Raw genomic sequence first — 221,756 nt, 5'->3', positions numbered from 1 at the left:
GACACGCATGTCGCTCTATGCGAGTGATCGTTGGCAAAGCGGCGATCTCGCCGAGTCGGGGGATCGTCAGCGGGTAAGCCCTGCGCTGGCACGAGCATTCGCCCTGGGCGTCTTAACCGCGGTTAAGTGGCAAATCTTTCACGCCGCATTGTGGCGGAATACTCAATGCGCTTGAGTGCCCAAAGTGACGTCGAAGATTCTTCATCGAGCTGGCTTGAGCGACGGTACTTTTGGCAACTCGCGATCCCTACGACGACGAGGTCGGGCGCGTCGAATGCGGCGAGCACTATCCGTCAGTGAAATACTGATGGGGTGGCCACCCGACCCAAGGTGCATCGCTCCGAGGTGGCCTCAGCCGTAGTCAGGATCGCACGCCGGAGAGCCAAAGTCGATGACCGACACCGGGAGATGCTACCGGATTCAGGTGACTCAGATCCGCGAGAAGTGCTCGATTACCTGCGGAAATACAGCGGACCGGACATCCCACGATGGGTTCTGCAGGCCGACGTCTGCGACGGTATCACCCTCAACAATTGGCTGTGGTGGGAGGACCGCCGCCGCGAGTTGTACTTCCTGAAGGCAGGGCGCGACCGTGGCTTGTTCCTGTCCCAGATCGGCGCCCAGGTCGGTGTCGGCAAACAGGGTCTCCTCGATCGAATTGATCGGCTCGAGGCCTTGCTTCGCTACGACCAGCCCGACGAGAAGATCGCCCGGGCAGCACGGCAATCCGAACGCGAACGCCGCGCTCGCATGCCCTCCGAAGAAGCGTGGCTCACTACGCGTCGCGAAGAGTTGATGACCGTCATTACTGGCTTCGTGCAGCAAGCCGACCGCTTCAGCGTCGACGAACGCGAATGGGTTGACGAACTCGAGATCGACGGGCGCGATGACGAATTAACGTCGTCGACGATGGTGATCCTTGGCCTCGCGGCCGCGGAACTACGGACCGCGCCGGCCATCCTTGAGTTGGATAGCACTCGCCCGTACGCGGTGCACACCCTGTTGGCCCGCGCCGAGGCCCTTCGTAGCCAGTTCGCCGAACTCGGCTCGAAGACAGAAAGCGCGTCGGCGTAGATCTCTGATAGACAGCGAAACTCGTACCGTTCCCAGCTTTGCACGACGGGCAAGTCGCAGCGGCTCGGTCGGGACCTAGCTCGCCCGACCGCCGATCTTAGTGTTGCAGTTGCGCGGGGTCGATCAGGTCCCTCGCAACGGTCACGATGAAGAACACATAGAACACGGCTCCGAGACTGATTGCGCCCAATGAGAGCCAGCGGCCCGAATGCCCGTACCGCTTTATGCGGGATAGCGCCAGGAACCCAAGTACGAGCGACAACGTCGCGGCCAGCAGTAAGACCCACCCGTCAACGAATGGCCACACCAAGACGTAGACGACGGCCGTCGTTAGCGAGACGATCGCTGTGTGATCGATCCGCAGCTGTCGGTTAGTCATGGCGCACTTCTTCGTCCCCCAGGATGTCTGAGTCGATCCACCGCTGCTGGTCAAGGATGGCAGCCACCGCGCCGAGCGGTAGCAATTCGACTTCAAGTAGATTCCGCCGTTCTGACAACTATGAGCAGGCCATTCAACTTGAAACGACTTAACCGCGGTTAAGTAGCAAACGTTGTGAACGCGCCCCTCGCCAGCGATGCCTTAACGGGTTGATAGATCGACGTCGCTCGCTTGGATACCAAGCCTTCGAGGCCATGTCCCGAACGACGTCGAACATCGCCACCGCGCTGATGCCCGTCGCGTACGGCGAGGTCATTATCGGCTTGCTCGTCAGCTCCAGTGCGTCCAGTATCGCGCGTCGCTCGAGGTATAGCCGACGCATTACGTCTACTCCGTCGAGATGCAGCACATCGAACACGAAGTACATTGCCGGGATTGTGGCCAGCACCCGCGCTACGCGCCGTGTGTTCCGTGTCGTTCGTCGTAGCGAGGCTTCGGAGGCTTCCACTCCCCCGAACTGAATCGGCTTGGACTGCGGGTATTCAACGCGTCCCGAATGTTCGTGTCCGCGCTTTTTGCCGGCGTCAGGCGGCGACCGACTGGGCCGCCGACCTAGGTGCCGTGACACGGTGAGCGGATCCGCGTTGGCCGGCCTGGGCGACCGAACCCGTCGATCTCGTCGATGCCGATGCCGCCTGGATCGCGCACGGCGAGCAGGAGCGCGATCGTCTCGAAACGCTGCTCGCGCCCTGACTCCTTGCCAGCGTCGAACATGTTGGCTCCACCGCGATTCCCGACCTGCCAGCGAAACCGATCATCGACTTGCAGGCACCAGTGTCCAATCTCAGCGGTCCAGATCCCATCGCAGCGAACCTGGTTCGCCACGATTGGTATTACGCGATCCCGACCTGGACCAGCGACCCCCTGGCAGCGCTCTTCGTCAAAAGTCACTCACGGGCGCCGCCGCGCGCACCTCCACGCATGACCCCTGACAGCGCTCGCCGGCGACCAGCCAGATCGCGTTCCGTGACGCGCTGCGCTCGAACCCAACCTTGGCGAACTACGCCGCACTGAAAGGCGTCCTGGCCGACCCAGCACATTCATCACCGAAAGGCATACACCGCAGCGAAAGCGGCTTCCTTCGAACGGTGCTCGACCGTTTCGACATAGAGCACCCCCGGCGGATGCTTCGAGGACAAGGCCGAATGAACATCCGGGGTGGCACTCGTCCGGTCCCTTCGCTTCCGACCTCCAAAAGTCGTGCCACGAAAACGAATCCGGATGCTGCCGAGTACCGGCCGATTTCGTCACGGTGACGCGAAGTGACGCAATCGCTCAATCACGAGGCGACGCCGTGACGAGGCGATGGTGATGCGATCACGCTGACGCTGGATCACACCAACACCGAGTCATCCCGGTGATCCGGTCATGCCATCGCACCGTGACCCGGCGACGGCGTGATGACGTGATTGAGTCATCGGATCGCTCGATCACGTCAACACCACGTGATTCCGTCACACGGTCACGTCATGACTCCGCCACACACTCACCGCGTCGCGTTGTGATCAGGTCACCAAGTCGTGCTGTGACGGCATCACGCGGTTGCTGAATCACACAGTCGCCGTGTCACTTCATGATTGCGTCACGCTGTGATCGCGTCGCGACGCGATTGGGCGATCCAATCACACGGTGAGTCGGCATCCGGATCACCGGATCACGTTGTAGCTCAGCGATTCCGTCACAGCGTCACGGCGTGACGGTCTCACCGGATTACACGATCACGCAGTTGCATCATCGCGCGGTGACCACATCACGACGCGATCACATCACGCCGACACGCCGTCGCGGCATCACCCGAACACTCGATCACCCTGTTGCAATGAGGTACCAAAGGTAGAGGAGTGACTGCTGTGAAAGCGGAAGTTATCGCGATCGCCAACCACAAGGGCGGGGTCGGCAAGTCGTTTACCGCGGTGAACCTGGCCGCCGGCCTGGCCCGCGGCAAATGGCGAACCTTGCTGGTCGACTGCGATCCGCAGGGCAACTCGACAACGATGTTTGACCCGGAGGACGATGTCGAGTTCGACATCTACGACCTCATCCGGGACGGGACGCCGGTCTCCAAGGTGATACGTCCGACGCGGCTTGAGAACCTCGACCTCGTCCCGTCGACGCTTGCGGTGGCCAAGCTTGACCAAGAACTCGTCACTATGCACCGCCGCGAGGAACAGCTCGCAATGGCGTTGGCGCCGGTCTATCACGACTACGACGCGATCGTGCTTGACCTCTCACCGAACCTCGGGCAGTTGGTGATCACTGCACTGAATGCCGCCGAATGGCTGATCGTGCCGACCGACGCCAGCAAGTGGGGGAGGCGAGGGGTGAATATGTTCCTCGAGTGGTCGTCCACACTGCGTCAGCACGAGGTCCTTTCGGCGACCTTCCTCGGAGTCCTGCTCACCAAGTACGAGTCACGAACGTTGGTCAGCCGCGAGACCCTCAAGGCGTTGCAGGGCGACGGCCTGCCCATGTTCAAGACCTTCATCCCGAAACGTACTGCGGCCGAACGGATGGTCAGTGATCAGGTCGTGCTGGGCGACGTCGACGCCGATCCCGATCTCGCGAAGGCATACGCGAATTTCAGTGTTGAAGTCATGACCATGGTCGCTGAGGGCCGAATGAATCGAGGGAGACACCATGCCTAAGAAGGACACTGCTTCAGCCGTGGTCGGCATGCTGTCCAGCGTTGGCGCTCAAACGCGGAAACCGCTTGCGAGCCCGTCGCCGATCGAGGAACGGGTTACGCCTCCAACTGTCACAGTGACGGAAGACCCGCATGCCTCGGTAAGTCCGCTACCGAGCCCTCCGCGGGCCGTCACCGCGACTGCGCCGAAAGCTCCGCGCACCCTGCGGCTGCGCACTTCCACCGCTCAGCGGCTGCGCGATGCGTGGCTGGAGGCAAAGCGAGACGATGTTCTGCTGACTGCACAGGATTTCGCGTCGGACCTCGTCGACGAGGCACTGAGGCGCCGGGCACGGATGTCTGCTCGTCCGTCATAACGCACTAGGGCATCAAACCCGTTGCGGTATCCAATCTTAACCGCGGTTAAGATCACGCCGTCGCGACGTCGTCGGCCATTTCAGTGAGCCATCCGTCTCGATCAAGCAGCACCCACCGGCTGCGGCGCCAATAGAAGGGCACATGTGTGGGGTCGCGTTGGTTATCGAGCACGTAACCGGTCTTGGCCGCCAGCTTCGGGTCGAGCACTGCGACCATGTCGGCGCAGACATTGCATGCGGCGAATAGTTCTGGGGGAGTGGATGTCTCCTCGACCGGTACCCCTACGCGTCGGCTCACCGGCCGGTCATAGGTGTAGCGGCAGCCCTCGGCGAGGACCTCGCATTGTCCGCTGCTGCGGGCAAGGACCGCGGTCATCACGGACGACGGCACCGGCGACCCGCTCGGCCGGCGTAACGGCGTGGACACCCGGCCGAGGTCCCTCGCGGGCGCGGCGTCCTGCAATCGCTCACCGATGACAACGGCAGCGACTGCAGCCGACTGCGCCAACACTCCAGTCGCGATGGCTCGCAGATGGGGTGCGACATCTTCATGTCGTCCGTCGATCCAGACCCCAGCCCACACACCCCAGGACGCACGGCTCTGCAGCGCTTCCCGGGCGCACCAGCGGCGGGCGGGGCAATCGCGACATTCGGCGACGGCGTCGGCGCGGTGATGGCGATCGAACCACCGTTCCGGATCCACTTGGCACGGAACGCAACTCGTCGCCGGTTGGGGGGTGGCGTCCGTCATCGCCCGCCGCCTTGGTCGGGATTCTCGTAGCGTCGGCGCTTGGCGCGTTCTTGAATCTCGGCGAGCGCTCGGCGGGCGGCTTCGCGCCCCGGACCCGAGAGGGCGGCACGTCCGGCTTCGCGCGCTTCGCGATCAGTCTGGCGCGCAGCGATCTGTTCAGCCACGCGGGCGCGCGCAAGAGCGAGCTCTTCCTGTTCGCGCGCCACGTCGTAAGCCGCGGGACGATTGTCCAGGTCGCCGTGGGCAGCCAGTATCGCGCCGAGCAGCCCGATCGGTTTGTAGGGACTCTCGGGCAGCCAGTGCCCGGTACCCGCCCAGTCGCTGATCAGCGCGTTGACATCCCGCGGAGTCCAGCCGTGCGCGGCGGGCTTGGCCAACACCCCGGCCCACGGTGTGCCCGTCCGATACCGACGGGCCCACAACGGGGTTTGCTCGTCGGCGATCCACTCGTTTGCCAGCGCTAGCCCGTTCTCGTTCGGGCTAGGGCGCCGCGCAGCGGCGCTGCTACCGGCGCGAATGCGACGGTTTTTGGTAGTGAGAACAATCTTAGGTGAGGTTTTAGAAGCTAAGAGAGACCCTCCGGGATGGGGTGACAGCGATTGAATCCGACTGTCGTGCAACGCCCAAACTGATGCCCATCCACGGCCTTTATCCCCAACCCGCCAGCTGGCAAGTCGCTCCGGCCGTGTGCGCTGACGGCCCCGCATCACCTCGGTCGCCACACCCAGTAGCCGCAGCGCCGTCGACGCGCGCTGGACAGTGCGCACTGACAAGCCGGTCATCTCAGATAGCCGCGCGTTGGTAGGACGGCAATTCCGCCCGGTGCGGTGATCGGCGAACGACGCCCGCGCCTCTGCTACTGCCACAAGGGATCTCAGGCTCACCGCATTGTTCGGCATCACCGGACGGACATGGGTGTCATAGCGCAGCTCGTAGGCGGCCGGAACGGTTTCGCGGACCCAGCGCCGGGCTCGACCGGTCCAGCACGGAATCGCGGACCACGCGGTGTCGAGCTCCAGGACGATTCGCGGGAGGCGGTCGAAGCAGTGGCCGCCGGCGCGCTGGATCCAGACCGGCGCAGTGTGAGCGGTGCCGCGCCGCGGTGAGAACCGCGTACTCCCGCGGTACGGATGGACGATGGTGTCGGTAGATCCACGGGACGTGGTAACTAGACCGTGCGCACGGCGTGCGCTACCGTGGAATGCGTCTTTCATGACGATTCCCTTCGAGGGGGATTTTCGCGAAAGCACCAAATCGGTTCGAGTTGCAGCTCGAACTGGCCGACCCTCGGCCTTCGGGCCGGGGGTTTCGCCGTTGGGGCGTTATCGCACGATGGTTATGTAGTTGTGTTGCGAACTTGGTCAGGCCGGCGAAAAGCCAGCCGGGAGTGGTCCTTTCAGTCGGCGCTCGAACTACTACCGCTAGGCGGATATCCGCCTAGTACTTCGTGTCGGCGGATATCCGCCGTCTTTAGGGAGCATGCCGTATCGCGGCGCCATTAACCGGATGACACGCCGCACCATCTGTCACAGGCGTCACGCGGGCTGGCGGTGCCCGCCGACAGGCTATGCCGCCAATAGTGCGCGACCGCGCCGTCGCGCAACCCCGTTCGTCCGGGCATGGAGGCCCGAACAGGTCGACCGATTTGGCTATGTGGTCTGCCAACGATGTACACAGCCGATGGTGTGGCGGATATAGCGCCTTCATGTGGGGAACGTTTGCCGCTTCCACGCACTTGCAGTGAACGACGCACGGCCCCCGGAAAAACAGATATGCAAGGCGTGTATATCGACACCGTAGGGGTAGGTGTCCTGCACCTCAAACCAGTGCGCAACTTCGTATTCGACTTCTGGATCTGAACGGCTTTCAGCGGCGCGGCTGCGTCGCGTCGCGCCGCAATTGCGTGCTCGTGCGGCGTGTTTCGGCTCCGGCAGAGGGTGCCCATGATCGCCCCGCCGGTGTTAGTCGGCGGCGTCGGGCGAGTCTGCGACATTGAAGCCGCCATGGGCGGCCAGTGATCGAAGTTGGCGCAGCGCGAACTTACGGCCCCGGCCCTCTTTGGGAATGTTGACCCCCGACCACATGCCCGCTGCGCCGGGTGTGTCGAGCGCGTCCTTGGCGCACTGCCAGCGCCGCGGGCAGCCACGACATAGGACCTTCAACTCCGGGTCCTTGCCTCCGGCGGCCCAACGGTCGGGGTCGGAAATGCATGGCTGGGTGCTGCTGCGCACCGTTGGTCGTTCGAGTGTCACGGTCACCGTCGCTCCTCCCACTCAGCTAATCGAATGACCTGAACTTTAGCACCTAAATTTAGCGCCGCGCAATCTAACGCTAAATGTCAATGGTGAAGTTTCGCGCCCTCCCAACGGCGGACCCCCGCCCTATCGTTAGCGCGTACTTCACTGGATTTGAGGCAGGATGTGCCTTGCGATGTTCCGAAACCGTGATAACCGCTGGTTACACTGGCGCGGTGGAGGACGGCGCAGCAGACGACGGCATTGCCCGCGCGGGTGCCGCTGTCGCAGCTCGCCGTCGCGAATTGGGCATCTCGCAGCGTGAACTGGCGCGCCGGAAAATTATCACCGCCCCGGCGCTGATCCATTTCGAGAAAGGCCGGTCGTGGCCCCGGGAGCGCACAAGGCATACTCTTGAGGAACTTTTGCAGTGGCCGGCGGGAACGATAGCGCGCATTCGGGCAGGCGCGCCGGCCGATGAAGTGGTCACGGACTCTGCTGACAGTTCCGAAAGCTCGGTGCTCGTGGCCGATGCGCTCAAGCTGACCCTCACCCGTTTCGACACCGCGATCGACGATCTGCCCCCGTCAGCGTCGCCGGACTTCGTTGAGCGCGCCTCGACGATCCTGGCCGACCTGCGCAAGTTGGAGGCCCTGGCCGCCCGGGCGATGCGTCACAGTCAGGGCTCACCTGCCGAGGTGGTTAAGTCGCTGGGGTTGATCCGAGGCCGCTACGACGAATTGATGCTCAAGGCCGCGGCGCATCCGGGTGCCTCGCTGGGCCAACGGCTGTACGCGGCGCGGCGGCGGGCGAATCTGAGCGCCGGTGAGGCGGCCGCGGTGGGTGGGCTGTCAGCTCAGCTGGTGGAGTCGGTGGAGGCGGGCCAGCTGCTCGACCCCGGCAGCGCCGAGCGTGTGGAGGCGCTGATCAGAGATCTTGTCGGCCAGTGACCCGGCAGCGCGAAAAATGTGCAGGCCGTCCCCGTCGGGAGCACTGAAAATGAAGAGATGAGAACACTTTTGGCGACGGCGCTGTTGCTCGCGGCGGTGGCGGCGACGCCGGTGTCGGCGTGCGCTGCGCCAGTGGAGGCAGCACCTGCCACCGTGACGGTGCTGCGTGTCGTTGACGGTGACACCGTCGACGTCGTCGATGATGTCCGGGGCCGGCTGCGGGTGCGCATCCTGGGCATCTTCACCCCGGAGACGAAACGCCCGGGCTACACCGAGGCGTGCTGGGGCAAGCAAGCGTCGGAGTTCGCTGCCTCCACACTGCTGAACCAACGGGTCTCCTTAATCGCTGATGCCAGCCAGGATGCGCGCGACCGCTACGGCCGCACTTATCTGCACTAGTCAATCCGTTCACCGGGGCCGGTCATCAGTCGGAGTCTTTGGAGCCTTCGAGGGCGCGGCTGAGCTGTTGATGTGGGACAGCTCTAGCTGGATGGTCGGTGAGTTCGCCTCGGGTTACGTGGGTTTGCGGGCGGTGAGGCGTTCGACGAGGCCGAGTTTGAAGCGTTCGACGCGTTCGATGTCGAGGTTGGGGTCGTTGCGGATGTGGTTGAGGGGGCGGCGCAGGAAGTGTTCGCCGCCGAGGGGAACGGTGAACAGTTCGAGGAAGCGTTGCACGGCTCGGGCGGGGGCGACGCTGCTGCGGATGTGATCGACCAGGATGAGTTGTCCGCCGGGGCGCAGGACGCGGGTCATTTCGTTGAGGGCTTTGGTGTGGTCGGGGATGGCGCAGAGCCCGAAGGTGCAGACGACGGTGTCGAAGGTGGCGTCGTCGAACGGTAGGTGGTGGGCGTCGGCTTGTTGCAGCGTGGCGGGGTGGCCGAGGTCGGCGGCACGTTGACGAGCCAGGTCGAGCATCTGTTCGCTCCAGTCGATCCCGGTCAGCGTGACGGTGTCGGGGTAGAACTCGAGGTTGAGGCCGGTGCCGACGGCGACTTCCAGGGTGGTGCCGGCCGCTTGGCTGCAGACCCATTGGCGGGAGTCGCCGAACAGGTGGCGGTCAAAGAATCCGATTTCGCGGTCGTAGGTACGGGATTTCTTGTCCCAGTATCGGTTCCATCGGGCGGTGCGATCACCGGTGGCCATGGTTCACCTCGATTCGAGTCGGCCAGTCAGACGATTCGGGTGCGTCCGATGTGGGGAACAAACCGGCCGACCGTCTCACAGTAGTCCCGGTAGGCCTGGCCGTGGATAGCGTTGAGATAGGGCTCTTCGACGACGCGGACCTGCAGCTCGATGGTGGCCAGCAGCACGACGAACGCGACCAGGGCGAGCGGGTTGGGGGTCATCAGGGTGATGCCGGCGGCGAAGATCAGCATCGCGGTGAAGATGGGGTTGCGCACCAGCCCGAACACACCACGGAGCACCAATGTGGTGGTCTCACTGGGGTCGACGCCAATCCGCCAGGACTCGCCCATGTCGCGCTGGGCGTAGAGGGTGGCCGCGATACCCGCCACCGCCAGCACCGTCCCGCCCACCTGAATCCACGGCGCCTGCAGGAGCGCGATCGGGGTGAGGATGCCGAGCAGTTGCAGCAGCGGTGCGGCCGCCCCGGCGAGGATGGCAGCGATGAATCCGGCGCCGGCGAACCATTCCAGCGAGCCAGGCCGGCCGTGGATGCCGCGAAACCCGGTCGAGCCGGTGCGGCGGTGCTGGGTCCAGCTGCGCCAGCCGAACCCTAAGACGGCAAAGACCAGGTAGAGAACGAGCGCGGTGGCGGGCATGGGTGAACCTCCTGGCCGGACTGAGATGAGTGTCGATGTGGAGAGGGGCGGTCAAGCCGATGGATGCGGCAGGCCGCGCCTAGTTCTCGGCGAGCGCTTGATCGAAGGCCTGGGCTAGGTCTTCATAGCTGTGTGGCTGGATGCGGGTGTCGTTGAGGAAGAAGGTCGGGGTGCCCTGCACGCCCAAGGCGCGGCCGTCGGCCATGTCGAGTTGGATGCGTTCGAGGGTGGCGGGATTGGCGTAGGCCGCGTCGAACTCGGCCATGTCCAGGCCGAGTTCTGTTGCGAATCCGCGGAATACGTCATCGGCTGGGGTTTGCTTTTCACCCCACTGGGCTTGGGTGTCATACATTTTGCGATACATCGCCTCCAGTTGGCCTTGCTGGGCGGCGGCTTCCACCGCGCGGGCGGCCCGCTCGGCGTTGACGTGGGCTTGCAGCGGGAAGTAGCGGATCACGAAATTCACCCGGTCGCCGTATTCGGCCCGCGCTTTTTCGATCTCTGGGTAGACCGCGCGGCAGCCCTCGCATTCGAAGTCGAGAAACTCCACGAACGTCACCGTGCTGTCGGGCACCGTGTTGAGTCGGTGGCTGTTCTCGCGCACCACCTGCCCGGCCTCGCCGGTATCGGGCTGTGCCGTGGTGGTCGAGTCGCGGTCGCGCACTGACAGGTAGACCAGCGCCCCGATCGCCATGGCGGCGATGACGAACGCGGTGAGCAGGATGCGGCTGGTGCGCGCCATTCAGATACCTCTTTTGTGGGCGTGGACGATCTGGAACGGGGCGGCCCAGCTGCGCGCGCGCAGATGGGTGGTGACGGCCAGTCCGTGTGCGGTGAATGCGTCGGCCAGGCCGGTGCCCAGGACGTCGCGGGCGTGGGGTCGTTCGGCGAGCCGCATGTAGGTCTCGAAGATGGTGCGGGCGGTGGGTGGTGGGTCGAGGTCGATGGCGATGACCTGGCCGGCGAGACGTAGAACGCGGATGGCTTCGTCGATGGCGCGGTGGCGGATGTCGGTGGGCAGTTCGTGCCAGCCGAACACGCTCATCACCACGTCGAAGGTGTCATTGCCGAACGGCAGTGCGGCGGCGTCACCTTCATGCAGCGCCACGGTACCGATCCCGGCGCGGGTGAGGTAGCGGCGGCCGACGGCCAGCATTTCCGGGGAGATGTCGAGGCAATCCACTCGTGTGCTCGGGGATTTGCGGGCGAGCAGGCGGGCGGCGTAGCCGGTGCCGCCGCACAGTTCGAGCACTCGTTTCGGTTTCTGGTCGGCGACGAGCTGGGCGAGCCGGTCATGGGGTCGGCCGGGGATGAACCGGTTGCCGGCTTCGAACAGCGGTCCGGCCAGGGCGAATTTGAGCCGGTTGCGGCCCCAGGGGCGGCTCATGTCGGCTGCCGTTCACTGGCGGTGACCGGGAGTGTCGATGTGTAAGTGCTTGGGGTGGTGGTGAATTGGTGGGCGCAGTCGGTCGAGCAGAACCACCAATCCCGGTCCTGGTAGCGGCGTCGCGCCCGGGCGGTTTCCGGGTTGATCCGCATGCCGCAGACCGGGTCGCGGGGGTAGCGGGCCTCGGTCAGGGCCAGCGTGTGTAGCGGAATCGGGGTGGTGATGCTGCGCAGCGGCGGAGCACCGATCGCTGGGGTGGACAGGCCTTGTCGGGTAGCGGCAGCCGCGATCGGGTCGGTGATCACGGCGTGGCCGGCCCCGGCGAGTGCGGTGATGCGGGCGGCGATGTTGACGGTGTGGCCGAACACGTCGCCGCCGCGGGCGATGACGGGTCCGTGATGGATTCCGGCGCGCAGCGCCAGGAACCCGTCCTCGCCGGCGACCTGCTCTGCCAGGTCGGTGAGGGTGGCCAGCATCTGGGTGGGTGTGTCGGCGGTCAACATGACCGCGTCCCCGATCGTCTTCACCAGCCTCACGCCCGGTTGTAGTGCAGCCTGTGCCAGGTCGGCAAGCGCGCGGCGAGCTGGGCGGCTTCGTGGTCGCCGCAGATTTCGGTGAGGATGCTGTAGCCGGCCAGGTCGACAAACGCCGCCGTCGCCTCGACCGTGTCGAAGTCAGGTGTAGTGTCGGGCAGCATCATTGGTCTCATCTCTGGTGCGGCCGAGCCACGGTAGGAAGCGCCCCACTCGGGTGGTGTAGTCGCGGTAGGTGTGGCCGTGGACGCGGCGCAGGTAGGGCTCTTCCACTTCGCGCACCTGCAGCTGGATGCCGGCGATCGCGATCAGCAGGCCGGCGATCGCTATCGGGTTGGGCACCATCAGCGTCAGGCCGGTCAGGGTGAGCAGCAGTGTGGTGAAGATCGGGTTGCGCACAATCGCGAACGGGCCGCCGGTGACCAGCTCGGTGCGTTCGGTCTCATCAACCCCGATCCGCCACGAGGCCCCCAACCCCAGCTGGGCCTGCAAGGTCAGCCCGATGCCCACCACCGCAACCGCGATCCCAGTCGCATGAACCAGCAGATGGTCGGCGAAACGCAGTGGGGCGAGCCCGGCCAGGGCCGCCGCTGGGGCGCCGACGCCGACCAGCAGATAGCCCACGTCGGCGAGCGCGAGCGCCCACCATTCCAGGGTGCCGTCGGGCCGCCAACCCCGCCGGTTGCCGCTGTCGCCGATGCGGGCCAGCTGGATCCGGCGCCGACAGGCCCCGATCACCAGCATCAACATCGCGAACAGGCCCAGTGCAGTCAGTGCCATCGCCTGCTCCTTCCCGGTCGGCCCGTCCCCGCCCTGCGTCCTCATCCATCGGGTTGTATCGATGTTGGCGGGGTTGACCGATCAATAGTGTTGGACGCTATCATCGTCGTGTGGCGATGAAAAGTGGTTCGGTCGATCCCGCGATGTGCGGGAATGTGGATGCGGCGACGGCGTTGTTTCACAGCCTCTCGGATGGCACCCGGTTGGCGATCCTGCGCCGGCTGGCGGTCGGTGAGGCGCGGGTGGTGGATCTGACCGGCGAGTTGGGGTTGGCGCAGTCGACGGTGTCGGCGCATCTGGCGTGCCTGCGCGACTGCGGGCTGGTGGATTTCCGGCCGCAGGGCCGCGCCTCGGTGTATCGGCTGGCCCGCCCGGAACTACTGGACATGTTGCGGGCCGCCGAAGCTGTCTTGGAGGCCACCGGCAACGCGGTGGCGTTGTGCCCCAACTACGGCCACCCGACTGAGCGGAAGAAGGTTGCGCGATGAGTGAGGCGTGCGGCTGCGGCAGCGACGACCGCCCCGGCGAGGACGAGCAGGAACCCGAACGGCTTTGGGAGATCACCGAACTGCGCGCCGCCGCGGTGGCGGGCGTGGTGCTTTTGGCCGGCTATGTGGTCGGCTGGTCCGGCGGCCCCCATGCGGTCGAAATCGGCCTGTATGCGCTCGCCTTGGTGATCGGTGCCTACACGTTCGTGCCTTCGACGCTGCGCCGGCTGGCGCAGGGCAAGATCGGGGTCGGCACGCTGATGACGATCGCCGCGGTCGGCGCGGTGATCCTCGGCGAGGTCGGCGAGGCCGCCATGCTGGCGTTCCTGTTCTCCATCAGCGAGGGCCTCGAAGAATACTCCCTCGCCCGCACCCGCCGAGGTCTGCGGGCGTTGTTGTCGCTGGTGCCCGATGAGGCCACCGTGCTCCGCGACGGTACCGAAACCACCATCGCCCCAGCAGAGTTGGCGGTGGGTGACCGGATGCTGGTCAAGCCCGGCGAACGCGTCGCCACCGACGGCACGATCGTGTCGGGGCGCACGGCGCTGGATGTTTCGGCCATCACCGGCGAATCCGTGCCGGTAGAGGCCGGGCCCGGTGATGAGGTGTTCGCCGGGTCGATCAACGGCACCAGCGTGCTGGAGGTTGAGGTCACGTCCACTGCTGCTGACAACTCGTTGGCCCGCATCGTGGCGATCGTGGAGGCCGAGCAGTCCCGCAAGGGCGAAGCCCAGCGCCTGGCCGACCGCATCGCCAAACCCCTGGTCCCCGCGATCATGATCGCCGCGGTCCTCATCGCCGCCATCGGCAGCGTGTTGGGCGATCCGCTGGTGTGGATCGAACGTGCCCTGGTGGTGTTGGTGGCGGCCTCTCCTTGCGCGCTGGCGATCTCGGTGCCGGTCACGGTGGTCGCCGCGATCGGCGCGGCTAGCAAGCTCGGTGTCTTGGTCAAGGGCGGGGCGGCGCTGGAAGCCCTGGGCGCGGTCCGCACGATCGCGCTGGACAAGACAGGCACCCTGACCGCCAACGCACCCACCGTCATCGACGTCGCCACCACCAACGGCGCCACCCGCGAGCACGTGCTGGATGTGGCGGCGGCGTTGGAGGCCCGCAGCGAACACCCCCTCGCGGCAGCGATTCTCGCCGCCGCGCAGGGCCCCGTGCAACCGGCTGATGACGTGCAGGCGGTCACCGGTGCCGGGTTGACCGGCGCGCGGGATGGCCGTCGATTGCGGCTGGGCCGCCCCGGCTGGCTTGACCCCGGCCCGCTGGCCGGCCAGGTCGCGGCCATGCAGGCCGCCGGCGCCACCGCCGTGCTCATCGAAGACAACGACCAGATCATCGGGGCAGTCGCGGTGCGCGATGAGCTGCGGCCCGAAGCCGCCCACGTCGTCGCCCAGCTGCGCCGCGGCGGGTATCAGGTGGCCATGCTCACCGGTGACAACCAAGCGACCGCCCACGCATTGGCCAAGCAGGTGGGCATCGAGGTCGTGCATGCCGATCTGCGGCCCGAAGACAAAGCCGCGCTAATTGGTCAAATGCGCCAACGTTCCTCGACGGCCATGGTCGGTGACGGCGTCAACGACGCCCCGGCCCTGGCCACTGCCGATTTGGGTATCGCCATGGGCGCGATGGGCACCGACGTGGCCATCGAAACCGCCGACGTCGCGCTGATGGGTGAAGACCTGCGCCACCTCACCCAAGCACTGGCCCACGCGCGGCGCGCGAGGCGGATCATGCTGCAAAACGTCGGCCTCTCACTGGCATTGATTACGGTGCTCATTCCGCTCGCCCTCACCGGTGTCCTCGGGCTGGCCGCGGTCGTCGCGGTGCACGAACTCGCCGAAATCGTCGTCATCGCCAACGGCGTGCGCGCCGGACGCACCAAGCCCCTCGGGGGCACCATCATCGAAACCGGAACCGACTCCCACCGGCTGGCCCACACCCGCAACCAGAAGACCACGGCAGCCAGCTGAACTCGGGGCCGCAACATCGGGGTAAGACCCCGGATCGATCACGTCAACGGCGTCGCACTCCGAAGCGCCGCCAGCACGCGATCCCTGGTCGGAAGGTCCAATCGGCACGCATCAGCTGCCAGCTCAGTGCCCGGCTTCATGACATCCATACCATCAACGAGCACTGTTGGCGATGGATATCCACCGACCCTTTCCACCACCACATCTTCAGCGATATCAACCTCAGACAGACACTCGGCGAGCAAGCGCCGAGCCGCCGCTGCATTCGGACATCCCGGGCTCGTGAGAAGTTCCACACGCATACATCTAGCTTCGCTCAATACGCGCGTTGGATCGGGATGGCTGGCCGGTGGGTGGTGTGATCGCGGTGGAAAGGTTGGCGGCCAAGGCCTGGACGCGCGTGGTGATGTCGTCGCGGATGATTCGCATGCGGTCGATTCCGTCGATGCCGCGCAAGGAGGGTTCGTCGGTATCCCACCGCTGGATGGTGACGCCGGGACAGTACTCGTCGAGGTGGGCTTGGCTGCCGACGATGACGACCAGGTCGGCGTCGTCGAGCATCTGCGCGGTGAGTTGGGCGGGCTGATGGTCGCTGATGTCGACGCCGACTTCTGCCAAGGCTTGTACCGAGAGGTCGTTGACGGCGGTCTTGGCGCGGGTGCCCGCCGAGCTGACGTGGATGGTCGGTCCGGCGATCTGGCGCATGAGCCCGGCGGCCATGACCGATTTTCCGGCGTTACTGACGCAGACGAACAACACTGATGTGTCAGCCATATTCGGTGTGTTCCCTTGAGGTTTTCGCGGCTACCGGGTGACGGGCACGTTCAGGTCGGCCAACAAACGGTGGACGCGTTCTTCGATGTCGTCGCGGATCGGGCGGACGGCGTCGAGGCCCTGGCCGGCGGGGTCGGGCAGTTCCCAGTTCTCGTAGCGTTTCCCGGGGAAGATCGGGCAGGCGTCCCCGCAGCCCATGGTGATGACGACGTCGGCCGCCTGCACAATTTCGTCGGTCCAGGGTTTGGGGTATTCGCCAGTGATGTCGATACCGACTTCGTGCATGGCAGCGATCGCGGCGGGGTTGATCTCGTTGCCGGGTTCGGATCCACCGGACCAGGCGACGGCCCGGTCACCGGCCAGGTGGGTGAAGTAGCCCAGCGCCATCTGCGAGCGGCCGGCGTTGTGGGTGCACAGGAACAACACGGTCGGTTTGCCGTCGCTGATCTTTCCTTCCACTCTCGCCAGGGCGTGCAGGCGTTGGCGGGCGAACCGTTCGGCCAACAGCGGCAGGAAGTTCGGAATGGTGGCCCGGCCGGCGAACTGGTCGTAGGACGAATGCAAGAACCGTTCGATGGTTTCGGTACCGAAGGTGCCATCGAACTCACCGCCCAGCCGGGTCGCCGCGGTTTTCAGGGCGAGTTGCTGGTCGATGGACAGATCGTGGCGAAGCTCGTGGGTGACGGGGCTGTCAGTCATGGATTGGGTTCCGTTCTCGTCGTCGAGCCGTCGGCAGGAAGGTGTTGGGAGGTGTGGTGGTGGAACCGGTTGCGCAACGCCAAGGACACGTAGACCAACCCGACCAGGACCGGGACTTCGATCAACGGGCCGACGACGCCGGCCAGGGCTTGGCCGGAGGTGGCGCCGTAGGTGGCGATCGCGACGGCGATGGCGAGTTCGAAGTTGTTGCCCGCGGCGGTGAACGCCAGGGTGGTGGTGCGCTCATAACCGAGATCGAGCATGGTGCCGAGCAGGTAGCCTCCGCCCCACATGATCGCGAAGTACGCTAGTAGCGGCAGGGCGATGCGGGCGACGTCGAACGGTTGGTGGGTGATCTGGTCGCCTTGCAGCGCAAAGAGAATCACGATAGTGAACAGCAGCCCGTAGAGCGCCCACGGCCCGATCCGGGGCAGGAACTTGGCCTCGTACCAGTCACGGCCCTTGGTTTTCTCGCCGAGCCGGCGCGACAGGTAGCCGGCCAGCAGCGGGATGCCCAGAAATATGAGCACGGACTTGGCGATCTGCCACGGGGAGGTGTCGATGGTGGTCTGTTCCAGGCCGAGCCAGCCGGGCAGCACCGACAGATAGAACCAGCCCAGCAGGGCGAACATGATGACCTGGAAGATCGAGTTGAGCGCCACGAGGACGGCGGCGGCTTCCCGGTCGCCGCAGGCCAGGTCGTTCCAGATGATGACCATGGCGATGCAGCGGGCCAGGCCGACGATGATCAGGCCGGTCCGGTATTCGGGCAGGTCGGGCAGCAGCAGCCACGCGAGCGCGAACATCAGCGCGGGGCCGAGCACCCAGTTCAGGACCAGTGAGGACAGCAGCAGCTTGCGGTCGCCGGTGACGGTGTCGAGGCGGTCGTAGCGGACCTTGGCCAGCACCGGGTACATCATGATGAGCAGGCCAAGAGCGATGGGTAGTGAAATCCCGTCCAGCTGAACGCTTTCCAGCGCGGTGTTCAAGCCGGGAACCCAGCGGCCCAGCAGCAACCCGGCGACCATCGCCGCGCCGATCCACAGCGGCAGGAACCGATCCAGGGTGGAGAGCTTGCCCACGACCGCTGGGGCCGGGGTGGTGGTGTCGGTCATGCCGACACCCCGGCGGCTGCGTCAATGCCGAACAAGACGGCGAGGCTGGCCAGCGCGTCGGGCACCACGGCGTAGTACACCCAGGAGGCCCGGCGCTGTGAGGTCAGTAGCCCGGCGTCGCGCAGCACTTTGAGGTGGTGGCTGATGGTCGGTTGTGACACCTCGATGTCGGCGGAGATGTCGCAGACGCAGGCCTCACCACCGGCGTGGCTGGCGATCGCGGAGAACAGCTGCAGGCGTACCGGATCGGCCAGCGCTTTGAGTTTGACCGCCATGTCCGCCGCGTCCGCGGCGGTAAGGGGTTCGCGCAGCAGCGCCCCGGGTGGGCAGCACGCGTCCCCGTCGGTCAACGACTCCTGCGACTTCGACATACATCAATATTGACGGATATCGAAGTTGTTGGCAAATGAAACGTCAGGTGAAGGTGAGTTGGGCGGCGTGGAAGTCGAAGTGGCGCCCGGGGTAGCGGTAGACGTCTTCCAGCGTCATGTAGTCGGAGAAGAACGGATCCCATCCCGGCGGGAAATGCATGCCGCGCCGCAGGGTGTCGTCGGTCTCGCGGGCGAGCCGGTGTTGCAGTGAGTCGATGACCCGGTCGAGTTTGGCGCCCATCCTGCGCCGGTTGTAGACCATGGCGGCGGCGCATGATCCGTAGTAGTTGATTTGATGAAACGGCGTGGTCGCGGCGTTGAGCAACCGGGCGTATGCCCCGCTGACGCGGTCAGGTAGTCGGCCCATCACCCGCACCAGGGGCAGCAGCCGCTGCACGACCATGTAGCCGAACACCATGTGGAACAGCAATTGTTCGTTGGTCCACCGGGTTCCGCGCGTCGGCGCATCCCAGTCGTCGGGGCCGGCGGCCGCCAGTAGCTGGTGGAACGTGACACGCGCGCGCTCCAGATCGGCAGCGATGGCATCGCGGTCCATGCCCCGATCATGCGCCTGCCGCGGCCATGTGACCACGGCCGCGGCAGGTGCGATCGGCTAGCAACAGGACGCTGCGGCGGGGTCAGCCTCCTTGGAGGCTCCGCCGCAACACACCCCACCCTCGCCGTCGGCGGAATCGTCGAGGTGCTGTGGGCTGGTGCCGAAGGTGTCGGAGTCGGCCAGCACCGTGTAGACCTCCCATTTCTCTCCGGCCGGCCCGGTCACCCAGACCTTGTCCTGGGTGGCGAAGCAACACGTGGTGCCGATCTCCTCATCGGTGAACAGCCCCTCGCCGGTCAGGCGGGCGATCTCGGCGTGCACCTTGTCGCTGGATTGGACCTCGACGCCGAGGTGGTTGATGGTGCCGCCCTTACCGGGATTTTCCAGCAGCACCAGCTTCAGCGGCGGCTCGGCGACGGCGAAGTTGGCATAGCCGGGCTTGACCTTGGCGGGGTCGACGCCGAACAGTTTGGTGTAGAACGTGATCGCCTCGTCGAGGTCATCGACGTTGAGGGCGAGTTGCATACGGGACATGATGGACCTCCCACTAGGGATGAGACATATATCGAACTGGCGCGTCGACCTCAGGATGCCACCTTTTTGATATATGTCAAGACAGGTGGCAGGATGGGGTCATGCCCAAAGCGCTGCCCGTGATCGACATGTCCGCCCCGGTGTGCTGCGCCCCGGTCGCCGCGGGCCCGATCAGCGACGCCGATGCCCTGCAGGTCGCGATGCGGCTCAAGGCGCTCGCCGACCCGGTGCGGGTCAAGATGATGTCGCTGCTGTTCAGCTCACGCCCCGGCGAAGAGACCAGCGGCGATCTGGCCGCGGTGCTCGACCTGAGTGAATCCACCGTCAGCCACCACCTGGGCCAGCTCCGCAAAGCCGGGCTGGTGATCTCCGACCGGCGCGGCATGAACGTCTTTCACCGCGTCAAACCCGAAGCCCTGCAGGCACTCTGCGTCGTCCTCGACCCCAACTGCTGCACCTAGCTGTCAGAAGGACGGTCCCTTACTGCTCGCGTCAGGACGTGTGCGCGGCAAGGAGTACCGGGGCCGCCTCGGTGAGGGCTGCCAGCCTCGCCGCCTTGCGGTCGGCGTGCTCAATGGTGAGGCGTAATTGGTTAACGTCGCCCAGCCACCGGTTCTTTTGGGCCTCGACCACCTGGAGGCGAAGGTTGTCACGGATCTCATCGAGCCTTGCGGCCTGGGCCGGTTCAACCTCGCAGAAATCGCACCGGATGCAGGCATGTTCATGGGAACAGTCAGATCCATAGGGGCGGTGGCAATTGCCGAGCGCGATCCGGCGCTGGCCGAAGTGTTCGACGAACTCGTCCCATTCGGCTTGGGTGGGCTCACGGTATTCGGCCGATGGCCGTGCCTGTCTACGGTTGTCGATGAACCGGTCATATGCCTCGAAGACATCTTTCTGATACACCGCGGTGTAGCCGCGCGTGACTTCGATATTGTTGTGGCCCACCATCTTTGCGGCCAAATGGATCGGGAACCCGGCGTTGACGATGTCGGTGATGAAGATCCGGCGAAAGTCGTGTGGCGTGAAATGCAGCGAAGTACCGTCAGCGTCCTTCAAGGCCATGCTGTTGGCCAGCTCTGATAACCACTTTCGGACCGTGCACTGGTTGATTACCCGCGACCGTCCACCCTCTCGGATCTGGATCAGATGCGGCATCGGCGCCGACACCTGGCGTTCCTGTGTGTCGATTCGGCAGCACAGCGGAACGCGGCCATCGATGCTGACGAACTCGACCAGTCGCGCCAAGGTGGTGGTCAACTCCGGGCTGCAGGGAAATATCCGCTCCTGATCGGTCTTGCTCGGTGCGATCTGCAGGAGCGGTATCACGGTGCCATCGGGTTTGCGGTACTGCTTGATGCTCAGATGGGTCAGCTCCAGCATCTCTTCGATCCGGATACCGGTGTGGCGCAACACCTCGATGATCGTCCAGGTCATGAAGGCCCGTGTCACGGTGTAGTGGATGTCAACCCGCTTCTCCGATCCATCCTGCAGAACATGGATGCGCACTCGGTCGGCCCGCTTGCCCGGTGTGTGCTTGATGTAGGTGCTCCCGTGCACGGCGAACGGTTCACCGAACGGCGCTGTCGTCGCGACCGCTTGCAGCTCTGCTGCTTGCACGTACGCCCGCCGGGCTGCAGCGACGAGTGCATCGACGTGCGGGGTGAGGGTGCGGGTGCGGGCATGCATGCGGTGTGCCCGCTGGGCCCGGCGCTTCTGCTGGCCTCGGACGTCGCGGATGCTGACCGGGCATGAGACAGCCCAATGGGCCCACGTCGAGGGATCCTCGTGGGACCAGGCAGCCACGTCGAGGTAGAAGCTGCGGACCGCTCCCAGAATGCTCTCGGCGTGCCGGCGCGGAGTCCCATCCGGTTTGGTGCGCAACCACTCTTTCCAGGCGGATGCCTGGGCCTTCGTCAAACTGATTGTGTCGATGCCGGGGTTGGCGTCTTCGATCGGTTTCCAGAACAGCTTCACCAGGTTTCGGCTGGTTCCGTCCAGGCTGGCGTAGTCCTGACCGACGGCGATCTCGGCGAGGTAGGCGATCAACAGTCCTCGCACGCTGGGAGCTCGCACATTGAAGCGGTCGACCAGTTCGGTGGGACTGAGACGTTTGGCGATGAGGTAGTGCCGCAGGTCGTCGGCTTCACCGGCGAACAGTCCGCCGCGGCGTCCGTAGTGCCACATGGCGAGAAGATCCCCCGGCATCCTGCCGGTCGAGACGAGAAAGTCTCGGTAGGCCAACACATGCTGGCTGTGCAGCTCGGTGATTGGCAGCCCGTTGCAGATGCTGATACGTACCAGGTGGGTGGCGGTTCGCCATTTCTTCACTTCCGGTGCGCCCTCGTGCTCCGCGGCGGCGAAGTAGCGATCCCACGCCTTCGGTTCGTGCGTGGTCGTCCAGTCACGGTAGAACCGCGCCTGCTTGTTCTCGATCAACCAGTCATGGCCGGGACGAATGACCCCCAGCATTATGAGTGCGTTGATCGACAGCCTTGCCCCAAGCCGTGTATGCGATCCGGTTGATAAGGCTGGGCACCACGCCTTCGGCTGGCGATCGGAATCGCTGGCGATCCAACGGTCTTGATAACTGTCGCCGACAAAGCCATCCAGCCAGTCCAATAGGCGACTCAGCCAGAGCCGTGCACCGCTGCGGGCTACTGCCTCGCTGCGGTACTTCTCACTCATCCGTGCCATCACGAGCGGAAGTCCCGCAGTGATGATGCGTTCACGTTCGGCGCAGGTGACAGTGTTTCCGAACCACGGATGGTCCTCGGGCGTCGGGGACAGCGAAGGCAGTACTTCGACTGGATGGTTGGCAAACGCAGACGAACTCGCCAGCGACTGGGCACGCGTGAGCACCCGCGCCATCAGAATGCCCGACCGAAAAGAACTTGGAGATCTTCTGCCGCATAGCCTTTCGCCGGCGTGGGCTGCGGTGACGGGGGTCTATTCCAGTGCTGATCAAGTTTGTCGACGAGTTCGGCTACGGTGAGTCGCAGGTAGCGTGTGGTGCTGGCGATCGACGCGTGCCGCATCAGCTCCTGCATTTCCGCGATGGTCATGTTCTCGTCCTGGGCGAGACGCATGCAGAAGGTGTGCCGGAAGTCATGCATCGTGACGTTGGAGCCCAGCAGCGCGTTGCTGCGTTCAAGGATCTGTCGCATTGCCCAATAGCTCAGCGGCCGCGGTGTGCCGCGCAATGTCAGCCAGACTGGCTCTTCAGGCGGACCCACGGGGCGCTCAGCAAGGTACCGGGCGATCCAGAGATACGCAGTGGGACTGATACGGACCATGACACGACTTCCATTCCCGCCCTTGGGTATTACATCGGCGGTTTGGTCGGCGGCATGGAGCATCCCCCGCCGCATGCTGAGCAGTTCACTGGCGCGTAAACCAGAGGAGATCGCCGTAGCGACAATGGCACGGTCGCGGTTTGTTCTCAGCGATGCAAATACCTCCTCGTACAGGTCGTCGCTGAGCGCGCGCGGCGCACGTTCCACTAGCTTCTGCCGATAAGGCGCGCGCTTTTGGGGGCGCGGGTTATCGAAGTGCTGGCGGTGCACGTCGAGTCGAGTGAGATCGTCGCGCGATTTCGGTACCGGGTTGATGAGCGGCCCGAGATCCGACTCCAGGGCGAACTCGTAGAAGCCACTGAGCGACGACAGTCTGCGATTCATCGACGACCGCGCGTAGGAAGACTCCAGGTAGGCCTTGCCCGTCCGCTCGTTCACAGAACCTGGGGTCGGCCGATGAGTATCCGCACTCGATCCGCGGCGTCGTTGCGGGTTCGCGCGACACCGGTACCACCTCACCCAGTCCCGGACTTCGCCCCGCGTTGCCTGAGTCCACGAAACCTGCAGTGCGCCGAGGAAACGACTCCAGCTCAGTAGGTCGTACGCATAGGCGCGCAGCGTCGCAGGCGAGTTGTCGCACGCGAACAGGTCGGCCAACCACAGATTGACGTGGTTTACGCCGGCACCCGACTCGTCGACCAAACGCCACGGCAACGAGCCCGCATTGCCGCGAACGACCGCACCAAGCCTCGGGACATCGAGAACCTCCACAAGTCTCGGTTCGATCCCGTCATCCATCACAGCCCCTGGTCCGGAAGTTCAATCTGCGTGGAGACTAAACGCACCGGCCGACAAGTTGAGCCTGCACAGCCGCACCACGTGGATCATCCAACTGCAGTTAACCGCACCCTGGCCTATGTCCAGACCGCCGGTGGAGACTTCTCGGTGCTGGCGGCGGCCGCGGGGGCGGGGCGGGCCTACGTGTTCGACCCGGCCAGCCCCCCGCAGCGCGCGGGTGAGATCGCCGCCGCCGAGGCCTCAGCCCGGCAGGCAGGCCGAGGCTTGTGGGGTCCGCCGTGCTTCGGCAACACCGAAACCCTGCCGCGGTAGAAGGTTTGGGCCCCCGATTTTGTGTTCGGGGGGTGGGGCGGGGTCGCTGATACTGGTTTCGTGTCGGTTGGCGCGGTGGTGCAGCAGGTAGGTGAGGTGCTTGGCCGCGCGCACTCGCTGTTCGGTGATCCACCGGCATCCGGTCAGGGCCCCGCTTCGGGCTCGGTACTCAAGCTCTCCGGCGCCGGGGAGCTGGTGCGCTCGGGGCAGGCCCAGATGGCGCCGCTGTCGGGGCAGCTGGCCACCAACTACTCCACCTTCGCCGGGGGCGCGGGCCCCGCGCTGGACACTCTGGCCGGCACCGACCGGGCGCTGAGCACCCAGCTCGACGAGGCCGCGCGCTCAGATCGCACCGGGCGCACCAGCTCCGGGGGCGTGGTCAACGGCGCGGCCGCCGACACCAACGGCCTGGCCCCGTTCACCAACACCCCCGCCGGCCAGAAAGCCCTCCTGGTCGCACTGCGCAACCGCGTGGCCCAACAACAACAAGTCGTGCAGGCCTACAAAACACGCAGCGCGAACATAGCAGCGCTGATGCGGTCGATGCGCTATGCCGGCGGCTCCCCGGTGGGTGGAGGTACACCGTTCGGTGGCGGTGGCGGGATGGGCTTACCGATGGGCTCCTCGCGGGGAGGCGGTTTTCCCAGCTTCAACATTCCGCAGCTAGCCAGGGCCTCCAATCTGAGCGGGCAACTTAATTCGGGGCGTCGCCCACTGGCGGACCGCTATGCCGGAATGCGGCTGCGCCCCAGCGATATTCCTGCCACGCCGGGGGCCGCAACGATCGGGGCCGCGATCAACCGGGCCCTCGACATCAAAGGCATTACCAACCCGCGGGCCCGCCGGAATTGGGCAACCGGGATGATGGTGGTCTCCGCACGCGAGTCCGGCCACAATCCCAATGCCACAAATAACTGGGACTCCAACGCGGCCAAGGGAACTCCTTCGCAGGGCGCATTCCAGTTCATCGAGCCGACGTTTCGGGCCTACCACGAGCCGGGTACCTCACCGTTTCTGCGTGACCCGGTGGCGCAAGCAACCGCGTTCGTCAACTACGCGATGGGCCGCTACGGGGTCTCTGCTGACGGCTCGGACCTGGCGGCCAGAATTCAGCAGGCCGACCCGACCCGCCCACCGAAGGGCTACTAAACCGCCGCGGCCGAAAAATTGTGTTCGGGGGGTGGGGCAGGGTCGCTGATACTGGTTTCGTGTCGGTTGGCGCGGTGGTGCAGCAGGTAGGTGAGGTGCTTGGCCGCGCGCACTCGCTGTTCGGTGATCCACCGGCATCCGGTCAGGGCCCCGCTTCGGGCTCGGTGCTCAAGCTCTCCGGCGCCGGGGAGCTGGTGCGCTCGGGGCAGGCCCAGATGGCGCCGCTGTCGGGGCAGCTGGCCACCAACTACTCCACCTTCGCCGGGGGCGCGGGCCCCGCGCTGGACACTCTGGCCGGCACCGACCGGGCGCTGAGCACCCAGCTCGACGAGGCCGCGCGCTCAGATCGCACCGGGCGCACCAGCTCCGGGGGCGTGGTCAACGGCGCGGCCGCCGACACCAACGGCCTGGCCCCGTTCACCAACACCCCCGCCGGCCAGAAAGCCCTCCTGGTGGCACTGCGCAACCGCGTGGCCCAACAACAACAAGTGGTGCAGGCCTACAAGACACGCGACGCACAGATGGCTGCCATGCTGCGGTCGATGGCCTACGGCGGCCGCAACGGCGTGGGCGGCGGCGGAGGCTCGCCGTCCGGCGGCGGTGGCGGGATGGCCATGCCGAGCATGGGCTCACCGTTGAGCGGCTTGCAGGGGCTCTCCGGACTGTCTGGGCTGGGCGGAGCCGGCGGCGGTAGCCGCCTGACGTCAGGCACGGGATCTGGCGGCCTGCCACAAGGGCCCCTGAATGCCGGAAATATCATCGCGCGCGCCATTCAGGGCCAGCTGCCTCCGGGGAAGGCTTCTGAGAAGGGGCTGCAGAAGTTCAGCGTGATCACCAATCGCGCTGTGTCCGCGGCGTTTCCGCAAATCAGGGAAATCGGCGGTGTGCGCCCCGATGCGTTGAAGTGGCACCCGAACGGGTTAGCGCTGGACGTCATGATCCCCAACTGGAACACCCCGCAAGGCAAGACGCTGGGTGATCAGGTGTTGTCGTTCGTGATGACCAACAAAGAAGCACTCGGCGTCGATCACGCGATCTGGCGCCAGGCAATGTATTACGGGCCCGGCGGCGGCGAAGGCATGGGAAGCCGCGGAGGTGCCACCGCCAACCACTTCGACCACGTGCATATCGCCACCAAGGGTGGCGGCTACCTGCGCGTCTAACTCGTCGCGGCCTCGGCGCTCCCACACCAAAAATCGTGCACGAGGCCCTATATGGGCGGCGTTAGGCTCGATGAGTCAACCCGAAAAGGAAGGTCAGACATGTGTGGATGCCACGGCACGGAGGGGCCGGACCCCACGTTGGTCCAACAAACCAGCGATGTGCTGGGCCTGGTTACCCGCGCCCGAAAGGTGTTCGGCGGTGACTCCACCCCTGAGCGGCCGCCGGCGTTTGCCGCACCGCGTGATCTCGAAGAGGCAATCTCTAATGACCGCTTCTGATTTGAGCGGTCCGCACGCCCGGCACGGCTCAATAACGCTGGGGCGGAGGAGTTCCCGGTGACCGATGCCCGAAAGTTCGACGAACTGGTGTCCTGGCACGCCAAGCCGGTGACCGGTTTCGGCATGGGTTGGGATCCGGGCTGGCGCCCGGACGGGGGAGCGTTCACCCACAACATCAGTCCTTCTGACCCGTACTGGAACACGGTGCTGGACAAGGCGCAGGCCGCCTACGGCGATCCTGGTATGCGGTTCAACACTTCTGATCCCAGCGCCGACCGCTACCTGGTGTTCAACGATGGCACGCGGGTGCCCACTGATGGCTCGCTGGCTTACCGCGACAACGGCAACACCTATGTGATGAACAACGACGGCTCGGTGTCGCTGTTGGGCGGCGACGGCAAGACGGGCCAGCCCTTCTTTCCCGAGTTCCGCCGCAACGAGGCCGGCCAATACGTTCCGGTCGATGGCCAGGGCCGGCAGGTAGCGCCGCTGGCGGCGTCCTACGTCGATGACCCGGCCACGGGTAAACGCACCTACTACAACGCCAACGGTGACGTCGTGGGCACCGAGCAGCGGCCCGACGCGGCACCGCCGGGCAGCCAGCCCGGCGTGCAGACCGACGAGCAGCAGTCCGGACGCACCGCCGACGCCGTGCGCAAGCTGCACGACGAGATGAAGGACCGCTACAGCCAACTCAGCGAGGCCGAGGGCAAGCTGACCGAGGCGATGCTGACCGCCCGGACCACGACCGCCGAGGGACAGCAGAAGCTCAACGGCATCCAGCAGAAGATCATCGAGGCAGTCAACAACCCGGCGATGTCGCTGGATACCCCCGCCGGGGAACAAGCGTTTTTGAAGTTTCTGCGCAGCCAGGTCGCCGAGATCGGCGAGGTCCTCAAATCGGGCACCCTGACCGCCGAGGACCAAGCCAAAGCGGCGTCGGCGCTGGCCGCCTTGTATGACATGGACGGCGCCTCACCCGAAACAGGCGAGAACCCCTCCGATCCCAACGCCCAACCAGGGGCGCCGGCGTCGGCCCCCGCAGCGGTCCCGGCGGCCGCCGATCCCGCGCTGACCGATCTTGGCTTGGGCCCGATGGAGCCGATGCCGGATCCGATGATGTCAGATCTGGGAATGGGCGGACCCCTTGGCGCCGATCCGCTGGCCGGGCTGGCCTCGGCGCTGCCCGCCGCGATGGGCGCCTTCCCGCCCGGCGGCGGCCTCGGCGGTGGCAGCCCCCTCGATGCCCTCACCGGAGCAGCTGCACCACTGGCCGGGCTGGCCTCCCAGCTCGGCGAGCAGGCCCGCCGCGAAGAGCCGGACCCGGGCGAGGAGACAGACAAGAACAACGACGACAAGCTCGACGAGGACGAGGAGAAGGACGAGGCCCCCGTGCCCGGGGAAACGCCACCGGCGACGACGCCGCAATCGGGCACACCTCCAGAACCCACGCCCGCAGGCACGCCCGGCGAGGGCGCTCCACCTGCGGCGCCGGGTCCACCGCCGCCGCCGCCCACCACGATCACGCTGCCCGACGGGTCCACCGCCAACGCGCGCACCCCGGAACTGGCCCAGGCCGTCAAGGCACATCTGGATGGCAAACCACTCGACGAAGCGTTCCGCGAGCAGCACTTCGAGCTGCCTCCACCAGGGACACCGGTCACCAACCCCGTCGACCCGTCGCGTCTATCGGCCGGCATGCTCGGCATGTTCAAAGATCACTACGAGGTGGCACTGAGCTCGGTAAAGGGCCTGCAAGACGGGCAGGTCGTTCCGCTGTCCTCGATCGCAGCCAGCCCCGACTTCCTGGGCTGGGTCGATCCCAGCGCGATCGGTGCACCCGCGCCCACCCCGGCGCCCGCGCCTGTCCCAGTATCACCACCCGCACCGGTGCCCACCGACACGACCAACCCGGCACCTCTGGCCAGCGCGCCGCTGCCAACCCCCACCGGATAACCCCCGCCGCATGACGGCGCGGGTGAAAATCGCGACAATGTCCAGATAAAGGAGCTGAGAAATGACGAACCCGATCCACATCGACCCTGAGGTGATGCGCACCGTCGCCAACCAGCACGACGACGTCGCCGACCAAATCGCCCCCGCCCGGGAAGCCAGCACCGAGATCCTCGCCGCGGTGGGCACCTTCGGCCCGATCATGCACCAGTTCAAATCAGCGGTATCGGACCTGATGGTCAACCGCGACGCTGCACTGCTCAACCATGAGCACACCCACCGCAACGCCGCGATCGGCCTGCGCCGAGAAGCGGCCAACTTCGTCACCCGCGACGAGATCAACGCAGAGAACCTCCGAGTTGACCAGCAATGATGCCCTGCCGCTAAGCGAGCAGGCGTTCCTCGCCAGGACCCCCGACGATGCGGTCCTGGTCAGAGTCGCTGTCAAGGGCTCCATCCTGGGCGTTCAGCTGGAACCCAAAGCGATGCGCGACAACATGCACGAATTAGCTCAGCGAATCATGACCTGCGCCGACGTGGCGTATCTTCAGGGTCAGGTGGCACTGCGCGAGCAGATGGAGCAAGCCAAGCTCGACCCCGTCTGTTACGCAGATTTCCCCACCGAAAGGGATCTGGCCGCCGCACGTGACCGACTGAGGACCTTGTAAACCATGGTTTCTGTTGACCCGAGCGGACTAGTCTCGGCAGCGCAACGGATCACCGCCGCACTGTCAGAACTGTCCGCAGCCAACCCCGATCACCCTGCACTGGCCGCCGACCCGGCCTCAGTGGGCGCCGCTGGCCGACTCACCACCGCGGGCACCACCTTGGCCAGCGTGCTCGCCGAACAGGCGGCGGGACTGGCGGCCACCGCCGCGCAACTGGGTAACGTCGCGGCGGGCTTCACCGCCAAGGACGCCGCCAATGCAGCCAAGATCTCCAAGCTGAACACCAGCAGTGAGGGCGCCTCGGTATCGGGCTGGGCGCCACCCTCACCGCCGGTGGCTCCCGACGCACGCCCCATCCTCGCCCCTCCACCGGCTGCCCCCGCCGAGGTGATCTCCAACGCGGTGCACTCCGGCGACGCCGCCAGCGGCGAAGCGTTCATCGCCGGCTGGCGCCAGGTGGCCGGCTCGGCCCGCGACGCCTCGGCCGCGGTGCGTCTGGTCGCCGACAACCTGCCCGAAAGCTGGGACAGCCCCGTGGCCACCGACGTCGTGCGGGGCCACCTGATCAAGTACGCCAACGCCTTTGAGACCTCCGGCCAGCGCGCCGACACCGTGGCCGACCAGGCCAATCGCCACGCCCAAGAAGTCACCCAGGCGCGCAGCGATATCCCCACCCCCAACGACTTCCAAGCGATGAATCACCAGCTGCAAACCCTTGCTCAAGCCAACGCGCAGACCGGGGGCATGTACGCGGTGCCGCTGGCGAACGCGCTAGAGCAGAAAACGCAGATGGAGGCGCAAACCGCGCAGGGGTTTGGCGGCTACTACGCCACCACCGAGGCCACGACGGCCGGTGAGATCGACCTGGACGGTGACGGCATCCCCGATGTCCCAGCAGACGAAGCCGCGGCAGGCGCCGCTGACGGAACGGGTCTTCCTGGCGAGGCGAAGCCAGGGGAACCGGGCTCGCCGGACATGGCCGGCCAGCTCGCCTCAATGCTTCCCAGCATGATCCCCACCGTCCTGGGCGCAGCGGGCGGTCTGATGGGTGGCGCGGTGTCGTCGCTGATGAAGGCACCGGAATCCGTCATTCAGGCCGGCACCCAGGCTATGGGCGCAGCCACCCAGAGCTTGTCGGGGTTGATGCAGCCCAAGCTCGACGACATCGGCACCGAGGACATGGGCTTAGAGGACGCCCCGCTGGACGAGATGAGTGGCTTCGGCGGCGGCGGAGGCGGCGGTGCGACCTCTCCGGCCTCGGGCGGCACGCCGTCGATGCCACCGGTAACACCATCCACTGGGCCAAACCCAACCCCGCCGACCCTGCCTACCGGTGGGTCGTTGCCGCCGCCGGTGACGCCAACCGGGGGCCCTGGAGGGTCCGGCATGATGCCGATGGGCGGAATGCCCATGGCGCCCATGGCCGGAGGACAAGGCGGGCCTGCCGAAGACCGCAACGGCAAGCCCAAACAGGTTGTGGGAAAAGACCTTCCCCACACCGAATCGGTCACAGGCAAGGTGAGCGCCGACCGGATCGCGGTCTCGGCAACCGCCCCCAACCGCAAGGACGACGATCCCCCTTCAAACGACGATCCACCCCAGCGCGGTAACGCTCCGCTGATCCGCCGCATCACTACCGTCGGCCCGAAGGATGGCCCGTAGTGCTCGGCGGGGGCGGCTTCGACGATCTCGGCGACGCGGAAAAGGTTAAGTTCTCCGAAGCCGAGCAGGCCGCCACTCTCGAGCGCCTGGACAAGATGATCGCCCAGCTGGGCGCGCTACGCACCGAAGTTGAAGACCCCGACGGATTCGTGCGGTTCACCCTCGGCGACGACGGCCGCCTTCTCGAACTGTTCATCCATGAGGCGGCCCGCACATCGCTGACCAACCTGGCGCTAGAGAAGAAGCTGAACGACTTGCTCGACGCAGCCAACGAAGCAATGATGCTGTCCCGCAAAGAATTTTGGGAACACTACAGCATCAACGAGGTCTGACCGCTGTCGCTCTCACCCAAAGAGCCTGCACCACAACACATGATGGGCCACCCCAAAGGCAAGAGAGTGCCAGCACTTCCCGTGCCGCGCACGGGAGCGCCAGGCAGACCGGGGAGGGACAGCGCAAATCGAGGCCGTTTGCGTTCGTGAAACGCGTTGCGGGTGAGAAAGTCTCGACGGGAAGCGGAAGGTGGAAGGGCCCGACCTAGGGTGGGAGGAGTCGGGCCCTTCCGGTTCCGACCTCGGGGGGCGCGACCGGAACACCACGAACGCTACCGCACCCCCACATGCCGCCCGTGCACTAAATGTCGTCTTGTCACCGACACAGAGAGTGGATGACGGCGGCCCGCGCCGACCACCGTGTCACTGCCTCGGTACAGAATCGGTAGCAAGCGCCGGGAGGGGAGAGTTTAGTTATGAAGCCGAATCATCTAACTCAGGTGGTGGACCAGCTTCTACGCGAACCGCGTCCCGTGTCGGACGGTTTGGTGGAAGTCCCCGAACCGGGAGCTACACCGATCGAGGCGGCCTTCACCGGACTGTGCCTTGCAATCAATGCGGTCCTCAAAGCCGATCACGCGATACAACTCCGCGATTGGCAAGAGCGACGAGAGAAGCTATTGGACTGGCGCGCACACTTGATGGCTCATCCGATTCCCGATGCGAAGGCGGCTAGCCTGGCGATCGGCAGCGAGGACATGGACGTCTCTACTGCACTGTTTGGCACCAACCGGTGGCGCGAAATGCTTACCGCTGTCGAGGAAATGATGCAGTGGGCCGGTGAGCGACACGCTGAGTCCGCGCGGAAGATGTCCACCGTCTCGCAGGCCCTTGACCGCGCTGCTGGAATCCGTAGGCGAGGTGACGAACGTGTGGAAGAGATCCGGCGCAGATCCGACAGGAAGATCAAGAAGCTCGATCCTGGCGATGACGAGGGCCGCGAGCGGGTGATTGCGGCCGGTGAGTCTGAGGTCCAGACCGTGAGCACTGTGGCCGTGAATCGCACGAATGCCGTGATCCGTCAAGTCCTGGAGCTCGACGAGAACCTCGCCGGCATCGACGCGCTGGAGTGGCTGCGTGACCACGGCCTGAACTCGCCATAACCAATCACGGGGGGCCTTCGCACCGAATTCTCAGCGCGGACGCGCTCGTGCGCAGAATTTGGCGATGTCAGACCTTGCTAGTGGCGTTTACCCTGAATACATGACCGCGGGTGGGAAGACCGAAGCAGCATACGTGCCGCCGCCGAACGGCGGCCCTTTTGGGCCGCCACCTGGCCCTGGCCCGTCCGGCTATGCCGCACCACCACCCCCGCCGGCACAACCGCCAGTATTCCTCCCGCCGCAGCCGCGCCGACTGCGCACGGCGCTCGCTGCGGCCGGTATCCTGCTGGCAGTGGTCCTGGCGGCATCATCGCTGGTAGTAGCACTGACCGGCCGCGCTCGCAGTGAGTCGAGCACCGCCGCGCAACCGGCCGACAACCCAGCTACAGCGTCCGACACTGCCTCTACTGAGGTAGCTGACCGCGGGCTCTGCACGGCAATCGCTCCACTGATGAGCGAGTACAGCACTACGGCCAAAGATTGGTTTGGCCTCGGCCCGCGAGGCACCCCAGCGCGTGACGGAGGCATGCCGGCTTTCATCGCTGACACCAAAGACTGGGTTGTCCGTGCCGAAACGGTTATGGACGAGCATCCGGGCATTCAGCCTCGACTCCAGCGGACCCTTCAGCGCTACGTCGATGACCTCTGGCTCTATGTGAACAACATCGCACCCGGACCGGAGGAGCCTTACGACGACGCAGCGTGGAATGACAGCCTTGTCGCCTACGGCGGTCCCTTGAGGATTTGTCAGGAGCTGGGAGTCAGATGGTGACTGTGGGGGTTAAGGAGTAGTGCCGGCCTCAGCTGGTGCTGCCGGGCCGCCGGGGATGCCGAACCGGCCGTACTCGCAGCGCATTGTTGGGCCGGTTTGGCCCAGGACATCACCGGAGTCGTGGTCGGAGACGGCGAGTGGTCTCCACCAGAAGAGCCTCGATCTGAGCGCGGCGGCAGCGGCGATCCGACGCGCTGCCGATGAGCTGGGCGCTCAGAACTCGGGACAGATGATCGACGCCATGTGCGAGCGCAGTTACCGCACGGCGCAGACGGTGATCAACCAATCCGACTTATATGGCGACATGTCGAAGGCGGTCAAGGAGACCTCCGAGCTCATTTGGCACGCCCAAGGTCGGCTTGAAGAGATCGACCGCAAGGCCCATGAGGAAATTGATCGGCTGAAGCAGCAGCTTCAAGCAGCGGCGGCAACACCGCTGGGAGCTGGCGCCGCTGTCGCGGCGATCTATATGGCGATCGAAGCCGTTGTCAGTGCGGCCGAAGTCGAAGCGCTAGCCTTCGGGACCGATTCCGCGGCATCTATCGCCGAGCAGGCAGCAAACATCGGTGGCGAGTCAGCTAGTCAGTCCTCGTCGAATGGGCAGATCAGCCCCGCCGATCACGTCACGGAGAACGGCGGCAATGGGGACAACGTCATGCCCCTGGACAACCCCACCGGCCAAGGAAACCCACCGACAGAACTCCCGAGAGACAACCTCCCTCTAGAAGGTGGAAATCCGGATTCTGAGCAGCCTGCTAAACCAGGAGATGACCTCCCGAAAGAAGGCGACGGCCCGACGTCACCCACAACACCTGGTGAGCAGACGCAAGAGTCACCCACGGGAGAGCCGGTAACTCAAGATCTCGGGGGAAAGCAGACGCCCGGCGCCTTCCTGCCGACAGAGGCGTCGCCGGTATTACCACCCCCGGCGGTGTCATCTTCTCCGGCGAGCGGGAGTGGTGGAGGATCGCCGTTGTCCTCGTTGGGTAGTGGGTTTAAGCCGCCGTCGGGTGGTGGTCTGTCTTCGGCTGGCACGGGTGGGTTGTCGCCGAGTTCGCTTTCGTCGGGCAGCGGGTTACCGTCGCCGGTGTCGCCTGCGTCGGGGGGCCTTCCGTCAGCGGCCGGCGGTGCGCCGGCGGCCGCAACGCCGACTGATTTTTCTCGCGGGTTCAATGCCGGCCTGGGTGCTGGGGGCGCAGGTTCTGTGTTGCCGCCGCCGGTGGCTCCGCCGCCCTCGCAGCCGCTGAGTTCGACGACGGGGGCTTATGGCTCGGCGGGCCCGCAGGTGTCGGCGGCGGGCGGGCCAGCGCATGTCACCTCGGCCGCCCCTGCGGCGGCTGCGGGTGGTCCCGCTGGGCATATGGGCTCGATGGGGGGTGCTCCGATGATGCCGCCGGCGGCGCCGGCGGGCCCGTTGCCTCCGTTCAATTCGGATTTGCAGCCGCGCCAGGTCGCGCCGGCGTCGGCGGGTGCGCCGGCACCTGCACCGCCCCCGGCACCGCCGGCCAGCGCTGGGCAAGCGACACCGCTTCCCCCGGGTGTGGTCGCGTCGGGTGTGGGTGCCACCACTGCCGGCGCGGCAGCGGGGGCGCGGGCCTCGGCGCCTGATCCGCTGTTAGATCAGGCGTCGGAACTGGTCTACGAGCTGATGCATGCCTCCCGCGTGTATGGCTGCATCGACTGGTGCGTGGGGATGTTCAAGACGTCGTCGGGTCCGCAGGCGTGGGTAGTGAGCAGCGAGGGCAGCGGCTTCATTCCCCCAGGAGTGTTCCTACCTAACTCTGCGCGCCTAGTTTTCTCAGATCCGGGTCTGGATAAGGACTTTCACGCGCGGTGGTTCGGCTGGGTGAATCCCGCTCAGACGATGCTTGCGTACGGGCAGCTGTGCATGGCAAGTAACCCCAACGTTGAGTTGTGGGCGTTGGCGGTGTCGACCGACTACGGCGGCACCGCGGCACCGGCGCGGGATGCCGGGCTGGTGCAGGTTGAGAACTGCGCTCTGGCCACGTCGCCGATCAAGGCCGAGACGCCGCCGCCCTCGTTGGACGAAACGCGAATGCATCGTCTGGAGACCATTGACCGCCCCGAGTACGCGCGCTTGACCGCCGGTGGGGTAGTGGATCGTTCGCAGTTGTGGACGTTGACGGTTGCTGCTGTGCGGACGGCGCTGGCGAGAGCCTCTGAGCTGCTTGGCTTTCAGGTTCCTCCGGTGATCCGCCAGGTCGCCACGGCGGTCGAGAATGGTGAGCCGGTGTCCGATGAGCTGTGGAATGAGCTCGACCTTGCCATGCGCGCGGCGATCCTTGATAGTGCCGGCCAGCGGCCCGGCAGGGTGATCGGTGATGTTGGGCCGTCGACGTATGCGCGGTGTTTCCACAATGTGGCGCGCGCGGCCGAGCTGCTGTCGTGGTGGCGTAGTAATACCCCGGAGTATGTCGAGATCGCTTACACCGCAAGGCATATTGCGAAAGAAGCCGAACTATGGCCCACGATGGCCGCGTGAGGAGAGTTGACTGATGCCAGCAGCCTCAGGGAGTGCTAAGCCGATCGAGGTCTTACCCGCGGCGGTGACGGGGACCGCTCAGTCGATCGCCGGTGAGGTGACGCGGGCCGCCCAACCTGGTCCGGTTCCTATGCCTGCTGCGGGCTCGCCGATCGACGTGGCCGCGAACGCCGTGGCGGTTGCGGTGGCCAAGAATGTTGCGCACGCCTCGGCGACGCTGGCGCCTGAACCTATTGAAGGGGTTCAGAAGGCTGAGACCGCGACGACCGAGTTCAGGGCGCAGGACATCGAGAGCGCGGCCGACATCAAATCGGTTTCCCAGACCATGCAGCCGCCGCCGCCCCCTGGTGCCAGCGGCGGTGGCACCCCGAGTACCCGGATGGTCAGCAATACTGGCGCTGAGGGTTGGCATTGGGAATACGACGATAACGGGTTGATGATCAGGGTCGACGACGTCGAGCCGATCGACCCGGGCGGCGCGGTCGGCGGTGGGTTCGGCGGGCTTGCGCCGGTCAGCAACACCGGCTCTTCCGTGGGTGTGTCAGGACCGGTCAGAACGGTCTGAGTGGACGTTGGTTGGCGTTGTCAACGGCCTGATGGGTCAGTTGTCGGGGGGTTCTAAATTGGTGCCGATATGGGGTGCTGGGCGGGGTTAGGGTTGCTTTCGTGACGACTCATCCTTTCAGGCGGCCTGGTCCGATCGCGCGCCCGCCGGCCACGGCCGGCGGCAAGATCGCGATTGACCCGCCTATTCCGGCGCCCATCCCGCCGCCGCGCAGCGTGTGGGGGATCGTGTTGCCGATCGCCCTCATTGTGGGTGTGGTCGGGTTCATCGTCGCGATGTACGTGTCCGGAATGCGCAGCTTCGCATCGGGTTTCGGCATTTTCGGCATCATGATGCTGATCGGCATGGCCGGCATGCTTTTCCGCGGCCGCGGTGCCGCGCAGAAGATGTCGTGGGGTGAGCTTCGGCAGTACCGCGCCAACTATTTCGCCCGCCAGGATGATGTGCGCGATGAAATCGGGGTGCAGCGCCGCGCCCAGTTCGAGCACCGCGAGCATTTCCATTGGGATCCTGAGAAGCTCGTCGCCGCGGTGGGCACGGAGCGGATGTGGGAACGCTCGCCGGGGTCTGATCCGGCGACCGATGTGTTCGGCGAGGTCCGGGTCGGGGTCGGCAAGGTGAAGCTTGCGATGCAGATCGAGAAGCCGAAGATCCCTGAGGCGTCACAGATCGAGCCCGCTACCGGGCATGCGCTGCGCAAGTTCCTGCTGGAGCAGGAATACATCGACGACATGGCCAAGGTGATTTGGCTGCCGCGTTTCGCCGGTGTGTCGATTGTCGGTGACATGGATCAGGCTCGGGCCTTGTTGCGGGCGATGATGTGTCAGCTGGCGGCGTTCCACAGCCCTGCCGATCTGCAGATCTTGGTGGTCAGCGATGCACCGTCGGTCTGGGATTGGACGAAGTGGCTGCCGCATATGCAGCATCAGAGCAAGCGCGACGGCTGCGGTGAGCGCCGGTTGCTGTTTTCCTCGCCGGCAGGGCTGGAGGAGTTCTTCGACGATGCCGAGCTGCCGCGCAGCGAGTGGGCGCCACCGGTGGGCGGTCTGCACGGCACCGCGAACACCGTGTTGCCGTTTCGGGTGATCATCGACGACAACTGCGGGACCCCGGAGGATTGGGCCGGTCTGACCGGTAGCGCCGGGTATGCCGGCACGTGCTTTGTGCGGCTGGCGCCCTCGGTGCCGCCGCCGTCGCCGCAGGATGCGTTCGGCACGAAAAGCTGGATCGGGTTTTCCCCGGAGACGACCTATCGCCTCGTCGACGGCGCTCTGCGTAAACGGATGCCCGCCGAGGACCTCACGCCGGTCAGCGGTGTGCAGCATCTGTCCTCTGACGAGCTCGACGACGCCTTTTACGCCACGGCCGACCAGATGTCGGTGACTGCGGCCGAGCGGTTCGCTCGAGCGATGGCCCGCCATCGCGCCGCGGGCGGTGTCACTGCCACGGTCAGTGAGAACACTCAGCAGCGCACTTTGATTGACGCGCTGGGAGTGCGCGATCCGCGCAACTTGGACGTGGACCGGTTGTGGTCACCACGGCGCAGCCAGGGGCCGGATTGGATGCGGTTTCCGGTGGGCCTGGATGACAGCGGCCAGGTTGTGGAACTGGATCTGAAGGAGGGCAGCCAGCAGGGCATGGGCATGCACTCGCTGTTCATCGGCACGACCGGCGCCGGAAAGTCCGAGGGCATCATCACCGAAGTCGCGTCGATGGCTTTGACCCATTCGCCCGAGGTCGCCAACGTGGTGTTCTTCGACTTCAAGCTCAAGTCTGCGGCCGGCGTGCTGGAACAGTTCCCGCATGTGGTGGCCAGCGTCAGCAACCTCGCCGATGAGCGCCACCTAGTGGGGCGCATGTATGAGGCCCTGGAGGGCGAACTGGATCGGCGCGGCGCATTGTGCAACGCCGCGGGGCCCGACGTGGTGGACCTGACGGTCTACAACCAGCGGCGGCTGACCGATCCGTCGCTGCCGCCGGTGCCGGTGCTGTGGGTCATCGCCGACGAATACCAGGAGCTGCTCAGCGACAAGGACTGGGGCGATAAGTTCCGCAGTCTGTTTTGGCGCATCATGCGCCAGGGCCGCGCTTACCACATGTTCCTGCAGTTGGTCGGTCAGACCGTCGACACCCAGAAGCTGCGCGACATCCGCAAATTGCTGGGCTTCACCATCGCCGGCCGCACTGGCACGGAGGAAGATTCCCGCGAGGCGCTCGGTGTGGGTATCGCCGCGAAAATCGACGAAAAGGGCGCGGAGGGAACGGCATATCTACGGGTAGCGCAACGCCAGCCGCGCCAGTTCCGGTTCTTCTATTCCTCGGCCGACTTCGTGCCGCAATCCGGGCCGGATGACAGTCGGCCGCTGGAGGCCGGCACCTGGTTTGAGCCCCGCCCGTTCACCGCCGAAGAGGCGCCCGACATTGATGGCCTGCTCGCCGAGCCGGTCGAGCAGGACACCGCGGCACCTGTTCGGGTGCCCGAAGAAACGAGTGTGAAGATCATCGACGCGGTGATCGGCTCGCTTCAGGCAACCGGGGCCGCCCCGCCGCGCGAGATGTGGCTCCCGCCGCTGGGTGTTCCGCCGGCCGCCGACGACTTGGTGGCCCGCCTACGCGGCGGCAAGCCGTGGGATGTCGATTACGGTCAGAATCCGGGTCTGGTGCTGCCGGTGGCGCTGGAGGACCGCCCCCGCGAACACCGCCAGGATGTGTGCTATCTGAATCTGCTGGAAAGCAACGTGCTCATCGTCGGCGCCCCGCGGATGGGCCACACCAACGCGGTGATGACGATGATTACCGCGGGCGCGCTGATGTACCGACCCGAGCGGGTGCAGTTCTACTGCATCGCCGCCAGTGGCCCGCAATTGGACAGATTGAAGGACCTTCCGCACGTGGCAGGGGTGGCAGCGCTGCACGACACCGAGGGCGTCACCCGCCTGCTGGCCACCGTGCGCGGCATCGTCGAGGAGCGTGAACGACTTTTCGCGGCCCGCGGTTTGGACATGGAACAGGTCCGTGAAGCCAAGTTCGGCCCCAACCCGACCGACATCGGCATATCCGGTGGCGATGTGGTGCTGGTCATCGACGGCTGGGCCAACTTCAACGATTCGGGACAGAAACAGGTCGATCAGTTCCTCGCGTTGCAGCGGGCCGGCAACTATGGGGTGCGCACCATCGTCACTCACACCAGCTATCTGTCGAAGATTCCCAGCCCGATCAAGAACCTGTCCACCGAGCGTATCGAGCTGCGGATGACCGACGAACGCGAATCGGAGCTGGGCCGCCGCGACCCAACGATCAACCGCGGCAAGGAGGTTCCTGTCAAGCCCGGGCGCGGACTGAGCGCCGCCGGATTCCACATCATGGTCGGAGAGCCGGTACTGGCCAACGATCCCTCCGGGCGCATCGACTCCCGCGGCGTCGGCGCGGTGGTGCGCCGCGTGGCCGGGACCGGGAAATTCGCCGAGGTCAAACGGCTGCCCGAGTTGGTGCCCTTGGCCGACGTCTTGGCCATGATCAATGGCGGTGCGCAGCGCGACCTCATCCCGTTCGGGTTGTCCGAATCGGATCTGGGGCCCGCGTTCGTCGACTTCGCCGAGAACCCCCACGCCGTCGTCGTGGGACGCGCGCAGTCCGGGCGGACGGCGTTTCTGCGCACGATGATGCACAGCATCATGGCCCACTACCGCCCTGACGAGGCCACCATTGTGCTGATCGATCCGCGGCGGCGCCATCTGGGCGTGGTTCCCGAGGACACGTGGCTGTCTCGCTATGCCTACACCCGCGCCGATATCGCCCTGGCCGCCACCGAGTTGGACGACTTGTTCAACAGGCGCACCCCGCCGCCGGGCACCAGCCCATCCGAAATGCTGTCGCGCCAGTTCTGGACGGGCCGCAAGATTTTCGTGGTCATCGACGACATCACGTCCTGGAACTCGGCGGAAAATCCGCTGCTGAAGCTGGCGAGCCACGTTGAGGGCGCCGACCAGTTGGGGCTGCACATCATCGCCGCCGCCGACATCAAGCTGTGGAGCTTCCAGGCCTCCGGCAACAGCGTGCTCGGCAGACTCGTCGGCGGGCTGCAACCGACCGTCATCCTGGACGGGCGCCGAGAGAACGGGCCGATCATCAGCGGCGTCTACGCTGAACCGCAACGTCAAGGCAAGGGCATCTACGTCCAACCCGGCGGCACCGACGGTGTGCTGGTGGCTTGGACTCCCGAACCGGCCCGCGCGACGCCTCGGCGGCATTCAACATCGGCGAGGCCAAGCTAATGCGCCGACGAGACACCGCCGCGGCGCCGGGTTGGCAACGGAATCGGTGTCCCGCTGGGCCGATGCGGGATCATTTCCGCAGCGATGCTCGACAAACCCGCAGGTCAGTGCTGGTAGCCGCGGCGCTGCGGAATTTAGCGCAGGTGCCCCCTCTGACTGCCATTAAACTGAGGCCAAATCACCACACCGAATCGGGAGGCAAACACAATGGGTGTTCCAATTGGAGTCGATCCGGCATTGCTGGGAATGCTGTCAGCTGCCGAGACCGCGGGCGCTGGGACGATGGCGGCCGGGACGTCCGGAGCGGCTCCGGTCATGACCACGGTGCTGCCTCCCGGCAGCGATCCGGCGTCGATGGCCGCTGCGGCCGCTCTGAACGGGCGCGGAGCTGCCGCGGTGGCCGCGTTGACTCAGCTGACGATGACCCGGGCCATGTTTGCCGGCAACGTCGGCGTCAACGGCACCAGCTATGCGGCGATGGACGTGCTGCAGCAGACGGCACTGGCCATCTAGAACTGTCGAAGACCCATGCCAGGCTTCGGGGATTCGGCGCTCAACCCGCCGCAGGTCAACTATTACCAGCACGCCGCCGGTGATCAGGCTGCCAGCGCTGCGGCCTGTGCGGCGGCACATCAGGCGGTCGCGGCGATGTTGACGGCCGAGATCGCGACGATGACCACCAGCACCAGCACCACCGCCGCGGTGGGCTGGCAGGGCGCGGGCGGCGCGGCGATGACGATGACCGCGCAAGCGTTCGCGGCGATCTTAGGCACGGCGGTGGCCTGGTTCGAGGAAGCCGTAGTGCAGGCGACAGCGATCGTGGACGCCTGGCACCTGGCCAAGACCACGATGGTGCCTGGCCCGGTGTCGGATCAGAACCTCGTTGACACCGAGGCGTTGGTCGCGACGAACTTCATCGGGCAGAACACGCCCGCCATCGCCGCCTTGGTCGCCGAGTATGACCGGCAGTGGATCCACAACGCCGCGATCGCGTCCAGTTTTCAAAGTGTCGTTGCCGCGGCGGTGGGCGTGCTGGCCACACCGCCTCCGTTCGCACCGATGGCACCAAACCCGGCGGCAGCGCTGGCTGCCCTAGCGAACGCGGGCGCACAGACCGGTGTCCAGGGTGCATTACAGGCCAGCTCGCAGAGCATGCAGCAGGCCAGCACCGCGGCGGTGCCAGCGAGCGAAGCGGCCTCAGCGCCGGCCGATGCGCTCTCGGCCATGGGATCGCCGTTGGCGATGATGGGTCAGTTGTCGTCAATGACGGGAATGCTGGGCCAAGCCCCCCAAATGCTCGGCCAAGCCCCCCAAATGCTCGGCCAGTTCGCGCAGATGCCGATGGGCCTACTGGGGCCGTTGTCCTCGAGCATGGGCGGCCTCGGTGGCGCCCCGTCGGCGGGTCCGCTCACGGGCACGCCGGTGGCCTCGCCGGCGATGGCGGCGCTGAGCGGGGGCGGCGGGGGCGGCGGTGGCATCGGCGCCGGCGGCAGCGGGGTCGTCCCGACCAGTTCCTACACCCGCCCGGTGGGCAGCTTCAGCACCCCGACCGCACCGAAGTTACCGGGTGGATTCGGCGGGGTTCCCGAACCGGTGGCTGCGGGGCCTCACCCGTCAGGCGGTGCGGGCACGGGCGGTCTCTATGGCGCTCCGGCCTCGGCGATGGGACGAGATGGCGGGTCGGCGACCGAGCAGCGACAGGGACGAACGATGCAGGTCACGCTTGCCCGATCGGCTGGTGACAGGGGGGACAGGTAACAACAGATTAGCGCACGGCGGGGTGTGTAGACGCCCATACACTTCTTCCTAGAACGCAAAACATCTTCCAGAACAGGAGTTTTCATGTCACAACAAGTTGTTGGGGCGGCCCAGATCCAGTCCACCGCCGACCAGCTCGACGACCTCAAGATGCGGGCGCTCGACGTGCTCAGCCGCTACATGCAGCATTCGACCGAACTGCAGGCCACCGGTGGCCTCGACGGGCAGGCCGGTGTCGCCAATGTCGCGACCGCAGAGGAGATCTCGCAGGCCCAGCGCGAGATGAACATGCGGTGGGAGACGCTGATCGGCGCGTTGCGCAACAGCGCCCCGGACTTCACCAACATCGACGTGCAGAGCGCCCAGCAGATCCAGTCGGTCGCCGGCGGCCTGCGCTTCACCTGACCATCCCAACCACCACAGACATTCGAAAGGAATCCACCACTATGGACGGAATGATCAAGGTCAACCCCGCGGCGATCGTGGACTACAACGCCGCACTGGGCACGTTCAGCGGCGAGCTGGACGGCATCGCCTCCGAGGCGCAGAACTTGCTCGGCGGCATCGCCGAGTACTTCAGCACCGATCAGGCGTCGGTCACCTACGCACAGGCCCAGCAGATGATCATCGACGCCACCAACGAAGGCAAAGAGGTCATCCACCGCCACGGTGGGGCCGCCGACCAGGCCGGTGTGGACTTCGTCTCCCAGGACGGAGCCTCAGCGAACACCTTCTTGGTCTAAGGCCCGCCAGGGAGCTTGTAGCGACAACGCGCAAAGGGGGGCCAACTCCGGTTGGCCCCCTTTGTGCTGCTCAAAGAGGAGAGGGGTAGAACATGGCGCTGACCACGACGGTCGGGGGCGTGTGGGTATTGCAGGCGCTGCTGGGCGTGGAATCGATGCCAGTTGCGTTGCGGCTCAAGCCGTTTATTCCGTCGGTGCATCACGAATTGATCGTCGACAGCACCGCGGGGCCGGTCCCTATCGCCGAGACTGCGGAGTATCTGAGCCTCGTCGAGGCGGGCGTGATCAAGCCCGGCGGGGCGGTCGACGAGCCGGTGCGGGACTGGATGGCCGTGTTGAGCCGCCCCGATCGGCAAGCGGTGCTGGCGATTCGCCGGCCCTCGGGGGAGCCGGTTCACAACGGCGAGAGTCCCACGGTGGACGAACGGGTGGTGGTGGTGTGCCGGTACCGGCGATGGCTGGCGATGGCGGCGCGCGACGGCAACGACATGGTCATTGATGCTGTCGGCGAAACCGATGACCCGGCCGCCCAGGTGGATCTGATGTGTCAAACCCTGGTGCCGGCGTTGGGTGTGGCCGCGCCGGCCGACATCGAGGGGGTCAACATCCCGGCGGACGTGATGCGGTCGACGCTGGAGGCCGCTGCGCCGCAGGGCCGCGATGCGGTGATCGGCGCGGTGAGCCGGCTGGGATTGCAGCCTCAGCAGGCCGAGGTGCTGGCGGCGGCCACACGCCTTGATGAGTCGGCGATGGCGGTGGCGATGGTCATCGACCACGGTATCGGCCAGCACGTTCATCCGCAGGTGGTGACTGTGGCCGACACCGAATTTGGGCGCGTCAGCATCACGACCAGTACATCGGCCGATGGTAAGCAGTGGATGAGCCTGTGGCCGGCGACGCCGGAGGCGTTGCGCGACGACCTCGCCGGTCTGCTGTCGGTGCCGCGCGCCGCCGCGTAGTTTGACCATGAGTGCACATGTCGGGGGGCGAAAAATTAGTGCCGATTTCGGGGTATCGCCGCTAGTAAGGTTGGCGCCATGGCGCTGAATCTGACCTCGCGGCTGCAAGTGACGGCTCATTACTTCTGGAACCGCCGCAATGCGGCGGCACTGAGTCATCATGGCGTGCGGCTGGAATACGATCCCGAACAGCGCCGCAGCGCCGCGCTGATCCTGGGGGTGACGTTCACACTGCTGGCGATGGCGCTGATGTTCATGCTGTCGATGTGCTCACCCGCCGGGCAAGTGGGCCAGTCGGCGATCTTGGCCGACCGCGACACCGGCGCGGTCTATGTGATGGTCGACGGCAGGCTGCACCCGGCACTGAATCTGATGAGCGCCCGGCTGATCGCTGGCCAGGAGGCCAACCCGACGTTTGTCAAGGCCCCGGAACTGGAGAAGTACCCGCAGGGCCCGCTCGTCGGAATCGTGGGCGCTCCTGCAGCGATGCCCGTGCGTACCGCAGCATCGTCGAAGTGGGCGGTGTGTGACACCGCCCCTACGGCGACGTCGACCGCGTCGGCGGCCTCTGAACCGGTGGTGACCGCGATCGCCGGGCAGCTAAGTGTTGGCCAGCGATCAGCGCCGTTGCAGATGCCTGACGCCATCCTGGGTCGCTACGGTGATCGCACCTACGTCATCTGGGAGGGGCACCGTTCTGAGATCGATCTGAGCAATAAGGCCGTGGCCCTGGCGTTGGGCGTGGACACCACCGCTCCGGATCCAATTCCGCTGTCTCGGGCGTTGTTTGACGCTCTTCCGGCGACTGATCCGTTGGTTAGTCCGGCGATCCCGGGGGCGGGGGAGAAGTCCCGTTGGGATGTTGCCGACGGCGCGGTGATCGGGTCGGTGCTCTCGGTGCGCGAGCTGGGCCAGCCCAACACCGCAGAATCGCTATACGTGTTGCTGCGGGACGGTGTGCAGAGGATTTCGCCGTTCGTCGCGTCACTGCTGCGATCGGCGAACTCGTTCGGCGACGTGGCCCCGATACAGGTGGCTCCCGACAAACTGGCCCCAGTGCCGGTGGTGGACAACTTGCCGGTGTCGTTCTATCCGGCAACTCGGCTGCGGCTGGTGAATACCGCGGTGAACGCGACGACCTGCCTGGCTTGGTCGAAGGGCGCCACCGATCGCGCCGCCGAGATCACCATCCTGTCCGGGCAGGGTCTGCCGATACCTCTCGGTTCGGCAGACAACCGGCTTGTCCATCTGCCCAAGGGGGTACGCGACCCGCAGTCCGTTGAGGCAGACCAGGTGTATATCAGCCCTGGCGCAACGAATCTGGTGATGACCACCAGTGCTGCGCCGGCAGCGTCATCGCGGGAAGCAATGTGGTGGATTTCTGATCAGGGTGTGCGCTACGGGATTGAGCTCTCCGAGGAGGCGTTCACCGCGCTGGGGGTGTCTCTGCAGCGCTCGCAGCAAGCGCCCTGGCCACTCATCCGAGCGTTCGCGCCGGGTCCGGCGCTGACCCGCGCCGACGCCATGGTCCAGCACGACACCCTGGCCCCGGTGGGTGGTGGTGAAGCGCTTCCCACCAGGGCAGCCGGAAGCTAGCCGTCACAAATCGAGGCTCCAAAACTAGTGCCGATATACAACATCCACGCTGATAGGATCGGATTGTGACTGACCGCGACCTTCCCCCAAAGCAGGCGGGCTATCCTTCCTCAACCGAGGGCGATTCCCGCGACACCTCCAACCAAGCCCCCGAGCCGCCACCGCCACCGCCGGGCTGGCCAGCGCCCCCGCTGCCACCCACCGGCAGTGCAGACACGGGCGCTCACGCCCGACCCTCACCGCCGCCCCCGCCCCCGTGGCCGGGCCGCGCCCCCGACTCGCCCAGTCGCGCCCCCGGATCGCTCAGTCGCGCCCCCGGGTCGGACCTCCCGCCGGCGCGGGCGCAGCAAGCGCCACACCGTGAGCCCGAGGCCGATCCCGAGGCCGCCTCGCCTGCTGCGACGCCCGTGGAGCAGCCCGCCGCCGAATCGGAGGAGTCCGAACAGACCAGCCCCTACCGTCCGTCGGACACCGAGACCACCACGATCTACTACCGACGCGATTTCGGGCCGCCACCGCTGCGCGAAAACTCCTCTGCGACAGGCCACTACGACGACAGCGCCGCCGGGCAGCGCGGCGCTGCGTCGACGGGCTCCCCGCCTCGGTGGAGTGCTGCTGAACCATCACGGCATCAGGCGCCACCGTTTTCCCAGCAGCCCGGCCTGCAGCGATCGCAACAGCAGCGCGAGAGCTGGCCGGCGGACCGTTCCGGGCCCCAACCCGCCAGTGATCCACGCAACTGGGTCGAGCAACCCCCGGCCGCGGCCGGGCCGGCGAACTGGTCCTATGTCGACTCGATTCGGCCCAGTGAACTTGTCCCCACACGCAAGATTCCGCCCGGAAAAGGGTGGCGAAAGTTCATGTACAAGAGCACGTTTGGGTTGCTGAACTTCGGTCAGTCACCTGACGAGCGCCGCCTGGCCGAGTTGGAAGCCAAGATCCGCTCACTGCTTCGAGGCCGCTACAAGATCGGGGTCCTCGGCAAAGGTGGTGTCGGCAAGACCACCGTCGCCGCCGGTGTGGGCTCGGTCTTCGCCGAGCTGCGCCAGGACGACCGGGTGGTGGCCATCGACGCTGACACCGCGTTCGGCAAGCTGGGCCTGCGCGTCGATCCCAACGCCAAGGGCTCCTACTGGGAGCTGGCCGCCGATCAGGACCTACGCACCTTCGCCGACGTGCGATCCCGTGTCGGAAACAACGCCGCCGGGCTGTTCGTGTTGGCCGGCGAATCATCCACAGCGCGCCGCCGCGTCCTTGATCCGTCGATCTACCGCGAAGCCACCGCCCGCCTGGACAACCATTTCACCCTCTCGATCATCGACTGCGGATCCACCATGGACTCCTCGGTGACCCGCGAAGTCCTACGCGACCTCGACGCGCTCATTGTGGTGTCTTCGATGTGGGTCGACGGGGCTTCGGCGGCCGCGCAAACCATGGAGCTGCTGGCCAATACCGGTCACACCGGCCTGCTGCATCGAACGGTGGTGGTCCTCAACGACAGCGACGGCCACGCCGACAAACGCACCCGGGAGGTCCTCCACGAGCAGTTCAGCCAGCGCGGCCAGCTCGTCGTCGAGGTGCCCTACGACGGCAACCTGCGTCCGGGCGGGGTGATCGACGTGCAAAACGAGGTCGACAAGACCACTCGGCGTCGATTCATCGAGATCGCCGCGGCGATCGCCGAGCACTTCCCGGCCACCAGCGACGGCCCGCGGGGGCGCCGATGACCACGGTCAGGCCATCGACTGCCACGTCGGGATCATCCTCGGCCCCGGGAGGACCGCTGGTGCCCTCGTCATGCCGGGTGTCGCTGCTGGTGGGAGATGCCCACCAGATTGATCTGGTGTTGCCGGCCGCGGTACCGCTCTCGGCGCTGACCGACTCGACTCTGGGCGCGGTCAATCGCCTGCTGCGCAGCAAGGGCGAAGACGAACTCCCTACGGGCACTTACGAGTTCGCCCGAGCGGTGGGCATGACGCGGCTGTCGGAGGAGGTGTCACTGGCGGCCCAGGGCGTCTCCGACGGTGACCTGTTGGCCTTCGTCCCCGAGAAAACAGCCCGCCGGTATACGCCGCTTATCGAGAATGTCTCGACCGCATTGGCCCGCTGGGCGCACGCCCACTTTCCACCGGTGTCCACCCACGACGCCGTGGTGGTCGCCGGCGGGCTCACCGCGGCCGCACTGAGCGGCGCGGCGCTGCTGGTGTGGCGGTTGCGCTGGGCGGCGCAGCACTTCTGGCTCAGTCCGGCGATCTTCGCCGCGACAGCGGTCGTCCTGTTGGCCGCAGCGATGCTGTCCGCCCGTTCGGGAGCCAGCCGCGTGATCGTCGACGGGGCCGCGTGGGCCGCCGTGATCGGTGTCGTCCTGGCGGGCGCGACCGCACCCTACGGTGACCAGCCCGGCGCCCCGCATGCCTTCCTGGCCGCCGTGGTGGCCAGCGTGGGCGTGCTGCTACTGGCGCGGATGACCGGGCGGCACTGGACCGCCGCGGCGGCGGTCCTGACCGTCACCGCCGCCATCGTCGGGGCCGCCGTCACCCGGATGTTCTTCGACGTCCCCGCCCAGCGCATCGCCATCGTGATGCTGATGGCGGTGCTGATCGCCTCCCGCGCAGCCACGGCGATCGGTCTGTGGATGTCGAAGGTGCCGCGGCAGAGCTTCGAATCCATCACCGGCCGCGACATGTTCACTCGCGCGCCCGGCCAGCCTGAGGACACCCTGACCCCGGTGGAGTCGGCGGCCCATGACGTGACCTTGCGCGGCGAAGACGTCGCCGAGGTCGCGCGCCGATCCAACCGGGTGCTCACCGGCACGCTGTTCGGTATCGCCGCGGTCCAATTGGCCTCGTCCTGGTGGGCCGTCGATCCGGGCTCGGGCTCACAGTGGCCGTCGATCACCGTCGTCGTGGTCACAGCCGTGTGCTTGATCTTGCGGGCCCGCGGGCTGCGGCACCGCCGCCATGCGGTGACGCTCGTGAGTGGCTCAGCGCTGTCGCTGATGGCCATTCCCCTCCATTACGGGCTGAGCGCGCCTGCGTCAGCCACTGTCGCCGTCGTGGTGGCCGCCGCCGCAGTGCTTGCCGTGGCGGTGGCCGGGCTGCTGGCCGGCGCGGTAATTCCCTCGCGCAGCTTCTCCGAACCCATCCGCCAGGTCGTGGAATGGCTCGAGTACATCGGGTATGCCCTCATCGTGCCGTTCGCGGCGTGGGCGATCGGCCTGCTGCAGTACATCAGGTTGCACTGATGAGGGGCAGAAGTGTGGCGGCCGCACTGGCCGCGTTCGGGCTGCTGAGCGCGAACTTGATGGCCCCCCCGGCGGCGCTGGCGATCGCCCCGCCGGTCATCGACCCGGGCGCCTTGCCGCCCGACGAGACACCGGGCCCGCCGCAGGAGATGCGCCAAACCAAGGCGTGCGTCTCACCGGTGGTGGTCGGCGATCCCAACGTGACCCAGCCCGCCCCGGGCAACACCATGCTCAACATCGAGCAGGCGTGGCAATACTCCACCGGCGCGGGGGTGACGGTCGCCATCATCGACACCGGCGTCACCCCGAATCCGCGGTTTCCGCGGCTGTTTCCCGGCGGCGACTTCGTGCAGGGCTTGCCCGACGGCGGGCTGACCGATTGCGAAAGTCACGGCACGATCGTCGCGTCGATCATCGGTGCCGCCCCGGCCAATCCTGCCGACCGGCCCACGCCGCGTCCTGCAGGTGTGGGCGCGCCTCCGCCACCGCCGGGTATACCGGCCAACCCCGCACCGCCGGCGTTCCCGCCGCCGCCGACCATCACAGCGACCGCGACGGTGACCGCACCCGCACCGCCGCCACCACCACCCCCTGCGGAGCCTCCTCCTGGGGGACCCCCTCCGGCGGGGCCCCCTCCGGCGCAGGGACCCGGCGACACCGGGGCAGCTCAACCATTGGTCCCCGGACCGCCGCCCGACGGCCCGGACGGCGTGGTGGGCGTCGCCCCCGACGTCTCCTTGATTTCGATTCGGCAGTCGTCGACGGCGTTCACCCCGGCACGGCCCAGCCCGGGCGATCTGCAGGGCCAGCGCAAAGTCGGCGACATCGTCACCCTGGCCAAGGCGATCCGCCACGCCGCCGACCTGCCGGGGGTGCGGGTCATCAATGTGTCCCTGGCCTCGTGCATCAACGCCGCCGCCCCGGTTAACCAGGATCCCCTCGGCGCGGCGATCCGCTACGCCGCGGTGGAAAAAGACATCGTCATCGTGGCCGCCGCGGGCAACAAGGGCGAGCCCGAGCAGGGACAGGACTGCGGCCAGAACCCGGCGTTCAACCCGCTCAACCCCGACGATCCGCGCGACTGGAACGGGGTGCGCACGATCGTCACGCCGGCGTGGTTCTCCAACTACGTCCTCACTGTCGGGGCGGTGACCCCCGAGGGGCTTCCGCTGCCGGATTCCATCAACGGCCCCTGGGTGTCGGTGGCCGCTCCCGGCTGGCGAATCATGGGCCTGGCCAATACCAACGGCGCCGCGGTCAACGCCCGCCCCGACGAACCGGGCCTGGGCGCCGGGTTCTGGGGCACCAGCTTTTCAGCCGCCTATGTCAGCGGCGTGGTCGCGTTGGTGCGGGCGAAGTTTCCCGACCTGAGCGCCGCGCAAGTCATGCGGCGCATCACCGAAACCGCCCACAACCCGGCCCGCGGGGTCGACAATCAGGTCGGCTACGGGGTGGTCGATCCGGTGGCGGCGCTGACCTTCGATGTGCCGCTGGGCGATCCCAAGCCCGTCGAGCAGCTCAGCACCGACCTCTACGTGCCCCCGGCCCCTCCCGGCCCGGATTTGCGGCCCCGCAACAGCGCACTGCTCGGCGGTGCGGCGGTGCTCGTGCTCGCCGGTGTCGCCCTGGCGGTGGTGGCGATGCGACGAAAGATGATGCGATGAAGGCACGCACAGTCGGCGTACGCGCCGGCACACCGGTGGTCGTGGCCCTGGAAGTCATTGCGCTGGTGTCGTTCATGGTGCTGCCGCCAGCCCGGTTCGGATGGTGGCCGGCCGCCACGATCACCGCCGCGGCGCTGCTGCTGCTGGTGCCGACGCTGCACCGGCGCAACGTGCCGGCGTGGCTGGCGGCCGTGGCGCGGTGGCGTTCCCGGCGCCGCAAGCGACCGCCCGCCGCCGCGGCGGTGGACGTACCGCACGGCAACATCGTGTGCGGAGTGCGGGTCGAGGAATACGAAGCCCTCACCATGATCGAGGTGACCGGCAAGCCGTACTCGCTGACGTTCCTGCGCGGCTCGACGGTGTCGCTGACGCGCAACGTGTTGCCGCTGGAGGTGCTCACCGAGCTCCTCGATCAGCCCGGCGGGCTTCAGCTCGCGATTGACGTGGTGCCCGCCGGGCACCGAGTGCGCCGCGGCAACGAGTACCCGCCGCTGTACAGCACCCTGTTGGCCGATCGGCCCGCCGCCGGCCAGCGCACCGTGCAGTTCGTGGTGCGCCTCGACATCCAAAACTCGGTGCCGGGCTTGCAGTATCGACACTCGATCGGGGCGGCTGCCGCCGCAGCCACCGAACGGATCATCAACGCACTGTTGGAACGTGACATTCGCGCGACCGCGTTGAGCGCGGCCGAACTGGACACCGCCCTGGATCGGCTCGGAGCCCGTTTGCAGTCAGCGCCAACACCTCCGGTGATCGAGGGCACCGACAGTCCCGCGGCCCCGGTGCCGTTCCGCTCGACCAGCGCCGCGACCCGGCGGCGCACCAAGGCCGGTAGTGAGGTCGGCTGGCGCAGAGTCAAGGGCCACCCCGGCTTCCTGACGACGTACTACTTCTCACCTGAGGACATCACCACCGCCTCACTGCACCAGATGTGGGCGCTGCGCACCGATGAGGTCGTGCTGACACTGAGCCTGTTCAAACGCCGCTATGTGGAAGCCCCCGACGGCGACGGCCCGGTGATGGTGTCGGCGATCGTGCGCACCAACGACCCGCAGCCACCACAACAGCCTCCGACGCTGTATCTGAACACGTTGCCCGGCGACCAATATCCCGCAGCGCTGCGGCCCGCACCGACGGCGCGTCCACCACGTCTGGAGATCCCCTCGCGTGCCTTGGGGGACCCGACGACCCTGGAGATACCCATCGGCTCCACCGGAATCCTGGTGGGGGCAGCACTGCTCGATGACCGGCGCGCAGATCCGCAAGTGCAACTCGATGACTTGGTCATGCTGGCATTGACCGATCCGCAGCGCGCCACCCGCATCGTCATGGACACCGGCGATTACTACGTGCGCCAGCTGCTCATCCGGGCCGCGGCGGTGGGGGAACGGATCGCGATCTACTCCAGCCAGCCCAACCGTTGGATTGGGTTGTCCCAACCCAACATCGCTGTCGTCGAGCGGCGCCGGCCCGCGGAGTTCGTGCCGTCGATCATCGTCAACGACCGTCCCGTGATGCCGCCACCGACCGGGTTGTCGGCCACCGTGATCACGCTGGGCCGCGCCCAGCCCACCGGTCAGCAACCCGACATGCACTTTCAGCAGATCTCCCGTGAATCGGTGCGCATCACCACCGCCGCCGACACCATCGAGGTGGCGATCGTGGCGTTCAACCAAGAGCAGGCCTGGCTCGGAATTTGAGCGGTGCTGCGCGTCGGAGCCGCCGCTAAACTTGTGGCATGCCGCCGGCGCGCGGCTGCTCTCCTGCACAACGGACATCCGCCCACACCGGATCCGCACCCGTCAGGACAACGCCCCTCGGGCGTCGCGCTGCGACCCGTTGCTCAACGCGCGGCCGCGGATGGTGTGGGCTCCCGCACGACGGCCGCGCACGAACGATGGGATCCGCCGTGACCACCAACGCCCGCAAGCAGGCAGCCCGCGACTACCAGCGCACCCACCACGTCTCTTACACCGAGGCGCTGCGCGCCGTCACCCACACCGCGGCCGAACTCACCGATCGGCCCTGGCCGATCACCGCCGCCCGCATCGACCCGCGCTGGGTGGATCAGCGCTTCCTGGACGCCCTGAACATCACCGATATCGCCACCTTCGACCCGCAACCGGCTTGGCAGCGCCGCGCCGGCGATCGGGTCCTGCGAAGCCCAGTCGGCGCACCGCCCGACGCGTCCCACCTTCCGACGACGATCGAGATCGGCGAGCACTCCAGCATCGTGGCGTGCGTCGGCACCGGGGGAGCGGGCAAAAGCGTTGCGCTGCAATCAATCGTCGCCGGCTTGTGCGCGATCTATCCGCCCACCCGACTCATCCTCGCAGTCGGCGATTATCAAAACTGCATTTGCTCGGCGGGGGCGTTGCCGCCGCACGTCAAAGCTCACCGCGGCCATCGCCGCCCTGAGGACCCGCCCGGGCACTGGGAAAGCTGGTGCGCCTACCTCGACGACGAGATCGACCGCCGCACCACCCAGACGGGCCACAGCCCTCCCGAACTGGTCGTCGTAATCGACGCCGTCGACGAGCTGCTGGACTGGCAGCCCGAGGTGACAACCACGCTGCAACGGGTCATCGACCAGGGCCCCGGGCTGGGCGTGCGGCTGATCGTGTCGAGCACCCGGCCGCCGGCGATGCTGCCCACCGGCGACGGTCGGACCGTGTCCCTGACCTGCGACTGCGTCCTCGCGTTGCGGACGGCCACAGCACAGGACTCGACGGATGTGCTCGGCCGCCCCGACGCCTGGCACCTGCCCGCGGACCCGGGGTACGCCTACCTCAGATCCCACACTGGCACCCTCGACGGCCCAATCCGCCTGTTCAACGCCGCGGAAGTCGCTTTTGCGTTGGGGCAGCGGCTCGGTGCCGGCTGAAGAACCAAACACCGGAATTTTCCGTCCCCGCCCCGCCCCGCCGCGCCGTAGCCTTAATCTGTGACTGATGAGCAGCTCGCCGCACCGCTGTGTTTGGAGTCGTTTCGCCGCCGCAACGCCGCGGTGGTGACGAGGGGCGAGCGCGACCGGCTGTTCACCATCGCCGACGTCGCTAAGGCATGCAGCTTGCCGCAACCGGTTGTGGCGCAACTCGTTCCGCGCACCTGGACCGATGACGGCTGGATGTACACCGCCGATCAGCTCCAGTACGCGGTACGGATCGGGCCCGACGTGCGCGCGGGGGAGTACGTCGCTCCGCTGCCCGACTGAGCCGCCGCGAAAAATAGTGCACGAAGCACCCTGGCGCCAGCCCTAGGGTTTTCAACTATGAGCGCGACGCCCACTGCCGCCGCCGGCGGCTACCGGCCTCCGGTGACTCCCTTCGCCGGCTGGGTGCACGACGACCGCGGCCGGCTGGTGCCGCTGGAGACCGCCCCGCACATCGGCGCGTTCGCCCCACCGGGCGCCGGTAAGACCCGTAAGTGGCTGGCGCAGTCGGCGGTGCTGTGGCCGGGCCCGGCGCTGGTGTCCTCGTCCAAAGATGACCTGATGCAGATGGTGGCCTCGCGCCGCTATGGCCCGGCTGCGCTGCTGGATCTGCGGCCGATAGCGGCCCCCTATTACCCGGCCGATCTGCGTCCCTACCGATTCGATCCGACAGCGTGGATCACCGGCCTGGAGGACGCCAAGGCGGTGGCGCGCACATTGCTGAGCACATCGGCGGTTGCCCTGTCGGGCAGCTCTTTTCGTGGCAGCGATCCCGGGCCTTGGGATGATCTGGCGTTCGCCCCGTTGACCTGCTTGCTCTACGCCGCGAGCCCGCACGCGCTCGGCCTGGGTATCGACTGGGTGCTCGAGGCGGCCGAGGATGTGACGCTACCCAACCCGTGGCCAACCTCGACGCAGATGAGCACCGACGCGTCGTGGGTGACCGCGGCTGTCTGGTCGGCCAACCGCTATTTCGAGGCGCGCGTGCGCAGCGTGTTGAGTATGGAAGCCAAGCAACGCGATTCGGTCAAGATCACCGTGACCAAGGTGCTGACCGCCTGGCTGCAAACGATGGAACGCGACAAGGGTCTGCCGATGCTCGATGAAACGTTTTTGGAAGATCCGAACGCCACCATCTATCTGCTGACCCCGTTCGACGGAACCGTAGCCGCGCAGGCGATCACCCTCATGGACCAGCTGATCAATCGGCAACGCGTGAAAGTCGCTCAGTGGGACGAGTTTGCGCGGCTGGGCATGTTCCTCGACGAGATCACCAACACCCCGTTGCCGCGGTTGCCCCAATACATCGCCGAGTCCCGCGGCCTGGGGGTATCGCTGTGTTTCGCCGCCCAGGCCGGTGAGCAGCTCGACGCGATCTACGGCCCGCTGCAGGGCGCAGCGATCCGGGCCGTCGTTCCGGCCTCGCTGCTCATGTACGGTTCGCACGAAAAGGATTTGATGGAGTCGGCGTCCTTTTGGAGTGGCAAGACGACACGCAGTCAACAGTCCTACGACCACAGCTTGGATTCCACGTCGACCAGCCGTAACTTCGGCAATGCCCTTGAGCCTGAAGAACTTTTGCCGCCCAACGACACGTTCGCCCGGTTGCTGGTGCGAGGAACGCCAGGGCGCATGGTATCCCTCATCGACTGGACCGAGTTCGTCACATACCTTGACGAACTTCGCGACGCCCGAATCAGCAGCAGCGGCGGCAGCCATCGCCAACAACGGGGCAATGGCAAGGGCACGTTGGCGTCGAGGCGATGAGTTCGATTGTCGCGCAGGCGTTGCCAGCACACGACTGCTGTAACCACTCACCGCACACACAAGACGCCCTGGGCGCCCAAGTCGCCACCTCGACCGCGCTTGCGCAGGCCCGCAAAGACCTTCAATACGCGGTGATCATGGGCACTGACACCCATCGCCGCCGCCAATACGCCCTCTCGGCACGAGACGAGGCCGCCACTGTGCTGGTGGCCGGCGACGCCACTGCTGCGCAACTGCGCTATGCCCGGCACTACTTCGATGCCGCGCACCGGTTCGCTGCCGCGGCGAACCGCGGTGCGGTGTAGCGCTCGACAACAGCGAGAGTGCGGGATGGCGCAGCGCGCCACCCCCGCCCGCTCAGCTGATCGTGGGCCGGAGCCGGAGCCGCAAAAATAGTGCACGAGCTACCCTTTGGCGCGTTTTAGGGTCGTTTTATGGCTGATCCCAGCGACAAGTTCGATGAGGTGCGCCGGGCCTGGATTGCTCGGCGGCAGGGATGGTCGCTGATTCAGCGCCGCCGCGCCGAGCAGCTGGGCCGCCGCGTGCGAGCTCGCCAGCGCGACACGGTGGCCGCGGTGCCCGACCCGCATGACGACACGTCGCTGCCGCCGCTGATCCTGCGAGTGGCCAAGTCGCCGACCTCACAGGTGGAACTGGTGGCGGTGGCAGTGCTGGCGGTATGTGTTCCGCTGGGTTGGTTAGCCGGCGTGGCACTCAAAACTGTTCTGGTGAACCTGATTCCGGCGACACTTCGGGCCTTCCCCACCGCTGCTTTGCTGTGGTCGGGGGCCGCGCTGGGACTGCCGATCATCGCGTTGTATGACCCGGCCCCGACGATGGGTCAGATGCTGGTCGTGCCGTGGCTGTGCGCCCAAGTCGCCGCCGCGCCCGTGGTGGCCGGGGTGTACGGCATCGCCGAAGGATGGTTGGCGATCCCTGGCTCGGAGCAGTGGTGGCCGTTGACGCCGCCGCAGCGCACGCTCACTGCCGAGGACGCCGCCGAGATTCTGGGGCCCTACGAAATCACCGGCCCACCGGTGGTGGAGCCGCGGCCGCTGCCCGAACACGGCGAGCGGATGCCGCGGTGGTGAGCGCGGCGCGCACCTCAGTGCTGCACGGTGCCGCTGACCGCGTCCTGGTCGTCGAACTCCTCGACCAGCGTGTGATCGACGCGGAACTCCTGGCTCAACCGTTCGTGCACTGTGTAGAGACGCTGGAGGCGGTCATCGACGGCGCGCACCTCGTCGCGGGCTCGCTCGATTTCGTCGCGCAGTTGGCCCAGCAGCCGGTCAATGACGTCCTGGGCCGTCATCGGCGTCGAGGACTGCTCGTGAGCGCGCACGTTACGGGTGGTCCGGGCGGTCACACTGAGCGGGGTGCCGCCCAGCAGCACCACTGCGGCCGACCCGGGCTGCCAGCCCAGGGTGCGGTCGATGCGCAGCAGCGTGCGCACGGTGGGGGTGTGCTGGGACTCGCGGGCGCGGACAGCGGCCAACGTGCTGGGGTGGGGGAACCCTCGGCGGTTGGCATCTTCCTTGCTCATCCGCAGTTGACCCAAGCGGGCGTCGACGAAGTGCATGAGGCGGGCGACGCCGTCGGCTGGGACAGTCATATTCCGCACCCTACCGCACCCAATGCGCTAAGTCGGGTCACAAATTGTGACCGCCGATATATGTCATATCTCGACGTTAGGTTGCCCTCATGAAGACATTACTGGCACTGTTCGCCCTGCTGGCCGCCGTGATGGCGGTGGCAGTGCTGGCCGTGGTGCAGATACTCATCAAGCTCGCCCCGGTGCTGATCCTGATTGCCGTCGTTGTCCTGGTGATGAAAGCGGTACGGGGCCGCCACCGCCCGCCCGCCTCGCCGCCGATGCGCGCGCTGCCGCCCGGGCGCGCCGTGGCCCCCGTGCGTTCGGCGCCGCCGTCGCGTCCGGTGGGGTGGGCGCCGACCCAGCCGGGCGGCTGGGTGCTGCTGCCGGTGTGGATGGGACCGCCGCCGCAGGCCTGGCGCCCCGCCGCCCCAATGGTGGTCGATGCCGAGGTGATCGAGGACCAGCGCCGTGGCTGACACTGCCGAACCCCTCACCGATGACCGTTGGGTCGATGAGCTGATGAGCGGCGCCGACCGGGGCGCGGCACCGGCCGCGGGCACGGTGCACTCCGGCGAGGTCGCGTTCGACGTCGACGACACCGGCCCCGCCGCAGACACCGCCCCCACAAGCGAGCACGACGACAGCGAGGCGGTCACCGACCCGAATCTGGAAGCGGTGGCGGCCACCGCAGCGGACGAGATGCCCGTGGATCTCGACGCCCCCGATGCGCCGGCGGCCGAGGACGACGCCACCGGGGCGACTCGCGCTGATGCCGGCGCCAAGCGCACCGCCCTGGCGTTGGGGGTTGGGCTGGTGGTGGCGGTGACGGCGATCGTGGCCGCGCTGGTGTCGTTCAGCGACGACTCCACGCCGACCCAGCAGCGGTCGGATGCTCCTACGGCCATGCCGGTAGCTCAACCACAGCCGGTTCCCACCTCGGCCGCACCGACGCTCCCGCAGGATCAGTCGCTGCCCTACACCGCCAGCGCCCCGTGTGCGGCTGGGTCGACCTCAGCGCAGTCGTTGACCGACACCGCCACCGATTCGGCCTGGGTCTGCGCACGCGGCTCCCGCGATGAGGCGCTCGAAGGCAAAGTACTCACCGTCGATTTCGGCAAGACCTACATGATTTCCGGTGTCGAGGCAACGCCGGGATGGGTCGCGAAAACACCTGGCGGACAGGATCGATGGCTTCAGCATCGGGTGTTGACCCGGCTGCAATACATCTTCCTCAACGGCAACGTGGTCTCCGACATCTTCACCCAGGACACCGGCAATGTGCACGGGCCGGTCACCGCCGCGCTGCCGCGTCGGGTGCTGGCGTCGCGGGTCAACGTAGTGGTGTTGCAGACCTCGCGCCCGCCCACCTCACCGCTACCGGCCACCGATCCCGCCGGGCTGCCCGAGGCCCAGCCCGGGTTGGTGGAGTCGCTGCTCGGCGAAGGGGGTCAACCCCTGTCGGAAGCCCCGCAGAGCCCGGAGCCGTACCCCGATCTGACCGTACCCGGCAGCGGTAGCGACCCCGTCGACAACACGTTCGCGATGAGCGCGCTGAAGTTCCTCGGCTACCAGCCCTAAGAAATGAGATTCCCGTGGCACTGTCGAAAACCTGGCAAGCACGTCTGCACCGATGGCGCGGCGGAGCCCGCCGCGCCGGCCTCGTCGCCGTGACCCTGGCCGCGATCTTCGGCGCCGCCGCCGGCTGCAAGGTGTTCTTGGCCCCCGACCGCCCCGACTTCATCGGCATCGCCCAGCGCGAACGCAATCAACAAAGCCTAGTGGGGGCCTTCGCGTCGGACTTCGTGGTGGCCTGGCGTACCGCGACGGTCAATCAACGAGACAGCTTGCAACGCTTCATCACTTTGCCCGAGCAAGGGTTGGCGCTGCCCTCGACACCAGCGGCAGTGATCACCGCGCCTCAGGTGGGACCGGTGCTCAGGATGGGCACGCTCGGTGACACCGAGCTCTACACCGCCGTGATCTCGGTCAACGAACGCGCATATGCCTCAGCGCAACCCACGCGCACGTTCTATCAGGTCCCGATTTCGCTGTGGAATCGTCAACCCCGTGCCCTGGATTTCCCGGCGCAGATCAACGATCCGGGTCCGGGCGCGGATTTCACGCTGGACTACCGCAACGCGCTGGGCCCCGAGAGCCCGGTGTTCGCCGTGGTCGCCGGATTCATCCGTACCTATTTGACGGCCACCAACGGACTGGATCGCTACGTAGTGGCCGGTGCGCCGCTGCGCCCGATCGGCGGCTATCAAAGTGCGGTGGTCTCGGCGGCAGCGACGGACCGCAGCGTGCCCGACACGCCAGCACCCGGCGAGCAGCTGCACGTGCGGGCCACCGTCGTCGCGCAGACATCACAATTTGCCACCGTGAATTTGGTGTATCCGCTGACGGTCGAAAATAGCGGCGGGACGTGGATGGTGGCGGCCATAGACTTAGTTCCGCAGGTTGGCACCCAATCCGAAGCCAACCCTGTCGCCAAACCACATAACTAAAGGGCGATTGAGAAAGGCGTGAGGGAACATGGCAGAAAATACCGAATTACTGGCGGCATCGGGTCTTTTTGAGTCCGGTAACAAACTCGGTCTGGCGGTGCTGGGATTCCTGGCGCTGGTCGCCTTGGTCATCGGCGCCGGATCGGCCATCAAGAAGCTCAAAGAAGGGTCGGGTGCGGCGATCACCGCCGAGATCGGCGCGATCGTGTTCGCGGTGCTGATCGGGCTGTCGGTAGGTATCGCCGCGGCGGTGACCCAGGAAGCCGAGGACGCCGGGATCCGCAACCCGGTCCGTGTGGACAGCGTCTGGGATCGCTGAGCGATGAGCAACGACGTCTCGGCCAAGATCTACTCCGATCAGCGTTCGCTGCCCATCCACCTCGGCGATTCCGGGGACGGTTTCACGCTGCCGTTCAAAGAGAAGTGGCGCGCCCCGGACGCCTTCGCCGCAGTGCTCGGGTTCATCGTGACCGGCTCTTTGGTCACCGCCAACATCAACTCCGGCAACGCGCTGCGCTTGCTCATCATCGGCGTCGTGGTGACCGCGGCGGCGGTGTGGCTGTTGTCGAAACTGCCCGCGACCCGTCCGTCGCTGCGCACCCGGGCCCGCTGGTGGTGGGAGAACCTGCGCCCGCAGGTCGTGTCCTCGCACCGCTCGCACCGCTAGAAGGGCCGGTTCGTCGAATGTCTTTGGCCACCCCGCTACGCGCGATCGGCAACCTGCGGCTGACCCCTCACGGGGTCTACGCCGACTACCTGTTGTCCGGTCAGCCGTTCATCTTCTTGTCCGAAGAGTGGCAGGAACGCGTGGCCGCCGAGCACGCCGAGCTGTGGCGGGCACTGCCATCTGGATCGTCGATCAGTGGCTTGACGGTGCCGGTGGCATCGCGCAGCACCGTGCGAAAGATGCTCTACAGCCATCCTGATCTGCGCCTGCGCGACGGCGATGAGACGGGTCTGGCGGCCACGGCGCGGCCGTGGGTCCAGCACTGCCGCAGCTGGGAGCCGACGATCGCCGGGCACCGTGCGCGCCGGCGCATCTATTGGCTGAGCCTGCCGCTGGATTACGGTCTGGCCGGGCGCACCCCCAGCGGCATGTGGCGGCGCATGGTCGACGTCGCGGTGGGTCGCGATAAGGACACCGATTCCTCGATCGCCTACTACCGCGAGCTGGCCGCCCAGATGGTCGCTGCGTTGCCTGCGGTGTTTTTCCCCAAACCCGCGACGGTGGAACAGATTTGGTGGCATTGGAACTACATCGCCAGCCGCGGTGTGTGGGATGCACCGCTGCCGGGGCAGCCGTTTGATCCCGACGCCACCCTGCCCGGCTCAGCGTTTAGCCCGGTCCACCTCGACCCGGGGGCCGCCAAGCTGCGCGGCCGGCGGTGGCGCGCGGCGCGCAGCGACGCCGATGTGTTCGTGCGCACCTTCCGCGACCGCACCGATGCGGTGCCCGACTCCTATCAAGCGCTGCTGCCCTTGGACAGCTTCCCCGACAGCGGGATCGCCTGGCCGCGTTCGACGCTGTTCAAGGTCCTCGATGACCGCACCACCCCGGACAGCGTCTTGGACTGGACCATCAACATCACCTTCACCAGCGCCGATGTTGCCGTGTCGACCGCGGAGAACGTCATCGTCAACATCCGTGATCAGTACCGCCAGCGCGGCCGACACGCGTCGAGCTCCGATGAGCTGCTGCGCAAGCTGGCCTCCGGCAGGGAGCTGGCCTCCGAGCTCAAACGGGGCAGCGCCGAGCGCGGCGTCAACGCCGCGATCGTGATCGCCGCGGCCGCGGGCGATCCGGACACGGTCAACCGGGCGGTCACCGACCTCGCCCGGACCTACCGCGGCCAGAACATCGGGTCGAAACGGTGGCGCGGCAGCCAGCCCACGTTGTTGCGGGCGTTCGCCCCGGGCGGGGAGCGCCGCGCCGCTCTTGATGAGTTTCGTAACCCGACCACGACCAAACGTTTCGCGCCGTTCGTGCCGCTGCTGGCAAGCAAACTGGGCAACAACACCGGTGTCCCGCTGGGGATGAATCTGACCAGTCCGGGGCTGCGCGATGTCGTGCTGCTCGATGTCATCAACGCGCCGGCGCGGGAGAATCCGGCAAATCTGGTCGTGTGCGGCTCACCGGGGCGCGGGAAATCGCAGGTGACCAAGAATTTGAGCCGGTCGTGGTTGAAACTCGGCGCTGGTCTGCATTTGTTCGACCCTACCGATGCGCGCGAACATGAAAAAGGTTTGGTCGATTTCGATGACAAAGTGGTTATTGATGTTGCGCGCATGAATTTCAGCCTCGACGGTTTAAGAATTTTCCCCTTTGAGGAGGCCGCCGAGCGAACCATTGACCATTTGCTGCCGCAATTGGGGTTTTCTCCGCTTAGCCGCGAGGCCCAGCGGCTCTGGGGACATCTGGCGCCGGCATCTCGGCAAGCCAACGCCATTCACAGCACCGCGCAGCTGATCCGCTATCTGCGTGACCTGCCCGCCGCCGAGCGCACGGACGCCGACACCGATCTCCTGATCGGACTGGAAGGCCTGGCCGCACAACGTCTACTGCGGCCACTGTTCGACGAGAATCTGCCGGTCCCCGCCCTGGCCACCGCTCAATGTGTGATCTGGAACTTCGCCGGCCTCAAGCTGCCCACAGTCACTGAGGAATATCAAGCGCACCTGCATCAGCAGACCACGCCCGGCCAGCGGGCCGCCCAAGCGCTCTACGGCCTGGCGGCAGAGCTGGCCCAGTCCATTTTCTTTGCCCGCCCCGAGCAGCCGGACATGCTGGTTGTTGAGGAATGCGCGGCCTGGACGAATTCACCCGGCGGGCAGAAGTGCGCCAACACGATTATCCGGCAGGGCCGCAAGGCGTGGACGGGGTTGTGCGGCATCAGCCAGCAGCCGATCAAGGACTTCGCCGTGCTCGAAGACGAGTTCATTGATCAGCGACTGTGCTTGGGGTTCAAGCGATCTGACATCGCCAAGGCGACGCTGGAATGGTGTGACCGCGACCTGGACCGTCACCCGGAGCTGCTGGCCAACTACGTCAACAACACCAGCCCTGTGCAGCTGGTCGACCACGGCGACGACGCGATCGACGACCGCTACGGCAAGGTGATCCCGGGTCGTGAGGGCGAAGCGTGGTTCCTCGACGAGTTCGGCGGCTTCGGGAAGGTGGGCTTGTTCGCCGCGCCGACCGCGGCCCTGGCGGCGCGCTATGACACCAACCCGCACCGCGCCAAGCAGCGCAGTCAAGCGGCCGGGCCCGCATGACCGCGCGCCTGCACTACTGGTACCTGACCCACCCGCGGTTAGGCCGCCCACTGCTGCTGCTGGCTGTCTTGAACGCCTTGGCGATCACCGCCACCGCGGCCGCCCCGGCGGCCAGCGCCTCGACCAACGCGATGGTGCTCAACTGGACCGGCCTCAAAGACACCTACGGGGTGCCGCTGGGCAACTACTACCTGAGCCTGCCCACGATCCGCGAACAGATCACCCAGGCCGGCCCCGACATCGGCTGGACACCCGACAGTTGGATGGCCTGGACGCTGCACGCCATGGAGACGATGGCGTTCAATGTCACCTCGGCCAGCATCCTGACCGCCGAGGCCGGCGCGTTTATCGGCATCATCGCCTTAGCGCTGTGGCTGATGAAAATCACCGTGAGCACCTACTGGCTGACCGTCATCGGTCAGATCGCCCACGCACTCACCAGTGCGGTCGTTACTGTCACCACCCAATTGGGTCTGCTGGTCATCGCGATTCCGCTCGGGGTGTTCATCGGTTACCTCGCGATTCGACGTGGCGAGGAGGGCCGGGGCTGGACGATGATCCTGATTGCGTTGACCATCCCGGCAATGTCGGTCGCCATCTTCGCCAACCCGGCCGGCTTGATGTACGGCGAAGGCGGCTTACTCGAGTTCGCCCGCCGCGTCGGTTTCAGCGTCGCCCAGGCCGCGACCCCCGGCCACAACGGCGCCTTCGACGGCGCCGGAAGCGGTGGCGGCCAGGTCGACGCGCTGACCGCCAGCCTGATCACCCACACGGTGCGAGAACCGTTGCAGTTGTGGAACTTCGGTCATGTCGTTGATCGCGTCGGCGGCTGCGGCGCCGCCTGGTCGGCGGCGGTCAACCGCGGCGCCCCCGACGGCCCGATCCGCGCCATGCAATCCTGCGGCAACACCGCCGCGGTGTCCTACGCCCAGCACCTCGATGGGACCAACATCTGGGTGGGTCTGGTGTTCGTCATCGCCGCACTGCTGCTGGGCGCATTCATGGTGCTCTCCGGGTGGGCGGTGCTCAAGGTCTCGGTCAAAGCGATCTACACGACGGTGATCTTGTTGCCGACGCTGTGGCTGGGCGCGATCCCCGGCGCCCCACAGCGGCGCGCCCAAGATGTGGTCTGGAAATTTTTCCGGCACGCCATCGAGGTCCTGGTCTACATCGTGTTCGTCAGCGTCATGGGGTTGGCGGTGGAATCCATCGTCGCCGGGCGTCTACCAGCCCAGCTCGGCGGCGCCAACCCCTTCGCCCACGTGCTGATGATGGGCGCGGTCTCGATCGCGGCGATGATGCTGCTGCGCTACATCCGCGCGGATCTGTCGGCCGACCGTCCCGGCCCGGGCCTGTTCCGCCAGGCCGGCAGTGTGGCCGTCGGCATGGGAATGCACGCCGCGGTCGGCGGGGTCGGCGGCGCCGCCGTCGCCGGCGCGCAAGGGCTGGGTTCACGTCTGCGCCACCGCGGGGACACCACGCCCTGGGAGCAGCTCGACGCCCAGGCCGCCGATGCCCGCCAAGTCCACGGCCAGCCGCAGTCCGGGTTTGAGCCGGTCCCTTCCGAGGGTGCCGGATCGGGTCTGTCCAGTCCCGGCCAGGGTGGGGGAGCCGACACCGCCGGCCCACCGTCAACCGGCGGCATCGACCCCAGCGGCGGCGCCCACGCCGCCCCGCCCGGCGGCGGCGAGCCGGCGCTGTCGGCACCCCAGCCCGGCGGCATTCAGGGAATGCTCAGCGGCTTCGACGGCGCCCGCGACGCCGCACCCGCTCCCCGGGGACACTCCGGGCCCGCGGCCGCCCCGCCCAGCGTCGGGTTGCCCGCCGACGGTCCGCTCGGGCACGGCGAGACAGCGACGTCACTGCCGCCGATGGCCGACCTGCAAGACGCCCGCCATCTCGCATTCCTCCCCCTGCCGCCCGAGCCGCCCCACGATGAGGAGATGCCGCCGCCGCCCGACGATGAGCCAGGACCGCCCGGCGGTGCACCGACTACCGTCAATCCCATCACCGACAAGTAGCCAAGGAGGCCGCACCAGCCATGACCTCGCCGACCGAACAGCGCCGCGCGTTCGACGCCGCGATGGACAACTACCGCTCCGGTGACCACGCCACCGCGCTGAGCAAGTTCACCCGCATCACCGCCGCCAACCCCGGCATGTCCGATGCCTGGCTGGGCCGGCTGGCGTGTGGCGACCAGGAGTTGGCCACCTTGGCCGGAGCGCATGAACACTCCCGGGCCCTCTACCGCGAGACCCGGCGCATCGGGCTCAAGGACGGCGACCTGCACGCCCAGACGTCAGCACCGCTGTATGTGACGCTGCCGGTGTGGTCGCGCGCGACGCTGACCCTGGCCTACGCCTCGGCGCTGATCCGCGCCGGACAGTACGGCCAGGGCGCCGAGCTGCTGCAGGACCCCGTCCTCGGCGAGGACACCCAAGCCGCCCAGTGGCGCCAATTCATCACCGCCACACTGCATTTCCACACCCGCCGTTGGCCTGATCTGCTGGCCGCGACGGCGGTATCCCCGCCAGCGGAGGCGACCCATGTGCTCGACGCGGTCACCGACGCGGTGGCGGCGCTGGCGGCAGCCGCTGCGGCGAGCCTTGGCCAGTTCCAAGCAGCGCTGAGTGCGGCCGACAAGATCAACTCGGCCAATCCTTACGTGGCCGCCGATGTGGCGCTGACCCGCGGCTGGTGCCTTCGCGAGCTCGGCGAGCACGAGGCTGCCCTGGCCGCGTTCCGCGCGGCCGCCGCCGACGGGCAGCTGCTGCCCGCCGCGCAGCAGGCGATCGACGACCCCACCTACCGCCTCGTGGTGACCGATCCCGAAACCATCGCCACCCGCACCGACAAATGGGACCCGGCCACCGAGACCAGCCGCGCGCAACGCGACGCGGCCGCGCTGGCCGACGAACAGAAAGAAGTCCTCGCCCACGCCAAGCGCCGCCTCGACGAGCTGATTGGACTTGAGGGCCCCAAAGAACAGATCGCGGTGTGGCGCACCGAAATTCAGATCGATCAGCTGATGGCCGCCCAGGGCCAGGAGACCTCGTCAACGGGCGAAAACCACATCGTCTTCGAAGGACCACCGGGAACAGCGAAAACGACCTTCGCCCGTATCGTCGCGGAGATCCTGTTCGGGTTGGGCAAGATTCAGCGCCCCGACCCCATGGAGGTCACCGAGGAGGACCTTGTCGTCGGCTACGTCTCCCAGACCGCGCAGCGGATGAAAGAGGTGTGCGAAGAGGCGCTGGGCGGCGTGTTGTTCATCGACGAGGCCTACCGGCTGGTACCCGAAACCGAGGGCCACAGTTTCGGCAAAGACGCCATCAACACGCTGCTGAAGTACATGGAAGACTTCCGCGACCAGTTGGTGGTCATCGTCGCCGGCTACCCGAAAGAGATGCGCCGCTTCCTGGCCGCCAACCCCGGCCTGGCGTCGCGGTTCAACTTCACCCTGAGCTTTTCCAGCTACAACGCCGACGAAATCGAGGCGATCGGCCGCCACATCGCCGCCAAGGAGAAGATCGCGATCGCCGAGGACGCGTGGCCCCTGCTGCACGCCGAAGCCTCCCGGCTGCGCGCCACGCCGACCGACGCCGGAACCGCGCTCGATATCGCCGGCAACGGTCGCTACGCCCGCAAGGTGGTCATCGCGTGCAAGCGCGAGCGAGCACGACGACTCAGCAGCAACACCCCCGAGGAGCTGTCCGCGCTGGCCGCGGCCGATCCCTCGGTGCTCATCGTCAACACCGACGACATGAGCCGCGCCCTGGCCTCCTCACTGGGCGGCACCGCCGCGCCCGCGAGCCCGACCGACCGCTAAGACCGGCGCCGCGCGATGGGTCGTAACCGGGTCACCATCGGCCCACCACAGCTTGAGGACTTCGCCCGCCTACCGGCGTGGTTCGAACGTGCCGGCGTCGCCAGCGACGACCCGGCCGCTGAGGCCACCCGGTTCGAGCGGGCGTTCACCGGCGGATATTTGGGCGTTGCGACCGGCGGCGGCTTTCGGCGCAACCTTGAGCAGCTCACGCAGCTCCCCGACAACCAGTGGGGGCTGGCCCGGATGATGGTCCGGGTGCTCCGCCTCAACGACGCCCCGATCGGCGCCCTCATCATGGGTGCTCACCGCCGACTGTGGGATGTTATGCATTCACGGATGGGCGCTGAGGCGCCCGGCGATGGAGAACCGTCGCTCAACTTCACCAACTTCATGATCGCGGCGCTGTCAGTGGCCAAGATCCACACTATCGTCGTCGACCCCGAGCAGCAGGGTCGCGGGCACGGCACCCGACTGCTGCGCTCAGCCCTCGACACCGCGATCCGTGACAAGCTGATCATGGTTTACGGCCAGTTCGCCGCAGAGCGCACACCCCTGGTCAGCTTCTATGAACGGGCAGGCTTTGCAGTCCTCGACCCCGGTGAGCCGCTCTCGCTGGCCATGATCACCGGAAATGACGCAGATGCAATGACGGGGTTGGCCTCGGACCGGTTCTTCGTTCGCGAACAGCGCCCCAGCGGTGACTGACCTGCATCGACTACCAATTCCAGCCGGCAGCGATTCGAGGCGCTGGCGGCGGGTGTCGGCGAGCTGGCCGGCGCGATGCTTCTTACGCTGGTCGCTGACCCATTGTCCGAGACCCGTGGCCCCGCCTGCCGTGATCGACAAGCCGCGGCTCAACCGCGCATGTTCGCGAACGGGAGACGCCCGTAACGTGCGCGGAACTCGGCGAGCATCTTCGTCTCGATGGTCGCGGCATCGGCGTCGTCGGTGGCGCGCCAGCCGACGAGCAGACGGTCATGATCGGCTAGCTGCCAGATACGTCGGCCGCCTGAGTGGCCGATCGGCTCGCCCGCGCCGAACCTGCGGTACTCGTCGAGTCGCTTGCGCAGATGACGCTTACCGTTTGCGCCCGCATTGGCTTTGCCGATATAGACGACCCGCTCACCGGGCACCCACAGTGCAGCCAGCTCGGCGACGGTGACAGTCGGGTCTTTTCCTTTGAAATGCCCAGCAGGCGATACATCGAGGAACATCGGCGGCTCATCACTCGGTCGCACGACGACGTACACACCCGGCTCGGCAGGCACGCCAGCAGTCGGTAGCAGCGCGAACGGAATCCAGCCGGTAAAAGAGCTCAGATCAACCGGGGGACTCGTCATGTCGTCGTGAAACCCCACTCGATCGCGCGGGCCAACCGGCGCTCATAGTGATCACGAACAGCAAGGGGCCGGGTCATGATGAAGTAAGGGTGCTGCGGAAACAACAGATACGGCAGGTCAGGCGGATCAGCTCGACGTGCACGCGGCACACGGAACGGCCAACTCAGCTGTCGCGCTTCGGGATACACCTGCAGCAACGCCACTTTCGCGAACTTGCCGACGCCGATCACCAGGAGCGGCTGAACGATGTCACGCAACTCAGCACGCAGGAACGGCAAGCAATTCGCACTCTCATGCGGGTACGGGTCACGATCATCAGGAGGGTGACAGTGAATCGAGTTCGTGATGAACAGGTCCGTCTTGGCGACCTTGGCCCGCTCAAAACAACGATCAAGGACGCGTCCGCTGCCGCCGTAGAAGGGCTCCTGCTCTTTCATGCAGGCGCGGCACAGCGCCTCGCCTACGATCGCGACAGGCGAATCGATTGAGCCGAAACCGGGCGCTGATTCGGTCACGCCGGGCTCATTCAAGCGGTCGGGGTGAACGCATTTGCGGCACGCGTTGATCTTTCGGTCGAGCGCGGCCTTTCCCCGCCGCCGGGTATCAGTCGTCACGACATCGCCTCGGCTGTGGGAGCCGGCCCAGCGTAACCGCTTCAATCACCCGTCAGACCCTACTTGTTGCTGCTCTTAATGACGGCACGGTGAACCGCCTCGGCTGACGTGGCTGACTACGCGATCGTGACCGAGATCCAAATTACGTTAGGTAAACCACGCGTCGGCTTGCGCGGTGGCGGCCAGCGTTGAGGCTTTCGACGCGAGTCTCGTTCCGATCTTCTCGGCGGCCCGTTGCGCGAGATCGCCCGGCCACTGATCGGGGTCTCGGAGGATCTCACGGGCAAGCTCAAGGCTCAACGCGCCGAGCTTGATGTCGCTGGCCCATCCGCCGAGGGGTAACAGCGAGCGACTGTTCTTGAGCTGCTTGGCTTTCACCGTGGTGTGCGACCCGACGGCGCGCAGCAACGGCCGCATGTCGCCCAACCCGGGTTGCAGCAACGACTCGAAGTCCGTTTCCAGCCGTCGATCTGTCCACTCGATGGTCGCCTCGGTGCCCACCGCGCGAATCACCCATAACGTCCGCGGGCTCACCTCGACTTGCCGAAGCCGCAGCGGATCGGCAAATACGAGTTCGCGGGCCAACGATGATTTCATGAACCACCCCAGCGCATATCGGACTGCGGCATAGTGTTTGGGCGATAGGGCTGACACCTCGTCGTTGAGGCGTGGTGCCACGTCGAGTACCGCTTGCGGACGCGCAATGCTCAGCAGCGAGAACACCCAGTGCCGCCGGTCGAGGTCGGATGTGCACGAAGCGAGCGACTGGTGCCACCAGTCTGCGTCCTTGTTGTGCGAACGCGCGTCATGTTCCGTCAAGGCCGCGGTGGCCAGAGTTGGCTCATCGGAGCCTGCGCGATCGGCCAGCGCGTGCAGGTCCAGGTCGGAGGGAACAGTTGCGATGGCTTGTCGCAGTACCCAGCCGTCACCCCATGTCTGCGCGATTCTCTTCAGCCGGTTAAACCAGTCGTTGGCAGTCGCTTCGGAGGGCGGTTTCTCCGAGAGGTAGTTCGACAACTCGGCAATCTCGTGCAGCACCACATCACCGGGCTGGCCCCGCTGCCGAATCCGTGTCCGGCGTGCTCGTTGGGTGGCGGTGTGAGCGTGCGGCCGCAGTTTCGCCTTGGCGGCGCACTCCACCAGGGGGACGACTGACGTCGTCTGAATCGGCGCGATCGCGTCTGCGGCGCCTTCATTAACGTCGGTCTTGCAGAGCGCGATGATCTCGCCGTGACGTCCGTTGTAGCCACCTTGGTGCAATAGCGCGGCGAGCCAGACCATGTCGGTGCTCAGCGCTGTCAATATTGCTGCGAGCGTGTCGTTTTCCGGCTCGCTGAGCTCGCTGAGAACGCCCAGCTCGGCGGCGGTCTGTAGCCACGCAATTGTGGGTGTGGTCTGCGTCCACCACCACTGGTGCAGGTCGTCGGTGGCGCAGTGTCGGCGCAGCAGCGCGGCGATGGCCGTTCTCGTCTCGGGCGACGCCTCGTCAACGAGTCGTGTCTTGAGGTGCCGCGCGGCCTGTGATTGTCCGGCTCGTTCGGAGAACCGAAGGTGTGGGCCGTTGACGTCGAGCAGGCCATCTCCGGCCAGGATTACCCCGGGGCCCTCCAGCACGAAGTCCACGACTTCTTGAATCGGTTCATCGGCCTGCCCGACATAGGTTCGGTCATCGAGGAATTGGGCGGCCATAGAGCGCAGCATTGGATGCAGCGTGAGATCGGTTGCCGCTGTGCTCAACTGACGCAAGTTCTGGCGGATCCCACGCACTTCGACCTTGGAGAACATACCCACGAAAAACCGGCAGACGTTGGACCAGTAGGGGCGTTGCAGCAGCGCATCTAGGCAGTCGTCTCGCGAATTGCCGATCCCTTTGGGGGGAGCATTCTGGAAAATGTAAAGCGCGGTGAAGTACTCACGCAACGACTGAACCTCGAACTGGAAGCGATCGGTCTCTCGTTCGACCAGGCAAAGCACCCGTGTGGAGATGGCAGAGAACAGGCGGTCGGCGAACTGCTGGCCGTATTCCTGGCCTTCAAGATGCTCGCGCAGCACTGCGCGTAGCTCGCTGCGTGAGATCGAACCGGCGCCGGCGCCCTCTTCTGCCCTGGTCTGCAGGTACCAGCCCAGGTATGCGTGGACACTCACGATGGTGTCGCGCTGGTCGGCGAGCAGGGGTTCCTTGCCTGCTGTCTGCTCTCGATCCAGGAAGGTCTTCAGGTACTCAGCGTAAAGCTCCGTGCGCTGCTGGGGGAGCAACTGGCGGCGATGCAGAAGATGCAAAAGGATGGCGAGTTGCATTGGGTAGGAGGCAAGTTCGCGGATGTGTGGCACGTGCTGGTTGTCCATGAAGGTTGCCTGCAGTTTGTCGGTGTTCTCCTCGCTCAGGCCGGCGACGGTCGACCACTTCCTCAGGTACTGGATGCGCAGCCCCTGTGAGAGCCGCTGCAATGTGAATCTGGGGAAGTCGCGGGAGGACCATAGTCGCGACGTGGTCGCTCCTGGGCGCGTTGCGACAATGACGACCAGATCACGCGCGTCGACCTTCAGGCGAGCGTGCATTTCTACGATTTCGTTGCTGACGTGCAAGCGTTGGTCGATGTTGGCGACCTCGTCAAGTCCGTCTAGGGCGATGAGCATCGGTTCGGTCGACACCAACGCGGCCAGATCCTCCAGGGAGAATTGGTGGCCGCCGCTGCCGTTCTTGACTTCGGCGACGATGTATTGCTCGATGCTGCGCCAGGCCGGGCTGGCGGCGGTGGCGGCGTGTTGTCCTTTCTTGGTCTTCGCGGCGGGTTTCTGGTCGGTTGCCCATTGGGCGTAACGCCGCAGATCCAATCGAATTGCCGTCCTGGTAATGCGCGTCGCCTGTGGAAGGTGCTGGTCGTCGCCGGTGTAGGAGCTCTTGTCCAGCATGCGAGAACGATGGAACTGGCAGAGGTACTGCAGCAGCGTGGACTTTCCTTGGCCAGGCCCACCGACCAGTAGTGCGTTGCCGCGCCAGTCCGGATGCAGAAGCGCCTGGGCGGCTCCGGCAACCACCTTGTCGCCGGCGCCTGCAAGTGCCTCCGGGTCACCGGGATGCTCAGCGGCAATTCGTTCGATGACTTCAGCGATGGCCGTGTCGGGTGAACACGCGAACGGAACGTCGACGAACATCGCGTCAACACTGGGACCGTGCAGGTCGACCTGCTCGAACAGAACTCTGTCGTCAATCTCGTACTGCTTGCCGACATAGAGCCGGACGGTCTGAGTGATGCGGTCCTTGCGTCCCTGTTGTTCTTCGTGGCGCCCCTTCATCTTGACCAAGGTGTCGACGTCGTAGGCGTCGCCGTCATGCGCATCGATCAAGCTGTGATGCGTCGGACACAGAAGTATCAAGTTCTCGTACTTATCGATGTCAGCGCTCGGATAATCCGGGTCATAGCGTGGTCCGCCAGGGCTCCCAGAGCGGATGTGTGCCTCCTCGCCGACGACGACGGCGAATGCTTTACCGGTTCGCGCGTCCACTTCGTCGGCGGTTAATGCCTGCCAGCACGTCGCGAAGGAACACATGTTGTGGGCACGACCCCACAACAGTTTGCGAGTCTGTGCACTGATCGTCACGAGACCTCGCTGTCGGCGTCGAACGGGTGATCGGTCTCATCTTCTCAGAAGCGCCGACGTAGACCGGCCAGTCGCGCCCTGCGTCGCCCTGCTCACCTCGCGTCCTCCCGCACGATCAGTCACTGTGGCCATTGCTGTTGCAAGTTCCCAGGCCAAGTCGATTGCGGTGATCACCGCACGTGCAGGGAGCCGACGCAGAAGCGACGCCACCGCCGGCCGCGCGATGCGGTCGGCCGAACTTTAGAGGCGGCCGGGTTCCCAGTGACCCAAGATCAAGCCGGGCGCCCCGGCGGGCATGGTGTCGTCGAATCGTGCACTGAATCCGGCCGGATTGAGCGTCCAGTAGTGCGCTTTCTCTGGCGGCAGGTCGGCGGTGCTGGTGTGGGCTTGTAGGTGCGGGTTGCTCCACAACATCCGGTCGGGCCATCGGCGGTATGGATGATGCGGTACGAACTCGACGGTCCCGATCGCGGCGGGCAGGAAACCTATGATGGCATCGCGTGTGGGATCTTCGTGGCGGGCGCGGACGAACTGCCCGGCCTGGACCCAGGATTCCCAGGTCGCCACGACGTGGTCGATGTCGTGGTCCAGGAACGCCAGCATGCACGGCATACCGGTTCCGAAAACGATGGTGTCCAAGTCCTTCTCCTCACACGGTTCTCGGCTGAGTTCTCAGTGGGCTTTCTAGAGTTCGAGGCCGTCGATGTCGCGGCTGCGATCGCGGTCGCGTTCGGCGACGGTGGCCATCCGTTCGTAGGCCGCCGCCGCGGCCCGGCCGGCGGCGCTGTGTTCGCGCCACACCGCGCTGCGGGTGTGGCCGCGCTGCTCTTGGGTGACCAGTAGGTCGCTGACCGGCTGGGGCAGCAGGTGACGTTCGGTGCGTTCGGCTTCGGCGTGCATGGTGCGGGCCCGGTCGTCGTTGGCCAGGATGGTGCGGAAATGGTGTGCTGCTGAGTATTTGTTGCCGCGGCGCAGGACGTGGATGTCGGCGCCGGCCACGATGCGGGAGTGTTCGTGGTCGGCTTCGCCGCTGATCCGTTGGTAGACGTAGGCGTGGTTTTCGTCTTTGGCGCGGGTCATCCCGACGTAGGCCATGGAGCGGGTGGAGGTGTCGGACAGGATCGAATGGCATACCCCGGGGGTGGTCTTGCTACCCACGGTCACCCCTTGGGCGGAGTGCACTGTCACCGCGTAGCCGAGGGTGATCTTCTTGCGCAGGTAGTCGCCGTCGAACACGACGCGGGCCTTGTCGGAGAGCCGCTCGGCGGCGACCCGGTTGGTTTTCTCGTCGATGCCGGCTACGCGCCACCGGTTGCCGTTGCGGACCTGGTCGACGTCCCGGCCGAGGGGCTGATCGGCGCCGGGGTGCACGGCGATGGTGCGGTCGTTTTCGCGGCTGACGATGATGTCGCCGACTGCGACCTGCTGCTCACGCGCGGCTCGCACCGAGGGGCCGTCACCGACCAGGGCGTTGTGGATGCGCAGGTTCAGCGCGTCGGCCATCTCCCAGGAGTCACACACCATCAGCGAGTCTTTCCCGGCAGCACGGTCGGCCAGGTAGGCATCGCCGGCGTCTTTGGCCATCGCGATTGGGTCGCCGGTGTGTAGGCGGCCCTGGATGCGGTACCAGCCGACCGCTTTGCGCAGCCGGTTGCCGTGCCCGGAGCGCAGCGCCAGCGAGGCGTCGCGTTCTTCGGCGCTGCGCATCCGCCACACTTCTCCGAGTCGCTGCGACCAGGGCAGCTCTCCACTCAGGTGCTCGAACATGCCGCCGCGGGCCTTCACCGGCTCCAGCTGGTAGGGGTCACCGACGAGCACGATTTTGGCGCGCCCGGCCACCGCGGCCGACACCAGTTTCTTCAGGTCCGGGGTGCCGACCATGGACGCTTCGTCGACGATCACGACGGTGCGCCCGTCGATGGCCAGCGTGTGGTCCTCGATGAGGTTGAGCGCCATGGCCACGGTCAGCCCGCGGTCGCCGGCTTCTTCCTGCATGGCCTCATCGACGGCTTTGCCGGTGGGTGCGAGTACGAGAACTTCCTTGTTCGCGCGGTGCGCCGCGCCGCGCAGCGCTTTGAGTGAGTGGGTTTTGCCAGCACCGGCTGGCGCCTGCAACGGCTGCACCAGAAACGGCGAGACGGCGATGTTGCGGATGGCGCGTTCCTGGTCGACGGACAGGTCGCCGAGATCGACGGCGCGCACGTCGAGGCGGCTGCGGTTGTCGGCGGTGTCGACCATGTCCAGGATGCGCGATTCCTCGAGGATGATCTCGTCGACGGTGTACTTCTCGTGTCCTTCGCGGTGCTGGGCCTCGCGCGGTGCGCTGATGCGCACACCGACGTCGTCGACGAATTGTTCGATGAGCGCGCGCGGTTCCCCGGCCGCGTCGACGGGCAGTTGCGCGCCGACGATTTCCACCATGTCGGCGCGCGTGAAAGCGGCCTTGTCGATGCGCGCCGCCATGTGCGCGATGCGCGTCCGGTCCAGAGGAGTGCGCGCCTGTGCGCGCCGCTGGTCGCGCGCGGCGAAATGCGCGTCGCGCTCCAGAGTCAGTCCGCGTGCATCCGCGCGCCACATCGCTTTGAGCTCTTCCCAGGCGAGCTGTTCGGGTTTGGTGGGCCGGGTGGCTTTCTGCGCGGTCGCCAGCTGCGCGGCGGTGGGTTCACCGTCGACGACGACGAGGTTGTCTTTGGCCCACTCCCGCAGTCGGGTGGACCGCTGCGACCACGCCTTGATACTCGCGACGTCCACTCCGGCGATCTCGGCCATACCGGAGTGCTCGTCGACGTGTTGCCATTCGAAGCCCCGCTCGGCGTGCAGCTCGTGGCGCAGCGTGGCCTGGTAGATGATCCCGGCGGCTTTGGCTTCGTGATACAGCGATTTGGAGTCGATCGACACCAACCGCCCGTCGGCTCTGGCCTGCCGATTCGGCACGATGACGTGGGTGTGCAGGTGCGGATCCCCGCACCGCGACGTCTCATGCTGGTAGGCGATCGCCACCAGCCCGGGCAGCCGTTGCAGATCCTTGTTGCTGGTCAGCGGGTTATGCACCCGCGTGTATCCGGCGTGCTCATGCAGGTAGGTCATGGCCGCTTCGACGGCTTTGACGTGGGCGTTCTGCATGACCTTTTCGGCCACGTCATCGGTCAGCGACCGCAGCAGCGACACACTCTTGGGCGCGGCGAACATCAGGTCGAAACCGTGCACTCCGTTGGTCCCGAACGCTCGCCCCGACTCTCCGTTGGGGGTGACTCCGTCATCGAGCCACCGCGCCGCGGTCTCGGTGTCAGCAAATCCGCCGTCGAGAGCGGCCCCGTCCAGCCCGGTGGCCTCGCCGGCCGCGGCCTTGTCCCCGACCACCACCCACGTTGGGACCCGGGTGTCACCTTCGGAGTAGTACTCGCCGAGCCCGCCGCCGGCGGCCTGGCGGTCCATCGACGCCTGGCGGGCTTGATTGGCGGTGTCGTTGTAGTAGCCGATGCTCCATCGGCTCAACCGTGAGATCGTCAGCACGGTCGCACCGTCATCGACCACCTCACCAAGCCGGACAGGCCGCCGCCAGGCGGCCGGGGTTCGGGCGCGCCAGCGCCCGAACCCGAGTATTGCACAAACTTGTGCCAATGTGCCGGCACAAACTTGTGCCAATGTGCCGGAAGTCTGTTGGTGGGAGCGGAGGTGAGGCGGAGTGGGTGTGCTGCAAGGGGGGAGGTGGTGAGGAATTGGTGCCAGTGTGAGGTGAGGGGTGGACTTAGGGTGAGGGGAAGGGAAAAGAGTTGGGTGTGGGGGACGACGTGAAGGTGAGTGGGTTGTGAGAGGTGAGGGGCGGGCGTTGGCCACGGCCCGGTCGACCGCGGTGACGGCAGAGCCGGCCGCGGGGCGTGCGTGGGCTATCAAACAGAGTGTGGCTCGCGAGATCGAAGGTCTGGCAGCTACCGGGAAGAGGGGGTGACGATGGGCAAGATTTGGGCGGCTCTGGCGGCGGTGGCCGTAGAGGGCGCGGTGCTGGCGTGGATGGTTGGCGGCCAGCTGTGGGACTGGATGAGCGCGGGGCTCAGCGCCGGCATCGGGTACTGAGCCGGGCTGAGGCCGGAAGAAAAAGAGAGCCGGCACGCTGCCTGTCGTGGGACAGGGGCGTGCCGGCTCTGTTCGTGTGGAGCTAAGACGCGGCGGGGTTGTTGACGCGGTGGTCGAGCTTGAGCAGCCGAGCCAGCGGCGGCACGTCGCTGCTGTGGCTGGCGGCGTGGTTTTCGGCGGCGGTGATCAGGGTGGCGGTGTGGCGGTAGTCGGCGGCCAGGAAGGCGCATTGGGCGGCCAGGGCGTAGGCGGCCGCGGCGATGGGTCGGTCGGTCAGGTGCTCGGCGATGCGCTCGTAGAGCTGCGCGGCGGCGGCTTCGTGGCGATCGGCGACGCCGGCGAGGTGGCGCGCGTGCGCGCCGGCCAGGACGGTGGCGGTGCGCTCGGCGAGCTCGGGTGTGGGTGCCTCGAGGTTGAGCAGTGCGGTGCGCAGCGCGGTCACGGTGGCGAGGGTGTCGGTGTGCGTCATGGTGGGTTCCTTTCGGATGTGCCGATGTGCGGGTGTGCGGTGCGGCTCCGGGGCCCGCGCGGTGCGGGCCCCGCAGGTGTGCGCTTTGGGTTAGTTGTCGGCGGCGGTGTTGGCGATGAAGGCCTCCGCGTCGGCGAGGTAGTACTCGGCGTGGCGGCGCTCGTCGGGGGTGGCGTCTGCGGCGAGCAGGACGGTGACGGCGTTGTCGCGGGCCGAGAGCGCGTATTGGCGGCGCCGGTGGGGGTCGTCGGCGCAGTCGACCGCGGTGTGGATGTCGGCGCGGGCGTAGGCCAGGACTGCGGTGGTGCTGGGTCCGGCAGTGTTGAGGTTGCTGGTGGGGTCGTGGTCGGTGATGGCCCAGGGGTTGGTGGCGATGGTCATGGTTGTTCTCCGTTCGTCTACGGTGTTTGCTGCGCCGGTTAGCGCTGGGTGTGCGGGGGACCGGTGGGGTGGCGCGGTCAACCCCGAAGAGGCCGCGGCGAAACGGAGCAGGGTTTTCGGCCCGCGAGCGGCAGCGAGCTTGATAGGGCCGAAAAGGTCACTCGGCCTGTGCAGTTCGGCGCGGGTGTGGGTTGAGCGTGACGGGGCCCTCGCCGGTCATACTTGGCGCCCAGCTGAACGGTTAAAAGGTGAGTGGCTACGGACGCGGCCGCCGGCAGGCGGCCATGAAGCGCCCGCCAGGGCGCATCCGGCACGCACCGGAAGAGACCGCACCGGCCGGGCCCGCGACACCTGCGCGGACCCGGCCGTGTTGGCGGCGAGACCCGGGGTTTAGGTGCCGGGATGGGTGTCGGCGATGACGCGACGCACGAGGGCGGGGTTGATCCCTGAGCGCATGGCATCGAGGAGCATCGTGGCCAGTGTGGGGGGCTCGTCGCCGGCGGCGGCGGCTTCGGTGACGGCGATCTCGGCGGCGATGCCGGCGCGCACGGAGTCGTTGATCAGGCAGTAGCAGATAGCGGCGATGGTGAGCGCTTCGGCGCGCGCTCGGCCGCGCAGCTGGCGGGCGATGCGGGTCCACAGGTTGGTGGCGGCGCGTTCGTGGTCGAGGGCGAGGTGCAGCATGGCATCGCGCAGCGCGGGTTGTGCGGTGATGAGGATGCCGGCGCGGGTGGACAGAGTAGGGCTGATGTATCGGCTGACTCCGGTGAGGGCATCGGAGATCTCTTCCATGGTGTTGTAGACCAGGACGTCGTGGTCGCCGACGGCGACGGCCGGCGCGGGGTCGATGGGGTCGAATTCGCGCACGAGATCCTCGCGGTCGGTGGTGATGGTCGCGCCGTCGTGGACGCGCTGGGCGGTCAGCAGCGAGTCGGTGTAGGGGTAGGTGGGTCCGGAGGCGCCGGTGTCGGGGTCGGTCCAGGTGCCGGCGGTGGTGACGTCGCGGGTGAGCAGGCGTTGGCGCACGGGGATGCCGGCGGCGGTCAGCGAGTCGCGGATCGCGTCGAGGATGACCGCGGCGTGCTCGTCGAGCTCGGGGCCGCAGACCGCGAGTAGTAGCACCGCGTCGTACCTGCTGGCGGTGAGATTGCAGGTGCGCGCGAAGTTTGCGCCTTGTTCGGCGGTGATGGTGATGTCGCAGCGGATGGTGACCTTGATGATCGGGCCGTCGGCGGGATCGGTCCCGAGCATGTAGGCCACGATGCTGTCGGTGACGGCGAAGCCCAGCATGGGGGCGGCGGCGGCGATGACGTCGGCGGGTGTTCCGAGCTTGATGGTCATGGTTGTTCTCCCGTTCGGGTGGTGTTGAGTGCGCCGGTTAGCGCTGGGTGTGCGGGGGACCGGTGGGGTGGCGCGGTCAACCCCGAAGAGGCCGCGGCGAAACGGAGCAGGGTTTTCGGCCCGCGAGCGGCAGCGAGCTTGATAGGGCCGAAAAGGTCACTCGGCCTGTGCAGTTCGGCGCGGGTGTGGGTTGAGCGTGACGGGGCCTTGCCGGTCATACTTGGCGCCCAGCTGAACGGTTAAAAGGTGAGTGGCTACGGACGCGGCCGCCGGCAGGCGGCCATGAAGCGCCCGCCAGGGCGCATCCGGCACGCACCGGAAGACACCGCACCGGCCGGGCCCGCGACAGCTGCGCGGGCACCGGCCGGGTTGGCGGTGTTATCCGTGGCCGGCTTATTGGCGCCGGGCCGCGGCGGGAACGTCGAGGCGCGAGATCGCCCAGGGGCCGTCGTCGTAGCCCGGCAGTGCCTGGATCAGGCGGTGCTCGAAGGCGCGGCAGAAGGCGTGGGCTTGGCTGTCGCGCCAGCCGGCGTGCTCGCAGGCTTGGTATTCGTAGCAGTGCAGAGCCTTGAGCAGATCGACGGTGCTCCAGGTGGTGTGCAGCGGCCGCTGGTAGGCGTAGATGAATAAGTCGTCTTCGTCGTAGCGGTAGTTGACCGAGGCGGCGTTTTCGTCGACGAGCATCTGTCCGACGCCGTCGCGGGTGTCGGCGGTGAGCCGGCCTTCTCGGGTGGGGTTGTCGAAATACCACGACAGGGGGCCGTAGTGGCCGGCTGGCCGGCTGGCGGCCCAGAGCAGGACGTGGATGTGTTCGGGGTCGACGAGGAATGCGCTCATGGGTGGAAGTCCTTTCCGGTGGCGGGGTTAGGCGAGGCCGGCGTCGGTGATGCGGCGGCGGATGGCGGCGAGGCTGACGGTGTTCTCGGTGAAGCGGGCCCAGGTCTGCCAGCCGTGGAGTGCTTTTTCGACGATGTCGAAGTCGACGCCGGCCCGGCTGATGGCCAGGGTGTGGCCTTGGTCGGGGTGGTCGGCGCGGGCGACGACGGCGACGAGCTGGCCGTCTCTGCGGAAGTGGTCGTTGAGGCGGAACCGCAGTTGGTAGGGCCGGGTGTCGTGGTCGTCGAGGAAGTCCCAGGCCAGGGCGTAGTCGATTTCCATGGTGTTCTCCGTTTCGGTGGTGTTGGGTGCGCCGGTTAGCGCTGGGTGCGCGGGGACCGGTGGGGTGGCGCGGTCAACCCCGAAGAGGCCGCGGCGAAACGGAGCAGGGTTTTCGGCCCCCGCGAGTCCGGGCGCGCCAGCGCCTCGGGTGAGCTCGGGTTGGGCCGAAAAGGTCACTCGGCCTGTGCAGTTCGGCGCGGGTGTGGGTTGAGCGTGACGGGGCCTTGCCGGTCATACTTGGCGCCCAGCTGAACGGTTAAAAGGTGAGTGGCTACGGACGCGGCCGCCGCCAGGCGGCCATGACGCGCCCGCCAGGGCGCATCCGGCACGCACCGGAAGACACCGCACCGGCGGGGCCGGTGGACTGGTTAGATCCAGAGCAGGTTGGGGACTTCGGTCCAATCGGCGCCGGGGTGGGCGGGTGTGAGGTAGATGCGGTCGCGGGCCCAGCTTGTGTGGCGGCCGCGGGTGGTGGGTCCGCCTTCGGCGGTGAGCCAGGGCAGCGGGGAGCGCCGGACTCCGTGGTCGTCGATGCCGAAGCGGTCTTTGTCGATGTATTGCTGCTTGTCGGGGTTGCAGATGTAGCGGTGGCTGGTGGCGGTGATGGTGACCGGTGGTTCGGCGTTGGCGGTGACCGGTTCGTGGGGGTCGATGAGGCCGGCGAAGCGCACGAAGTGGTGGGGTTCGACGAGCCAGTAGAGCCCGGGTTGGCCGTCGTCGGGGGTGTCGTCGTCGCCGGCCCAGACCAGGCGGGCGCTGCCGTCGAGGGTGAGCAGTGTTTCCACGGCCGTCATGAGGGGGGTGTCGGCGCGGGTGTGGGTCGACAGTTTCTGTCCGCTGCCGTAGTCGGTGGGTGCGACGGCGCGGATGGGTCGACCGGCGTTGTCGACGATGACGGGGATGAAGTACTGGCCCATGGACATGTCCTTTCAGGATGGGTGATCGAGGTGGTGAGGAACGGGGATCGGGCCCCGACTGGTGTGCCGGGGCCCGATCGGTGCGGCTGCGCTCAGCCCCGGTTGATGGCGGCGGCGAGCTCGTCGGCGGATACGGGGTTCCAGCCCACGGATGCGACGGCCCAGGCGGTTTCTCCGATCACGACGACGTCGCCGACCGACAAGCTGCGGTGGCCGGCGTGACGCCAGCCGACGGCCCAGCTGGCGGTGGGTTCGCAGTTGAGCTCGTCGAAGATGTGCTCGAGTGCGGCGCCGATGGCGGTCTGGTGGGGCCGGGTGCCGGTGGGGATGGCCAGGTTGAAGGTGGCGGCGGCGCGCAGCCGGGCGGGTGCGGCCCGGTTGAATCCGAGGAAGCTGGCCTCGGCGTCGTTGAGGTACACGGTTGTGGTGAGTGCCGGTGCTGTGGTGGTGTCCATGGTTGTTCTCCGTTTCTTGTGGTGAGTGGTGCGCCGGTCAGCGCTGGGGAGCGGTCAATCGGGTGAGGGTGGGCGGTCAACCCCGAAGAGCCGGCGTCGCACGGAGCAGGGTTTTCGGCCCGCGAGCGGCAGCGAGCTTGATAGGGCCGAAAAGGTCACTCGGCCTGCGGAGTTCGGCGTCGGTGTGGGTTGACCGGTCGGGCCCCCGGCCGATTAGGCTGCGACCCCTGCTGACGGCTTAAAGGTGAGTGGCTACGGACGCGCCCGCCGCCAGGCGGGCCTCGGCGCGCCAGCGCCGCAACACTCGGCGGCCTGGTCGCTGAGGTGTGTGATGCCGGAAGGCACCGGCGGCCAGCTGGCCCCGTGCTGCGGCGGGGCCAGCTGCGGCGCTGGCGGGTGTCAGCGTCGGTGCATCCAGCGTTCTACGGCGGCCAGGAGGTCGTTGGTGGCGCTGGTGTCGACGACGGAAATGGGGATGGCGGTGTTGGCCGGGCCCCGGTAGGTGCCCTCGGCGCGGTCGAATGCGATGTCGTTCCAGGTGATCTGGCCGACCCGGTGTTGGGCTTCGATCATGGCGTCGAGTAGGCAGTCCACGGGCTGGTCGATGGTGGCGATGCAGTCGTTGGTGATGATCGCGGTGGTGATGGACATTGGTGTTCCCCTTTCTGGTGCGCTGCCGGTCAGCGCTGGGGTGCGGTCAATCGGGTGGGGGTGGGCGGTCAACCCCGTAGAGCCGGCGTCGCACGGAGCAGGGTTTTCGGCCCCGCGAGCCCGGCGCGGCAGCGCCCTGGGCGAGCTGGTTTGGGCCGAAAAGGTCACTCGGCCTGTGGAGTTCGGCGTCGGTGTGGGTTGACCGGTCGGGCCCCCGGCCGATTAGGCTTCCGACCCCTGCTGACGGCCTAACGGTGAGTGGCTACGGACCACGGCCGCCGTCAGGCGGGCAGTCGGCGCGTGAGCGCCGCAGCGGGGCGTGGAGCCCGAAGACACCGGTGGGCCGGGCCCGCGACAGCGGCGCTGCCGGGCCCCGGCGCGGGTGGCGCCTTGTTAGGGGCGTTCGTCGTCGATGATTCCGTGAACGATGTGGTAGGCGGCGCGGCAATTGCGGACGCTGTCGGTGATGAACGAGGTGCTGTCTGGTCCGGGTGTGCCTTCGGCGAATTCGACGTCGAACACCTGGTCGCTGGTCAACGCGGTGACGGCCCGCTGGGCGCGAGTGAGGGCGTTGATGGCGTCGGCGAGGGAGCCGAGGAGCTCGGCGCGGGCCTCCTCGATGTCGCGGTCCCAGTCGGTGTAGTCGGGGTGGCTGGTCATAGTCGGTCCTTTCGGGTTGAGGTCGGTGGGTGAGGCCGGGCCCACCCCCAGGGGCGGGCCCGGCTAAGCAGGTTGTTCAGGCGGCGATCGGCTCGTTGTCGAGGATGTCGTCGATGGCCTCCTGGAGGTCCTCGTAGGCCAGGGCCAGGGGGGCGTCGTCGACGGTGAGGGTCCACATCGGTTCGTCACCGACTCCGGCGGTCAGGGTGTAGGTGTGGGCGCCGTCGGCTCGGTAGGACCAGGTGCCGGGGATCTGGTGGAACGTCAGGTCGCCGGCGCGGACCTTGAGGATTCGGGTGGTCGGTTCGGTGTTGAGGTCGGGCGCGGTGGCCTCCAGCGCGGCGATTTGTCCGTAGTCGTCGGTGGCCAGAAGCACGAGGTGGTGGCCCTGCTCGGGGGTGTACTCGTGGACGGTGGTCAGCAGGATGGGTCCGTGGTTGTGGAACACGATGCGGGTGATTCCGTACTGCTGGTGTTGGATCCGCTCGGCGGCTTCGTCGAGAAGGGCGAATGCGAGGTCGAATTCGTGGTCCATGGTTGTTCTCCGTTTCTTGTGGTGAGTGGTGCGCCGGTCAGCGCTGGGGAGCGGTCAATCGGGTGAGGGTGGGCGGTCAACCCCGAAGAGCCGGCGTCGCACGGAGCAGGGTTTTCGGCCCGCGAGCGGCAGCGAGCTTGATAGGGCCGAAAAGGTCACTCGGCCTGCGGAGTTCGGCGTCGGTGTGGGTTGACCGGTCGGGCCCCCGGCCGATTAGGCTGCGACCCCTGCTGACGGCTTAAAGGTGAGTGGCTACGGACGCGCCCGCCGCCAGGCGGGCATCGGCGCCCGCCAGGGCGACGCTTGCGCAGGTGCGGGTCAGCCAGGCGAGCCGGCCACCTCCGGGGTGGGGGTGACCGGCTCGCTGGGTGCTGGCGGATCTCAGATGAGTCCGGTGAAGCCGGCGCCGATGGTGTTGGCCTGCTCGATGCGCTCGGCGGCGTCGTTGTCGATGTCGGCGCGGGCCTGGCTGACCATGTGGGCCAATCCCAGGGGAGCGTCGGCGGTGAACGCCTCGTTGGGGTCGGCGTAGAAGTCCCAGCAGGAGCTGACTTCTCGGCCGTCCGGTCCGGCCACGATGTAGCCGTAGACCTCGCCGTTGGCCCAGGCGTCGTAGGTGGCGACGGTGCCGCGGGTGTAGTCCTCGGGCGCGGTGGCGTCGGGGGGTGCCCAGGCCAGGCCTTCGATGCCGCGGTACCGCTTCGTGCAGGGCGCCTCGGCGTGGTAGCGGTCACCGCTGCGCGTGATGTGCAGGATCCCGGCCAGGCCGTGGGTCATCCGCAGGTAGCGGGCAATGGCGGCCGAGGAGCGGTACTCGTGGTCGTAGAGGGAATCGTTGGCGGCGGTGTGCCGGCGCAGCAGCTCGGCGACGTCGTGAGAGGCGTCGCCGAATTGGGCGCTGATGGTGCGGGCATCGCCGAGGTAGACCAGTCCGCCGTCGTCGGTGTAGTCGGGTGCTGCGGCGTCGAGGTCGTAGTGCAGGGCGATGGCGTAGGTGCCGGCGGGGGTGGTGACGGCGATCTTGTCGAATGGGTCGTACATGTCGGGTCCTTTCGGTGGGTCTGCGGGGTTCGGGACGCCCGGTCAGGCCTCGGTGGACCTGACCGGGGTGGATCGGGTTTTGGTTAGTCGTCTTCGTCCCAGCGCTCGCCGGCGTAGCTGGGATCGAAGTCGGCTGGAGCGGTGGCGGGGTAGCGGCGGTTGATCTCGTCGATGCGCGGTTGGGTGTGCGCGACGTATTCGTCGTAGTGGTGCTCGCAGCGCGGGAAGGTCATTCCGCTGCCGGAGAGGGTGTAGCGCTCGAAAACCTCTCCGCGGCAGGGGCTGTGGTCGGAGTCGATGCAGTCGCTCATGGGGTGTTCCTTTGCGGTTGGTGACCGGCGGTGCGCCGGTCGGTGCAGGTGCGTTCGGACCGTGGGGTGGGGCGGGTCAACCCCGAAGAGGCCGCGGCGCACGGAGCGGGGTTTTCGGCCCCGGCGAGCCCGGGCGCGGCAGCGCCTCGGGTGAGTTTGGGTTGGGCCGAAAAGGTCACTCGGCGCGCGTAGTTCGGCGCGGGTGTGGGTTGAGCCGGCCTGGGGCCCTGCGGTCATGCTGGGCGCCTGCTGACAGGCAGAAAGGTGAGGGGCTACGGGCCACGGCCGCCGGCAGGCGGCCCTACCTGGCTTGGCGGCGCGCCGTTGCGCGGCCACGCTGGAGCGACCGGAACAAAAAGGGGGCCCGGTCACCCGCGGTGGGGTGACCGGGCCCTGCTTGGGGTGTCAGTCCTGCCAGCTGCCGGTGATGGTGTCGATGGCTTCGGGGATCGAGGAGTGCGGGATCGCCTCGGCGAGGCGGTCGATCTCATCGGCGCTTAACGCTCGCCCGGCCCAGCTGCTGGCCTGCTCGGCGGTAATGAGCTCGGCTGGGGTGTCGAGCGCGGCGGTCAGCATCGCGACCAGCTCGGCGGCGGTGGGCAGCGGTAGCGTGTCGGCGCGGTCGCGGACTTGGGTGCACTCCTCGGGCCGGTCGCAGGCGCATTCGGAGTTGGTCGCGTTCAGGTCGGCGTAGGTGCTGTCGAGCGGGTAGCCGTCGACGCTGGGGCCGTCGACAATCCAGCGGGTGCCGTCGTCGGAGAGCCGCAGGTGCACGGCGACGGTTTGTTCGATGAAATGTGCTGCTGGGGGGTGGATCTGGTTGTAGTAGTGCGCGTTGCCGTCGCGGCGCAGCGCCGCCTCGGTGGGCTGGGTGTTGGTCATCGCAGTGTCCTTTCGGTGGTGTGGGTGTCGTTGATGTAGGTGTGGCGGCGCGGGTGCTTGTAGAGCGCGGCCGCCGATCGGGGTGGGTTCATCGGGTGCGCCGCCGTCGGCCCGGGGTGGGGGTGCGCTCGAGGAACTCGGCGATGTGGGTGGTGGCGGAGTCGACGCCGGCAAATTGGGGGTGTTCGGCGTCGAGGTCGTCAGTGTGCAGCTGCCAGATGGCGGGCGCGCCGAGGCGGGGGACGGCAGTGAGTTGGTAGCAGTGTCGGCCGACTGCGGTGTAGATGGCTCCGCCGAGGGCGCTGATCGGGGCGGCGCTTATTGGTGTGCCGATGTGGGTCCACAGCAGCGCTCCGGAGCGAAAGTTCTTGATGCGGGCGCTGATTGTGGAGACGGTATCGGGGTGCCCGGCGCTGGATTCGGCGGCGGCCTGCAGGGTCCCGTGCTCGTCGCGGGCCCAGAGTTGGGCGCTGATGCCCCAGTTGTGGGTGGTGAAGCGTGCGAGGACGTCGAGGTCCTCGGGCAGGGTGTCGATGTTGAGCTGTTGGTGGCCGGGTGTGAAGGTGTAGAGCTTGTCGATGGCGATGCCCCGGAGTCGTTGGGCCAGGTGGTAGGTGTGTCGGCCGCCGGCGGTGAGGTCGGTGTGGGTTGTGGTCATGGTGTTCTCCCGTTCGGGTGGTGTTGGGTGCGCCGGTTAGCGCTGGGTGTGCGGGGACCGGTGGGGTGGGCGGTCAACCCCGAAGAGGCCGCGGCGAAACGGAGCAGGGTTTTCGGCCCCGCGAGTCCGGGCGCGCCAGCGCCTCGGGTGAGCTCGGGTTGGGCCGAAAAGGTCACTCGGCCTGTGCAGTTCGGCGCGGGTGTGGGTTGAGCGTGACGGGGTCCTCGCCGGTCATACTTGGCGCCCAGCTGAACGGTTAAAAGGTGAGTGGCTACGGACGCGGCCGCCGCCAGGCGGCCATGAAGCGCCCGCCAGGGCGCGCATCTGTTGAGGTGACCGGCATGCGGACCGCACCCGCGGCGGGGCTGGCACTGCAAAGTGCCCTCATCCCAGCTGAGGTCCGTCGGGGTCGACGAACGTCTGGGCTGCGTCGCGAGTGGCTGATCTTGGAGGCTGGCGTGTGGTGACCGAGGTGCTGAGTGCAGATGGGCGGCGCTGTCGCGCCGGCGATCTCTTTCTCGCGGTCGGCGCCGGGCTCCGGCTGCGGCCGATCAGCCCTGCAGGCCGGTGACGGCCAGTTCGGTTAGCGATTCGGTGAGGCTGGTGAAGCGTCCGGTGCGTGTGCCGCTGTGGGTGTGGTGTTCGCCCAGCCAGATCCCGACGATGGTGGCGGTGCCGTCGCTGGCCGGCTGCCAGACGGGTGCCCCGGAGTCACCGGGAACGCTTTCGGGCATGCCGGTGACGTTGTATTGGTAGCCGATCAGTCGCCCGTCGAGCTGCCCGCACACGGTGCGGGTGCGGATTCCGCTGCGGCACACCGTTGTTCGTGGGTCGGGGACACCCATGCCGTTGACAGGCATGCCGTTGATCGTGGCCACGGATCGGTTGGTGCCGAAGTTGATTAACGCGAAGTCGTCGAACAGGGGATCGGGGTCGGTGATGGCGACGGCGACACGGCCGGCGGCTCCGCTGTCGAGGTCGACCACGGTGGTGCCGCCGCCTCGAGTGCAGTGCCCAGCGGTGACGCCGTAGGTGGTGTCACCGCTGGTGTAGGTGTAGCCCAGCGTGCACACCGTGGGGCCGCGGGTGGACTGGACTGCGATCTCGTCGCCGGCGGCCACGGTGGCGGTGCTGGCGCGGCTCGGCGCGGGCGCGGCTAGGGGCGCGACGGCGCCCAGAACTGCGGCGGCGGTGAGTGCTGCTGTGCGGGTGAGCCGCATCGCTGAGTCCTGTCCTCGTGGTGGGCGCTGCCGATGATTGTCTGCGATGCCTGTGACATCAGCGCCCGGGCGGCGCTGACCTCAGCGCAGCAGGGTTGCGCTGAGGCGGCGCTCGGCGGCGCGTTGGGCGCGGTTGTGCAGGGTGTCGATCCAGGCGTGCGCGGCTCGGGCGGATTGCCCGTGGGATTGGGTGTAGGACTGCACCGCGTGACCGGCGCGGGCGGCGATGCTGATGTCCAGGCTGGCGGGGTGGGCGGTGCTGCGTGCGGGACTGGTCACGGCTGGTCCCATCCGGGTTGGGCGGCGGCTTCGGCGCGCCGCCACAGATCAGCGAGGTCATCGCGGACGGCGGTGAACTGGTCGGTGAGGTCGATGCGGTCCGCGCCGCTGTCGGCCATCTGCTGCATGCGGATTCCGTGTTCGCGCACCGCCCGGCGGTAGGCCTCGTCGAGCACGTCGCGGGCGTAGTTGGCCGCCACGGCCGCGCTGACGGTGTGGGTGTAGAGATCGGCCAGGTGCAGGGCGAGCCGGTGGTGTTGACCGGCGGTCGGGGGGCTGGCGGGTTCCAGCGCCTGGGTGGCGGCGTGCTGGCGGGCGTAGGCCAGGACCGTGACGGGGTCGGGGTCGCGGCGGGCGTCGGTGGCGCGGCGGATGATCTCGTACACCCAGCGGTTCATGGGCCGCCAGATGGCGGTGTCGGGGATGAGGTCGAGAAAGGCGCGGGCCCGGGTGTAGGGCATCCACAGCAGCGCCCCGATGAGCTGGTTTTCGGGTTCCCATCGCGCGGCGATGGCTTGTCCGCGCCATTCGTCGCTGGGTTCGAAGTCGGCTTCGGGGGCCGGGGTGGTGTCGCTGTCGGGGACGACGTGCAGCGGTGCGCGGTGTGCGGCGGTCATGATGCGGTGATCCCCCAGCTCAGCAGGACGTACCACCAGGTCAGAGCAGCGGCTTGGGCGGTGTCGATGTGGGCGGGCAGCGCGGCGTGCACAGCGCCGGCCAGTTGGGCCGCGCTCAGGTCGGCGCCCGCCTGGGCAATGGCGTTGTGGCGCAGTGTTTCCAGCAGGTGTTGATCGGGCGCGGCGGTGAGCTCGACACCGGCCAGCTGGGCGGCTTCGCGCCACAGGGTGCCTGCGGTGAACCAGCATCGTCCCTCGGCTTGGGCGGCTGTCAGCACGGCCAGCGGGTAGCGCGATCCGGGATCGGTGTCGGCTCCGTGCTCCCACTTGGGGTGGTGATCGGCGATCCAGCGTTGCGCGGCTACGGCGGCGTAGTAGGTGCTGGTCACGTTCGCGTCGTCGTGGGCCGGCGCGATGGTGGCGTGCCCGGTGTGGTGGGGCCGGGCGACGCGGCTGTCGGGGTCGGCCAGGGCGAGCAGCTCATAGCGGGTGGTGTCGGCATCGGTGCGCACGGGCCGCAGGTAGTAGTCGGCGCCGATGACGTAGTTGATGAGGCTGCGGTGGGCGTCGTCTCGGTCGGGGTGGTCGGTGGTGGTGACGGACCGGCCTTGGTGGTCGATCGAGAGGTGGTACATCGCTGGTCTCCGTTCGGGGTCAATGTGGTCGGCTCAGGCGCTCAGCGCGGGGGATTTGCTGATCGCCGAAATTCGGTCGGGGCGATACCCCGACCAGTGCTGGCCGCCGGCGACGACGACGGGGGCTTGCAGGTAGCCCAGACTCATCACGTAGTCGCGGGCGTCGGCATCGGTATTGATGTCGACTTTCGTATAGTCCAACCCGGCATTATCCAAGGCTCGAAAAGTCGCGTTGCATTGCACGCAGGCGGGCTTTGTGTAGACGGTGATGGCGGTCATTCTCTGCTCCTTTGAGCGTCGCAATTGTGTGTGAAAGATATTCTGATTCTATCGGATATTCGGAGTGTCCGACAACACTTTCTACCCGCGATATATAGACTTTCCTCTTTTCTTATTCGGAAATCAACGGCGTATTTCTGCCCCGGGGACGCGGCCCGGCTCTGCATGGTTTTGCAGTGGTGCTGATGCCTCCTCACCAACGAGTCGAAGCAAAGACGCGCAACGTCTTACGGGTCTGGCGACCTGACTGTTCTTCGGCGCTTTCTCGCATCAATGTCAGGGCCGGCGTGAGGCCCGGCGCAGCGCAATGGTCCGGCCGGAGAGTTTTCCCGCGAGCGTTTTTGCGAGCAGTATTGTGGGAAAAGTTTCCGGGCCGTTAGGCCGTAGCCGCGGCCTTGCGTGGAGCGGGCCGCCGGCCATAATTGATGATCTGAGAAAGTGACGCGGTAAAAGTAATTCAGCAGCGCCGCCAGGCGCTTCCGCTGCGCCGTTGCAGTCGGTGCGCCGGTCGCCGACTGTGCGGGCCGAATCGTCTTTCATAGTGGGCGCTTCCCGGTGAGGGTGGGACCGGCGCGGGCCGGTCCCACCCTGGTAAGGAACTACTCGTCGTCGGCGGGTTCGGCCTGATCGGTCAGCGAGTCATAGAGAGCGTCGGCGGTTTGCTCGCCGAGGATGACTCGCTCGATGTCGGCCAGCGGGTAACCGTTTTCGGCCAGGAAACCCAGCAGCTCGGCGGGCCCGACGTAGCGGCCATAGCCGCCCATGCCGCGCCAGGCGTCCTTGCCGGTGCGGGCTTCCAGCGCTCCCAGCACCAGCGCCAGGGTGATGACTTGGGCGCGCCCGTCACCAGTGGCCGGAAGCTCGGCCACCAGCTTGTGCACCGCCTGCAGGTCGCTGACCCCGAGCAGCTCGGCGGCGACCTCGCCGCCGTGGTACTCCTCGATCAGGCGTACATCGCTGGTGATGCACTTCGCGACGAACATCGCCGCACCCTTGGGCGGGGTCTTGCGGGTGAGGACCTTTTCGGCGATGAACTCTCGGCGCACCTGCTGGGCAGCCTGCCCGAGCTTGTTGAGCGCGATCACCTTGCGCCGCTCGCGACGCTCGGCGTCGGCCCGCGCCGCCGCGCGCGCCTCGGCGTCCTGGTGGTCGTGCTCGTCGTCGCCGTCGACGTCGTCGCCGTCCTCGCGAGACAGCGCCTCCACACGATGGGCCAGCTGCTCGCACAACACCAATCCAGCTGCGGCGTAGTCGGTGCAGAACCAATCAGCAGTCCACACCGCCACTTCGGTGATCGAGTTGGGGTCGCGCTTTCCCTCGGTGACCTTGCCGCTGTGACGTGAGTACCAGTCGATATCGTGGTACTCGACCGCTTCGCCGGTCTCGTTGTCGACATAGCCGTCCTCTTCGGTCAGGTACACCGCCCAGTGCGCCGGGTTGGTGATCGACTCTTCGGTGGCCGGTGAGCCATCGGCATTGCGCAGGTAGCGCAACTCCACGCTGGTCGGGTCGCCGTACTCGGGGAACGAGTCGTCATCGAGCAGCCGATAACCCTTCTCGACGTAGCCCGCAGACACCTCCTGGTAAGCCTTCTGCGACTCGCGTTCCTGACGGATCTCGGCCACCCGGTGGTCGAATCGATTAGTGCCTGCCACCTCGATCAGGCGCTCGATCGCCTCGGGGTCGTCATCGAACTCGCTGAGCACCGCAGCCTCGGCCAGCGACAGCTGCCCAGTGTCGAGGGCCTCCATGGCTGCCGCCGATCCGGCGGCGGTGGCCACCGACTTGACCGTGTCGCGACCGATGGACAGCGACTTGGCGACCTTGGTCACCGACACCCCGGCATCGAGCATCTGCTGAATGCCGCGTGCCCGCTGGGCCTCGGTGATAGCGAGACGCTTGTCGTTCTCGACAATCTGCTCCGGCACTCGTTCGAGGACCTGGGCTTTCTCGTCATCGCCTGCGACGCTTTCGCGCACGTAGACCGGGACGCTGGCCAGTCCGGCCTCACGCGCGGCCAGAGTGCGGCGCTGCCCCGCACGCACCCGCACCACGCCGTCGTGTCCGCGCACCGCTGCGATGGGGTTGAGCACGCCGTGCTCCTTGATGCTGGCGACGAAATCGGCGTCCAGTGCGGCGTCATCGCGCACGTTGGTTTCGAGTTCCAACGTCTGCGGGTCGAGGTGCTCAAGGGTGCCCGCTGCCGGGACCTGGGCTGTGGTGTCGATATCGGTGGTGATGTTCTCGCTCATTTCGATGGTTACCTTTCTCAGGGTGAGTGGGCGTGGCCGCCCGTTCTTTTTGCCTTCTGGCACTGAAGATTTGGGCCGGCATCAGGGCCGTGGAGTGCAAAGGTCCGGGCGCAAAATTCTTCGCGCGAGCGCAGCGAGCCCCGGAGAAATTTGCGAGCCCTTGGGCCCGGAGCGCAGCGGAGGCCGTGGCCTTGCACGCAGCGGGCCGCCGGCCATAATCGAAAGCCAGAAGGCAAATAAACCAGCGCCGGGGCCCGGAGGGACCCGGTGTTCAGCAGCGCCGAAGGCGTTTCCGCCTGTGCGGTTGCGGGTCGGGCTCAGCCGTCCCAGCTGAGCTTTTGTTGACACTGGATAGTGCGGCATGGGAACGCCTTTCGGCTGTAAGGGGCGGTGGTCTGGCCCGCGCAGCGCGGGCCAGACCACCGGCTCGGTTAGAGGGTTTGCAGCATGCGGAACGCGTTGGTCTTCAACGTCTGTGCCGTGCTGCCGGCGGTGACTGCGCGCAGGGCCCGCACCGAGCGCTGATCGCCGTTGGCCCTGACCTTGCTGAAGTGATCGACGTACTCGGTCACCGCGTTGTAGGCCGCCCAGCGCGTGCCGGCGATCGGGACCACCGAGGGGCTGGAGACCCACAGTTTGACGATCGAGTTGGCGGTGTCGCGACGGTTGCGTGCGGCCGTCTTGGATTCGGCTCCGTCGACGTCGACCAGCTCGGCGGCGAAGCGACCCATTTCCTCGAGGTCCATCGGTGCGGCGTAGAGAGCTGCGGCTTCCTGCTCGAACGCCTCGATGTAGCGCCAGCTCAGTTTGAGTGCCCGCCGGGCCTCCTGTAGCGCGATGCTCGCCCCGCCGGTGTGGCTGATGCCGAAACTTGCTGCGGCACGCGAGATTGCCGCGCTTTGGGTGTTGGCGCAGACGATCCGGACCGGTGTAATGAGGAACCGGAATTTGCTCGATCCGTCATGGGAGTTCAGCGCCGCGAGGTAGAAATCGGTGCGGTCCTTGGATCCGTCTATGCCGTCGAACACCATCGACTCGGGCAGCTTCATGGTCACGAACGTCTCGCGGCCGCCGCGCAACGCCCCTGCGGTCTCGTAGACCGCGCCGCTTTCTCCGGTGAGCGCGTCGAGCAGCTGGCAGGACGCTTCGTTCTGCATCGGCTCGTACTTGTTGCCGACCACACCGAGCACGTCGAGGCGCCCGGTGATGGGGTTGGTGCGCACCGTGGCCCACTGGTCAGGCACTGGCAGCGGGTCACCGGTGGTGACGCCGGTTTCGGTGATGACTGGTTCCTGGGGCACGACGAGCGGCATTTTTCGGACGTTCCAGCCGGCCAGGTGCGCCGCGCGCAGCGCTTCGGCGGCGGTCATCGCGTGGCCGACCTGCTGGCCCAGCTGGTGCCAGGCGTCGGAGCGGGAATCGGCGTAGCTGACCTGGCCGTCGGTCTGATCGAGTTCGTGGGCCATGGTGGGTTCCTTTCGAGAGGTGGTTGGGCGTGGCCGCCCGTTCTTTTTGCCTTCTGGCACTGGAGATTTGGGCCGGTGTAGGGACGTGGAGTGCAAGGTTCGGGCGGGGCAGTTTCGCCGTGAGCGCAGCGAACGTATGGGAAACTGCCCCGAGCCCGGCGGGCCGGAGCGCAGCGGAGCCGTGGCCTTGCGCGGAGCGTTCCGCCGGCCACAATCGGAGGGCCAGAAAGGCAAACTTCACTGGGCGCTGGGGCCCGAAGGGGCCCGGCGGCGGTGACTGCAGCGCCGCCAGGCGCTTCCGTTGTCGGTTGTGCGCGCCGCGCCGGTAGCCTTGGGCCCATGTCGTCATGTGAGCGTGCGCTGGTCGAGGCGTTGACCCGGCCCGCTCACGGGCCAGTACCACCGTCTGTGGTGGCGTGGGTGGTCACCGGTGCGTGGCCGCAGCCGGCCATTGCGTTCGACGTCGCCCACCCGCGCCCGCAGTGGTCGGGTTCGCTGGGTCTGTGACCAGGTCAGCCGTAGCTCAAAAAAGTGCGGCATCGGCGGTGACCTCGCTGAACCACTGCTCGAAGTGGGGCCGGGCCTTGTCTGCGACGACAGCGGGACAGACCACGTAGAAGTGCTCGGCCCACGGCGGTGCCTCGCGACGCGGCAGTACGACGCTGCGCGCGATGCCGTCGCGGGCGGTGCGCAGTTGGCCGGGCATCGCCGCCAGAGCGGTCATCATGTCGCGCTCAGATCCACGCTCGAGGAGGCGCACCGAACGAGCGATGACCGGTTTGGCGCCCTGGGCGCGGGCCTTGGCCACCCGCCGCACCTCGTAGACACCGTGTTCGGCGTCGTCGAGGCGACCGCGGAAGTGGTCGAGGACCTCGGTCAGTCCGGCGGCCACGACGTCGTCGTAGAGGCGTCCGCTGCTACGTAGCGTCTGGTGTTCGTTGATGCATGCAGCGACGTGCTCGACGAACAGGGCCAGGGCGCCGGCAGCGGGTTCGGCGGCGTACCGCTCCAGCGTTGATTGCACGCCTCGTGCCGAGCTGAGCGCGAAAGGGCAATAGGTGCAGGCGCTTTTGCGCCAGTGGTGGCCGGTGACCTCAAACACGAAAGCTGCGCAGTCGGCTCTGGTCCACCCCCACTCGATAAGCGGATAGCGGCCACTTCTGGTCGGGGAGTTGTAGGCGGCGTCGCGTTGAGCGCGACGCTTCTCGTCGAGCTCGAAGCCGATGTAATGCTGGTAGGGCTGGCCTGCGGTGAGCCGGGCGATCACCGGATCGAGGACCGCGCCCTTGGCCCGTGCGCTGCATTTCCGCACTCCGCCACGCTGAGGCAAGGTGCCGGCGGTGAGCATTTCGCTCGACAGTGCATAAGCGCCCTCGGCGAACAGCGTTGTCGGCTCGGCGGTGTCGCTGAACGTGGTGACGCCCTCACCAGCGGCGGTGGTGAGCAGCTGGTTGCGCCCGACTTGAACGAACCGCACATGGTGGCGGCGCAGCTGGGGAAGCACGAAGCGCTCGACATCGGCGGCGGTGGAGCCGAACTCGTCTCCGGTCATCGCGGTCACGACCACCAGGCCGGCGAGGTCGAAGTCGCGGCTGGAGGGGTCGGCGAGCCAGCGCAGCAGGATCGCGGTGCTTATGTAAACAGTCAAGCTGTCGCAGAAGGAACGGTGTCGCAGGGCGGCGGCGCCGCGGTGGAACCTACCTCGGGATTCTCCAAGGGCGGGCCTGGTGTGAATGGCGATTTTCCAGCCGGCCCCTGGTGATCGCTGCGGAGTCGGAGCTCTGTTCGTCGGACTGATGCCAGTGGCCGAGCGTCGTCGCCGGCGCCGAAGTCCTCGCGTCAGCGCCTCTTCTCTTGGTGGTGGCGATGGTCGGTCAGACCGGCTCGGCCGATCAGAGCGGCAGCGACGAGCAGTGCAGCCCCTGCGGCGTAGACGGCGGTGATCCCTGCCGCATCAGCCAGCCACCCACCCAGCCCGAGGGAGGCCAGGCGGCCGAGTTGCCAGATCAGATCGAAGGCGGCGAAGACCCGGCCGCGTGCGGCGGGTGGGGTTTCGGCCTGCAGCAGCGAGTTGAAGGTGACTGCGCCGGCAGAGGTGCCCCCGCCGTAGCCGGCCAGGCTGCCCAACGCCACCACCGGGACGCGGACACTCGCAAGGACGGCATCTACGGCGGCGCGCAACAGATAGGGTCCGAAAATGAACGCGGGTTTGCGAGGATCGGTGATCAGCCGGGTCAGCAGTAACGGGCCTGCTGCGGCGCCCACGCCGATGCAGGCCAGCGCGATTCCGTATCCGGCGGGGCCCCTGCCCAGGCGCTCGCGGATCAACACAACCAGCAGGGCACTGGTCGCTCCGGCCGACAACGCCGCCAGGGCCTGACCAGCGGCCAAGGCTCGCAGCACCCGGTGCCCGGCCAGCACCCTGATGCCGTCTCGGGCCTGATGCCACCAGGCGGCACGGGCCGCATCGGCTGCCGGGCGCAGCAGGTGCAGGCGGGACAGCAGCAGCGCCGAGACGGCGAAGCTCGCTGCGTTCACCCAGAACGCCAGGCCATAGCCGACGGTCGCGACCACGGCACCCGCAGCCGGGGCGAGCACGATCTGGGAGAGCACCGCGGCGGTCCAGATCCCCGAGTTCCCGGCGATCAACTCCTCCTCGTTCACCAGCGCGGGCAGCGCGGCACTGGCGGCCGGATTGAACAACGCCGACGCTGCGGACATGGCGAACGCCACCGCGTAGATGCCCGGCACCGAGCCGGCGACCAGCGGTAGCCCCGCAGCCACCAGCACGCGCGCCAAGTCGGCAACCACCATGACCCGCACCGGCGAGAACCAGTCGACTGCCACCCCAGCGAACGGTGCCAGCAGCAGCACCGGGACGATCTCCGCGACGATCACCCCGGCCACACCGAGCCCGGAGCCGGTGCGGTCCCACACCAGCAGGCCCAACGCCACGGTGGCGAACGCGTCACCCCAGGCAGAAGCGGTGCGCGCCGCCCACAACCGGCGGTAACCAGGATGGGAGAACACCTGGCGCAGCCCGGTGCCCGCACGTCCTGGCTGGCCGCGGCTCAGCGGACTTTCTCCATGGTGTGCCCGCAGCAACAGGTGGGGTTGCGGTCGCGACCGTGGCCTGGGACGGCGCCCTTGGTGACGGTCATCTCACATCCGCGCTCCGGGTCCGGGCGCCGGTACACCTCGCACTCGACTATTGCCATGACCTGCGCCTCCCTTCGGTTTCCGGTCCTACACTGGAGACGCTAAAACCTTCACCCCAGGTGAAGGTCAAGGCGAGCGGCCGGGACGCGAAGGAGGCAGACGATGGCCCAGGCGATGACCGTCGGGCGGGCCGCCCAGGCGGCCGGGCTCACCCGTAAGGCCGTGCGCTTGTATGAGGAGCGCGGCCTGCTGCCGCCCGCCCAGCGCACTGCGGCCGGGTACCGCCTTTACAACCAGGACGACGTCGACACCCTCACCTTCATCCGCCGCGCCCGCGCCCTGGACCTCCCCCTGGACGACATCGGCACCATCCTCACCCTCCGCCGCGCCGGTCCCACCCCGTGCGGAGCCGTACGGGATCTACTCGACGCCCGGATCGCGGAGATCGACAACACCATTACCGAATTGCTGGCGCTGCGTGCGAGCCTCACCGCCAGTCGGGACACCGCCGTGGCAGCCGATACCGAGTCGGAACCGAACAGATCGATCTGCCCGATCATCGAACGGTGAAGTAGCCGCTCAAGGACCCTCATGTCTCACTGAACTCTTGATGGCCGCGTTGCGAACTGGCGGTAGCCGAGCCTTTGCGGAATGGCCACTCGTTGCGGCAAATGTCCAGTCAGACTGGGCCGACCGATCATCGGACGGCTGAGCGGCGTTCGATAAAAGACTGTGTTGTGCCAGACGCCGCCCCGCTGGGCGATGCGTTCGCGGATGCCGACGGTTCAGCAACCGGCGGCGTGGTGCGGGGCGATGCTTGCGCAATTCTCCGTGAAGATGGAGGCATGCAGAGTCCGCAGCCCTGCGTCGTCGACTGTGGTGGTTTGCTTCTACAGCAAGGCTTTGCCGCCTGCCGGACTCCCATGGGGACAATCCGGCCGCCTCGGGCTCGCATCGTAGAGGCCCGCGTGCCAGTTGGATCCCGGCAGGCAGGTCACCTGCTGCCGGGTCCTCCTACCTGGTCCGCATTTTCTTCGGGCTGTGGCCTGGGTGCGCAGCAGTCGTCGGCGGTGTCGGTGGTGGTGTGGCGGCGTTCGCGGCGGGTGAGGGTGGCGATCGCGGTGACGAGGATGAGGCCGAGTGCGGTGATGGCGATCGCAAGTTGGTGTCCGGTGATCCAGGCTGACACGGTGCCGACGACGCCGGTGAGTGCGCCGATGCCGGGGTGCCCGCCGAGTAGTTGTGGCAGCCAGTAAAGGAGTAGGTAGCCGCCGGAAAGGGCAAGCACGGCGCCGGTGATGCGGTTCATGTGGGGCAGCAGCCGTCGGAGGAACCGGTTGATCAGGCCGCTGGCGAATGCGGCGAATAGCGCGAGGGACAGCAGCAGGGTGGCGGAGCCGGCGGCGTAGGCGGCGAATACGACCAGGACGCCGGAGATGTTGGTGCTGGCCAGGGCTTGGGTGACGACCGCGAGCAGCACCGCGAGCGTGCAGGAGGCGGAGGCCAGTGCGTACCCGGCGCCGAAGGCCACCATGCCTCTGGGCCCCTGCCGCGGGGTGCCGGAACGGCGGGTGGGTAGCCGCAGCGGCAGGTGTCCGCCGGCGACCATGGCCAGGCCGCCCACGGCCAGGATCGCGCCGAGCGCGGCGGCCAGCCACGGGATGACACCGGTCAGGGAACGCAAGCCGAGGGCCAGTAGTAGTCCGATGGCGGTGAAGGTGCCGGCGAACCCGGCGGTCAGCGCGAGCCCGGCGCGCAGGCCACCGGCCAGCCGGGACAAAGCGCCGGGCCGCGCGTCCGCCTGGCCGTCGCCGGTGTCGACGGCGTAGGCGAGGAAGGCGGGCAGTACGGCGAAGCCGCAGGGGTTGACCGGGGCGAGCATCCCGGCGCCGAAGGCGAGCGCCAACAGCGGGCCGATCACGCGCTCACCTTGGCCAGTTCGGCACGGATCTGATCGGCGGTGGGCTCGACAGCGCGGAACACCGGTTTGCCGGAGGCGTCCAGCACGACGGCGGTGGACAGCTGAGTGACCTGGTAGGCGCTGATCAGGGTGGCGTTGCTGTCGCTGGCGTAGGCAAGGCTGGTGGCCTGGTTGGCGGTGAGGAAGTCTGTGATGTCCTGCTCGGTTTCGCCGGGGCCGATGTCGACGGCGACGAAGTTCGCCTTCGTGCCGACCGCCTGCTGGACCTGGGCGAGGGTGTGGGTGGCCGGACCGCAACCGCCGCACCCGACGGAGAAGAAGAACAGCACGCTGGGCCGCGAGCCGGGCACCGCGACCTGCACGCCCTGCAGGGTTCGGGCGGTGAACGCTCCCGCAGCGGCAGTGGTCCCGGCCTTTGCGCTGCCGTCGGCAGCGGGTGGGGACGCGGTCTGCTTGCTCGACGGGGAAAACGCCGAATACAGCACGACGGAGATCCCGACGACGGCGATAACGGTCAGCGCGATCGTGACGAGTCGTCGACGAGAGCGCGGCGCGGCAGGTCCGGTCGGGGCGGGTGCGTCAGGCATGGGTCAGGACTCCTGGTTGGGGTGGGAGGACTCGTGTGGCCGATCGGGCTGGTCGCGGGCGGGTGGCACGGGCGGGCAGCACGAGTTGTCTCGGGTGGCGCCGTGTCGGGTGACGCGCCGGCGCGCGAACCGCGTCACCGCGGCGAGGACCACCACGACGGCGGTGCCGATGACCCAGGGGTTGCCCAGTACCGAGCCCACCGCGCCAAGGGCTCCGGCGGCGATCAGCACCGGCAGGCCGCAACACACGATGGGGACCAGGAGGAAACCGGCGGCGGCGAGCGCGGTGCGCTTGCTCTCGGAGCCGGGGTTGGTCGACATGGAGGCGGTCTCCTCGGCTGGTCAGGCGTTCGGGGCGGTGATGCGCATGCACGCGGCGAGGGCGGCGGCGTTGTCCGCGGCCAGCGAGCGCGCCAGCAGCACCAGTTCCGCGACGCGGGGGTCGGTGACCCGGTAGTAGGCGAAGCGGCCTTGGCGGCGCAGCTGCACGTAGCCGCAGTCGGACAGGCAGGCCAAGTGACTGGACACCCGGCCCTGGGACAGGCCGATGTGCGTGACGCATTCGCCCACGGCGTGTTCCTCGTGCAGCAGGAACTCCAGCAGCCGCAGCCGGGCGGGGTCGCCGAGGGCGCGGAAGAATTTCGCCATCATCTCCACCCCGTTCGGCTCGGTGGGCAGCAGCGTGCTGCTGCGTTCGGAAGCGTCGGCCACGGTCGCCGTCCTCACATCGAGTGTCTGTCGTATCCGGATGTACGAATCTTAGGTTAGCATCTATGCATCCGGGAAGACGAATATGTCAGTGGGAGGAGATCGCTGGTGCGGTACGACTTGGCGGTGATCGGTTCGGGTGGGGGTGCGTTCGCGGCGGCGATCGCGGCCCGCGGCAAGGGCAAGAGCGTGGTGATGATCGAGCGCGGCACCGTTGGCGGGACGTGCGTCAACGTCGGCTGTGTGCCGTCGAAGGCACTGCTGGCCGCGGCCGAGGCCCGCCATGTGGCGCTGGACCAGCACTTTCCGGGGATTTCCACCAGCGCGGGCCCGGTGGACGCCGCCGCGCTGATCGGTGGCAAGGACACGCTGGTGGCAGGGTTGCGGGCGGAGAAGTACGTCGACCTGGCCGCCGAGTACGGGTGGGAGATCCTGCCCGGCGAGGCCCGGTTCATCGAGGGACCGGCGCTGGAGGTGAACCTGCATGACGGCGGCCACGTCCGGGTCGAGGCCGAGCACTACCTGATCGCCACCGGCTCCACCCCGCGTACCGACGGCCTCGACGGAGCCGACCGGGTGGACTACCTGACCTCGACCACCGCGATGGAGCAGACCGAACTGCCCGAGTCGTTGGTCGTCGTCGGCGGCGGCTACGTCGGGCTGGAGCAGGCGCAACTGTTCGCCCACCTCGGCGTCCGAGTGAGCATCGTGGGCCGATTCGCCCCGCACACCGAACCGGAACTCGCCGGCCTGCTGGCCGGGGTGTTCGCTGACGACGGCATCGCCGTGATCGCCGAGCGCGCCACTGAGGTTGAGGCCGATGGTTCGGGCGTCGTCGTCACCGCCGGTGGGCAGCGGGTGACTGGGCAGCGGCTGCTGCTCGCGACTGGGCGGAACCCGGTCACCGCCGGGCTCAATCTCGACGCGGTGGGCGTGAAGACCGGGCATCGCGGGGAGGTGGTCGTCGACGAGTATCTGCGCACCGACAACCCGCGCGTCTGGGCGGCCGGGGACGTCACCGGGCACCCGCAGTACGTCTACGTCGCCGGGGCCCATGGCAGCGTCGTGGTCGACAACGCCTTCGGCGACGCCGGGCGCACCCTGGACTACCATCACCTGCCCGCGGTCACCTTCACCACGCCCAGTCTCGCCTCCGCCGGGCTGACCGACGTCCAAGCGGTGGAGCAGGGCTACGCCTGTAAGTGCCGGGTGCTGCCGCTGGAGTACGTGCCGCGGGCGCTGGTCAACCGCGACACCCGCGGCGCGATCAAGCTCGTCGCCGAACAAGGCTCCGGGCGGCTGCTCGGCGCGCACGTGCTCGCCGCGGGCGCCGGGGACGTCATCGCCACCGCTGTCTATGCGCTGGCAAACCAGATGACGGTGCACGAGATGGCCGACCTGTGGTGCCCCTATCTGACGATGGCGGAGGGCATCAAACTCGCCGCCCAAACCTTCACCCGCGACGTGTCCAAACTCTCCTGCTGCGCCTCCTGAAACCCTGCTCTCGGAAGGACAATCCCGATGACGAATGACCTGGACACCGTGGTGTCCACTATGGATAGTGTCTTCTCCCGCCAGGACAGCCCGGCCGGATGGCTATGGCAGCCGCTGTTGCGGCAACTGGCCCGCGGCGAACCCCTCACGATTGCCGACCTCGCGGCCGCCACCGGCCGCGCCGGTGACGAGGTTGCGCAGGCGGTGGGCCGACTGCGCGACACCGAATACGACGACGCCGGACGGATCGTCGGCTACGGCATCACGCTGCGCCCGACCCCGCACCGTTTCACCGTCGACGGCCACCAGCTCTACACCTGGTGTGCCCTGGACACCCTCATCTTCCCCGCCACCCTCGGCCAATCCGCCCAGGTTGAATCCCCCTGCCACAGCACCGGTGCCCCGATACGGCTCACCGTCGAGCCCGACCGAGTCAGGGATGTCGAGCCCCAGACCGCGATGGTCTCCATCGTCACGCCTGACGACTTGGTCTCCGTACGGGCTTCCTTCTGCAACCACGTGCACTTCTTCGCCGACGCCGACGCCGCGGCGCCCTGGCTCGCTGAGCACCCCGGCGGATCGGTCCTCCCAGTCGCCGACGCTTATCAACTCGGCCGGCAGCTGGACGCCGCTCAATCCGAGGAGCCCGAGCCCGGCGGGTGCTGCTGACGCCCACCTGCGCCGCCCGAACCGCCATCACCGAGAAGGGACAGCCACTGTGAGTACGGACTTCGATGTAATCGTGATCGGCGCCGGACCGGGCGGCGAGACCGCCGCCTCGCGCCTGCACGCGGGCGGACGGCGGGTCGCGTTGATCGAGCAGGAACTGATCGGCGGGGAGTGCGCCTACTGGGCGTGTATCCCGTCCAAAACCTTGCTGCGCCCACCCGAGGCCCGCGCCGAAGCCGCCCACGCGGCCGGCCTGTCCACTCCGGCGCAGAACTGGGCGGCACTGCGAGACTACCGCGACTACATGATCCGCCACCTCGACGACACAGAGCAGGTCACCGGATACGAGAAGCAGGGCGTCACGGTTATCAAGGCCACCGCAGCCCTGGTGGGCCGGGACCCGTGGCGGGTACGGGCCGGTGGCCGGGAACTCACCGCCGAGCACGTGGTGATCGCCACCGGCTCCGACGCGATCCACCCACCCATCGAGGGCCTGGACGAGGTCAGCGTATGGACCAACCGGGAAGCTACCACCCTGCGCGAGATCCCCGAGCGGATCGTGATGATCGGCGGCAGCGCCGTCGGGATCGAACTCGGCCAATTCCTCGCTCGCATGGGCGCTCGGGTCACCCTGATCCAGCGCGGCGACCGGCTGCTGGACCGGGAAGACCCCCGTGTCGGGGACATCGTCGCCACCCACCTGCGCGCCGACGGCATCGACGTCCGTCTCGGCCGGCAGGCCACCGCCGCGCGCCGCGACGGCGCCGATACGGTGATCGACCTCGACGACGGCACCACCGTGCGCACCGACGTCGTCGTGCTCGGCACCGGACGCCGCCCCCGCACCCACGGGCTCGGCCTGGAGACTGTCGGGGTCACACCGGACCCGCGCGGCGCGCTGGAGGTCGACGAGCACTGCCGCGTCACCGCCGGCCTCTGGGCGCTCGGCGACGTCACCGGGGTCGCGCTGTTCACCCACGTCGCCATGTACCAAGGACGGGTCGTGGCCGACAACATCCTCGGCACACCCCGCCAAACCACCTACAGCGGCATCCCCCGCGTCGTGTTCGCCCAACCCGAGATCGCCGCTGTCGGCCTGACCACCGACCAAGCCCGCCAGCGTGGCCTCGACATCGCCACCACCGAACTCGACCTCGCCGACTCGATCGCGCGACCCTGGACTTACGAAACCGACCCCGACGGCACCCTCGGTCTCATCGCCGACCGCACCCAGCGGACGCTCATCGGGGCCTGGGCCATCGCACCCCAAGCCGGGGAATGGATCCACACCGCCGCCCTCGCCATCCGCGCCCAGATCTCCATCGACACCCTGCTCGACGGCGTCGCCCAATTCCCGACCTACACCGAGGCGTACCTCGCCGCCCTCGAACAGCTCGCCATCTAGAAACCGCCCGGCCGCTCTCGGTGTCACAGCGTCGGTGGACGGGGGTCACCTCCGGGTGTGAAGCGAGATCACGTCGGGATCGTGGTGCGCCAGATGTCGGATCTGGTCCTCCAACTCCGAGTTGCGCAGGGCGAGGACCTGGATCTGGTTGGCGTAGACCCTGATCGTCTCCTCCAGTTCCCGCACGGTGGCGGCGTGGTCGCTGGCGGTCTGTTTGCGTTCCCGCTTGAGGGCGGTGATCTCCTCGCGCAGCGCGACGAGTTCAGGTTGCTGGGCTTCTCGATTCGCTTGTGCCGCAACAACGGCGTCCTTGAACTCCGGAGGCGAGCGGTAGAACGAGTCGCGGCCCACACCGGCTTCCCGGCACAGGTTGGAGACCGTCAGCTCGCCGTCGGTCACAGTCGGCTGACCGGCGAGCAGCCGGGTCAGCGCCTGCTCCAGGCGGACTTGGGTAGCGACGCGGGTCACGCCTGCGCCTCCTCGCTGTCGAGATCACCGATGAGCTGGTCGAGCTCGGTGATGTAGCCGGTGAGCGCGACCTGCTGGAGTTTCGGGACCGGACCGGCTTTCTCGCAGGACGCCTGGAGATCCAGGGCCTGATTGCGGGCGGCGGCCAGCCGGGGCCGGTGCACTGTGGACCGTCGGGCGTTCGGACAGCGCAGGCACATGTTGTGCTGCGGAACGGGCTGCCCGACGACCTTGGCTCGCTTGACACAGACCGCGGTCGCCGCGTTGAAGAAGCAGTCGTTGAGCACGCCGGGATGCAGCGTCTTGGTGAGATGCCGAAGCATCGTCCGCAGCCGCAGCTCGTCGGACACGACGCCGGGGAGATCACCCAGCTCGCGCCGAATGCGCTGGAACTCGGCGTTGATCCGCTCGGCCGCCCCACCGCCGGACTGGGCGCCGGTGTTCCAATCCCGGTAAAGATCCTCCACGTAGTCGAGCATGGCGACCGCCTCCTCGGCGGCGACCTCGGCGGCGAACCCAGAGGCTGAGGTCCCGGCATAGCCCTCGAACATGGTCACCTTGGCGTGGTGGTACTGCCGGGCACCGGCGACCACACCGAAGGGCTGGTGTGCGATATGCCAGGCCAGACTCCGCCGGAACTGCCGGGTGGTGAACACCCACTGCTGTTCCCCGTCGGCGGGGACGAACGGTTCGGCCACCCCGTCGGACGATTGGGTACCGAACAGCTCGTTGACGTGGTCCCGGAAACCACCGAGGCGCTCGGTGAGCTTGTTCGCCAGCCGTGGCTTGCTGGCGGGCCAGAGCCGGTAACCGAACAGATGCGTGGGGTCGTCGTTGATCTGCAGCAGGACGTCGATCGCCTCGTGAACGGCGTCGAGCACGACCCACTCGGCCTCGTCACCGGTGAGCTTGCGGCCCTTGAAGACCCGGCCGCGCAGCTTGTAGCGGGTCCGGCCGTCAACGGCGGTGGTGGTGGTGACAGCGCAGTCCCGCGCCAGCTCCAGGACTTCCATGTCCCGAAGTCCTGACAAGTAAGCCACCAGCACCCAGCAGGCGGTGCGCAGGTGGTGCAGTTCGTCATGCAGGCTGCGGTGATTCAGCCGCCCTCGCCAGGGTCGCCCGGTGTCCGGCCACGTCGAGATCGGCGTGTCCAGACCACCCTCTTCGTAGCCGATCTCGGCGCCGATCTGCTCCATCAGCCGTGTCGGATGCCCCTGGAAGCTGTTGGTTCCGCTCATCAGGGCGACGAGAGCGGCGTTCGGGGCTTGCACGACGCCGTCGACAACCGGCGCGGTCGGGCGCTGGGCCAGGCAGTACAGCGGCAGTGCGGGAACACCTCGCCCCTCCTGACGGCGGCGGTCCAGGAACGCCTCGATCTTGGTGACAGCCTCGCCATGCCGGCACCGGCCGCCTGCTCGGGCCTGCTCCAGGTCGGCGATTTCCCGCTGGGCGGCCAGGAGGTCCCGGCTGGCGGTCTGGACGTAGAACAGGGCGGCGCGCAGCAGTGGAGCCATGATCGGCTCGGGGATGCGCGGGGTGCTGTTCTCCTCGTCCGGTCGCCGCCCGGCGACCTGGGTGGCCGGGCGGCCCTTCCAGGGCACGACGGTGAGGCGGTCCGCGGTCAGGTACGGGCTGTGCGCCTCCAGGTGCTGGATGACGCCGATCCGGACAGCCAGCGTGTTTGGCACACAGGTCTCACGCCAGACGCGTGCGGTCGCGTCCAGGTGGGATTGGCGGGCCTGCGCCAAGCGCGTCACGCCCTGCTTGCCGAGCTCGGTAAACAGTTGACGCACGATGATGAAGTCCTTGTAGGTGTTGGTGATTTTCATCGGTCGGGCGGTCCGCGATCCGTAGGACAGCGGGACCACGCGGTGGATGCGGGAGTAGATGAACTCCTTGGCCGTGAGCATCGCGATCTCGTCGGGCAGCTCGGTGAAGTCCAGCCGGAGGTAGCCGTTGCTGCGGGGCGCGAACGGTCGGAAATCCCAGATGTCGTCGCTGAACCGGGGGCCGCGGCCAGTTGTCTCGGTGGTCAAGGACTCGGGCAGCACCCAGGGATCGGCCGATGGCTCCGGCGCGGCGGACGGGCGCGGTGCGGGGGCGCGGGTCACGCGACGGCCTCCCAGAACTCGGGCGGCAGCAGCAACCGTGCCCCACCGCTTTCGGCGATCGTCTGGGCGGTGGTGATCTGCTCGTCTCGGAACTTGGCCCGGATGCCGCGCACGATCCGGTCCCACGCCAGGCCGTAGCGCACGTTCCACTCGCTGACGGGGTACTCCTCCCGCTGGCGCTCGATGAAGTCCAGGAAGGTCAGAACCTGCGGCAGGTGCCGGGTGGTGAACACCGCGTTCGGGCACTCCAGGCAGCCCCACAACGACACCGGGCACGGCTTGCCCTTCGCCCCGAAAGGCGAGTCGTAGAAGTCGCGGCAGGAGGCCAGGAACACGTCGCTCTCGCGCGACAGCAGCGCCTGCACCTGCTCGGGTGGCAGGTCCCCTTCTCCGGCATCGAGGCGGGTGCCGTCCTCGTCGAGTACCACCGGCGGCGGCAGCGCGACGTCCAGCGCTTCGCGCAGGCCGTTCTCCACGGCTTGGTCGTGCAGCTCGTCGTGGGCGGGGATGTTTGCGTAGTGGTTTGCGGCGACGTCGGCGGTGTGGCCCTGGGTGAAGTCGGCGAGCACGCCGGTGGCTTTGAGGTATTGCTGGGACTTGTAGGTCTTGCGCAGCCGCCGCAGATCCAGCCGCACCGGCGTTCCGTCAGCGTCGGTCATCTGGTCGATGCCGTGTCGTTTCTGCCAGTTGTCCACGTGACCCCAAGGACCCTGCCCGCCGAGCGGGAAGGAGTCCCGCAGGCCCTTGTCTCCGTAGTCGACCCACAAATCGGTGCTGCCACTAAACTCGCGGGCTCGCGCGGTGAGCCGCAGCGCCAGTCGGATCAGACCGCCGGGATGGTGCAGGGCACCGCCATCGCTGACCCGCATGGACTTAGAGATCCGGCGACCGTGCGCGCGCCGCTTGACATAGTTGACACTCACGAACCCGCGGGCCGGGTTGGTCAAGCAGTCGGCCTGCAACCGCTTGGCGCACTCCGGCTCAAGCCCGGTCATGCAGATCAGCAGGATCAGGAACACGACGTTGTCCTCCCGAGTGAGGATGAGCGCCGCGTTGAGCGGGCGCCCGTTGCCCAGCCTCTTGCCGACCAGGGGCCGCAGGAACTGCATCGTGACAGGCCCGTGACGGGCGATGTGCCACAGCACGTTCTCGATCACATCCCAACCGCCGACGTTCGGGTCCTGGCCCGTCGCGGCTCGGGCTTCGCCATCCTGTATTCGGCGCGCGATCGCGCGGACATCCGCCAGCGCGGCGTTCCTGATCGCCTCGAACACGTTCTGCGGGTAGGCATCCAAGGGTCTCGTCTGACGGGCACGGGTTTCCCGTCCGAGGAACCTCAGCCGGATAGCCAGGTCGGGATCGAACGTCGTGGGGCTGGCGTCGAACGCCACGCGGAGCAGCCGGACCACCACACCGATGCTGATGCGCGGCTGGTCACTGTCCGGTCCGTACTCGGCGATCAGCGCCTGCTCGAACGCGTCGATGTGCTCGGCCTCCAGGTCACTGAACTCGACCTCGGTGGCGTTCTGCGGTTCGGCTCCAGTGATGAACCGCACGAACTTCCGCACCGAGAACAGGTTCACCTTGAACGCCTGGTAACTCGATTCGGGTCCGTCGGCGGCCACCGTGCGCAGCGTCGCGGCAAGCTGGCGGGTCAACCGCGGGCATGGCCACGCGGACATGTCGAACGTGCGGTCGGCGCCATCCAGGTGCAGCCGGAGCACCAGCGGACCGATGTCCGGGACAGGAGCGGGTTGCGCGGGCATCTGCTCCTCGGTCGGGAAAGCCGCCCAGCGGCCACGGCGACCGGAGCCGGCACCCTCGGTGCGGTTCACGCGGCAGCACCATCCTCAAGCCGGACCCTGCTCAGCGCTTCGGCTTGTTCATCCCATTCGCGCAGCGCGGACAGCACGATCTCCTGCGCCTCGTCCAGGACGTCGAGGTAGACGAAGACCGTCTCGCGCTGGCGATGGCCGAGCAGTAGCTGCAACTTGCGCAGCGGGTCGCCGACCAGCAGCCGTTTCACCTGCTGGCTCATCAGGGTCTCGCCGGGCTCCATGCGCAACGCGCGGACGGTCTGGCGCAGCAGCAGCCCGAGCATGTGCACGGCGAATGTGTGACGCAGGGCGTGCGGATGGACCACCAGGTCCAGGCCGAACCGGGCGCACCGTTCGTTGGCTCGCCGAAACACCGCCTGCCACGTCGACCGCGACAGCGGCAAGCCGTCCTCACCGAGCCACAGCCACAACGGACCACCCGGACCGTCGTCGCCGACCCGGCACAGTCGCTGCCGTTCCTCGATCGTCACCCGCGAGTACGGCCGCGAGCGGCCATCCTCGACGAGCGTCAGCGCAGTCTTGCCGGCGGAGCGAACTCCCATCCAGGCGTCCGTACACCCGTAAGCCCCGGCCGCCCGGCGGCGCTCGACCAGTTCGTCGCGTTCGATGTCGACGTAGTGGTGCAGGTCGCGCAGCACGCGGCGCGACACGAAAACCGTCCTCGGCCGGCTGCGCTTGGTGATCGTCGCGGGCAGGTTCAGGTCTCCGGTCAGCCGCCGCTGCGCCAGCGGCGGTACCTCGGTGACCAGGAGGCTCGACGCCTCTCTCAGCCGCATCCCGGTGCAGACCAACAGGTCGGCGAACACCGCGTTGCGCTCGCCGTGCCGACCGCGCCAACTCGGGTCCGGCGAGCCGTCGGGTAGTTGGCCACGCAACCCGACGTCCCGCCACACCAGGTAGTCCTCGTAGGCCAGGAACCGCACCGGCCCGGCGCTGTCCTCGACCTCGCGCTCGGCATTGAACAGCACCCGTACCAGCCCGCGGGGCGTCAACACCGTCTTCTCCACCATGCGGAACGGCTGGGCCTCGATCAGCTCCTCGTGTATCGCCCACTTGACCCACTTGTCTAGCGCCGCGATGAACCTGTTCCAGGTCGACGCGGACACCGTGAAGCCCTTGGTCCGCCGCCGCGCCCGCTTGTAGGCGCGCAGATCGTCCTGGCCGGCGTCCCAGATGGACCGTCCACCACGGTGCTCGTGGAGGAAGCGGCCGAACAACATCAGATCACGCGCGTACGCCTCTCTCGTGTGTTCCGAGCGCACACCCCACCCGTCCAACTCGCGCACGAACCGGTTCAACTCCAGGTCGTACGAGCCGTCGGGGCCGAGTAGGAACGGCAGCCCGTCGCCTACACCGGCACGACGCAGCACCTGGGCTTCGTCACCGCCGAGCCCAGGTGCGCCGAGCGCTCTCACCGGTGACGTCTTGTACATGAGCAAGGTTGAGATCCTCCGGGATCTGAACACGCCAAACACAGCGAAGCTGGCGTTGGCTAGGGACCTCTGCGACAGCAGTGAAGTGTCACCATAACCGTGCTGTCTAATCCCAGACCGTAGGACAGCACGTGCCGGGGGTGATGCGCATGGGTGTTGTTAAAGAGGCTGCCCTGCTGGTGGTGCTGCTGCGTGGTCATGGCTCACTCCCGCCCGTTCTTTTTGCCTTCTGGCACTGGAGATTCGGGCCGGTATAGGGACGTGGAGTGCAAGGTCCGGGCGGGCCGGAGCGCAGCGACGCCGTGGCCTTGCGCGCAGCGTTCCGCCGGCCACAATCGGAGGGCCAGAAGGCAAGCCCCAAACAGCGGCGGGCCGCGAGGGTGGTGAGGTGCCTGCGTTGTGGGGCACGGCACGGATCGGCACTGGTTGTGCCAGCGCCTCAGCCTGGGTGTCGGGCGTTGCGAACTTGCGAGATGGAAATCGGTGCAGCTGGGCGTTGATGGCCGACCTTAAGATCGCTGCTATGGCTGGTTACAACGTCCGAGTCGATGTGGCTCACCTCGCGAAGCTGATTACCGACGTCCGCGACATCGCTGAAACCGTCCGGACCTATGGCAGCCATCGCGAGCGCACGATCGCGTTCATCACCCCCGCCGCGCTGCATGTGCTCGCCGCCCAGCTCGAATCCGAGATGCGCAGTTGGGCCCAGACCGAGCGAACCTTGGCCCGGCTAGTTGTAGCTCTTTGACAGGTTGTGAACGGCGTGGTGAGCGCGAATAGGTGAGGACCTCCGGTATCGGTGTGGTTACCACACGCACATCGATTACCGAGAGGTCCTCATGGTCCACGCTAATGCTTGTTTGACTCCGAAGGGCCGGTTGCGGCTGGCTCGCTGTGTCGTCGATGACGGATGGACTTATGCCCGGGCCGCCGAACGCTTCCAGTGCTCGAGCGCCACGGCCAAAAAGTGGGCCGACCGTTACCGCGCCGGCGGCCAGGACGCGATGAACGACCAGTCCAGTCGGCCGCATCGCAGCCCGCGACAGCTGGCCCAGCGTCGGGAACGCCGGATCATCAAGGTGCGCTTCACGCGCCGTTGGGGCCCGCACCGTATCGCCGCTCACCTACGACTGCCACGCTCGACTGTCGAGGCGGTGCTGCGCCGCTACCGGATGCCGCTGCTGCGTGATCTGGACCAGGCCAGCGGTCTGCCGGTGCGCCAGCCCAAGACGCGCCGCTACGAGCACCCGGCGCCCGGAGATTTGGTCCATCTCGACATCAAGAAGCTCGGTCGTATCCCCGACGGGGGCGGGCATCGCATGCTGGGTCGTACGGTCGGCAATCGCCACAACAAAAAGCGCGGCCGCGGGTACGCCTATCTGCACCACGCCGTCGACGATCACTCCCGGCTGGCCTACTCCGAGATCCTCGCCGATGAACGCAAGGAGACCGCATCAGCGTTCTGGGAGCGCGCCAAGGCCTTTTTCGGTGAGCATGACATCGTGGTCAAACGGGTCCTCACGGATAACGGATCGTGTTACCGGTCAAAGCTTTTCGCTCAGACCTTAGGTGCCGACATCGCCCATAAGAAGACCCGCCCCTACCGGCCGCAAACCAACGGGAAGGTAGAGCGATTCAACCGCACCCTCAACCAGGAATGGGCCTACGCCGACACCTACTTATCCGATGAAGCCCGCGCAGCGACCTACCAGAGCTGGCTGCATTACTACAATCACCACAGACCCCACACCGGCATCAAGAGCAAGACACCGATCGACCGCCTACGCGTTCACAACCTGCCCGTGAAGAACAGCTAGTCCACGAGCGCCACGGCTGTGAAGCGATCCGGTTCCCCGAGCTGCGGGCGGTGCTGACGTATGTCACGCCGACCCCGGTGAGCAGCGATGTTCAGCTGGCCGAGCTGCGCGCGGCCGCCACGGACTTGCGCAAGGTGGCCGATGATTTGGCGGCGTCGGCGACACTACTGTCGGCGCCGAAGTTCGCTTCGCTGCTCGAGGAGCAAGCTGCGGTGATCATGGAGTTCGCTGATGCGGTCAGTTAGCGGTTGCCGGTGAGCCGCTCTCGCAGGTCGGCACCGTGGGCCGCTCCCAGCGTCCCCGATATTCGCCGGCACTGGTGCAACGCCTTGGATCTGACGATAACGCGCCACTCGGAGGCACTGACTTCCGATGGCATCGGGGTCGGCGACCGTCGGATGCAGCGACTGCAGGACAAACTGGCCTCGGCGATCGCGGTCATGGAAGCCGAAGCGCATGCCTTGCGCGATGCCCAGTTGTATTGGGTGTCAAGGGATATGGTCGACGTCGTCCGCAATGCCGCGCTCTCCCTGCCAGAGTGGACGCCCGCGTTGGCGTTCCCCGCGCCCAACGGCTTGCTGTGTTGGGCCAAGCCCGCCGGCGAGGTGCCCTACGGCCCCAAACAGACTTCCACGGTGGACATTCCGTGGGATGCGGTGTGGTGGTGGCTGCGCCCTGACGGAGCCTTACAGGTGACGCCGGCCAGCAGGTTCACCAAGCATCAGGAGCTCATCAAGCCTTTCCAGGTCTCGACTCCGCTGTGGGCAGCCCACACCATCGTGGTTCACCCGCAGCGCCGGCGTACCGAGGAGGCCAACGGCTCTGAGGATCAGCACCCGTTTGTCAGTGCGCTCGGGGTGGCGTGGCTGCTGATGGCGCAAGCCAATGTCGCCGAGACCCACACACTGGGGCCCGGGGGAGCGGCCGCTGGCCGTCGCGATCGCGATGGCGATGACACCGCCGACCCGCCCTCGGTGCGCGAGCCGTCCACGGTGACGATCGTCGAACTGCGCGCCCGGGCCAGCGACCGCGGCACCGACCAGCAGGCCGGCGATTCGGGGCGCACGTACAGCCATCGCTGGCCGGTGGAGGGGCACTGGCGCCAGCAGCCCTGCGGCCCGAATAACAGTCAGCGCAAACCCAAATACATCACCGACTACGTCAAGGGACCCAAGGGCGCTCCGTTGATCAAAAAGGAAAAAGTGCGCGTGCTTCGGAAGAGCCGCTAGCGCGCTCGCATCGCATCCTCCACGCCACCACTGTCGTTCGTCGTGCCACGTCGCCGAGAGATGCAATTCTTCGGGCCGTGGCGCATCATTTTCTCAAACGGGGGCACAGCATTCCTCGCGATGATTCCTGGCCGGCGTGGCTGCGTCCGGGATCGGATGTGCGGACGGTGCGGGTGTTCCCCGACGACACCGTGAGCCCAGCTACTTACGGGCGCAATAACAGCAGATCTTAGGCGGGTAGCAATCGCCGTTTTTTCATATCGATGAATTTCGGCCCAGCGCCATGCGCTTTCGCGCTAGATAATTCCTGCAGGTTGTCGATGCTAGGAAGAACGTGAATCACCGGGCCGCCGTACAGCATCGGGCGATGGCCGGACGTAGCCAATGCGCGCCAACTCGCGCTCACGCTTTTCGATGTACTTCTTGGGGTCTTCCAGCAGCAGGTTGACCTCGTCATCCTTGTGCCCCATACATCCGTCCTTTCGCTCAACACGAAGCGTAGCGTCGCTTTGTGCGGTTCAATTCTACCGTCCGTCCGCGCGTCTCAGAGAGCACCGGGGTTGTTCCGCGCGAAGAAAGTTGCTGAAAGAAGGGCGGCGAGGACCGCGACCTTCCCCAAGTCAACCATGTCGTCCAGGTCGCCCGGGTTTGCCGAGTCGACCATCAGCGCGCCGAAGACCCTGTCCTGCCCCTGAACCCGGATTGGATGCGAGATGAAGCCCCTGTAACTGAGGTTGTCGCGTTCAACCTCTTCCTCGGGAATTTCCAGCCTTACAACGGGCTCGCCGTCGTTGACGATGCTCCGATAGGTCGGGTGGTGTTCATCAAAGTGCCGTCTGCATGGACGACCTCCCGAGTAGAGGCCGTGCATGGGTGAGAGTGTCTTCTGTGTTTCGTCGTGACGGTACAGGCATGCCCGCACCCGCGTCTGGAGCCTCCCTACAAATTGCGAAGCTGCCCATACCGCGATGGTTTGCGTACGCTCGATCCATCGATCCCGTTTCGAAGGGTCTGACTGTGAGAGCGTAGTTCCAACCGCAAACAGGAGGTTTTCAAAGTCTTCTCCGATGAACTGCTGCCACTCTTGCCGATTGACTCTGCGGACTTCTTGTAACTCCCGCTGGTGTTCCCCCTGCAGTTGCTGAACTGCCTGGTCGTGTGCCTCTTTCAATCCTTGTTCGGTACTCTTCTTTTGCCGTGCCCGAACGATAGTATTAAAAAGCGCAAGTGAGAATAGGCTGACCGCTGGAACGCCGAGCAGCAATTGGTCCTGGATTGCGCGGGCTATTGGCACTCCGTCGTTGAAGGAATTGGTTACATTTGTCCATACATTGACGATCGCGCCCGTCGCGACCGCGAGGACAGGTGATGCGATGATTTCGGGTAATCGAATAATCCACCTACGAAGCGGTGGTCCCAAGAACACCATTAAAAGGACGGCGCCCGCCACTATGATCAGCGCCACTTCCCAACCCCTCATAGTCGCGATTATAAAATCGCGTCCCCGTTTACTGTTGCGGAATGACAGAATCGTCTTCGTGTGAACCAAGGCGCTGAGACCAGTGTCGAGAGTAAGCGCGAGCAGCCCCCCGACTGATTTGCTAGACGCTTGTGTGCAGGATTCGGGCCGCGACTAGCTGGGGAAGGTCAAGGTCCACGTCTGCAGCAGCTCTGTAACCCGCCATACCCAGCCAAACACTATCAACGCCTGACCTGATTTTGATCGATCCCGGCAGCCGATCGAGTGCGCGCGGCGAGCTTGCTATGCGTGGTGCAGATGGTGTCACGCGATGCTTCGTCGGCTGATCGAAACGTATTGCCGCAGGAAATGAACCGCTGCGTGAGACAACCCAACGGCCACCAGCGTGAGACAACGTGCGAAACAGCCAGGGAGCGGCGGGCCAGATGTCATGGCAGCTGGGAGCCTACACCTCCGCCGCCGCCGTCCCACTCGCTACCAAGAATTGGTAACATGTTGTCGTGGGTAAGAACACCTCGTTCAGCCTCGATGAGCACTACAGCGCGTTTATCGAGCAAGAAGTCACCTCGGGCCGCTATCGGTCGGCCAGCGACGTTGTGCGCACCGCTCTGCGGCTGCTCGAAGATCGCGAAACGCGGTTGCGCGCGCTGCGCCAGGCGCTCGTCGACGGTGAACGCAGTGGGGAGTCAACGCCTTTTGATTTCGATGAGTTCGTTGCACGCAAGCGGACCGAGGACCCTCCCTCACAGTGAGCCGGCATGTTCTGTCGCCCGCGGCCCAGCTGGACCTGGAACAGATCTGGGACTACACCTGCGAGCGTTGGGGTGATGATCAGGCAGAGAAGTACGTTCGGGAGATCGAGCGCGCGATCCAACGAGTGGTGCAGAATCCGATGATCGGTCGGGCCTGCGATGAGGTGCGGGCCGGCTACCGAAGGCATGCGGTGGGTTCGCACACGCTGTACTACCGCCTTGCCGGCTCCGACGTCATCGACGTGGTTCGGATACTGCACCAACGGATGGACGTCGACCGCCACCTCGACTGACGTGAGCAACGCTGCCGCCGTGGGGCCGCCGCAGGCGTTGCCCGCTTCAGGAGTGCGACCCCCACCAGGCATAGAGCTGGTCGAGCGGAGGGTCGGTGGGGGAGCGTGATTGCACGTCGGCCAGGAGGTGCTCGGCTTCGTTGGTCCAGACGACACGGGGGCGTCCGTTGTGCAGGCCGCACAACACGGTTCCACGGGTGATGGTGGGGCTGTCATTGCGCCGCCAGGGCCCGGGAGATTGGATGTTGCCTGGGCAAATCACGACCGTCGTCGTCTGGATCACCTGATTTAGCGCGGCGCGCAGCGCCTCGGGGGAGCTGGTGAGGGTATACGTGGCGGTGCCGGGCCCGCCGGGGTCGGAGTTTCTTCCGCAGGTGATCACGCCGGCGGCCGCGGTGGACGATTGTGGTTTGCAGGTTCCCGGGTTGTAACCGGCCGGCAGCATTCGCCTGAGCCGGTCTAACGCCTCGCCGGGCGGGGCGCTGACTTCGGTAGGTGTCGTCGTGGGCGTGACGCTGAGCGGGGAGTTGGAGCTGCTGCCGACGACCCATACCGCCGCGAGGAGCGCGAGGACCGCGGCGAGCGCGCTGGCCACGACCAGTCTGCGTCGCTGCGAGCCGACCGGCCGGGTGTGGGGGAGAAGGTTGATGAAATCAGCTGCGCTGCCGTTGTCGTCGCGCTCTGTGTGCCTTGTTGGGGGTGGCGATTCAACCCGGCGGGTGAGTGACGTGCGCGCCTGGATGGGCGAGGAGCCACGGCTTCCGGGTTTGACGGCATCGACTGCGGCGGCAGCGAAGGCCCCTGCGGTGCGGTAACGATCAGCGGGGCGTTTGGCCAGTGCTTTGGCGATGACGGTGTCGAGCTGAGGGGAAGCCCACGACAGCCGATCGGACAGTCGGGGCGGGGCGACGTCGAGGTGGGCTTTCACGGTGGCAGGGACCCCTTGGGCGGCGTTGTAGGGGTGTACCCCGGACAGCAGTCGAAACAGGGTGCACCCCAGGGAGTAGACGTCGGCACGTCCGTCAAGGGGTTCACCGGTGATGACTTCGGGCGCGCTGTAGGCCAGGGTGGCGGTCATGGGGCCGCCCGCGGCCAGCTCGGTGTTTTGTGAAGTCAGTGCCGCGCCGAAGTCGCTGAGCACGACGCGTTCGGGCCCACCGGGTTGTGTCTGACCGAGCAGAAAGTTCGACGGCTTGATGTCCTGGTGAACGACGCCGCGGGAATGGGCGTAGTCCAGGGCCCGGGCCACTTCGGTGATGATGTGCAGTGCGCGCGCCGGCGTCATTGTCCCGTCGTGCAGCGCCATTTCGGCGTTGGTTCCCTGGATGTACTCCATAGTGATCCAGAGCTGGCCTGTGTCGGTCTCACCGCGGTTAAACAGGCGCACGATGTTGGGATGTTCGAGTTCGGCTGTGATGTCGGCTTCGTGGAGGAACCGAGTACGTATGTGGGCGTCGTGTGCCAGGTCTGCCCGTAGCAGCTTGAGGGCTTCGCGGCGGGGCAGGGTCGGACTCTGCACGAGGTACACCGCACCCATCCCGCCGTTGGCCAGGACACGCTCGACGCGGTAGCTCGCGATGTGAGTTGGCGGTGATGACGTCGAGCGGTCGGGCGTTGTCCTGGGGGTGTCTTCGGGAGGCTGGTCGGCGGCTGCGCCGCGATCGGCCGCAGTCATGGGCGTAACTGTTCGATGGTTTGGGAGTGTAGGGATAGAGCCTCGCGGGAGCCGGCAATGGTCGCAGGTGTCGCCACTGGTCGAAGATTGATGTTCATCCCGCCCTCACATGACCGATAATCGAAGACGTGTCCATTCAGCTTGAGGCGGCCCAGGCGCTCGCGGTGGTCGAACGTGCCCGCTCGCTGTTCGGTTCTGCGGGGCCGGTCAGCGCGGCGGGAGCGCCATTGCAGTCGGCTGCCGATTCTGCCATGAGCGCCGGCCAGCAGATGTCGGGATTGTCTGGGCAGCTGGTCGATCGCCACGCGACGGTGGTGGAAAAGCAGAACCGCGAGCTGAGCACTGCCGGCCGCACGGACACCGCCTTGGAATCACAGCTGAGCAGCGCGGCACAGATCACCCAGGGCGGCGCGCGCCAAATGGACACGATCGTGGCCCGAACGCGCTCGATCGCCGAAGCCGCCGCGGCGGCACGCACGCCGGCCGAGGAAATGATGGTGCTTAAGGCGCTGCGCGCTCAAGTTGCCCAAGCGCAGTCCGTCACGGCCTCGACCCAGCAGCAAGCCAGCCAGGCCGCCGGGCAAGTGCGTTCACTGAGCTACGGCAGCGGCGGGATGCCTCAGGCGCCGGCCGACGACCTGCCGACCGACAACCCGGGTGAAGAACCGCCGCACGGCAAGGATCCGCGGTACTGGCTCGATGTCACCAAGATCGTCTACGTGCCAGAGGGGGAGCTGGCCCCCGCCAACAGCGTGCAGGTCGGGCCGAATCTGTGGTACCCGGCGCCGGACAATCCGGGCTTTGCAGTACCCCCGCCGCCACCGGCGCAGTATCCCCTGGAGATCGGCGATGTTCGGGTGATCGATCCGGAATCTGACGCGCTGTACCCCTGGGGCTATCAGGAGATAGCTCCCGGCATCGGCGTTCCCCACCCGGACGGGAACTGGGTGTCCTCACCGTGGCCGCCACCGCAGCAGCCCATCGACGTCCGCGACGTCATCCAGGTGGGGCCCGACCAGCTGGCCCCGTGGGGCTACGTGGAATACATGCCCGGATGGTGGGTGCCCGATCCGTCCCGCTCCTCGGGAGTCGGCAACTAACAGGCCCTGCGCTTTCGTTAGCGAGCGGTAGTGGCGACCGAAGGGCGGCGGCTAACTCGGTGCGCCCGCCGGCCGCTGCCGGGCTCGCTGATAGGCGGCGTGGTACTCGGTGGCGCTGATGCCGAGCACGCCGGCAAGAGCTTCAGCGTTCTTGTCGGACAGTGGATACTCACCACGCTCGATGCGCTGCAGGATCGCGGTGGACAGCTGTGCGCGCGCGGCAGCCTGGGGTTGGGTGAGGCCGCTCATCACGCGCCAATCGCCTGGGTAGCGCTGCTCGGGGGCGATGAGCACGACGGCGTCGATCGGAGCCTGCAGAACTTTCATCACGGTGGCGAGGATGTCGACCTGTGGTGTGCGCCGGCCGGCCTCCCAGTGATGGAGGGTGCTCAACGAGGCGCCCGACAGCCGGGAGAGGTCGCTGACGCTGATGCCGGCGCGGCGGCGCACCGCTGCGAACGCGTGCGCGTCGAACCCGCGCAGGACGCGGCGGGTCATACGGCGACCGTGCGGGGGCTGTTCATCATCGAAGAACAGAGTCATGGCACACCAGCTGTAACGTGAATGAAGAGTATCTTAACGGCGGCGTATATCGGAGTTGTATAGCGTACACTTAGGCGGGTTCGAATCTGCTGACAAGGGCTCTGCACTGCGGGTTCGAGCTTCCCTAATCCCTTTCGCCGTGTGCCTTTGGAGGGCTTTCATGGAACTTTCCGTCCGCTCCTATCTCAACGCCGGTATTGCGGTGACCGCCGCAAGCACCATCGCCTTGACGCCGGTTGTCGTCGCCCCCGGCGCGCATCAACAAATCTCGTTCCCGCATGTATCGGCCTCTCAGGTCCATCTCGCGGCGACGATCAATCCGGCCGACGTCGCGGCGCTAGTAGCGAACCTCAACGCCGCCATGGGCTCGGTGACCTCCACGGTGACGTCCGTGGTCGACGTCTCCGGTCATACCCTGACCGATGCCTTGAACTCAGCGGCCGGACTGAACAACAGCTTGTGGGACGGCCTCATCGCAGCGGCCGGCGCCAATCCCACACTGGGGTCGGTCCTGATCGCGCTCAAGGCCGCCTCTGCCGGCGGATTGTCCGAACTCGCGCGGTCGGTGGGAACGGCGGGCGACACCATCACTCTGACGACGGGCCAGGTGGCCGGTCTGCTGACTTCTACGGTCACCGGATCTCTGGGCACCGCAACGCAAGCCGTCGCCAACGTCCTCAACGACCCATTATCCGCCGCAAGCTATTTGGGCCTGCTGACCACGCCGATCGGCATCGTCGGCCTGGCCCTGGGCGGCGGCATCAACGTGGCCGCAAGCCTCACCACCAACGGTGTCGGACTCGCCAGCACTCTGGTGCACGGTGTCAGCGCCCAGATCGGCCACGCGCTGTCGTTGGTGAACGGCCTCCTCGGCGCGGGCAAGACGCTCACCGACGTGGCCCTCATCGACGGCGCGCTGACCGCAGTGCAGGGCATCGTCTCGGCACCCGTCAGCGCCGCGCTGGCGGCCGTCACCGGCCTCACCTCCGCAGCCGCCGACGCTGCGACGTTCACGCTGGGACGCGTCGCCGGCGGCGCCGCCTCAGTGGCGACGACCTGGCTGGGCAACGGCTCGGTCCCGGGCGCACTGCAGAACGCCATCATCGCGATCGGCGCTGCACCGCTGAGCCCGGCGAGCTACACCAACGCGATCTCGATCCTCGTCGGCGCGGGAGCCGCCACCGTCCAGTCGGTCATCGGCACGGTAAGCTCCTTCGCCTCCTTGCCATTTCGCGTCGCCGCGGACCTCACCGGCACAGCCGCCGACGTCATCAACTCCTTCACCGGTGGGCTGGCCACCGCAGCCAGCGGCCTGCTGCAAGCCGCCGGCCTGCCGCCCTTCGTGTCCGGGCTGCCCTACGCAGTGGCCACCGCCGTCTCCGGCGCGGTCAACATCGCCGCATTCACCACCTCGGCCGCCCTCGACACGATCGCAACCGCGATCGACTTCGGCCAGGCCATCGGCGGAATCCTCAATTCCGCCACCGCCGCACCCCACGCGGTGACCGCGTCCGCGCAGGACCCGGCGGCACTGCCAGACGCTGAGCGACACACAACACTGGTCACCCTCGCGACGGCCGAGGACGTCACGGAAACGCCGGCGCCGGCAAGCTCCACCGCATCAACCGCAGAGCCTGCCGACTCAGCAGCTGCAGCCGACGTTGTCACCAGCGCAGCGGAATCCGCCACAGGGGCGACGACAAACCTCGACGAGCCAGCGCCGGCCGAACCGACGACCGACACAGCGCCGCGCAGCCCCACCGCGACGACCAACGACTCCGAGGCCTCCGCCGCGGCGCCGAGCGCCGAGACCTCTACCGACAAACGCGATCCCGACTCGCCGTCGACGGCAAGCACGGGGGGCGCCGCCGGCGCCGCAGCAACCGCCGCAGAGTCCACCGCCACACCCACCAAGAAGGACGCTGCGCCCGTAGGTTCACCCCGTGCGAAATCATCCACCGAGGCCGCAGGCCAAGCGGCTGCCAAGACGCACGCGCGCGCCGTCACCGACGCCTCGCAGTCCGATTCATATGGAAGGCATGCCTCGGGCACGACGGCTTCGGAGTCGTCGCCGTCCTCGGTGGGGCGACACCGAAGCGACTCCCCGCCTTCGGCGGACAGTAGCGCGACGTCTGGTGAATCCAGCGGCGCCACTTCAGGATCACCGAGCAGCGCAGCGGCCTAATTTACTGATCGGCAGCACGGCAAGCCGGACGAATGTTACCTCCCGACCCTTGCGTGACGTGACGATTCAGTCCGGCTAGCTGTTGTGTTCCACCACGTTGGTTACACAACATGACCGCGCACAACGTTGGGGGTGGGCAGTGTCGGGTGATTACCCGCGATCGTCCGCATTTCGAACGTGTGTGGCGTAGAGGTCCGGGCCTGCTGCCCATGCATCTCCGCCTCGGAGTTCCTCGGGAAGGATGGCGCAGAGTTTCGCATAAAGCTCGCCTACTACCTGTGGGACGTCGCTGACTGGCTTCGGGAGCGAGTGCACGGGCGTTCGGTGCTCGGATTGTTTCACCGCGATCAGCCACCTGTAGTACTTGGTGCCGTCTGGGTATTCGTCATCATCAACGCAGGACTCGTATTCGCACCCATAGAGGTCGGCCACTTGCTCGGCGGTCTCTTTGGTGCGGTCGGCGACGTCCTCGCCGGCCAATCTGTCCGGATCGTTGAGGGTCAGATGCCATACGACCCACGGGTATTCGTTGAGTTTGGATGCAACATCCGCAGGATCCCAGTCCTGAGTGTCCGCGGCGGAGTCGGTCCGGCCTGCCAGCTCGATCACCGCAGCAGACCACGACGACCATCGATGAGCTTTGGACCCCGCATCGGCGATGATGGCGTCGCTTCGTAGAGCATGACTAAGGTCCGGGTCGGAAGTGAGCCCAGCGACGCCTTCGAGGATGCGTGAAACCCTGACAAACAGTGCTCGCGGGGCATAGACGGCATCTCCCGTCCCATGACCGGCTTGGATCAGCCCGAGCATCGAGATTAGTTCCGAAATCTCGTGGCCGCGGCTGCGGCTCAGAGCCTCGTCCACATCCTCATAAGATTCGAAGAAGAGGGCGCACTGGGCGAGTGCGGCGACGAGGCGGCCGACGCCAGAAACCCTGAGGGCTGCATTGCGAGGCAGCGTCAAGAGGTCTGCGCCGGGCTCCTCGTCGGCGAAGGACTCCACAAGGCCGTCGGCCATCCCGTCGAGGGCGTCCTGGTCGATATAGGTACGGGCGCTGCGCTCAGTGATGCGAAGTGTCGTGGCAAGCGCCGTAATACGGTCGGCCACAATCTCTTCGGCGGCCGCGACGGTGAGCGTCATCCCTCGATTCTGGACCCTGGCAACGAGCCCGATCGCTAGCGCCCGTAGCCACTGCGGTGCTGGTCGACCGGCGCGGCCAGCAGGCCCATTGGTACCAGCCATAACTCGCCGCCGCCTTGTCTTCCTTCATCACGTACGGTCTCATTCAATCAGAGCGACCATGTGCAATTCGTCGTTTGGATGACCACACCGCGTAACCAATGTCATGGAATAGCGCAGCTCGCGGCCGGCGGCCGGTTCAAGTTTGGTGTTCGCTGCGTGAGGGTGCGAGCCACACACCGTCCATCTCGATGAGTTCGCCGGTACCGGTTGGCCACACACGACCCCGTTGGTCGGCGTAGCCGAGCACGGTCCTCTCGGTCCCCTCGGTGATGTGTCTTTGCACGAGGATGGCTACGATCGGCGCTGTGCGGCTGACCCGCATTCCTGGTGCGATCGGCGCGATAGCTGTCGTGGCCCACTCTTCGGAGCTATCTCTCAAGTCGTCCATCAGTCCTCTGCTCGTTGGCGTCTGTCAGGTTGTCTCGGAGGTACCTTTTGCGGGACTAACGGGGCTGCTCGGTGTCGGAGCCAAGATCACGGGGCAGGTGTCGTCGCCGGATCAGCACCCAGGCGTTCCGGCTTGCAGATGCGGCGATCCCGAGCATGAGCAGAGCAAGAGCGTAGCTGCCAAGGTGGTTGACGGGCGGATCGATTAGCCAGTGGATCCCGCCGCCCAGGAACAAGAGGGCCAGGATGGCCCAGTGCCACCATGGGCCTGATGGCTTCGGGTCTGTCATCAAATCTCCTCCACCACTTAGGTTTACCGGACGTTCGTTGGATGGGCTTGTCGACTCGTGGGGGAGGGCGGTTAGAGCGCCAGGCGACGGTGGTCACCAAGAGGGTGCGCTTGCAGCACGCCAATCATCTGCCGCCGGCGGTGAACCATGTCAGGAAGTCATGGTGGGCGGTGAGGACCAGGCCCGCGGCGATGAGCACGAGCAGCACCCACGCTAGGGCGATGTTGAGACGAATCAGCCGGCTATTGCTCGCCTGTAGCTGGGCGAGGCGTTCTTGCCGTTCCTCGTGCGCGATCCCGGTGGCCAGCAACGCGAAGTCGATGTTGGCCACCTCGTCGTCGCCGGCCGGGGCGCCGGCACTGATTTCGCGCAGCCGATGGGCGGAAAGACCGACACCGACGCGGTCGAAGTCCCGGCTCATCTGGCGTGCTTGTCCGCGGGTTAAGGACCGATCAGTCACGATCACATGTGCCTTTCTCGGTAGGTGTCGGCAGTGTGTGCGACGTTGGTGTGTTTTGCGTCGGGGCCGACGGCTAGGCGCGGGGTGGCTGTTACGCGGTACACCGCGAGAAGCGCTGCGCAGGTAAGTATCAGCGCTGCGAGCAGGTAACTGCCGAAGACGATGGCCCCGGTTGCGTACATCGCGGCCCCGACCGCGACCAGTCCGCAGAGGTGCCGGGTTTCGGGGATGACGCAGATGTCGCTGGCGACTGCTTCCCGCCGCCACTGTGCAACGACGTCGTCCACGTCGGGCTGCGGATCGGTGAGAAGCTGGGTGTTGGTGTCCGCGCACCATTGGATGAACCGCCACGCGGCGGCCACAGCGGCCGGCTTCGTTGGAGTGTCGGGCAGGTTCTGTTGCTTTTCGACCCAGTCAAGGGCGTAGCGTGCGTCGCGCCGTATGTTGAATGCGGTGTTCTCGCGAGCGGTGTGCGGGTTGGCGCTGCTCATGTGTGAACTCCTATCGCCTTGCGGCGATTATCGCGATGGGCACTGACAAGACCTGTGTGGTTCTTATTGTCGGGCCGAGCGCAGGTAGCGTTCTGCACGAATTTTGGGCACAGGCGTGCAGCGTCGCGAATCACGCCGTGGCCGGTTTGGACGGATCGGCCACGTGGGCGGGAGGGGTATCGCCACCCTGTCCTCGCCACCGCGACGATGAACTGATCAGGCCCGATCGGACGATTTTGATGTCCGGATATCCGGTGGTCCGCCGATATACTGTTTTGTTATGACGGATCGAACGAGCGCAGCGGCGCAGGAAGCCGCGACGGTCACTGAGACCGCACTGGCGCTTGCCGGCCACGAATTGGACCCCTTCACCCGCGACGTCACAGACAAGATGGGCCGCGGTGAACTCACCGGCGATGAGGCAGCCGAGGCGATAATCGCTCACTTCGCGGGCAGCTCGCAGCCTGTGTAGGTGAACGACCACCGCCGCTGGGAGGATTACTTCTGGCCGGACGCTCCCGGCGTCCTGCGCAACAAACTCGGTATCCGCGATCAGCGGATGCTCAACTTCGTGGAAGCGCAGCTCTCGGCGGTGCGCATCTACGAACAGGTTCTCGAGAACCGAACCGGTGCCTTCGATTTCGCACACTACTGTGATTTCCACCGGCGCACCTTCGGCGACATCTACGACTGGGCCGGCACTCCGCGCACGGTTCCCGACGGCCCGATGACCAAGAAGCATGCCGATGTCGTCAACTTCCTCGTCAACGATCCCAACGCGCCGACAGTCGAATACCGATACCGGCCGGGTCCGCAGGTCCGTGACAGCGCAGAATATGTCTTCGCGCGACTCCAAGCCGAGGACGCCCTAACCGGGCTACCGCCGGAACAATTCATTACGCGCCTCGGAACCTATTGGGGTGCAATTGATTCCATACACCCGTTCCGCGAAGGTAACTCAAGGACCGAGACCGTGTTCTTCCACTCGCTGTGCCGTAACGCCGGCTACGACCTGGGCGCGGGCCGACTGTATGAGCGGCGTGCAGAGTTCATCGCCGCACGCTTTCATGGGCACGCAACTGGCGATCGTTACAGGCGGCTCACGGCACTGCTGGCCGACACTGTGCAAGTGCGCCCATCGCGCGAGCTCACCGCCCGCGAGACAAATTGGGCGCAGGGCCTGTATCAGAGCGCCGAGCAGAATGCCGATCTGTTACGGCGAGTCCAGCAACAGTCCAGACGTGAAGAGGGGGCCAAGCCTCGAATTATGAGCGCACCGGCGGCCCGACGTGTTGGTCTAGCGCGCGGTCATCGCCGCTGGGCGGTTTTGCGCCTGAGCAGCAACCGATTTCACCCACATTGGGAACCGGCTCAGACAACGGGGACTCGAATGGTCTGTTCGCGACAGTTGTCCAGCGCGGCCCGCGCGTCGTCGAGATATGTGTACGCGGTTGCTTGCCCAAAGAACTGTGGGTGGCCGGGGATGCTGATGCAGCCCACGCGTGGCCAGTCCTGGTCGACGTGGTCGGTCGAGACGAGCCGGCGTGCGGGCCGGCTTTCGGCGGGGGGCGGCGCGAACGACGACATTGCCACGAGCCCCGCGGTGGTGGGCAGCATCGTATGGGCGATGTGGGCAACTGCCCACGCCCGAAGCGGGCTCTCGGGCATGAGGGGGTCCATCGTGGCGTCCAGGACCAGGAGGACGGCGCTGATCGGCATTCCCGCGGTGAACTGGTCGTTCTCATCGAGATCATCGACGAGCCACTTGTCGTCGAACAGTTCGGCGAACGCGGCCGCGCGCTCACCGTAAAAGGCAAGGACGTCCGCGACGGGTTCGTGTCCCAGCTGGAGAATGAGGAAGTGGACCGCGCCGACTGCGATGTCGGGGGCGCGGCTGTGCGCATCGATGGCCGACATCAGGATCTCCCCTCGCCAATCCAGACAGCCGGACACTGTCAAACAGGTGTCCTGACTTTCGTAGTGGATCCAAGGCGCCGCCAATTCGACCACCGAGTTGTCGGTGCAGTCGGTGATGTACTGGGTTCGGTCGCGCAGAAACTCGCCCAACGCAACTGTGTTCACGTTCGGCCCCTTGCCGCCCGGCCGGCTCGAATCACCCGGGGCACACCCGAAGAACTCATCTCTCACTCCCCGTTTCGTCACCGTGACGTTTTGGGGCGTCGTCCTCCAGCCGCTCGAACGGGGCGGAGACAGCGGGGCGGTAGTCGGTCCAGTACTCGTCGCCAGCGAGGTACTCCAAGACTTCGCGGATTTCACTATCGCTGAGGCGCACCCCGAGCGCAGTCTCGATTCCCCTGACCAAGTCCGGCCGACCGACTGTCTGGTGCATCGCTCGCTCCAGGGCGCCGTGGAAGTGCGCGAGCGCACGAGAGAAGACGTGGCGGTCGGTTTGCCACGCCCAGCCCAGAAGTCGCCCGATCGAATCGCCGGCGTGCGATAGCCCACCGCGCCAATGTTCAGCGGCGTAGTCCGCTTCGCTCTGGCCAACGGAGATCAATATGAGTTCGATCAATGCCGTGTCGTCGATGATCCTGGCGTCGGCAGGCACCAGGTGGGCTACGACGCGGCTGCCTTTCACGATGTGCGTGATGATGCCGCGCTCGGCTTCGCCGACGAGTTCATTGAACGTGTTGCGGGCGTCGGTCGCGGTGCGCATTCGGGTCTGTCTGATGTTCACCATGCACAGCACTCTAACGCCTATGGCGCGTATAGGCGCTAGTTGTCCCGCCATTTTTCGCGCCAGAATAAACGCCGATAATCTCCGTTATGGTGAAGGCGCATGCGAGGCCCACCGACCCGGAACCGAGCCTTGCTCCAACTGATGCCGCCGTTGGATCACGGGCCGCAGTAGCGTCCTTGCGGCGCGAAGGACCGACATGATGCGCGGCCGCGCTGAGATGGGTCTGGGCCCATGGTACGCACTCGATACGTCACTGTGACGGTTCTAACGGTCCAATCATGCTGCCCGCCAGCGTGTTCCGCTCCAGTTCATGGATAATCTCTATTATCCATGATATTAGTCTGCATATTGCATCAGATGAATCAATCGCCTCGTGTCCGGTTTGGCAGCTGGGTGGAGCACTCCGTGTGCGAAATCGGCGCTGAGCAGCAGTGTCGTCATCCTCGTGGCATCACGCCACAAGTGTAGGTTTCGCCGTCCGCCGAAGGCGATCAACCAACTGATACGAATGCCTGGCGTTGACGTGCAGCGATGTGGTAATGATTCATTGACTGATTCAATGATTCATCAAACGAGACCGCTGGAGGCCATTTTGCCCGTCGACAAGAGTGGCCGTTTCTACGTCGTGGACTCCGTTCCGCTGCTTCACCCCGAGGCGCAGACGGTTCAGGAGATGCTCGACGGTTGGCGCAATCAGCAGTTGTGCCGCAATCTTGCGCACGACACCATCGGCCAGCGGATCCGGCTCGTCGAGCGGTTCCTGGCGTATACCAACGAATTTCCGTGGACCTGGACCGCGGCGATGGTCGAGGAGTTCTTTAGTGACCTGCGCGCGATATCGCGCCGCAGGCAGTCGACGATCCGCGGTTATCAGAACGCGTTGCGGATGTTCTGCTCGTATGTCAGTCATCCCGACTATGGCTGGGACCGAGTGTGCGAGCAGAGATTCGGTACCCACCCTGCCCAGGTCTTCTTCGAGTGGAACACTGCCGCACACGTGCAAGACAACGAACAGTCGCCGACCAAGCGGGCGTTCACCAAGAACGAGCTGCAGGATTTCTTCGACCACGCCGACGACCAGGTCGCGTTGATCGCCGCTTCTGCACGCAAGGGCTGGTTGCCGGCCTACCGCGATGCCGTGATGTTCAAGCTGGCCTACTCGTATGGGTTGCGTTTCAACGAACTTCGCCACCTGCAAACCGTCGACTTCGCCCGTAATCCACACGGGCGCGAGTTCGGACGCTATGGGTTGGTTCATGTCCGTTACGGCAAGGCAAAACGTGGGTCCCCGCACAAACGCCGCAGTGTGCTGACCGTCTTCGATTGGACGCCGGAGGTGATCGCCGATTGGCTGGCACACGGACAGCGGTGCATGGATGACGGCATCGATCTGTTTCCCAGCGAGCGCGGGGCGCTGGTGTCCGAAGATACCCTCCTGCGCCGGTTCCGCCGCTACTGCAACCACCTCGGGCTGTCGGCCGGGCTGGACTTGCACTCGCTGCGCCGCTCCTACGCCACCCACCTCATAGAAGATGGTTGGGACGCCAAGTTCGTCCAGGACCAGTTAGGCCATGAACACGCCAGTACCACAGCGCTTTACACCTGCGTATCCAGCGATTTCCGCATCCGCACGTTGCGCCGGGTGCTGGACTCCACCATTGAGGGCGCACTGTCGTCCGGCGAGCAGGAGGACACGTGAAACGACAAGTCGACTATGCCTGGCGGCTGGCCGAAATCATGGCCGCCCATGGCATGCACAACAGCACCGACCTGATGCCGCGGCTCGCCGAACGCGGTATCGAGCTGTCCCGGCCCCAGGTGTATCGAATCGTCCATCAACGGCCCGAACGGATGTCACTGCAACTGCTGGCTGCCCTGTGCGACATCTTCGGCTGCGGCCTCGAGGACCTCCTCACCGTCACCGCGACCGACGTCCGCCGCAAGAAGGCCGCCTCGTCGACGACGACTGCGCCCCCGAACGTGGTCGCACTGAACAAGTCGGTGCGTCCACGGCGGGCCCGTGTGATCCGCAATGACGATTGATCCCAGCCGGCGACCGGCGCGCCGCGGACGACCCCCAATCCGCGACGGCGACTTGCACTGCACCAGATGTCACCGAATGGCCAACCAGTTGCGCGTGAACTGGCCCGCTGATCGACTGTGCAACAGCTGCTTCTACACCGCGATGCGCACCCACGGCATCTGTCCCAGCTGCGGGCACGATGGCGTGCTACCCGGCCGCGTCAACCACACGGATCCTCGACCGGTATGCCTGTCATGCGCCGGTATCTCCGGCAATTACCGATGCGCAACCTGCCACGCTGAAGGTCAGTTGTATCGGGGCGGGCAATGCGCTCGCTGCGCGCTTCGCGACGACCTCACTGAACTGATGGTCGACGGCGCCGCCGATCCGATGACCATGGGCACCATCGTGACAGTCCTCTGCGCGGTTGACCGACCCGAAAGCATCCTCTCGTGGAAGCGCTCCCCCACCGTTCGGGCCCTGCTGACCGGCCTGGCCGATGGGGACATCCCGCTCAGCCATGACGGTTTGGACGCCGCCGGGCAAAGCAGACAGGTCTCGCATCTGCGCAGCCTGCTCGAGCACAACGGTCTACTATCGCAACGCGATGAACCTCTCGCGCGTTTCCAGACCTGGCTGGCCTGCAAACTCGACGCGACCCGGGAACCAGCCGTTCGAGCCCCCGTCGAACAGTTCGCTACCTGGCATCATCTGCACCGCCTACGCCGAAACTCACAGCCTGGGCAGACCTCCCATGGCCCAACACATTCGGCCCGACAGGAGATCAACGAGACACTCAAGTTCCTTACCTGGTTGTATGAAACCCATCACCGGACCGCGGCCACCTGCCGACAGCAAGACATCGACGAGTGGCTAGCCACCGGGCCGACAACCCGTACCAAGATCCGCACGTTCGTCGTGTGGGCCAACAAGAGCAATATCAACGCCGCGCTGCGCCTCGATGCCCCACCGGCCAGGAGCAGCCGCTTGCTCACCCAAGATCAGCGGCTGGCATGGATCAAGGAACTCCTCGACGGCGACGCGGAATCACTGTCCTATCGTGTCGCGGGCACACTGCTGCTGCTCTACGCCCAACCCTTGACGAGAATCGTCGCCCTGCCGACGGCGGCGGTTGTCATCGACACAGAGGGGACGCGCATATCGCTTGGGGCGGAACCTGTCCCAGTGCCCGAACCCTTCGCCGACATGCTCAAGGACCACCTGCGCGACCGGCCCAACCTTCGAACCGCCGGGGGCATGGTCACCAACCCATGGCTATTCCCCGGCCACCGTGCCGGCAAGCACCTCGATCCACACACCATGATGATGGCGCTGCGCACCCTGGGTGTCAACTTGCTCGGAGCGCGCAACTCCGCCCTGGGCAACCTCGTCGCCGAGATACCCCCTCCCGTAGTAGCCCACCTGTTGGGCTACAGCCACAACTGCACCCAGCGACACGCCCAACTGGCTGGTCAACCATGGTCGCGATACGTCACGTAGCGAGGGCCTACTGCTTGCCGAGCCATTTACGCACCGTCATGCGGGTCACCCCCAACTCGGCGGCGATCTGCGTTTCGGGGACGCCTTCATTGTGGGCGGATCGGGCTAGGTTCTGGGCGATCCGCGAGGCGTCGTCCAGTGCTGTGCGTGCGCGGGCGAGCTTCTTACCGTGTGCTTTACGTTCGTCGGCGGTGTAACTATCCATGTCTACCGGTATACAGGATTGGGTGTAAACCCTTATACAGGGCTTGTGGCCGAAGAGTCGACACCTAAGCGTGGCGTGGATCGGCATCGCATCGGCCAGCGCGCCAAGTCACCATTGGTGAACTCAACGCCGATTCGCCAGTATTAGGCCAGTCACAGAGCCAGGCAGCATCTGCTGGAAGCTACCCCAACCCCGTCAAATACACCGGGATCGAATATGCGGCTTTACCGGTAAATCCGGCCGTTTTCATCTAATGAATCAGCCGGGGCCGCTTCCACCCGGGGACGGTCTTGTTCCCGACAACCACGTAGCGAAACGTCTCTATATCGCCCAGCTCAACCGTGTTTCCGATGTCAGAGAAGCATTTGCGAGACACGGCGGAGATCGCTAACAGACCATCCCGACTGCAGGGGTCAGAACATCACGCCGGGACAACAATCTTCAGCGAGTCCAGTGCGCCGGAACTCAATCGAGCAAGCTCGGCGGCCTCGTTTCCATCGAGGGCGACCGCCAGAATCGCCGCCATCCGCCGGTTTGTCTGTTGTTCCACAGCGGCATAGAGATCAGCTTTGTCCGCCCCGTTGGCGAACGGTTCCGGCCAGCCGAACATCGCCGCGTAATCGTGCCCTTTGTTGAGCATGTGCGCCTCGACGGGCGAAATGCCGGAATTGGTGAGGATGCTGAAATGCACGCCGGCCCGCAACTCTCGGAGGATGAACATCACCTGCATCGCCCGCGCCGGAGCGTCGTTGGCCAAAGGCATTCTGCGCCAGCCGGCGTATAAGGGCAGGCCTGCGTCTGGTGTCACCGCGGTGATCTTTTCCCCCAGCACCGCAAGGCGGTCCAGCCCCTGCGCACCGGCCAGGTACTTGCGGGCGAAGCCCGCTGTTTGGTCCCAGTAGAGCTTGGCCGCTTCGGCCGCAGGGCGGACAGCGATGCCTTCCTCCCATAGGGAGCAGAGGAGGTTCGGCTCGAAGATCACAAATACCGAGCTGACCGCGACTCCAGTGGCCTCACCGAGCACACCGCCGCGGCCTGCGACGTATCCCGAAAACGGGTTCTCGTACCCGGCTGCCACGCTTTCAGCGAAAGTCTCGGGATGCAACATGAACAAAGTGATGGCTTGCCCGATCGGGGCGCCCGCAGCCGTGGCGGGTTCCAGCATCTCGTTGTGGCCGATCACATTTCCCTCCGTAGCGGTTTCCGAATCCAAAACTTGGAGAATTCTCCGTGCCGGAGTCAGCCGACCCCGACGGGGACGTTGGCATCGGGAGTCGGTGCGGGCGGAACTCCCTCTTCGCTTTGCCGGCGGAGTTGCTTTCTGGTCACGTAGCCGATGTAGATGCCGAAGATGGCGACGGCTGTGCCGACGGCGGTAAGCAGGGGCGCGAAGACAACAAGCGGCGGCCAGTTGGTGTCGACGATGACGTAGTTGGGTTGTTGGCGTTCCAGGGCGGGAATGACGTCATCGCGGAAGTAGTCTCTGATGAGTGGCACGGTGCGAGCCGGGGTGCCGTCGAAGCGGGTCAGGCCTTCGGTGCCCGGTACCTCGGCCCAGCCGTCGGTGACGAGCTTCAAACTGGTGAACAATTGGTATGTCTGGGGGAAGTCGGTCCGCAGGGTGTCGTACATCTGCTCGGTTGAGATGTTTGATTGGTTGGCGAGGTATTCCATCAACCTCGTCGCATCGGCGGTGGAGGCTGAGAACGGTACGCCGTCGAGCAGGTTGGCGGTGTGGGGGAAATCCAGGTGGACCAGTTCTCGTACGTCCTGCACCGGGATACCGACCTCGTCGGCCACATGGTCGAGCAGCTTGGGGTATTGCTCGGTGACGCCGCCGTCGGGCAGCACCGCTGGCCCGAGGGCGTTGACGAAGACACTGATGAATTCGATTCCTGCCCGGTCCCCGACGATGCGGTCTTTGGCGAAAACCGATCTGGTGTCGTTGAGTAGGTGGTGTCCGCCGATCAGTCGGGGGAACAGGTTCAGCGCCAGTACCAATCCGACGATCGCAAGGCCGACGACTGAGACGACCACCCATGCGAATCTGGTCGGATTCCGCGGCACCCGTCGCCATGTCAGGACGATCATGGTGGTGCCGAACACGATGACGATGAGGCCCAAGGCCAGCAGCAGCGGCGCAAGGAAACCGACGCCACCCCGAACACCGAGGGGGCGGAAGTTGGCTTGCTGACGCTCAACGGGCGCGACGACTTCTTCACTGAGATATGTGCGCAGTTCGGGCATCGTCCGCACCGGCGTGCCGTCGAAGCGGGTCAGCTTCTCGGTGCCCGGGATCGCGTCCCACCCGTTGGTCAGTTTTGGCAGGTTGACATAGACCTGCCAGATCGCTGGGTAGTCGGTCTGCAACATGGTGTCTACCTCGTGAGGTGACATAAATAGGATCGTGCCCAAATAGTGGACCAGCTTGGGCAGTTCGGCGCTGACCTCCGGCAGCGGAAGGGAGGCGAGAAAGCCGTTGATGGCCGGGAAGTCGTCACGCATCAGTGCTTGCGCGTCCTGAGTAGAGCGTCCGGTTCGCTGCGCGATGAAGTCGATCAGCTTGGGGAACTCGCCCGCTGCCCCGTCGGGGTGCATCATCGCATCGCCGGTATCGGTTGCGGCGGAAACTATTTCGATGCCTCCGCGATCCCCGGTCACCCGGTCGACAGTGAATGCTGGGTTCAGGTCGTTGACCATCGTTTGCGCGGCACCCAGGCGCGGGAACAGTTGCCACCACACCACCAGAATGATCACGATCACGCCGACCAGCGTGACGACGGCCCAACAGATCGGCACCGCTTTGCCTTTCATACGCACCTCCGTCATTGCAGCGGTTAGAGCTTCGGCGTTAGGTCCATGAAGCTGATGGTCGACATACCGGTCACCAACCATCGCGACCCCTGATGTTTCATGGCCAGCCGGTAGGACACGAACTTCAGCGAGGGAATGTTCTGGGTGAGCGGGCTGCTGGCGGTGGTGTTGGTGAAGACGATCGCCACGGCCTCGTCGTCATCCAACGACTCCACGCCCACACCGACGACGTCGGTGGTGTTGGTGACCTGGGCCTGCTTGTTCGGCGCAGCCACGGCGTCGACAAAGTCTCGGTACTGAGCATCGAAGTCGCCGCTGAGAAATCCCGCCGCGCGGTCGGGCAATGTGTCGATGGTGTCGGGGGCGTAGGTCCATAGCGCGGTGATCGCTCCGGTCGCGGAGCGGGCGACCTCCATCCTGGCCGCGGCCTCGGCGCGATCGGCCAGGTAGGAATGCACGGCGATGCCCGCGAATGCTGCGCAACCGACGAACAGCACTGACGCCGCGCAGGCCGCAGTGACCAGCCATGTGCCCAAACATCCTCGGCTCGTTGCGGTGTCGGCGTCGGCGTCGCCACCTTTACAGGCGGTGTCGGCGTCCTCGTCCTCGGGGCTCTCGGCAGTCACATCATCGGTATCAGGCTGCTGATCTTCCATTGCCGATCCCCTTCCTTTGTCGCCGTGACCACCCATCGGTTCGCCCTTTCGGCGAGCAATGTGCCGTCTGGAGCCTGTGACGTGAATTTGGTGACCACCAGCACGTCGATGCTGCCGTCGTCGTTGCGTCGTGAGACTCCCGCATCAAGCACGGTGCCCGTGGTCGGTTCGGCTCTGGCCACTTCGACGAGGATCTGGTTTTGGTTGGCGCGGTACTGCTCTGCGAAGTCGCCGGTGGCGTAGGTCGAGATCCGGTCGGTGTAATCGTTGGCGTGGAACGGGTCCGGGGAGGTGAATTCGGTCATGAAGGAGTGCACGAAACCCAGCGCTGCGGCATCGTCGATCGTTGTCCGCCAGTGCTTTTGATGAGAAATCAACACCTGGGTGCAGAAAATGATCGCCGCCGCCGATGTGATCGCGGCGAATATCGCGACGAGTTCAAACCCCCGGCGTCGTGGCCTCCGCACAACGGGAACAGAGGTCGGGCTGTCCAAGTGGAGCGACCAGAAATCAGTGTCGCTTCCGGGATCGAACTTGCGTCTTGGGCTCATGGCCTTGCCTCGGCGGCTTGGGGTTCGGTGACGACGGCGACGTCGTCGACCTTCCAGTCGCGGGTACCTGACTTGGCGAACACGACCCGCACCGACGCGGTGATGTATCGCTGCGCGGGGGTGCGCCGCGTTGGCCTTGCAAGAACACGAGCATGGTGACCTGATCGGGTGTCGCGGTCAGCACGGAACTGTTGGTCACCCAGTACTCGTTGCGCACCGCGGTCGATTTGGCCACCGCCTCTTGCTCTGCGGTCAGGTCCGCGCGGTACTTGTCGGTTGCCAGCGATCGCGCCCGCTCGAAGTCGGCTCCGATGGTGTCGGGATAGTAGCTGAGAATCTGCTCGACCATGTGCGGCCCCTTCTGCGCGACCTGCGCGGTGGCCTCAGCGACCGAGTGGTCAGGTTGGCGCACAACGGTATAGCTGAGGGCTGCTCCGCTGGCACACACGGCCGCAGCGGCAATCAGCAGCGCCGTAGCGCGCAGCCGAGGGGTGCGGTCCGGCCGTGCCGAAGCGCAGACGCGCGCCTGCGTACCCAACAGCATGTCGGCGAAGGTGCGTCGGCGTGAGTCCCATAGCGGCCACAGCCAGCCCGCGAACCCCGCGACGGTGTCCACCAGGTGGGCGAGGTCGCGAAGCAGCAGCAACCACACCCCGGGCGCCGCTTCGTGGTTGCGCACCAGCGTGATACCGACGACGGCCCGCCCGAGACTCTGCCCGCTCGTCGCAGGCATCACTAGTCGGTTGTAGGCCGCCCACAGGATCGTCATCGCGCCGATTGCCACGCAGACCCACCACCACACCCCGTGCAGCGGTACCGACATTGCTACCAGCGCCGTCGTCGCGAGCACCGCCGCGGCAGGCAGGATGTCCACGGCAAGCGCGGCCGCACGTGATGCCCACGACGCCAGCACGAGCCGACCGTCGGCGTCGCTCCGTGACACCGTCGACGTCTCGGTGTCGGTGTCGGTGTCGGTGATTGTCACCTGGCCACCTGGTCGAGTTCGGCGATTTTGAACTGGCCGTTCTCGGGGACCATCGTCACCCGCACCCGGTAGCTATTCTCCCTGTCCGCGGCACCGGGTTGGGAGACCTTGGCGCGGAAGGCGACCAACGTGACGATCGAACCGTCGTCGTTGGTGCGTTCCACCGCGGCGTGCATTTCCGGCAGCGCAACCTGGACGTCCACGGCTTGGTAGGCCTGGATCAGGACGGCACCCAACCAGGCGGCCTGCGCACCGAAATTGCCAGTCGAGCACTCGGTGAGCTTCTGTTGGCTGCTGGGTACCGCAGCCGCGTCGCGAGGCTGGGTTGCGGTGACACAGTCCTTGGCGGCCGCTACTGCAGCGGCGTGCGCCTGGGTCATCGCTTGACTTTGCCGGTGGGCTTGAAGCGCCAGGTACCCGCCGGCTGCGGCGCCGCCGGCCAGCAGCGTGAGGGCCGCCGTGATGGCGATCAACCCTCGCCGACCCAGTCGCGACGCGGTCTCACCAGCGGCGTTCAGCCCGTCGGCGCCAGCATCTGCTTCCATCCGTCGTCTCCTGGTTCGATCGTGTTGTCCAACGAGTAGCGCACGCCGTCGGGTCCGGTGACCTCACCGGATTGAGTTTGCAAGGGCAGTCCGGCCGGGGTGTAGACGCACGGGTTGGGTTGTTGGCCGTTGCATTCGACCGTGCCGGCACCTGGCGGTGAGAGCGGGTCGCTGACCGGAGACAGTGGTCCGGGCAGCTGGTCGGCGGGCAGCGGATTCAGGCCTGTGTTGATCGATGGAGCGGGGATCACCTGGCCGGGTTTGACCGGCTGGTCGCAGCGTGCGGCCGGCGCCGGGCAGTTGATGATCTGGTTGGGGTCGCCGTACCACGGGTTGGTGCCTAGCGGTACGTAGGGCTCGCCGCTGCGACATTCCTGTGGTGAGGCGGCCCGTCTGCCGGGAACATCGACGCACGGAATGTTGCGGGCGCCGCGCACCGCGTTGGCGGTGGTGTCTTGCGGAATCTTGCAGTACGTTCCGGCCGGTAGCGGTGCCGCGCTGGTGTCGGCCGGCGATCGCCACTGTGAGGCGGGAACGAAACCGGTCAGACACGGCGGCGGCTGGTTGATCGCCAGCCCGAGGTCGATGCGGGCCTCACCGGGAAACGCCAGTGTCGTTGTTTGAGCGACCGAGCCGACCTGTGGCAGCAACACCAGCACCTGTTCGACACCGGTGCGGTAGCGCAGCAGCAGCCCGGTCACGACCTCGAGGTTGGCCAGCGTCTGAGGCAGTGACTCCCGCACGCCGCCCACCATGTCGTTGGCGGCGTCCAGCGTGGGGGCCGCGTTGGATAGCACGCTCCTCAGTTGCGGATCCTGTTGAGCCGTTTGGGTGGCTACGACGTTGAGGTTGTGGATCCACTGTTTGATCTCCTCGCCGGAGGCGGCCTGGCTGTTCAGTAGCGGCACCGATTTGGCGATGACGTCGTTGATGTCGGCGGTGTTGGCCTCGAATTCGCCGGCCAGCGACTGGGTGGAATCGACAAGACGGTGCAATGCCGGGCCAAGCCCGCCCACCGCCTGTGACGTCTCATCCAGCAATGAGGCGATCTTTTCCTTGGGCAGCGCCGCGAGTCCGCGCTCGACGGCGTCCAGTGCCATACCGATATCTTCGGGCACCGTGCCCGTGGTGATGGTCTGTCCCGGGGAGAGGTACTTGCCCGAGTCGTTGTCGGATACCAGATCCAGGTACTGCTCGCCTACCGCGGAGACCGAATGCACGTTGGCGCTGGCGTCGACGGGGATCTTGTAGCGGTCGTCGATGCTCAACGTCGCCCGCACGCCGGTCTTCGTCGGCTCCACGGCGGTCACCTTGCCGATCGTGGCGCCGCGGTAGGTGACGTTGGCCGTGCGGTAGAGACCGCCGGATGCCGGTAGTTCCGCTGTCAGGGTGTATTGCCCGATGCCGACCGCGGACGGCAGCTGTAGGTAGTACCCGCCCAGCACCACCATCGTGACCACGGTCAACACGGCGAAGGCGATCAGCTGGTTGCGGACGAATCGGGTCCTCATCGCTCACTGACCTCTTTCCACCAGCGGGCCGCCCGGGGCGTTGTTCGGGTTCGGGGTGAACCGGACGTCGGGGATCATGGTGGCCGGGTCGCGGCCCCAGGCCTGCTCGAGCGCGCGCAGAGATCCCGAGACGCCGGTTCCGGTGAGGATTCCGTTGTCGATGGCGCTGAGGGTGAGATCGACGTTCAGTGAGGTGTTGATGTAGTCGCCCCGGAACGTCTTGGGCACGGCGTCGATGTCGAAGGGTGCGGTCAGCGCCAGCTTCAACGCCGGCACGACGTAGGGCGCGGCCCGGACAAGTTGTGCCAGTGGTCGCTGCAGGGACACCAGATTTCGGTGCAGGCCCGGCGACGACGCGTCGACCGTCCGCAACGTCGCCTCACTGAACCGGCCCAGCGACTCGACTGCTTCGATGACGCGGCCGTGCGAGTCGCTCAGATACTCGACCAGCGGCGGCAGCTCGGTGAGCGCCTCCTTGAGGGTGTTGTTGCGCTCGGCGGCGATGGCCAGCAGCCGGTCGGCCGAGTCGATGGCGTGGGTGATGTCGCCGATCTGCTGTTCCAGCTTGGCGGTGAAGGTGTCCAGCTTGTCCAGCAGCGCGCGGATCTGCTCGGCGCGCCCGTCGACGACGTTGTAGACCTCGTTGGTGATCGCCTCCAGGTTCGCTACTCCCCCGCCGCGCAGCAGCAGGGCGATGCTGGCCAGCGTCTGTTCGGTGGTAGGAAACGCCGACGAGTTCTTCAGCTCGATGGTGTCGCCGTTGGCCAGCGGCTGCGGCGACGGATCCTGCTGCGGCGGCGCCAGTTCCAGATGCTGGGTGCCCAACAGGCTGGTTTGGCCGATCTTGGCGGTGGCGTTGCGCGGCAGTGCTACGCCCTTGTTCAGGTCGACCGTCAGGGTGGCGATCCAGTTCTTCAACGCGATTTCACGGACCCGGCCGACGTAAACGTCGGCGACCAGGACCTTGCTGTTGACGGTGAGTCCCAGCGTGTCGGGCATCTGCACGTACACGGTGGAAGAACCCGGCCGGTCGCCGGGCCCCCCGGGGATTGGCACGTTGGCGATGCCGCGCCACCCCCCGCAGGAACTCACCGTCACCGCCGCGGCGACCAGCACCAGCGCCCGCCAGCTCGCACGCCGGAGCCGACGCGCCACCATCAACCCGCGCCGCTGGGTCTGGGCGCGGCGCACGCCTCCCGCGCTCACTGGCCCGCCCCTGCCGGTGCCTCAGCGGGCAGCGGCGGGCCAGCGGCCGGCGCCTCAGCGTAGGGAGAGGTCGCTGATGGCGCGGGTGTGGGGGCGACCGGGCCGGGGATCACGTCTGGTCCCGGCCCTGGGGGCGGGCCCGGCTGTGGATACCACGGCGGGGGCAGCGGGGTGTTCTCGGTATAGGCATTCGGCGGGCCGGCCAAGTTGTGACCGCCCGACGGGGGCGCGGCGTCGGGGCCGCCCATCAGCTCGGTCAGCGATTGCGGCGTCAACAGCCCGGCGGTGCGTGGCCGGACCTGGGTGCCCTGCATTCCCGGCGCGGTTACCCATCCGGGTTCGTAGTTGCCGTGGGAGAAGAGTGTGTCCGGTGAGAAGATGCCGGGCACGGTGGTGTCCTTGAATCCTGGTGGCGGCTGCAGCCGTGGTTCGGAGTAGGCGACCTGCTTGGGCAGCGTCTCGGCGGTGGAGAACGGCATCAGCCCAAACGGCAGATAGTTGAACTTGATGGCGTCGAGGACCGGGGTCAGGTACTGCGCGCACAATTCGGCGGAATCCTGATAGCCGAGCCGGCTTCCCGCCTGGATCGCGCTGCATACCAGTTGCAGCGGGTTCGCGAAGTTGGTGACCGCCGGGATGATCGTCAGTGCGCCGTGGCTGGGGTGGTAGGCGTTGTTGGCGTTGGCCGCAAACGTCGGGAACACGTGCAGGAAGGTCTCCAGGGCCTGTTGTTGGTCGGGCTGCACGAGTGGGGTGGTGGCCTCGGAGAGGTTGTTGAGGTCGGTGGTCAGCACCGCAGCGTTGTCATCGAGGAACGTGCGCAGCACCGGTAGCAGTGCGTTGAGTTGGACCACCGCGTCGGCGACGTCGTGATCGGTCGGGGTCAGGCTGTTGGTGAGCTGTGCCAGGTTGTCGTTCAGCGATATCAGCTGCTGTTCGTTGATGTGCAGGGCGTTCAAGAATGCGGCCAGACCCCGCAGCACCGCGAATGTCTCGCCGCGACTGTCGTTGAGCGCGGTCAGCGCCGTCGACAGGCTGTTCAGCGATGTGTTGATTGCTTCGCCCTTGCCCGCCAGCCCGTCGGCCAGCGCTTCGATGGTGTCGCCGAAGGGCCCTTTGGGTTGTTCGGGTGTCGGGCCCAGGGCCTCGACCGTTTTGCCGATGCTGTCGCGCAGGTCGTCCCATTCCACGGGTACTTGAGTACGTTCGATCGGGATCACCGTGTTGTTCGTGAGCACCGGGCCACCGTCGTAGGCGGGTTCGAGCTGGATGTTGCGTGACGCGACCAGGGTCGGATTGAGGATGACCGCAGAGGCGTCGGCGGGCACTTTGTACTTGTTCTGGTAGTGAAACGTCACCTTCATCTTGTCGCCAGCCGGTTCGACGGTGTCCACCGATCCCACCGGCACGCCCATGATCGCGACGTCGTCACCGGGATACAGGGCGTTGGCCTGCTCGAAGTAGGCCACGATGGTGTTGGTCGTCATCGTGCGATACAGCCGCCACCCCCCGTAGCCGACGGCCGGTGCGAGCACCACCGCGAGCACCGCGACGATGGCCGTCTTGCGCGACAACCTGCCCAGCCGACGTCGAGATATGTCGAAGACGGTGCTCACTGACTACCTCCGGGGGTGTCGGACGGCGCTGGCGGCACCGGTACCGTTCTGGCGCCCGGTGGCGCCTGCGGCAGCGGCACAGGCGTGCCGGGAGCGTTCGGCGGCGGCGCACCGGGAGCCGCGGCTGCCGGTACTCCTGCCGTGGGCGGGAGACCGTTCGGGTTCGGGGGCGAGGTTTGGATATCGATCGGCGTCGGGTAGGCGGGCCCGCCGAACGGGCCGACATCGAGGTGCATGCAGGGCAGCGGATTATCTGGACGAGGAAGGCCGTCCGCTGGGGGGGTGTAGGAACACGGCGATCCTTTCGGCACGGCCGGGCCTGGATGTTCGGGGGTGCCCTCCAGCACCGGCGGCGCCGGCGGCGGTGCACCGTTGGGGAACCGGGCGCCGTTGGGGTCGGGCCACTGGAAGGCCGGCAGCCCAGCACCGCGCCAGAAGTTCTCCGGGTCGATGCCGCGCTCTTTGAACGCCGCGTCCACGAACGGCTGCAGAACCTGATAGGGGGCCAGGTTGAAGATGGCTGCCTTGACGTAGGGGCCCGAGGACACAATCTCGGACAACGACGCCACGAACTTGCCCAGTTCAGTGACGGTGGTCAGCAGATCGTCCTTGCGCTTCACCAGCACCTCGCTCACCGCGTTGACCTGTGTGAGCACGGTATTCAAGTTCGGGTTGTCGTTGATCAGCCCCTGAACTTGGGTCGAGACCGCCGTGATGTTGCTCAACAACGCGTCGACGGCCCGGCCCCGCTGGTTGATCGCGGTCAACAGACCCTGGGCGTTGACCAGCAGCCGGTTGATCTGATCACCGTGGATACCGAGTACCCCGGCGACCTTGCTGACCTCACCAAGCAGATACTGGACCTGCTCATCGCGCTTGCCGACGGTGTCGGCAAACCGCTCCACCCCGTCCAAGGTCGAACTCAGATGCGGCGCCGTCTGATCGACCGTGTCCTTGAGCACCTGCAGCGATTGCCGGACGGTGTCGAGATCCCAGCCGGCCGCAGCCTTGGTGGCGTCGAAGAAGGCGTCATAGATCTGGTAGGGCGTGGTGGTTTGACCGACCGGCAGTGTTGCGCCTGGGCGCAACGGCTGCTCGCCGCGCGGATCGATCTCCAGTACCTTGCGGCCTAAAATGGTGTCGGTGCGGATCGCCAATCTGCTCTGCGTGCCAATAGTGTTGCCGCCCAGCGTGAATCGAACCACGACGCGCGGGGTTGCGATATTGACTTCCTGCACGGTGCCGACGTCCATGCCCAGGATGCGCACCTTGTCGCCGACGCGCAGCGCACCGGAGTCGGTGAACTCGCCGTAGTAGCGGGGCTCTGCGTTGAGTATCGGCACGCTGGTGAAGCTCTGTCCCACCCCAATGACGAGCACGGTCAGGATGACGGCCATGATGCCGGTACGGACGCGGGTCGACGGTTCCAGTGCCCTCATTGTGGTGTGCACCTTCCCGTCGGCTGCTGCGTCAACCGAACCGTGCGCACGGGACCGCCGGGCTGAAGACCGTTGAGCGTCAACGTGATGTCACAGAGGTAAAGGTTGATGAAGTCGCCGTAGGTGCCCGCGCTGCGGCCCAGCAGTGTCAGCGCGGTCGGCAGCTTGTGCAGCAGGTCGTCGAGCTCGCCGGACTGGTCGACCAACGGCTGCAGCACACCCTGCGCAGAGCTGATGGTGCTCTGCAGCAGCGGTCGATTGTCGCTGAGCAGCCCCGACAGTGCCCCGGTTGCCTTGCTCAGGCTCGCGACGCTGTCAGCGAGCGGATCGGCTCGTTCGTTGAGACCGGTGATCAGCGTCTCGAGGTTGGTGATGGTGGCATCGACGTCGCCGGCCTTGTCGATAATGCTGTCCAGCACGGTGCTGAGATTTTTCACCACCGCACCGATCGCCTCGTCGCGGTCGGCCAATTCCGAAGTCAGGCGCGAGGTTTGGTCGAGGATGTCGTTGATCGTGCCGCCTTGGCCCTGGAACACCGTGATGATCGCCGAGGCGATGGTGTTGATCTTTTCGGGGTCTAAACCCCGAAACACCGGTCGAAAACCCCCGATCAACGCATCCAGGTCCAGCGCTGGCTGGGTCTGCGTCAGCGGAATCGTACCCCCGGCAGGCAACAGCCGGTCGCTGCCGTCACCGTCGCCGCGCTTGAGCTCAAGGTAGCGTTCGCCGATCAGGTTGGCGTAGCGGATGTGCGCGATGGTCGATTGATACAGCGGCAGCGAGGAGTCCACGTCGAAGTCCACCCGGATGCGGTGACCACCACCGACGAGTTGGACCTTCTTGACCTTGCCCACCTCGACGCCGGAGGCCCGGACGAACTGTCCTTGCCGTATCCCGCTGGCCGAGGAGAACTCCGCGGAATAGCCAGATGTCCTGTCGAAGCGGATCTGACCGAACACCACCACGGTGATCGCGGTGAAGCTCAGCAACACCAGCGAGAGGGCGGCGAGTTTGACAGCAGTTGCAGCGAGTTTCATGGGTTGACCGTGTACTCCCCCACTTGGCGGCCCCAGACATATTCGTTGGCCCAGGGCGTTCCGATCTCGAAGTGGTTGTAGGGGGCGACGCTGGCACCCGTGTCGAGCACCAGGGCGGGCGCCGGCCACAAGTCCCGGGTGATTTCCTGCCAGCAGCCCGGCGCGCCACCGGGTCCGCCTCTGGCGTTGACTCTGGGCAGGTTGTCCGGGAAGACATACGGATTCGTGCCGCCAACCAGTTGCGTGTGGGCCCGCAGCGAGTAGCCGTTGCCGGTGCCCTCTGCCGCCGCGACCGCAGGGCGCACCTCGGCGACGTTGCGGATCGTGCAGAAGAGTTCAGGGCTGTAGGTGTCCAGAAGCGCGGACGTCGGCGCCAGCTGATCCAGCGTCTGAGCCAAATGGGGGCCGGCATGCTCGAGCACGTCGGCTCCGGTGTTGCCGAATCCGATCGCGGCCAACAGCGTCGCATCGAGGTCGTGTTGCTGCTCATTGAGTGTGCGCGCGGTGGTGGTGACGTTATCCAGGAAGCTCCACAGGTCGGGCGAGGCGTCGGCGACCGTATCTGCAATTGTTGCCAGCTGTGTGACGTCGTGGTGCAACTGGTCCATCTGCGGGTTGAGATTGTCGAGAACCTTGTTTCCATTGACCAAGGATTCGCCGAACTTCTCACCCAAACCCGACAGGGCCTCAGCGGCCCCGCTCAACGTCAGATTCAGCTTCACCGGGTCGATGGTCTCGGCGATGGACGTCAACGTCTGAAAAACCGTGTTGATCTCCGTGGACACCGACCGCGCGTCGATCACGTCAGCAGTGGTGATCGGCGCCCCCGGATCCTTCGGCGATGCCAGCGCCACGTATTTGCCGCCGAACACCGTCGTCGCCCTAATCGCGGCGTCGACGTTGACCGGAATCAGATCGACGTACCGTGGCGAGACATCCAAGGTGAACTGTGCCGCCGGCTTGCCGTCACGGGCAATCTCGCTGATGCTGGCCACCTTTCCGACCTCCACGCCGTTGAAGGTGACCTTGGACCCGGGCCCGATCAGCAGTCCCGCGCGATCGGAGACCAGCGTCAACGGCACCTTGGAGGTGAACCCTCCGCGAAACTGCACGAAAACCACGACCCCGAGCAGGACCAACACCACCACCGCGACCCCGGCCACCGTCTTGTAAGGCGGCGTGTGTCGTGCGTTCCCGAGCACCGGCATCGTCATGGGGCTACACCGTCAGGTTGAAGTTGGGGTCGACGCCATAAAGCGCCAACGAGGACAGCATCGCCACCACCACCACGGCGACCAGCGAGAAACGCATCGACCGGCCGACGGCTTCACCGACACCGACGGGGCCGCCTGCGGCGGTATAGCCGTAGTAGCAGTGAGTGATCATCACGATCACCGCAATCACCGCAGCGACCACGAACGACCAGAACACATCGTCGGGGCGCAGGAACGTTCGGAAGTAGTGGTTATAAGTGCCACTCGACTGCCCGTAGAGCACTGTGGTCACTAGCTGTGGAGACGCAAACGCCATGACCATCGCCAGGCCGTACAGCGGTAGGATCACCACGATTGCGGCGATGATCCTCGTCGACGCCAGAAACGCGACGGACTTGACCCCCATTACCTCCAGGGCATCGATTTCCTCGCTAATGCGCATGGCGCCCAGTTCGGCTGTGGCACCGGCCCCGACGGTCGCGGCGAGCGCGATGCCGGTGACGACGGGGGCGGCGATGCGGACATTGACCAAAGCGGCAAAGAATCCGGTGAATACCTCGACCCCGATGTTGCCCAGCGATGAGAAGCCTTGGATGGCGACCAGTGAACTCCCCGACAGCGTGATGAAGCCGACGATCGCCACGGTGCCACCCACCACCGCGAGCGCTCCGGTGCCCATCCCGATCTGTGCGATCAGCCGGACTGTCTCGGCGCGGTAGTTGCGAAGCGTGGTCGGGATCTGGCCGACGCTGGCCAGCGTGAACCACACCATCTGCCCGAAAGTGTCCAACGCGCGGGCCGGACCGCCGGCCAAGCGGCCGACGTTCGTTGCCGCCCTAGGGAAACGCGCACGCACGACAGTGCTGGTGGACATGTCAGTGCCCCGTCCCGAACCGCACACCGATGGTCGTCAGCACAACGTTGACCGCGTACAAGGCGATGACACACAGCACAACGGTTTCATTGACAGCGGTACCGACACCCTTGGCTCCGCCCGACACGGTCAGACCCGGTAGCAGCCGACCAACCCGGCGATCAGACCGAACGACACGGCTTTCACCGTCGCGATCACCACCTCAGGCAGGCCGGTGATCAGCGTCAAAGTAGACAGATACGCGCCGGCGGAGACGTCCTGCAAGTACACGCTGAACGCAAAACCCCCAACCAACCCGACGATCACCACTAGGCTGTTGAGCAGCGTGGCAACGATCGTCGCGGCAAGCACCCGGGGTAGAACCAACCGCCGAATGGGGTCGATGCCCATCACTTCCAGCGCGTCGATTTCCTCCCGGATGGTGCGCGCCCCCAAATCCGCACAAATCGCGGTCGAACCGGCCCCCGCCACCACCAGAACCGTTGTCAAAGGACCTAACTGAGTGACAGCACCCAACGCAGCGCCGGCACCCGAAATATCTGCTGCGCCGAACTCGGCCAGCAGAACATTCAAGGTGAACGTCAACAGCACCGTCAAAGGAATCGCCGCCATGATCGTCGGCAGAATCGTCACCCGCAGCAAAAACCACGACTGCAGAATCAATTCCCGCCACTCCAACGGTGGGCGAAACAACGCCCTACCCGTCAACGAACACATCCGCGCAAACGCACCCACATGGCCGAGTGGGCGACTCAACTGAACACCCAAGCTGCCCGCCAGCCGAGGCGAGGCGATCACAGCTGGGGCCTCGTGGCGTATCCGCTTCGCCGCTCTACAATGCCTCTTTGCGTCGACCAGTTGTACCGCACAGTCGGCGTGAAGATCAGCACCGTAAGCGAAATCGCCGCCACGGCGGTCGGCAATATTGTGAAGCGCAAAAGAAACCAGCTCTGCACAATCAGCTCGCGCCAGTCGCGCGGCCGCTTAAGGCGCGCCCCCGCGGCCATCATGGACAAGGATGCAGATCCACCGAGCGGGCGACGCGACTGTGAGCCGCGATAGCGGAACACGTCCATCGGCGAAGCCATCATTCGGTGGTCCTTCCATTTGTAGGCAGACACAGCAGCTGGCCCGACACACCGCTGACGTCCACGTCTGCGCGATCACCGGCCTACGAGGCGAATCACGTAGCGGTCAGCGTCGCATAAGCCCGAATGTCAGCGGTACCTCCGTTCGGAGGTACCGTTGCGAAGTTTGCGCTGCGAGGCTGTAAGTCGAGCAAAGCCGAATCAATCGCCGCGTGGTCGCCGCTCCAAGGGGGTGCCATGACACTGGCTAGTGGGCAGCCACGAGCACTCGGAGAGGACGTGAGCCCGGGCGAGCTGCAATCAATATTTACACCGAGGCCAAGCCCGTGAACATTTCCTGTAGCAATGCCTTAAAGGGCGCAGCGAGGCTTCCCCGGTAATGCCACTGCGATAAAGTAATTTCCCGAAGTCCAACCGGGGAGAATGAGACTCGACGTGACGTTCTCCGGAATTAGCCCCGACTTCGCCGCGGTGTTGTCGCACCTGGACAGTACCGCGGCGCTCAGGCACGCGTGCGAGATCGTGCACCGCGAGCTCGGGGCCGACGTGGCCGCCGGTGCGGAGCGGGTGGGTGAAGACGACACCATGCTCGTCACCATGGTCGTCCGCACCACGCTCGGTGCGCGCACCGAACAGCTCAACGGTCTGGTGGTCGGTCCCCACCAAGGGCTGGGTGGTGAAGCCGCCGTACGTCGACGCACCGTCGCCGTCACCGACTACTGCGCGAGTACGTCCATCAGCCACGACTTTGACGAGGCGGTCCGCGCCGAAGGGCTTTACTCAGTGATGGCCGCGCCGATTATTCGGGCGTACCGGCTGTACGGATGTCTGTACGCCGGCCGGCGCTCCCGTGAGCCATGGCGCGATAGCGAACGCTCCGAACTTCTCGCTCTGGCACGGCAAACGGCAATTGCCATGGAAGTTGCGGAGAGTGCTCGCGAAATGGCGGAGGTGGCCGTTTACGACGACCGGCAACGCCTGGCGGCCGCGCTGCACGACTCGATAGGTGCGACACTGTTCAGTGTGCGCGCGGCGCTGGAGTCCGCCCTCGCAAAACAGCCGGAGCGAGCGGTTTTCGATCTGCTGCAAGACGCGATAAGGCTGTCGGAGCGCGCGAGTTCGGAGCTGCGCACTGAATCGGTGGCGCTTCACACCCCGCCAGACAAGAAGGCACTCGCCGTTGCTTTGCGCGGCGATTGCCGGGAGTTTTCCGAGCGGACCGGCGTCGAGGCGACCCTCGTCGTGCTCGGTGACCTGCCGCACGTGCAACTCGGGAGGGCCGAAGCGCTGCGACTGGCCACACGTGAAGCCCTTCTCAATGTTGAGAAACACTCCATCGCGCAGTCGGTCGTCGTCAGTCTGTACCCAGCTGATGACGGCATCGGGCTGTCCGTCGCCGACGACGGCCAAGACAGACAGGCCAATCCCGAAGGCAGCTCCGGTCTTGGCCTGCGCACCACGGGCGAGCGAGTTGCACGGGCCGGCGGGTGGTTGAAGTTCGACGAGGCAGACGGCCGCGGTCACACCGTCCGGGCCTGGGTGCCCGCGACTAGAGTATTCCAGCCTGCTGCGCCTTGATCACGGCGTCCAACCGGTTGCGGGCGTTGAGATTGACCAGCAGCGATTGGATATAGGACTTGATCGTGTTGTCCGCCAAGCCGAGGTGCGATGCGATCTGCGAGTTGCTCTCACCCATAGCCAACCGCTTCAGCACCTGGTACTCGCGACGCGGCAGCATCAAGGAGGCGCCGCCGATCGCCGGATCGCAATACCGCCGTCCGGCCATGACCTCTCGGATGGCGGTGATCAGAACGCCGCAGTCATTGTCCTTGTGGACAATGCCGTCCACGCCGACGAGATTGGCGACCTGTCCGACCGTGGGGTTGTTGTCACCTGTGAATAGGATCAGCTTCACCGCAGGCCGCGCGCTGCGGATCGCGGTCGCCGCCTCCGGGAGCGACAAATCAGGCAGATGCAAATCCAGCAATACGAGGTCCGGCCGCAGCTGTGCCGCCAGGGCCGCGCCGGCTTTGCCGCTATGGGCCCCAGGGCACATCTCGATATCAGCAAAGTCTTCGACTACCCGCTCGACACCTAGATGCACTATCGGATGATCGTCGACCAACAACACCAGGGCAACCGGCGGGCGTATCGCCGCTCCGCCAACTTTGCTGTAGGTGTGCGTAAAGCCGTCAGATCGCATAACGCAACGGTACGCCAGAAAGGCGCGGGGATCGGGAAAAGCTCCACCTCTTTGTTATCACCTCCACCTCAAATACCTCCGTTCGGAGGTATTTGACGTGGGGGAAGTTTGCGTTGGCGGTGGTAAAATAAGCCGGGCTGAGCCCCCGGGTCGACTATTTGCTAAGCTCTTAGGGAGGTGATGTCAGTGCCAGTGTCGGCCGAGCACGAAAAGATCAAGAAGTTTGACTGGGAGCCTTCGTACTTCCATCGCGATGCGCACTACCCGACGAAGTACAAGATCCCGCCACGAACAAAAGATCCGTTCCGCACGCTTGTGCGCGAGTACGCCAGCATGGAAGAGGAGAAGGACGACAGGACGTACGGTTCGCTCGAAGATGCGCTAGCCCGGATGAGCAACCCCAGCGAGGCCGAACCCCGCTTCATGGAAGTCATGAAACCCGTGCTGGCGGTCGTGAACTTTGCCGAGTACGGCGCACTGAAGTGCGCGTCGATGCTCGTCGACACCGTATCTAATCCCGAATTGCGGCAAGGCTACCTGGCCCAAATGCTCGATGAGGTACGCCACGTCAACCAGGAAGCCTACCTGAGCCGATACTTCGCTAAACATGCACCGGATCCGGCGGGGTTCAACTCCGGCTTCAAGATGCGGGCGTTTGATCCCCTTGCGCGGCCGGGAAGAGCGTGTTTCGAGCTGTTCATGAACGACGACCCGATCACGAATGCGGTGAATCTGCAGGTGGTCAGCGAGACTGCGTACACCAATCCGCTGTTCGTCGCTTTCACCGAACTCGCTGCTGCCAATGGGGACCAGGCAACACCATCGGTGTTCCTGTCGATCCAGTCGGATGAAGCCCGCCATATGTCGAACGGGTACGCGACGTTGGCGGCTGTGTTGACCGAGCCCGACAACCTCCCGATGCTGCAGCTCGACTTCGACACCGCCTTCTGGCGCCAACACTGCTTCCTCGACAACTTCCAGGGCGTTGTCTACGACTACTTCTCGAAATCGAGGACGATGCAGTCCTACCGCGATTACTGGGACGAGTGGGTCTGGGAGGACTGGGGGGGCAGCTACATCGAACGGCTGGAACCGTTCGGCTTACAGCTACCGCGGTGGATCGGCGACGCCAAGCGCCACGTCCAATGGGGCGGGCACACCATGGCGATGGTGTCGGCTGCGCTGTGGCCCGTGCACGCGTGGCGATCCGACTACATGACAGAGGCTGACTTCGATTGGTTCGAGACCAACTATCCGGGTTGGGAAAAGCACTATGCCGGGTTCTGGACAGCGTATCGAGAGATGGCCGATCCCCGCCACGGGCAGTTGGCGCTCGGCTCCCTTGCGCCGTTGCCGCCGCTCTGCCGGGTGTGCCAGATGCCGGCTGTGTTGCCTCGACCCGACATCAACGAGATGCAGTTGGCCATCGACTCGGCGGGCCGACGGCACGCCTTCTGTTCAGCACCTTGCTTCCAAATCTTCCGACAGGATCCAGCCAAGCATCAGGGGCTGACATGGTGGGAGGTCAACGACGGGGTCGAGTTAGCGCGATACATCGAGGAGTTCGGATTGCTCAGATCGGACGGCCGGACGTTGATCGGACAGCCCCATCTGCACACTAGCGAACGGTGGCTGTGGACCATTGACGACATCCGCCGCACTAGTTTCGTCCTTACTGACCCGCTCAAGTCGTTGCCGGCCGACGCATTCACCCGAATCTGATGTCCGGCACTGCCGACCGTGACGACGGACTGACCTCGGCAGGAGTCATTTTGGAGACGGTCGCCGAGGGCTTCTATTCGCCCCGCGATCTGACTTATGTGCGCCCGCAGAAGCGCAGGCTGACCGAGTACGAAGCGGTCATTTGCAATACCCAGCCAGACCTCGGCCAGTTCGAGGTCGGCGGATGGCTCGCCCTGCGGCCGGACGGTAGTGGCATCCACCGGCCCGAGAGCACGGCCCTTTCGTATCCAAATTGGTTCGAGTATCGAGATCCGTCCGGGGTGTGGCAGCGTCCGTACGTCAAACAGCTTGCACAGTTCGAACGGTCGGTCTCCGCGGTGATGACTGGGGCGCAACTTAACGGTGCGTTCTCCGATATCTCGCCGATCTGGCTGGAGCTACTGGCACATCACTACGAGGCATTCGCATCATTCGAATGGGGCATGTTCCGCTCGCATGCTTTCGTCGCGCGCGAGGCATTGTCAGACACCTTGACCATGGCCTCGGTGTTCGCCGCCCAGGACAGGTTGCGACATCAGCAGAACATTGCTCTGTACAGCCTCAGCCTTCATGAGCACATCGCTGACTACGAGGAAGGTCTGGGCTTGGCCAACTGGCTTGATGATCCGATCTGTCAGCCCGCGCGTCGCCTCGTCGAACGCGTGATGTCGTCGACCGACTGGTGTGAAGTACTGCTGATGACCAACCTGATCATCGAACCGCTTTACACGGCGCTGGTCGGCAGTGAGTTCTTTCGCCGACTGGCCCCGTTACATGGCGACGTCGTGACCACGGTGATCGAGATGACCGCAGAAGCGGCTCGGGCCCGGAACCGGGCGATGGCGATGGCATTGGTCAAAATGGTGTCTGCTGACTCCGACCGGGTCGGACGCACGGTGTCGAACACCCGGAACCGTGAAGTGATGCAGTCGTGGGTGGAGTCGTGGTATCCGATGGCGATCGCCGCAGCCTCGGCTTTCCTGCCGCTCTTCAAAACGGCGGCAGTCAACGGCGACTTCGGACAGCGGGCGCTCGATCGGGCACTCGCTGACACACGCGATGTGCTGGACCAGGTCGGCTTGACCGTCCCCGGCAAGTGAGGCGGCACCATGAACTCCAATGCTCCGCACATAAAGATCGCCGAGCGACCTCGCCAACAAATAGGTGTATGTCTGGCCAAGAGCAGCGAGGCGCAGGCCGCATTTGAGTACATCAGCGACCAATGCCCGTGGGTCCGAGTCAAGGATCAGGGGCCCTACTATCAGTTCGAGGCAAAAGGTAGCATCAGCATTCCGCTCGACGCGGTCGCCGACTACCTCGGCCGCTCTCTGACAATGTCACAGTTCCTCGTCTGCATGACCACGTACTACGGCCGGATTGTGTCCGAGGACGACGTTTTCATCGTCACCGCCGATATGGCACAGCTCGACCGGATTGGGCGCTGATGCCCACTGTCCGGTTGGAGCCGTCCGGAGCTGAGTTCCACGTGGACACCGGGGAGGACATCCTAACGGCGGCCCTGCGCCATCGAATTTCGATTCGGTACGGTTGCCGGCGGGGTAAGTGCTCATCATGCAAGCACTGGCTGGTCGACGGCGATGTCGAGGATTCCGGAGCTTCGGTTTATGCGCTGACGCGTGCGGACTGCGTGGATGGCGCGATCCTGCTGTGCTGTACTCAAGCGTTGAGCGATCTGATCATCGAGCTCGACAACGACGCCGAAGCCGAGGAGCTCCCGCCGCTGGAGCCACCCTCGTCTTATACCGGTACGATCGTGGAACAGCGATGCCTCACTGAGAAGTTGACCGAGGTGCGGGTGAGACTTGACCGGTCGTTGAGATTCCGGGCAGGCCAGTATGCCGAGTTGTCGTTCGCCCACCCTGGAAAGAGTCGGCCTTACTCGATCCTCAACGCACCGGTCTCCGACCTCGAATTGACCTTCTGCATCAAGCGGGTGCCCGGCGGAGCATTCAGTGGCCGGCTAAGTGAGCTAACCCCCGGCACCACGTTGAATGTTCAAGGACCTTTCGGCACAATGTTTTTGCGCGAGAGCGGCCGACCCGTCATCGCGGCGGCGGCCGGTTCGGGAATCGCACCGATTCTGTCGATTCTGTGCGACGCCGCCAGCTCAGGCATCAATGTCGCGATTCGCTTCTACTACGGTGCGGTTAGCGCGGCCGATCTCATCTACCTCGATCTGCTGGACGAGCTCGCGCAGCAGCTCCCCGACTTCCAGTTCATTCCGTGCGTGTCACGCGGTGAGCCCGCAGAGGTGTCGAACGCACGCTACGGCAGTATCACGCGAGTGATCGCCAGTGATATCAGTGAGGCATCGGCGTACGACGCGTACCTGTGTGGCGCTCCGGACATGTGCGACACCGTTGGCGAGCTTCTCGAGCTCAAAGGCATTCCGGCCAACCGGGTTTACACCGACGCCTTCTATGACAGCGACGGCCGTCTGCCATTGTCTTGATCTCTACACCCGTTGGAGCAACATGGAATTCGTCCGAACCGCCCGAATTTCTTGATGCTCCAGCCGGTTTGGGTTTCGACGTGGTGGCTTACGGCCATCGCGGCGACCACGATGCTCAGGTGGGTCTCGATGGATTCACGCAGGTGGTGATAGATCGGGCGGGCCTGCAGGTGATGCTTGGACATCCGGAAGGACTTCTCGATGTGCCAAAGCTGGTGGTAGGCATCTATGACGAACGTCGAGGACGCGCTGGTCAGGTTGGTGGTGTAGCCCTTCCAGCCGGCCAGCGCTCGCGCCTTGGCCTCCAAGGTGCGGTTGACCGACTTGGAGGCGCCGGTGAGCTGGATGTAGCGGTTGCGTTTGACCGGGGCGTGTCCGTCAACAGCGCGTTCGGCCTTGCGGACTTGCTCGTCGATGCCGCGCAGGGTTCGCCGGGCTCGATCTGCGCGGTACCGGTAGTAGATAACCCGGTCCGGGATGCCGCGGGTCTTCTCCGCACTGGTGGCCGGCCACGACTGCGTCAACACCAGCCCATCGGGGACCGCCTCATCGGGGTGCAAGGCGTGCCATTCGCGCACCACATCGGGCAGAAACGGGATGCGGGTGCCCAGGACAAACGACAGCCCTGCGGCTTTGATCGCGACCTGGTTGGCCTCGGAGATCATGCCGGCATCGGCCACGACGGTGACGTCGGAGAGCTGGTGGGCGGTCTTGAACGCGTTGATGACTGGCAGCATGGTGGCGGTCTCAGCCTTGTTGCCCTCGAAGGCCTGCATGGTCAGCGGAAATCCAGACGCGTCGGTCAACAGTCCGAGGGTGATCTGCGGCCCCAGCAGTGGCGCCAAGCCTTGGCTGCGGCCAGCGCGCGCCGCGCCGGGTTGGGCCGGCGTCGCTGGTGTTATTCGACGTCTCGACGCTGTACTTCGAAACCGATACCGGAGTCGGGTTCCGCGAGCCGAGCTTTTCCAAGGTGCGGCTGGGCGTAGCTGGGCAGGCGGCGCTTCACGGTGGCATACGAAGCGGGTTCGACACCGACCTCGGTCAGCACCCGCTCGGCGTCGATCTTGCTGGTGGGTTCGATGATCCGGGCAATCGTGAGGTCACGAAACACAGTGTCGCCCTTGGTTGCTGACTCGAACCCCACAATCCTATACGCCGCACAACGCGTCCCAGGGGTGCGTCATCTGGGTGGAAGTGATCGGCAACGGCTCCGAGCCCGCCGGAGCGGTCACGTCGAGATCGAGCACGGCCTGATTGGCGGCCAACCGCTCGGCCGCGGCAGCCTTCAGCGCGGCCAGCTCGGGCTCATCGTGGGCTGAGCCGAGGTGCTCGATGTTGCGTGACCCGCGCCGGGTGGACCACACGATCTGCACCGCGATCGACCCCGAGGCGGTCTTCACGGTCGCACATAGGCCATTTCGGCAGCCTACGGCCGCAATTTAGTGCACAAATTCTGGCCGAGCCCACCAAGAAAATGCAGTTCATAGCCCTGCAGTCACCATCAACTCGGAAACGTGAGCCAAGTCAGGTTACACGCTGGTCGCGGATCTCGGCACCCATCCGCGCCGCCTGCTCCCGCGACTCCGGTGGCGTGTTCCCCGCGGACTCCTCAACGACGAATTCGCCGACATGAGTCCGTTACCCCGAGAAATGGATTCTCCGGATATGCCCGAGGCAATTCATCGTGGACCAGTTCAGGTTCCGGTCAGCGCCATCCGGACCAGCCTCATTCGGCCACCCCTTAGCGAATACTCACACCATAAGGGGAGTCATTTGAAAGCGGCCGTGAGACGCTCGATAACGATGTCCGGCTTTTCGACCATCATGAAGTGTCCTGCATCCTCGACTATCTCAAGGGTGTAGTTTGAATAGTATTTCGGGAGCCGGTCTGCGAGTAGCGAAGGAACCACCGTATCTCCTTGGCCCCAGAGGATCGTCACCGGCAAATCTGTGACCTCGTCATCGAGTTCGTTCCACGGCGCGCTCGTCATCGACAGATTGGCCCGGTAGTAATTGAAACCACCGTGGATATTGCCCGCCTTCATGAAGTTGTCAACGTAAATCTCCATCTCATCATCGGTCAGTAGCTCGTCGCGATAGGACCAATGATTCATGAAGTGGGTAAAGTATATTTTGCACGCCGTACGGCTAGAGCTCACAAGTTCTACCGACATGTCCGTCTGGTGGAATTGAGAATACCACGACTCTGACACATGTGGGATACCGAAGTAGAACTCACCGAAGTCGGGTGTGATCGGATCGAATATAGCTGCCTTTATCACGCGATTCCGGAATTTGCGGATGAACTTGTGCACGATGATCGCTGCATAATCATGACCGACGACGTAGGCTTCGTCAATTCCAAGTTCATCCAGCAATGCTGCCTGATCGTCGGTCGCGTGATCGAGCGTGTACTGCGATATATCGCCGAGGTCGGGCTTTTCAGAGTCTCCGAAACCCCGGAGGTCGGGAACGATTACGTCGAAATGTTCTGCAAGAGGAGCGACTACTTTGCTCCACTCCCACCAGAATCCTGGCCACCCGTGAAGCAGCAGCAGCGGGGGACCAGAGCCTTCCCGAACATAGTGGATTTTCACGCCCGTGGATAACTGAATCTCATTGTGCGAGAATTCCTCTGGACGCCGTACTGCGGGGGTCGCAAAGGAAGAGGCGGTTGTCATTTTTTCTTACCCTTCGTTGATTACGATGCCGGATTTACGCTTTAACCCTGTGTGAAAGAGTTTCGGTCACGTGGGTGTCGTCAACCAATGTCTGCACTTCAATTCGCGGCGGACCGCGATACACGCCGCAACGCCACCGAATGTAGATGCACCAGCTCCCCTTCGAGATACCGACGTTGAACGTGATAAGGACTGTCTTGCGCGCCCCGCCAATCGCGGTCTGCGGAAGGGTTCACTCAAAGCGGCGCCTCAGCCCAATTAGTTGTCAAGCGACTTTCAAGATTTATCCCAATATGCTTGACTTGGGTGTAGCTGGTTACAGCTTCAAAGCCCTCTTCCCTCCCGAGTCCGCTCTGCTTGGTTCCGCCATGTGGCGTCATCGGAAGTTCACCGAACCAGTCGTTGATAATCACCCCACCCGCGTCTATTCGCCGGGCGATGTTTAGCGCATTAGTGATACCTTCTGTCCAGATCACCGAGAACAGTCCGTACTCACTGCTATTGACTAGGGAAATGAGGTCGTCAATCTTATTCCAGCGAATAACAGCTGCCACGGGGCCAAATATCTCCTCCGTCGCTATTCGCGCTTCGGGACTCACCTTATCGAAAACGGTGGGCTCGATGTAATATCCATCTGAGCCGACGTCTCTGGGCCGACCTCCCCCAATCCGCAGCACACTTTCCTGTTTCCCGATTTCGATGTAATCCATAATTCGGTTGTACTGCTTCAGCGAGACTACGGGCCCCATCTGCGTAGCTTCATCGAAACCGTCACCGACGCGGGTGTCCTTGAGCCTCGCTACGAGGCGATTAAGAAACTCGTCAGCGATGTCCTCGTGAAGAAGTAGCCGACTGCCAGCAATACAGACCTGACCGGCATGCGAGCAGAATCCCTGAATCGCACCCTCTACCGCGTCGTCAAGCCGTGCGTCGGGCAACACGATGAGGGGGGACTTTCCGCCAAGCTCCAAGTTTAGTTGGGCAATGTGCTCTGAGCCCAGCTTCGCCACCGTACGCCCAGTTTCAGTAGAGCCGGTGAAAGTGATGCCGCGAACCTTCGGGTGAGAGGCAAGCGCGGCCCCTGCCTCAGGTCCCAAGCCAGTGACCACGTTGAACACCCCTGATGGGAAATCCGCCTGCTCCACCAATTCGGCGAACTTCAAGGCCGATAGAGAGGTATCTTCGGCGGGCTTGACCACACAGGTGTTCCCCAGCGCGAGCGCTGGCGCAATCGATCTCACCATGACTAACAGCGGGTAATTCCAAGGTACGATATGCGCCGTTACCCCCAGTGGTTCGAGAACCGTGAGACTCATCTTTTCGCCAGGCACGGTGATCGTGCGGCCGTTGACCTTATCCGCCATGCCAACCCAATACTCAAGCCACAGCGGAATAGCCGACACCAAATCACGGGCCTTCGACAGGTAATGGCCTGAATCCACCGCCTCCAGCGCAGCCAACTCCTCGGCATTGGCGGATACGAGTTCTGAGAGGCGACGAAGCAGCGCAGCACGAGCGATCGCATCGGTGAATTGCCAATCGCGAGCAACCGCGTCGGCGGCACTAACTGCACGATCTACATCGGTGGCCCTCCCACGAGGAATTCTGGCGATCTCACGCCCCGTGTTCGGGTCGATGGTGGCAAACGTCTCTCCTCCGTCCGCGAAACACCACTCGCCGGCGATGTACATCTGAGTTTCACCGATAGTCCGTGAGGACCTGTCGAGTTTCAGTGATGGAGACACGTCGTTCACGCTCCGGACGCGCTGGGCAGTCCCCGTTGGCCCGTCCGTGTATCGATCCAAACGGGGCCTCGCGCAATGACACGGTCTGCGATCTCGCTGATCTCATCAAAGTCGGGGTCATAGGGCAGTGATTCTTGCCCTTTGTATCCCAGCTTTGCGTTGACATCGGCATTCAAGTAGTACGCGCCGGCAATCAGATGGGTGACGAGATCGAAGGATTCAGGCGACAGGGAGTCGCTTATGGTAGCGAGTCGATCCGCAGGTACATCGGCCGGCAGACTCGCAACCGCCTGGATGAAGTCCTCTGCGTGATCATCGCGCACCTTCAGAGCCCTTGGAAGCAGTTGAGTTACAACTCCGGCCCCAGACGCCGAGGGCATCCCAAGGTCCTCGTCGCCAGGCAAAATTGCGTCACATACCCAGGATAACTGGGCTTGAATATCCTCATAAGTCGTCATTCTGGTCTCCTAGAATCTATTCAGCTGATAATTCTTTACATTGATTTGGCTGCAAGAGGCACGCGCTGATCTTTCGCAGCCTTAATCGCGAGGTCTGCTGTGCGTAGCGACAGAGCCGCTACAGTGCCGGTTGGATTAACACAGCCGGAGGTCGGCACGACACTGCCGTCGACAAGGAATAAGTTCGATACGTCGTGCGCCCGCCCAGTTCCGTCGACCACAGACGTGGCCGGATCATTACCCATTGTGCAGGTGCCCAGTAGGTGCCACCCTGTCTCGCGCACAATCGACGCAACAATGGTCTCGTATGCACCTGCCTCCTTCATCGAGATTTGGGCCTGCTGCTGATTGAAGTCGAGGAGCCGTTTCGTATTCTCGGACGCGCGATAGCGCAATTTGGGTGCCGGCAAACCGTCATCGTCGACAAGGTCGGGATCCAGCGTCACCGTGTTGTACTCGTAGGGGAGATCCTCGGCGATTATCGACCAGCCTGCAGAGTGTCCGAAACGACGACTTACCTCCTTATGAATGTCTTTACCCCAGGTAATTCCATTGAACGGCCAGGCGCCCGTCGACGCGAGCGGCCCTCCAGTACCCATCAGCTGCCATTTCGCGCCGCGAACGAAGTCCCGATCCGGATGGGTTTCCTGGAACTCCAACGAATATGCGCGCTGACCATAGGGACCTTGCCATCCGTCAAAGAAATCGTCGAACAAACCGACGACAACACTGTAAGGGTGCATCATCAATCTTTTCCCGACCATGCCCGACGAGTTGGCAAGACCATTCGGGTGGGATGCAGACGCCGAGTTGAGTAGGAGTCGGGGCGTGCCGATTCCATTCGCCGCGACGAAAACTGTTCTGGCGGGCTGAAAGTGGGTCTTCCCAGTCGCACGGTCAACGTACGTGGCCCCAGTGGCCAGGCCGTTTTCGGTCTCAATCCTTTGGACGCGGGCGTTCTGCACCAGCTTGGCACCTTGTGCGATCGACACCGGCCAGTGGGTTCGGTCCACAGACGCCTTTGCCCCATCGTTACACGCCCACAAGCAGCTACCCCGTCGGACGCAGGGCAACAAGTTTCCATGCTTGACCGAAGCGATAGCATTCGTGCCCTGCCACCAGTGCCAGCCGAGGCGGTCGTGCGCTGCTGCGAAGCGCCTCTCCATATCACCAAGTGGGAAGGGTGGAAGCGGCGGCTCAAAATCTGGCATAGAGGGATCGCCAGGGAGTCCGGAGACCGAGAAATCAACCTCGACGCGGTCGTAATATGGTGCGAGCTCCCAATAGTCGAAAGGCCAATCTTCAGCCACACCATCGAGTGTGTGCACCCTGAAATCGCTAGGCTTGAAGCGATGCCAGGCAGCCGCGTACAAAATGGAGCTACCACCCACTCCGTTCCACATGAGCGGTGCCACATCGGATTCATCGTCATTAATCGGGTAGTCCGACGGCGCCTGCCTACGATTCGGGTACCAGCTGAAGTGGCGGTCCTTGGCTAGTTCAAACTCATCCGAATCACTCTTGATGGTCGTGTAATCGGGGTACTCACCCTGCTCGAGGCAGATCACCGTAAATCCCTCCTCGGTGAACCGTTTCGCCGCAACAGCACCGGTTGGGCCAGCACCGACGATGAGCACGTCGTATGTAGTCTTAGTATGTTCAGGAACAGACATGGCAGGCAACTCCTTCGTTAGACGCCGCGTTGGACTGGTTACGCGGAACTCTTATGCGGTCGAATATCTTGTATTGCCCCGATTGGCAAAGCCGCAGGCGGGTCATGTTTTATCGTCATAGGCCCGCCCAGGCCGGGGGAAGCGTTCCAACACAAGCTATTTCGAGCGGGCTTAGCGAACGCGCGACGGCACCGAAAGTGATGCGATCGTCGGCGAACCCCTCCCCCCAAGTGCTCGCGTAGCCGGCGCGATATCTCTGGCCGGCGAAGAGTTGGTCGAGATCGTCGTGACTGGTCCACCGCACCACCGTGAGTACGGGGCCGAGCGGTTCGCCCGCCGAATTCAGCCGTCCTGCGGCCGTCGCGGCATTGCCTAGATCTGTCACTACTGGGGGCATCCGCCAACCCATCCGGTGTTCGATATCATCCGGAATCGGCCGACCGACCATTGTTCGGCCCCCATCGGCACCTAGCCATTGCACACGCGACATCGCGACCCGGCGAAGAGGTTCAGACGGCAACGGCGCCGGCGAAACAACACCCACTTCGGATACCAGTGCTTCCAGCGCCCTGGGTGCGACGCTGTCGTGCACAGCTACAGTGGTTTGCCCAAAGGGCCCACCAGTGCTGTGGATACGGAGCCCCACAGCGGCTTTCGCTGCCATCGCAGAGATCTGTCTATCGTCAATCTCCGGATATATGATCGCGACGTTGCCACCGGCTGACAACGTGCGCAGGGGTACACCTGTACGCGGTTCAGCTCGGCGGGCTTGTGCCAGGGTGCCTGGATTACCATGAACGTGAAGCTCATCCAGAAGCGAACTGCCGATCAAAGCAGCACCGACATCCACCCCCGTGCCCTGCACCACGTTGATCGAACCCGGCGGGAAGCCAACTTGGCTTGCCGCCAGCGCCACGGCAACCGGCGAAAGCGGCCCCCTCAGTGAGGGTTTGACAACCACGGACATACCGCGTACCAGGGTGGCGAAGACCGATGTGAGCATCTCGGCGAGTGGCAAGCCCCACGACAGCACATGCCCCGATGCACCTTGTTGCCTGCAATCGGCCCTGCCTTCGACCTCAAACACAAGGGCGCGCGCGACTGCTAGCGTGGCCCGCAGCGCCGCCGCGGAATCCTCAGCACTCAAACCGGTTTCGCCGCACTGTAGCTTTACCAGTTCTGGTTCCAGCGCATTGAGGCGGTCCAGGAGCGCCATCAGCAGCTGTACCCGTCGTTCAGGGTCGGCCCATTCGCCTTTGTCAATCGCCTGAGCCGCCGCGATGGCGCGGTTCACATCATTACGAGATGACAACGGAACCACCGCAGTAATGGTGCTGTCAGCCGGATTTCGAATCTCGAACTCGTATGGTGCCGCCGGAAACACCCACTCGCCCCCGATGTAATTGCGACTGTAGACATCGTCGGTGGGCAGCGCGGTTCCGGTGTCCGCCAGCATGTCAAGATCCTTTCCCGGTGCGATAGGTGCCAATTAGAGGAAGCGGTCGAAGAACACCCGGTCGGCCGCGGCGTCGCCGTGCCGTACGAGCGCGCGCAAGGCCGCGTCAACCATGCCCGCCGGCCCGCCGAGGTAGATGTCATATCCGGCAAAGTGGTTCCAGTCGGCAAGGACTTGGTCGACCACACTTCCGAGTTTCACGGCCGGTAGCAACGGGTTACCGATCGGCTCATCTCCGATTTGCTCGGCGGCCAACGTGATAGAGGCGCCCATATCGCGCAGCCTCACCAGCCGATCCAGCAGAACGAGGTCCCCATCCGATCGCGCACCGACATACAAGTGCAGCGAAGGGGCCTGCCCGGTGGTCAGCACCTGTTCGGTGATGGCGAGAATGGGTGCCAACCCAGTGCCGCCAGCCACACACAGCACCGGCTGTTCGGAGTTCGGCCGCGCGTATGCCCGCCCATACGGTCCTTCGACCATGAGCGAATCACCGAGCGAGATCTCATCGAACAACCAGATGGACCCCGAACCACCCGGTTTGGCCTTGATCACGAACTCGACCATCGTCGCGTCCGCACGTTGCGGATGGGCCATCGAGTAGGCTCGCCGGACGCCCGCCCAGGACTGGAACAGCACGAACTGTCCGGGCAGGAAGGTCATGGGCCGGTCTAGTCCGACGGTGAAGAGGGCAGTATCCGAAGTCAGCAGCACACGACCGACCAGTTCGCCGCCGAAGTGCTCCGGGCGAGGCTCGGCAACGGCCGGCGGGGATGAGAGTGCCGGGACTTTGATTTTGCAGTTCCCGTTCGGGATGGTCTGACACATCAACAAGCGATTGCCACGGCGCCGGTCACGTTCAGTCAGACCATTCGCGTCTGACCACAAGGTCTCCGTGTCGCCTTCGAGTAGTTGAGCCCGACAGCTGCCGCACCCCCCGCTAGCGCATTCATAAGGTAGCTGCAGGCCGGCCCGCAGGCCGGCCTGCAGCATCGTCGCGTTCGGTTCGCAGTCGACGACAGCGTCGTGACCCTCGAACGTGACCTTCGCGCTCACTGCCGAACCACTCGTCAACTAGTCGCTACGCTGAGGCCGAACTCGCCGAGCCAGCCAGTCCATGTCGTGCGGATCCGGGCGGCTGAAGCCGCAGCGCTGGCGCCGGACGGGGTCTCGATCACCCGGGCTCCGGCGTCGATCATCTCGAGCGCCCGCTCAGACCAGGAGTCGAGACAGCGCTGCAGCACAGCAAGATTGGTCGTAGTAGAGACGTAGTTGACCAGCGCAGAGGTCCAGCGCAAGCTGCGTTGAGCATCTTGCCACAGGTTTTCGATGATCAACTCATCCAGACGAGCGTCTACCGCCGCTAGCTGGGAGGCCAAATGCACCAGGAACACCTGGTCGGCTATTGGCTTGACCACAAGATTGGTCGCGACGAACGCACGATCCCAATCGAATTCGACCAGAGCCCACTCAAATGCTGAGCGAATCGGCTGCCACTCCGGGTCCTCAGTCCACGTGGACTTCTCGCCGGTGGCGAATCCACGGTCAGGATGCGTCAACTTGAGCTGGGTAGTACGGTAGGCGGTCAGCTGGACGCGGCGTAGCTGGTCGGCGGTTTGGAATGCCGCGCAGGTGGCGACGTAACTGCTGACCGCCAACTGCTGCAGATAGGCTGACAACATCTGCTGACTGTGCGCCACGTAACGTGTCGGCGTAAGGGCACGGCGCAGCAGACTCAGGGCTTCGTCGGTCAACGACGCGTCATAGTCCTGGCTGTCGAACTGTTCCAGCAAACCTTCGACGTAGGTTTCCTGGTCGTCCTGTTGCGCGACGTAAGTGGCGTAGGTCATCTGGTCAGGATCGCGGAACTGTTCCCATTCGGGCACAACGAGATCCATGCTGTCACGGTGATTCCGCAGCCACCGGTTGCCCCAAACGTCGGGTCCCATTTCTAACCCCGCCGGCCCGGTGGTGTGGTTCATGTCGTGAGTAACAATTTCGTACTCGGTCGGGCGCCGGCCCAGATTGCCTAACGAACTCCAAGTCTTTAGCGACCGCGAGCGCGCCCGCGGCGCGGCTGCTTTGTCTGTCATGACTTACTCCTGCCCGTAATTCTCGTAGTACCAAAGGTATTCGTCGGTTCGGGTTTTCATTCGCCCACGAAAGGACGGCATGTCGATCTCTAAGGTTTCGAGGGGACAAGACTGGCCGAGAGCCTTCTCGAGGCTGGCTCGACTAAGTCTGCATCGGCCGATAGTGTGCACCCGGACATAGTCGCCGCGGTCGAGCACCATCACGTCCTGGTCCGGATTGTCCTCCTCGACGGCGTCGATGACGGCTTCAGCCAAATGTCCCGACCGGATCACCGGCCCGACCAAATCGTGGCTGGATTCGGTTTCCTCATCAATATCGATGACAGTCATTTATCAGTTCCTCCGTTAATGCGGGTGAGCGCGTGCTCGTAGGCGGACCTGTACAACACCGTCAACGACGCGGACGTCGTGCGGCGTCAAGCAGGTGTCTCGGGGATTAACCCCTTCCCCGGTCAGAGCATTGAATTGCCATTCGTGGGCTCTACATGTGACGACCCCATTTTCGAGTTCGCCCTCGACCAGCGACATACTCTGGTGCGGGCAGATACCGTCGTAGGCACGAATCTGCCCGGCGACCTTCAGCAGCAGCACTTCAGCATCGCCGATATCGAAAGCCTCCATCTCCCCGTCCCACAGCTCCTCGGCATCCACGAGTTCGACATAGCCCTCATCGTCCGACTCAGACATGGCTGGTCTCTCTGAATCGGACGTCGAACCACTGCAGCGGCGGCACGGGATTGGTCGCGAACAGGTCGGTCACTTTTCCCTGTGCAGGCAGAATCTGTCCGTCGAAAACCACCTCATATCCCGGGTGCGGATCAGGGGTCGCGACGCGGCGACCCACAACGTGGTATGCCACCTTGTCAGCCACCTCCGCCCAGGAGTCGTCGGTGTCGATCGCGATCAGCTGGGCTATGAAATCGCCAACGAAACGCGCAGTAATCGGGAACGGGGCCATAACAATTCACACTCCTAACAAGTCGTACGCCAACCGGCCGGCCGGCTACTGCAAAACTGTTTCGGCCACCGAATGCTTGCCGTTGCCGTTACTGGGTAAGTAGTCCTTGGCCCACTCGTAGTCGTAAACGTCATCACCCATCACGTCGGGGGTGATGCTCATGTATGCCAAACCGCCTGAGAGGTCTGGTGGTTGGATCTCTCCGGCGATGAACCGATCGATGATGTTCTGGTGGCCTGCGTAACGCTCTGGGTCCTGCTCGAAGCACCATTTGGAGATCGCCGAGTCGAAATGGTAGAGGCGGTCCTTGTACATCAAACTGTTCTCACCACACTCGTGCGGGCCCATACCAGCGCCCAGCGGCAACTGTGTGAGGGAGCACAACGCAGGCAGGGTCTCCGGCAGGGTCAACTCCATCTTGCCTGAGTTGATGTTGGCGATGATCTCGTCCCACATGAAGCCAAAGTCCTGCTCCCATGTCGGGTACTTTTCGTTCAGCCATTCACGCTCATCCTTCGAGACGCCGGCATTCGGCTTCCAGAACAACGTTGGCCGCCAGTACCAGGTGCCCAAGTGCATCGCATGATGACCGGTTTCCAGCGCCCGCATGAATTGGTCCCAGTACCAGGGCTTCTTCAGGCCGTAGTCGTCAAGGATGCGCTCGTGGTGGTTGACGATCCACTCAAGCATGAACTCCTTGAAGCTGTGCCTTCGTTGATCAAGAGGCGTGTAGTAGTCCATCGCAGGCCCGGTGAGTGTCTGGAAGAGCCGAGTAGCCCGCCAGAAAGCCACATCGATAGAACGTTGAGCACGCGCGGGATCATGCTCCATCAGGATGGCCAGGGTCGGGAAGCCTTGCTGAGCGTGGCGAGCTTCGTCAGTCTGTATGGAGGACAACAGATTTGACCAGTTGATATCCCCCGCAGCCATCGCATCAGCAGCTAGGGCGACGAACTGCAGATTCGTGAAGCCGTGCTCGACCGTCAGGCTGTTGACTAGCGATGCCTCCACACAGTCCGCATTGAGCATGGCGTCATCGAAGAAGTTCTTGACTGCCAGTATGCCCCACTCGTTGGTATGGAATGCCTTTTGCGCCCAGTCGAATCGAGGGTCTGCCTTGAGTAGATCGTGTGAAAAGCGCAAATCGAGCTGCGCGTGGCGGGTTTCGTCCAACATGCCGAACACGCCGAGATTGCGCCAGGCCGGTGACGGAGCGAACCGACAGAACCGGCTCTGCATCGTGACGGCCATTTGCTCGACCATGCAGGTGCCACCCATATGGAGGTGTGATGCGGCAACGTGCGCCGGGTCCAGCTTCTCGTAGATGCCGGCCCGCACAAGTGCGTTGCTCACTGCCTTGACACCAGCTTCCTTCTCGCGCTGGATGCGCACGTAGTCGCGGTAGGAGACACGGAATGGTTCATCCCACTTCGCCCACGCCTCCTTCGGAATATCGCCTGACCCCGTCCAGCCGTCGGGGAATGCAGTCCCCTTATCGACATAAGTCATATCCCAGTCGAGATCGCGTGAGGTGTCGTACCAATCGTCCCTGTTCAATAGCATTTCGTTAACCACCTTTCGATCGACCTTTAGGGCTGTGGAACAGTCCCAGCACAGTTCAGATGATGTCTTGGCGGCAACGATTCCAGCTGCTTGTGCGAGGCAGTACCTCCGTTCGGAGGTCGGACGCAATTTCGGCACAACGATGCGCGTTCACCGCCGAACGGCGGTAAGGGAACGGACGGCCGCACAACCGACAGATACAGGCCACGCGACCGGACACATCAGCCCTTTTCGGCCACCGACAGAGCGCAGGCCAAGTACGAGATGCTGCAGCCATATCGGTTGCGTCCACCAAGGTGGTGTACGAGTCGGACCTGATCGTCGGTACCGGCGTGTCGTAGCCGAACGATTGTAGGTCATCGCGTGATTCTTCGAGAGACCCTTCAAAGTCACTCGAGCAAAGGAACCGACGCGATGACCACTGCCCACAATATCGACCTGCCCGCCGTGCTCGCCGAACGACTCACCACTACCACCCCGATGTGCTGCGCGAGCTGCTCGCCACCTTCATCCACACGTTGATGGGTGCCGAGGCCGACGCGATGTGCGGCGCCGGATACGGCGAACGCTGCGCTGAGCGCACCAATTCCCGAAACGGGTACCGGCACCGCCAATTCGACACCCGTGCAGGCTCGTTGGATCTCGCGATCCCCAAGCTGCGACATGGCTCCTATTTCCCGGACTGGCTACTGGAGCGCCGCAAACGCGCTGAGCGGGCCCTGACCACCGTGGTGGCGACCTGCTACTTACTCGGAGTCTCGACGCGGCGGATGGACAAGCTCGTCGAGACCCTGGGCATCACCAGCTTGTCGAAGTCGCAGGTCTCGGTGATGGCCAAAGAACTCGACGCCGCCGTCGAAGCCTTCCGCACCCGACCCTTGGACGCTGGCCCCTACAAGTTCGTGGCCGCCGACGCGCTCGTGCTCAAGGTCCGCGAGGGCGGGCGGGTGGTCAACGTGCATGCCCTGATCGCGGTCGGGGTCAACGGCGAGGGCTACCGCGAGATCCTCGGTATCGACGTCACCACCGCCGAGGACGGAGCGGGCTGGCTGACGTTCTGGCGGTCGCTGACCGCCCGCGGGCTCTCGGGGGTGAAACTGGTGACCTCCGACGCGCACGCCGGGTTGGTGGCCGCGATCGGCGCACCGCTGCCCGGTGCCGCCTGGCAGCGGTGCAGAACCCACTACACGACCAACCTGATGGCGAAGACTCCCAAGAGTTCATGGCCGTGGGTGCGCACCCTATTGCATTCGGTGTTCGATCAACCTGACGCTGAATCTGTTGCTGCTCAATATGATCGGATCATCGATGCGCTCACCGACAAGCTCTCCCGGGATCGCCGAGAACTTGGAAGCAGCGCGGCCTGATCTGCTGGCGTTCACCGCGTTTCCCAAGCAGATCTGGCGTCAGATTTGGTCCAACAACCCACAGGAGCGGCTCAACAAGGAGATCCGCCGGCGCACCGACGTCGTGGGCATCTTCCCAGACCGCAACGCCCTGATTCCGCCTCGTGGGCGCGGTGCTGGCCGAACAACACGACGAATGGGCCGAATCCCGCCGCTACCTCGGCCTCGACGTCCTGAGCAAATCACGCGCCGTCAACGAAGCCCCGGCAGAACTGACCGCGCTCGCTGAAATTCCCCACTGACGCTCATCGAAATTCCCCACCCGTGTGGCTCCGCCGAGAAGGGCGGGCCTCCCTCGAAGCTGCTGGTGTCTGACGCCAGTTGCTCCATCGAAGGAGGCCCGCTTTCTCATGCTCACATGGGAGGACGACTTGGAAGTACATGCCCTACGCCGTCGTGGCTGGTCGATCTCGGCGATCGCCCGCCACACCGGCTTCGACCGCAAGACGGTCCGCAAGTATCTGGCCGGTGACGGCAAGCCCGGGGTGCGTGCCCGACCCGGTCCGGATCCGTTCGATCCGTTCGTCGACTACGTCACCGCGAGGCTGACCGAGGACCCGCACCTGTGGGCTCGGACGCTGTTCGATGAGCTCGAGGACCTGGGGTTCGGTCTGTCGTATCAGAGCCTGACCCGCAATATCCGGGCCCGCAATCTGCGCCCGGTGTGCCAGGTGTGCCGCACCGCGACCGACCGCCCGAACGCGGTGATCCCGCACGAGCCGGGTGATGAAACCCGTTGGGACTGGCTGGAATTGCCCGACGCGCCCGAATCGAGGGGGTGGGGCAAGACCGCGCACTTGTTGGTCGGCTCGTTGGCTCATTCCGGGAAATGGCGCGGCTATTTGGCGCCAAGCGAGGATCAACCGCACCTGGTCGCCGGCCTGGACCGTGTCACCCGCGGCCTGGGCGGGTGCACCCGCGTGTGGCGGTTCGACCGGATGGCCACCGTGTGCGATCCCGGCAGCGGCCGGGTGACCGCATCGTTCGCCGGGGTGGCCAAGCACTACGGAGTCTCGGTGGCGATCTGCCCGCCCCGGCGCGGAAACCGCAAGGGCGTGGTGGAGAAGGTCAACCACACCGCCGCGCAACGCTGGTGGCGCACGCTGGCCGACGACATGACCGTCGAGGCCGCCCAGGCCAACCTGGATCGCTTCGCCCGGGTACGCAGCGACACCCGGCTGCGGGCCACTGCCGACGGCCGCTCCTCAGTCGCGGTGGTGGCCAACTCCGAACCGCTATCCCCGGTGCCGGCGGTGGCGTATCCGGTGATCGTGGCCGAAACCCGCACCGCATCGCGACAGGCGATGGTGTCCTACCGCGGCAACCGCTACTCAGTGCCTCCGGAACTGGCCGCCGCCCAGGTGGTGGTGTCGCATCCGGTCGGCGGCGAGTTCTGCGATATCGCCACCACGAGCGGGATCGTGATCGCCCGGCACAGGATGGCTGCTGACGGGCTCGGGGTGATGGTGCGCGACAGCGGGCATGTCATCGCCCTGGACACCGCCGCGATGGCCACCGCGGCCACCGGACGTCCGCACCGGCGCAAGGAACACATCCCACCGGGCCCGGCCGCCAAAGCCGCTGCCGCGCAACTGCTTCAACTCAAGCAGCAATCCATCACCGCGGTTGAAACATCAACTCCGTCAACCGATTCCACCGTCATCGACCTGTCCGCTTACGAGCGGGCCGCCCAGAACAGGACCATCCAATGACCCCCACCCCGCGCACCCCCAAGACCACCACCGAGAAGTCGCCGTCGGCGGCCGCGAGCCGCTATCAGCAGCTGCGCTCACATCTGGCCGAACTCAAACTGGCCGCGGCCGCCGAAGCCCTACCCGCGGTCCTTGACCAGGCCACCGCTGAGGGCCTGTCGCTGACCGTAGCGTTGGAGCGGCTGCTGGCCGTGGAAGTCGAGGCCAGCACCGCCCGACGGTTGGCCGGTCGATTGCGGTTCGCCTGCCTGCCCACCCCGGCCACCCTGGCCGACTTCGACGTCGATGCCGCCGCCGGGATCGACCGCAAGCTCATCGACGAACTGGGCACCTGCCGCTACCTCGAATCAGCGACCAACATGTTGCTCATCGGGCCGGCACCGGCAAGACACATCTGTCAGTCGGATTGGCAAGGGCTGCAGCATATGCCGGGTATCGCACCTACTTCACCACCGCCGCCGACCTGGCCGCCCGATGTCACCGCGCGGCGATCGAGGGACGCTGGGCCACCACCATGCGCTTCTACGCCGGGCCCACACTGCTAGTGATCGACGAACTCGGATACCTGCCGCTGCCGGCGGAGGCCGCGTCAGCGCTGTTTCAGGTTGTCTCCCAACGGTATCTGAAGACCAGCATCGTGATCACCACCAACCGCGGGGTGGGAAAAGCGCACTTGTTCACGCGAACCTGTGCGGAAGTGGCGTCGTAATGTGACACGTTCGCACCTGTCAGGGTTCAGCGAGCTGCTCGGGCAATCGGCCATCGTCGAGGTGATCGGCGAGGTAGATCATCGCTCCTTCGGGTCTCATCCCGAATGCTGCCGCGACGAGTTTCGGGTCGATCGTGTTGACCAGATCGGCCAGCCGAGTGCTGCGCAGCATCTTGGGTGGCAGACCGCATGGATCGAGCAGGTGACTCATGTATGCCTCGGACGCCGGTCGCCGGTCGGCTTTGGTGCCGCGGGTGACGATCACGTGCGGGTTGTTGGTGCGCAGGGTCTCGCGGTGATCGAGGCTGCGTTGCAGAGCGATCCAGCTGACCGGGTCCAGCGGCACGGGGTGGGGGCGCTTGCCGAGCCGGATCGAGCGATCACTGGTGTCGATGTGGTCGACCTGCAGCAGCCGCAGCTCACGGCTGGAGGCACCGTGCAATATGGCAAGGAGTCCGAAGAGGGCCTCGTGCGGGTGCGCGGCAGGGTCGGCGCTCCAGCGGCGAAACAGGGTGCGTTGCTGGGTGATGGCGACGGTGCGGCCGCGAAATCCCCTGTGACGCTTGGCCGACATGCCGCGCGTCGGGTCGATGAGCACCGCACGGTAGTTGCGTGCGAATCGGAAGAATTGGCCCAATACAGTCAGGCGTCGCGCTCGGGTGTTCGGCAGTCCGGCGAGGAACGCCTCGATATCGGTGACGTCAACGAGTGCCCAATCCTGTTTGCCGCGGTGGGTATCGAGGAAACAGGCGAGGTCGCGCACTATCGTCAACGCTGACTCGATGGTGCGGTCGGTGCGGGGCCGGGTGCCCGCACGCCGGGCCCGGTCGCGGGCGTGCAGCATGGATTCGGCGAAGGCCGCGACAGCGGCGCGCATCGGAGCCGGGGTGGCATCGATCCGTTTCTTGCGCCGTCCAGCGGCGAGCCTCTGGTCCTGGTCGGTGGCCATCGCCAGTCCACGCTCGGTGAAGAACGTCTCCAGGGCACGCGCCAGTGATCCCATCGACCGGCCGGGCCGGCGGGCTCGCTCGAGCACGCTTTGCGGGTGGTTGGGGTGTTCGTCTTCGAGAAGTCGAGCAAGCGTGGTGATCAACCTGCAGGCGCGAGCGGGACAGTGATGGGCGGCCAGATGCGCGACGAAGTCGTCGAGCCAGTCCGGTGGTTCGGCGAGCCCAGCGGCCAGGGTCTCGCCGCGTACGAACGGCCGGTCGGGGTGGCGCTGCCAGCATCGCCCGCACATACCGCGCCCGGCGTGGCGGCGCAGCTCACCGCAGGACACACAGATGCGGGGCGGCTCCTTTGGCGGGCCGGGCCGCGAGCACCGGCCACACCACCCAGTCGAGCGGAGATAGCCGGGCTTTGCGCAGCGCGGGCACGCCGATTTCGCAGCGGCGAGCGCGGCCCGCTTCTGGCACGGCCGACACACCGTCTCACCGCGGAATTTGATCGGTCCGCCGCATTCGCGGCAGCGGCGTGAGCACAGCACGCACCGGCCCGTCTCCGGAATCAACACCCGGCCCTGGCCGCAGCCCGGGCATCGCGCCTTGGCCGCCTGCTCTCGTAACCGGCGGGTGCACCGGCAGCAGTGCTCGCGGCCGATGTATCCGACCGGTGCGCCGCAGTCGAGGCAGTCTCGTTGCCGTTTCCCCATCAGCCGCAACCCGTTCTAACCCTTGAGTGGGGCCCTACATTGGCGGCATCGACCGACCCCGCGCGGTGGCGGTCTTGGGCTCTGAGACAACTGGGCGCGGCGATGGCGCGATCTGTTCGACTGGGGTGGTGTCGATCTCGAACAAGTCATCTGCGGTGCAGTCCAGCGCGGTGCATAAGGCGATCAGCGTCGAGAGCTTGATCTGGGTGGGCTCTTTGGTCAACAGCGCTGACACCGACGCCGCTGATAACTCCAGACCCGCTCGCTCGGCCAGTAGCCGCCGCAGCTCGGTGCCGGTCCAGACCTCGCGCTGGGCCGCGGCCATCCGTAGCCGCCATCGAATCTTCATGCCGTCCCGTCCTCTCCGCTCAGCTCGGCCAGCGTCGAGGTGACCGCACGCCGGTAGGCGTCCTCGATGAATGTCGCCGACGGCCGCACATACCGCATCGTCGAGCTCACCGTCCAATGCCCCAACAGCTGTTGAATCGCAACCAGATCCACACCGCGCTCATAGTTGTGAGTAGCGCAGGCCCGGCGCAGCGCGTGCGGGCTGAACCGCTCGGTCGCCGGCCGGCCCTCCAGCTCCATCAGATATCGCAGCCGATTGCGGATCGTGCCACGATGCAATGGGCCGCCGGACTCGTCGGCGAACAGCACCGGCGAGTCCGGGAACTTCGGGCGCACATCGGCCAGAAACCAGCGCAACAACACCTCCAGCCCGTCCAACATCGGTACCCACCGCGGCCGGGGACCGGACATGTGGGCAGCCTTGCCGAACCGCACGTGCAACTTACCGAACGGTCCACGATCGAAATGCACGTCCGGAATCTCCAGCAGCGCAGACTCTTCCGACCGCAACCCAGCGTGATACAGCGTCCGGAACATCGCGTAGTCCCGCGCGGCCGGACCGTACTTGCGGGCGGTGGCGATCCTCGACTTCAGGAACTCGAAGAACTCGCTCACCCGCTCCGGGGTCGGCGGCGCCGCGACTGCCGGCGAGTCGTCACCCACGTGCCGGGAGGCGTTGAACTCGTCCACCGGGCATACCAACCGCGTCCCGAACATGGCCTCGATCTCAGCAGCCTTGCGGGTCTGCAGAAACCGATGGAACCCCTTGAAGATCTGCACGTACTCTCGGCGCGTCGACGCCGCTCGCCCCGCCATCGCCAGCTCGCCGACCACCCGATCGATGTCCTCACTGGTGACCTCCCACGCCGGACGCCCCAGCGCCGCCAACGTCCGCTCCAACAACCCAATATCATTGTCGATCGTCACCAGGCTGAATCCTCGAGCATGCCACGACGCCACGAACGCATCGACGCATTCACGTTGAAACACAACAGGATCGGCAGAAATAGGCTCGACCGGTGCGGCGCCACCGGGAATCAGCCGCAGACCCTCCACTAGCCGCACACCTTCTTCTCACCTAACTGGTTAAGGCAGCACCTAATATATCGCGACCACGCCTTGAAGATCGGCAAGACACGCAGACCAGTCGAAAGCCCAGCTAGCAGGGCAAAACGGTCACAACGAACATGTGCCAGCTCCAGTTGCCTGGGGCGAAATCCTCGGCGACACCACCGTCGCCGCCGCGATGCTCGACCGCCTGCTGCACCGCTCCGTCGTGATCAATCTCGACGGCGAGTCCTACCGCCTCCGTGACCACCAAGCCGCCGCGGAAACCCTGCGCCGAACCACCACCGGCACTCGCCAACAACTACACTGACCGCTGCTCACAGGTGAGGAATTTCGGCGAGCACAGCCGGGGATTTTCGATGAGCGCCGTCAGAACAGGAGGACGCTCCGGCGGCGCTGACCGCCTGAACCATGACGACGAAGAATCACACGACGACGTCGTACACCACGTCCCTGGACTTGACCGCCATATCTGGTCGCTGGATTGCCTGCGTGGTAGCAGCTGCAGCACAGAATAATTCGCTGGGAACAAATCCTGATGCCGGCAGCAGATTTGCCAGTCGGGGTGGCGCGATTGCTCGATGAGCGTCGCCGTCGTCGGAGACCGGTGAAGCTGCGACCCAAGGTCGTGGAGTGTTTCCGCGACACAGGGTCGACAGTCTCGGATCCCCGAGCATGTGGCAGGTTCGGGGTGTTATCGCACCGGCTCACCATCGAGCGAGCGAGCGGTCCGGCTGTGAGCACACAGTCGCTCTGGTCGTTAGCCGGGGTGGCTTATCAGCTCGGCTGCTGAACCCGGCGCACGCCCGTGCTTGCTCTGCCGCCGCTGCGCCCACCCCGTTTGGGCCTTAAGCGGCCGATAGACCTCGACATAGCCCTCGATAGTGATTCACAGCGCGGCGTAGCGTTTGAATTCTCCAACGTTCCAGGCCCTGACCGCCTGACGAGGTGGCACCTCGGCCAGCCCGCTGAGATAGTCCGGAGACTTGACTTGTCGGGAGACGATGACATCCACCACAGCGGGCGCGTTGTCGACGGCTCGCCTTAATGCAGCGGCCAGTTCGCCGGCATTTTCCACCCGCTCGCCGTACGCACCGAGGCTCCGTGCCAGCAGGTCATAACGGCAGCCGGGTAGATCAACACCAACCAGATTGCCGTCAAACCGGTCCATCTGGTCATGACGTTCGATATTCCACGCCTCATTGTTCGCCACGACGAATACCGCTCGCGCTCCTCGGCGGACTGCCGTGTCGATCTCCATTGCCGTAAAACCGAAGCTGCCATCACCGATCACCGCGAATACTGGCGCATCCGGCCTATGCAAAGCGGCCGCGATCGCGAAGGGTACCCCCACACCAAGACACCCCAGCGCACCGCAGTCGAGGTAGTCGACCGCTTTGAGGCCCACGCGCGCGAACGAGAGGATGTCACCGCCGTCGGCGATCACGATCGATTTGTCGGTCAGAAGGTCGTTCACCGATCCGATTACGAAGTTCGGGGACATCCGACCGTCGGAATCGAGCTCCTGTGCCTGCAGCTTCGCTGAGAGCGTGCAGGTCCTCTGCACGTTCGACTCACGCATGTCTTTGAGCCACTCGAGGTCAGGTACATCCGGAGTCGCTCCGCGCTCCGCCAGAGCGGTGAGCACGGCGTCAGTACTGCCCTGCACCTCGACGTCGCCGCGGCGAGTGTCCCCTAGCTCCTCGAAGGAGGTGCCTATCCGCAGAAACCGCGCTCTTGGCGAGAACACTGCGGGTGACCCGTAACCGAGTTGAAAGTCCAAGCGGCGACCCAGAGTGATCACCAGGTCGGCCTCGCTCATGGCGCGTCCGCGCACCGCAGGCACGAAACCCGGTAAGTCATCTCGGATAGCACCGCGACTCTCCCCAGAGTCCAGGTACAGCGCTTGGGCCATACTGATAAATGTCCGCACCTGACCGACCGCCGCGCGGACAGAGCGCCCGCCGATCACGACGATCCGGGAAGAGTCGCGGATAAGACCGGCGGCTTGCGCGACCGCAGACGGACTCGGGGCTACCTCTATCGCGTTACGGAACTCCATCGCCAACGGAGGGATATCGGCTTCGTGAGCTTCCTCAGTCAGCAGATCTGTGGGTAGGTCGATGTACGCGGGTCCGGTCGCGCCCGTGACAGCGCCAAGTGCCGCCGCGATAGTCTTATCCAGGCGCGCGACCACGTGATGTCGTTCGGACACCTGCTCAACAAGACGGCTGATGGGCCTGACGATCTCAGCCTGAGGGATATCCTGCATCGCACCCATGCCGGCCTGCGGTCGCGGTGTGCGACCCGAGATCACAAGCACAGGGCTCCGCGCGACGAAGGCATTCGAAATAGCTGTGACAGCGTTCGTCAGGCCGGGACCCGCGGTTATCAAGGCGACACCCAACTCGCCGGAGATCTCGGCAGTTGCGTGAGCCATATAGACGGCTGCGGCCTCATGCCGCACGTCGACGATTTCGATGCCGGCACGAGCCACGGCGTCCCACAGAGGCTGGATGTGACCGCCGCACAAACCGAACACTCGGTGCACGCCCTGGCTTACCAGCCGATCGGCGATGAGTCGGGCAACGGTCATTTCGGCCATGTGACTACCAATCTCGGGAGTTCGGAGTTTGCGAAAGATGCTTTGCAAGCTTGACCCCGGATCGATGGTAACACGCACCACAGTATGGTCCAACCACATTGTGGTGCGCACACGCTCCAGCTCGAGGGTTAGCGGCTACGGCATCCGGTCGTGGCCGTCGGCAGCAACAATCGAACCACGCTCCCATTGTCTAGCGAGTGTGCGGGAGCAAAGCGCCTAGAGAACAGCGCCACAGCCTCGCGGATCACATCGCCGTGGGTCACAAGGACTACCGGTCCAGGTTCCGCGATGCCAGCCACGAGTTTCCGTACCCGATCCGCAACATCCTCGCGCGACTCGCCTTTCGGCAGCCGCTCGAAGGGCCACAGCTTTGCCTCGCAGAGGTGACCATCGAGAATCGGCCTGCCCTCGTAAATCCCCCAGCATCTCTCCCGCAGAAGCGGAGTGGTTTCGACCCTCAAGCTGAGACGATCTGCGATGACGCTCGCCGATTGCGCGGCCCGGCAGAGATCGGAGGTAAGCAGACGGCGCGGATCACTGGCGGCGAGGCGTTCTGCCGCAGCATGCGCCTGCTGCAAACCAACGGCTGTCAGCGGCGGCCAGGGCGTCTGGCCCTGCATCCGACCGACACGATTCCACGCCGATTCGCCATGCCGGACCCACAATGTCTGAAGCACGCGCAGGACTACGAGTAAGCGTAGAAGCCTCGGCCGCTCTTGCGGCCGAGCTGTCCAGCATCGACCATCCGCGCCAGCAGCGGCGGGCAAGCGTACTGAGGCTCTTTGTACTCCTCGTATAGGGCGTCAGCAATCGCTCTGGTCGTGTCGAGACCGATCAGGTCGGCGAGCGCCAGCGGCCCCTGTGGGTGCGCGCACCCGCGGATCAGTCCCTCGTCAATGTCTTCCGGCGTCGCGAAGCCCCCCTCTACCATTCGGATGGCGGAAAGCAGGAAGGGGATCAGCAGCGCATTGACAACAAAACCAGCGCGATCTTGGCAGTCAATGGCATGCTTTCCCAGCCTCTCTTGGACGAAAGTTCTGGCTCGCTCGGTGGTCGCCTCGGCCGTAAAATAGCTCGGGATAAGTTCCACCAGCGAGAGCACGGGCACCGGGTTGAAAAAGTGGACTCCGATGACGTGCCCGGGCCTCGACGTGGCCACCCCCAACTTGATGATGGGGATCGACGAGGTATTCGAGGCCAGAATGGCGTCCTTGCTGACTACGATCTGGTCGAGCTCGCGGAACAGTGCGGTCTTTACGGCTTCGTCTTCCATGATTGCCTCGACGACGATTGAGCGGTCCGCGAGTGCGTTCAGGTTGGTGCCGATCTGAACGCGTTCCAGCACTTCAGCCGCCGACGCGATCGCGCCCTTGGCCTCAGCACGAGAAAGTGACTTCTCCAGCCGGATCCGACCCAGGTTCGCGGCGTCTTCGTTTGTCTCGACCGCCACGACCTCCAGCCCCGCGCGCGCACACGTCTCCGCTATACCTGCGCCCATCAGGCCGCAGCCCACAACGCCAACTTTCTCCCCATCGGATGACAACTTGTTCATCGGGCAGGCACATCCGTGAGGTCGCTGCCCATACCCTCCAGAAGGACCAACACACAGACGAGGCCCACCGCGGGCAACCTGACAAGCGGCACACCTAGCCTGATACCTGAATCGCACACAACTATCCCAGCTGTGAGGATCGGCAACCGCGCTCCGGCAAACGCACCGAAGAGGAGCCCCCCAACAGGGCGTGCAAAGAAGCCGAAGAAGGTCGCGAAAGGCGCAATCGTGCCGAAGGCAGGATCGATGCTGGGGCAGAACACAATCGGAAACAACAACACGGCCTCGGTTCCGTACGATCCCTGTTCGCCGCACCGGGCGGGTGTTGGGAACTTCGTCGCCTCTTCAAGATCGTTTTGTCGAGCTATTTCACTGCTCACATAGACCATACGTATGGTCCTACCATAGCTCGAGTTTAAGTACAAACGGCTCGCATTCGCTGCGCAAATGTACTGAGCAGTCCTTGACCGACGGTCGCGTAAGCCATATGGTAGGACCACTAATGTGGTCTGACTAACGATGCGACGTAGTTGCAGTTGACGTAAATACAGGAGTAGCAGTGGCGAAGATGTTCTACGACGATGATGCCGACCTGGCTCTGATTCGGAAGAAAAAGGTCGCGGTCATCGGCTATGGAAGTCAGGGCCACGCCCAAGCGCTTTCGCTACGCGACAGCGGGGTCGACGTCTGCATTGGCCTGCTACCAGAATCGTCCAGCCGCGAGAAGGCCCTGGCGAGGGGATTTCGGGTACTCACTCCGGCAGAGGCGGCCGCCGAGGCCGAGGTGATCGTCATGCTCGTTCCCGATCAGCGCGCCCGTGGTTTGTACGCCGAGACGATAGCCCCTGGTCTCCGCCCTGGTAACGCCCTGGTTTTCGGCCACGGATTCAACGTTCGGTTCGGATATATCACCGTACCCGAGGGCATCGACATGTTCCTGGTCGCCCCGAAGGCACCCGGACACCTACTGCGGCGCGAGTACGAAAGCGGCCGCGGCGTTCCGGTGCTCGTCGCCGTCGAGAGCGACTCGTCGGGCCACGCCTGGCCACTTGCGTTGTCATATGCCAAGGCGATAGGCGGATTGCGAGCCGGCGGCATCAAGACCACTTTCGCTGAGGAGACCGAGACAGACCTGTTTGGCGAGCAGTCGGTGCTGTGCGGCGGCGCATCCCAATTGGTGATGTACGGCTTCGAGACCTTGGTCGAAGCGGGCTATCAGCCTGAGGTGGCCTACTTCGAATGCCTGCACGAACTCAAGCTGATCGTCGACCTGATGTACGAAGGTGGTATCGCCAAGCAACGGTGGTCCTGCTCCGACACCGCCGAATTCGGCGACTACGTGTCAGGGCCGCGGGTGATAACGCCAGACGTGAAGGACAACATGAGGGCGGTCCTGGCAGACATTGTGGACGGGACCTTTGCCAAACGGTTCATCGATGACCAAGACCTGGGCGCACCCGAGTTCCATTCTCTGCGGGAACAAGGCTTGAAGCATCAGATTGAGGCGACCGGGCGGGAGCTGCGGTCGCTGATGGGATGGATCCAGCAGCGCGACGCGGACTACCGCGGAACCGCGGCTCGCGGGTAGACATGAACCCGTCGTCTGGTGATTCCTCCGGCGCCCAGCAGGCTGTGGCCGGAAACACTGTCGACAAGTTCGTCATCGCCGCTGAGGCACCATGGACCGGCGAGCTATACCGAACGCGCGCGGGCAAGCCGCGGTTCCGATTCCGCTCCGTTGAGACGTTCTGCTGTGCCTTCCTTACTGCTACAAAATGGGAGCTGGACACATCAGCCGCAACCGCAGCGACGACGACGGCCCCTCGGTCAAGCAGGGCGCCTTATATCCGTGCCCACGCAGATTCACCGACCAAGCAGAAGTTCATCGTCAGCACGACCGCTCCGTGGAATGGCGAGATTTATTGGACACAGCCGGGGCTCGTGCACGTTGCATTCGCCACATTTGAAGAGTTCTTGGTTGCGGTTCTGGCCATCACCCGATGGCCACTGAACTGGGACCGCGAACTCGCTGCGTCGCCGGTCAGCCGCCGGCGGGGCTCAAATCACTGAAGTCCACCGGTCCCGCTCGATCTCCGTTTCTACGCGATGGCCCGACCGTCGCGTGGAATCTGCGTCGGCGTCACGCGTAATTGGCCGGTGGGGCGCCTTCAGTCCGCCCACTCGGGGTCGCTGACGCCAACAGCACGGTAAAAATTGAGGATATGCTCTGCGACCAGGTCGGCCGCAGAATCACCCTCACCCGCGGCAATCGCGTCGATGATCGCCTCATGCTCGTTTGTCAAGGTTTCCATCATGCTGGCTGGATCCTCGAGTCGTTCGAAGGCCGACACCATCGCCTGTCGCAGCGCCTCACGTAGCGCCGCCATGAGTGCGGAGGCTAGACCATTGCCTGAGATCTGCGCGATTTCGACGTGCAACGCAGCGTCCAGATCGTTGTAGCTTGCTGTGGTGTGAGTGCCCCGCATCTGTGTGATGAGCGTACGGAGGTTGGCGATGTCACCGACGGATGCGACGCCAGCGGCCTTCCGGCACGCCAACCGTTCCAGCATGAGCCGAGTTTCCACCAGGTCGTCGGGCGTGAAGGACGCCAGCTGGAGGTGAATACGAAGCACCATGCCCATACCCGCCGTGCTGTCCTTGACAATCACCGAACCGGAGGAGGGACCCGAACCGGTTCCGGCCTCCACCACGCCGATTGCCTCCAAGATGCGCAGCGCCTCGCGGACGGCGCCCCGACTCACCCCGAGTGCCTCGGCCAGCTGTCGTTCCGGCGGCAAGCGGTCGCCTGGTTTCAAGCTTCCGTTGTCGAGGCGGTTTTCGATCTCCGCGACCACCTGCTCATGCGTGCGCATGCGGGAGAGCGGCTTCCACTCAGGTGGCGCTGGCTTCGGCACCTTCACCCTTCTGTCCTTATTCCGCAGGCTCGTATAGGAGATGACTGTACCGACCACATCGTGGTTCATCCGTATGCCGCGCACTACCGCAGCTTGCCGACCTCAGAACACCGGTGTCTCCTGGTAGCTGCCGAAGACCTCACGCAGCGCTCCAGTGATCTCTCCCATCGACAAATGGGCGCGCACCGCTTCGATGGTCGCGGGCATCAGGTTTACGGCCTCGTCGCGGGCGGCGGTCAGGAGCGTGTTCATCGCGGCCCTAGCCCGCTCAGGGTCCCTGTCAGCGCGCACCTGCTTTAGGCGGGTGATCTGGCGGGCTTCGGATTCCGGATCGAGCTTGTGGACTTCGATCTTTTGGTCCTCCTGCTCGTCAACGTACTTGTTGACACCGATCACCGGTCGATCACCGCTGGCCTTACGCCTGGCGTAGTCGTAGGCAGTATCGGAAATCTCCTTTTGGAAGAACCCCTGCTCGATGGCGGCAACTACTCCGCCTATGGCTTCGACCTTGTCCATGTAGGCCTGGATGCCGTCCTCGATCTGGTTGGTCAGCGCCTCCACGTAATAGGAGCCGCCCAGCGGGTCGATCACGTTCGGGATGTTGGTCTCGTCAGCGATGATCTGCTGGGTGCGAAGGGCGAGTTTCATCGCCATCTCGCTAGGGATCGTGTAGGCCTCGTCCAATCCGTTCGTGTGAATCGATTGGGCGCCGCCGAGAACCGCCGATAGCGCCTGGATCGCGGTGCGCACGATGTTCACCATCGGTTGCGGCTTAGTCAGTGTCGCCGCCGCAGTCTGGGCGTGAAAGCGCAACCGCATCGAGTTCGGCTTTTTGGCCCCGAAGTGTTCCTTCATCATCTTTGCGTAGTACCTTCGAACTGCTCGGAATTTTGCCACCTCCTCGAACATGTCGGCCTGTGAGACGAAGAAAAACGACAATCGCGAAGCGAAGTCGTCGACATCGATTCCTGCTGCTACGACGTCCTCCACGTAGGCCTTGGTGATGGCCATCGTGAAGGCGACCTCCTGCACTGCGCTACCACCGGCCTCACTGATGTGGTAGCCGCTGATATTGACGGGGTTGTAGCGCGCCAGATGCTGGGAGCCGTAAGCGATGCAATCCCGCACGATGCGCATGCTAGGGCGGACCGGGAAGATCCATTCCTTTTGTGCCACATACTCTTTGAGGATATCGTTCTGAATCGTGCCGGACAGCTTGTTCAGGTCCATGCCCCGGTCTTCGGCGACTGCGATGTACATCGCAAGCAGGATCCACGCCGAGGGGTTGATCGTCATCGAGACTGAGATGTTCTCCAGGTCGATACCGTCGAACAGGGCTGCCATGTCCGGCAGCACGTCGATCGCCACACCCTCGCGGCCGACTTCGCCGAGGCTCATCTCGTCGTCACTGTCCAGGCCCATGAGGGTAGGCATGTCGAAATCCACGGACAGACCGGTCTGGCCCTGCGCGATCAGATACTGGAAGCGCTTGTTCGTCTCCTCGGCCTGACCGAAACCGGCGATCTGGCGCATCGTCCACTTACGCCCGCGGTACATCGTTGGATACGGGCCGCGGGTATAGGGATACTGGCCCGGTAGACCAATCTCGCCCCAATTCTCGGGTAGATCCTGCGGTCCGTATACGCGCTTGACGGGCATCCCCGCACCGCTGAGATAGTTCTCCTGCGACTCGGGAGCGCGCTTGACGAAGTCGGCGAGTTCGTTGTTTTCCCATTCTTCGAGATCGGCCTCGGCGCGGCTGAACAGCGCGTCGGTGACAAGGCGCAGTTCCTCAGGGGTGGCGTGGGTTTCGGTGTACTCGGTCGTCATAGTGGTCTTCTTCCATTGATGCGGGTTGGGTTTACGGCCATGGCGGTCAGCAGCCTGGCTGCGGCTTGTCGGGGTTCTTCGTCACGGGCGATCAGGGCATCGACGGCGACGTCGAAGTCACGATGGCCTGGGCGCAGGCGTTCAGCGATGATTGCCTCTGCCGCCCAGCGGATTCGGGTCGCCGCGTTGCGGCGCTCGACCTCACGCAGGGCGCCGTGTTCGGTCATCCAACCCCGGTGCTTGGCGGTTTCGTCGAGGAGCTCAGCGACTCCGTCGCCTGTGGCTGCCGTCGTCTTCAGAATCGGGACGTTCCAATCCCCCCCTGCCGGTGGGCCAACCGGATCGACTCTCGCAGCTGTTTGACCGTCAGGTCGGCACCCGGGCGGTCGGCTTTGTTGACGACGTGGATGTCGGCGATCTCGATGAGGCCCGCTTTGATCGCCTGAATGTCGTCGCCGAGCCCAGGGACGCTGACCACCAGCACGGAGTGGGCAACACTGATCACGTCGACTTCTGACTGACCCACGCCGACGGTTTCGAGAATGACCACGTCATAGCCCGCGGCGTCCAACAACACGATGCCGTCGAGGACGGCCCGGGACAGCCCGCCGGTGGCGCCGCGCGACGCCATGGACCTGATGAAGACGTTCTCGCGTCCGGCGAGTTCGGTCATTCGGATGCGGTCACCGAGGATCGCGCCCCCCGAATACGCGCTAGATGGGTCGACGGCCAGGATCGCCACTTTGGCGCCCCGCTCGACGTACTCGTGCCCCATCTGGGTGACCAGAGTGCTCTTGCCACTACCGGCGGGGCCAGTGACGCCGACGACGTGTGCGCGCCCGCTGTCCTTCCAGATCTCCGCCAGCAGTTCCGTGGCGACGCCGGAGCGACTCTCGACGAGAGTGAGTCCGCGAGCGAGGGAAACATGGGAGCCCGCGCGGATGCGGTCGGCGAGGTCGGTCACGGGTGACGCGGTGGCAATCACTGCGCTTCTTTCTCGAGCGAGTCGAAGAGCTTGCGGTCGTCGATCACGCGCCGGGCCTTGAAGTCGGTGCGCTCGAACGTCGCTGGGGCGACGGCGACCACCTTGGCGCCGACACCCAATACGGTCCGCAGGTTCGCGCCCACCTTCTTCACCCATATGTCTTGGGTCACGGTCGTACGTTGGGCATCGAATTCGACCTGCACCAGCAGCTCGTCCATCGTGCCCTCGCGGGTGATGACGATGCGGTGCTCACCGCCGTAGCCCTCGGCGCTCATCACCACGTCGTCGATCGCGCTCGGTTGGATGTTCTCGCCGCGTATCTGGAACATGTCGTCGATGCGGCCGTAGACGCCCTTCGGCAGGAACGGGTACGTCCGACCGCGGGAGGCGTCAGGTGCTTCCCAGCGCGTCAGGTCATTGGATAGCAGCCGGATCATCGGCTGCGAGGTGCGCTCGAGTGTGGTGTAGACGGGCGTTCCCTCGCTGCCATACGGAACGCGCTTCGTGGTTGCCGGGTCGCAGACTTCGGTGTATACGAGGTCCTGCCAGGTGAACACGCCGGGTTCGTTCGACGCGGCACCGAGCGACATCCATGGCGCGACCTCGGCCATGCTGCCCGAGTCGTACACCTCGACGTCGAAGGCGTCGATGATGCGCTGCCGGATGGCGGGCACGCTCGCGCCGGGCTCACCTGAGAAGAACATTTTGCGCAGCCCCAGCCTGCGCGGGTCAATGTCGTTCTCGACGGCGACCTCTGCGAGACGCAACGCGTATGACGGGGTGCCGTAGAAGACTGTCGCCGACATTTGGCGCATCCACTGCAGCGTCCGCAGGCTCTGTCCGGCGACGCCGGCTCCGAACGGGAACACTGCGGCGCCGAGTCGCTCGGCGCCGCTATAGGCCCCCCACGACCCCCAGTACTGAGTCAGCGGTGAGCCGATCAGCATCACGTCCTCTGGGCGGATGCCCATAGCCCACATGACCCGGGCGTGGGCATTGGCGACCGAGACCCAGTCGAGCTGGTTGATACCGAAGGTGGTCGGTCGGCCGGTCGTGCCCGAGGTGCCTTTGATGTGTGTGACGTCAATGGGGTCGACGCATAGGTAGCTGCCGTAAGGCTGGTACTCCGCCTGATCGAGCCGAAGCTCTTCCTTCCTGATCACCGGAACGTGCTCGAAGGCCTCCAGCGAGGTGATGTCGCCTGGCTCCAGACCCGCCTGCGACCACTTCTTGCGGTAAAAGGGGGCGCGCTCCCATGCGTACGCCATCAATTGTCGGATGCGCTCGAGGATCGCCTCATCGCGTAGCTCCGGGTCCATGGTTTCGCGGACTGGGAACCAGTGCGCTTGCCCGAGTGGGGGCCGATAGTCCGCGTCATAGCGGGGCGGCCACTCCCACGATTCCATCTCCGCCATCAGGAATTGGCTTCCACGCGAGCGCAGGCCATGATGGTTTCGACGATCTTCTCGGGCGTGGTGTCCTGGCCGAGCACCGCGGCAACTCCCATCTTCTGCAGTTCAATCTCGTCTTCGTCGGGCATCACACCACCGGCGACGATGCTGAACCGCGGCTTCTCCTCCATTCCCTCGAGGATCTCGAAGATTTTGGTGAAGATCGGCATGTGTGCCCCCGACAGCAGGCTGACGCCGAGCACGTCGACGTCTTCCTGGGTGGCCGCCTCGATGACCTGCGCGGGGCTGCGATGCAGCCCGGTGTAAATGACCTCCATACCCGCGTCGCGCAGGGTGCGCGCCACGACCTTGACTCCCCGGTCGTGTCCGTCGAGCCCGATCTTGGCGAGCATTACGCGGACGGGAAGCGTCGACGGTTGGTTCATTGACATTGCCTATTCTGTGGGATGACCAAACTGTGGTTAGACCATAGATGAGGCAGCGGGGGCGCGCAACACCCGTATGCCATACGGTCGCACAAGCGCCGCCACTTCGTCAGGCGTCACCGTTGGCCCAGAACGGTATCGAGCATGTGGTATGACGACAGCGAGGATCGGTTCGCATCGCGAGCGATCAGCACAGTGTTATCGTCGGGGCTGTCCGCTCACGGACCGCGGGACGTGGTGATGTGACGTCGCCGCCGGTCAGCGGCTGCTGAGCGCCGGACTCAACGCAGTTGCGGGCGGTCGCTCGGCGCCCGGCCGGGGAGCAGTCACGTCCAACGCCGCGACTGCTCCGATCACGGTGATCGCTGGCGGAGTAATGTCGGCCGCAGCCACGCGCTGGGCGATGTCCGCGAGCGTCCCACGCAGCGAATGTTGTTGGGGCAGAGTTCCATTGGCGATAGTGGCGGCCGGCGTCGCCGGGGCGAGTCCATGTGCGAGCAAGGCCGACGTTATCGCCGAGAGGGTCGTTACGGCCATGAGAAACACCAACGTGGTGCCCGAGCGGGCGAGCGCTTCGTAGTCGACGGTCGACGTCGGGTCGCCGGGCGGAACGTGGCCCGAGACCACCGTGACACCCTGTGTGACCCCACGATGCGTGATCGGAATTCCCGCGAGCGCAGGCACCGCCAGCGCGGACGTGACACCCGGAATGACCGACAGGTCGACGGCGGCCGAGGCGCAGGCCAGCAATTCCTCACCGCCTCGCCCGAACAGGAAGCTGTCGCCGCCCTTCAGCCTGACGACGGTCTTGCCCGCTTGAGCGCCTTCGATGAGAATACGGTTCACCTCTTGCTGTGCTGTGGCCTTACCGAATGGGATTTTGCCCACGTCGATTACCTCGACCGCCGGATCGAGCTCGGCGAGCACCGAAAGTGGAGCAAGCCGGTCCGTCACGACGATGTCGGCGGCGTGCAGCGCCTGCAGGCCGGCGATGGTGAGCAAGCCCGGGTCGCCCGGGCCGCCGCCGACGAGGATCACCCGGCCAGCTGCTGAGCTCTCGCGGCTCCGCTGCCGATCGTGAAGACACCAGATGCGATGCGCCTCGCAGGCCGCGGCGATGTCAGCGTCGGCGCCTGTCTGTCCCGTAGCTGCGACGACCAACCACGCCTCGTGCAGGGCGACATCGACGTCATGCTGATTGAAATCCCGCTGGTGCCAGGTGATCACACCGCGAGCGGCCAGATCGACAATGGACGCGCCTGCGGCTCGGCTGACAACCGTCACGCACGCACCGGCCTGTGTAAGCGCGGCGACATGACGCAATGCGACACCGCCGCCTCCGAACACGACAACCGCGCGGCCCGTCACGTCGAGCGTGGGACGAAAGTCCGCGTCGTATTGCATCGAATCCTCGAACAAGCTCATGACCGAGCGCCCCCCGGCACCCACAGGACATCGCCGTACTCCCGGTTGCTGTATCGCGCGAAGATGAACAGCAAGTCGGACAGTCGATTCAGGTACGTCAGCGTCAGTCGGTTCATACTGTCCGCATATTCGCCGTAGGCATGCCAGGCCGCGCGCTCTGCGCGGCGGACGACGGTGCGAGCGACGTGCAAGTGGGCGGCGGTCAATGACCCGCCGTTGAGAATGAAAGACCGCAGCGGGTCCAGTTCACCGTTGTAGTGGTCGCACCACTGCTCGAGCCGGTCGACATACTCCTGGGTGACGCGTAGTGAAGGGTGCTTGGGATTGGGCACCATGGGTGTGCTGAGGTCGGCACCGACGTCGAATAGGTCGTTCTGCACGTGGATCAGCACCGCCGCGACATCGTTCTCGACCTCACCGACGGCGAGTGCCACCCCGATGTGCGCATTGGCTTCGTCGACGGTTGCGTACGCCTCGAGACGGAGGTCGAGCTTCGACGTCTCGCTCAAGTCGCCCAGCCTTGTCGTGCCGGCGTCACCGGTGCGGGTGTATATGCGGGTGAGGTTCACCATGGGTCACCTCACCCGTAGAACCAGGGCGTCGCCTTGGCCCCCGGCGCCGCACAGCGCCGCCACCGCGTAACCGGAACCCTGTTTCTTCCCGTTGCTTCGCTCGCCACGGCGTCGTGCCAGCTCAAGGGCGGCGTGCAGGGTGATCCGGGCGCCGGACATGCCGATCGGATGCCCGACGGCGATCGCGCCGCCGTTGACGTTGACCTTCTCCGGGTCGACGCCGAGCTCTTTCATCGATGCGAGCGCCACCGCGGAGAACGCCTCGTTGATCTCGATGACGTCCAGCTGGTCGACCGAAATGCCCTCGCGGGCAATGGCCTTCTTGATGGCGTTGGCCGGCTGTGACTGCAGGGTCGAATCAGGGCCCGCCACCACACCGTGAGCGCCGATCTCGCACAACCAGGTCAGCCCCATCTCCTGGGCCTTCTCCTTGCTCATCACGACGACTGCTGCCGCGCCGTCGGAGATCTGCGACGCCGAGCCTGCCGTGATGGTGCCGTCCTTGCGGAACGCCGGCTTGAGTCCGGCCAGGGACTCGGCGGTGGTATTGGCGCGGATGCCCTCGTCCTCGGTGAACTCGATCGGGTCACCCTTGCGCTGCGGGATCTTCACCGGCACGACCTCGTTGGCGAAGACCCCGTCCTTCCATGCCGCAGCGGCCTTTTGGTGCGAACGTGCCGCAAACTCGTCCTGCTCGGCCCGGGTGAACTGGTCGGCGTCGTTGCGCTGTTCGGTCAGCGCACCCATCGGCTGATCGGTGAAGACGTCGTGCAGACCGTCGTAGGCCAGGTGATCGAGAACGGTGACGTCGCCGTACTTGTACCCGGCGCGGCTGTCCATGAGCAAGTGGGGCGCCTTGGTCATCGACTCCTGGCCGCCGGCGACCACGACCTCGAACTCGCCCGCGCGTATCAACTGATCGGCCAGCGCAATGGCATCGATTCCGGACAGGCACATCTTGTTGATGGTCAGCGAGGGCACATCCCAGCCGATGCCCGCGGCAACCGCAGCCTGCCTGGCGGGCATCTGCCCAGCACCGGCGGTCAGGACCTGCCCCATGATGACGCAGTCGACGGCCGACGCCGGGATCTTAGCCTTGTCCAGCGCACCTGCAATCGCGACGGCCCCCAGGTCACTACCCGAGAAATCCTTCAGTGAACCCATCAATTTGCCGATTGGCGTGCGCGCTCCAGCAACGATCACCGACGTCGTCATTTGCGACCTTCCTGCTTTCGTTTCACGGCACACCGTCTCAGGACGGGGATTGACCACTATGTGGTTCTACCATAATTGCGCTAGGGTGATGCGCGCAATGTTCGAGGAGGAATGACGATGAGTGCCACTTCGTCGCATACTCGGGCCTCCCGCCATGTCACGCGACGCGAACTCGCCGATACGTGCCCGAGCGGGCTGCGGCCGTGGCCTGCCGATGATGGGCTTTCGGTGCGTGCGCAGCTTCCGCGCGGCTCACTGCCTACCGCGTCGCTCGCGCGACTGCTCGGGGCGAGCGCGATGTTCGGCGACGGCGATGTGCACTTGACCACCGGCGCCGACATCGGGCTCTGGGGACCGCCCGCGGACGGCGACCGATTGCCAGCGGCCCTCTTTTGGCCAATTGAATCCACCGGGCTTCTACCCTCCTGGATCCATGACCGAGTGCGTAACGTCCTGGTCTCCCCAATGACCGGGATCGTGGGCGCGCGGGCGAACCTTCGGCCCACCGTGCGGCAACTCGAGGTTATGCTGTGCTCCGACCCCGACTCCGGGCAACTGCCAGGACGATTTCTTTTCACTCTCGACGACGGCAGTGAAGATCTGCCCGGTCGGCTAACCGAACCCGGGCTACCGGCACCGGATTTGGGCCTCACCGCGCTGGACCACAACGAACGCCAGCCAAGCGTCGCGACCGCTGTGCCAGCGTCATGGCCCTCTACACGGCGGCGGCGCGGCTCGCCACACTGGCGTGAGACCTCGCCGCAGGCGGAGCCGGACCGGGCCCTCCATGACAGGTGCGTGAATTTGGACGCGCCGTTGGCCGCACAGGTCCCGGCCGACCCGCGGATGCGCGTCCCCGCAGCGTCGCTGCAGTACGGCGATGTAAGGGGCAGCACCCACGTCTACGTACCCGACGAGCGTATTCACACCCGAGTTCGCCAGCTCGCTGCTCGCCAAATGCGGGGAAGGCGGCCATCTCATCGTGACGCCCTGGCATGGCGTCGTCGTTCCCCTAGCCTCGGAGGCGCATTCATGTCCACAACCGCTCGACACTGGCAGCCGACCCGGCCCTCACGCCGCTACGAGTACTTGGATAACGGCGCCGCGATCTACGCCGAGTCGTTCGCGACGATCCGTCGCGACTCGGACCTGTCGACGATCCCGCCCGCGGCCGAGAAACTCGCCGTGCGCATGATCCACGGATCCGGGCAGCCGGACCTCGTCGACGACCTCGTGATCCACCCCGACCTCGTGCCGGTGGCGCGGGCGGCGCTCGACGAAGGAGCGCCGATTCTGTGCGACGCCTTCATGGTGGCTACCGGCATCACAGCCAGCCGGCTCCCCGCAGGCAACACTGTCCATTGCCTACTTCGCGACGAGCGCGTCCCCGACCTTGCACGCCATTGGGCGACGACACGAACCGCAGCCGCCGTCTCGCTCTGGGAGCCCTACCTCGACGGCGCCGTCGTCGCGATTGGCAACGCTCCCACAGCGCTGTTCCACCTGCTCGAGATGATCCTCGACGGCGCCCCATGCCCCTCGGCGATCGTCGGCTGCCCCGTAGGATTTATCGGGGCGAAGGAGTCGAAGGAGGCCTTGATCGCGCTTGCCGCCCGGTACGACGTCGACATCCCCTACGTGACGATCCGGGGTCGGCGCGGAGGATCCGCGATCACGTCGTCCGCGGTCAACGCGTTGGCTTCGGAGGCCGAATGACCAGTTCCGTGACTCCAGGCCGGTTCTATGGTGTGGGGCTGGGCCCAGGCGATCCCGAGTTGATCACTCTCAAGGGCGCGCGAGTCATCCGTGAGGCAGATGTCGTCGCGTACCACGCCGGCGTGAACAAGCAGTCGTACGCGCGAAGCATCGCGGCCGGGCTCATCGGTAGCGGTGTGCTCGAAGAGGAACTGCGCTACCCGATCACGACGGGCACCACCAACCATCCCGGTGGCTACGCGGGGGCGCTCGCCGACTTCTACGAACATTCCGCTGCGCGTTTGGCCGCCCATCTAGACGCCGGTCGAACCGTTGCGCTCCTCGCCGAAGGGGACCCGCTGTTCTACGGCTCCTACATGTACATGCACGATCGCCTCAGCGCGCGCTATCGGACCGAGGTGGTCCCCGGTCTACCGGCGTTCGCTGCCGCTACCGCCGCTACCGCCTCGCCGCTTGTTCGACAGTCCGACGTGCTCACCGTGCTGCCCGGCACCCTGCCCGAAGCAGAACTAGCTCGCCGGCTCGCGGACACCGACGGTGCCATCATCATGAAACTCGGCCGCACGTTCCCTGCGGTACGCCGGGCACTCGCGGCCGCAGGACGGCTCTCCCACGCGCTCTACGTCGAGCGGGCGAGCCACCCGGAGCAACGCTGGATGCCAGTGGCCGACGTCGCCGAGAATTCGGTGCCCTACCTGTCACTCATCGTCGTCAACGGTGATTCTCTGAATGGACGACGCTCACGAATCCCCGGCGTGGAGGCCGCCGCTTCAGTTGAACCGTCCGTCAATGCCGCGGAACTCCTCGTCGTCGGGCTCGGTCCCGGACCGGAAGGATGGCTCACTCCCGAAGCGATGGTCGCACTCTCAGACGTCGCGCATGTCGTGGGCTACGCCCCGTACGTCGCGCGCGTTCCGCAGCGCGAGGGCCTGCAGCGCCATGCCTCCGGAAACACTGTCGAGGTCGACCGCGCGCGCCATGCCCTCGAACTCGCCAGCAGGGGCGAGCGCGTCGCGGTCGTCTCCGGTGGTGACGCCGGGGTATTCGGCATGGCTGCAGCGGTTTTCGAAGTGGCGCAGGACGAGCGCTTCAACCACGTGCCGATTCGCGTTCTGCCCGGCGTGTCTGCCGTGCAGGCGGTGGCCGCGCGAGCGGGCGCACCGATCGGCGCGGACTTCGCCGTCATGAGCTTGTCCGACCGGCTGAAGCCCTGGTCTGTGATCGATGCCCGTCTGCGGGCCGTCGCCGACGCCGATCTGGTGCTGGCGATCTACAACCCGGCCTCTCGTACCCGGCCCGATCAGATCGCGGTGGCCAGGAAGGTCCTGCTCGAACACCGCTGCGCGGACACCGTCGTCGTGGTGGGCCGCGACGTCGGGCGAGCCGAGGAATCGCTGACCCTCACCACCCTCGGCGAACTCGATACCGACACGATCGACATGAAATGTCTTCTCCTCGTTGGCTCGTCGGCCACACGCGTGACGTCATCGGGAAGAGTGTGGACGCCGAGGTGGGTTCGGTGAGTTCCGAACCATCGAATGCTGACCTGGACGTTTACTTCGTCGGTGCGGGGCCTGGCGCTGCAGACCTGCTTACTGTGCGCGCCACGCGGTTGCTACGAGCAGCCGATATCGTCCTCTATCCCGGCACCTATCTCGATTCCGACGTGCTCGAGAGCTGCTCTCCGACAGCCGACTTCGTCGACACTCAGAACCTCGACCTCGACGCCATCGCGACCCGCGTCATCGAAGGCCACCGAGCCGGTCTGCGAGTAGTGCGGCTGGTTTCCGGGGATCCGTCGCTCTACAGCGCGTTGTCCGAACAGGCCAGGCGGCTCGACGCGGCGGCCGTGCCATGGCAGGTGGTGCCCGGTGTAGCGGCCTATGCCGCAGCGGCTGCCCGGGTCGGCCGCGAACTCACCGTCCCTCTGGTCGCGCAATCGGTGGTGCTCACCCGTGTCCAACATCAGTCCACCGCCATGCCGGAGTCTGAGTCGCTGGACGCGTTCGCCGCCACGGGGGCGACGTTGGTGTTGCACCTGGCGATCACCCGCACCCGCGAACTCATGGCCCGGCTTGAGCCGACCTACGGCGCGAAGTGTCCCGCCGTCGTCGTCTACCGCGCGTCACAGCCCGGCGAACGAGCCCTGCGCGGCACTGTTGCCGACATCGCCGATCAGGTCGAGTCGGCCGGTTGGCGCCAGGCCGCCGTGATACTCATCGGTCGCGCGCTCACCGAGCGCCTCGATCCGCTCGCTGGGGAAAGCTACCTCTACGACCCCGAACGCGACCGCTCTGCCACGCACGTCGGAGGGCCCAGATGATCACCACGAAGAAGGCTTTCGGAACTCCAAACGTGGGCACTGTGCGCGATCTCTACGGCACCATTTTCCGGCGCCGTGACACCCGCAGGGAGTTCACCGGCGCGCCGGTGGCACCCGACGTACTCGAACGCATTCTGATGGCCGCTCACGCCGCACCGTCCGTGGGCATGTCTCAACCGTGGGACTTCGTCGTGGTTCGGTCGCCGCGGACGCTGGTCAGCTTTCGCAACCACGTGACCCAGGAGCGCGACGCCTTTGCCCGCATGCTGACCGGCGAGCGGGCCGAAAAGTTCTCGCGTATCAAGATCGAGGGCATCTGCGAATCGCGGCTCGGAATCGTCGTCGGCTACGACTCGACCCGCGGAGGGCCGAAAGTTCTTGGCCGTCATGCGATTGACGACGCCGGCCTCTACTCGGTGGTGTGCGCCATCCAGAACCTGTGGCTCGCGGCGACGGCCGAGGGGCTCGGCGTCGGATGGGTCTCGTTCTACCGCGAACCATTCCTTCGGTCACTGGTGGGCATGCCCGACCATGTGCGCCCGGTGGCATGGCTGTGCGTCGGTTGCGTCGCCGAACTGCCCGACGTTCCCGATCTGGAACGCTACGGCTGGCGGGACCGCTCGACGCTGCAGTCAGTGGTGCACGAGGAGCGCTACACGCCTCGCTGAGCGGTGAACGCCCACTGAGTCACTGTCCGGGCGGGCGTCCAACAAGTGAAGCTCCCCACCGGCGCGACGTGCTCGACGTGGATCCGGACGAGTTCGCCGCCGTGTTCGCGGTAGGCGCCGGCAAGCAGCACCTCGGTCTCCACCGTCACCCCATGCACCACGAGCCGCGAGCCGGGACGCAGTGCATCCAAACAGGTGTAAAGAACCCCGGGTCGCGTTGCCCCTCCGCCGATGAATACGGCGTCAGGCTCGGGCAAGCCTGCCAACGCCTCGGGTGCGCTGCCGTGGACGACCTCGAGGGTGGGCACCCCGAGGCGGCGTGCGTTGCGGCTGATTCGCTCCGCGCGGGCGTCGTTCGTTTCGATCGCGATCGTCCGACACGTCGGGTGAGCGCGCATCCACTCGATGCCGATCGAGCCGGCACCGGCGCCGACGTCCCACAGCAGTTGACCCGGCGTCGGCATCAAGCGTGCGATTGCCGCGGCGCGGATATCGCGCTTGGTGAGCTGGCCATCGTGTTCGTACAGGCCATCCGGCAGCCCCGGCGCCCACCCCGCAGTTAATGAACCCGCGAGCTCCAGCGCCACGACGTGCAGTCGCGAAGGGACAGCCGCAAACGCGGAAGGTTTTGTGTCCGTTCGTGTCTCGGAAGCACTTCCGAGGTCACCGAGAAGGATCATGCGGCTGGAGCCGTACCCATGGTCGACGAGCAACTGAGCCAACGCCGCTGGTGTGTGCTCATTGCTTGACAGCACCAGCACACGTCGTCCCGGGGCCAGCTCACGAAGTACCGCATGGGGGTCACGCCCCACGACGCTCACCACGACGGTCGACTCGGCCGACCAGCCCAGCCGCGCGCGGGCCAGCGACGCGGAGGACACGTGCGGTATCACCCGCACCCGATCGGCGCCGAGCACCTCGACGAGTGTGCTGCCGATTCCACTGACCATTGGATCTCCTGACGCCAGAACGGCGATCCGCTGTCCGGAGAATTCCTCAAGCCACCCCGGCAACGAAGGACGCAACGGCGTCGGCCACGTCCGCCGCTGCTGGAGGTTCGATTCGGGGAGCAGTCCCAGTTGACGCGGGGCTCCAATGACGACGTCGGCGTCCAACACCTCGGCGCGGGTGGCATCGGTCAGTCCCGCCCAGCCATCCGCGCCGATACCGACGACTGTCAGACGCACGTCAACGGGCGGCATGGGTTTCTACCATGTCAAGCTGCTGCCATTTGGCAAAGCTGTTAACGGTTGTCGTGGTCGGTGTGCAGGTGGCCGAAGACAACGCTGGTTGATCGTCGCAGTCCGTTGTGCCACAGGGTCTTCGCGACGATCCACCAGAAGCTTGAGATCACGCGACACCTTATCGACAGAGGCCACCGGCAGATCGGGCTCGCGCAGGAAACCACGAGCGACCGTCAGCGCTTCGATCGGATCGGACTTGCCCCGGGTGCGCGCCGAGGCCCGAGCCTGAGCCATCAATTTCGGCAGCACCCGCACAACCGTCTGACCCACGGCGAACAGGTCGCGTTCCAGGCGCGACACATGCCGGCAGACGTCGATCGCCCAGATTACGTCGACGCCGAAACGCTCGCGGGCCCGCTTACCGCCTCGGCATGCCCGCCGCTGACCGCTGTGACGGTCTTCTCGCCGAGCTTGCGACCCGCCTCGTCGACGACATCGACGAAGGCGTGGGTGCGACTCGTGCACATCCGCTCCAACAACAACCATGGCGGTTTGCCTCCATTCACTGTGAGGTGACGTTGGGCCGACCCCCGGATGCATCTCAGTGGGGCGATGCCACGCTCTCATATAGTCACGCCGGCAGGTCCGTCACACCGGATGCCGAAAAACCCATGAACGGCAACCCGAAGGCGGCAGCGATGCTGAGAGCCAGACACCAGGTGATCGGGATCCAACCGCCGCAACAAGCGGCAGCCCTCACCCTGACACTGAGGCGATGCTAGCGTAGGGATACGAGGTGCCCGCGCGCCGAACCGTTGGTGAGGCGCAGGGGAACGAGGGAAGCCGGTGAGATTCCGGCACAGGCCCGCTACGGTGATCCGCGGCCGCTCCCGACAGGGAGCCGCACCCGGTCAGTCCGAATACCGGCCTCGCGTGCCCCAACATCTGTTGGCAATCAGGAGCGGAGCCTCTCATGCTGCAGCAGTTCCCGTTTCCCGCCGTGCTGGGCGGTGATGCCGACGCACCCGAAGGACTCGACGACATGGCCCTCGCGCTTGTACTGAGCGCTATCGCGCCGGGCATCGGCGGGGTGCTCATCCGAGGCGAGAAAGGCACTGCCAAATCGACACTGGTGCGCGCACTTGCCGACATCCTGCCTCCGATCGACGTCATCGTCGGGGACCGCTTCTCGTCGGATCCCGTTGAGCCGCAACCCCTCTCCCCCGATGGACCATTTGGGCCGGACGCCGCCGTCGAGACACGTCCTGTGCGCCTCGTCGAACTGCCGGTTGGAGCGACCGAGGACCGCGTCGCGGGTTCGATCCACCTCGAACGTGCGCTCAGTGACGGTGCCATCGACTTCGAGCCGGGTCTGCTGGCCAAGGCACACCGCGGAATCCTCTACGTCGACGAGGTGAACCTGCTCCCAGACCACCTCGTGGATCTCCTGCTTGACGCCGCGGCGATGGGTCGGCTGACCGTCGAGCGCGAGGGCATATCAGTGACTCACGCAGCACGGTTCGTGATTGTGGGAACCATGAATCCGGAAGAGGGCGAGCTCCGCCCTCAGCTGCTCGATCGCTTCGGACTCACCGTGGAGGTGGCGGCTCCCCGCGATCCCGCGCAGCGCGCCGAGGTGGTGCGGCGTCGACTTGCGTATGACGACGACCCCGCGGCGTTCCGCGCGCTCTACGTCGATAGCGAGAATGACTTGCGGGAGCGAATTCAACGGGCGCAGAGGCGGATTGCGAGCATAGCACTCAGCCCGCAGCTTCTGCTCAAGGTTGCCGAGGTGTGCTCGGCATTTGGCGTCGACGGCATGCGCGCTGACATCGTCACCGCAAGAACGGCTATCGCCCATGCGGCCTGGCATGGCCGCGACGACGTGACCATCGACGATCTACGGGCGGCCGTGCGGCTCGCACTTCCACACCGACGGCGACGCAACCCGTTCGACGCTCCGGGCCTTGACGAGGCCGAGCTGGACAACCTGCTTCCTCGCGAACCTTCGGGAGGAGACGATCCCGATCCCGACGGGCCCGGCGGCGATGAAAGCGCCGAGGATTCCGGTGAGATTTCTGCGCAGCGTCCCGAATGTGGAGGGTCAGCAGCGTCCAGCCATGGGGAGGCGGGGCCGGTCGGGGCCGGACAGCCGTACCGGGCCCGGCTGCTCACTGTCGCCGGCGTTGGCGACGGACAGGCTGGTCGCCGCAGCAGGGCGCGGACGACGGCGGGACGCCGCATCGGTGCATCGCCGCCTGCCAGCGCAGGCGCGAGCATTCACCTGAGCGAAACAATTCGGGTCGCCGCCCCACGGCAACGCGCGCGTGGCCGCAACGTTGGCCGACTCATCCTTGCCTCGGAGGACTTGCGTCGGGCCGTGCGGGAAGGTCGTGAGGCCAACCTGGTGCTGTTCGTCGTTGACGTCTCTGGATCCATGGCTGCCAGGGAGCGCATGCGTCGAGTGAAGACGGCGATTCTGTCCCTTCTGCTCGATGCATACCAGCGACGAGACACTATCGGGGTGGTGACGTTCCGCGACGAAGTAGCCGATGTCGCCTTGCCGCCGACCCGGTCGGTCGAAGCCGCGGCCAGGCGACTCGACGAGCTACCCGCTGGTGGTCGCACCCCGCTGGCCGAGGGCCTGCTCACGGCCGCCGACGTCGTCCGCCGCGAGCGGCTGCGTGACCCGGGTCGGCGCCCGCTGCTGGTCGTCATCACAGACGGTCGCGCGACAGCTGGGCCTGACGCCGTCGGTCGAGCGCATCAGGCGGGCGCCATGCTCGCCGGTCAGGGCGTCGCCGCGGTGGTCGTCGATTGCGAGAGCGGGCGGATGCGGATGGGATTGGCCGCGACGCTCGCCCAACACATGGGCGCCGACCACGTTCCGCTCGTCGAGGTCAGCGCGGACGCCCTCGTTGATATCGTGCGCGATGCCGTCCAAGGTGAGGCGGCCTGATGCCACAAGGACGACCGGTCGCTATCCCCGGTGACAACCTGACCACCCGGCAGCGACGTAACCGAGCGCTCGTCATCGTGCACACCGGCGACGGCAAGGGTAAGTCCACCGCCGCATTCGGACTCGCGCTTCGCGGATGGAGCCAAGGCTTCCGGATCGGGGTCTTCCAGTTCGTCAAGTCCGCGAAGTGGCGTATCGGAGAGCAGACAGCGCTCGAGCGCCTCGGCTCGCTGAATTCCCAGACAGGCGAGGGCGGACCAGTCGAGTGGCACAAAATGGGGTCAGGCTGGTCGTGGAGCCGCAAGGCGGGCAGCGAAGCCGACCATGCCGCAGCGGCTGCCGAGGGGTGGTCCGAGATCAAGCGGCGGCTTGCCGCCGAAACCCATGATTTGTACGTCCTCGACGAGTTCACCTACCCGATGGCCTGGGGCTGGGTCGACGTCCAGGACGTCATCGACGCCTTGGCACACCGTCCCGGCCGCCAGCACGTCATCATCACCGGCCGTCGAGCCGATCCGCGGCTGACCGAACTCGCCGACCTGGTCACCGACATGGGAAAGGTCAAGCACCCCATGGACTGCGCTCAGAAGGGACAGCGGGGTATCGAATGGTAGCCACGACGCTGCCTCGCATCGCGGTCGCGGCACCGGCTTCCGGACATGGCAAGACGACGGTGGCGACGGGGCTGATGGCAGCGCTGTCGGCACGCGGATTGGACGTATCGGGACACAAGGTCGGCCCCGATTACATCGATCCCGGCTATCATGCGATGGCTACGGGCCGGCCTGGCCGCAATCTCGACCCGTTCCTGGTTGGCGACAAACGCATCGTCCCTTTGCTTCTGCACGGTGCAGCCGGCGCCGACGTCGCAGTCATCGAGGGCGTCATGGGCTTGTTCGACGGGCGACTGGGCGGCGCCGGCGAAGCCTCGACCGCTCACGTCGCACGTCTCACGTCGTCGCCGATCGTGCTCGTGATCGACATCTCCCACGCCTCGCGTACCCACGCGGCGGTCGTCGCGGGACTGGCCACTTTCGATCCATCGCTGCACATCGCGGGGGTGATCCTGAACAAGGCCGCCAGCACGCGGCATGCTGATGAGGTCCGCGACGCCATGGTGCGCACCGGTGTTCCGGTTCTCGGCGTCCTCCCGCGCGACGCGTGCGTCGAAACACCGTCCCGCCACCTCGGGCTCGTGCCCGCCGCCGAACGGGCCGAATCCGCTGCGACGCTCACCCGTCTGGCGACATTCATCGCCGAACACGTCGATGTCGACCTGGTCGTCGAAATCGCCCGAAGGGCAAAAACTCTGGACGGCCGACGTTGGGATCCGGCCGCCGAGATTGCCGCACCGTCAGCGGCCAGACCGCGCGTTGCGATGGCCGGTGGCCGTGCCTTCACGTTCCGCTACGTCGAAGCCGAAGAGCTGCTACGCGCGGCGGGCTGCGACGTCGTCGACTTCGACCCGCTGACCGACAAATCGCTTCCGGTGGCCACCTCAGGGCTCTACCTCGGCGGCGGCTTTCCCGAAGTGCACGCCGCCGAGCTGGCCCGCAACGTGGAGTTGATCAACCACCTGCGCGCGGCGATCACCGCCGGAATGCCAACGGTCGCCGAATGTGCAGGTCTGACCTATCTCTGCGCCTCCCTGGACAACATGCCGATGATCGGAGCGCTGGGCGCGACCGCCGCCATGACTAAGGAGCTCACCCTGGGTTATCGAACCGCCGTTGCGCCCGCCGACTCCCTGCTCGCCAGGACGGGCGAGCGCATCACCGGTCACGAATTCCACCGCACCCGAACCACTCCCGCGGCCGGAGTCACGCCCGCGTGGGACGTGTCCGCCGGCCCGGACGGTTTCGCCGGCCCGACGTTGCACGCCTCGTATCTGCACGTCCAATGGGCCGGCTATCCGCTGCTGGCCCAACGCTTCGCAAACGCCGTGCACCGATACGCTGCCGCCAGCGATGGGGGTCGCCGCACCAGTTGCATGCCGCCGGATGAATTGACCGAGCCTGCCGAGGACCCGCTGCGTCACCACGGCGACGCCGAGACCGCCCCCGGCCTATTGGACTTCGCGGTCAACGTGTACGCGGGACCAAGACCAGACTGGCTAAACACAGCCCTGCGGAACGCGCTCGACGATGCCACCGCCTACCCCGACGCCAGGGCGGCGCGTGCGGCGATCGCCGAGCGCCACGGCCGACCGCCTCACGAGGTTCTGCCGACGGCGGGAGCCACCGAGGCGTTCGCGCTTGTCGCCAGCTTGCGCAGCTGGCGGCACGCGGTGGTCGTCCACCCGCAGTTCAGCGGACCCCACGCAGCCTTGGTCGATGCAGGCCACATCGTCACAACGGTGTCGTGCCGTGACGACGACGGTTTCGCACTGCACCCCGAGGCGGTGCCGAACGACGCCGATCTGGTCGTCATCGGCAATCCGACGAACCCCACCGGAGTTCTGCATCCCGCTCAGACGATCCTGCGGCTGCTGCGGCCAGGTCGCGTCGTCCTCGTCGACGAGGCGTTCCTCGATGCGGTCCCAGGCCAGCCCGAGAGCGTGGCAAGCCAACGCGCGGAGGGACTCCTGGTGACACGCAGCCTCACGAAGCACTGGTCGATTCCCGGGGTCAGGGCCGGCTATCTCCTCGGGGACCCCACGCTGGTCGCCGATGCCGCCAAACACCAACTGCCATGGTCGGTGTCGACGCTCGCGATCGCCGCGATGATCGAATGCACAGCGGAGCGCGGCCACACCGAGGGTGAGCGCCGCGCGCAGCAGCTTGTCAACTGGCGCACTACATTCGAAGAGGCACTCACGAAACGCGGCATTCCCTTTGTGTCGGGACACGCACCGTTCGTACTCGCTCGGGTAGGTGTCGGCGTCCATTCCGCCCTGCGCGAGCAAGGCATCGCCGTGCGGCGGGCCGACACGTTTATCGGTCTGGATCCCGCCTGGGTGCGAATCGCGGTGCGTGACGACCAGACCAACCAACGATTGCTGACGGCGCTTGATCGGGTGCGCGCTGCGCAGCCCGGACTGCCCATCGCCGCGTCGATGGTCTAAGCTCAATGCGGGACCCGAGGAAGCCGGTGTGAATCCGGCACAGTCGCGCTACTGTGACACCCCTAGACGGCGGTGAAGTCAGACCCAGAGGCCGATCATCAAACCCCATTAGTCCAGGGACGCAGCTTTCCCTGCAGGAGGACACCATGGCACACGCCGTTTCCGCGACCGCACTCCCCGGCACTCTCGAGCTGGCGCCGATTCCGTTCAACAAGATCGTCCCGTGGGCGATTCTGTTCGGGCTGCTGGCATCGCTGGCACTCTTCTTCGTTGCCGCCTACCCGGGGTCGGCGGCACTTCCTGCAGGATCGGAACTTCACGAGTGGTTCCACGACGGACGCCACCTGCTCGGTTTCCCCTGCCACTAACACCGTGTAATTGACCACATCACTCGCCGTGTCGGTTGTGCCCCGATAGCCCGAATCCCGGTTCCAAGGCGCCGCAAGGGTTCCTTGGTGCTTGTTGACACCTAGGATTGCCATGCCCACTCAAACTCCCTTCGCCACAGCCCGCGACTTTCTCATGCGGGGATTGCTCGCCGGACTCGTCGCCGGCTTTGCTGTCTTCGCCGTGTCCTACCTCGCCGGTGAGCCTTACGTAGACGCCGCCATCGCTGTAGAGGAAGGCGCCGCCGGTGGCGTTCACACCCACGGCGCTGCGGCCCACCCGCACAGCCACGGCGACGAAGAAGAACAAGCCGTCGTGTCCCGCGACACCCAGCGCACCTGGGGCCTGCTGAGTGCCTCGCTGACACTCAGCGTCACCCTGGGCGGATTGACCGGTTTAGCAGCGGCTTTCGCGTACGGCAGGCTCGGGCGACGGCTCACCGCCCCTCAGTCGACGGGGGTCGTGGCAGCTGCCGGCTTCGTCGCACTGGGCCTCGTGCCGTTCCTCGTCTACCCCGCAAACCCGCCCGCCGTGGGCGACGCGGCCAACGTCGATGTCCGAACCGGCGCCTATTTCGGCCTGATTGCTTTGTCGCTCGTCGGTGCCGCCGGAGCCGTCGTGCTGGGCGTGCGTATCGCCGCACGAATCAGCGGCTTCGTGGGGGCTCTCGCAGGAGCCGCGGCCTACGCAATCGTGATCGTCGTCGCCGCTCTGTTATCGCCGGGCGCGACGCCAGTTGGCGACTTCCCAGCCGACATCCTCTGGGGCTTTCGGCGCGCCTCATTGATCACCCAGATCGCACTGTGGGGTGTGCTCGGCTTCTGTCTCGCCGGTTTGACCGGACGTTTGGACCGGCAGGTACAGGCCGAGGTCGCCCGACGCAAGCTTGCGGCCTTGTTATGAGCGGGCGGGACGACCGGCGGCTCGATATCGATGCACTGCGCCAACCGATCCCCCCACCGTCGCCGAAAGTCGTTGCCGCAGCGGCCAAACGCTTAGCCGGCCTCGCGACCCCGCCAGGGGCCCTAGGCCGGCTGGGGGACGTCGCGGTATGGCTTGCTGGGGTGCAGAACCAGGTACCGCCGAGACAGCTGACCAATGTCCGGCTGGTCATCTTTGCCGGTGACCACGGGGTTGTCGCGCACGGCGTTTCGGCCTTTCCGTCCTCGATCACGGGGATCACTGTGCGCGCCGCGCTCGGCGGCCGATTAGGCATCAACTCGCTGTCTGCTGCCCATGGCGTGGCGGTCCGCGTTCTGGACCTGGGTGTGGACGACGATTTCGCCGATCTGCCTGACAAAGAACGAAAGGCGTTGCAGGTGTACAAGATCCGCCGCAGCAGCCGCGCCATTCATCTAGAGGACGCGCTGACGCGTGGCGAGGTCGAGGCCGCAGTCACGGCTGGTGTCCGCGTCGCACATGAGGAGGTGGACGCTGGTGCGCAGCTGCTCATCAGCGGGGATCTGGGCATCGGTAACACCACCAGCGCCGCGGCTCTGGTGGCCGCCGGCCTCGGCGTACCCGCCAGCGAAGTGGTCGGCCGCGGTACAGGAATCGACGACGCAATGCTCGAGCACAAGGTCGAGGTCGTGGATTCGGCGCTCAAGCGTTGCGGCGACCGAGTCAACGATCCGATTGAAGCCTTGGCAGGCCTTGGCAGCGCCGACCTGGCCGCATCCACCGGCTATCTGCTCACAGCGGCACGGCTCGGCGTCCCGGTATTACTCGACGGCCTGATGGCCGTCGTGTGTGCACTCACCGCAGATCGAATCGCGGCTGGCTTTGCGGCCTGGTGCGTTGCGGGGCATCGTTCCACCGAACCGGCGCAGAGTTTGGCCTTGGACAAACTCGGGCTCGTCCCCATACTGGACCTCGAAATGCGCCTGGGCGAGGGCTCGGGTGCCGTCGCCGCAGTTCCGGTGCTGCGAAGTGCGGCCGCGCTGATCATCAGCACAGCGGCGCTCGATGACCTAATGCCCTAGTCTGCGCAGCGCTGCCCAGTGCCCCTGGAACTGCTCGAAGGCTGGCGGCTTGCCGTCGGCACCCTGACGGTCTCTCCGGTGCGCCCGCCACCACGAGTCGACCGACACACTGCACGAACCGCAGTACTTGTCGCGCCTGCCGCCGCCGTGCTGCTGGGCGGGACGATGGGTGTCGTCGGATTTGTCGGCCGGGCACTTGGGCTGCCGGCGCTGGTCAGCGGCTTCCTTGCCGTTGGCGTGCTGGCGCTGGGCACCCGGTGCCTGCACCTCGACGGGCTGTCCGACACGGTCGACGGCCTGGCCGCATCGTATGACCGAGCCCGCGCCCTCGAAGTGATGAAGTCTGGCACCGCCGGGCCGGCCGGCGTGGTCGCGCTCGTCATCGTGATCGGCGTCCAAGCCACGGCGCTCAGCGCGCTCATGGTCACGCCAGCGGGGGCCGTGCTGGCTAGCCTCGCCGTGGTCGTGTCACGGGCCGCCCTCGTAATCTGTTGTGCCCGCGGCGTTCCATCAGCCCGGCCCGGCGGGCTTGGTGAGGTCTACGCGGGCAGCCTTCCGCGGACCTTCGCCACCGTCGTCTGGCTGCTTGCCGGCCTGGCCCTCGCGGCGGTGTGCGAGTGGGCAGGACTACCCCTGTGGCGTGGCGTGCTCGCAGCAGCCCTTGCTCTTGCGGTGGTGGCGCTGCTGCTGCGCCGCGTCGTCACGCGCATCGGCGGGGTCACGGGCGACGTCTTCGGCGCAGCCATTGAGTTGGCTCTTGCGTCGCTGTTGGTGGCTCTCGCGTGATCGGGTCGATAGGTGGGTGTTCAGAGCCGAAGCACGCGGCCCGCGATTACCAGATGCACTTCCTCGGAAATGGCGGCAACCCGCTGGTTCACGATGCCCAGGAGGTCGCGGAAGACGACGCCGGAGCGATGTGCCGGGACAACCCCGAGACCAACCTCGTTTGTGACGACGACGACGTCGGGCATCCCGGTCAGTGCGTCGCACAGCGCATCGAGGTGTCGGTCGACGGCGGCGCGCGATTGCGCCGGAGGTGCGTTCCAGAGCTGCCCGTCATCCATCAGCGCCACGAGCCAGGTGCCGAGGCAGTCGATCAGCACGGGTCCCGGCGAGTTGACAAGTGCCTCAGGCAAGTCCGTGGTCTCGACTGTCGCCCCGCTGGATGGTCGACGCGACTTGTGCTGGGCGACACGGGCGTCCCAGCCCGGGTCGGAGCCGTCGGCCGGACGACCCGGCGCGACGTACATCACGCCGGGGGCTGCGCGAAGCATCCCCTCGGCGTGCGCCGACTTACCGGAGCGCACCCCTCCGATAACCAGGATCCGCACTGCGCCATGGTACTCGGCGGTGACGGGTGAACGCGATGGTGTCCCGCGGGGCTGGGTTGCTCCTCGGTTACGCCGCCGACCGTCTGCTCGGGGATCCCCAGCGGTTTCACCCGGTCGCCGGCTTCGGTCAGGCTGCGACGGTGCTTGAGCGCCGCACGTACGGCGACAGCCGCTGTCGGGGGATCGCCCATGTGTTGCTGCTGGTCGGCGGTCCAGCCGCGCTGGGCTGGCTTGTCGAGCGCCGCAGTCGCGACGGCATGGGCGCCGCGTTGCTCACAGCGGCGGTGACCTGGGCGGTGCTGGGTGAACGCTCGCTCGAGCGAGAGGCGGATGCTGTCGGGCAGCTGCTGAAGGCAGGCGAGCTCGATGCTGCGCGGCGCCAGGTCAGCCGCCTCGTGGGGCGTGACACCGCAGATCTCACGCCCGACGAGGTAGCTCGCGCCGTGATCGAGTCCGTCGCCGAGAACACCGGCGACGCCGTCGTCGCCTCGCTGGCGTGGGGTGCCATTGCCGGAGTACCGGGCCTGATCGCCCATCGGGCTGCCAACACCCTCGACGCGATGATCGGTCATCACAACCCCCGCTACGAACGCTTCGGTTGGGCTGCAGCACGTCTCGATGACGTACTGGGGCTGCCGGGATCCCGGCTGGGCGGATGCCTCACCGTGATTATCGGTCCCGATCGGCGCGGTTCGCTCACGGCATGGCAACGCGACGCGCGCGGCCATCCGAGCCCCAACGCAGGTATTCTGGAGGCGAGTTTCGCTGGTGCTCTTGGCATTCGACTCGGCGGCACGAACATGTACTACGGAGGCAGGGTCGAACACCGTGCGCTGATGGGCGACGGCAGACCGCCGACACACGCCGACGTGTCGCGCAGTAATCGGCTCGCGTCGCGCGTCGGGCTGGGCGCCGTGCTCACCGTGGCAAGCTTGTGTCTACTGTGTGCAGCCATGCCACGGCGGCCTCGACATGGCTGACAATTGGCACACCGTCAGGTAATCGGGGTCGGCGCACGACAACTACGGGAAGCTCAAGGGCTTCGGCCGCCGCCAACTTTGGCCATGTGTATTCGCCACCGGAGTCCTTCGTGACGAGGACGTCGGCCCGGTGGTCGCGCAACGCGGCCAGCTCACCCACGAGGTCATACGGCCCGCGGTCATTGATTATTCGCCAACTCGCCGGCATGACGATATCCGGTTCGTCGACCACGCGTGCGAGTACCGCCGAATTCTCGAGCGCAGGAATGAATTCGCTGAGCCGCTGGCGGCCAACGGTCAGGAATGGCCTGTTGCCGAGTCGTGCCGCCTCGGTCGCCGCGTGCGGGTGATTGTCCACCCAATGCCACGACGGGCTGGAGCGGTCCTCCCACCCCCGGCGCTGCAGCCGGAGCAATGGGCGCCGGACACCTCCCGTAGTGCAGGCGGCGACGGCGTTGGCCGAGATCGTCGCCGCGAAGGGGTGGGTGGCATCGATGACGGCGTCGAAGTTCGCCAACGCGTCGCGCAGGCCGTCGACACCACCGAATCCACCTATGCGCACCGGGCCGACCGGCATCCGCGGTTCTGCAACCCGGCCGGCGAGTGAACTCGTCACGGCCACACCGTCTTTGATCAGCCGTGCCGCCAGCCCCCGTGCCTCCGAGGTTCCTCCGAGCAGCAGTACCCGTAGCGTGCTCACGGTGCACCCGGCGGCAGGAACGGCAGGCCCGCAGGGGCGCCACCGCGCGCGAGCGCGAGCACCGCGTCGACGTTCAGATGTTCTTCGACAAGATCGGCAAGCAGGTCGAGGCGGCGCTCGCGTGCGGCGGCGAAACAGATTCCCGACGGTTCGATGCCGAGCGTCTCACGCAGGAACGCAGCTCTGAGCGCGTCGCCCTCCAGGGAGCCGTGCCACATGGTCCCGAAGACCCGGCCCACCCGCGCGCCACCGAGAAAGTCGTCCGCACCTGCGCCACGGGTGATTCGGCCGTGGTGGATCTCGTAGCCGGCGGCAGGCGCGCCGAAGCCCGTCCCCTGCGGCAGTCGCAGCACCTTCGACGGCGCGAACGTTGTCGTGACGTCGAGCAGACCCAGGCCCTTGATGCCCGCAACCGACCCCTCGACACCGTCAGGGTCACAGACCTCGTGGCCGAGCATCTGGAATCCGCCGCAGATCCCGAGCAGTGGCCTGCCCGCAGCGACGTGTGCCGCCACCGCCCGGTCGAGACCACGCTCACGCATCCAGCCGAGATCCGCGACCGTTGCGCGGGTCCCCGGGATGACCACCAGGTCGGCGTCACTGAGCCCGCGAGAGTCGCTGACGAACACGACGTCCAGGTCAGGTTCTAGCCCGAGCGCGTCCACGTCGGTGAAATTGCTGATCCGCGGGAGGCGTACCACCGCGACCCGGTGAGCCTTCATACCCGCCGCTCGCCGGCCCTGCAAATCAAGAGCGTCCTCGGAGTCTAGCCACATGTCAGGATGCCAGGGCAACGTCCCGTAAACCGATCGGCCCGTGACCTTTTCGAGGTCGCACAAGCCCGGGCCGAGCAGGGTCATGTCACCACGAAACTTGTTGATCACGAAGCCGGCAATCAGCGACTGATCCTCCGGCGACAACAGTGCGACGGTGCCCAGGAACGCGGCGAACACGCCGCCACGGTCGATGTCGCCGACGACGACAGTCGGAAGCCGCCCATGGCGAGCCAGCCCCATATTCACGTAATCGCCCACGCGCAGGTTGGTCTCAGCCGGGCTGCCCGCGCCTTCTGCGATGACGAGTTCGAAACGCCCGGCGAGATCGTCGAACGCCGTGTACGCCGCGTGAGCCAATACGCGTCGCCCCTCCAGCCAGTCGGAGGAGGCCACGCTGCCCCACGGCCGACCCATCAAAACCACGTGGCTGCGGCGGTCACTGCCTGGCTTGAGCAGGACCGGGTTCATCGCCGCCTCCGGTGTCGCCCGCGCTGCCATCGCCTGAACCCATTGGGCGCGGCCAATTTCCACGCCATGGCCGTCGGGACCGATGCAGACCATCGAGTTGTTCGACATGTTCTGAGCCTTGTACGGCGCCACCTTCATGCCGCGGCGCGCCAGTGCGCGGCACAGACCTGTGGTCACAATGCTCTTGCCCGCGTCGCTTGCGGTGCCGGCAACGAGTAGGCCTGCCATCAGGTCTTCCTCACTAGGAACAGGTCCATCACCCAACCCGTTTCCGCCTTGGCCGCGCGCCGCGCCTCAACGACGGAGCCGAACACGTCACCGAGCCGGCCCGAGACCAGCCGCTCGCCCGTGGCTCCGAGATTTGCGCCCCACCAGATGGTCCAGTCGTCCAGCCCGGTGAGATCCAGCCGCTCCGGTGGCGGGTTGAGCATCGCAACGATGTTGTCGAGTCCGCCCGCGACAGCCTCCTGCAGGCGGTGTCCGGTGGTTACGTGGACGGGGCGGCCCACCTCGTTCAAGACGATCCGGTGCCGCGCGGCCAACAGTTGCGGCGCGCTGATTCCGGGCAGCACGTCGTAGTCCACGTTCATTCCGAGGTCGCGGATGCGTTCTACGATGCGGATGGTCGAGTCATACAAGGACGGATCGCCCCAGACCAGGAATGCCGCGGTGCCGCCGCGCTGCTGGAGAATTCTCGCGTACCGCGCCGCCCGGGCTGCATGCCAGTCTGAGACCGCCCTCTCGTATCCGGCGGTGGTCAATCGATCCGAGCGGTCGCGTGGCGGGTCGTGCAGGGCCACCACTTCGGCCGGCCCTCCCGGTCCGGCGTTGTCCGCGACGATGGCGCGGCGCAGATCCAACAGTCCGTCAGCGTCGCTTCCGTCGCCCTTATCCGCCGCGAGCACGTAGTCCACGGACCGGAGCGCTTCGGCGGCCTCGGTGGTGACGTGCTGGGGTCCCATACCCACGCCCAGGATGCGCACCCGCACCATTACCGGTCCTCCAGCTCGCCCTCGACCTCCAGATAGGCCTGCTTCAGCGCGGCCATGGTGTCCGGCGACGGCTCTGCCCACAGGCCCCGGTCGGCAGCCTCGTGCAGCCGTTCGACGATGCCGTGCAGCGCCCATGGGTTGGAGGTGTCAAGGAACTTCCGTGTGGCGGGGTCGAGTACGTACTCCTGCGCGAGCTTCTCATACATCCAGTCATGCACGACGCCCGCGGTCACGTCGAAACCGAAGAGGTAATCGACCGTGGCGGCCAGCTCGAACGCACCCTTGTAGCCGTGTCGGCGCATCGCCGAGATCCACCGGGGGTTCACCACGCGGGCGCGGAAGACGCGGGCGGTCTCCTCGGACAGAGTACGGGTACGCACCGCGTCGGGTGTCGTCGAATCACCCATGTATGCCTTGGGGTCCGAGCCAGTCAGCGCGCGGACGGTTGCGATCATGCCGCCGTGGTACTGGAAGTAGTCGTCGCTGTCGGCGATGTCGTGTTCGCGAGTGTCGACGTTCTTGGCGGCGACCTTGATGCGTGCGTAGTTGGTGCGCATGTCGTCAGCCGCTGCGACCCCGTCTAGCCCCCGGCCGTACGCGAACCCGCCCCAGGCTGTGTACACCTCGGCGAGATCCCTGTCGTCGCGCCAGGTGCCGCATTCGACGACCTGCAAGATACCCGCACCATAGGCTCCCGGCTTGGAGCCGAAAATTCTTGCAGTGGAACGTCTTTGGTCACCATGCGCGGCCAGGTCGGCGCGGGCGTGTGCAGCGACGAAATTCTTGGCGTCAGATTCGTCGAGGGTCGCGACCATGCGCACAGCATCGTCGAGCATTGTCACGACATGCGGGAACGCGTCGCGGAAGAATCCCGAGATGCGCACCGTCACGTCGATGCGCGGCCGACCCAGCTCCTCCAATGAGATGACTTCCAGCTTGCTGACACGCCGGGATGCATCGTCCCATTCAGGCCGAACTCCAAGTAGGGCAAGCACTTCCGCAACATCGTCGCCAGACGTGCGCATGGCGCTCGTGCCCCAAATCGACAGGCCGACTGATTCCGGGTAGATGCCGGTGTCATCGACGTAGCGCTTGATCAGCGATTCGGCCATCGCGTGGCCGGTCTGCCAGGCCAGCCGTGAGGGCACGGCCCGGGGGTCGACGGTGTAGAAGTTACGGCCAGTCGGGAGGACGTTGACCAGTCCGCGCAGCGGCGAACCCGACGGGCCCGGTCGCACAAATCCGCCTGCGAGAGCGTGCAATACAGCGTCGATTTCGTGGGCGGTGCCCGCCAGCCGCGGCACTACATCCGTCGCGGCGAAGCGCAGTACCTTACGCACGTCGGGCGCCTCGTGCAGGGCATCGACAGCGCCGGGATCCCAACCCGTGGACTCCATCGCCACCACGAGCGCCCGAGCGCGCGCCTCGATCTCGTCGACGGCGGCGGCCTCCGCGCCCTCCTTCAAACCGAGTGCGGCCCGCAGACCGGGCGCCGCGTGATCACGGCCGCCCCACACCTGCGCGGCGCGCAGGATGGCGAGCACTAGGTTGACTCGCGCCTCTCCCACAGGCGCGCCACCGAGGATGTGCAGGCCGTCGCGGATCTGGGCGTCCTTGATCTCACACAGCCATCCGTCCACGTGCAGTAGAAAGTCATCGAACTCCTCGTCGTCCGGGCGCTCATCCAGACCCAGATCGCGATGCATCTCCGCGGCACGCATGAGGCTCCAGATCTCGCCGCGGATGGCCGGCAGCTTTGCCGGATCCATCGCCGCGATGTTCCCGTACTCATCCAACAATTGCTCGAGCCGAGCGATATCGCCGTAGCTCTCCGCCCGCGCCATCGGCGGAATTAGGTGGTCGACGACGGTCGCGTGTGCACGGCGCTTGGCCTGCGCACCCTCGCCGGGATCGTTGACCAGGAACGGATACACCAACGGGAGGTTGCCGATGGTCGCGTCGGTGGCGCACGCGGCAGACAACGCGGCGTTCTTGCCCGGCAGCCATTCCAGCGAGCCGTGCTTGCCTAGGTGCACGACTGCGTTTGCGCCGAAGCCGTGTTCCAGCCACCGGTAGGCGGCCAGGTAGTGGTGACTCGGCGCCATGTCGGGGTCGTGGTAGATCGACACCGGGTTCTCGCCGAATCCGCGCGGCGGTTGAATCATCAGCACGACGTTGCCCGACCGCAACGCTGCGAGCACAATGTCACCCGCGCCGTCGACGAACAGGCTGCCAGGCGCCTCCCCCCACGTCCGCGTCATCGCATCGCGCAGCTCCCGCGGTAGGTTCGCGGTCCAGCCGGCGTACTGCTGCGCCGTGACCGTGACGTGGGCGTCGCTCAATTTTGTTGCGGTGAGCCAGTTCTCATCCTGACCGCCAGCATCGATGAGGGTGTGGATCAGCCGGTCGCCGGCTTCGCTCTCGTCGTCGATGCCCAGTACACCGAACCCGTCGCCCACGTCGTAGCCCTCTTGGGCGAGACGGCGCAACAGGCGCACCGCTGAGGCCGGCGTGTCCAGACCGACCGCGTTGCCGACGCGGGAGTTTTTGGTGGGGTAGGCCGACAGCACCAGGGCAAGCCTTTTCTCGCCGTTGGGGGTTCGGCGTAAACGCGCATGGTTCACGGCGATACCCGCAACGCGCGCGCAACGCTCTCTGTCGGCGACGTAACGGGGCAGCCCGTCGGCGTCTATCTCCTTGAACGAGAACGGCGCGGTGATGATGCGGCCGTCGAATTCCGGGATCGCTATTTGGGTCGCAGAGTCCAGCGGTGTGACCCCGTCGTCGTTCGACTGCCATTCCTCGCGCGACGACATCAGGCACAGGCCTTGGAGGCACGGGATGTCCAGCGCGGCGATCCGTTCGATGTCCCAGGACCCATCGTCCTCCCCCGCGACCGCGGTGGCAGGCCTCGAACCGCCGGCCGCCAGCACGGTGACGACCAGGGCGTCGAAGGTGCTCAGGACGTCGAACAGCTCCTGCGGCGCAGTGCGCAGCGACGACGCGAACACCGGAACTCCGACCATGTCACCCGTGGCGTCGATCGCGTCGGCGAGGGCATGCGCAAACGCCGAATTGCCGCTCACTTCGTGAGCACGGTAGTAAAGAATGCCCACCCGGGGTTGGGTTTCGTTGACCGGCCGCTCGGCAAGTCCCCATTCGGGGATGACGACGGGTTCCTCGAAGCCGTCGCCAGTGAGCAGCACTGTGTCACATAGGAAGGCGTGTAGCTGCGCGAGGTTCGCCGGACCGCCTTCGGTGAGATATGAATGCGCCTGCGCTGCAATCCTTATGGGGACAGTGGAGTGCTCCATCAGGTCGGCGCTCGGTTGCCGCTCGCCGCCGAGCACTACCAACGGCAGCCCGCTGGCACGGAGCAACTTGAGTTCCTCGGTGATCTGACCCGAGGACCCGAGGACCCGTAGGACAACGAGAGCTGCGCCGTCGAGTACCGGCGCGATGGGCTGGCGGGCGGGATTGCCGAGGCTGAACTTCGCTCTACTCGCGCGGGCCGACAGCAGATCCGTGTCGGACGTCGATAAAAGCGCGATATTGCGCGATTGGACAGAGTCCATAGGTCCTCCTAGGGGTTCTCGCCCCTTGCGGTCGGATGGCCTCGTGACCAGTGTCTGGCTACTGGCGCGCCGGGTAGGCGGCCTTCACAGTGGCGGAACCGCCCCGGATTTCCACCGGGTTCCAGCGCCACGAGACGTGCTCCGTGATATTAGTCCAAGCCTGCCTGCCTGCCTACCGCAAGCAATATCCTGGTGCCCCTCGGCGAGCGACCCGCGCACCGCGGCGCTAGTAACCGAGCGTCGCCTGCGACTGCGATTCATGGTCACGGCCAACCGGGGCCCAGGAGGTCTCGATCGCACGCCGCCTGTCGTCGCGTCCGCCTGATGCCAATTTATGGTGATGTCGGTCAGGAAGCGGCCTGTCGTTCACGCAGTGGGGCTTACCTCGGCAACCAGGGGCTCTGGCGCAGAAGGGATGCCTGGATCTGCGGCAAGTTAACCGCGGGCAGCGGCAGCCGCCAACGCCGCCAAAACCCGTTCACGGGAAGGCACATCGAGCCGACAAGCTTCGCCGACCGATGCTGCTCCGGGATTCATCACGTCAACACCATCGATCAGCACGCTCGGCGAGTGGTATGTCCCAATCCGTTCGATGACTGTCGCCTCAACGCCGGTAACTGCCAAGCAATCCTTCAGCATTTGTCGAGCAGAGTCCGCATTCGGGCACCGAGGACTTGTTCTCAATTCAACGTACATACGGCGCACCTTCCAACACAGGTCTGGCAATTGAGTCTACGAGAGCGAGGTGCCACATTCCCGTATTCTTTGGGCCACGAGCAACGACACGATGGTCTCGCTAATGCAGGTGCGGTGACGCGGGCTTCGCTGGTGGATGTGCCAATCTGCTTCGCTGCGATAAGTCTCGTACATCGCGATGAGTCCGCGTCAGCGATGCTGCAATGCGCCGCAAATCCGATGAGGAGCCCGGCTCTGCGCGGGCCGTTTCCCGTGCTCGTACAGTGCTGCTGCGACGACGTCACAGGTGCGGGGACGCACCTGGTGATCGGCGATCACCACGTATGGCTCGGGATTCACGGCAATGACACCTCGATAAGTCCATTCGCATCTATGCTCCGACGAACGAGATTTGAATGCGCAATCCGTGGATTGACGTCATGACCATCCTTCGAATTCCCCGTCGTGAAAGCCCAGTCAGGTTCGGCGAAGTATGTCGTGTCGCGCGGCGTGTCATCGGCCAAGCTTGTAAAACCAGAAGCCGAATTCGGGTTATGCAATGTGTTTTCCGATCAAAACGCCGCTCCTGGGCTGCGAGTCAACATACTATGGGAGGTCACGGGTGGCCCAGTTACAGGGTTCCTGCCGACTGTTGCCCATTCCACCCAGAAAGCTTCGGCTCCCTGCTAATGGCGACCCCCCCGGCATTTGATGAGCGCCGGGCCGCACGCGCGCCGGCACGGCGTGTACTGGCCATCGGCGCGCGGAACACACCGCGCGCCGTTCGCTCGCGAACAACCAAGTGAGGTAGATATGACTTCCGTTCTGATCGCCGTCACTGGCGTCGATTACTGGACGCTGGCAGACGGCACCAAACATTCTTGTGGGTACTGGCCCGAGGAGCTCGCCACTCCCCACCGAGTGTTCGCTGAGGCGGGATTCGACATCACTATTGCCACACCCGGTGGGGTGACGCCAACCGACGACAAAGCGGGATACACCCCGGAAATGAACGGCGGCAGCGTCGAGGCCGGAGAGGCGATCGCCGCCTACATTGCCTCCATCGGCGATGAACTCAACAGTGCCAAGGTCCTCGAAGACCTCGACCCGACCGACTTCGATCTCGTGTTTATGCCTGGGGGCCACGGACCGATGGAAGACCTAGCGGTGTCTGAGCGCTTCGGGGCGATGGTGCGAGCGTTCGCCGACTCAGGTAAGCCTGTGGCAGCGGTGTGCCACGGCCCGGCGGCCTTGCTGGCGGCCCGCTCCGATGACGGCAACTGGCTGTTCTCCGGCTACCAAATAACAGCCTTCAGCAATGTCGAAGAGGACCAGGTGGGCCATGCCGAGTCGGCGGCATGGCTGCTGGAAGATCGGCTCAAGGCTGAAGGTGGTCTATACACCTCAGCCGCCGAGCCTTGGGGTGAGCGAGTCGTGGTCGACCGAAATCTCTACACCGGCCAAAATCCGGCATCATCTGAAGCCCTGGCGCGCCGCCTGGTCGCCGACTTTTAGCCGGACCCGACGCGCTTTTGTAGGGCTTGGGGATCGATCTCACCTACCTCCAACCGAAGGTCGGCGTTGGACCGTGTCCTGTGCAGCACTATCGGGCGGCCGTGCATGGCCAGAACTGCAGCGACACACTGCCCCTTTGCATAACCGCGTACTCGCGTGAAGTCACCGGGTGGCGGCGTTTGAACTCGTTGATGAAGTGCGACAGACGTTGAATAGCCCGCCCGACGGGCGGCTTCGCTGACCCTTCGGGCCGTCCCTCGACTAGCAAAACCCGCGCCCGCTCCAGGCGCACGCTCACTAATTGGTAGGGGCTGACGCCGATCGATTCGCGGAACAGATGGGCGAACACCGACGGGCTCACACACACGTGTTCGGCCAATCCATTGACGACAGGCTCTTCTAGGTGCGCACGGACGTATTCGACCGCGGCGCTGACCGGTGGAATCGATCTCGCTCGAGGCGGACTCGATCAGGTGATGGCACTGCTCTACCCTGCGATAGCCGGTAGACGGTACCCGTAAATCCATGGGAGCAGCCAACACCCGCCGGTCAGCGCCGGTGTCGACCGCTGCAGAAATAGCAGTGTTGCGCCCATCAAGTTCTTATCCGTCGGACAGACGTGGGCATCTAGGCGGGGTACAGACACCGAGGGTTTGCGGATTACACTAGTTTGCTCTATAGCCGCATTACAGTCAGTTCTCCCGAATCATTCTGTGAATAAATGCATTTCGTTATACCACTTATGGTCGGCGACTGACGGATACTTAGCCAGGAGAGCAATGCTCTAGTTTATTCGCATCCGCCGCTGTCGGCGCGATGCTCTTACGGAATTTCTTTCCGGTTGAAGCGGCGCAGACATGCGTGGTGGATAACATTCGTTATCCATCAATAACTGTGGTTCTATTGTGGCATGAGTCCCGCGCGGCGTAGTCCGGTTGAGAGTGAATTGCGTTACCCGGCTTGGTTTTCAGCGTTCCTCGCCGATCGCTCCGTGCGCAAGCCCTCACCACATACCATCAAGGCCTACCGACAGGACTTCGCCGCGATCGCCACCCTGCTCGCTGATGGCCCCCAATTTGTCGCCCAGTTAGCGCCCGATGCGATTACGAAAGAGGCAATGCGGGGAGCATTCGCCACATATGCCGACACCCACGAGGCGGCGTCGATTCGACGCTGCTGGTCGAACTGGAATACATTGTGCGACTTCCTCTACACAGGTGAGCTCATCACAGGCAATCCGATGCCGCTCATCGGCCGACCCAAGGTCGCCAAGACGCTCCCTAAAGGGCTTGGAGCGGAGGCAGTGTCCGCGCTGTTGACGGTGATCGAACTCGACCGTGGATCGCGCCGCCGGTCTGACTGGGCCGAGCGCGACCGGGCCATCGTGCTGGTAGCGGTGCTCACAGGACTACGCGCGGACGAACTCGTGCGCGCTGACGTTGGCAACATCCGCTCAACAGTCGAGGGCGGTGTGATCCACGTGCGGGGTAAAGGCAATAAGGATCGCCGCATACCCCTCGAACCGGCACTAATTTATGAGCTGGAGGCCTATCTAGAATCCCGGATGGCCCGTTTTCCAGGTGGTGGCGCCAAACGGCGAGCCACCAAGAGCGGACTGGCCGCCTGGCCGGCCACTGCCCCACTGTTCGTTGGCAGCGACGGAGAACGCATCACGCGGGGAGCGCTGCAGTATCGAGTGCTGCGTGCCTTCAAGAAGGCCGGGTTGAACAGCCAACGTGCCCCGGGTGCCCTGGTTCACGGGTTTCGCCACACCTTCGCGACCGAACTCGCGAACGGAAATGTCAGCGTGTACGCGCTAATGAAGCTTCTCGGGCACGAGTCGATGGTGACCTCGCAACGCTATGTTGATGGCGCCGGCACAGAAAACCGGGCAGCGGCGGCGCGGAACTCGCTGTACAGCCTCATCGAACCGTCGCCGAAAGAGTAGAGGCTCGGGAGACGGACTGAGCCACATCAGTGCGAATTTGTGGCATTCCGGAGCGCATGTCGCCTCTGCTACCGATCTGGTGTCGCGAGAATCTTGAAGAGCATGTTGTTGACATCGGTGAGCGCCTGGACGTCGATCCGGCGACGGTGACCGCCGAGTCTGGCTTTGCGCAAGCTGGTGACGAGGCCCGGTGCGGCCCAATCGTTCTCGCCTAGATCCACGCCAAATCCAGTGTCCGGTTCACTGTCGAACACGGGAACAACGATGACGGTCGGTTCGCTGGGGATGTCGTTGTAGACCGTGGACGAAATGACGAGCACTTCGATCCCGGTGTTCGTTGTCCAGATGTCGCCTCGGCGTGGGGCTTGATTCAACGCTCCGCCAACTCGTCGAGATTGCGATCGGCCCACGCCTCGCTGAACGCAGTGGCATCTGGGTGCGCTCGCATCCACTGGTCGTGCGCCGCGCACCGACGTCGCATGTCCTCGACGTCGAGGAGGTTCTCGATCCAGGAGTTCATCGACTGCTGGTCCGCGTCGGCATAGCGTTTGACCGCCTCATACGCGCTCTCCGATAGCCGCAACGTGATCATCCGTGCCATCGCTCAATACTAGCAATAGGTGCTAGCGGAGACCAGCATCAACCCTTGGGTCGATCGTCACCCTGACGATTCGGCTTCTAGGGTCACCGTTCCTAATCGACAGGTCGGAAAACGGCAGCAGCATGTCTGGGCCAACAGATGGAACCCCTTTGATCCTCGCTAGAGAGTCAACTCTCATGGAGTGCCGCAGAGTGGAAAAGATCAAGCGCTTGAGCTCTTGGTGGGCTCACTTGAGCCTATGGCGGAAAGTGAAAGTCAACTTCCGGATTAGTCGACTTAGCCTGATAAGCCCGTTATGTCAGGTGTGCCTGACGTCCATATGGGGATTGTATCAGGCAGGCTTGACATGTTCGGGTAGGCTCCCATCCATGGGATGGGAGCACTCGCTGGGCGACAGAGGCAGCGAATGGCACGAGGGATACATGGCCGCCGAGTTCGACGATGGCTGCCGTGCGCTGGGAATCAGTGGCACCGGAATCCCACCCGGGCATCTTGCCGTCGACCAGTACGGCGACGGAACATTCGGCCAGGAAGCGGTGCGCCGACACGGCGGCGAAGCGGCGTTCCAGACCAGGCCCGCGGGCGACGTCATCGGCTGGCGCGTTGTGTGCAACTGCTACGCCCCAGGGGATGTAATGCCCACGAAACGCTGGGTTAGTCAACAGTTTTGGACGCGGGTGCCCTCGCCAGTGAGGCACGATCCCAGCGCTTTTCGTATCTACGCAGCCGACGACGAGGTCCTCGATGTGATCGTTGGCGACGCCCATACGGCCGGCCACGCCGTATGGTCGAGCGAACATATCAGTGACATCGACGCGGAAGCCGACATCAGAGCCGCACTCGCAGCTATTCGTGCTGGCGAACAACAGTTGGATCGGGCCGTCCTGCAAGCACGCACAAAGCAGTTGTCCTGGGCGAAAATTGGTGCAGCAGCAGAAATGTCGGCCCAATCCGCCCACGAGCGATGGGCACAACGCGCGCGAGGGGGCTCGTCATGAGTGACCAGGAACCGGTCAACAGTCGCCTCACGACGTACCGGCTGCTTCAAGGGTTCAGAGGCAGCGTCGACGATTCCCCATTAACGCAGCGGCCGAGCGGGGATCCTGAGTGGCACATGTACGACCACCACGCCATACACCTCGCGAGCTTCAAAGGTGATAGCGCTGACGCGATCAGAAGCGCCATGCGTGTGGTGATGGACCGGGGAGACTTCGGAACCGGCGACTGGTTCCTGGTCGGTTCCGGTGAGTACGAGTTTCGACTCAACAATGTCGGCATCTCCCTCCGGGCGGAAGCATCGCGTCGCCGCGAGGGAACGGATCACGGTGAGTGATCCTGATCTGGCCAAGCTGTCGGAGGCCTCCGAGCTGTGCGGTATCCCGACCGACATCCTCAAGATGATGGCCGCAGACGGCCTACTCCCCCCAGGTCGTTCGTGGCAAAGCGGGGCACGTGTAGTTTCCACGCAGCGCGATCCCGACGTAGACTGATTGCGTCGGGCTGCTCAAGGAGCAGCGCGATCGCCATCTTCGCCGCGCCGCCTCGGCTCTCCGTCGTCTGGACACTGAACTGGAAGCGGTCCGCAACGACATCACCGAGGCCCGCGAGTACCCTCAGCAGACCCTCGGCATCGATTTGATGAGCTTTGGCCACTGGCCCCACGACCGCATGGCGTCGTCGCTGCGGGGCCAACCGCTCATCACCGGCGTCCTGGAGCAGTTCACCACCGAGCGGATGGCCATCACCCGCTACCACGACGCCTACCTGGACGCCCTGGCATCTGAGGGGCGGCAGCCACCGCCGCCGGTCTCAAGCTAGTGCCCGGTCCTCTCCTGCTGCCGCCACTGACGGGATCAGAAACCCGTCGGTGGCTAGGGGTGTAGCCGATAGGTGGCGAAAGAGGCAGTGGGACAACAACTCCCCCGACCTCGGCTGCATAGCGCGCGGCCTCGTCTTGTTCGTCGTCACAGTACACCCGCACCGCGGCAGGCTGGCCATGTACGCGTACCAACATCGTGAAATCGGCGACCGACAGCTCTCCCGTCCGCTTACGGGGAGTCTGTCGGACGTGCTGGCCGCCACCGTCATCACTCATGGGCCCCAGTATCGCCGCAGGAACCAGCCGGACCGGTCCCGGCCGCGAATCGGGGCGCTCCCCCGTGTGGGCAACGCGGGCACCGCGGCAGCTCCACGGGGCGTTGAGCGCCGCCACGACGGCCATCGACGCCGCATCGCGCCGGTGAGTGAGTCCCTCCCCGAGATCGGTGCGGGGCCGCGCAGGTTGCGTACGCGTCGCGAACACCGTTGCAACACTGCGCGAGTTGCACCACAGTGCAACTGGAACTGGAACTGATCTGCGGTACCGACCATTTAGCGAAGGGCATACGATGACGGACGCACTGATCCGGCAGGCGATCAAGGAGCTCAAAGATGTACGCACAGACCGCGGTTTGACGATCGCGCAGGTAGCCGAGGCGATCGGAGTGGATAAAGGCGTGATCAGCCGGTTCGAGAACGAGACGGTCGATCCCCACATCTCGACGCTGCTGCGCTATGCGAGTGCGGTGGGCGCCGACATTGGCATATCTATCGAACCAAGGGCGACGACCGAATGGGACACGCGGATCTTGCGCGACGTCGGCCGCCGGCTGCGCCCCAAACTTCCGCAGGGTCTAACTCTCGACGCCTCGAAGGCCGACCAGCAAGCCGCCCGGAAATCGCAAAGTAAGAGCGCCAACGGAATTCTGCCGACCCATTACCCTGTGTAGCCTGCTCGACATTCTCCAGACTCATGGACACCGCCGGGGGCCCTACTCCCCCAGTTCCGCGGCCGATCTGGCGAAAGCCGGCAACTGACCGCCAGCTTAGGCCCCGCACCCGCTCTTGAAGGCGGCGACTGACATTTCGTGCCGGGACTGGCACCAGCCGCGGCTTAGGGTGATAGCAAGCGAAGTGGTTAGACGATCGCTGCGTCTGCCTGGAGGGACAGCATGGACGACGGCTACGAGGTGGCCCGGAAGCTAGTGGTGCGCGACGCTACCTCCGGACCAGAGGACCTACAGCTGGCCACGCCGGCACAGGCGGTGACGCTGGGTAACTTGGCCAGCGGAGAGGGCGGTCCTGCGGTCTGGTGCGCACAACTCGAGCAGCCCATCAAACACCGTATTGGCCAGCCAGCCGATCCCTGCCGTTATCAGGCCGAATATCTCGATCGCGACGAGTTCGGACTGTTCTTGTGGGTGTACTTCATCGCCGTGAAGCCGCACGGTAGTGCGACCGTCACCGCGCAGGAGCACAGCGCCGTGGCCGAACTGGCGTATGTGGTCGACCCGAGTCTGGGGTACGACACCGTCCTCGACTCGACGAAGGTGGATTGGGTGGGCACGGTAAGTGTCGATTTCGCCGCCAAGGAGCCGCGAACCCCGCCGGAACTGGCCCCGCAGGCGCAGCCGGCGCTACCACCCAGGCCAGATCCACCGCCGCTGGAACGTATACATGCTCGCCCGCCGGCGTCACCGGTTGAGCGCCTGGGTGTCGATGGCACCGAAGTCTCCACTGAGCGCTTCAGGCACGCACTCGACGGTGCGATCGCCACCATAGCTGACCTCACTGGAATGTCGCGAAACGACCTTCCCCACCCACAAGAAGTCAAGGCGCACAAGCACTCACGCGCGCGCCGTCGAGACACAGGGGCGCTCTACAGCTTCAAAGGCGCGGAGTTGCGGTACAGCACGACCGATCCGGCTCGCGGCGCGGTGTGGCTGTCGACGACTAATCCCGAGGAAGCGCTGTACTGGATGGTCGACGATGTTGCCCGCTTAGCGGCGGTGGCCTGGGCGCAACGCTGCCCCGCTGCTTGGGTGATGGGTCGCGCCCAAGTGCAGTGGATGCTCGCGGTACCAATGTGGCAGACGCTAATTGCCGCCCTGAATACTCAATGGGCGGGTAACACCCGTACGCGCATCTCAGCGTTGCGCCAACAAGCTAGACAAAACGGTTCCTCACAACCAGCCGAGGGCGCTTAGCGGACCATGTGCGCGGGACCCCTGCGTCACACTCCCTACTCCCCGGCCCCGCTTGATGCCGTATTGGTCGCCCGTCGAACGCCACAAAGGTACAGTCGCCGCGCGGGAGCGGGTCGTAAACGGTTTCCCAGCACACCCGGCACGTGTACGACCGGTGTGGCCCCAGGTCACTATTACAGCAGCTGGTGCATTGCTGGGTTCCGACCAGGACGCGTCCACGACCCTGAAGCGGGTGCCCCTGCGGGCACTGCGGCGGCGGGCCTAGCTCTTCGTAGCCTCGCCGCGTGCGATTGAGCACGGTCACGGCACGCCATCCTAGCGCGGTAATCGAACATAGGTTCCCATGTCCATATTGGCGCGGCCTGCCGAACAAGAAGAAGTTGATCAGCGGCCCAACGGGGTGGACACCGCACCAACGATCGGTGCGACGCGCGGAGAGTCTGCGTCCGTGACGCGGTTATCCAGTGAGCTCGTCGGCGGCCGCGAGGATCTTGCCGACTATCTCGTGGTGGACCTGGTGGTGGCGCCCGATCGTGCTGGGCCGCGTCCCGGCCGCATGGTCGGCCAAGATGGTGGCGACCACCGCGGGATGCTCCTCCTCCGGCCACCGTCGCATGCGTCCTTTTGTCAGTCCGTCCCCGACGATCGTCTCCGCGACTGGCAGCCACTGCTGGATCGCCGCTTGATCGACTATGCGGCGCGTAGCTGCGCGTCGCATAGCGTTCTCGGCGTCGTCGCTGTGCGCGCTCGACTGTGTGCGCGCGTGCGTGCGCACTTGGTCGATGCCGTTGTGCGGCGCCGCGGAGTTGGGCACGGCCGTCAGTGTGCGCGGTGCACGGGGCGCGGGTGCGGGCTGCGTCGCGTGCACGGCCTGCCGTTGTGCGCCGCGCAGCACCGTTGATTTATTGAACGGTGCGCGCCCAGCATCATTTGATGCGGCCTGTGCCGATGATGTGCGCGGCGCCCGGCTGCCGTCCGCGCGCGGTGGAAGGTCGTGCGTCGCGCGGTCTTTATCGATTGCCGGCTCTTTACCGGGTCTAATGCCATCTTCCGCGCGTTGCCAGGGCGACGACGGAATCAGCGTGGACAGTGTGTCGGCGTGGCGGACGACCGCCAGCCGCGCAAGCATGCGATCCCTCATGATGGGATCATCGGCGACGCCGGCGGCCAGCAGTGCGCGCTCCAGGCGGGCCTGCCGCGACCACGGCCACCGCAGCGGCCGTGACAGCGCGGCGGCCTTGTATGCCTTGCGATCACGGGTGCGCTGGGCTGCATCGCGGCCATCATCGGCCAGGCCAAGCCGCGAAAGGCACCGCTCGCGCAGCTCGTGGCCGATACGGGCGATGGTGTTGGCACGTTGGTGGCGGGCGCGCAGTTCGAGGCCGAGCCCCAGGTGCAGCATCACCGTTCCCAGTGCCGGGCCGAGCAGGATTCGTCCGACCGCCTCTTCCGGGGTGGACATCGCCCATGCCATGTAGCTCATAGCGATAACCATGGCCCATACCACCACGCGGAACGATCCCGGTCGGCCGTCTCGGTTGACGTTTACCGCCATGCCAGCCCCGCACACCACTAGCGCCACCTCGGCCACGGCGAACATCAAGTACCGTTCGCCGTACGCGGTGGGGATGTGTAGCACTTGGTCGAAGAACCGCCACGAAGTGTTGGTCGACACCATCAGCGACGCCGCCGCTGCCGCGTAGCACCCGATCGCGACCCAGGGCGTACGCGCTTCCCGTTCCGGCGCGATGTCGCGCCCTCTCCGCTGTGCGGGCGGGGACGTGTCGCTGTCCACGGCAGGGACTGCAGGGACGCGCGGATCTTTTAGGGTTTGTCCGGCCGGAGCGGGCGGCGTCGTCATGGATTCCCTTCCGAGGGGGGTACCGGTCTCTGCGTGTTGGCTCTCGAAAGTTATTGGGGTCACGGTTTAATCGGCCAGGTTTCAAGCCTATTCGGGGCCGAGGTGTGCTCCCTGCAGAATTTTGGCCGTGCCCGCGCACCGGCCTGGCAGCGCTCACGCGCCGGGGTTGCGCGTTCGGACAGCACGGAAGCCCTGGTCGCGGATTTGCGTGCCCCCTGGTGAGGTCAGAGGAGGCGAATCTGCTTCTGCTTTCGGCGCATGCCGACCCTGCCGCGGCCGCAGACAAGTACCGCCAGGCGTTGGCGCAATACTTGACGCCTGGTGACATTGGAGAACTGGCTGAAAAGCCGTTGGCAGGTCGGTGAGTCCCGCGGGGACCCCGCTGGCCCCTAGTCCCCACCCTGTGACCCGCCGCCGGGCCCGCGCGTTCGTCAGTTCCGGCATCCTTCAGTGAAAGCAGCTGCGCGCGGGTCAGGTAAACCCGACCCTCGTGAGTTCGATGAGGTCTGCGGGTATGCCGAACTCCACACTAGTCACCGTTCGACTTACCAACGGCCCGTGGGGCCATGTGCACCGACGTTGCATCACCTGTGCATGGTAACGGCGGTCGCAGCGGGAGCTGCACACGATGCCGCCGTGGTCGCTGTTACGCCCGCGGCGCGTACACCGTCTGTGTCGACACATAGATCGCGGCTGGCCATGGACCTTCTAAGTGCTCAAGATGCGGGCGGTGTCGGGCCTCGCCTTCTGCGTAGGTTTGCAATTGCGGGGAATGCGGGCCGCAACCGGCGTGCCGCACCGACCGTGGACGAACCGATCTTGCCGAACGCCTGGCGGGCCTGCGCGATGGTGTCGCCTAGGCGACGTGGCTGGCCGGAGCGGGCTGACGGGATCGATCGTCGCCGCTGCCCTGATCAATGGATACAGACCGCCCCGTTCGGCGCGACGGCAGTCCGCGCAGAGTGAAGTCACGCATGAGCTGCGGAACGCTCACGCCCTGCCGATCGGCTTCCTGCTGCAGCTTCCACAGGTCGTCTTCGGTGAAGCGAACCAGAACCTTCGCGGTCAGCCTACGCGATTCGCTATCGCTCAACGTCTCCTCCGGGCGCTAGGGCGGGTGTCCACACCTCGTCGTGATGCTGTTAGTTTACGACATTGATGCCGCAAAATAGTGGCATCCGGGCGCATGGGGTGTCACGATGTCGTTATTATGTCCCTAATCTAGCGCATGATGTCGTTACGGGAGGAGTACGACCCTCGCGGCCGACGTGACCGACGATGACACAACCGAAGCAGCCGCCGCCGGGCGTGGAAACCACACCGGGCGGCCCTGTCGTGTCATTGGCAGAAGCGGCCAAGCGGCTCGAAAAGGATCCGCGCACGATCATCCGCGCCATCACCGCCGGCGAGATTCGCGGCGGCGCGATGCCGCGGCCGCAACGCCTGCGCTGGTATGTCTACGCGGATGAGCTTCCGCCGCAGCTGGGTGCCGTTCTTGCCCCGCCGAGTCCAGATGTCGACGAACTGCGCGCCCAGGTGGTCTCGCTGACCGAAGCCAACCGATTGCTCATCGCAGCACAGCAGGATCTGCTCGACGCTGACCGCTCCACCAATGAGGCAGCCGAGAAGTACCGCGCGGTAGCCCGCAATTACCTGGATGCCTTGGGGCAGTTCATGACGCCGGGCAACCTAGGTGAGCTGGCTCACCAGCTGTAGATGGTGCGGCGTCGATTCGACGCGGTATGCGGAACAACGTTGATGTTTTGGCGGCGGATCCGATCCGAAGGTATACCGTCCCGAATTGTCACGTGACGGTGGAACGGCAGCGGTGTCTTGGGCTAGAGAGAGGTCGCTTCAGCGGCGAGCGTGGCGAGCAGCGTCTTGACTCCGTCTGGACCGAGGTGTGACCGTAGCGCGTTGGCGAGAAGCTGTGGCTTGGAGTCGAATTCCTTTAGCGCGCTCGCGATCACGCGGGACGGACTGGCCGGCCGCTTGTTGGCCGTGCTGTTTTCCTGTCCGTCGTCGCTCTTCTTGTCCTGTGCAGCCTGCCAACGCGCTACCTGCTGTTCGAGCGGTACCCTCGCCAGTTGGCGGGCTTCCCTGATCGCCAATTCGCCTCGGCGCAAAGCCCTTTGCAATTCGGGCGCCAGCATCAACAGCGACCGCCGTTGCGAGACCCAGGCCTCCGTCTTGCGCAAGCGGTTGGCCGCGTCGGCTGCGGTGCCGCACTCTTTCACCAGCGACGCAACGGCTTTGGCCTCTTCGATGACATCGAAATCCTGCCGGTCGACGTTTTCGGCGATCGATGCAGAGATGAGTGTCACGCGATCGCGGGCGATCTCGTCGTTGACGACGATGTCGAGATCGGTGCGGCCGTACTTATGGGCGGCCGCCAAGCGGCGGCATCCGTTGATGACGACCAGGCGGGTGGCGATGCCGTCCTCGGGGTACAGCTTGAGGTAAGCGGCTTTGGTGACCACGACGGCTGGCTGAAGCTGCATGTCGGCGATCGACTCGAGGTCGGACAGATCGCCGAGATCGTCGCGCGGGTTGCGTGGATTCGGTGTCAGATCCGTCAACGGTGCTGTGCGGCTAGGCATCGGGGCAATCTGATCGACCGGCGATTTGTCGCCCACCTCGCTGGCCAGGCTGGCCAGGCTGGTTCGGCCTCCGCGCGCCATCAGTGTCCTCCCCCCACGTTGAGCTCAAGTGCGAATTTGTAGAAGTCCTCCCGCGCCTGCAAGGCAACGCGATTCGTGGGGTACTCGGTCACCACCTGGCCGTCGGCGCTGGCGCGAGCATGCAATTTGTAGTGGCGGATCACCGTATGCGCCAGCGGCCATCCGTTGGCCCTAACGAATTCTTTTGTCTCGTCGAGGTCGTGCATGCCGTCGCGAGGATCCCAGTTGTTGATGACCACCACATACGGAACTCCGCGTGGTTGAACGACTTTATTAATGGTTCGTGCGGTCGGGTCGAAGCTGAGCGGCTCGGTCTCCATCGGAACGATGACGCGATCGGCGACGTCGAGCACGACGCGCAAGGCTTCGGCAGCCGGCCCACCGCCGAGCGGATCAGAGGTGTCGTCGCCACCGTTGAGGTCTATCCATCCGGGCGTGTCGACGTAAACATGTTGAATGCCGGGAAGTTCGCCGAGCTTCTTGAGTCCATCGAGATCTTCGTCGGCCTGCACGACGTGAAACGGGAGATCGTTGACGCGGGCAGCCCACCAAATCGCGGAGCCTTGCGGGTCGATGGAGACAGCGGCGACCGGTGAGCTCGCCTCGGGATCATCTCGATGGTTGAGCACGTCGGCGGTGACGGCGGCGAGGTTGACGGCGATCGTGCTCTTGCCGACGCCGCCCTTCTGATTGAGAACGACGTGAACAGCCATGAAGGCCTTCCGTATGCTTCCCCCGCACGGCGAGGTACTTCGGATGAGACAGGCGCAGTTTATAATTCACATCCTGCCCTGTCGCGCCGACACGCGGAGC

Annotated in this window: 213 protein-coding genes, 10 pseudogenes and 2 riboswitches; of the genes and pseudogenes, 94 read left to right on the top strand and 129 right to left on the bottom strand. The window is 65.5% G+C overall.

Translation table 11 applies throughout. The features are described 5' to 3' along the window. Window positions 1-312 precede the first annotated feature (312 nt). Complete coding sequence (locus tag D3H54_RS31045) at window positions 313-1,074, top strand: hypothetical protein (RefSeq protein WP_168215140.1); 762 nt, start codon at window positions 313-315, stop codon at window positions 1,072-1,074. Window positions 1,075-1,171: 97 nt separating this feature from the next. Here the strand turns inward: D3H54_RS31045 and D3H54_RS31040 are convergent, their stop codons facing one another. From D3H54_RS31040 to D3H54_RS31420, 3 genes are all read right to left on the bottom strand, one after another. Further along, the gene (locus D3H54_RS31040; RefSeq protein ID WP_149383984.1) at window positions 1,172-1,453 is read right to left on the bottom strand and encodes a DUF4190 domain-containing protein; all 282 of its coding nucleotides are present in this window, start codon (window positions 1,451-1,453) and stop codon (window positions 1,172-1,174) included. A gap of 148 nt (window positions 1,454-1,601) precedes the next feature. After that, window positions 1,602-1,961 (bottom strand): ATP-dependent DNA ligase, encoded by a 360-nt coding sequence (locus D3H54_RS32300; protein ID WP_353620065.1) that lies wholly within the window; start codon window positions 1,959-1,961, stop codon window positions 1,602-1,604. A gap of 104 nt (window positions 1,962-2,065) precedes the next feature. Beyond that, the gene (locus D3H54_RS31420) at window positions 2,066-2,227 is read right to left on the bottom strand and encodes a hypothetical protein (protein WP_168215138.1); all 162 of its coding nucleotides are present in this window, start codon (window positions 2,225-2,227) and stop codon (window positions 2,066-2,068) included. A 48-nt stretch (window positions 2,228-2,275) separates the two neighbouring features. Here D3H54_RS31420 and D3H54_RS32295 point away from each other — a divergent pair, with 48 nt between their 5' ends. Together D3H54_RS32295 and D3H54_RS31025 are read left to right on the top strand one after the other, a co-directional pair. After that, entirely contained in the window at window positions 2,276-2,527 is a 252-nt protein-coding gene (locus D3H54_RS32295) for a hypothetical protein (protein WP_353620064.1), read from the top strand. An 836-nt stretch (window positions 2,528-3,363) separates the two neighbouring features. Further along, on the top strand, window positions 3,364-4,158 hold the full coding sequence (locus D3H54_RS31025) for a ParA family protein (protein ID WP_149383982.1): 795 nt from the start codon (window positions 3,364-3,366) through the stop codon (window positions 4,156-4,158). Between the two features lie 407 nt (window positions 4,159-4,565). Here D3H54_RS31025 and D3H54_RS31015 read toward each other — a convergent pair whose 3' ends face one another. From D3H54_RS31015 to D3H54_RS31005, 3 genes are all read right to left on the bottom strand, one after another. Beyond that, on the bottom strand, window positions 4,566-5,264 hold the full coding sequence (locus tag D3H54_RS31015; protein ID WP_149383980.1) for a WhiB family transcriptional regulator: 699 nt from the start codon (window positions 5,262-5,264) through the stop codon (window positions 4,566-4,568). Beyond that, window positions 5,261-5,686 carry a hypothetical protein gene (locus D3H54_RS32100; protein ID WP_286199368.1) on the bottom strand — a complete coding sequence of 142 codons (426 nt, stop codon included), beginning with the start codon at window positions 5,684-5,686 and terminating at the stop codon, window positions 5,261-5,263. The genes D3H54_RS31015 and D3H54_RS32100 overlap by 4 nt, the downstream gene beginning before the upstream one ends. A 1,539-nt stretch (window positions 5,687-7,225) precedes the next feature. Continuing rightward, window positions 7,226-7,522 (bottom strand): WhiB family transcriptional regulator, encoded by a 297-nt coding sequence (locus D3H54_RS31005; protein ID WP_149383979.1) that lies wholly within the window; start codon window positions 7,520-7,522, stop codon window positions 7,226-7,228. A gap of 167 nt (window positions 7,523-7,689) precedes the next feature. Here D3H54_RS31005 and D3H54_RS31000 point away from each other — a divergent pair, with 167 nt between their 5' ends. Further along, the gene (locus D3H54_RS31000) at window positions 7,690-8,448 is read left to right on the top strand and encodes a helix-turn-helix domain-containing protein (protein WP_149383978.1); all 759 of its coding nucleotides are present in this window, start codon (window positions 7,690-7,692) and stop codon (window positions 8,446-8,448) included. Window positions 8,449-8,505: 57 nt separating this feature from the next. Further along, window positions 8,506-8,847, top strand: coding sequence for a thermonuclease family protein (locus tag D3H54_RS30995; RefSeq protein WP_149383977.1), 342 nt, complete (start codon window positions 8,506-8,508; stop codon window positions 8,845-8,847). A 114-nt stretch (window positions 8,848-8,961) separates the two neighbouring features. On the opposite strand, the gene D3H54_RS30990 is transcribed toward D3H54_RS30995, so the two are convergent. From D3H54_RS30990 to D3H54_RS30965, 7 genes are all read right to left on the bottom strand, one after another. Further along, window positions 8,962-9,591, bottom strand: coding sequence for a class I SAM-dependent methyltransferase (locus tag D3H54_RS30990; protein WP_067774115.1), 630 nt, complete (start codon window positions 9,589-9,591; stop codon window positions 8,962-8,964). A 26-nt stretch (window positions 9,592-9,617) separates the two neighbouring features. Then, window positions 9,618-10,229 carry a methyltransferase family protein gene (locus D3H54_RS30985; RefSeq protein ID WP_006246593.1) on the bottom strand — a complete coding sequence of 204 codons (612 nt, stop codon included), beginning with the start codon at window positions 10,227-10,229 and terminating at the stop codon, window positions 9,618-9,620. Between the two features lie 79 nt (window positions 10,230-10,308). Then, window positions 10,309-10,971, bottom strand: coding sequence for a DsbA family protein (locus tag D3H54_RS30980; protein WP_006246592.1), 663 nt, complete (start codon window positions 10,969-10,971; stop codon window positions 10,309-10,311). Continuing rightward, window positions 10,972-11,616, bottom strand: a complete 645-nt coding sequence (locus tag D3H54_RS30975; RefSeq protein WP_149383976.1) for a class I SAM-dependent methyltransferase — start codon at window positions 11,614-11,616, stop codon at window positions 10,972-10,974. Next, window positions 11,613-12,143 carry a YHS domain-containing protein gene (locus D3H54_RS30970; protein ID WP_286199366.1) on the bottom strand — a complete coding sequence of 177 codons (531 nt, stop codon included), beginning with the start codon at window positions 12,141-12,143 and terminating at the stop codon, window positions 11,613-11,615. Before D3H54_RS30970 ends, D3H54_RS30975 begins: the two co-directional genes overlap by 4 nt. A 5-nt stretch (window positions 12,144-12,148) precedes the next feature. Continuing rightward, complete coding sequence (locus D3H54_RS32095; RefSeq protein ID WP_286199365.1) at window positions 12,149-12,316, bottom strand: hypothetical protein; 168 nt, start codon at window positions 12,314-12,316, stop codon at window positions 12,149-12,151. Then, complete coding sequence (locus D3H54_RS30965; RefSeq protein ID WP_006246589.1) at window positions 12,291-12,929, bottom strand: methyltransferase family protein; 639 nt, start codon at window positions 12,927-12,929, stop codon at window positions 12,291-12,293. The genes D3H54_RS32095 and D3H54_RS30965 overlap by 26 nt, the downstream gene beginning before the upstream one ends. 116 nt (window positions 12,930-13,045) lie before the next feature. On the opposite strand from D3H54_RS30965, the gene D3H54_RS30960 reads away from it, so the two are divergent. Then, window positions 13,046-13,417, top strand: a complete 372-nt coding sequence (locus D3H54_RS30960) for an ArsR/SmtB family transcription factor (protein WP_050982640.1) — start codon at window positions 13,046-13,048, stop codon at window positions 13,415-13,417. Then, window positions 13,414-15,393: a heavy metal translocating P-type ATPase gene (locus D3H54_RS30955; protein ID WP_084032479.1), complete on the top strand. Its 1,980-nt coding sequence runs from the start codon at window positions 13,414-13,416 to the stop codon at window positions 15,391-15,393. Before D3H54_RS30960 ends, D3H54_RS30955 begins: the two co-directional genes overlap by 4 nt. A 306-nt stretch (window positions 15,394-15,699) precedes the next feature. Here D3H54_RS30955 and D3H54_RS30945 read toward each other — a convergent pair whose 3' ends face one another. From D3H54_RS30945 to D3H54_RS30920, 6 genes and pseudogenes are all read right to left on the bottom strand, one after another. After that, the gene (locus D3H54_RS30945; protein WP_006246586.1) at window positions 15,700-16,167 is read right to left on the bottom strand and encodes an arsenate-mycothiol transferase ArsC; all 468 of its coding nucleotides are present in this window, start codon (window positions 16,165-16,167) and stop codon (window positions 15,700-15,702) included. 30 nt (window positions 16,168-16,197) lie between these two features. Beyond that, window positions 16,198-16,866 (bottom strand): arsenate reductase ArsC, encoded by a 669-nt coding sequence (locus D3H54_RS30940; protein WP_013470140.1) that lies wholly within the window; start codon window positions 16,864-16,866, stop codon window positions 16,198-16,200. Window positions 16,867-16,907: 41 nt separating this feature from the next. After that, window positions 16,908-17,981 (bottom strand): annotated as a pseudogene (arsB, locus tag D3H54_RS30935) (ACR3 family arsenite efflux transporter); the annotation flags it as partial. Then, window positions 17,978-18,352, bottom strand: a complete 375-nt coding sequence (locus D3H54_RS30930; RefSeq protein WP_003887763.1) for an ArsR/SmtB family transcription factor — start codon at window positions 18,350-18,352, stop codon at window positions 17,978-17,980. The pseudogene arsB and the gene D3H54_RS30930, both read right to left, overlap by 4 nt. Window positions 18,353-18,395: 43 nt before the next feature. Then, window positions 18,396-18,908 carry a DinB family protein gene (locus D3H54_RS30925; RefSeq protein WP_013470141.1) on the bottom strand — a complete coding sequence of 171 codons (513 nt, stop codon included), beginning with the start codon at window positions 18,906-18,908 and terminating at the stop codon, window positions 18,396-18,398. 57 nt (window positions 18,909-18,965) lie between these two features. After that, window positions 18,966-19,442: an ArsI/CadI family heavy metal resistance metalloenzyme gene (locus D3H54_RS30920; protein WP_013470142.1), complete on the bottom strand. Its 477-nt coding sequence runs from the start codon at window positions 19,440-19,442 to the stop codon at window positions 18,966-18,968. 101 nt (window positions 19,443-19,543) lie between these two features. On the opposite strand from D3H54_RS30920, the gene D3H54_RS30915 reads away from it, so the two are divergent. Further along, on the top strand, window positions 19,544-19,903 hold the full coding sequence (locus tag D3H54_RS30915; protein WP_003887760.1) for an Rv2640c family ArsR-like transcriptional regulator: 360 nt from the start codon (window positions 19,544-19,546) through the stop codon (window positions 19,901-19,903). A 31-nt stretch (window positions 19,904-19,934) separates the two neighbouring features. Here D3H54_RS30915 and D3H54_RS30910 read toward each other — a convergent pair whose 3' ends face one another. Together D3H54_RS30910 and D3H54_RS30905 are read right to left on the bottom strand one after the other, a co-directional pair. Then, window positions 19,935-21,914, bottom strand: a complete 1,980-nt coding sequence (locus tag D3H54_RS30910) for a tyrosine-type recombinase/integrase (RefSeq protein ID WP_099962892.1) — start codon at window positions 21,912-21,914, stop codon at window positions 19,935-19,937. A 398-nt stretch (window positions 21,915-22,312) separates the two neighbouring features. Then, entirely contained in the window at window positions 22,313-23,536 is a 1,224-nt protein-coding gene (locus D3H54_RS30905) for a tyrosine-type recombinase/integrase (protein ID WP_067771209.1), read from the bottom strand. An 81-nt stretch (window positions 23,537-23,617) separates the two neighbouring features. On the opposite strand from D3H54_RS30905, the gene D3H54_RS30900 reads away from it, so the two are divergent. From D3H54_RS30900 to D3H54_RS30760, 28 genes are all read left to right on the top strand, one after another. Continuing rightward, complete coding sequence (locus tag D3H54_RS30900; protein ID WP_286199364.1) at window positions 23,618-23,848, top strand: thermonuclease family protein; 231 nt, start codon at window positions 23,618-23,620, stop codon at window positions 23,846-23,848. A 21-nt stretch (window positions 23,849-23,869) separates the two neighbouring features. Beyond that, window positions 23,870-24,997 (top strand): lytic transglycosylase, encoded by a 1,128-nt coding sequence (locus D3H54_RS30895; protein ID WP_149383975.1) that lies wholly within the window; start codon window positions 23,870-23,872, stop codon window positions 24,995-24,997. A gap of 20 nt (window positions 24,998-25,017) precedes the next feature. Beyond that, a complete protein-coding gene (locus tag D3H54_RS30890) occupies window positions 25,018-26,160 on the top strand; it encodes a VldE C-terminal domain-containing protein (protein ID WP_286199363.1) in 1,143 nt (380 codons plus the stop codon). Between the two features lie 336 nt (window positions 26,161-26,496). Further along, the gene (locus D3H54_RS30880; RefSeq protein ID WP_149383973.1) at window positions 26,497-28,395 is read left to right on the top strand and encodes a DUF4226 domain-containing protein; all 1,899 of its coding nucleotides are present in this window, start codon (window positions 26,497-26,499) and stop codon (window positions 28,393-28,395) included. Between the two features lie 61 nt (window positions 28,396-28,456). Continuing rightward, entirely contained in the window at window positions 28,457-28,765 is a 309-nt protein-coding gene (locus D3H54_RS30875; protein WP_149383972.1) for a type VII secretion target, read from the top strand. After that, a complete protein-coding gene (locus tag D3H54_RS30870) occupies window positions 28,752-29,060 on the top strand; it encodes a DUF2694 family protein (RefSeq protein WP_149383971.1) in 309 nt (102 codons plus the stop codon). Before D3H54_RS30875 ends, D3H54_RS30870 begins: the two co-directional genes overlap by 14 nt. 3 nt (window positions 29,061-29,063) lie before the next feature. After that, on the top strand, window positions 29,064-30,722 hold the full coding sequence (locus tag D3H54_RS30865; protein ID WP_149383970.1) for a PPE domain-containing protein: 1,659 nt from the start codon (window positions 29,064-29,066) through the stop codon (window positions 30,720-30,722). Then, window positions 30,722-31,054 (top strand): hypothetical protein, encoded by a 333-nt coding sequence (locus tag D3H54_RS30860; protein WP_149383969.1) that lies wholly within the window; start codon window positions 30,722-30,724, stop codon window positions 31,052-31,054. The genes D3H54_RS30865 and D3H54_RS30860 overlap by 1 nt, the downstream gene beginning before the upstream one ends. Window positions 31,055-31,470: 416 nt before the next feature. After that, window positions 31,471-32,157: a hypothetical protein gene (locus tag D3H54_RS30855; RefSeq protein WP_149383968.1), complete on the top strand. Its 687-nt coding sequence runs from the start codon at window positions 31,471-31,473 to the stop codon at window positions 32,155-32,157. Between the two features lie 526 nt (window positions 32,158-32,683). Next, window positions 32,684-32,929, top strand: coding sequence for a hypothetical protein (locus D3H54_RS32085; protein WP_286199362.1), 246 nt, complete (start codon window positions 32,684-32,686; stop codon window positions 32,927-32,929). 19 nt (window positions 32,930-32,948) lie between these two features. Beyond that, on the top strand, window positions 32,949-35,432 hold the full coding sequence (locus tag D3H54_RS30845; RefSeq protein WP_149383966.1) for an EspK C-terminal domain-containing protein: 2,484 nt from the start codon (window positions 32,949-32,951) through the stop codon (window positions 35,430-35,432). Window positions 35,433-35,445: 13 nt separating this feature from the next. After that, window positions 35,446-35,997, top strand: coding sequence for a hypothetical protein (locus tag D3H54_RS30840; RefSeq protein ID WP_149383965.1), 552 nt, complete (start codon window positions 35,446-35,448; stop codon window positions 35,995-35,997). 101 nt (window positions 35,998-36,098) lie between these two features. Then, window positions 36,099-40,271 (top strand): type VII secretion protein EccCa, encoded by a 4,173-nt coding sequence (gene eccCa, locus D3H54_RS30835; protein WP_149383964.1) that lies wholly within the window; start codon window positions 36,099-36,101, stop codon window positions 40,269-40,271. 207 nt (window positions 40,272-40,478) lie between these two features. Further along, complete coding sequence (locus D3H54_RS30830) at window positions 40,479-40,784, top strand: PE domain-containing protein (protein ID WP_149383963.1); 306 nt, start codon at window positions 40,479-40,481, stop codon at window positions 40,782-40,784. 15 nt (window positions 40,785-40,799) lie between these two features. Next, the gene (locus tag D3H54_RS30825) at window positions 40,800-42,029 is read left to right on the top strand and encodes a PPE domain-containing protein (RefSeq protein WP_149383962.1); all 1,230 of its coding nucleotides are present in this window, start codon (window positions 40,800-40,802) and stop codon (window positions 42,027-42,029) included. An 84-nt stretch (window positions 42,030-42,113) separates the two neighbouring features. Continuing rightward, entirely contained in the window at window positions 42,114-42,434 is a 321-nt protein-coding gene (locus D3H54_RS30820) for a hypothetical protein (protein ID WP_149383961.1), read from the top strand. Between the two features lie 41 nt (window positions 42,435-42,475). Beyond that, window positions 42,476-42,772, top strand: coding sequence for a WXG100 family type VII secretion target (locus tag D3H54_RS30815; protein ID WP_149383960.1), 297 nt, complete (start codon window positions 42,476-42,478; stop codon window positions 42,770-42,772). Between the two features lie 92 nt (window positions 42,773-42,864). Further along, on the top strand, window positions 42,865-43,731 hold the full coding sequence (locus D3H54_RS30810; RefSeq protein WP_149383959.1) for an ESX secretion-associated protein EspG: 867 nt from the start codon (window positions 42,865-42,867) through the stop codon (window positions 43,729-43,731). A gap of 78 nt (window positions 43,732-43,809) precedes the next feature. After that, window positions 43,810-45,327, top strand: coding sequence for a type VII secretion protein EccB (gene eccB, locus D3H54_RS30805; protein WP_149383958.1), 1,518 nt, complete (start codon window positions 43,810-43,812; stop codon window positions 45,325-45,327). A gap of 65 nt (window positions 45,328-45,392) precedes the next feature. Further along, a complete protein-coding gene (locus tag D3H54_RS30800) occupies window positions 45,393-47,054 on the top strand; it encodes a MinD/ParA family ATP-binding protein (RefSeq protein ID WP_149383957.1) in 1,662 nt (553 codons plus the stop codon). 59 nt (window positions 47,055-47,113) lie between these two features. Next, window positions 47,114-48,571, top strand: coding sequence for a type VII secretion integral membrane protein EccD (gene eccD / locus D3H54_RS30795; protein WP_149383956.1), 1,458 nt, complete (start codon window positions 47,114-47,116; stop codon window positions 48,569-48,571). Continuing rightward, the gene (locus D3H54_RS30790; RefSeq protein WP_149383955.1) at window positions 48,571-50,235 is read left to right on the top strand and encodes a S8 family serine peptidase; all 1,665 of its coding nucleotides are present in this window, start codon (window positions 48,571-48,573) and stop codon (window positions 50,233-50,235) included. Before eccD ends, D3H54_RS30790 begins: the two co-directional genes overlap by 1 nt. Beyond that, the gene (eccE, locus tag D3H54_RS30785) at window positions 50,232-51,935 is read left to right on the top strand and encodes a type VII secretion protein EccE (protein WP_149383954.1); all 1,704 of its coding nucleotides are present in this window, start codon (window positions 50,232-50,234) and stop codon (window positions 51,933-51,935) included. Before D3H54_RS30790 ends, eccE begins: the two co-directional genes overlap by 4 nt. A 209-nt stretch (window positions 51,936-52,144) precedes the next feature. Next, window positions 52,145-53,119 (top strand): FtsK/SpoIIIE domain-containing protein, encoded by a 975-nt coding sequence (locus tag D3H54_RS30780; protein ID WP_286199361.1) that lies wholly within the window; start codon window positions 52,145-52,147, stop codon window positions 53,117-53,119. Between the two features lie 60 nt (window positions 53,120-53,179). Then, a complete protein-coding gene (locus tag D3H54_RS30775; protein WP_149383952.1) occupies window positions 53,180-53,449 on the top strand; it encodes a hypothetical protein in 270 nt (89 codons plus the stop codon). Between the two features lie 57 nt (window positions 53,450-53,506). Then, window positions 53,507-54,934: a type IV secretory system conjugative DNA transfer family protein gene (locus D3H54_RS30770; RefSeq protein ID WP_149383951.1), complete on the top strand. Its 1,428-nt coding sequence runs from the start codon at window positions 53,507-53,509 to the stop codon at window positions 54,932-54,934. Continuing rightward, the gene (locus tag D3H54_RS30765) at window positions 54,931-55,239 is read left to right on the top strand and encodes a hypothetical protein (RefSeq protein WP_210419784.1); all 309 of its coding nucleotides are present in this window, start codon (window positions 54,931-54,933) and stop codon (window positions 55,237-55,239) included. The genes D3H54_RS30770 and D3H54_RS30765 overlap by 4 nt, the downstream gene beginning before the upstream one ends. 129 nt (window positions 55,240-55,368) lie before the next feature. Further along, a complete protein-coding gene (locus tag D3H54_RS30760) occupies window positions 55,369-56,025 on the top strand; it encodes a hypothetical protein (protein ID WP_149383950.1) in 657 nt (218 codons plus the stop codon). A 14-nt stretch (window positions 56,026-56,039) separates the two neighbouring features. Here the strand turns inward: D3H54_RS30760 and D3H54_RS30755 are convergent, their stop codons facing one another. After that, window positions 56,040-56,546 (bottom strand): hypothetical protein, encoded by a 507-nt coding sequence (locus D3H54_RS30755; RefSeq protein ID WP_149383949.1) that lies wholly within the window; start codon window positions 56,544-56,546, stop codon window positions 56,040-56,042. A gap of 89 nt (window positions 56,547-56,635) precedes the next feature. Between D3H54_RS30755 and D3H54_RS30750 the strand changes: the two genes are divergently transcribed. From D3H54_RS30750 to D3H54_RS30710, 9 genes are read left to right on the top strand one after another with little or no spacing between them, the layout of a single operon-like run. Continuing rightward, a complete protein-coding gene (locus D3H54_RS30750) occupies window positions 56,636-57,004 on the top strand; it encodes a hypothetical protein (protein WP_149383948.1) in 369 nt (122 codons plus the stop codon). Further along, window positions 56,997-58,106: a hypothetical protein gene (locus tag D3H54_RS30745; protein WP_149383947.1), complete on the top strand. Its 1,110-nt coding sequence runs from the start codon at window positions 56,997-56,999 to the stop codon at window positions 58,104-58,106. The genes D3H54_RS30750 and D3H54_RS30745 overlap by 8 nt, the downstream gene beginning before the upstream one ends. A gap of 14 nt (window positions 58,107-58,120) precedes the next feature. Next, window positions 58,121-59,035, top strand: coding sequence for a conjugal transfer protein (locus D3H54_RS30740; protein ID WP_149383946.1), 915 nt, complete (start codon window positions 58,121-58,123; stop codon window positions 59,033-59,035). A gap of 28 nt (window positions 59,036-59,063) precedes the next feature. Further along, on the top strand, window positions 59,064-59,354 hold the full coding sequence (locus tag D3H54_RS30735; RefSeq protein ID WP_087083508.1) for a hypothetical protein: 291 nt from the start codon (window positions 59,064-59,066) through the stop codon (window positions 59,352-59,354). A gap of 3 nt (window positions 59,355-59,357) precedes the next feature. Next, a complete protein-coding gene (locus tag D3H54_RS30730) occupies window positions 59,358-59,702 on the top strand; it encodes a hypothetical protein (protein ID WP_149383945.1) in 345 nt (114 codons plus the stop codon). Between the two features lie 17 nt (window positions 59,703-59,719). Then, window positions 59,720-62,308, top strand: a complete 2,589-nt coding sequence (locus D3H54_RS30725) for an ATP-binding protein (RefSeq protein ID WP_149383944.1) — start codon at window positions 59,720-59,722, stop codon at window positions 62,306-62,308. Further along, the gene (locus tag D3H54_RS31415) at window positions 62,305-64,329 is read left to right on the top strand and encodes a hypothetical protein (protein WP_168215137.1); all 2,025 of its coding nucleotides are present in this window, start codon (window positions 62,305-62,307) and stop codon (window positions 64,327-64,329) included. Before D3H54_RS30725 ends, D3H54_RS31415 begins: the two co-directional genes overlap by 4 nt. Before the next feature lie 20 nt (window positions 64,330-64,349). Then, entirely contained in the window at window positions 64,350-66,137 is a 1,788-nt protein-coding gene (locus D3H54_RS30715) for an AAA family ATPase (RefSeq protein ID WP_149383943.1), read from the top strand. A 15-nt stretch (window positions 66,138-66,152) separates the two neighbouring features. Next, the gene (locus D3H54_RS30710; protein ID WP_149383942.1) at window positions 66,153-66,842 is read left to right on the top strand and encodes a GNAT family N-acetyltransferase; all 690 of its coding nucleotides are present in this window, start codon (window positions 66,153-66,155) and stop codon (window positions 66,840-66,842) included. A 69-nt stretch (window positions 66,843-66,911) separates the two neighbouring features. Here D3H54_RS30710 and D3H54_RS32290 read toward each other — a convergent pair. The 6 genes and pseudogenes from D3H54_RS32290 to mobF all read right to left on the bottom strand — a co-directional run. Next, window positions 66,912-66,983: pseudogene (locus D3H54_RS32290) on the bottom strand (hypothetical protein); the annotation flags it as partial. Window positions 66,984-66,991: 8 nt separating this feature from the next. Further along, complete coding sequence (locus D3H54_RS31410; protein ID WP_168215136.1) at window positions 66,992-67,477, bottom strand: hypothetical protein; 486 nt, start codon at window positions 67,475-67,477, stop codon at window positions 66,992-66,994. After that, the gene (locus D3H54_RS30695; RefSeq protein WP_149383941.1) at window positions 67,474-68,091 is read right to left on the bottom strand and encodes a uracil-DNA glycosylase family protein; all 618 of its coding nucleotides are present in this window, start codon (window positions 68,089-68,091) and stop codon (window positions 67,474-67,476) included. Before D3H54_RS30695 ends, D3H54_RS31410 begins: the two co-directional genes overlap by 4 nt. A 147-nt stretch (window positions 68,092-68,238) precedes the next feature. Continuing rightward, window positions 68,239-71,694 (bottom strand): HNH endonuclease, encoded by a 3,456-nt coding sequence (locus D3H54_RS30690; RefSeq protein WP_149383940.1) that lies wholly within the window; start codon window positions 71,692-71,694, stop codon window positions 68,239-68,241. Between the two features lie 240 nt (window positions 71,695-71,934). Continuing rightward, window positions 71,935-72,333: a hypothetical protein gene (locus D3H54_RS30685; protein ID WP_149383939.1), complete on the bottom strand. Its 399-nt coding sequence runs from the start codon at window positions 72,331-72,333 to the stop codon at window positions 71,935-71,937. Window positions 72,334-72,378: 45 nt separating this feature from the next. Continuing rightward, on the bottom strand, window positions 72,379-75,207 hold the full coding sequence (mobF, locus tag D3H54_RS30680) for a MobF family relaxase (RefSeq protein WP_149383938.1): 2,829 nt from the start codon (window positions 75,205-75,207) through the stop codon (window positions 72,379-72,381). A gap of 438 nt (window positions 75,208-75,645) precedes the next feature. Between mobF and D3H54_RS32080 the strand changes: the two genes are divergently transcribed. Continuing rightward, window positions 75,646-75,768 carry a hypothetical protein gene (locus tag D3H54_RS32080; protein WP_286199360.1) on the top strand — a complete coding sequence of 41 codons (123 nt, stop codon included), beginning with the start codon at window positions 75,646-75,648 and terminating at the stop codon, window positions 75,766-75,768. Between the two features lie 82 nt (window positions 75,769-75,850). Here the strand turns inward: D3H54_RS32080 and D3H54_RS30675 are convergent, their stop codons facing one another. From D3H54_RS30675 to D3H54_RS30575, 21 genes are all read right to left on the bottom strand, one after another. Further along, window positions 75,851-76,237 (bottom strand): hypothetical protein, encoded by a 387-nt coding sequence (locus D3H54_RS30675; RefSeq protein ID WP_149383937.1) that lies wholly within the window; start codon window positions 76,235-76,237, stop codon window positions 75,851-75,853. Window positions 76,238-76,327: 90 nt separating this feature from the next. Next, entirely contained in the window at window positions 76,328-76,618 is a 291-nt protein-coding gene (locus D3H54_RS30670) for a hypothetical protein (RefSeq protein ID WP_149383936.1), read from the bottom strand. Between the two features lie 390 nt (window positions 76,619-77,008). After that, window positions 77,009-77,959, bottom strand: coding sequence for a DUF4192 domain-containing protein (locus tag D3H54_RS30665; RefSeq protein ID WP_149383935.1), 951 nt, complete (start codon window positions 77,957-77,959; stop codon window positions 77,009-77,011). A gap of 393 nt (window positions 77,960-78,352) precedes the next feature. Next, window positions 78,353-78,796: a hypothetical protein gene (locus D3H54_RS30660; protein WP_149383934.1), complete on the bottom strand. Its 444-nt coding sequence runs from the start codon at window positions 78,794-78,796 to the stop codon at window positions 78,353-78,355. Window positions 78,797-78,823: 27 nt separating this feature from the next. Then, window positions 78,824-79,117: a hypothetical protein gene (locus D3H54_RS30655; protein ID WP_149383933.1), complete on the bottom strand. Its 294-nt coding sequence runs from the start codon at window positions 79,115-79,117 to the stop codon at window positions 78,824-78,826. Window positions 79,118-79,485: 368 nt separating this feature from the next. Continuing rightward, window positions 79,486-80,040 (bottom strand): hypothetical protein, encoded by a 555-nt coding sequence (locus D3H54_RS30650; protein WP_286199359.1) that lies wholly within the window; start codon window positions 80,038-80,040, stop codon window positions 79,486-79,488. An 86-nt stretch (window positions 80,041-80,126) separates the two neighbouring features. After that, a complete protein-coding gene (locus D3H54_RS30645; RefSeq protein ID WP_149383932.1) occupies window positions 80,127-80,489 on the bottom strand; it encodes a hypothetical protein in 363 nt (120 codons plus the stop codon). Window positions 80,490-80,888: 399 nt separating this feature from the next. After that, window positions 80,889-81,140, bottom strand: a complete 252-nt coding sequence (locus D3H54_RS30640) for a DUF7280 family protein (RefSeq protein WP_149383931.1) — start codon at window positions 81,138-81,140, stop codon at window positions 80,889-80,891. A 393-nt stretch (window positions 81,141-81,533) separates the two neighbouring features. Then, entirely contained in the window at window positions 81,534-81,800 is a 267-nt protein-coding gene (locus tag D3H54_RS30635) for a hypothetical protein (protein ID WP_149383930.1), read from the bottom strand. A gap of 76 nt (window positions 81,801-81,876) precedes the next feature. Further along, window positions 81,877-82,335 (bottom strand): hypothetical protein, encoded by a 459-nt coding sequence (locus tag D3H54_RS30630; RefSeq protein ID WP_149383929.1) that lies wholly within the window; start codon window positions 82,333-82,335, stop codon window positions 81,877-81,879. A gap of 381 nt (window positions 82,336-82,716) precedes the next feature. Then, complete coding sequence (locus D3H54_RS30625) at window positions 82,717-83,376, bottom strand: hypothetical protein (protein ID WP_149383928.1); 660 nt, start codon at window positions 83,374-83,376, stop codon at window positions 82,717-82,719. 83 nt (window positions 83,377-83,459) lie between these two features. After that, the gene (locus tag D3H54_RS30620; RefSeq protein ID WP_149383927.1) at window positions 83,460-83,687 is read right to left on the bottom strand and encodes a hypothetical protein; all 228 of its coding nucleotides are present in this window, start codon (window positions 83,685-83,687) and stop codon (window positions 83,460-83,462) included. Window positions 83,688-84,092: 405 nt separating this feature from the next. Beyond that, window positions 84,093-84,569 carry a hypothetical protein gene (locus D3H54_RS30615; RefSeq protein WP_149383926.1) on the bottom strand — a complete coding sequence of 159 codons (477 nt, stop codon included), beginning with the start codon at window positions 84,567-84,569 and terminating at the stop codon, window positions 84,093-84,095. Between the two features lie 88 nt (window positions 84,570-84,657). After that, complete coding sequence (locus D3H54_RS30610) at window positions 84,658-85,227, bottom strand: hypothetical protein (RefSeq protein WP_149383925.1); 570 nt, start codon at window positions 85,225-85,227, stop codon at window positions 84,658-84,660. 551 nt (window positions 85,228-85,778) lie between these two features. Further along, window positions 85,779-86,447 carry a chymotrypsin family serine protease gene (locus D3H54_RS30605; protein ID WP_149383924.1) on the bottom strand — a complete coding sequence of 223 codons (669 nt, stop codon included), beginning with the start codon at window positions 86,445-86,447 and terminating at the stop codon, window positions 85,779-85,781. 81 nt (window positions 86,448-86,528) lie between these two features. Then, window positions 86,529-86,726 (bottom strand): amidohydrolase, encoded by a 198-nt coding sequence (locus D3H54_RS30600; RefSeq protein WP_149383923.1) that lies wholly within the window; start codon window positions 86,724-86,726, stop codon window positions 86,529-86,531. Beyond that, window positions 86,723-87,343 (bottom strand): hypothetical protein, encoded by a 621-nt coding sequence (locus D3H54_RS30595; protein WP_149383922.1) that lies wholly within the window; start codon window positions 87,341-87,343, stop codon window positions 86,723-86,725. Before D3H54_RS30595 ends, D3H54_RS30600 begins: the two co-directional genes overlap by 4 nt. After that, window positions 87,340-87,978, bottom strand: coding sequence for a hypothetical protein (locus D3H54_RS30590; RefSeq protein ID WP_149383921.1), 639 nt, complete (start codon window positions 87,976-87,978; stop codon window positions 87,340-87,342). Before D3H54_RS30590 ends, D3H54_RS30595 begins: the two co-directional genes overlap by 4 nt. 33 nt (window positions 87,979-88,011) lie before the next feature. After that, window positions 88,012-88,257 (bottom strand): glutaredoxin-like protein NrdH, encoded by a 246-nt coding sequence (nrdH, locus tag D3H54_RS30585; RefSeq protein WP_149383920.1) that lies wholly within the window; start codon window positions 88,255-88,257, stop codon window positions 88,012-88,014. Between the two features lie 599 nt (window positions 88,258-88,856). Further along, window positions 88,857-90,509 carry a ParB/RepB/Spo0J family partition protein gene (locus D3H54_RS30580; protein WP_149383919.1) on the bottom strand — a complete coding sequence of 551 codons (1,653 nt, stop codon included), beginning with the start codon at window positions 90,507-90,509 and terminating at the stop codon, window positions 88,857-88,859. Between the two features lie 431 nt (window positions 90,510-90,940). Further along, window positions 90,941-91,975, bottom strand: a complete 1,035-nt coding sequence (locus D3H54_RS30575) for a DUF932 domain-containing protein (protein WP_149383918.1) — start codon at window positions 91,973-91,975, stop codon at window positions 90,941-90,943. 339 nt (window positions 91,976-92,314) lie between these two features. Between D3H54_RS30575 and D3H54_RS31405 the strand changes: the two genes are divergently transcribed. Further along, window positions 92,315-92,482, top strand: a complete 168-nt coding sequence (locus D3H54_RS31405) for a hypothetical protein (protein ID WP_168215134.1) — start codon at window positions 92,315-92,317, stop codon at window positions 92,480-92,482. Window positions 92,483-92,498: 16 nt separating this feature from the next. Here the strand turns inward: D3H54_RS31405 and D3H54_RS32075 are convergent, their stop codons facing one another. From D3H54_RS32075 to D3H54_RS31400, 3 genes are all read right to left on the bottom strand, one after another. After that, window positions 92,499-93,623 (bottom strand): hypothetical protein, encoded by a 1,125-nt coding sequence (locus D3H54_RS32075; RefSeq protein WP_286199358.1) that lies wholly within the window; start codon window positions 93,621-93,623, stop codon window positions 92,499-92,501. A gap of 191 nt (window positions 93,624-93,814) precedes the next feature. Continuing rightward, a complete protein-coding gene (locus D3H54_RS30560) occupies window positions 93,815-95,005 on the bottom strand; it encodes an MFS transporter (RefSeq protein ID WP_014805440.1) in 1,191 nt (396 codons plus the stop codon). 41 nt (window positions 95,006-95,046) lie between these two features. Continuing rightward, a complete protein-coding gene (locus D3H54_RS31400; protein ID WP_014805441.1) occupies window positions 95,047-95,193 on the bottom strand; it encodes a hypothetical protein in 147 nt (48 codons plus the stop codon). A gap of 103 nt (window positions 95,194-95,296) precedes the next feature. On the opposite strand from D3H54_RS31400, the gene D3H54_RS30555 reads away from it, so the two are divergent. Next, window positions 95,297-95,704, top strand: coding sequence for a heavy metal-responsive transcriptional regulator (locus D3H54_RS30555; protein WP_014805442.1), 408 nt, complete (start codon window positions 95,297-95,299; stop codon window positions 95,702-95,704). Between the two features lie 424 nt (window positions 95,705-96,128). Here D3H54_RS30555 and D3H54_RS30550 read toward each other — a convergent pair whose 3' ends face one another. The 4 genes from D3H54_RS30550 to D3H54_RS30535 are packed head-to-tail and all read right to left on the bottom strand — an operon-like array spanning window position 96,129 to window position 98,293. Further along, window positions 96,129-97,055: a cytochrome c biogenesis CcdA family protein gene (locus D3H54_RS30550; RefSeq protein WP_014805443.1), complete on the bottom strand. Its 927-nt coding sequence runs from the start codon at window positions 97,053-97,055 to the stop codon at window positions 96,129-96,131. Continuing rightward, window positions 97,052-97,642, bottom strand: coding sequence for a TlpA family protein disulfide reductase (locus tag D3H54_RS30545; protein WP_014805444.1), 591 nt, complete (start codon window positions 97,640-97,642; stop codon window positions 97,052-97,054). The genes D3H54_RS30550 and D3H54_RS30545 overlap by 4 nt, the downstream gene beginning before the upstream one ends. A gap of 3 nt (window positions 97,643-97,645) precedes the next feature. Next, the gene (gene merT, locus D3H54_RS30540) at window positions 97,646-97,963 is read right to left on the bottom strand and encodes a mercuric ion transporter MerT (RefSeq protein WP_014805445.1); all 318 of its coding nucleotides are present in this window, start codon (window positions 97,961-97,963) and stop codon (window positions 97,646-97,648) included. A gap of 21 nt (window positions 97,964-97,984) precedes the next feature. After that, complete coding sequence (locus D3H54_RS30535; protein ID WP_079633045.1) at window positions 97,985-98,293, bottom strand: ArsR/SmtB family transcription factor; 309 nt, start codon at window positions 98,291-98,293, stop codon at window positions 97,985-97,987. 165 nt (window positions 98,294-98,458) lie between these two features. Between D3H54_RS30535 and merA the strand changes: the two genes are divergently transcribed. From merA to D3H54_RS30520, 3 genes are read left to right on the top strand one after another with little or no spacing between them, the layout of a single operon-like run. Beyond that, a complete protein-coding gene (merA, locus tag D3H54_RS30530) occupies window positions 98,459-99,844 on the top strand; it encodes a mercury(II) reductase (RefSeq protein ID WP_014805447.1) in 1,386 nt (461 codons plus the stop codon). Between the two features lie 60 nt (window positions 99,845-99,904). Further along, a complete protein-coding gene (gene merB / locus D3H54_RS30525; RefSeq protein ID WP_238994857.1) occupies window positions 99,905-100,513 on the top strand; it encodes an organomercurial lyase MerB in 609 nt (202 codons plus the stop codon). A 49-nt stretch (window positions 100,514-100,562) separates the two neighbouring features. Next, a complete protein-coding gene (locus tag D3H54_RS30520) occupies window positions 100,563-101,918 on the top strand; it encodes a dihydrolipoyl dehydrogenase family protein (RefSeq protein WP_014805449.1) in 1,356 nt (451 codons plus the stop codon). Between the two features lie 45 nt (window positions 101,919-101,963). Here D3H54_RS30520 and D3H54_RS30515 read toward each other — a convergent pair whose 3' ends face one another. The 4 genes from D3H54_RS30515 to D3H54_RS30500 are packed head-to-tail and all read right to left on the bottom strand — an operon-like array spanning window position 101,964 to window position 107,768. After that, entirely contained in the window at window positions 101,964-102,386 is a 423-nt protein-coding gene (locus D3H54_RS30515) for a hypothetical protein (protein ID WP_014805450.1), read from the bottom strand. Next, the gene (locus D3H54_RS30510; RefSeq protein WP_014805451.1) at window positions 102,383-104,497 is read right to left on the bottom strand and encodes a hypothetical protein; all 2,115 of its coding nucleotides are present in this window, start codon (window positions 104,495-104,497) and stop codon (window positions 102,383-102,385) included. Before D3H54_RS30510 ends, D3H54_RS30515 begins: the two co-directional genes overlap by 4 nt. After that, window positions 104,494-106,332, bottom strand: coding sequence for a hypothetical protein (locus D3H54_RS30505; protein WP_041783812.1), 1,839 nt, complete (start codon window positions 106,330-106,332; stop codon window positions 104,494-104,496). Before D3H54_RS30505 ends, D3H54_RS30510 begins: the two co-directional genes overlap by 4 nt. Next, entirely contained in the window at window positions 106,329-107,768 is a 1,440-nt protein-coding gene (locus D3H54_RS30500; RefSeq protein ID WP_014805453.1) for a tyrosine-type recombinase/integrase, read from the bottom strand. The genes D3H54_RS30505 and D3H54_RS30500 overlap by 4 nt, the downstream gene beginning before the upstream one ends. A gap of 523 nt (window positions 107,769-108,291) precedes the next feature. Between D3H54_RS30500 and D3H54_RS30495 the strand changes: the two genes are divergently transcribed. The 4 genes from D3H54_RS30495 (at window position 108,292) to D3H54_RS30480 (ending at window position 110,814) form a co-directional block, all read left to right on the top strand. After that, window positions 108,292-108,516 carry a hypothetical protein gene (locus D3H54_RS30495; RefSeq protein ID WP_210419783.1) on the top strand — a complete coding sequence of 75 codons (225 nt, stop codon included), beginning with the start codon at window positions 108,292-108,294 and terminating at the stop codon, window positions 108,514-108,516. A gap of 91 nt (window positions 108,517-108,607) precedes the next feature. After that, a complete protein-coding gene (locus D3H54_RS30490; protein WP_149383917.1) occupies window positions 108,608-109,585 on the top strand; it encodes an IS481 family transposase in 978 nt (325 codons plus the stop codon). Between the two features lie 50 nt (window positions 109,586-109,635). Then, window positions 109,636-109,830 (top strand): hypothetical protein, encoded by a 195-nt coding sequence (locus D3H54_RS30485; protein ID WP_210419782.1) that lies wholly within the window; start codon window positions 109,636-109,638, stop codon window positions 109,828-109,830. Between the two features lie 84 nt (window positions 109,831-109,914). Beyond that, entirely contained in the window at window positions 109,915-110,814 is a 900-nt protein-coding gene (locus tag D3H54_RS30480; RefSeq protein WP_353620062.1) for a hypothetical protein, read from the top strand. Window positions 110,815-111,137: 323 nt separating this feature from the next. Here the strand turns inward: D3H54_RS30480 and D3H54_RS31395 are convergent, their stop codons facing one another. Both D3H54_RS31395 and D3H54_RS30475 read right to left on the bottom strand, forming a co-directional pair. After that, window positions 111,138-111,284: a hypothetical protein gene (locus D3H54_RS31395; protein WP_168215133.1), complete on the bottom strand. Its 147-nt coding sequence runs from the start codon at window positions 111,282-111,284 to the stop codon at window positions 111,138-111,140. Window positions 111,285-111,358: 74 nt separating this feature from the next. Then, window positions 111,359-112,294: a GAF domain-containing protein gene (locus D3H54_RS30475; RefSeq protein WP_149383915.1), complete on the bottom strand. Its 936-nt coding sequence runs from the start codon at window positions 112,292-112,294 to the stop codon at window positions 111,359-111,361. Between the two features lie 500 nt (window positions 112,295-112,794). Here D3H54_RS30475 and D3H54_RS30470 point away from each other — a divergent pair, with 500 nt between their 5' ends. Further along, window positions 112,795-113,046, top strand: a complete 252-nt coding sequence (locus tag D3H54_RS30470) for a type II toxin-antitoxin system ParD family antitoxin (protein ID WP_149383914.1) — start codon at window positions 112,795-112,797, stop codon at window positions 113,044-113,046. Then, window positions 113,043-113,339, top strand: a complete 297-nt coding sequence (locus D3H54_RS30465) for a type II toxin-antitoxin system RelE/ParE family toxin (protein WP_149383913.1) — start codon at window positions 113,043-113,045, stop codon at window positions 113,337-113,339. The genes D3H54_RS30470 and D3H54_RS30465 overlap by 4 nt, the downstream gene beginning before the upstream one ends. Window positions 113,340-113,385: 46 nt before the next feature. Here D3H54_RS30465 and D3H54_RS30460 read toward each other — a convergent pair whose 3' ends face one another. After that, a complete protein-coding gene (locus tag D3H54_RS30460) occupies window positions 113,386-115,014 on the bottom strand; it encodes a serine/threonine-protein kinase (RefSeq protein WP_149383912.1) in 1,629 nt (542 codons plus the stop codon). A gap of 128 nt (window positions 115,015-115,142) precedes the next feature. Between D3H54_RS30460 and D3H54_RS30455 the strand changes: the two genes are divergently transcribed. Next, window positions 115,143-116,114 carry a DUF4226 domain-containing protein gene (locus tag D3H54_RS30455; RefSeq protein WP_149383911.1) on the top strand — a complete coding sequence of 324 codons (972 nt, stop codon included), beginning with the start codon at window positions 115,143-115,145 and terminating at the stop codon, window positions 116,112-116,114. Window positions 116,115-116,165: 51 nt separating this feature from the next. Here the strand turns inward: D3H54_RS30455 and D3H54_RS30450 are convergent, their stop codons facing one another. After that, window positions 116,166-116,612 carry a helix-turn-helix domain-containing protein gene (locus D3H54_RS30450; RefSeq protein WP_286199382.1) on the bottom strand — a complete coding sequence of 149 codons (447 nt, stop codon included), beginning with the start codon at window positions 116,610-116,612 and terminating at the stop codon, window positions 116,166-116,168. A 205-nt stretch (window positions 116,613-116,817) separates the two neighbouring features. On the opposite strand from D3H54_RS30450, the gene D3H54_RS30445 reads away from it, so the two are divergent. Next, complete coding sequence (locus D3H54_RS30445; RefSeq protein WP_149383909.1) at window positions 116,818-118,842, top strand: hypothetical protein; 2,025 nt, start codon at window positions 116,818-116,820, stop codon at window positions 118,840-118,842. Between the two features lie 150 nt (window positions 118,843-118,992). Here D3H54_RS30445 and D3H54_RS31570 read toward each other — a convergent pair whose 3' ends face one another. The 5 genes from D3H54_RS31570 to D3H54_RS32065 all read right to left on the bottom strand — a co-directional run bounded on the left by D3H54_RS31570 (window position 118,993) and on the right by D3H54_RS32065 (window position 122,376). Further along, entirely contained in the window at window positions 118,993-119,982 is a 990-nt protein-coding gene (locus tag D3H54_RS31570) for a hypothetical protein (RefSeq protein ID WP_210419786.1), read from the bottom strand. A gap of 545 nt (window positions 119,983-120,527) precedes the next feature. After that, complete coding sequence (locus tag D3H54_RS30435) at window positions 120,528-120,761, bottom strand: hypothetical protein (protein WP_149383908.1); 234 nt, start codon at window positions 120,759-120,761, stop codon at window positions 120,528-120,530. A gap of 124 nt (window positions 120,762-120,885) precedes the next feature. After that, window positions 120,886-121,182 carry a hypothetical protein gene (locus D3H54_RS30430; protein WP_149383907.1) on the bottom strand — a complete coding sequence of 99 codons (297 nt, stop codon included), beginning with the start codon at window positions 121,180-121,182 and terminating at the stop codon, window positions 120,886-120,888. A 41-nt stretch (window positions 121,183-121,223) separates the two neighbouring features. Continuing rightward, window positions 121,224-121,712, bottom strand: a complete 489-nt coding sequence (locus tag D3H54_RS30425; protein ID WP_149383906.1) for a hypothetical protein — start codon at window positions 121,710-121,712, stop codon at window positions 121,224-121,226. A 130-nt stretch (window positions 121,713-121,842) separates the two neighbouring features. Beyond that, window positions 121,843-122,376 (bottom strand): hypothetical protein, encoded by a 534-nt coding sequence (locus tag D3H54_RS32065; RefSeq protein ID WP_286199381.1) that lies wholly within the window; start codon window positions 122,374-122,376, stop codon window positions 121,843-121,845. On the opposite strand from D3H54_RS32065, the pseudogene D3H54_RS32060 reads away from it, so the two are divergent. Beyond that, window positions 122,272-122,640, top strand: a pseudogene (locus D3H54_RS32060) (Fic/DOC family protein); the annotation flags it as partial. The gene D3H54_RS32065 and the pseudogene D3H54_RS32060 sit on opposite strands and share 105 nt — an antisense overlap. 443 nt (window positions 122,641-123,083) lie before the next feature. On the opposite strand, the gene D3H54_RS30410 reads toward D3H54_RS32060, so the two are convergent. Next, a complete protein-coding gene (locus tag D3H54_RS30410; protein ID WP_286199380.1) occupies window positions 123,084-123,794 on the bottom strand; it encodes a hypothetical protein in 711 nt (236 codons plus the stop codon). A 55-nt stretch (window positions 123,795-123,849) separates the two neighbouring features. Continuing rightward, on the bottom strand, window positions 123,850-124,389 hold the full coding sequence (locus tag D3H54_RS30405; protein ID WP_149383904.1) for a hypothetical protein: 540 nt from the start codon (window positions 124,387-124,389) through the stop codon (window positions 123,850-123,852). A 616-nt stretch (window positions 124,390-125,005) separates the two neighbouring features. Between D3H54_RS30405 and D3H54_RS30400 the strand changes: the two genes are divergently transcribed. The 3 genes from D3H54_RS30400 to D3H54_RS30390 all read left to right on the top strand — a co-directional run bounded on the left by D3H54_RS30400 (window position 125,006) and on the right by D3H54_RS30390 (window position 127,936). Then, entirely contained in the window at window positions 125,006-126,112 is a 1,107-nt protein-coding gene (locus D3H54_RS30400; protein WP_210419788.1) for a tyrosine-type recombinase/integrase, read from the top strand. Beyond that, a complete protein-coding gene (locus tag D3H54_RS30395) occupies window positions 126,109-126,456 on the top strand; it encodes a helix-turn-helix domain-containing protein (protein ID WP_149383903.1) in 348 nt (115 codons plus the stop codon). The genes D3H54_RS30400 and D3H54_RS30395 overlap by 4 nt, the downstream gene beginning before the upstream one ends. 76 nt (window positions 126,457-126,532) lie before the next feature. Then, the gene (locus D3H54_RS30390; protein ID WP_149383902.1) at window positions 126,533-127,936 is read left to right on the top strand and encodes a site-specific integrase; all 1,404 of its coding nucleotides are present in this window, start codon (window positions 126,533-126,535) and stop codon (window positions 127,934-127,936) included. A 7-nt stretch (window positions 127,937-127,943) separates the two neighbouring features. Here the strand turns inward: D3H54_RS30390 and D3H54_RS30385 are convergent, their stop codons facing one another. The 16 genes and pseudogenes from D3H54_RS30385 to D3H54_RS32055 all read right to left on the bottom strand — a co-directional run bounded on the left by D3H54_RS30385 (window position 127,944) and on the right by D3H54_RS32055 (window position 143,680). After that, on the bottom strand, window positions 127,944-128,141 hold the full coding sequence (locus tag D3H54_RS30385) for a helix-turn-helix domain-containing protein (RefSeq protein ID WP_149383901.1): 198 nt from the start codon (window positions 128,139-128,141) through the stop codon (window positions 127,944-127,946). Between the two features lie 421 nt (window positions 128,142-128,562). Continuing rightward, the gene (locus D3H54_RS30380) at window positions 128,563-129,306 is read right to left on the bottom strand and encodes an SCO6745 family protein (RefSeq protein ID WP_432246296.1); all 744 of its coding nucleotides are present in this window, start codon (window positions 129,304-129,306) and stop codon (window positions 128,563-128,565) included. A gap of 74 nt (window positions 129,307-129,380) precedes the next feature. Further along, window positions 129,381-130,955 carry a hypothetical protein gene (locus D3H54_RS30375; protein WP_149383900.1) on the bottom strand — a complete coding sequence of 525 codons (1,575 nt, stop codon included), beginning with the start codon at window positions 130,953-130,955 and terminating at the stop codon, window positions 129,381-129,383. Window positions 130,956-130,978: 23 nt separating this feature from the next. Then, window positions 130,979-131,611 carry a mammalian cell entry protein gene (locus D3H54_RS30370; protein ID WP_149383899.1) on the bottom strand — a complete coding sequence of 211 codons (633 nt, stop codon included), beginning with the start codon at window positions 131,609-131,611 and terminating at the stop codon, window positions 130,979-130,981. After that, window positions 131,578-132,162: a mammalian cell entry protein gene (locus tag D3H54_RS30365; protein ID WP_149383898.1), complete on the bottom strand. Its 585-nt coding sequence runs from the start codon at window positions 132,160-132,162 to the stop codon at window positions 131,578-131,580. The genes D3H54_RS30370 and D3H54_RS30365 overlap by 34 nt, the downstream gene beginning before the upstream one ends. Beyond that, window positions 132,159-133,105: pseudogene (locus tag D3H54_RS30360) on the bottom strand (RDD family protein). The gene D3H54_RS30365 and the pseudogene D3H54_RS30360 overlap by 4 nt, the downstream one beginning before the upstream one ends. Window positions 133,106-133,143: 38 nt before the next feature. Next, complete coding sequence (locus tag D3H54_RS30355) at window positions 133,144-133,692, bottom strand: Rv1363c family protein (protein WP_286199379.1); 549 nt, start codon at window positions 133,690-133,692, stop codon at window positions 133,144-133,146. Continuing rightward, complete coding sequence (locus D3H54_RS30350; protein ID WP_149383897.1) at window positions 133,662-135,203, bottom strand: MCE family protein; 1,542 nt, start codon at window positions 135,201-135,203, stop codon at window positions 133,662-133,664. Before D3H54_RS30350 ends, D3H54_RS30355 begins: the two co-directional genes overlap by 31 nt. A 3-nt stretch (window positions 135,204-135,206) precedes the next feature. Beyond that, a complete protein-coding gene (locus D3H54_RS30345) occupies window positions 135,207-136,364 on the bottom strand; it encodes an MCE family protein (protein ID WP_210419787.1) in 1,158 nt (385 codons plus the stop codon). Between the two features lie 41 nt (window positions 136,365-136,405). Further along, window positions 136,406-138,025, bottom strand: a complete 1,620-nt coding sequence (locus D3H54_RS30340; RefSeq protein WP_149383896.1) for a virulence factor Mce family protein — start codon at window positions 138,023-138,025, stop codon at window positions 136,406-136,408. After that, a complete protein-coding gene (locus tag D3H54_RS30335; protein WP_149383895.1) occupies window positions 138,022-139,464 on the bottom strand; it encodes an MCE family protein in 1,443 nt (480 codons plus the stop codon). Before D3H54_RS30335 ends, D3H54_RS30340 begins: the two co-directional genes overlap by 4 nt. Further along, window positions 139,461-140,501, bottom strand: coding sequence for a virulence factor Mce family protein (locus D3H54_RS30330; RefSeq protein WP_149383894.1), 1,041 nt, complete (start codon window positions 140,499-140,501; stop codon window positions 139,461-139,463). The genes D3H54_RS30335 and D3H54_RS30330 overlap by 4 nt, the downstream gene beginning before the upstream one ends. Next, window positions 140,498-141,715 carry an MCE family protein gene (locus tag D3H54_RS30325; RefSeq protein ID WP_149383893.1) on the bottom strand — a complete coding sequence of 406 codons (1,218 nt, stop codon included), beginning with the start codon at window positions 141,713-141,715 and terminating at the stop codon, window positions 140,498-140,500. The genes D3H54_RS30330 and D3H54_RS30325 overlap by 4 nt, the downstream gene beginning before the upstream one ends. Before the next feature lie 4 nt (window positions 141,716-141,719). Beyond that, a complete protein-coding gene (locus D3H54_RS30320) occupies window positions 141,720-142,589 on the bottom strand; it encodes an MlaE family ABC transporter permease (protein WP_149383892.1) in 870 nt (289 codons plus the stop codon). Between the two features lies 1 nt (window position 142,590). Continuing rightward, window positions 142,591-143,306 (bottom strand): annotated as a pseudogene (locus D3H54_RS30315) (MlaE family ABC transporter permease). Window positions 143,307-143,383: 77 nt separating this feature from the next. Next, window positions 143,384-143,680 (bottom strand): hypothetical protein, encoded by a 297-nt coding sequence (locus tag D3H54_RS32055; protein WP_286199378.1) that lies wholly within the window; start codon window positions 143,678-143,680, stop codon window positions 143,384-143,386. 432 nt (window positions 143,681-144,112) lie between these two features. Here D3H54_RS32055 and D3H54_RS30305 point away from each other — a divergent pair, with 432 nt between their 5' ends. After that, window positions 144,113-145,255, top strand: coding sequence for a GAF domain-containing sensor histidine kinase (locus D3H54_RS30305; protein ID WP_286199377.1), 1,143 nt, complete (start codon window positions 144,113-144,115; stop codon window positions 145,253-145,255). Here D3H54_RS30305 and D3H54_RS30300 read toward each other — a convergent pair. Beyond that, entirely contained in the window at window positions 145,227-145,880 is a 654-nt protein-coding gene (locus tag D3H54_RS30300; protein WP_210419785.1) for a response regulator, read from the bottom strand. The two genes, D3H54_RS30305 and D3H54_RS30300, sit on opposite strands and share 29 nt — an antisense overlap. Window positions 145,881-146,066: 186 nt before the next feature. Between D3H54_RS30300 and D3H54_RS30295 the strand changes: the two genes are divergently transcribed. The 4 genes from D3H54_RS30295 to D3H54_RS30280 are packed head-to-tail and all read left to right on the top strand — an operon-like array spanning window position 146,067 to window position 150,075. Further along, window positions 146,067-147,602, top strand: coding sequence for a ferritin family protein (locus tag D3H54_RS30295; protein ID WP_502707770.1), 1,536 nt, complete (start codon window positions 146,067-146,069; stop codon window positions 147,600-147,602). A gap of 50 nt (window positions 147,603-147,652) precedes the next feature. Next, window positions 147,653-148,702, top strand: a complete 1,050-nt coding sequence (locus D3H54_RS30290; RefSeq protein ID WP_286199376.1) for a ferritin family protein — start codon at window positions 147,653-147,655, stop codon at window positions 148,700-148,702. A gap of 9 nt (window positions 148,703-148,711) precedes the next feature. Then, window positions 148,712-149,047: an MmoB/DmpM family protein gene (locus D3H54_RS30285; RefSeq protein ID WP_149383889.1), complete on the top strand. Its 336-nt coding sequence runs from the start codon at window positions 148,712-148,714 to the stop codon at window positions 149,045-149,047. Beyond that, window positions 149,047-150,075, top strand: a complete 1,029-nt coding sequence (locus tag D3H54_RS30280) for a 2Fe-2S iron-sulfur cluster-binding protein (protein WP_149383888.1) — start codon at window positions 149,047-149,049, stop codon at window positions 150,073-150,075. The genes D3H54_RS30285 and D3H54_RS30280 overlap by 1 nt, the downstream gene beginning before the upstream one ends. Before the next feature lie 29 nt (window positions 150,076-150,104). Here D3H54_RS30280 and D3H54_RS32285 read toward each other — a convergent pair. The 12 genes and pseudogenes from D3H54_RS32285 to isoA all read right to left on the bottom strand — a co-directional run. Further along, window positions 150,105-151,492, bottom strand: a pseudogene (locus D3H54_RS32285) (hypothetical protein); the annotation flags it as partial. A gap of 352 nt (window positions 151,493-151,844) precedes the next feature. After that, window positions 151,845-152,756, bottom strand: a complete 912-nt coding sequence (locus tag D3H54_RS30270) for an alpha/beta fold hydrolase (protein ID WP_149383887.1) — start codon at window positions 152,754-152,756, stop codon at window positions 151,845-151,847. A gap of 236 nt (window positions 152,757-152,992) precedes the next feature. After that, complete coding sequence (locus tag D3H54_RS30265) at window positions 152,993-154,447, bottom strand: aldehyde dehydrogenase family protein (RefSeq protein WP_149383886.1); 1,455 nt, start codon at window positions 154,445-154,447, stop codon at window positions 152,993-152,995. Between the two features lie 59 nt (window positions 154,448-154,506). Next, complete coding sequence (locus tag D3H54_RS30260; protein WP_149383885.1) at window positions 154,507-154,959, bottom strand: hypothetical protein; 453 nt, start codon at window positions 154,957-154,959, stop codon at window positions 154,507-154,509. 35 nt (window positions 154,960-154,994) lie between these two features. After that, on the bottom strand, window positions 154,995-156,632 hold the full coding sequence (locus tag D3H54_RS30255; RefSeq protein ID WP_149383884.1) for a GMC family oxidoreductase: 1,638 nt from the start codon (window positions 156,630-156,632) through the stop codon (window positions 154,995-154,997). Between the two features lie 115 nt (window positions 156,633-156,747). Beyond that, window positions 156,748-158,088, bottom strand: coding sequence for an aldehyde dehydrogenase family protein (locus D3H54_RS30250; protein WP_149383883.1), 1,341 nt, complete (start codon window positions 158,086-158,088; stop codon window positions 156,748-156,750). A gap of 33 nt (window positions 158,089-158,121) precedes the next feature. Then, window positions 158,122-159,144: a 2Fe-2S iron-sulfur cluster-binding protein gene (locus D3H54_RS30245; RefSeq protein ID WP_149383882.1), complete on the bottom strand. Its 1,023-nt coding sequence runs from the start codon at window positions 159,142-159,144 to the stop codon at window positions 158,122-158,124. A 14-nt stretch (window positions 159,145-159,158) separates the two neighbouring features. Next, window positions 159,159-160,181 carry a ferritin family protein gene (locus D3H54_RS30240; protein ID WP_149383881.1) on the bottom strand — a complete coding sequence of 341 codons (1,023 nt, stop codon included), beginning with the start codon at window positions 160,179-160,181 and terminating at the stop codon, window positions 159,159-159,161. Between the two features lie 3 nt (window positions 160,182-160,184). After that, the gene (locus tag D3H54_RS30235) at window positions 160,185-160,511 is read right to left on the bottom strand and encodes an MmoB/DmpM family protein (RefSeq protein ID WP_149383880.1); all 327 of its coding nucleotides are present in this window, start codon (window positions 160,509-160,511) and stop codon (window positions 160,185-160,187) included. A 15-nt stretch (window positions 160,512-160,526) separates the two neighbouring features. Then, complete coding sequence (locus D3H54_RS30230) at window positions 160,527-160,868, bottom strand: Rieske 2Fe-2S domain-containing protein (RefSeq protein WP_149383879.1); 342 nt, start codon at window positions 160,866-160,868, stop codon at window positions 160,527-160,529. After that, a complete protein-coding gene (locus tag D3H54_RS30225; RefSeq protein ID WP_149383878.1) occupies window positions 160,861-161,139 on the bottom strand; it encodes a toluene-4-monooxygenase system B family protein in 279 nt (92 codons plus the stop codon). Before D3H54_RS30225 ends, D3H54_RS30230 begins: the two co-directional genes overlap by 8 nt. A gap of 45 nt (window positions 161,140-161,184) precedes the next feature. Beyond that, window positions 161,185-162,702 (bottom strand): isoprene monooxygenase oxygenase subunit alpha, encoded by a 1,518-nt coding sequence (isoA, locus tag D3H54_RS30220; RefSeq protein ID WP_149383990.1) that lies wholly within the window; start codon window positions 162,700-162,702, stop codon window positions 161,185-161,187. Between the two features lie 414 nt (window positions 162,703-163,116). Here isoA and D3H54_RS30215 point away from each other — a divergent pair. The 3 genes and pseudogenes from D3H54_RS30215 to D3H54_RS30205 form a co-directional block, all read left to right on the top strand. Next, window positions 163,117-164,350, top strand: a pseudogene (locus D3H54_RS30215) (IS256 family transposase). A 108-nt stretch (window positions 164,351-164,458) separates the two neighbouring features. Further along, window positions 164,459-165,820: a Mu transposase domain-containing protein gene (locus D3H54_RS30210; RefSeq protein WP_149383877.1), complete on the top strand. Its 1,362-nt coding sequence runs from the start codon at window positions 164,459-164,461 to the stop codon at window positions 165,818-165,820. After that, window positions 165,817-166,484 (top strand): annotated as a pseudogene (locus tag D3H54_RS30205) (ATP-binding protein); the annotation flags it as partial. The gene D3H54_RS30210 and the pseudogene D3H54_RS30205, both read left to right, overlap by 4 nt. A gap of 64 nt (window positions 166,485-166,548) precedes the next feature. On the opposite strand, the gene D3H54_RS30200 reads toward D3H54_RS30205, so the two are convergent. Genes D3H54_RS30200 through D3H54_RS30190 form a run of 3 tightly spaced genes read right to left on the bottom strand, consistent with a single transcriptional unit; the run spans window position 166,549 to window position 169,593 of the window. Further along, window positions 166,549-168,180, bottom strand: a complete 1,632-nt coding sequence (locus D3H54_RS30200) for a tyrosine-type recombinase/integrase (RefSeq protein WP_210419600.1) — start codon at window positions 168,178-168,180, stop codon at window positions 166,549-166,551. A 34-nt stretch (window positions 168,181-168,214) separates the two neighbouring features. Then, on the bottom strand, window positions 168,215-168,529 hold the full coding sequence (locus D3H54_RS30195; RefSeq protein ID WP_067393169.1) for a helix-turn-helix domain-containing protein: 315 nt from the start codon (window positions 168,527-168,529) through the stop codon (window positions 168,215-168,217). Beyond that, window positions 168,526-169,593, bottom strand: coding sequence for a tyrosine-type recombinase/integrase (locus D3H54_RS30190; protein WP_149382636.1), 1,068 nt, complete (start codon window positions 169,591-169,593; stop codon window positions 168,526-168,528). The genes D3H54_RS30195 and D3H54_RS30190 overlap by 4 nt, the downstream gene beginning before the upstream one ends. 139 nt (window positions 169,594-169,732) lie before the next feature. Between D3H54_RS30190 and D3H54_RS30185 the strand changes: the two are divergent. Further along, a pseudogene (locus D3H54_RS30185) lies at window positions 169,733-169,906 on the top strand (ATP-binding protein); the annotation flags it as partial. A 579-nt stretch (window positions 169,907-170,485) separates the two neighbouring features. Here the strand turns inward: D3H54_RS30185 and D3H54_RS30180 are convergent. The 4 genes from D3H54_RS30180 to D3H54_RS32275 all read right to left on the bottom strand — a co-directional run bounded on the left by D3H54_RS30180 (window position 170,486) and on the right by D3H54_RS32275 (window position 174,142). Further along, entirely contained in the window at window positions 170,486-172,201 is a 1,716-nt protein-coding gene (locus D3H54_RS30180) for a 2-hydroxyacyl-CoA lyase (protein WP_168215132.1), read from the bottom strand. Between the two features lie 128 nt (window positions 172,202-172,329). After that, on the bottom strand, window positions 172,330-172,821 hold the full coding sequence (locus tag D3H54_RS32280) for a histidine phosphatase family protein (protein ID WP_149383875.1): 492 nt from the start codon (window positions 172,819-172,821) through the stop codon (window positions 172,330-172,332). A 65-nt stretch (window positions 172,822-172,886) separates the two neighbouring features. Next, on the bottom strand, window positions 172,887-173,753 hold the full coding sequence (locus D3H54_RS30170) for a 3-hydroxybutyryl-CoA dehydrogenase (protein WP_149383874.1): 867 nt from the start codon (window positions 173,751-173,753) through the stop codon (window positions 172,887-172,889). Next, the gene (locus D3H54_RS32275; protein ID WP_149383873.1) at window positions 173,750-174,142 is read right to left on the bottom strand and encodes an MHS family MFS transporter; all 393 of its coding nucleotides are present in this window, start codon (window positions 174,140-174,142) and stop codon (window positions 173,750-173,752) included. The genes D3H54_RS30170 and D3H54_RS32275 overlap by 4 nt, the downstream gene beginning before the upstream one ends. A gap of 170 nt (window positions 174,143-174,312) precedes the next feature. On the opposite strand from D3H54_RS32275, the gene ilvC reads away from it, so the two are divergent. Continuing rightward, window positions 174,313-175,341: a ketol-acid reductoisomerase gene (gene ilvC / locus D3H54_RS30160; protein WP_149383872.1), complete on the top strand. Its 1,029-nt coding sequence runs from the start codon at window positions 174,313-174,315 to the stop codon at window positions 175,339-175,341. A gap of 580 nt (window positions 175,342-175,921) precedes the next feature. On the opposite strand, the gene D3H54_RS30155 is transcribed toward ilvC, so the two are convergent. The 9 genes from D3H54_RS30155 to D3H54_RS30120 all read right to left on the bottom strand — a co-directional run bounded on the left by D3H54_RS30155 (window position 175,922) and on the right by D3H54_RS30120 (window position 184,532). Next, complete coding sequence (locus tag D3H54_RS30155) at window positions 175,922-176,674, bottom strand: FadR/GntR family transcriptional regulator (RefSeq protein ID WP_168215131.1); 753 nt, start codon at window positions 176,672-176,674, stop codon at window positions 175,922-175,924. 96 nt (window positions 176,675-176,770) lie between these two features. Then, complete coding sequence (locus D3H54_RS30150; protein WP_149383870.1) at window positions 176,771-178,498, bottom strand: methylmalonyl-CoA mutase family protein; 1,728 nt, start codon at window positions 178,496-178,498, stop codon at window positions 176,771-176,773. Continuing rightward, the gene (locus D3H54_RS32025) at window positions 178,495-178,797 is read right to left on the bottom strand and encodes a hypothetical protein (RefSeq protein ID WP_286199383.1); all 303 of its coding nucleotides are present in this window, start codon (window positions 178,795-178,797) and stop codon (window positions 178,495-178,497) included. Before D3H54_RS32025 ends, D3H54_RS30150 begins: the two co-directional genes overlap by 4 nt. Then, window positions 178,794-179,462, bottom strand: a complete 669-nt coding sequence (gene meaB, locus D3H54_RS30145) for a methylmalonyl Co-A mutase-associated GTPase MeaB (protein WP_286199374.1) — start codon at window positions 179,460-179,462, stop codon at window positions 178,794-178,796. The genes D3H54_RS32025 and meaB overlap by 4 nt, the downstream gene beginning before the upstream one ends. Before the next feature lie 17 nt (window positions 179,463-179,479). After that, entirely contained in the window at window positions 179,480-180,889 is a 1,410-nt protein-coding gene (locus tag D3H54_RS30140) for a phenylacetate--CoA ligase family protein (protein WP_149383989.1), read from the bottom strand. Window positions 180,890-180,897: 8 nt separating this feature from the next. After that, window positions 180,898-181,326 carry a cobalamin B12-binding domain-containing protein gene (locus D3H54_RS30135; protein ID WP_149383869.1) on the bottom strand — a complete coding sequence of 143 codons (429 nt, stop codon included), beginning with the start codon at window positions 181,324-181,326 and terminating at the stop codon, window positions 180,898-180,900. Between the two features lie 252 nt (window positions 181,327-181,578). Beyond that, a complete protein-coding gene (gene cobA, locus D3H54_RS30130) occupies window positions 181,579-182,745 on the bottom strand; it encodes a uroporphyrinogen-III C-methyltransferase (RefSeq protein ID WP_278219874.1) in 1,167 nt (388 codons plus the stop codon). Next, entirely contained in the window at window positions 182,742-183,317 is a 576-nt protein-coding gene (locus D3H54_RS30125; protein ID WP_149383868.1) for a cob(I)yrinic acid a,c-diamide adenosyltransferase, read from the bottom strand. Before D3H54_RS30125 ends, cobA begins: the two co-directional genes overlap by 4 nt. Window positions 183,318-183,320: 3 nt before the next feature. Next, entirely contained in the window at window positions 183,321-184,532 is a 1,212-nt protein-coding gene (locus tag D3H54_RS30120; protein WP_149383867.1) for an acetyl-CoA C-acetyltransferase, read from the bottom strand. Window positions 184,533-185,564: 1,032 nt separating this feature from the next. On the opposite strand from D3H54_RS30120, the gene D3H54_RS30115 reads away from it, so the two are divergent. Genes D3H54_RS30115 through bluB form a run of 4 tightly spaced genes read left to right on the top strand, consistent with a single transcriptional unit; the run spans window position 185,565 to window position 189,239 of the window. Further along, window positions 185,565-186,248 (top strand): precorrin-8X methylmutase, encoded by a 684-nt coding sequence (locus tag D3H54_RS30115; RefSeq protein ID WP_149383866.1) that lies wholly within the window; start codon window positions 185,565-185,567, stop codon window positions 186,246-186,248. Then, entirely contained in the window at window positions 186,245-187,771 is a 1,527-nt protein-coding gene (locus D3H54_RS30110) for a precorrin-2 C(20)-methyltransferase (RefSeq protein WP_149383865.1), read from the top strand. Before D3H54_RS30115 ends, D3H54_RS30110 begins: the two co-directional genes overlap by 4 nt. Next, a complete protein-coding gene (locus D3H54_RS30105; RefSeq protein WP_286199373.1) occupies window positions 187,768-188,571 on the top strand; it encodes a cobalt-precorrin-4/precorrin-4 C(11)-methyltransferase in 804 nt (267 codons plus the stop codon). Before D3H54_RS30110 ends, D3H54_RS30105 begins: the two co-directional genes overlap by 4 nt. Beyond that, window positions 188,568-189,239 carry a 5,6-dimethylbenzimidazole synthase gene (gene bluB / locus D3H54_RS30100; protein WP_149383863.1) on the top strand — a complete coding sequence of 224 codons (672 nt, stop codon included), beginning with the start codon at window positions 188,568-188,570 and terminating at the stop codon, window positions 189,237-189,239. Before D3H54_RS30105 ends, bluB begins: the two co-directional genes overlap by 4 nt. Here the strand turns inward: bluB and cbiE are convergent. Beyond that, complete coding sequence (gene cbiE / locus D3H54_RS30095) at window positions 189,224-190,441, bottom strand: precorrin-6y C5,15-methyltransferase (decarboxylating) subunit CbiE (protein ID WP_149383862.1); 1,218 nt, start codon at window positions 190,439-190,441, stop codon at window positions 189,224-189,226. The genes bluB and cbiE overlap by 16 nt on opposite strands. Window positions 190,442-190,525: 84 nt before the next feature. After that, a pseudogene (locus D3H54_RS30090) lies at window positions 190,526-190,969 on the bottom strand (IS110 family transposase); the annotation flags it as partial. Window positions 190,970-191,200: 231 nt separating this feature from the next. After that, window positions 191,201-191,369: riboswitch (cobalamin riboswitch) on the top strand. Between the two features lie 27 nt (window positions 191,370-191,396). On the opposite strand from D3H54_RS30090, the gene D3H54_RS30085 reads away from it, so the two are divergent. From D3H54_RS30085 to D3H54_RS30055, 7 genes are all read left to right on the top strand, one after another. Next, on the top strand, window positions 191,397-193,382 hold the full coding sequence (locus D3H54_RS30085) for a magnesium chelatase subunit D family protein (protein WP_149383861.1): 1,986 nt from the start codon (window positions 191,397-191,399) through the stop codon (window positions 193,380-193,382). After that, window positions 193,382-193,996: a cob(I)yrinic acid a,c-diamide adenosyltransferase gene (cobO, locus tag D3H54_RS30080; protein WP_149383860.1), complete on the top strand. Its 615-nt coding sequence runs from the start codon at window positions 193,382-193,384 to the stop codon at window positions 193,994-193,996. Before D3H54_RS30085 ends, cobO begins: the two co-directional genes overlap by 1 nt. After that, entirely contained in the window at window positions 193,990-196,446 is a 2,457-nt protein-coding gene (gene cobBC / locus D3H54_RS30075; protein WP_149383859.1) for a bifunctional hydrogenobyrinic acid a,c-diamide synthase/histidinol phosphate aminotransferase CobBC, read from the top strand. The genes cobO and cobBC overlap by 7 nt, the downstream gene beginning before the upstream one ends. A gap of 146 nt (window positions 196,447-196,592) precedes the next feature. After that, window positions 196,593-196,814: a CbtB domain-containing protein gene (locus D3H54_RS30070; protein WP_149383858.1), complete on the top strand. Its 222-nt coding sequence runs from the start codon at window positions 196,593-196,595 to the stop codon at window positions 196,812-196,814. Window positions 196,815-196,968: 154 nt separating this feature from the next. Then, window positions 196,969-197,736: a CbtA family protein gene (locus D3H54_RS30065; protein ID WP_286199372.1), complete on the top strand. Its 768-nt coding sequence runs from the start codon at window positions 196,969-196,971 to the stop codon at window positions 197,734-197,736. Continuing rightward, on the top strand, window positions 197,733-198,815 hold the full coding sequence (gene cobT, locus D3H54_RS30060) for a nicotinate-nucleotide--dimethylbenzimidazole phosphoribosyltransferase (protein ID WP_149383856.1): 1,083 nt from the start codon (window positions 197,733-197,735) through the stop codon (window positions 198,813-198,815). The genes D3H54_RS30065 and cobT overlap by 4 nt, the downstream gene beginning before the upstream one ends. An 18-nt stretch (window positions 198,816-198,833) precedes the next feature. After that, complete coding sequence (locus D3H54_RS30055) at window positions 198,834-199,601, top strand: adenosylcobinamide-GDP ribazoletransferase (RefSeq protein ID WP_286199371.1); 768 nt, start codon at window positions 198,834-198,836, stop codon at window positions 199,599-199,601. A gap of 20 nt (window positions 199,602-199,621) precedes the next feature. Here the strand turns inward: D3H54_RS30055 and D3H54_RS30050 are convergent, their stop codons facing one another. Then, window positions 199,622-200,146, bottom strand: a complete 525-nt coding sequence (locus tag D3H54_RS30050) for a bifunctional adenosylcobinamide kinase/adenosylcobinamide-phosphate guanylyltransferase (RefSeq protein WP_149383855.1) — start codon at window positions 200,144-200,146, stop codon at window positions 199,622-199,624. A 35-nt stretch (window positions 200,147-200,181) separates the two neighbouring features. Here D3H54_RS30050 and D3H54_RS30045 point away from each other — a divergent pair, with 35 nt between their 5' ends. Then, on the top strand, window positions 200,182-201,126 hold the full coding sequence (locus tag D3H54_RS30045; RefSeq protein WP_149383854.1) for a cobalamin biosynthesis protein: 945 nt from the start codon (window positions 200,182-200,184) through the stop codon (window positions 201,124-201,126). Here D3H54_RS30045 and D3H54_RS30040 read toward each other — a convergent pair. Genes D3H54_RS30040 through D3H54_RS30025 form a run of 4 tightly spaced genes read right to left on the bottom strand, consistent with a single transcriptional unit; the run spans window position 201,065 to window position 207,637 of the window. Then, window positions 201,065-201,826, bottom strand: a complete 762-nt coding sequence (locus tag D3H54_RS30040; RefSeq protein ID WP_149383853.1) for a cobalt-precorrin-6A reductase — start codon at window positions 201,824-201,826, stop codon at window positions 201,065-201,067. The two genes, D3H54_RS30045 and D3H54_RS30040, sit on opposite strands and share 62 nt — an antisense overlap. Beyond that, window positions 201,823-203,298: a cobyric acid synthase gene (locus D3H54_RS30035; RefSeq protein ID WP_149383852.1), complete on the bottom strand. Its 1,476-nt coding sequence runs from the start codon at window positions 203,296-203,298 to the stop codon at window positions 201,823-201,825. The genes D3H54_RS30040 and D3H54_RS30035 overlap by 4 nt, the downstream gene beginning before the upstream one ends. Further along, window positions 203,298-204,062, bottom strand: a complete 765-nt coding sequence (gene cobF / locus D3H54_RS30030) for a precorrin-6A synthase (deacetylating) (protein WP_149383851.1) — start codon at window positions 204,060-204,062, stop codon at window positions 203,298-203,300. The genes D3H54_RS30035 and cobF overlap by 1 nt, the downstream gene beginning before the upstream one ends. Further along, window positions 204,062-207,637, bottom strand: coding sequence for a cobaltochelatase subunit CobN (locus D3H54_RS30025; protein WP_149383850.1), 3,576 nt, complete (start codon window positions 207,635-207,637; stop codon window positions 204,062-204,064). Before D3H54_RS30025 ends, cobF begins: the two co-directional genes overlap by 1 nt. Window positions 207,638-207,665: 28 nt before the next feature. Then, a riboswitch (cobalamin riboswitch) is annotated at window positions 207,666-207,784 on the bottom strand. Window positions 207,785-209,125: 1,341 nt separating this feature from the next. Between D3H54_RS30025 and D3H54_RS30015 the strand changes: the two genes are divergently transcribed. Beyond that, window positions 209,126-209,827, top strand: a complete 702-nt coding sequence (locus tag D3H54_RS30015; RefSeq protein WP_149383986.1) for a type 1 glutamine amidotransferase domain-containing protein — start codon at window positions 209,126-209,128, stop codon at window positions 209,825-209,827. Between the two features lie 910 nt (window positions 209,828-210,737). Further along, entirely contained in the window at window positions 210,738-211,775 is a 1,038-nt protein-coding gene (locus D3H54_RS30010) for a tyrosine-type recombinase/integrase (RefSeq protein WP_149383848.1), read from the top strand. A 68-nt stretch (window positions 211,776-211,843) separates the two neighbouring features. On the opposite strand, the gene D3H54_RS30005 is transcribed toward D3H54_RS30010, so the two are convergent. Both D3H54_RS30005 and D3H54_RS30000 read right to left on the bottom strand, forming a co-directional pair. Next, window positions 211,844-212,149 (bottom strand): type II toxin-antitoxin system PemK/MazF family toxin, encoded by a 306-nt coding sequence (locus D3H54_RS30005; protein WP_149383847.1) that lies wholly within the window; start codon window positions 212,147-212,149, stop codon window positions 211,844-211,846. Beyond that, entirely contained in the window at window positions 212,146-212,376 is a 231-nt protein-coding gene (locus D3H54_RS30000) for a hypothetical protein (protein ID WP_149383846.1), read from the bottom strand. The genes D3H54_RS30005 and D3H54_RS30000 overlap by 4 nt, the downstream gene beginning before the upstream one ends. A gap of 368 nt (window positions 212,377-212,744) precedes the next feature. Between D3H54_RS30000 and D3H54_RS29995 the strand changes: the two genes are divergently transcribed. The 6 genes from D3H54_RS29995 to D3H54_RS29975 all read left to right on the top strand — a co-directional run bounded on the left by D3H54_RS29995 (window position 212,745) and on the right by D3H54_RS29975 (window position 216,401). Next, complete coding sequence (locus tag D3H54_RS29995; protein ID WP_168215130.1) at window positions 212,745-213,374, top strand: hypothetical protein; 630 nt, start codon at window positions 212,745-212,747, stop codon at window positions 213,372-213,374. After that, window positions 213,371-213,709 carry a hypothetical protein gene (locus D3H54_RS29990; protein WP_149383844.1) on the top strand — a complete coding sequence of 113 codons (339 nt, stop codon included), beginning with the start codon at window positions 213,371-213,373 and terminating at the stop codon, window positions 213,707-213,709. The genes D3H54_RS29995 and D3H54_RS29990 overlap by 4 nt, the downstream gene beginning before the upstream one ends. Further along, window positions 213,702-213,866, top strand: a complete 165-nt coding sequence (locus D3H54_RS32015; protein WP_286199370.1) for a MerR family transcriptional regulator — start codon at window positions 213,702-213,704, stop codon at window positions 213,864-213,866. Before D3H54_RS29990 ends, D3H54_RS32015 begins: the two co-directional genes overlap by 8 nt. A 148-nt stretch (window positions 213,867-214,014) precedes the next feature. Further along, window positions 214,015-214,194: a hypothetical protein gene (locus tag D3H54_RS32010; RefSeq protein ID WP_286199369.1), complete on the top strand. Its 180-nt coding sequence runs from the start codon at window positions 214,015-214,017 to the stop codon at window positions 214,192-214,194. Window positions 214,195-214,763: 569 nt separating this feature from the next. Next, window positions 214,764-215,144, top strand: coding sequence for a helix-turn-helix domain-containing protein (locus D3H54_RS29980; protein WP_149383843.1), 381 nt, complete (start codon window positions 214,764-214,766; stop codon window positions 215,142-215,144). Window positions 215,145-215,366: 222 nt separating this feature from the next. Further along, the gene (locus D3H54_RS29975; protein WP_149383842.1) at window positions 215,367-216,401 is read left to right on the top strand and encodes a hypothetical protein; all 1,035 of its coding nucleotides are present in this window, start codon (window positions 215,367-215,369) and stop codon (window positions 216,399-216,401) included. A 457-nt stretch (window positions 216,402-216,858) separates the two neighbouring features. Here the strand turns inward: D3H54_RS29975 and D3H54_RS29970 are convergent, their stop codons facing one another. Together D3H54_RS29970 and D3H54_RS29965 are read right to left on the bottom strand one after the other, a co-directional pair. Next, window positions 216,859-218,196 (bottom strand): hypothetical protein, encoded by a 1,338-nt coding sequence (locus D3H54_RS29970; RefSeq protein ID WP_149383841.1) that lies wholly within the window; start codon window positions 218,194-218,196, stop codon window positions 216,859-216,861. Window positions 218,197-219,118: 922 nt separating this feature from the next. Then, window positions 219,119-219,355 (bottom strand): hypothetical protein, encoded by a 237-nt coding sequence (locus tag D3H54_RS29965; protein WP_149383840.1) that lies wholly within the window; start codon window positions 219,353-219,355, stop codon window positions 219,119-219,121. Between the two features lie 185 nt (window positions 219,356-219,540). Here D3H54_RS29965 and D3H54_RS29960 point away from each other — a divergent pair, with 185 nt between their 5' ends. Beyond that, window positions 219,541-219,978 carry a hypothetical protein gene (locus D3H54_RS29960; protein WP_149383839.1) on the top strand — a complete coding sequence of 146 codons (438 nt, stop codon included), beginning with the start codon at window positions 219,541-219,543 and terminating at the stop codon, window positions 219,976-219,978. Between the two features lie 122 nt (window positions 219,979-220,100). On the opposite strand, the gene D3H54_RS29955 is transcribed toward D3H54_RS29960, so the two are convergent. Together D3H54_RS29955 and D3H54_RS29950 are read right to left on the bottom strand one after the other, a co-directional pair. Beyond that, entirely contained in the window at window positions 220,101-220,943 is an 843-nt protein-coding gene (locus tag D3H54_RS29955; protein WP_149383838.1) for a ParB/RepB/Spo0J family partition protein, read from the bottom strand. Further along, complete coding sequence (locus D3H54_RS29950) at window positions 220,943-221,656, bottom strand: ParA family protein (protein ID WP_149383837.1); 714 nt, start codon at window positions 221,654-221,656, stop codon at window positions 220,943-220,945. Before D3H54_RS29950 ends, D3H54_RS29955 begins: the two co-directional genes overlap by 1 nt. Between the last annotated feature and the right edge of the window lie 100 nt (window positions 221,657-221,756).

Source organism: Mycobacterium sp. ELW1 (assembly GCF_008329905.1).
Classification (GTDB): domain Bacteria; phylum Actinomycetota; class Actinomycetes; order Mycobacteriales; family Mycobacteriaceae; genus Mycobacterium.
The sequence above is the reverse complement of the archived record's forward strand: the minus strand, read 5'-3'. Positions and strand labels throughout refer to the sequence as shown.

Excerpts from the sequence above, each read along its gene's own strand:
- D3H54_RS30125 (WP_149383868.1), bottom strand. The coding sequence starts at position 183,317 with ATGGTGAACCTCACCCGCATATACACCCGCACCGGTGACGCCGGCACG.
- merT (WP_014805445.1), bottom strand. The coding sequence starts at position 97,963 with ATGTCGACCAACCCCGGCTCCGAGAGCAAGCGCACCGCGCTCGCCGCC.
- D3H54_RS30855 (WP_149383968.1), top strand. The coding sequence starts at position 31,471 with ATGAAGCCGAATCATCTAACTCAGGTGGTGGACCAGCTTCTACGCGAA.
- D3H54_RS30490 (WP_149383917.1), top strand. The coding sequence starts at position 108,608 with ATGGTCCACGCTAATGCTTGTTTGACTCCGAAGGGCCGGTTGCGGCTG.
- D3H54_RS30840 (WP_149383965.1), top strand. The coding sequence starts at position 35,446 with ATGCCAGCAGCCTCAGGGAGTGCTAAGCCGATCGAGGTCTTACCCGCG.
- D3H54_RS32080 (WP_286199360.1), top strand. The coding sequence starts at position 75,646 with ATGGGCAAGATTTGGGCGGCTCTGGCGGCGGTGGCCGTAGAGGGCGCG.
- D3H54_RS30595 (WP_149383922.1), bottom strand. The coding sequence starts at position 87,343 with ATGACCGCCGCACACCGCGCACCGCTGCACGTCGTCCCCGACAGCGAC.
- D3H54_RS30045 (WP_149383854.1), top strand. The coding sequence starts at position 200,182 with ATGGTGTCCCGCGGGGCTGGGTTGCTCCTCGGTTACGCCGCCGACCGT.
- D3H54_RS30990 (WP_067774115.1), bottom strand. The coding sequence starts at position 9,591 with ATGGCCACCGGTGATCGCACCGCCCGATGGAACCGATACTGGGACAAG.
- D3H54_RS29995 (WP_168215130.1), top strand. The coding sequence starts at position 212,745 with ATGGGATGGGAGCACTCGCTGGGCGACAGAGGCAGCGAATGGCACGAG.
- D3H54_RS30635 (WP_149383930.1), bottom strand. The coding sequence starts at position 81,800 with ATGACCAGCCACCCCGACTACACCGACTGGGACCGCGACATCGAGGAG.
- D3H54_RS30770 (WP_149383951.1), top strand. The coding sequence starts at position 53,507 with ATGAGCGCGACGCCCACTGCCGCCGCCGGCGGCTACCGGCCTCCGGTG.
- D3H54_RS30930 (WP_003887763.1), bottom strand. The coding sequence starts at position 18,352 with ATGTCGAAGTCGCAGGAGTCGTTGACCGACGGGGACGCGTGCTGCCCA.
- bluB (WP_149383863.1), top strand. The coding sequence starts at position 188,568 with ATGATCACCACGAAGAAGGCTTTCGGAACTCCAAACGTGGGCACTGTG.
- D3H54_RS29980 (WP_149383843.1), top strand. The coding sequence starts at position 214,764 with ATGACGGACGCACTGATCCGGCAGGCGATCAAGGAGCTCAAAGATGTA.
- D3H54_RS30140 (WP_149383989.1), bottom strand. The coding sequence starts at position 180,889 with ATGGAATCGTGGGAGTGGCCGCCCCGCTATGACGCGGACTATCGGCCC.
- D3H54_RS30120 (WP_149383867.1), bottom strand. The coding sequence starts at position 184,532 with ATGACGACGTCGGTGATCGTTGCTGGAGCGCGCACGCCAATCGGCAAA.
- D3H54_RS30010 (WP_149383848.1), top strand. The coding sequence starts at position 210,738 with ATGAGTCCCGCGCGGCGTAGTCCGGTTGAGAGTGAATTGCGTTACCCG.
- D3H54_RS30875 (WP_149383972.1), top strand. The coding sequence starts at position 28,457 with ATGACGAACCCGATCCACATCGACCCTGAGGTGATGCGCACCGTCGCC.
- cbiE (WP_149383862.1), bottom strand. The coding sequence starts at position 190,441 with ATGCCGCCCGTTGACGTGCGTCTGACAGTCGTCGGTATCGGCGCGGAT.
- D3H54_RS30255 (WP_149383884.1), bottom strand. The coding sequence starts at position 156,632 with ATGTCTGTTCCTGAACATACTAAGACTACATACGACGTGCTCATCGTC.
- D3H54_RS30865 (WP_149383970.1), top strand. The coding sequence starts at position 29,064 with ATGGTTTCTGTTGACCCGAGCGGACTAGTCTCGGCAGCGCAACGGATC.
- D3H54_RS30955 (WP_084032479.1), top strand. The coding sequence starts at position 13,414 with ATGAGTGAGGCGTGCGGCTGCGGCAGCGACGACCGCCCCGGCGAGGAC.
- D3H54_RS30110 (WP_149383865.1), top strand. The coding sequence starts at position 186,245 with ATGACCAGTTCCGTGACTCCAGGCCGGTTCTATGGTGTGGGGCTGGGC.
- D3H54_RS30460 (WP_149383912.1), bottom strand. The coding sequence starts at position 115,014 with ATGACTGCGGCCGATCGCGGCGCAGCCGCCGACCAGCCTCCCGAAGAC.
- eccE (WP_149383954.1), top strand. The coding sequence starts at position 50,232 with ATGAAGGCACGCACAGTCGGCGTACGCGCCGGCACACCGGTGGTCGTG.
- D3H54_RS30545 (WP_014805444.1), bottom strand. The coding sequence starts at position 97,642 with ATGCCTGACGCACCCGCCCCGACCGGACCTGCCGCGCCGCGCTCTCGT.
- D3H54_RS30915 (WP_003887760.1), top strand. The coding sequence starts at position 19,544 with ATGCCCAAAGCGCTGCCCGTGATCGACATGTCCGCCCCGGTGTGCTGC.
- D3H54_RS30350 (WP_149383897.1), bottom strand. The coding sequence starts at position 135,203 with ATGAGGACCCGATTCGTCCGCAACCAGCTGATCGCCTTCGCCGTGTTG.
- D3H54_RS31400 (WP_014805441.1), bottom strand. The coding sequence starts at position 95,193 with ATGGCAATAGTCGAGTGCGAGGTGTACCGGCGCCCGGACCCGGAGCGC.
- D3H54_RS30435 (WP_149383908.1), bottom strand. The coding sequence starts at position 120,761 with ATGACAGACCCGAAGCCATCAGGCCCATGGTGGCACTGGGCCATCCTG.
- D3H54_RS32010 (WP_286199369.1), top strand. The coding sequence starts at position 214,015 with ATGAGCTTTGGCCACTGGCCCCACGACCGCATGGCGTCGTCGCTGCGG.
- D3H54_RS30760 (WP_149383950.1), top strand. The coding sequence starts at position 55,369 with ATGGCTGATCCCAGCGACAAGTTCGATGAGGTGCGCCGGGCCTGGATT.
- D3H54_RS30605 (WP_149383924.1), bottom strand. The coding sequence starts at position 86,447 with ATGCGGCTCACCCGCACAGCAGCACTCACCGCCGCCGCAGTTCTGGGC.
- D3H54_RS30580 (WP_149383919.1), bottom strand. The coding sequence starts at position 90,509 with ATGAGCGAGAACATCACCACCGATATCGACACCACAGCCCAGGTCCCG.
- eccB (WP_149383958.1), top strand. The coding sequence starts at position 43,810 with ATGGCGCTGAATCTGACCTCGCGGCTGCAAGTGACGGCTCATTACTTC.
- D3H54_RS30495 (WP_210419783.1), top strand. The coding sequence starts at position 108,292 with ATGGCTGGTTACAACGTCCGAGTCGATGTGGCTCACCTCGCGAAGCTG.
- isoA (WP_149383990.1), bottom strand. The coding sequence starts at position 162,702 with ATGCTATTGAACAGGGACGATTGGTACGACACCTCACGCGATCTCGAC.
- D3H54_RS30085 (WP_149383861.1), top strand. The coding sequence starts at position 191,397 with ATGCTGCAGCAGTTCCCGTTTCCCGCCGTGCTGGGCGGTGATGCCGAC.
- D3H54_RS30385 (WP_149383901.1), bottom strand. The coding sequence starts at position 128,141 with ATGGATAGTTACACCGCCGACGAACGTAAAGCACACGGTAAGAAGCTC.
- D3H54_RS32085 (WP_286199362.1), top strand. The coding sequence starts at position 32,684 with ATGCCGGCTTTCATCGCTGACACCAAAGACTGGGTTGTCCGTGCCGAA.
- D3H54_RS30195 (WP_067393169.1), bottom strand. The coding sequence starts at position 168,529 with ATGAAGATTCGATGGCGGCTACGGATGGCCGCGGCCCAGCGCGAGGTC.
- D3H54_RS30115 (WP_149383866.1), top strand. The coding sequence starts at position 185,565 with ATGTCCACAACCGCTCGACACTGGCAGCCGACCCGGCCCTCACGCCGC.
- D3H54_RS30965 (WP_006246589.1), bottom strand. The coding sequence starts at position 12,929 with ATGGCACTGACTGCACTGGGCCTGTTCGCGATGTTGATGCTGGTGATC.
- D3H54_RS30500 (WP_014805453.1), bottom strand. The coding sequence starts at position 107,768 with ATGTACAAGACGTCACCGGTGAGAGCGCTCGGCGCACCTGGGCTCGGC.
- D3H54_RS30665 (WP_149383935.1), bottom strand. The coding sequence starts at position 77,959 with ATGACCATCAAGCTCGGAACACCCGCCGACGTCATCGCCGCCGCCGCC.
- D3H54_RS30575 (WP_149383918.1), bottom strand. The coding sequence starts at position 91,975 with ATGGCCCACGAACTCGATCAGACCGACGGCCAGGTCAGCTACGCCGAT.
- D3H54_RS30365 (WP_149383898.1), bottom strand. The coding sequence starts at position 132,162 with ATGAGCCCAAGACGCAAGTTCGATCCCGGAAGCGACACTGATTTCTGG.
- D3H54_RS30975 (WP_149383976.1), bottom strand. The coding sequence starts at position 11,616 with ATGAGCCGCCCCTGGGGCCGCAACCGGCTCAAATTCGCCCTGGCCGGA.
- D3H54_RS30210 (WP_149383877.1), top strand. The coding sequence starts at position 164,459 with ATGCTCACATGGGAGGACGACTTGGAAGTACATGCCCTACGCCGTCGT.
- D3H54_RS30910 (WP_099962892.1), bottom strand. The coding sequence starts at position 21,914 with ATGCTGGGGGTCATTCGTCCCGGCCATGACTGGTTGATCGAGAACAAG.
- D3H54_RS30450 (WP_286199382.1), bottom strand. The coding sequence starts at position 116,612 with ATGACCCGCCGCGTCCTGCGCGGGTTCGACGCGCACGCGTTCGCAGCG.
- D3H54_RS30330 (WP_149383894.1), bottom strand. The coding sequence starts at position 140,501 with ATGAAACTCGCTGCAACTGCTGTCAAACTCGCCGCCCTCTCGCTGGTG.
- merB (WP_238994857.1), top strand. The coding sequence starts at position 99,905 with ATGGATAGTGTCTTCTCCCGCCAGGACAGCCCGGCCGGATGGCTATGG.
- D3H54_RS30735 (WP_087083508.1), top strand. The coding sequence starts at position 59,064 with ATGGCAGAAAATACCGAATTACTGGCGGCATCGGGTCTTTTTGAGTCC.
- D3H54_RS30325 (WP_149383893.1), bottom strand. The coding sequence starts at position 141,715 with ATGACGATGCCGGTGCTCGGGAACGCACGACACACGCCGCCTTACAAG.
- D3H54_RS30260 (WP_149383885.1), bottom strand. The coding sequence starts at position 154,959 with ATGACGACTTATGAGGATATTCAAGCCCAGTTATCCTGGGTATGTGAC.
- D3H54_RS29960 (WP_149383839.1), top strand. The coding sequence starts at position 219,541 with ATGACACAACCGAAGCAGCCGCCGCCGGGCGTGGAAACCACACCGGGC.
- D3H54_RS30280 (WP_149383888.1), top strand. The coding sequence starts at position 149,047 with ATGCCCACTGTCCGGTTGGAGCCGTCCGGAGCTGAGTTCCACGTGGAC.
- cobO (WP_149383860.1), top strand. The coding sequence starts at position 193,382 with ATGCCACAAGGACGACCGGTCGCTATCCCCGGTGACAACCTGACCACC.
- D3H54_RS30150 (WP_149383870.1), bottom strand. The coding sequence starts at position 178,498 with ATGACGACCGAGTACACCGAAACCCACGCCACCCCTGAGGAACTGCGC.
- cobF (WP_149383851.1), bottom strand. The coding sequence starts at position 204,062 with ATGGTGCGGGTGCGCATCCTGGGCGTGGGTATGGGACCCCAGCACGTC.
- D3H54_RS30820 (WP_149383961.1), top strand. The coding sequence starts at position 42,114 with ATGTCACAACAAGTTGTTGGGGCGGCCCAGATCCAGTCCACCGCCGAC.
- D3H54_RS30995 (WP_149383977.1), top strand. The coding sequence starts at position 8,506 with ATGAGAACACTTTTGGCGACGGCGCTGTTGCTCGCGGCGGTGGCGGCG.
- D3H54_RS30390 (WP_149383902.1), top strand. The coding sequence starts at position 126,533 with ATGGCCAACCAGTTGCGCGTGAACTGGCCCGCTGATCGACTGTGCAAC.
- D3H54_RS31405 (WP_168215134.1), top strand. The coding sequence starts at position 92,315 with ATGTCGTCATGTGAGCGTGCGCTGGTCGAGGCGTTGACCCGGCCCGCT.
- D3H54_RS31410 (WP_168215136.1), bottom strand. The coding sequence starts at position 67,477 with ATGACGAGTCCCCCGGTTGATCTGAGCTCTTTTACCGGCTGGATTCCG.
- D3H54_RS30710 (WP_149383942.1), top strand. The coding sequence starts at position 66,153 with ATGGGTCGTAACCGGGTCACCATCGGCCCACCACAGCTTGAGGACTTC.
- cobT (WP_149383856.1), top strand. The coding sequence starts at position 197,733 with ATGAGCGGGCGGGACGACCGGCGGCTCGATATCGATGCACTGCGCCAA.
- D3H54_RS30815 (WP_149383960.1), top strand. The coding sequence starts at position 42,476 with ATGGACGGAATGATCAAGGTCAACCCCGCGGCGATCGTGGACTACAAC.
- D3H54_RS30610 (WP_149383925.1), bottom strand. The coding sequence starts at position 85,227 with ATGACCACAACCCACACCGACCTCACCGCCGGCGGCCGACACACCTAC.
- D3H54_RS30830 (WP_149383963.1), top strand. The coding sequence starts at position 40,479 with ATGGGTGTTCCAATTGGAGTCGATCCGGCATTGCTGGGAATGCTGTCA.
- D3H54_RS30475 (WP_149383915.1), bottom strand. The coding sequence starts at position 112,294 with ATGAGGGGTTGGGAAGTGGCGCTGATCATAGTGGCGGGCGCCGTCCTT.
- D3H54_RS30235 (WP_149383880.1), bottom strand. The coding sequence starts at position 160,511 with ATGACTGTCATCGATATTGATGAGGAAACCGAATCCAGCCACGATTTG.
- D3H54_RS30790 (WP_149383955.1), top strand. The coding sequence starts at position 48,571 with ATGAGGGGCAGAAGTGTGGCGGCCGCACTGGCCGCGTTCGGGCTGCTG.
- D3H54_RS30980 (WP_006246592.1), bottom strand. The coding sequence starts at position 10,971 with ATGGCGCGCACCAGCCGCATCCTGCTCACCGCGTTCGTCATCGCCGCC.
- D3H54_RS30960 (WP_050982640.1), top strand. The coding sequence starts at position 13,046 with ATGAAAAGTGGTTCGGTCGATCCCGCGATGTGCGGGAATGTGGATGCG.
- D3H54_RS30945 (WP_006246586.1), bottom strand. The coding sequence starts at position 16,167 with ATGGCTGACACATCAGTGTTGTTCGTCTGCGTCAGTAACGCCGGAAAA.
- D3H54_RS30035 (WP_149383852.1), bottom strand. The coding sequence starts at position 203,298 with ATGGCAGGCCTACTCGTTGCCGGCACCGCAAGCGACGCGGGCAAGAGC.
- D3H54_RS30065 (WP_286199372.1), top strand. The coding sequence starts at position 196,969 with ATGCGGGGATTGCTCGCCGGACTCGTCGCCGGCTTTGCTGTCTTCGCC.
- D3H54_RS30675 (WP_149383937.1), bottom strand. The coding sequence starts at position 76,237 with ATGACGCACACCGACACCCTCGCCACCGTGACCGCGCTGCGCACCGCA.
- D3H54_RS30025 (WP_149383850.1), bottom strand. The coding sequence starts at position 207,637 with ATGGACTCTGTCCAATCGCGCAATATCGCGCTTTTATCGACGTCCGAC.
- D3H54_RS30375 (WP_149383900.1), bottom strand. The coding sequence starts at position 130,955 with ATGAAAGGCAAAGCGGTGCCGATCTGTTGGGCCGTCGTCACGCTGGTC.
- D3H54_RS30320 (WP_149383892.1), bottom strand. The coding sequence starts at position 142,589 with ATGTCCACCAGCACTGTCGTGCGTGCGCGTTTCCCTAGGGCGGCAACG.
- D3H54_RS30615 (WP_149383926.1), bottom strand. The coding sequence starts at position 84,569 with ATGACCAACACCCAGCCCACCGAGGCGGCGCTGCGCCGCGACGGCAAC.
- D3H54_RS32095 (WP_286199365.1), bottom strand. The coding sequence starts at position 12,316 with ATGATGCTGCCCGACACTACACCTGACTTCGACACGGTCGAGGCGACG.
- D3H54_RS32275 (WP_149383873.1), bottom strand. The coding sequence starts at position 174,142 with ATGGTCTATGTGAGCAGTGAAATAGCTCGACAAAACGATCTTGAAGAG.
- D3H54_RS30765 (WP_210419784.1), top strand. The coding sequence starts at position 54,931 with ATGAGTTCGATTGTCGCGCAGGCGTTGCCAGCACACGACTGCTGTAAC.
- D3H54_RS30655 (WP_149383933.1), bottom strand. The coding sequence starts at position 79,117 with ATGGAAATCGACTACGCCCTGGCCTGGGACTTCCTCGACGACCACGAC.
- D3H54_RS32055 (WP_286199378.1), bottom strand. The coding sequence starts at position 143,680 with ATGATGGCTTCGCCGATGGACGTGTTCCGCTATCGCGGCTCACAGTCG.
- D3H54_RS31420 (WP_168215138.1), bottom strand. The coding sequence starts at position 2,227 with ATGTTCGACGCTGGCAAGGAGTCAGGGCGCGAGCAGCGTTTCGAGACG.
- D3H54_RS30630 (WP_149383929.1), bottom strand. The coding sequence starts at position 82,335 with ATGGACCACGAATTCGACCTCGCATTCGCCCTTCTCGACGAAGCCGCC.
- D3H54_RS30925 (WP_013470141.1), bottom strand. The coding sequence starts at position 18,908 with ATGGACCGCGATGCCATCGCTGCCGATCTGGAGCGCGCGCGTGTCACG.
- D3H54_RS30905 (WP_067771209.1), bottom strand. The coding sequence starts at position 23,536 with ATGGATGACGGGATCGAACCGAGACTTGTGGAGGTTCTCGATGTCCCG.
- D3H54_RS30180 (WP_168215132.1), bottom strand. The coding sequence starts at position 172,201 with ATGGCCGAAATGACCGTTGCCCGACTCATCGCCGATCGGCTGGTAAGC.
- D3H54_RS30985 (WP_006246593.1), bottom strand. The coding sequence starts at position 10,229 with ATGCCCGCCACCGCGCTCGTTCTCTACCTGGTCTTTGCCGTCTTAGGG.
- D3H54_RS30670 (WP_149383936.1), bottom strand. The coding sequence starts at position 76,618 with ATGACCATCGCCACCAACCCCTGGGCCATCACCGACCACGACCCCACC.
- D3H54_RS30015 (WP_149383986.1), top strand. The coding sequence starts at position 209,126 with ATGACTTCCGTTCTGATCGCCGTCACTGGCGTCGATTACTGGACGCTG.
- D3H54_RS30755 (WP_149383949.1), bottom strand. The coding sequence starts at position 56,546 with ATGACTGTCCCAGCCGACGGCGTCGCCCGCCTCATGCACTTCGTCGAC.
- D3H54_RS32280 (WP_149383875.1), bottom strand. The coding sequence starts at position 172,821 with ATGCAGGGCCAGACGCCCTGGCCGCCGCTGACAGCCGTTGGTTTGCAG.
- D3H54_RS30300 (WP_210419785.1), bottom strand. The coding sequence starts at position 145,880 with ATGCGATCTGACGGCTTTACGCACACCTACAGCAAAGTTGGCGGAGCG.
- D3H54_RS30825 (WP_149383962.1), top strand. The coding sequence starts at position 40,800 with ATGCCAGGCTTCGGGGATTCGGCGCTCAACCCGCCGCAGGTCAACTAT.
- D3H54_RS31395 (WP_168215133.1), bottom strand. The coding sequence starts at position 111,284 with ATGGGGCACAAGGATGACGAGGTCAACCTGCTGCTGGAAGACCCCAAG.
- D3H54_RS29990 (WP_149383844.1), top strand. The coding sequence starts at position 213,371 with ATGAGTGACCAGGAACCGGTCAACAGTCGCCTCACGACGTACCGGCTG.
- cobA (WP_278219874.1), bottom strand. The coding sequence starts at position 182,745 with ATGAGCTTGTTCGAGGATTCGATGCAATACGACGCGGACTTTCGTCCC.
- D3H54_RS30640 (WP_149383931.1), bottom strand. The coding sequence starts at position 81,140 with ATGTCCATCACCACCGCGATCATCACCAACGACTGCATCGCCACCATC.
- D3H54_RS30230 (WP_149383879.1), bottom strand. The coding sequence starts at position 160,868 with ATGTCTGAGTCGGACGATGAGGGCTATGTCGAACTCGTGGATGCCGAG.
- D3H54_RS30285 (WP_149383889.1), top strand. The coding sequence starts at position 148,712 with ATGAACTCCAATGCTCCGCACATAAAGATCGCCGAGCGACCTCGCCAA.
- D3H54_RS30335 (WP_149383895.1), bottom strand. The coding sequence starts at position 139,464 with ATGAGGGCACTGGAACCGTCGACCCGCGTCCGTACCGGCATCATGGCC.
- D3H54_RS30730 (WP_149383945.1), top strand. The coding sequence starts at position 59,358 with ATGAGCAACGACGTCTCGGCCAAGATCTACTCCGATCAGCGTTCGCTG.
- D3H54_RS31015 (WP_149383980.1), bottom strand. The coding sequence starts at position 5,264 with ATGACGGACGCCACCCCCCAACCGGCGACGAGTTGCGTTCCGTGCCAA.
- D3H54_RS30200 (WP_210419600.1), bottom strand. The coding sequence starts at position 168,180 with ATGGGGAAACGGCAACGAGACTGCCTCGACTGCGGCGCACCGGTCGGA.
- D3H54_RS31570 (WP_210419786.1), bottom strand. The coding sequence starts at position 119,982 with ATGACGCTCACCGTCGCGGCCGCCGAAGAGATTGTGGCCGACCGTATT.
- D3H54_RS29975 (WP_149383842.1), top strand. The coding sequence starts at position 215,367 with ATGGACGACGGCTACGAGGTGGCCCGGAAGCTAGTGGTGCGCGACGCT.
- nrdH (WP_149383920.1), bottom strand. The coding sequence starts at position 88,257 with ATGACCGCCATCACCGTCTACACAAAGCCCGCCTGCGTGCAATGCAAC.
- D3H54_RS30380 (WP_432246296.1), bottom strand. The coding sequence starts at position 129,306 with ATGCTGGAACCCGCCACGGCTGCGGGCGCCCCGATCGGGCAAGCCATC.
- D3H54_RS30425 (WP_149383906.1), bottom strand. The coding sequence starts at position 121,712 with ATGAGCAGCGCCAACCCGCACACCGCTCGCGAGAACACCGCATTCAAC.
- D3H54_RS30660 (WP_149383934.1), bottom strand. The coding sequence starts at position 78,796 with ATGAGCGCATTCCTCGTCGACCCCGAACACATCCACGTCCTGCTCTGG.
- D3H54_RS30445 (WP_149383909.1), top strand. The coding sequence starts at position 116,818 with ATGGAACTTTCCGTCCGCTCCTATCTCAACGCCGGTATTGCGGTGACC.
- D3H54_RS30715 (WP_149383943.1), top strand. The coding sequence starts at position 64,350 with ATGACCTCGCCGACCGAACAGCGCCGCGCGTTCGACGCCGCGATGGAC.
- D3H54_RS29950 (WP_149383837.1), bottom strand. The coding sequence starts at position 221,656 with ATGGCTGTTCACGTCGTTCTCAATCAGAAGGGCGGCGTCGGCAAGAGC.
- D3H54_RS30725 (WP_149383944.1), top strand. The coding sequence starts at position 59,720 with ATGTCTTTGGCCACCCCGCTACGCGCGATCGGCAACCTGCGGCTGACC.
- D3H54_RS30650 (WP_286199359.1), bottom strand. The coding sequence starts at position 80,040 with ATGTCCATGGGCCAGTACTTCATCCCCGTCATCGTCGACAACGCCGGT.
- D3H54_RS30750 (WP_149383948.1), top strand. The coding sequence starts at position 56,636 with ATGAAGACATTACTGGCACTGTTCGCCCTGCTGGCCGCCGTGATGGCG.
- D3H54_RS31415 (WP_168215137.1), top strand. The coding sequence starts at position 62,305 with ATGACCGCGCGCCTGCACTACTGGTACCTGACCCACCCGCGGTTAGGC.
- D3H54_RS30620 (WP_149383927.1), bottom strand. The coding sequence starts at position 83,687 with ATGAGCGACTGCATCGACTCCGACCACAGCCCCTGCCGCGGAGAGGTT.
- D3H54_RS30940 (WP_013470140.1), bottom strand. The coding sequence starts at position 16,866 with ATGACTGACAGCCCCGTCACCCACGAGCTTCGCCACGATCTGTCCATC.
- D3H54_RS30070 (WP_149383858.1), top strand. The coding sequence starts at position 196,593 with ATGGCACACGCCGTTTCCGCGACCGCACTCCCCGGCACTCTCGAGCTG.
- D3H54_RS30430 (WP_149383907.1), bottom strand. The coding sequence starts at position 121,182 with ATGAGCCGGGACTTCGACCGCGTCGGTGTCGGTCTTTCCGCCCATCGG.
- D3H54_RS30355 (WP_286199379.1), bottom strand. The coding sequence starts at position 133,692 with ATGGAAGCAGATGCTGGCGCCGACGGGCTGAACGCCGCTGGTGAGACC.
- cobBC (WP_149383859.1), top strand. The coding sequence starts at position 193,990 with ATGGTAGCCACGACGCTGCCTCGCATCGCGGTCGCGGCACCGGCTTCC.
- D3H54_RS30000 (WP_149383846.1), bottom strand. The coding sequence starts at position 212,376 with ATGGCACGGATGATCACGTTGCGGCTATCGGAGAGCGCGTATGAGGCG.
- D3H54_RS30625 (WP_149383928.1), bottom strand. The coding sequence starts at position 83,376 with ATGTACGACCCATTCGACAAGATCGCCGTCACCACCCCCGCCGGCACC.
- D3H54_RS30810 (WP_149383959.1), top strand. The coding sequence starts at position 42,865 with ATGGCGCTGACCACGACGGTCGGGGGCGTGTGGGTATTGCAGGCGCTG.
- D3H54_RS30170 (WP_149383874.1), bottom strand. The coding sequence starts at position 173,753 with ATGAACAAGTTGTCATCCGATGGGGAGAAAGTTGGCGTTGTGGGCTGC.
- D3H54_RS30135 (WP_149383869.1), bottom strand. The coding sequence starts at position 181,326 with ATGTCAATGAACCAACCGTCGACGCTTCCCGTCCGCGTAATGCTCGCC.
- D3H54_RS30405 (WP_149383904.1), bottom strand. The coding sequence starts at position 124,389 with ATGCGCACCGCGACCGACGCCCGCAACACGTTCAATGAACTCGTCGGC.
- D3H54_RS30270 (WP_149383887.1), bottom strand. The coding sequence starts at position 152,756 with ATGACAACCGCCTCTTCCTTTGCGACCCCCGCAGTACGGCGTCCAGAG.
- D3H54_RS30555 (WP_014805442.1), top strand. The coding sequence starts at position 95,297 with ATGGCCCAGGCGATGACCGTCGGGCGGGCCGCCCAGGCGGCCGGGCTC.
- D3H54_RS30225 (WP_149383878.1), bottom strand. The coding sequence starts at position 161,139 with ATGGCCCCGTTCCCGATTACTGCGCGTTTCGTTGGCGATTTCATAGCC.
- D3H54_RS30240 (WP_149383881.1), bottom strand. The coding sequence starts at position 160,181 with ATGACAGACAAAGCAGCCGCGCCGCGGGCGCGCTCGCGGTCGCTAAAG.
- D3H54_RS29955 (WP_149383838.1), bottom strand. The coding sequence starts at position 220,943 with ATGGCGCGCGGAGGCCGAACCAGCCTGGCCAGCCTGGCCAGCGAGGTG.
- D3H54_RS30590 (WP_149383921.1), bottom strand. The coding sequence starts at position 87,978 with ATGTACCACCTCTCGATCGACCACCAAGGCCGGTCCGTCACCACCACC.
- D3H54_RS30920 (WP_013470142.1), bottom strand. The coding sequence starts at position 19,442 with ATGTCCCGTATGCAACTCGCCCTCAACGTCGATGACCTCGACGAGGCG.
- D3H54_RS31040 (WP_149383984.1), bottom strand. The coding sequence starts at position 1,453 with ATGACTAACCGACAGCTGCGGATCGATCACACAGCGATCGTCTCGCTA.
- D3H54_RS30645 (WP_149383932.1), bottom strand. The coding sequence starts at position 80,489 with ATGGACACCACCACAGCACCGGCACTCACCACAACCGTGTACCTCAAC.
- D3H54_RS30535 (WP_079633045.1), bottom strand. The coding sequence starts at position 98,293 with ATGATGGCGAAATTCTTCCGCGCCCTCGGCGACCCCGCCCGGCTGCGG.
- D3H54_RS30265 (WP_149383886.1), bottom strand. The coding sequence starts at position 154,447 with ATGTACATCGCCGGCGAGTGGTGTTTCGCGGACGGAGGAGAGACGTTT.
- D3H54_RS30250 (WP_149383883.1), bottom strand. The coding sequence starts at position 158,088 with ATGCTGGCGGACACCGGAACCGCGCTGCCCACCGACGATGTCTACAGT.
- D3H54_RS30370 (WP_149383899.1), bottom strand. The coding sequence starts at position 131,611 with ATGGAAGATCAGCAGCCTGATACCGATGATGTGACTGCCGAGAGCCCC.